This window comes from Vibrio sp. D417a (genome assembly GCF_030248595.1).
Classification (GTDB): domain Bacteria; phylum Pseudomonadota; class Gammaproteobacteria; order Enterobacterales; family Vibrionaceae; genus Vibrio; species Vibrio alginolyticus.
In genome coordinates this window covers 288,357-495,622 of the sequence record NZ_JAHGAM010000001.1, presented here as the reverse complement: position 1 = coordinate 495,622, position 207,266 = coordinate 288,357, and the positions used below count along the sequence as shown (strand labels likewise).

Sequence of the window (207,266 nt, the reverse complement as noted above, 5' to 3'; positions counted from 1 at the left end):
TTCTGCTTCTGCTTCTGCTTCTGCTTCTGCTTCTGCTTCTGCTTCTGCTTCTGCTTCTGCTTCTGCTTCTGCTTCTGCTTCTGCTTCTGCTTCTGCTTCTAGCAGTATGTCTCGCTCCCTTTCCACTTCAAGTATTTCTCTAAGTTTTGAGTCAATGTTTTCAATTGCATATTCAGGATCAATAAAGTAATCCGTCGACCATAACCTAACAATATTCCATCCTAGACCTTCCAAAACTATCTGTCTTACCCGATCTCTATCTCGGGCTGCAGGAGAAGAGTGGTACGTAGCCCCATCACACTCAACACCAGCTATGTACTTGCCAGGCTTGTCTGGATGAAGTACTCCGAGATCAACTCTAAACTTACTTACTCCTACTTGTGTTTGTATTTTCCAACCTTTAATTCTTAAAGCTTGAGCTACCGCTTCTTCAAAATCACTATCAAATTGATCGACTCCATGCTCTGCAGAAGCAATCTCAGATAAAGCAATTGGCCCCTTTTCTGCAAATTCAAGGAAGTGTTTTAAGTGCTCAACGGCAACCGAGTTCGTTCTGCTTAAATCAATCATTGAAGAGTCAAAACTACTAAAGACAACAACCTCCGTGGTTGCGCGAGTAATCGCAACATTTAAGCGGCGCTCTCCCCCGCTTTTGTTGAGTGGCCCAAAATTCATACTCATCGTTTTGGCTCCTGGCTCCGTAGGACCATACGCGAGACTGAGCATGATTACGTCTCTCTCATCACCCTGAACTGACTCTAGGTTCTTAACAAAAACAGGATCTCTTCCTGACCCCTCTTGAAAGTATTTTTCGATAGCAGGGTTTTGTCTTCTTGCGTCGTCTAACAGATCTTCAATCGTTCTTTGCTGATCAGTATTTAAAGTTACTACACCTATAGACTTATCTTGTTCATATTTATCCAGTAATCTTCGAACAATTTCATTTACGACTGCTTTTGCTTCAGCCGTATTGTTGCGACCCGCTCCTTTAGCATAAATTCCATTAACTCGATGCAAAGAAACTGCTGAATCTTTTGTTTCTGAAGAAGGATAAGTTACTAATGAATTTTCATAATATTTATTATTTGAAAAAGCAATAAGGGTTTCATGCCTACTTCGATAATGTCCCATCAACCTTTTAAGCGGTAACCTCGCAGCAAGCGCTTGGTCAAGAATAGACTCTAGATCTTCTTCATCTGGATCATCCGAATTCCCTCGAGCAGAGAAAAAGTTTGTTGGGGGCATCTGTTTTGGATCACCGACAATGATTGCGTTTTTCCCTCTCGCTATAGCACCTACCGAATCCCAAGTGGTCATTTGTGATGCTTCGTCAAAAACAACCAAGTCAAATCCTCTGAAATCAGAGGGCAAAAACTGAGCAACGGACAATGGTGACATCATTAAACATGGACACAAATCCAATAACGAATGACCTAGCTCGCTAATCAAACTTCGGATTGGTATATGCCGAGTTTTTTTCTGAAGCTCTTTAGCTAATACACCAAATTGTTTCGAACTCTGCTCCATAGATTGTTGTGTAGGAGCACTCTTCGAAGCAAGTGCAACCACGTAATCGCTTGTAATCTTAGCAACACGTTCGTCTACCACTTGAAACTCTTTTATTGTTTGTTCATGCGTTGAAGCTTTGAACTTTCGAAGCTCATCGCTGGCATCAATAAGAAGTGGGGCGAGCCAATAAGAAAAAGCAACTCGAAATTGCTCATTTAACTCTTCAGGGTTACTTACTCCTGATTCCAGAGCTTTAACCATTACATCAAGCTTATTGTCATACGCCTTCTGCTTGACTGATTGCCACTCACACCAGTTTTTCAATTTGTTTGACTGAGTCTTTATATCATTAAAATTCCGATATAGTGATTCAAGTTCAGCTTGCTCGGGTATACTGACTCCAAGTTCCGCAACAATCGAATTCGAGTTTTTGAATTCTTTTACCGCCTTGGAAAAGTTATTTAGGCTTGAATATACTTTCGACTCTTCTAAAAACTCTCTCCCATCTACAAACCATTTTCTTATCGCAATCAATATTTCAGAGGGTTCATCAGTCAAGCTAACTAGGTTAGATACAATCTCACGAATTTTTTTCCCTGTTACTGCAGTGCTTTCTAATATTTCGTGAGACGTATCCCAACCTTTCCAGACCGAGTAGTCCCCAATAATGTTGATATGTTCTTCTATTGAGCTCTTGAGCTTCTGAACCGTCGCAATTTTTTCAAGAAGTAACAAATCTTCAATTTGAGACAGGCCAAACTCTTTCGCTTCGCGATTTATCTTACGCTTGCGAAATATTGCTTTAAACCAACTTGTTTTAGCTTCTTCAGCCAATTGTAGCCATCTCTCTGTGGGTAACTTAGACAAGTTGTCGCTAGTCACGCCATGCGATATGTCTTTAAGCTGCTGGTCGTAATCTGCTTTTAATACCGACAACTCTTGAATGGCTGCAATTCGTTCTTTTGAACCAGAATCTACAGCGAATGCAATATCTTCAAACGTTGTGATCATTGCCAACTCATAAGCACTTTCTAGTGCTTCAACATTTTTAAGCGTTTGGCGTATCGAGGTAAGCGAAAAACTCGATTGAACCTGTTGTGTCCAATCTATTAAGACATCGTAGTTTTTTAACCAGTCATCAATAACAGCAAGTAAATTAGACTGCCAAACATTCGACCACTCAGTAGCAAAAACTGGCATAAATGCGTTGATGTTCAAGCCCTTAATATCAGAGAATGCTAGTGCTAGCCTCCCGACTAACTCTTTAATCCTAACTAAATCCTCTTTTGTAGAAATAGGAGCTGCTGTTATGTCAGGGAGCCAATCTAGCTTGACTTTTAAGGTTTCACCATTTAATGCAACGGTAGAGATAGCGTCTCTGGCTGAGATTCCAAATGCCGATTTTCCATGTAAAGCACGAACATAATTGTTAAGCTCATCTCTCCTCGACTTGAGCTCTATAATATTCGCTTCCCATTCCTCAGAGCTTAAACCCTCTCTTTTCTGCCATGCCTTATTTAATTGTTCAAGAACTGCTCGTTTGTTCGCTTTATTGCTATGTAGTTCCAAGCAAAGATGATCCAAACCTACTTTCTGTAAACGGCGATATACCACATTCAGTGCAGCCATTTTCTCCGCGACAAAGAGTACTTTTCGCCCGAGCCCGATATTATGAGCAATGATATTAGCGATAGTCTCTGACTTTCCGGTTCCTGGAGGCCCTTCCAGAACGAAATCTTGTGAACGAGCAGAAGCATCCACTGCAACCAACTGAGAACTGTCGCAGTTCAAAGGAGTATAAATCGAGGCAGGATCTAATTTCTCATCAATTTCTTCTCGTTCGATAAACGAGCTCTCTTGGGGGTATGGGTCCCTAGGGTTATCAACTAAATGCTTAACAAATAAATTTTCCTTGAGATCATCTAACCGATCTTTAAGATCTTTCCACATCAGATATTTAGCGAAAGAGAAAGAACCTAAAACTAGCTCTTCCACTAACTCAAAACCAGCTTGTTCCTTAACGGCGTCTCTTACTCTGTGCCATACATAAGGTACATCTATACCACTATCATCCATCGGTAATTCATCTCGAAATTCACTTAGGTTGATATCATGCTCGGATTGCAGAAACTCAATAAGAGTAAGATTAAAAATTGGTTCTTCTTCTTGAAGTTGCTCGACGTAAACAGACGCACGAGCACTACGACGGGTAAGCTTTACGGGAATTAATAATAGAGGAGCTTTATAACTTCTTGTATCTTCTGGGTTCTCTTTCCATTTCAAAAAGCCAAGCGCTAGAAAAAGCGTATTCGAACCACCCTCTTCCAGATCATTTTTTGCTTTTCGGAACAACTCTATAGAGTTTCGCTCTAATCTATTAGGTGACTGATTAGCAATCAGAATCTTATTCTGAATTTGATTGAACGCGTAGCTTCGATGGAGATCAGACCCGGACTGAAGACGAAACAATTCGTTATCGCGCTCAGAGTCAAAGTAAGGACTTTCCTGTGCAGACTGAAACTTAAATTTTACGCCATCTGCCAACATATCTTCGATCGCAGCAATATCAGGACAATATAATTTGATCGCAATGGCTCGGTCACTAAAGTTAATAAGGCTATTTTTCTTTGTTAAATCAAGAAGCTTGCGTGACCAAGTATCGATCCTAGTTTCTGGAGTTTCCTCTATAACTTGTTCTTCTTTTCGCACAGGGGGTAAAGGTGGAACAACAGGTAACATCAGCTCAACTGAAGTATCTTCTGACGTTTTTTCTTCTCGTGTAGCTTCTACGGTTGAGAGTGGTTTTATCGCTTGCGCTCTCGCTTGAGCAATATCAATGACCATCACAAACTGTTTTTCATGTTCTTCTGATAGCAATTCTCGAGCATGCTCTCTCGACTGCTCAAAAGTAATTGGAGAGTCACTAGTAACTAAAGTCGTTTCAAACAACACTAGATCACGGTTATCTATCCGTTTTCTTACATCCTGAGGGTCATCATTTGTTAAGATAGGTAATCTTTCATCAATAAGACAAGCACCCGCAAAAGCATGACCTTCCGTGATTGCCACGACAGGATTCAAACCCATTGCTTCGATACAACTAGCAAACAACACAGACAAATCCAAACAAGCCGCCATTCTGGAATTACTAATATCAGAAGGCAGCCTAACGCGCTGACCCAATTTCGCAAACCCCTTAGGCGGGCTTACATAAGCTAGCTTTTCTTGAAAAATTACGTTCCACAAAGCTGCGATCATTAGGTACGGCTTTTCACGTGTATTCGACTGATAGCCATCGACAGAGCGCCCATAGCCACCTTTTTCAAGAACTTGTGTAACCTTGTGAATAAGAGATTCAACATATACACCGTTGGGCTTGACAAATGCACCTAACAGAGCTGGTTGACGGCTCTCTCCGCCCCAATAATCAGCAGGCAGAACATCAAGAGGAACTTTACACTCTTTGAGTACCTCTCCATCGTCACTCATCAATTTAAAAAACAAAGATAGTTTTACTTCTTCAGTTAACCCAAACAGCTTATCAAAGGGAAACTGTAACTCTTTTACTTTTAAACTTACTACCTCACCAGGCTCTAAGCGATCAATATGCCATGATGTTTCATCTAGCCAGCCTTCAACTCCTTCGAGTTTAAGAACAAGCGACCGATATGTGGGGGATTCTTGTTCCTCTTTTTTAGGGTAACTCACTCGGATAGACTTAATTATTGGATAAGAGTTTTGCTGAGCAGCAAGTGAAAAAGTCGGAGTAATATCAATATCTAATTCAATGCCGTTAATTAATGTCTCTTGGACACTTGTATCTAACACTTTCAATTCCTTCCAGCTGGCTGACATATGAAACTGAGTTAACTTTTACTCTCTCAATACATTCAAGTCTAACTGGAATTTAAAATTCTATGATTATTGATGGGTCATACAGTAAATATTGATAAAATAATATCTATTTAAACAGCTCTAACGTGAAACAAATCACAATGAAAATATGATACAACTTATTAAGTGTATATCGTATTTGGATCACCAAAGAACAAAAACGTTTATAAAACGAAGCCTTTTTATCAAGCGGTGTTGAGCTAATGATTTGGCCTAAAGCAGAGCCTCTACATGACCGATGTGCATGGCTACTTTTAACGCTTGTTTATTGAGATTAGATGCCTCCCAAGCAACAACAACACGACTAGTGAGAGGGATATCATCAATCTCGGCGACTGTCGCGGAATCATCGAGATGTTCAGCCAGTGAGCGCGGTACGAGAGCGATACCTAACCCGGCCTGCGCCATGGCAATCGTCGTACGAAGTTGCGGTGCTGCGAACTGTGGTTCGGGCCTTACTCCTGCGTCGGCAAAAAGTGTGCTCATGCCATCAAACAATGCGGGTCCAGTCTCTCGTGGAAACAGTAAAATTTTATGGCCTCTCAACTGTTTCATCTGGATACAGGGATATTTTGCCAGTTCGTGGCCCGCCGGAATCACTGCGACAAACGGGTCGTTAAACAACACCTTATGCTCAAAAGGCTCACTGGCGTAACAGGGTAGCCGCATGATTGCGAGATCAAGTTGTTTGCTTTTTAACTGAGTGGCAAGCTCTGGCATTGACAGTTCCGCCGTCTGTAAATGAACCCCATTCTCTTGAATACGCCCAATCCTCTCCAATACCTTAATGCAGGTTGATGTTGACGTCGCGAACCCAATTTTAACCTGCGTATTTTCACCACGGGCAATCTGTCGGGCTTTTGCTTTAGCGCGTTCCACATCAGCAAGAATATTTACCGCATCCGTATAAAAGACTTGCCCTGCATGGGTCAGTTCTACTCCTCTAGACAAGCGCTTAAATAAGTCCACGCCAAGCTCGTGCTCTAGCTTTTTGATTTGTTGACTCAAAGGAGGTTGCGCAATCCCTAACCGTTCAGCTGCTCGGGTAAAGTGACGAGTCTCGGCGACCGCGACAAAATACTTCAGGTAGCGAAATTCCATATATTTTCCATATCAAAATAAATCTTTTTTATATTGGATTTAGCACCGTGTAGAAGTCAATCTAAATATACTCTTCATTGCATAACTGGTCTTACTCATGCGTGGATTTTATAACCCTCTATGCGCTTGTTCGCTTGAAGTAGCGAAAGAATTTTCTGAATACCATCACGTTACCGGAGATGGTGAGATTTATCAGACTTCGTTAATGAGTGCTTTGATCGCTGGTGTTTACGAAGGCTCGACAACCATAGAAGAACTGCTGAAACATGGGGATTTTGGTTTAGGTACGTTCAATGAATTGGATGGTGAGTTGATTGCTTTTGATAAGGAAGTTTTTCAACTCAAGTCGGATGGCTCCGCAAACCCGGCAGACCTAGAGCAAAAAACGCCCTTTGCTGTCATGACTTTTTTTAAGCCTGATATCGAGCTGCCATTGACATCGCGCATGTCACGTCATGAAGTCCATAGCCTCATAGACGACCTGGTTCCAAGCGATAACCTATTTTGCGCAGTGCGCATTGATGGTGTTTTCGATTCAGTTCGTACTCGTACCGTACCTAAACAAACACGCCCTTATCGACCAATGCTTGAAGTGGTCAAAGAACAACCAACATTCCGCTTCACGCATAAGCAAGGCGTGGTCGCCGGCTTTCGCAGTCCTAAATATACGACTGGCATCAATGTACCCGGCTATCACGAACATTTTATTACCGATGACCGCCAAGGAGGTGGTCATATCCAGGATTACAGCATTTCGTCAGGATTTCTCCAGATTGGCAAAGTCTCACGGCTAGTGATTGATACCCCAGTATCGACAGACTTCCTCAACGCCAATTTGGCTCCGGAAGATATAAATACCGCCATAGAAAAGGCGGAAAAGTAACAAAGTCAGGCAAATAATAAGGACAACAAATGCAATCCAAACCTTCAAATAAAAATGGAGCTCAGTTGATCGCTCAACAGCTAGAGTCTCTCGGCATTAAGTACATTTTCGGTATTCCCGGTGCAAAAATCGATCGACTGTTCGATGCGATTGAAGACACTAACATCCAAATGATTCCGGTACGCCACGAGGCTAACGGCGCATTTATGGCGGGCGTTATGGGAAGACTAACCGGCAAAGCAGGCGTCACAATGGTTACGTCAGGCCCTGGCTGTGGAAATCTAGTTACGGGGGTGGCAACAGCAAACTCCGAAGGCGATCCGCTGATTGCTATCGGTGGTGCGGTGAAACGAACTGACCAGCAAAAACAAACACACCAGAGCATGGATACCGTCAGTATTTTTCGCTCTATAACTAAGTTCAGTGCTGAAGTGCAGCATGTGGACGCCGCAAGCGAGATCATGGCGAACGCATTTCGTATCGCAGAGTCAGGTCGTCCTGGGGCTTGCTTTTTGAGTCTCCCCCAAGATGTTTTATCCGAGCAAACCCAAACGGACATTATTGTCCCCTCGCCTTACACACAGCCTGGTTGCGCAGACATCGTAGCAATCGAAGAAGCGGTCAGTCGAATCAGTAAAGCAAAGCGCTGTGTGGTTTTACTTGGCCTTCACGCGAGCCGCAGTCAAAACGCTGCTGCTATCGCCCGATTTCTTCAAAATACGCAGCTACCCGTTGTCGGCACTTACCAGGCCGCCGGCACGGTAGACATCAATTACTATCATCACTTTGCTGGGCGTGTCGGTTTGTTTAATAACCAACCTGGCGATGTTTTACTGCGGGACGCCGATTTAATTCTCACCATCGGCTTTAGCCCAATAGAGTATGACCCTGAGCTTTGGAACAGCCACCGCAACCCAGTGATTCACCTCGATATTGAACCAGCAGAATACCAACTTAATTATCAACCTTGTGTTGAAATCGTCGGAAACATTGCGCAGTCATTAGATAAAATGGGCAGCTATATCTCTGAATATGCTCGCCTTTCCCCAACGGCACTTTCAATACTGGAAGAGGTAGCACTGCAACGGCAAGTGATCAAGGCTTATCCCAAAGTCTATAACAAGCAAGGGTTTCATCCACTGGCGCTAATTAAAGCCATGCAATCTATCATCACACCAGATACCACGCTATGCCTTGATATGGGGAGCTTCCACATCTGGATCGCTCGTTACTTAAGCTGTTTTCGAGCTCGCCAAATGCTGGTGTCTAACGGCCAACAAACGATGGGCGTTGCACTGCCATGGGCCATTGGTGCCAGCCTACTAAAACCTGGTAGCAAAGTGGTATCGATATCAGGAGACGGCGGTTTTATGCAATCGAGCATGGAGTTAGAAACCGCGGTTAGACTGAACTGCAATATCGTCCATATTGTGTGGGTTGATAACGCCTACAACATGGTAGAAATGCAAGAGATCAACAAATATCAGCGCTGCTCTGGTGTGAAATTTGGACCAATTGATTTCAAGGCCTACGCCGAGTCATTTGGCGCGAAAGGCTTCGCAGTGACTAGTCAACACGAATTGCTACCGACATTGAATAAAGCCATGGACGTTGAAGGACCAGCAGTGGTGGCTATCCCCGTAGATTACAGCGACAACGACAAACTGATGTTGCCGCGCACAGAGAAAAATCAAGATCCCGTTTTTGTAAGTTTCGAAGGAGAAATCGCATGAGAGGATTAAAAAATAAAGTCGCACTCGTCACTGGTTCTGCCAATGGCATTGGTTTGGCCATCGCAAAACGTTTGTATGAAGAAGGCGCAAACGTCGCTCTTGCCGATTGGAATGAAGAGCAGTTGGCAAACGCCGTTGAGGGCTTTGATAAACAGCGTGTGTCTGCGCATTCTATTGATGTTTCTGACCCAGAAAAAGTCGCAGCACTGATTTCTGATGTTGTTACCCGTTTCGGTAAACTGGATATTTTAGTAAACAATGCTGGCGTACATGTCCCTGGTTCCGTGATTGAAGGTAGTGTGGAAGACTGGAAGAAGATCTCTGGTGTAAACATTGACGGCGTCGTTTATTGCGCGAAGTTTGCTTTGCCTGAACTCTTAAAAACGAAAGGTTGTATGGTAAATACCGCGTCCGTTTCCGGTTTGGGTGGTGACTGGGGTGCCGCATTCTATTGCGCGAGTAAAGGTGCAGTGGTGAACCTTACCCGAGCGATGGCATTGGACCATGGTGCGGATGGGGTAAGAATTAACGCCGTATGCCCAAGTTTAGTAAAAACCAACATGACAAACGGCTGGCCGCAGGACATCCGCGATAAATTCAATGAGCGCATTGCGCTTGGCCGAGCAGCCGAACCTGAAGAAATTGCGTCTGTCGTGACTTTCTTGGCAAGTGATGACGCATCTTTCATTAATGGCGTAAACCTACCTGTAGACGGCGGTGCCACCGCATCAGATGGTCAACCTAAAATAGTATAAGCATGAAATAGACAGATCAGTAAGAGACGTTCTACTACCTTTCGGATCGATGCTGATCTGTCGCTTTACGCTCTGAGCACACAACCCATGCCAGCAATAAACTCAACCACTCAACCGCTGTTAGAGATATCTCAACAACTTAAACCAGCAACGAGAAATTAATGTTTCACACAAACCGACAAACTATGTGAGCATTCCATCAGGTATAGAGTGAAGACTTATGTATCAGCGATTCACAAAGAACCAGACAGTTTCCGCGAATACTTTCTAAAGAAGTCTCAGTGACGACTAACGTTTCTGCCACACCATCCATTGCTCTCTGCCTTTAAAAACCTCAACACTGTTTACCACCACTGAGGATTCCACAAGTTCAAACGTGGGCTCTAGAAAAGATGCCAGTTCCCCACTTCTCAAACAAAATGGAGGGAAGCGTGATAGGTAATTATCATCAATGACGAAAAAACCAATTAGAAAACCTCCGCTTGGCAATAATTTATCCACCATAGCAAAGTATTCTGACCACATGTCTCTTGGTAGTGCTGCGAGAAAGGCCCGCTCGTAAATGACATCAAACGAGTGAGAAAAATCGGCATTAAATACATCACCCAATACGACTTTATCTTTGTAGTTACCTAACGCTGATTGCGCCATTTTTACCGCTTCTTGGCTGTAATCCATCGCGATCACGTCATGCCCATATTGAATAAAAGTGCTCAGTTCATAAGCGGCACCACACCCAGGAATAAACACTGACTGGCCTACATGAAGTGAATTGTCGAGATAGTCCTTGAGTTCTTGAGGTGTCGATTGGGCATCCCAAGGCATAGTGCCTCGGATAAACAAATCATCCCAGAATTGTGTGTTAATCATTGGTGCCTGTTTCATTTACCCGCTCCCTGATTGCGGTAGTAAAAAATAAAGGGATACGCAGCGCAATGTGGTATCCCTTTTCTAGCCTTTTGTCTGACGTTGTTAGTTTTTTATGACAACCACTTTCTACTGCACTTATGCCACCAATGAGTTAACTGCGAAGATCATTGATTAACGGCTGCTCCACTTGGTTCGGTACAAACTGGACATTGCCTTTCAGTTTAGTGACTGACTGTAGTGTTGCTTGAATGTCCTCTGCTGATACATGCACATCATGACAACAAAAAGTAATGGCATCGTTGAAGCCATCGCGCTCAATTTTCAAGGAGCCTTTAATATCGTGGCGACGACAGACTTCTTGGATTTGATGCGGATAAACAAACAGCCCTTTTACTTTCACCGCGGAGTCTGCTCGTCCCATCCAGCCCTTAATTCGTGCATTCGTGCGTGAAGAATCAGAACTTGTCTCTAGATATGCCGATAAATCTCCCGTTGCGTAGCGAATCAGCGGGAACTTCTCATCGAGCGACGTTACAACGACTTCACCGACTTCTCCCGGTTGTACAGGAACACCATCAGGATCAACGATTTCAACAATAATATCTTCGGCAATCACTAATCCTTGTTCACCAGACACTTGATAAGCAATCAAACCAAGCTCTGCACTTGCGTAGGCTTGAAAGACTGCAATGCCTTTTTCCTCAAACATCTGTTGCATGCCTGCTGTAACCGCTTCACCAGAGACCAGAGCTTTCTCAAAGCTAGGCAGCTCATTGTATTTCTCTTGGTACTTTTGTAGCAACGTCAGCAAATAAGAAGGTGTGCCAGTGTAACCATTAGGTTGAAGCTGTTTAATTGCCTCTATTTGCGCTTCGGTATTGCCTACTCCAGCCGGAAATACCGCACAGCCACAAGCCCTTGCGCCACCATCCATAATAAATCCGCCAGGAGAGAAATGGTAAGAGAGCGTGTTATGCACTAAATCACCCGCACAGAACCCAGCAGCGTGAAACGCGCGCCCCATACGCCAGAAATCGGCCTCATCCGTTTGAGCCTCATATAAAGGCCCAGGAGACTGAAAAACACGCGCCATTTGACCAATGGCAACGCTATTTAAGCCACCAAACGGCGGTTTAAGTTGCTGCTGATTAGGTACATTGAACTTACGTGTAATCGGGAACTGAGCAAGCCCTTCACGATTGTTTGCCAATGTAGGCTCTAACCCAGAAAAATGCGCCGCGTAATGTTCGCTATTGACTTTCGAATTTTCAATCAACGTTGGCAGACGTTGAAACAACGACTCTTCTCGCGCCTGTAGAGACAACGATTCTTTCGCATCAAATAGTTCGTTCATCCTTGCTCCTTACAACCAACGCTTACGACGTTTGTAAGATTTCAGATTCTTAAAGCTCTTGCGATCTTCATCGCCGCCGCCAAGGTAGAATTCTTTTACGTCTTCATTGTTTAGCAATTCGTGCTTGCTGCCATCTAGTACGATTTTGCCTGATTCCATGATGTAACCGTAATCGGCCGCTTGAAGAGCGAAGTTGGCATTCTGTTCAACCAAAAGCATGGTAATACCTTGCTCTTTGTTGATCTTGTTAATAATGCTGAATACTTCTTTAACTAGCAGTGGAGAAAGCCCCATAGACGGTTCGTCCAACAAAATCATCTTCGGTCGAGCCATTAACGCTCGGCCAATCGCTAACATTTGTTGCTCACCGCCAGACAAATAGCCCGCCAGGCCAGTGCGCTCTTTGAGTCGCGGGAAATAGTCAAACACCATTTCGATGTCTTGTTCAACTTCGTTGTCAGTGCGTGTATAAGCGCCTAAGCGAAGATTTTCTATTACCGTCATATCTTCAACAATTCGGCGCCCTTCCATAACTTGGAAGATGCCCGAACGGACGATCTCTTCCGGGCTTTTGTTGTCTATACGCTCGCCCATGAAGTTGATTTCGCCGCGCGTCACTTCACCATCTTCGGTTTTCAATAAACCAGAAATGGCTTTCAACGTTGTGGATTTACCCGCACCGTTGGCCCCCAGTAAGGTCACAATCTGCCCTTTTGGAACTTCTAAACTCACACCGCGAAGTACTAGTATTACTTCGTCGTAGACGACTTCAATGTTGTTCACTGAAAGCAGTATTTCTGCCGGTTCGATATTCGTTGCTAATTCAGCCATCAAGCTACTCCTTGCTAGGGTGAGAGTGTTCTCTCACCCATCCTTATTTTCAGTAAGCTTTGTTATTAATAAGTCGTAGATTAGTAACCTAGCCAATCGTCACGACGTGACAATGTCACCTGTGATACTTTCTTGATATCAACTGCGCCGCCATCGTTGTTGCCCATAAAGACGTTCACGGTTGTTGTGCCTCGGTGATCTTCCGGTTTCCAGTTCGCAGGGACACAAACACCTTCTAAGCCTTGTGGTACCCAGTTGTCATGGACATACATGCCCTTCTTGATGTTTTCACCTGTGATGCCACCATTATCTTTCGCCCACTCCATCGCTTCTTTCATATAGAACGCAGAACAGATACCGCGAATGTAATGGTGAGTTCTGAATTCGCCCGGCTCTGATTCAGACTGCTTAGAAATCTCACGAACCAGCTTCATGCCTTCGTTATCGTCTCCCCAAAACGCCGTCATACCTGGGAAAACGTAATCTTTAAGGCCATCGCCTGCTGCTTCAAGCACTGGCTTGTCGCCGCCCCAAATGTTTGCCATGTACTGGAACTCTGTCCCAACCGTGTTACAAGACTTCACTAGTGAGATAACCGAGCTACCGATATTGGCAATGTAACCGTAGTTGGTGCCTGACTCTTTCAGCGACAAACATTGCGCTTTAAAGTCCCCTGGTTTTAGTGACACAACGACTGGGTTTTGCACATCAAAACCAAGCTCTTTGGCGTACTCTGCACACGCTTCTTTTGGCGCATTCGGGAATGGATGGTTATCGCCAATGTGCGTAAATTTCGGCGCACCTTGATTGCCCTTAGATTCCCAATCTTCTTTCGCCCACTTAACTAGCGCACGGCACGCATCTGAGTACGACGCACCATAAAAGAAATTATAAGGCGCTGGTTTCGCGGTTTTTGGGTTTTTGCCAGTTGGGTCAGTTAAGTGACCAGAGTAAGAAGCAGAGAACACCGGCACTTTGTCTTTGGTAACAAACGAAATAAGCGCTTCGGTATCCGCCGTACCCCAACCTTGCAGCGCAACCATGTCTTTACGCGCAACCCAACGTTTATAGTTAGAAATCGCCACTGGTACTTTGTACGCCATGTCTACTGTTTCAAATTCGAGCTCGGTACCGTTAATGCCACCGTTTTGGTTAATCCAACGCAATGCGTCTCGCACGCCAGAACCATAAGGCTTGCTCACATAGGCAGTTGGTCCAGAAAAGTCGACTAATTGCCCGACAAACACAGAATCTTTTGCCCAAGTTGCGGTAGTAAACAGTGCAGATGACAGCACCAACGTTGTCGCTAAATGTCCTTTGTTCATAACTCGTTGTCCTTGTTATTGAGGTATATTCCACTTAATTCCACGTTAATATGAGAACGGATAGTGTTTCCAATATGCTCGAATCTGTTGCCAGCGATGCGATAATCCTTGAGGTTCGAAAATGAGGAACAGCATGATGACTAAACCAATCGCCATCTCTTTGAAGTAAGCCAGACCATCAGTGAAAGCGGTGGTATCACCAAACGCTGAAAGCCCCGTTACGCCAAACTCTAAAACTTCAGGCAGCAGTACGATAAATATCGTACCCATCAGCGTACCTTTGACTGAGCCTAAGCCACCAATGATGATCATGGCCAAAAACTGGATAGACATCATGATGGTGAAACCTTCTGCTGATACAAACCCTAGATAATGTCCGTAGAGTGCACCCCCGATGCCCGCATAGAATGCACACACTCCAAATGAGAGCAGACGATACTTGGTTAGGTTGATGCCCATGATCTCTGCTGACAGATAGTGATCTCGTACTGAGACAAACGCGCGACCGTCACGAGAACGGATTAAGTTTGATGCCCACATATACATGAAGATCAGCGCAAACAGAGCGATATAGAAGAAGCTTTCGTCAGTCGTAAACTCAAAGCCAAACAAATTAATTGGGTTCGCGCTTGCACCGTATGAGCCGCCACTGAACCAATCTGCGCGAGCAAAGAAGTCCTCTAGAATAAACTGCGCCGCCAACGTTGCGATAGCTAGGTATAAACCTTTAATTCGAGCCGCTGGCAGACCAAACAGCATCCCCACAATCATGGTTAAGTAACCCGCGAGCGGAATCGCAAACACGACTGGAATGTTAAACTGGTTATTTAGCCAAGCCGATGCAAAGGCGCCAAAGCCAAAGAACGCACCGTGACCTAGCGAGATTTGTCCGGTAAAACCAACCAAAATGTTTAAGCCCAATGCCGCGATACCGAGGTATGCAATCTGAATAAACAGGTTTAGGAAGTAAATATCCAAGACCAGCGGTGCTGCCAGCATGGCGATGACACCAGCAATCGCAAGGCTTCTGATGGTTTTGGTTTCAAAAATTGGCGTATCGCTTTTGTATGTGGTTCGAAAATCCCCACATGGGCGCATGCTAAGTTGAGCCATGTTATTTCTCCTTAAATACGCTCAATATCTTTGGTACCAAACAGGCCATATGGCTTGAAGGCAAGAATGATTAACAGCACATAGAATGGTGCGATGTTGTATAAGTTACCCACTTGCAGGTATTGGCTATCAAAAAACTCAGCCAAGTTTTCTAGCACCCCGATGGTAATACCACCGACAATTGCGCCGACTACCGAATCTAAGCCACCTAAAATAACGGCTGGGAAAACTTTGATACCAATAATGGATAGCGCGTCAGATACGCCGTTAACGATACCGATAACAATCCCTGCTGTTGCAGATACCATTGCCGAAATAGCCCAACTGATGGCGAACACTTTCTTGATGGAAATGCCAAGACTCTGGGCTACTTGCTGGTTGAATGCCGTTGCGCGCATTGCCAGACCCATTTTGCTGAATTTGAAGAACCAGTAGAACGCGCCCATGATGAGCATTGAGAAGATCAAGCTCAGAATGTAAGCAAACTCAACATTCAAACCTCCGATATTCACCACGTTGGTTTCGAACACTTGCGGGTACGAAACAGCCGAGACGCCGAATATCCACTTCATCAGCGCTTGGAAAAACATCGATAGACCGATGGTCACCATGATCACAGAGATAATCGGTTCACCAATCAACGGTCTGAGCACAATGGTTTGCACGGCGATACCAAAAATCATCATGAACGCGAGCGTGAGTAAAAAGCCGATAAAAAACGGTAACTGTAGGTGTACCAATGCCGCCCAACATACCCATGCGCCAATCAACAGGAACTCACCCTGAGCAAAGTTGACCACCTGGGTCGATTTGTAAATCAATACAAAGCACATGGCGACAACGCCATACAACATGCCAACGATCACGCCATTAATGACGAGTTGCAGTAATAAATCCGTATTCACTATGCGATCCTCCGTTGTTCGCTATCCACTAGTGTTGGCTCATGCTCAATAAGCGTTTCAATAACTAGCGACGTTTGAATGCGTGTTTTAGTGCCATCTTGATAAGTGATCACTGTATCGACATCGACTTTTGGATCGTCGCTGTAGATGGTTTCGATGATGTCTCCGTATTTCTCTGCAACCACACCACGGCGTACTTTACGTGTGCGAGTTAGCTCTCCATCGTCGGCATCCAACTCTTTGTAAAGTAGAATGAATTTACTGATCTTCTGTGCATCCGGTAGGGATTCGTTCACTTTTTGAACTTCTTCACGAATCGCTTGGTACACTTCTGGTTGAGCAGATAAGTTGGTGTAGTTGGTAAATGCCAAGCCGCGTTGCTCTGCCCACTTCGCGACGATCGCATAGCGAATACAGATGATGGCAGACAGCCAAGGTCGACCTTTACCTACCACCACGGCTTCTGCAATAAACGGCGAGAACTTGAGTTTGTTTTCGATAAACTGTGGCGAATAACGGTCGCCATGGCTGGTTTCCGACATATCTTTCAGACGATCAATCACCACCAAGTGACCGGAATCTTTAAAATAGCCCGCATCGCCTGTGTGCATCCAACCATCTTGAACATCTTCATCATATGCTGCTTGGTTGTTTAAGTAGCCAGTAAACATGCCTGTACTTTTCGCGATGATTTCACCAACGCCATTGCTGTCTGGGTTGATGACTTTCACTTCTGCATTATCAAACGCAACACCAACGGAATCGTAATCCACATCATCCGCTTGGTGCACGGTGTATGCGCCACACATTTCGGTCTGACCATAAAGCTGCTTAAGTGGCACACCAATAGCTTGTAGGTAACGGAAAGTGTCAGGCCCCATCGCCGCGCCGCCCGTTGCAGCAGATGTTAGGTTCGAAAAGCCTAAACGGTCTCGCAAAGCACGCAAAAGAATCCATTCGGCGAGTTTAGAACGTTTGCCCTGCTCTAACGCTTTGTTGGCTAAGCTCATGCCCAGTTTGTACATCTTTTGCTTAAACGGTGTCGAATCCATCATTCGTGCAGACACGTCTGCCACAATGTTTTCCCACACACGTGGCGCTAACAGCACAAAGTTTGGACCGATTTCACGCAAGTCGGACATCATGGTTTCTTGTTCTTCCACAAAGTTAACGATTTGACGAGAAATCAACGCCTGACCAACCACGTAAACCTGCTCCATAATCCAAGGCAAAGGCAGAACAGAAACGTAGTTGTCGCCTGGGGAACGAGGGTCTGCACGCAAGTAAGCCGCACAGTGATCCAAGAACGTGCCACTGTGTAGCTGAGCCAATTTTGGTTTAGAAGTCGTACCCGACGTTGTACAAAGAATTGAAAGATCGCTGCCTTTGGTTTCAACAACCATATTGAGATATTTGTCTGGGTCCGCTTTATCAATCAGCTGACCTTTTTTGTAGACCTGTTCAACATCAATCAATCTTGGATCATCGTATTTACGCATTCCACGAGGATCGCAGTAAATAATGTATTCAACGCTAGGAATTTCATCACCAAGCTCAAGCAGCTTGTCGCATTGCTCTTCATCTTCGGCAATCACGACTTTTGCTTTGGCATAGTTGATAAGGTACGCCACCTCTTCGTGCATAGAATCTTGATAGATGCCCAGCGAGAAACCTTTGATCGCATGTGCCGCTAACTCGCCCCATACCCATTCCGGGCGGTTATCACCTAACAAACCAACGACATCTTGCTCACCAATACCCAAATCTTGTAGTGCCAGTGCCATCCACTTGACGCGGTTTTCGTAATCCTTCCAAGTGAACTCTCGCCATATACCAAACTCCTTTTCACGCATTGCGACTTGTTCGGGCCAGTTCTTGGCATTGTGTTGCAACACTTTTGGAAAGGTATCTAAGCGGGTTATATCTGCCCAATCATTATGTTGCTGTGCCATTATGCACTCTCCTCTAATGTCGGTAGCTCTTCGCCTAAGTACGCTTGTTTCACATGTGGGTTGGCCATCACTTCTTCAGGCTCACCTGTAGCAATGTGTTTCCCGAAATCCAAAACCAAAACGCGATTAGAGATGTCCATGACCACGCCCATGTCGTGCTCAATCATGATGATCGTGATATCTAATTCTTCATTCAGATCCATGATGTAACGTGCCATGTCTTCCTTTTCTTCCAAGTTCATACCTGCCATTGGTTCATCAAGCAGCAGTAACTTAGGTTTTAAGGCAATGGCACGAGCAAGCTCTACACGCTTACGTAAGCCGTAAGATAGGGTGCCTGCAGTCGCTTTTCGGATGTGCTGGATTTCTAGAAAATCGATCACGTCTTCCACATATTTGCGGTGCGCCATCTCTTCTTTCTGCGCATTAGAGAACCAATAGAGTGGCCCCGTGACGAAGTTGTTTTTTAGTAGGTGGTGTCGGCCAACCATGATGTTGTCCAGTACCGACATGTGAGAAAAGAGCGCTAAGTTTTGGAAGGTTCTTCCCAACCCTAACTCAGCTCGTTGGCTAGGTGTCCGTTTAGTTACATCATCTCCAGCGAAGATTACAGAGCCTTTGTTTGGTGTGTATCGACCAGAGATGCAATTGAGCATTGAGGTTTTACCTGCACCGTTTGGGCCAATGATTGAAAAAATTTCCTTTTCATTCACATGGAAGCTCACGTCAGTTAAAGCTTTCACCCCACCAAAAGCCAATGAAATATCGTTTACCTGCAACAGAGGCGATTCCGATACCATAGTTGATCTCCCTTTCGTTATTTTAAGTGCGTTCCATTGAGCACTATTTGATCAAACCTAACTTTGATACTGGTAACCGCTTTTACACCTATGCATCAACTTTGCATTCAGTTTACGTAAACGTCAATTTAAAATCAGAATAGTGCCTGAAAGATTAAGTTGCAATCGAGTTCATCGAGAAAGATTTGAACTAACGCAAACTTTAAGTAAATAAATTGTTAATAAAAATTATTCTCAAACGCTTACATATTTGGATAGTTCGGACCACCACCACCTTCTGGCGGAGTCCAGGTAATATTTTGACTTGGATCTTTGATGTCGCAGGTCTTACAGTGGATACAGTTGGCCGCATTTATTTGAAGCTCTGGCTGCTGCTCCCCCTGTACGATTTCATACACGCCAGCCGGACAATAGCGCTGTGCTGGCTCTGCATATAATTCAAGGTTCTGCTCAATAGGGATCCGCTGGTTCTCCAGTCGTAAGTGGCATGGTTGATCTTCCTCATGGAAGATATTGGATAGATAAACGGAAGAGAGGCGATCGAAACTTAACACGCCATCAGGCTTCGGATAGACAATTTCATTGCTGTTTTCCGCCAATAACAGAGACTGATGATCAGGCTTATCACAGCGGATATGCCACTTAGCTTTACCTTTTAACACGTTATGTTCCAGCAGCGCTAAACCACCGCCCAGCCACGATCCAAAGCGGTGGATTCCACTTGAGAAGTTACGTGCTTGATAAAGCTCTTCATACAGCCAAGACTGTTTGAAATGCTTTTGATAATCAGCAGTAACTGACTGACTCTCAAGGGCTTCACATACTGCTTCAGCGGCAAGCATTCCAGATTTTATTGCGGTGTGTGTGCCTTTGATTTTAGCGCCGTTAAGTGTTCCTGCATCACAGCCAATTAACAAGCCACCAGCAAACTGCTGCGTGGGAAGCGAATGAAAGCCGCCCTTGGTAATCGCTCTCGCGCCATAGCTAATACGCTTCCCATTTTTGAGGTATTGCTCAATCAACGGGTGGTGTTTAAAACGTTGAAACTCATCAAATGGACTCAAGTGCGGATTCTTATAATTCAAGTCAACAATCAACCCGACGGCAACTTGGTTTCCCTCTAAATGGTAGAGATAACTGCCACCTGTAGCTTCATTTGATAACGGCCAACCTAATCCGTGCACTACTAAACCTTGCTGATGCTGCTCTGATGGGATTTCCCACAGCTCTTTAAAACCGATAGCGTAGTGTTGAGGCGTTTTCTCTTCAGCAAGATTAAATCGGTTAATCAACTGCTTACCAATATGCCCCCGTGCGCCTTCAGCAAATAAAGTAAACTTCGCTCGCAGTTCAATACCAGGTTCGAAATTTCCTTTTTGTTCACCATTTTTATCTAATCCCATATCGCCCGTGATCACGCCACAAACACGACTATCTTCATCGATGATCGCTTGACTGGCGGTAAAACCTGGGTAGACCTCCACCCCCAAGTTCTCAGCCTGCAACGCCATCCATCGGCATAGACTGCCCAAACTTATGATGTAATTACCTTTGTTATGTAACGTATTAGGCACCGCCCAAGACGGCAGTTCATGACCATTGATGTCATTGCCTAGATAGTAGGTTTTATCTTGGTTTACTTTGGTATTGAGCGGAGCGCCTTTCTCTTCCCAGTCGGGAAAAAGCTCATCCAAACTCCGCGTTTCAAACACCGCACCCGATAAAATATGCGCTCCAACTTCAGAACCTTTTTCTACCACGCAAACAGAGAGGTCTTGTTTTTTTTCTGCTGCTAATTGTTTGATTCGGCATGCCGCAGACAAACCTGCGGGACCAGCGCCTACAATCAGAACATCAAATTCCATGCAGTCTCTTTCCATGATTGCATTCCTTTTTCTTTGCATGTTGCCAACTTGTTAATCAACAATATATTTAAAGTTGACGCAAACGTAAAGGTAAATTAACATCATTTTAAAGACGTCATCACATCGTCTTCACTGTAAACACATAGTCTTCACTGTAAAAGGAATCTAACGTGAAAATACTAGTGCCAATCAAAAGGGTCATTGATCCCTACGTTAAAGTTCGCGTGAAAGCGGACCATAGCGATGTTGAAACCAATAACGTCAAGATGACGATTAATCCATTTTGCGAAATAGCCGTTGAAGAAGCCGTACGACTAAAGGAGCAAGGTATTGCAGATGAAGTCATCGTTGTCAGTGCTGGCGGTAGCCAGTGTCAGGAGCAACTACGTACCGCGCTTGCATTAGGCGCCGATCGCGCTATTCATGTCGATACTGAAGACAAAATAGAGCCATTAGTTGTTGCTAAGCTGCTCAAAGCTCTAGTTGAGCAAGAACAAGCACAGCTTGTGATTACGGGTAAACAATCCATTGATACGGACAACAACCAAGTGGCTCAGATGCTGGCCGCCCTACTTGACTGGCCTCAAGCAACTTTCGCTTCCGACGTGAAGATTGAAGATCAAAAAGTTCAGGTCGTGAGAGAAGTGGACGGCGGCTTGATGACGGTCGCGATGAACTTACCTGCGGTGATCAGTACTGACTTACGCCTGAATGAACCGCGTTTTGCCTCTTTGCCTAATATCATGAAAGCTAAGCGCAAGCCGTTAGATACCATCACACCTGACAGTCTGGGTGTTGAAGTGGTATTTAGCCAAACCATTCAAGAAATCACACCGCCAGCGCAAAGAAAAGGTGGCATCAAGGTTGAATCTGTCTCAGAGCTTCTCGATAAGCTGCGTAACGAAGCGAAGGTGATTTCATGAAGAACTTAATCATAGCAGAGCATGACAATAACCAATTGCATGCGGACACACTCAAAGTGGTTAATGCAGCAAAACAAGTCAGCCAAGACAATGTTTTGATCGTAGTGGGCCACCAGTGTGAAGAAGTCGCTCAACAAGCTTGTCGCGTTGATGGTATATCAAACGTAATTTGTGTCGATGATGAGCAACTTAAGCATCAATTTGCCGAGAGTATCGCACCTATTGTAGTGAGTGTTGCTGAAGGTTTTGACGCAATCTGGGCTAGCTCATCATCAAAAGGGAAAGATCTTGCACCGCGAGTAGCAGCGAAGTTCGGCGTTGGGCAAATTTCCGATATTGTCCAAGTTATCGATGAAAACACTTTTATCCGCCCTATTTACGCAGGAAACGCATTTGCCAAAGTGACCACCAGCGACAAGGTTCGCGTCATCACCGTGCGCGCGTCTGCGTTTGAGCCGGTTACTTGTCACAACCAAGCTGATATTAAGCATCAGCAGGTCACTATCTCAGCTCCAATGATTGAATTGGTTTCTGTCGATAAAACCGTGTCAGAACGTCCTGAATTAAGCGCGGCAGAGGTGGTTGTGTCAGGTGGACGCGGGGTCGGTAGCAAAGAGAACTTCGCGTTGATCGAACAAGTTGCCGATAAACTAGGTGCTGCCATTGGCGCTTCTCGCGCGGCGGTTGATGCCGGGTTTGTTGCCAACGACTTACAAGTGGGTCAAACCGGTAAAATCGTTGCACCTAAGCTTTATATAGCGGTTGGGATTTCCGGTGCCATCCAGCATCTTGCAGGAATGAAGGAATCCAAAGTGATTGTCGCGATCAACAAAGATCCAGAATCTCCTATCTTTGAAGTTGCCGACTATGGATTGGTTGGTGATTTATTCGAGGTACTACCTCAGCTTGCCGAACAACTTTAAACGATCAGATAAGGGGCGAACACTGCTATGTTCGCCCCTTTATTTTGTTTTGGTCATATTCAAAAGAATTGAAATTAGAGGGACCTATGCCAAAATCTGCACCTATTTGGTCACCATCTGCTGAGCGCGTCAGCAATAGCAACTTATTACGGTTCATCGAAAAGGTTAATAAAGACAAAGCCGAACGTACCGTAATCAACAATTACACGTTTCTACACAAGTGGTCCATTGAGCACAATGATGAATTTTGGCGACATACTTGGCAGTTTTGCAACGTAATCGGAGATATAGGTTCGCAAATCAAGAGCCTTGGCAGTCCCAAATGGACACAAACAGGTTCTAATCATCATCATGTAAATAGAGACACAGTATGGTTTGCTGACGCCACGCTGAACTACGCAGAGAACCTCCTATCTCAGGCTGAACAATCACCAGAGCGTGAGTTTATTGTTTTTAGCAATGAAAGCGGTGAACACCGACAACTCACCGGTAAACAGTTGCTTGAACAAGTTTCTGCCATTCAACAATGGCTACTCAATTGTGGTGTCGGTAAAGGCGATGTCGTTGCGGGTTATTTGCCCTACCTTCCTGAAACCGTTATAGCCATGTTGGCTACTACAAGCCTTGGCGCTATTTGGACTTCAACCTCTCCTGATTTTGGTATCGATAGCGTCGTAGAGCGTTTTGGTCAGGTTAAGCCGAAAGTTCTTTTTTGCTGTGATGGCTACCAGTTCGGAGGCAAAGCTTTCGATATGACGGACAAGAACACCACTCTTAGTAGTAAGTTAAGCAGTGCCTCCGAAGAGACTACTATTAGCGTATGCCAAATCGAATATTTACAAAACGCTAAGAGAGCTACCACTTCTGACTTTGTCTCTTGGTCCGATATTACTCACCACTTTTCTCCACAATCAATTCAATATCAACCAATGCTGTTTAATGACCCGTTATTCATTTTGTATTCTTCTGGTACAACAGGTCAACCTAAGTGTATTGTCCATTCCGCAGGCGGTACCTTGCTCAATCACCTCAAAGAACATCAACTGCATTGCGACATCAAATCGCAAGACAAGGTTTTCTACTACACAACATGTGGTTGGATGATGTGGAACTGGCATGTTTCCGCTCTTGCGAGTGGTGCAGCCTTAGTGATTTACGACGGTAGTCCGGTTTACCCTGATCACTCCGTCTTATGGCAATTAGCAGAAGAACATAGCGTGTCGCTGTTTGGTACTTCAGCGAAATACTTAGAAGCACTGGAACAGGCAAACTGCTCTCCAAAACTAGAACATAACCTGAAGTCACTCAAAACTCTTTGCTCAACTGGTTCGGTGCTTTACCCAGAACAATTTAGTTATGTCTATCAGCACATCAAGCAGGACTTGCATCTCGCTTCTATCGCTGGCGGCACGGATATTTGCGGATGCTTTGTACTGGGAAACCCTATCTCACCAGTTTACAAAGGTGAATGCCAAGGCGCAGGGCTGGGAATCGACGCACGTGTTCTAGAGGATGATGGACATACTATTACGCAAAAACGCGGCGAACTGACTTGTAATAACTCGCTACCTAACTTCCCTATTGGCTTCTGGCACGACAACGGCGAACGTTATCACAACGCTTATTGGAGCAAGTTTACCGATATCTGGCACCATGGCGACGATGTGATGCAAACCGAACATGGCGGCTTTATTTTTTATGGCCGTAGTGACGCAACCTTAAATCCAGGCGGCGTACGCATCGGTACCGCTGAAATCTATCAGAAAGTGAACGCGTTACCCGAGGTTGAAGACTCCATCGCTGTCGGCAAGTTAAACCAGCAGTCTGAAGAAATCTGGTTACTAGTAAAACTCGCTCACAACGTCGAGTTAACCCAACAACTCACCGATTCAATTCGCCAAACATTGAAAACAAAATGTTCACCGCGCCATGTCCCACGACAAATTTTTGCTATCAGTGATATTCCTAAAACGCGCTCAGGCAAATTGGTTGAGCTAGCAGTGAAACAATTGGTAAACGGACAAGCTGTAAAAAACATTGGTGCTATTGCTAACCCAGAAGTGCTGGAAGAAATTAAAACGCTTTTCAACATAGAAAGTGGCGCCACTGTCACTTAGAGACTCAACAAGTCTTCCAACAATACAGACGGGTATAACCTAACTGTATTTTTAGCTCGCTCAATAACTCCTCCCCACTTTCGTGGAAACTGCGCGAAATATGCTTCATGTACACAAAAAAGGTGAGATAATTCTATCTCACCTTTGAGCCATATGAGCTGGAGCATTAGTTTGGGGGTTAAGCTTTTATCAGTTGGCTCATATCTTCGCGAACTTGTGGCACCGTTAAACCAACGATGATTTGAAGGCTCTCTTGATTTCTAACAATATTCACCGCTCCGTGCTGTGTGAAAAATGCGTTCTCCTTTACAAGAGAGACATCTTTAACTTTAACACGCAAACGCGTCGCGCAATTAGTTAACAATTCAATGTTTTCTTTTCCACCCAGACCTTCAATAAAGGCACTAGCTTGTGACGGACTTGCGCTACTGTTATGGACCGCTTTCGCTTCTTTGTAGTCAGCTTTGGAATACAACTTACTATCTGCACCTTCACGTCCCGGAGTAAGTATGTTGTATTTTAAAATAAGCGCGCGAAACGTAACAAAGTAAACACCAGTAAACATGAGACCAATAATAATCTGAATCACGTATGTTCCTGCATGGTTACCAGCCAAAGGCAACCAGTTTTGGAAAATGAAGTCTATCAAGCCAGTCTGAAAGTTACCGGAAACACCAAACATAAAGGCGATCGTTGCCATTGTCGCAGATAACAACGCATGCAAAGCAAACAGCGCAGGTGCGATAAATAAGAATGTAAACTCTATTGGTTCGGTGATCCCTGTAAGAATTGCTGTGATTGCGGCTCCGAGCACTAACCCCATCACCATCTTTTTATTTTCTTTTTTCGCAACTGAATAGAGTGCTAGTGCGATACCCGTACAACCAAACACTTTACCCATTCCCGTCAACATCAAACCACCCTGAGGAAATTGTGTCGTTAAACTTTCCGAGTTCTGGGCGAATGTCTGTATATTTTGAATCCAATAGGCAACCGTTCCGCCATCGACTGCAACTGGCCCATAAAAAACGGGACCATATACGAAATGATGCAACCCCGTTGGTATCATGATTCGCTCTAAAAACGTAAATAGCCATACCCCTAACGATCCAGCAGAAACCAAAAATGATTGCAGATTATTAATACCATGCTGAATACTTGGCCAAGTCAAACAAGTTAGAATTGCCATCACGACCATAATTGGGAAGCTAATGATCACAACCAATGGCGTTCCGCCAAATACAGCCGCCCAATCCGGTAGCTTTTTATCAAAGAATCGGTTGTGAACCCAAACAGAGAGACTTGCAATTAAAATCGCACCTAGCAAGTTGGTATCAAGCGTTAGAATGCCACCAACTTCAGTCAAGCCTCGCTCACCTTCCGTATAGTTAACGCCCAGTTCTGGCCCCCAAAATTGAAGGATTCCACCAATAACGTAGTTATACGTAATGTAGGAAACAAGTGTTGCAAGTACAGCGCGACCAGATGCTTTTTTAGCTAAAGCGATAGGTAACCCAACGGCAAAAATAAGTGCCATATTTTTAAATACAGCGAGTGATGCCTGTAAAATGATCGTCGAGACTTTAACCCAAGCACTCCCCTCTAGTGCCCAAGGAAACACTTCTTGATTTAACAGCACAACAGAGAAACCCAATAACATGCCCGCTGCTGGAAATAATAGAACGGGTACAAACATCGCGGCTCCGAACCTTTGAATAATGTCTTTCATATAAACCTCTTGTTTCATTCACGGAGCCTACAAGTAGGCCCCGAACGTCCAGTTGTTATTGAAAAAATTGAGGAAGGTAGGCTTTATTTTCTTCTAGTAATTGTTTTGTTATTTCTTTAGCTTTTGGCACATTAACCACGGTACGGTTAAGTGTGAGTGCATTAATCAGCTTTTGCTGACTTCCTTCGTACCAAGCATCCACGACTAATTTCTCGTAACCAAGTTGGCTTTCAATCATTGCTTTTTGGAAGGTTGGGATTTTTCCTACAGTAAAAGCTTTCGGTCCATCACTAGTTAGCGCAGCTGGAACTTCTACCATGGCGTCATTTTGTAAATTTGTAATAGCACCATTATTCGGTACGATGACGAGATACACATCGCTCAAGTTGTAGGCTAGCGAAGCCGCGACTCTCACCATGTATCGACCATGGATATCGGCATGCAGTGTTTCGTGCTTCGTGGTGCCCGCTTCAATTATTCTTGCGTTCAATTCGAACACTCGTTTCTCACGGCCGTTAATTACCTGCCTTGCACGAGTATTATTGATATCCTCTTTCGCCACCATTTTTTCAGGGTACAAATAGTATTGAAGATACGTATTCGGCAAAAACTCTGGATTATCAGCAAGCATTGTTCTCATGTTTTTGAATGTGGCTTGCCACGATGGGTCATCCGCTATTTCCGCATCAACCGCACTGATCCCTTCTTTTAGGATGATATTTTTAATTTTGTCCGTTAAGTCTTCACCCTGTTTGTTACGAATTTTGGTAAACCAGCCATAGTGATTAAGCCCAAAATATTCAGGAACGAAGTCCCAAATTTCACATCCTAACAATTGCGCATAGCTGACCATAATCGCTGCTGGCATATCACAGATATTTAGAATTCGCTTATCATGCGGAAATTCACGATTTAAAGCTTCAGCGACAATTGCCGCCGGGTTGGTGTAATTAAGAATCCACGCATCTGGACACGTTTGTCGGATCTCGTTCACTAGCTGGATCATGTCGCCGATAGAGCGAAGTCCATATGCCATTCCTCCCGCGCCACATGTCTCTTGCCCAACACAAGAGTTGGATAGCGGGATTTGTTCATCGCGCTCGCGCATGGCCAACCCACCAGTGCGGATCTGGATAAAGAAAAAGTCCGAATCTGCGAATGCGACAGATTTATCCGTTGTATAAACAAACTCTTCAACTTCTGGATAGTGTTCTCGCAATAGAATTTCAGTAGCTAATGCATTCGATTCTTGGCGTTTCTCATCTATGTCGTAAAACACGACTTTTGCGAGTGGAAAGTTATCTTTTTCGGCAATAAGGCTGTTCATCATACCAAGTGTGTATGTACTGCCAGCACCAACAATCGTTAATTTTTGACGTTTCATTTCGCTACCTCAAATGTTTATCCTGAAAATGTATAAAATAAGTATTAATACTTTTATGATACATTTAAAGTATAAGCACAAAGATACGAGATAAAAATCACACAAAGATCCTAAGGAAAAGTATTAACTACATCTCAGATCACATTCTTGCTATCATGATCCAAGACTTAGCGAGGTATTATGAAACCCAAATACATAGACATTGCGGAACGATTAGAAAAAAAGATCAAAGATGGGGAACTACAACCGAAATCGATGCTTCCAAAAGAGAGTGATTTGCAAGAAGAGTTTTCCGTAAGCCGCGTAACCATCAGAAAAAGCTTACAAATTCTGGTCGACAATAATTTAATTAGTCGGACAAGAGGTAGTGGAACTTATGTAAACGATCTAAAAGCCCAACATGATGCCTTACATTTGCTGGGTTTTATCGAGGAAGTCAGTAAACAGGGGAAAACGCCTAGCTCTCAAGTCATAAAGTTCGAACTTAAAAAGCCGAATGAGCAGGTTGCTAAGCAGTTAAATCTCTCGCCCAATGATGATACATATGAAATACATAGACTCAGATGTATTAATGATGAGCCTGAAATTTACGAAGTCACTCATATGCCAGCAATGTTATTTCCAGACTTGAGCATAGCCATAATGAATGGTTCTAAATATGAGTACATTGAAAATAGCAAAGGATTGAAAATTGCGAAAAGCAGTCAGTCTGTCAAACCGTACTTGTTAGATGCAGAGACGGCCTCATACCTGAATGAATCAGAAGCTTCCCCTATTCTAAAAGTTGAGTCCACTGGTTACCTAGAAGATGGTCGTGCATTTGAATATACCGTCAATTACTTCCGACTTCATCAATACAGCTTCGAGTTTATTTCAACTAGGGCGTAGTACTATTCGACGCTAATGGTTAATCATTACGCCAAATCTTATATCCGACCTCTCGCATTGCTCTGCCGAGCAGGTGGGAGGCGACTGGCGCAGTGAGAACGATAAACAACATCGTACCGATAACCCGAGAGATCACGGTAACTTCAGGGAGTGAGAAAGCGACCGCTAATAACAAGCAGCTCACTCCGACAGTTCCAGCTTTGGTCGCTGCATGCATTCGGGTATACAAATCAGGAAGCCTCAGGACACCTAGACTTGCAACCAAGGTCAACAATGTTCCTAAGCATAAAAATAGTCCAATCAACACGTCCATTATTCTTTCTCCTTTCTTTTAACGATCAAACGTGCAAATGCGATCGTGCCGAGAAATGCAACCAAACCTAATGTAATGGCAATATCTAACAGAGCGTCCTCACCGCTGTCTAAGGTGTAAACCGTAATAAATCCGATAGTGATAAATGAAATCAGATCTAACGCCACAACTCGATCAGCTAGCGTTGGTCCTAGAATTAAACGAGCAAAAGCCATAACAAAGCTGAGTAGTAGCCCAGAATAGGCAAAAGTGACCGTTATTTGCAGCCAACTATCCACGCGTCACCTCCAAAATTCGATGCTCTAACCCATCTTTAATTCCGCGAATAACCTCTTCATGTTCAGGTGCAAACATGGCATGAACGATAAGATACTTTTTATCAGCCGTAACATCCAAACTAAGCGTGCCCGGTGTTAAAGAAACCATGTTCGCCAGTAATGTGATTTCTAGATCAGAATCGACCTCCAGAGGGACATAAACGATATCAGGCTGACTCAAATGAGTAGGTGTCACAACGTCCCACACCACTTTCGCAACCGATATAACCATTTCATAAGCGAAGTACATCAATAACTTCAATGCAGATGCAAAACGTTGAAAATAGCTCGTTTTCAATCCAAATGGTTGACTCAACCTTAAAGCAAAAAAACCGACCGTAAATCCGACAACAAAATTCAGACTCGAATAGCTGCCATTAAGCATCATCCACGCTAACGCTAAGAAAAAATTGAGGAATAGATAGATCATGTATTTCCTCCTAACACCACTCTGATGTATTCAGTCGGATTTAACAGTTGTTCTGCAGCTTGAACGGAAAATTGATAAAAAGGCTCCGCCACTAAGCCAATGATTAGCGTCAACGTCGTCAATACAATAATTGGAACGCAGTACAACCAATGTGCTTTGGCCTGCAGAGTCTGTTCTGGCTTCTCTCTAAATGGCTTTTTCCAAAATGCCTCACTCCAAATTTTCGTCATCGAGTAGACAGTAAGCAACCCCACCAATAACGCGGTACCTGCTAACCAGTAATATTCAGCCTGTATGCTCGACTTGATGACCAATAGCTTTCCCCAGAAACCCGATAGCGGTGGAAAACCGGCCAGAGAAAACGCAGGCACAAGAAACAAGAACGCCAACCAAGGCATAGCTTTATATACCCCACCCAAATGTTCAAGTTGACTAGAGCCATATTTGCGCTCGATGAATCCACCTATTAAGAACAAATTCGCTTTTACAATGATGTGATGAACAATGTAGAAAATGGCACCGGCTAAAGCTAAGGGAGTGTAAATAGCCAACCCCATGATCATATAGCCTATTTGGCTAATAATATGAAAAGAAAGAATTTTCTTAATGTCGAATTGGCTAGCCGCTCCTAAAACGCCCGTTAACATGGTTAGCCCTGCGACCCAAATTAACGTCGGTTGCCAGCCACTCTCGGCGAGCGGAAATACTAAGGTGAAGACTCTTATCAACGCGTATACACCGACTTTAGTAAGCAACGCGGCAAACAGTGCCACCACACCGCTTGGCAACGTGTGATAAGAAGCGGGCAACCAAGCAAATAAAGGAAAGAGTGCCGCTTTAATAGAGAAGGCAAACAAAAATAGCGCGGACAGCATCATGTTGATGCTCAATTCATTTTCCGCAACTTTGGTGTAGAGATCGGCCAAGTTCAAGGTGCCCGTTGCGCCATACAATAAACCGATAGCAAGTAAAAATACCAGCGTCGAAATCAGGTTCAACATCACGTACTTTACTGCACCATCAACTTGAGTTTTCGTTGCATCTAACACCATTAAACCAAATGATGAAATGAGCATGACCTCAAACCAAACATACAGATTAAAAATATCTCCAGTCAGGAAAGCGCCATAAACGCCAGCAAGCAACACGTGCATTAGCGCATGGTAATTGCTATAGGAGGGCTTTCGGTGAAGGTCCGCCATCGCGTAGAAAACACATATCGCACCAATCACCGCCGTTATCATCACCATAGCAACGCTGAGGTAATCTGCGACAAACACGATACCAAATGGCGCACTCCACTGACCAAAAGCAACGGCTTGAATACCATTATTTATGATGTTTTCTGTGAGAAAGCCCGCAACGAAAAGGTTCGAAATCGCACTTACACCGCTCAACCACTCAACACTTTTTGTTGAGCGACGGACGAAGAAGATAGTCAACGCCGTACTCAGCGATAGAACAACCGGTAACGTAAGCAAAATCGAACTCATTGACCCTCCTCAGAACGTTGCATTTCATCGACGTTTGCAGTTCCAGTGTCTTTATAAGCTCGATAGAACAGCATTAAAGCAAAAATAAGTAGTCCAAAACCGATGACTATCGCAGTTAAGATAAGCGCTTGAGGTAAAGGATTTGCCGCGCTATCTGGTGGTAAAAGAGCATTATCGCCAATCAATGGCGGTTCTCCGGGCGTCAGCCTCCCAGCGGTAAAAATAGCAAGGTTAACCGCACTACTGAGTAACATGATGCCGAACAAAAGGCGCAAGATATGCTTTTCAAGCATTAAATAAACACCTGCTGCGACAAATACTCCAACGACAACACTCCAGACTATTTCCATCACTCTAGCTCCTCATTAATACGAAGCAGCATACCCATCACGCCACCTATAACAGCAAGGTAAACACCAACATCAAAAACCAATGGCGTCCCTAGTGGTATAACATCCTTCCACCACAGTCCGGTCAAAAACGGTTTATCAAACGCAAAGCTCAAAGCACCAGAAACTAAGCTCAATGCGATGCCAGATAACGCAATGAGAAACGGTTTGAAATACAACCTAGAACGAACGTATTTCGGTGATTCCGCGAACATGAGAAGTGATAAACCAATAACGGCAATCAACGCACCAATAAAGCCACCACCCGGTTCATTATGACCACGTAACAACAGATACACTGAAAATACGAGCATGAGTGCCGAAACGATGTGTGCCGTGGTTGCAAAAATTAATGATTGGATACGATTTTGCTTTTTCGCTCTTGTCTTAAGCAAACTCACTGCCGCAATCCCTGCAATAACAACGACGACAACTTCTCCCAATGTATCAAATGCGCGAAAGTCGACCAGAATAACGTTAACAATGTTTCGCCCATGTCCACCCGGGACACTGTTTTCTGCAAAGAAATCTGACACCGAAGAGTCCATCGGCTGAGACGTGATTCCTAACAAAAGTAAAGTAACCGAAACACCTATCACACCTGCTATGCAAATATTCGCTACTTTACGTTTTATTGAATGCTTGGGCACGGTGGCTAGACGCGGCATATGACGCATTAACAATGCAAGAAAGACCACCATTAATGTTTCCACTAACAGTAAAGTCTTCGCAACGTCCGGGGCGCTATAAATCATAAAAACAAGCGTAGTCATGAAGCCAATCATACCAAGCGCAGAAATCGCAAGAAGTCTTGCGTGGGACAACGTACATACGAGCGCAGCACCAATCAACAATAAGGCAATACCAATCTCATAGAAAGTGACACTTGAAAGTTCGCCAACCAAAGGCAGAGGAATAAGCGCTACCTGACTCAGTAACGCAACGGCAAGTACCGTGAAAAATAATAGGACATAGCGACTCAATTTCTTTTGCTGTAACCGCGCCGTTTGCCACTTCGCCACTATCATCATGCCATCTAATAGTCGTTCAAAAATATTCTCCGCTTTGGGGACGAATAGATGTAGCCGCTGAAAAAATGCAGACACAGCTGGATAAACACGGTACACCACACACCCCAACGCTAGCGTAATAACGCTTAACACTAACGGTACATTCACGCCATGCCATAGTGATGTCTCTTTAAGAGCTGCTGTGGGCAGAATGTCAGCAGAGCCCGGAAAAATAATATTGCGATCTAACCAATTTAAACCGAATAACGGGACCAGGAGACTGCCAAGTGCCAAGAGCAAAGGCGAGATCCACATGGCTTTTTTTGTCTCAACTGGCTTAGTTTCAATCGGCACGAGATCACGGCGAGCAAAGAATGGTCTCGCAATAAGCATAATGGTTAGCGCGACCATCAGTATATTCACGATTAATAGTACAAAGGCGATCCAGTTATTGAGCTCTACTGCGGACTTGTACATGTATTCTTTGCTCAAAAAGCCTAACAACGGCGGGAACCCCGCTTTAGACAATGCAGCCAAACTCCCCGCAACCATGCTGATGACGAGCACTGACTTCAGACCGTACAATTGATCAATATCTCGTGTTCCTGTCGCTTTGTCGATATTACCCACCACCATAAACAGCGCAGCTTTATAGAAAGAGTGAGCGAGAATAAACATCAATACTGCACTAACGGCCAAATCTGTGCCCATACCTAGTAATAATGTTAATTTACCCAAAGCAACATTCGTGCTGTAGGCTAGCATCAGCTTCAAGTCAGTTTGTTTTAATGCGACAAATGTGCACCAAATGGCAGTGATACTCCCTGTGATGACTAAAGCATAAAACCAGATCTCGCTGTGGGCATAAACTGGCGATAAACGTGCTAATAGGTAAATGCCTGCCTTTACCATTGTTGCCGAGTGTAAATACGCACTGACCGGAGTGGGAGCTGCCATCGCGTTAGGTAGCCAAAAATGAAACGGGAATTGCGCAGATTTAGTAAATGCACCGAGTAGTATGAGCACTAGAGATGGGATAAACCATTCATGCTGCGCAATAGTGTCTGCCTGCTCGATAATGGTATTTAGCTCATAACTCCCTGCCATTGCTCCCAGCAAGATAAGACCAGCTAGCAACGCTAGCCCACCAGCACCGGTAACAATCAGCGACTGCAAGGCGTTTTTCCGAGACGTTTTACTTTCGTGATTAAACCCGATCAGTAAGTAAGAAGTGATGGTGGTGAGTTCCCAGAAAACAAATAACAACAGAATGTTATCGCTCATCACAATCCCTAGCATGGCAAGCATGAATAGGGTTAGATACAAATGAAAGGAAAACCGGCTATCACTTTCTCGTAAATAAGCCAACACGTAGATTTGAATCAGTGCGCCAATCCCACTGATCAGTCCCGCAAAAAGAAATGAAAGACCATCTAATCTAAAGCTAAGGTTGATATCGAGGCTTGGTATCCATTCCGCATTCCAGCTCACGCCTGCAGGAGTATAGATATAGAAGAGAAAAGAGAAGATTAAAACTGGCAGCGCAGGGAAAATCAGTAAGACCAACTGATTATCTAGGTTTTTCGGCAGGTTTTCTTTACCCGTTATGTTATTCAACATCGCAGCCCATTCGTTATTATAAGAAGGTACGCGCTATTCGGCGCAAATGACAAACTCCACTGTATTGTTTTAGCCCAAGCGCTTCAAAAACGATCATGAAACTAAGGGAAAAGTAGCAAACAGTAATCACTGAGTGCTACTTAGAGGAACGCCGATACAAACCGCTATTTGCTGTCTGCTACGGCATAAGAACGTAGGTCACTACTTACATATTCTTGGCTGAATGTATATGGATTATCGTCATCAGCTAACTCGAATGCATCGTAGGTGCAGTCACCGATATCATTTCTCGGACAAACATAAACATTCGAACGTTCTATCATTTCTGTGTGGCATTTCGGGCATAGGTTTTTCATGTCACTCTCCTCTGATAACTTATTGATACATTGATAATTCCATGTTCTAGAGATCCATCTCCCTCCTTTACCTAAAACATCACTTAAACCCAACTTTGTTACACCCCAATTACTGAATCGGTGAGACAAAACCATCGGGCTTAAGAGCGACCAAACTACAGTTAATCGATTGCAAAATATTTTCAGCCGTATTACCAATGACATAGCCAGATATACCAGTTCTCGCTAAGGTTCCCATTACCAGCACGTCTACCTCAATACTCTCTACGTAATCTGGAATCTTTTCGTCGGGTTTTCCATGCAGGTGGTGAATCACAATTTCACCTGTAATCCCAGACTCCTCCAACAGCTGTTGCAGAGCTTGTTTATGATCGGCTTTTGCTTTGTTGAGTTCATGTTTCAACTCAGCATCATCGACTTGAATCCAAGCGTTACCATTAAGGTAGTTTTCTAAGTAATACTCCCAGCAAGAAATCACGTGTAAACGACTATCGCAGGTGTCGGCTATCGAACGCGATAATTCGAGTAAACGCACGGCTAATGAGTGCTGTTCATCGCTTGCCGTTAATGGGTCGATAGCCACAGCAACACGGCGCTTATCTCTTGGCTTATCAATTGGTCGGTGCAACCAAAGCGGACAAGGGCATTTTCGTAACAGAGTCATATCAATAGCTTTGAAACCCTCAGCACCTTCACCGAGCGGTTCAGCTTCTTTGATGATGAGATCTTTGTTATCAGCTAATGCTTCTTGAATAATACAGACAGCGGGCTTTTCACTGCTTTTCACAGTAAGAGGAAATGCGAGATCCTCTTCAGAGAGTCCCAGCTTCTGTCTGTATTCGTGAATACTTTGTTTGAGGGAGTCTTGCAGCGATTGCTCATAACTTTGCTGATACTGGATCATGTCTGTTGGGAAATCAGGACACGCTATTAGCCCTGAGACAGGCACTTTGTTGCTAGATGCAATCCTCATCGCTTGTTCGAGGGCGTCACTATGGCCTGGCAATCCTTGTGTTGCAAAAAGTATGTTTGCGAATCGTTTCATACACACCTCCTTGTTTGGTTAAATATTAACCACCCACAAAGTATAATACCTAACGGATAATTGTAACGGCTTGTGACGTTGATGAAATCAATTCTCATTAAGAGACGGGTATTGCTTCACTTGGTTTTACGTCACACTCTCCTTTCATCACAACTGCCGCCTTCTGACCTAAATAAATTCCGCTACCTAAAATTGAGACCAAATAAAAACCCAAATTACTCAAAGTTTTTTCTCACCTTGAGTAACTTGGATATAAGCAATAACACACTTAGTGTCCGGATTTAAATGGATGGCCTAAATTTTCACGCAACTTAGTTTAAAGATGCCATCTCAATCACGAATCGATATGCAAAGTTTTACGGCTTTAGTGACCTAAAATCGCCGTAACTCAATGTTAAGGTTGTTGTTTTGTCGGTGCCAAAGCAATTTCACGAACACATACACCTTGCGGTTGCTGATAAGCAAACAGCACTGCTCGTGCAATGTCGTCTGCTGCCAACACGCCGCCCATATCCACCTTCCAAGCGTCATAGCCATCTTTAATATCTTGAGACGTTGTATGTGAAAGTAATTCCGTTTCCACTGCACCAGGTGCAATCGTCGTAACGCGAACATTCGATGACGCAACTTCTTCACGTACGTTTTCAGAAATAGCATGAACCGCAAATTTGGTACCGCAATAAGCAGCATGATCAGGGAATGTTTTCTTGCCCGCAATAGAGCTGATGTTAATGATCGTACCACTGTTACGTGCTTTCATAGGTGCTAGGACGGACTGCATGCCATTGAGCAAGCCAATTACGTTCACATCAAACATGCGCTTCCACTCCGATGCTTCCTGAGTATCTATCTGACCTAGAAGCATAACGCCTGCGTTATTTACAAGTGCATCTACCGGACCATACAACGCTTCAGCTTTCTCAATTGCAGCCTCAAAAGAAGCTTTGTCGGTCACATCTACCTTTTCACAAAGCGTATTTGGTAAGTTTAATGCTTCCAAACGTTCTACACGTCTTGCTAACAAAAGAAGAGCATGGCCCTGGTCACTGAAGTGACGTGCAATCGCTTCACCAATGCCTGAACTAGCGCCTGTAATAACAATTAACTTTTTCATTTTGAATCCTTAATCGAACGGTTTACATCAGTGGCGGTAAGTTTAAGAAAACTTTGTTTGTTGATATATACCGACCTAGTTGAAACACTGTTGTTATACTGCAACAATACTTTTTTGAATTATGAAGAAGTCATCATGCAAACACACATCAACCTTGCGGATATTCGCTCTTTCGTCCTAATCGCTCAACTAGGAAACTTCACGAAAGCAGCAGAGCAACTTGGCGTTTCTCGCTCACACGTTTCACGTCAAATAACAAATCTGGAACAACAGATTGGTGTCACTTTGCTACAAAGGACCACTCGAACACTGAACCTCACCGAAGCAGGCAAGGTTCTGTATAAACAGTGTGAAACTGCCCTTCACAATATTGATCAAGCTGTTATGGCAGTGGTTGATGATGTAGAAGACTTAAGAGGTGACATTCGTATCAACTGTGTGGGGGGCTATTTAGGAGAAGACGTTGTCGCAGATATCGTTGCTCAATTTCTAATCCAACACCCACAAGTGAGCATTAACTTAGATTTTAGTAGCCATCGTGTCGATTTAATCGCGGATGAATTCGATATCGCTTTTCGAATGGGAAAGTTAGACGACTCCAACTTTATCGCTCGCAAACTGATCGATGTGGAAATGGGGACATACGCAAGCCCAAACTATTTAGAAACATATGGCTATCCTTCGCATCCAAAGGACTTAGAAAAACACGTTTGTTTGACAGGTAGTGTGACACGGTGGGCATTTGAGAACACGAATACAAAGCAGTCAACGGAACACCAGATACGTGGACAGTTACGATGTAAGAGTGGCAGAGTAATGATAAAAGCAGCCTTGGCGGGAAATGGCATCATCCGTGTGCCAGCACTTTATTGTCAACAAGAACTCCAGACAGGCAAGCTAAAAGAAGTGTTTACCAATTGGAGCATTCCGAGTGTGGAATTTTCACTCCTTTATCATCACGACCGACATCAACCAAAACGCATCCGAGCCTTTGTTGATTTTACTACGCAATACTTTCGCAAACTGCAGAGTAAAGACAAGTAACCTGCACGTTGGTACCTGTCTATGTATGCTTTATAGGCTGAGCCTGTGAACCTGGGGTTTGTTCTAGAAAGAGTGTGAGCATTTTGACGCTTAAGGCTTGGTTTTCATAAACGTCAGAGGTGTTTGTCCAGTTTGCTTTTTGAAAAATGCAATAAAAGCACTGTCTGACGAAAACTCCAGCCAATCGGCAACTGCGCTGACTGGCATTCCCGTTGATAACAATTCAACTGCTTTTAAAAGCCTCCACTGTTGCCGCCAATCTTGATAATTCATGCCCGTTTCCGACTTAAATAATCGTGTTACCGTCTTGGTGCTTGCCCCAACTTTGCTTGCAAGAGTAGTAAGCGAAGGAGCTAGAAATGAAGGTTCAACCAACTCTCGACGAAACGTTGTTAAGCGCCGATGCGATGGCAAAGGCAACTGAAACGAATAACGTTTCGCAGCATAAAACTCCTCCCAAAAAAGCGCCGTCGTATTTACCATCTCGCTGCTAGGCTTAGCCCACTCCCAAAATGACATTTTATCAATAAGAACTTGGAGTAAATTATTCACTTCTATCATCGTGATCTTACTCGGACAGGCAAACTCCTCACAATCAAAATACAAAGATCGATACGCTACCACATTCGTCATTAGTGCGCGATGCGGCGTATTAGGTGGGATCCAAACCGCCTTTGTCGGTGGCAAAATACAAATCGAGTCTTCCAGAGCAAAACTCATACAACCTTGAGGTGCGTACAATAACTGCCCTTTCTTGTGCTGATGCATGCCTGAGTCGTGCTTGCCAATATCCGCAGCAATTCCCACTACACAATTAGAAATTTTGTCTGCATCAAATTGTGTTTTTTCGTTAATAAGCGCCATTTTGTCCGAATGTTGATGTATTTGGTTTTTATGTTGTTATTAGATCAATCATAGCCTCATTTATACTGCCCGCCAACTTCATTAACGATGGGTAACAATATGAATACTAAGCCCTCTTTATGGCTCATGCTGGTTATGTTGATGTTTCCGCAAATTGTAGAAACCATCTATAGCCCAGCGTTGAGCTCAATCGCTCTATCATTTGATGTAAACCACGCACAAGCAGCCCAAACATTGTCGATTTACTTCCTAGCTTTTGCCATTGGCGTTGTAGTTTGGGGAGTTCTCGCAGATAAACTGGGAAGAAGGCCCACCATGCTTATTGGGCTCTTTATCTATGGTTGCGCATCTTTACTCGCAACTCTAACCGAAAGCTTTGCTGTTGTCATGGCTGCGCGAGCCCTGAGCGCATTTGGTATCGCGGTAGGATCCGTTGTCACACAGACCATGCTTCGTGACGCGTTTGACGGTCAAGAACTGAGTAAAGTCTTTAGCTTAATGGGGATGGGTATATCAATCAGCCCGGTAGTTGGCATGCTATTAGGTGGGCAGCTTACAGCGCTTGGTGGATACCGTTATGTGTTTTTTGCCTTGTTTTTAATCGCGTTAGTATTGCTCGCTTATAACGTTATTAAGCTTCCTGAAACACAGAAGGAACAGACACCAGTACGGTTGCATCAACTTAGCTGGGAAATGGTAAGAGACGCGCGAATTTGGCGCTCAGGATTATTGGTTGCTTTGTACAACATTGCTCTATTTTCTTATTACCAGCTTGGCGCATTTACTTTCTCAGCACTTGGGTATAACTCCGAACAATTTGGATACAGTGGCATGGTACTGGGGTTAGGCACTCTGCTTGGGAGTTATTTAAACAAATCCCTAGTGTCTAAAAATGTTCGAAAAAGCCAACTACTTTGGCTCTCAGCAGTATTGCTTAGTTTGGGATCAGTCGGTGTGTTGATTCTGAGCCAATCAATCTGGTTTGTTGCTCCAATGGTGTTAGTCGTCATGTCTTATGGGATTGCGATACCCAACATACTCAGTGACGCACTCGTTGATTATAAACAACAGGTAGGTAGCGCAGGCGCTTTATTTGGGCTCATGTACTACATCATGATCGGGACGGGATTAGCGATGGCTGGAACAGCACAAAACTTAGGTGTCGTTCTATTAGCATGTAGCTGTTTAGCGATTTTATTAGCGTTTTCTAAAAGGCAAGTTCATACCAACTTGTGACCAGATACTACGCATTGCTTGCCTAATCTTCCGAAGATTGGTCTACATCTTTTCTAACGGTTAACTAAAACGTAAATAAAAAGCGCCTGTCGGCGCTTTAATTATCCATAGATCTTATTGCCATGTTGGCTCGCCAAACTCTTCACAACGTTGCTTGTCGTAATTTTCAATGCGCCCGCGTTTACCTACAAACTGAACCTGAACAACCATTCCAGCTTCAACATATTCACTGAAATAATCGCAAGAAACACGAAAACTAGTATCGCGTATCACAATTGGTACCCATTCATAGCCGCCGCTGCGTGGTAAGTAAGACTTGAAGGTAATGACCCCGTCATCTGAAACGTTGATTTCTTCATCATATTCATTCAACTTATAAAAACGTTGTCCATCAAACTCTGCCTTTGCTTTTTCAATTATTTCCTTCGTTGCTGTCGATTGCATCGGCGTATTTGACACCAGTTGACACCCAACAATAGATGTCAATACGGACAAAGCCAAAGCGAGTTTAGTTATTTTATTCATTTACCTAACCACTGTATAATTATTCAACACTTACCATTTTAAAAGGAGGGAGACCATACTTTATTTTAAAGAAAATAAAAAGCGCCTTTCGGCGCTTTTTATCTGAACATTTCTTATCCAAACGTCTCGAGTAGATTTTCTAGAAAAGCTAACTTTTTATTACAATGAATTTTATTTAGGCTCTCACCGGAATCTATTGCTATTTAACCCCAAGCTTCAAACTCATTAGGCTTTACGTGTTTTATTTTTAATCTAACGTTGGGATCCAGAGCTGTTTCAGTTTCCAATTCACAGTAGTACTCAACAGCATTTTCATCTTCAATCATGTCAACGGAGTTAGCAACGACACTCAACCGCCCACCACCTCTAGTCAATGAAAAATACGCATTCTTGTTTTCATTTACTTCAAACTTCAAAGGAATGAATTCAGGTTCTTCAAAAGAAATATCTATCCATTTATAGTTATCTAAACTCTTCCCTTGTCTTGGAGTATAAACTGTTTTCAACCCATTTTCGTCAACAACAAAATACATCGAATTCTCGGCTTGATTAAAGCAAGCTTTCAAACTGCCACCTTTATTTTCTAAATCACATGTGAATACGGTGGATTCTTGATCACAGCTTGCACTTACAGAAAGTGAAAGAGACAAGGACGATAAAAAGCTAATGATGTTTATATTCCTAATGAACAAGGAGCCCCCTCATCAAACATTCAAGAGTCACGCGCAAGAACCAGAGGATCGTTATAAGCTAACACATCTATTGTAAATTCAGTGAAACTCCGGTTCATTTGGGTCTTGAAATTGTTCAGGAAATCTTTTGATTAGTTCTTCTTCTAATATCACCGAGCCTGATGATTGACCTCCACCAAACGTGTTCAGCTCGGAAGTCTCTTCGCAAGATGAGCTAAATACAAGCTCACTACCTTTATAAACATGCAAGCTACAGTTATCAGCTAAATAACCGATACTATATCTGTAATCCCCTGAATAGAAAAAAATATTCCTACCTTGTAACTTACCAAGTCTTATATGATAACTTAAAAATTTACCTTTTGGGGTTTCTGCACTTTCTGGGTATTCTAATTCTACTTTATCGCTTGTCCCATATCGATACTTTACATAACCAGTACTTGGACTTCTATGCCCAGCCCCACACAAGGAAACATATTTTCGGTTCTCTAACTTTGCATTAAAGTAAATGTCCTCGTTGCTCTTACACAAAGTGACTGTTGTATCGCTTAGTTTTTTGTCTATCTGTGGGTGTACTGCTAAAACTGGGAAGCTTATTATGAGAATGCTTGACATAGCATGAAGTTTAATATTTTTTATCATTAGTTAAATACCTTATTTTCCCATAAAAGTTTGAAGTTTTCTCTACGCTTCCGGTAAGATTTATTGCTAGTATAACGGTTTACCTTACGTGTTATTTCATTCACAACTTTATCGTTGGCTCCTTTATCTGCCCTCTCAGGACCTTTAATATCTAGCCAAAACCAAGCAGCAGAGCGAGTCGCATATTTAGCCTCTAATATAAGCTCTGGTGTATTTAAAAAATCTACGACGTCCAATGGCCACTCTGATTGATTTTGTAAATGCCATTTATTGAAACGCTCATAATTGTCTCTGCCGGTAAGCTGTTTTAATCCACGCCCCCTAAAAATCCACCCATCATCAGTTGTCAAAAAATCACCATTCTTCATTTCGCTTCTGCCTCCATACATAACGTTAAACAATATCCTTTTGTCATCAAGAGTAGGAGAAGTACCATCTTTTTTAACGAATTTACCATTTTTCTTGTCTGCGATACCGTGAACATCAATATAGCGCTTACCTGCATATTTAGGGTGATCTAAAGGATATCGACGTGACCTAGCAGTATTAAATTCTGATGTATCCAGCGTAGAAATACGATAATTGGTATATTCAGCCATATTTAGGCTCTCACCGGTTTCTTGCATAAGCTGAGCAAAAAAGTGTGTTCTACGTAAAGGCGTATCTAGCTTATAAAAAAGCATGTGATCATTTAGTTCATTAACAATACCTTGTAAGACATCCCGCTTAGAGTCTTTAACTTCAGGGTATACCTCTTGTAGCATTTCTAGAGTAAACTTAAAGGCACCTTGAGTTTGAGGAATAAAAGGCCAATAATGCCAAAGACTCTTATCATCGCTTAGTTGCAAATCACCTTGTAAATCTTGCATCCATGAGAACTTATCTGCTCTTTCCAGTTCGAATTGCGAGAAAAGATCAAAGCTATCCATCACTTGATCGCGCCATGGGGAGTTACGGTAGTCCTCTATAGTCACAAAACCAGCGGAGCACTTAATATCTAGAGCTTCCTTTGCGGTCTGATGGATTGATTCATAAAGACTTTGTGACGACTCTGTATGCCAATCTGTAGGATGTTTCACAATAAATCGCTCAAAGTGTTTACGCTTACCGTCTAAGTATACTTTGGCATCGCGAGCAGTGAACGAGGAGAAGTCCGTTACTTGATCTTCTGTCACAGATTCAAGTAATTGCTGAATAAACGAATTACTCATATCAACGGCACCGCTACTATCGGCCCCATCGAGAACAACAAGTGGATTTTCTTCCGCATTTTTGGGAGAAATCTGTTTTTTGAAAAATTCGGGCGGCTCCTCAAAAGAGAACATCTCGATATGCACACGATTATCTTCTTTCTTAGTTCCAATTGCATCGTTACTGTACTCATGCAGTCCCATGTAACCGATATCTTCCCCAGCTGAAACCTTTATCCCCTCTCTAAATAGGAGTGGGAGTAAAGAAACCACACTACCGTCCCTAATCATTGCCGCCTTGTCCGACATCCATTTAGGTTCTGAAACTGGTTCTGATAGGACAGCAGAGGAATCTTCTAAAATGTCAAAGTCACTATTGAGACCCGAAGCAAACCAAACAATCTTGTTTAACAGTGCTTTTTCGCTACCACTTGCCGATTTACCATTCTCTACCACACGGCACTTTATCATTTTGTAGGTATTTTTGTCGATCTGGTATGGATGGGTCTCCTTCTCTTCTGCATACAGGTATTCAAGTAATGTTCCTTTAGACATCGACTGTTTTTTTTCACCAGAATTAGTAGGCACATCACTATGTTTGAAAGTGCGTACATTTCTCGCTTCTTGTAAACGGTAACGCGTGGTTATAGATGAATTGGCGCCAATATCTGAAGGTGGCGCAAGGTGCATATAAAGTGTATAGAACTTAAATACATCTTCATTATCTTCGGGGTTTACAGCCTCATGCTCGATAAGCACAAAGTTATTACTATACTTAAACTCTTGCTCTTGGTACGTTGATGTTAGGTAATCAGGATTTATGCGAAATGCCACTATTTTTCCATCAAGCATCGCTTGAATAGGTCTGAGCCCTTTCCCCCACGGTAACATTTTTGATGTTAAGTGAATGCCACTATGCCAACCGTACCCTTGTCCTATTAAATAACGACCGCTCTTAGCTTGATCAAACAATTTCGTAAAATCACTGAGCGTGTAGTAAGCGTCACCTTCTCGTTGCGCTATCGGAAAAACTGCATCCATGATTTAAATGTCCTAGTCAGAAAAGTTATCGTCAAAAGTGACAAATGATGGGCGGTTCAAGTTGTTTGACTTCGTGTACACCACCGCATTAACCCTACCTAAATTAGTAGCAAAGCTAGATTGGCTCGCTATGTTAACGGTACTCCCAAGGGCCATTGCCGATATAGAAATTAGGGTGTCATTTTTGGTTTCGAAAATTTGGCTAATGACGTCAGGAAGTGCTTTTTTGAAGTGGTTAAGTGCTTTTTTATAACCGTTTATACCCTCTTCAACAGAACTCAACGATCTTGCAGAAGCTTGGCTTTGTATGAAATCTAAACGACCGATGATTTCACTGTTTAGCTCATCGATGTATGAACAGATTTGATTATTTATCAACGTCCATAAAACAAACTGCAAATACTTCACAGTATTCCCAGTCCCTAAAAAGCGAAGCTTCGCTAATAATTCATAGGGAGGCTCAAACACATCAGCTTGATATAAGACTCTCAATATATCGCCATTTTCGTGTACTTGCTCCAAGAGCAGTTCAACTAAAGGTTCATATTTCTCTAGCGCAGTAGTATCAGTTTGGATGTGATAAAGTGCCGAAACATAAGCATCAGAAAAATCTTTAGAGTGATTTTGACTAATCGCATAAGGAGACGATATACGGCTTTGCTCTAACACAATATCTTTAAAGTCATCATCACTGAAGGATGGGGACATCAATATGCCCCAGTCATTAGCAACCCCAACACGATCTTCCCAAAATGGCGAGCGGCGACCTGCGACAAACGTACAAAAATCATTCGGATCAGGGTAAGTTTCCGTCACAATATTTTCAGCTAAAGATTGGTTCGGCGTATAAGAGTCTTGAGTTTCGCTGAGCACTAACTTGCATTCTTTTAGAGCGAGACCATTAACAGATGCTTTTCCGCTAGAATCCAGCACTCCACTCCCAATGACAGCACCTGAAGGCTCGACTAAAGAAAATTGTGCATTAGAGTAAGGGAGCCCATTTGGATATTTGCATTCTATATCCAGCGTATACGTCCCTTCCTGCTCTTCAGTCACAGAAACCGATGGGTTTTGTGCGCCACCCAAACACATAGTGTTGGCTTTGTTCATGGTCATTTGATCGGACAGACGACATACGCCCTTACCTTCAAATTTAACCGTTGGTGAGGCTGAAATGAATTTTGCTTCGGCTTCTATCGTGCCTGAGGCAACGCCTTTTCTATCACCGCCCGCATCGCCGGTACTTTTTGAGAACGTACTGCCCTTGATAGCGACACTGTTACCGCCATCCATAGAGACTGTCGTAGTCCCACCAGCAAGGTCTGCTGATTTAGCATTGTTGCCATAAGGGATAGGGACGACTGGTTTGCCGACCTTAGTTAAACAAACATCTGGGAGCGTTGCATTCGCTTCACCACCTGAGCCTTTATGAACTATCGAAAGTCCATTCGCACCAACTGTTACGCCCATAACCAATCCATTTGAATTTTATTGATTGAATGATAAAAGAGATCGCAAACTGCAATCTCTCTAAATAACTAGTGAATTTCACTAAAAGACCAGTGATATTCACAATAAGCCCTAAAACTGGCAGAAGATCTCATTTTAGATCTCTGGTTATCTATACATTTCAAGCAGTTGCTGAAATTTTAAGTCTATGACGATGTAGGTTGCCGCATACATAAGCGCAAACGTCATCGCACTAAGACTTAAGATCAGCTTGGGTGAAATTACCCTTTTTAACGGCTTCTTTAGATATTTAGCTTTAAGGTTGATTAAAGAAACTTTTTCTTGTTCTGCTAGGCGGTCATCTCGCACTAATCGATAAATGGTGCTGCCAATTTCCGCTAACTTTTCGTTACCACGCTCTTCACGGCCGTACTTGCCTTGGAAACCAAGTTGAAGCAATAAATAGAGAAACTCTATAACGTGACGGTATTTGCGAGGGTCGGCTTTTAAGCGGTCGAGAATAACGAAAAACTTGTCACCACCAGATGTTTCGTTATGGAATTCAGACAGTAAGCTGTTCTGGCTCCAGTGACTATTTGCTCCCCATTCTTGCCGACAAACAGATTCATCAATCGCCGCACACAAGCAGTAACGAATAACAAGAACCGAAGCACGATCGAGCTCCATTTCATTAAGTTTTCGTTCACCTTTTCGAATCTCACGTGCCACTTGTTCACGAAATGGCATCGGGTCATCAAGCCAAGGGATCGAAGACATACAAGACAGACTGGCGATCAACCATGAGAACTGGTCCACTAGCGGGTTAATACCCATGTTATCGATAGATAGATCTTGTACTGCGATGTTTCTCGACAAGTCAGGCGCTGGCATTACCTCCATTGGTTTGCCAGGCTCTGGTTGGAATAAGACTACGGTGACGTCGGTTTCTGCGTAACTCATAGACGAACGGCCCAAAGTTGCAATGATAAGTTAGCGAAATCGCCCGCAACGTGAATCGCAATCGCAGCAGTGTTCTTCAATGCCATCCACTCTTCGCCCGTTTTATCGAGCTCGAAATAGGTGTAGCCAGCGTGATACGGCAGCGCGCGTGGCACAACTGGCATTGGTTTGATCTCAATCCCAGGCAGTTGAAGGTTAATCAAGTCACGTATGTTATCGATAGAACCGATCTTCGTTTGGCTGACAAACTGGGTATGCAGGACATCCAAGGTCACGTCGGCTTTAACTGCGAGGATAAAGGTTGTCGTATCAATGATCTTATTGTCAGGGATTGCTGCCGTTCTGATGCCATAGTTCTGATCTTTTAAGGTCAGTGGAATTGCTCTTTGCTCAGACATCACGCTCAATGTCATTTTCGCACTGTCTAGGACGCGAGAAAGACAGCTAGTAAGATCACCATGATTGTACTTCGTAAACTCAATAGGTCGGCGTGTCGTTGAGCACAGCGTCGAAAGCTCACCCTCTGCCTGAAGAAGAATTCGATACAAAGACTCAGGATGCACAGCTTCTGTGCTGGCGAAATGCCAAAATAAGGGTTCGTATCGGTTGAGCGCTTGCAATAGCATAAAGTCAGAAACCGATGATACGCCTTGTTGATCCACCACCCCTAATCGCTGGACTATCGATTCCGCGCGATGCTTCAACATAGAAGCAAACTCGGTCGCAAATTTACTCAGTACTGTCGACGCATGAATATCGATACAGGTAGGAATGAAACTATCATCTAAGATCACGCTGCCATCAGGCTTCACTTCTGAGATCTTTAAGATCGGAATAGACGTGTAAGCACTCTTATCTTCATGATCGTACATTAAGCAAAAGTTAAGCTTACCGACGACGATATTTGCCATGTCTTCCGAATCATAACAAGCGTCAACCGCTTCTTGAGATTCCATCGTATAGCGCGCACCGTCTTTTTTGGTACCAAATAACTCAGAACGTTCCGATGGTAACGGACAGCACAAATAAACGACTTTATCGGCAATCGAAGGATCTACATCTTTCACTTCAGGCAGCTCAGCAAGCAACGGAAGCTCAAATGGTGTCCGGTCTTGTAAAATACCTTCAGCACGAGTAATACCGATTTTACCCAGTGCTAGTAACTGAGAGTTGATTTCTAAACGTTTAATTCCCCAATGCAAAGGCGATGCATTGGCACTCAGTAGGCTCGATAGTTTACTTTGCGAACGATCGAGTTGTTGAAAATGCTGCGGCTTCATGAACATTCCATCTTGCCAAACAACTGGATTGTATAAAGACATGTTTCTATCCCTTAAAAGTAAACCTGTTCAATGCCGCGAGTGTTATCAGAAATTAACTCACTGCCCTCTAACTTGAGCTTGATGTAGTACTCGCTCTTCTCTTCAATAACTTCCACTTTTCGCCATGACGAACCATCAATATCACGAAAAGCCACTGAAAAACCGACGGCACGAGTGTCAGGGTCTAGCGTTAGCATTTCATGAACTTTTCCACCTGGCTGTATTTGATATTCGTAACGTTTGATGTACTCATCACCCAACGACGCTTTATCGCTCTCAAACAAGGCAAAGAAATCTAAGCTTCGGAACAATACTGGCGAACTTAATTCGTGAAGACGGAGAATAACTGGAGATGACTGGCCCCCATTTCTCACATTGAGTACAGGTGATGCCTCAATAACCAATTCAATCGACGAAGTTTCTGGTGTGATACCCGTGGACTCTTTAAATTGATCCCACATGGAACAACCGGACAACATGGCAAATCCGAGTAATACGGCGATACTACGCATGGTTTCCCTTAATCACTTTGTTATAGTTTTTCTTAATCAGCCCTTTTAAGGATGTTTCATTAAGCAGGCGACGATTATTAGTGTAGAAATCTAGGTATTCGGTCCACAGCTTTGACTTAGTTGAGAACAAAGACTGGCTAGTGACCCTGTTAGCAAATGCTACGGGATCGTTCGTTTCTGACTGTTCTAAAATGAGCTCATTCAGTGCTTTGTTAAACATAACTTGGTGGTCGTTCAGCTCATCGAGCATTTGTTCAACCAGTTCATTTGGAGCCAGTAATTGCTGACTATTCAAAGTGAGCATTAGCTCTGCAATGTTCGAGTTAGCCTCACTCGCACTCTGCTCATCTTTTAACGATTCCACTTCGTGCAACTCTTTCTGTAGGTTATCAATACATAAACGCAAGCAAGTGCCCATTTGCTTGAATAACTGCGCCTCGTTTGTCATCAACTCTGAGTTTCGAATACCCAAACCATCAAAAAACGCTTGCGCTATATCTTGAGAGCAAACGGCCGCATCAGTATCGACTTGTGCTTTCGTCGTACTGTTTATCGCGTGCTCTGCCGTAGGTATTTGAAGTTGCTGATTAGTGTTAGGAGAAGGCGTAAAAGATTGGGTCATCTCTTCCCATTTTGACCCTGTGTTAGCCTGCTCTACGACCATCTCAGTAACATTAGGCGTACGATGTTGTCTTTGAATCGTGCTATCTGGGGCTACTGTGCCAGGTTGCATCACCTCAGCTGAGGCAATATCGGCTCTATGTACCTTACCGCTTTCTGGCGCTAATGCATCATTGACTGATGCGTTACTCTTGGTTTCCACAGCCATCCAGTCTTCAGGGATTAGGCTTGGTTGATCAAATTCGGAATATATACTGAAACTGTCATCGACCACCTGACGCGTGCTTTCCACGGTTCTAGGTTGTTCAGATTCTGTACGCTCATTATCACGAATTAAGTAATCGTCATCTCGCTGCATCGAAAAGTTAAGGTGAGCAACAGGATCATGACAATCAATGTCATCCTGTTTAGTCTCCATAAACAAATCTTCTAAGGCACCGACTTTTTCTTCCTCTTCGACAACCGCATCTGCTAGACTAACCAGAGGATCGCTAGATACTCGCTCAGGAGCAATATCAGCGGCGATGTCTAGTGTTGAGGTAACGTGCTCAAGAGAAACACCAATCTCATATTGCCCTAAAGAAATGATGTCGCCATCAACTATCGCAACGGGTTGATTTTTTAGTATTTTATTCCCATTTACCATTGTGCCGTTAGTTGATACGTCACTTATATAGTAGGTATCTCCATACACGCTGAGCAAACAATGAGTGCCCGAGATAAAGCGGTTGTGATCGGCTAAAGACACGCTACAGCTTGGGGAACGACCTATCGAACCACCACTTTCAGGCATTTCAATATGCTTTGCACCGGTGTATTCCTCTGGACACTTTGAGATAAATAAAACTAGCTGATTTGAGTACATTTACGAACCTCAAAAGAGCAAAGAAACTGATAGTTCAAGCCCACCAATTCCATCATTTACAACCGGAAGGATATAAGAGGCCTGCGGGATAATTTGTATATGGGCGTCAGGATTACTGCCTAACTTTATAGCAGTACCAAGGGTCACAACCGCACCTAACTCAAACTGGTCGATGTCTTCAACACTCTCATAACGATAGCCCTCTTGGTCTACTTGCCAGCGATTAGAATATTGCGAGTAACCGACAGACAAGCCCGCACCAACGTATGGCGTGAAAACACTCCAAGAAGTCAACGCATATTGAGGAACAACACGAAGTTCATAGTTCGTCGCTTCTTGATATAAGCCGTTTGCTGGCGCTTCAATATCTTCTGCTAGATAGTTTAGCCCTAACCACCAACGCCAACGGTTATTGTTTTCATCAATAGGACGAGTATGAACCAAGCCGAACCTAAGCGTATCCTGCTCACCACTTTTACCTTCATCGTATTTAATGCTATCGATAGTCAACATACTGGTAGAGAGTCCATATCGCTCCCCTTTTGCCATTGCAACAGAAGAAAATAGACACATGGCTGAAATCAGCCCAATTTGACTTGGTTTTAGCATTTCGTCCCTCTAGGAAAACCGATATTCTACTTAGAGGCGAAAGATATCAATTATATTCTCTTTTTCAATAAGCCTAAAAAAACACCTATAATTTAATACATTTCAACTATCAGGTTGGTTGTTTTACCTACAAACAAAAACTAAAGAACCGACTACAGATTAAGTGACGAGACAGTAAATCTTTCTATTTAAATAGAAGTAACAGAATTTGATTGCTAATTGAACAAAACGTAATCTCCGATAACAATTTAGTTACTTTTTAATCAACGTTCTCATCTTCATATATAAGTTTCTTCTTATAAATAGACTTAACTATTGATATTAATATTATGAACAAAGATCACACTAAAAGTAATTTAATTTCTTTTAATGAATTTTTATTATCTAATCCGCTTATTTTGTCTATAGAATTGCGGCAGATGTGCACTGCTTATAATTTAATATAACAGTAGTGAAATCCTATATAACTTAATACTTCTATATGATCAGTTGGAACTTTCCTTATGTTTTTTACCGACTTCGCTCGAAGACCAATCGATGAAAATAACCCAAGCGGCTCTAATCCTAATGGTTCTGAGGATTTTGACGAAATTAAACGTCAAATAAACAACCTGAATAAAGTCACAGGGAGAGTCTCGTGGAAAACGGTTCAAACACTCTCAAAAAAGATCTTGAGTACCCAAGCGAAAGACCTACGTTGTTGCTGTTACTTTACCGTTGCGTCAACCTATAACGACGGCTTAAGAGGCCTTGTTGAAGGGTTAAACTCAATACTTGATGTGTGTGTCGTATATTGGTTCAACGCGTATCCAGAGCATTCAAAGTCAAAGGCACGAATGAGCGCTATTGAATGGATGGTAGAGCATACTGAAAAACGAATTAATAAGCATCGGGCGTTACCAGAAGAGCTTCCATTGATAGAGGCAGCACATCAATTATGCTTGAGGATTGAGGAAGAGCTTCGTCTTCATTACGGTATTGAAGCGCCGTCATTAGGTCGCATTCGCCGTATTTTGAATCAATGGATTGAGCAGATAAAAGAACAACAAATTGCGGCTGAGTTACGCGAGAAAAAACAAGCCAACACTAGCGCTCCTGCAGCAACGCAGAAGGCACCTGAAATTAAAGTGAATGTGTCTCCCTCTCCCGCACCGGTGTCATCACCCAACCTAAATAGCCAAGAGAAAGCATCACCGGCAAAGTCTGGTCGATTTATGATCTACTTCGTTATTGGTTTGATTGTTACTGCGATATGTTCACATTTCATGTACGAGCAACAACGTTATCGAACATTGGAGCAAAAAATTAATCAAGCTTCACTTAATGAACTTGTAAATTTGGTCGCCTCGTTAGATTACGAAAATAAAAAATATGCTCAGTCATTGAAAACGCAGGCCATTAATCGTGTCGATATTATGATGAATAACTGGTTTTTAGACTCGGCAAAAGTAAGTAACGTCAGCGAGCTCGATAGCTTGACCAATGAATTAATCGCAATCTATCCGGATTCGTCTTCTGCACAGCAGCTACGTCAAAACTTTTTGACACAGAGCGCCCATTTAGAAGACCAGTTTATGGATGTTTATAAGCGATTCTCAGACGCAAGAACGGTGTTTGCCAACGTAGCTAGACAGAATGTAGATAAGAACTCTGAAAAGGCGTACGAATACAGTAACTCGTTATTCCCGCTTTTAGGTCGTATTGAATACGCTGAAAAGTATTCACAGCAAAAGGAAATTGACCGCGCAACCCTTTTACTGAACATCTACCTATATAAATTGAGTCAGCTACAAGCTGAAAAAACTGACAATAAATAACAATACAATTAAAGAAGTTTTAGGCTTATGTTCAAACAAAAACTGTTTAGAAATCCAGTGGTGATTTCTACTATATTGATGTTTTTAGTGGTTGCAATTATCACCACTATTTATCTGCTTTTTCTTGACGAAATCGATCAACTTTATCTTTGGCTGACCCTTGGTGCTATCGCCATTGTTTACGTCACTTTTCAATTCACATTATGGTTGAAGAAAAAGAACAACGCTAAAGCTCAACATTTGGAAACCGAGGAAGAAGCACTTTCTATGGTTATCCAGCCTCTTCTTGCTAACTCAGGCAAGAAACCAATTTACCTGATGCTTGGTAATAAAGGGTCAGGGCGACGTCAATTTTTATTTAATTCTAGTGCAATTAAACCGATGGATCGCACTAGAACCGCTAAGAATGACTTTTTTGAATGGTACGAATCTGACAGCGCTGTGTACATCAAACCAGACCAACGCTTAGTGTTCCAGGAAGTATCAAGCAGTGATGCTTCTTTATGGAATACGTTCATTGAAGAAGTTATTCATCATCGACCTCGAAAGCCATTTTCTGGGTGTCTATTCTTCACCGATTTCGAGTTCATGATCGTCTCTGAGCCAGAGCAAAAAGAGTACACCATTTCGTCGTTATTGGCGCGCTTGAGTACCATCAACTCTAAAACGTCTTCAGCATTGCCAATCTATTTGATTATGTCAAAGCTAGACAAGTTAGATGGCTTTAAAGAATACATGCACTTTAGCTCTCTCAAGACACGTGTTGAGTTCCTCTCTATCCCACTAAAAGAAGCCAAAGGTGTATTTGCAGAGTACTACCGCGATAGCTATCGAAATCTAGTGAGAGTGCTTGAAAGTAATGCGCTAGATGCATCCGCTAATTCAACGGACATTGATGAGAAACAAGCAATACTCGCTTTCCCTAAGCAGTTTGAGCTATGTCAGTCTGAAGTCAGCTATGTGCTTGAGCGTCTATGTGATGTTAACAACGGTGTCTATTCACTAGACATCCGTGAGATTTTCTTTAGTTCGAGTCTGCAAGGCGGTCGCAAGTACAATTTACTTGCAAAAAGTTGTAGTAATTACTTCAACTTACCTATTATCGCGTCAGAGCATACACAGTTAACAGAAACGCCTTATTTCTCTCGCTTTCTGATTGATTCACAAATATTGCCGGAAAGCGACTTTGCGGGCGAAAACAAGACGTATCTTCGTCTAATTCAGAGACAAAGCCGTTTGGCAATACTCGGCTCTATTATCCTGCTTACTGGGGGCAGTTACTTCTTTTTCACGACATTAGACAGTAACTTACATGTGATGAATCAACTCTTGAGTATCGATGACAAATCGCAAGTGGAGCAAGATGCAAGATTCAATGAGCTTTTAGCGAAGGCGACGAAAGCAATAGAGCCTTCTTATGGGGCGTGGCTTAAAGGTTCTAAGGCTTTGGATGAAGAGATATTACCACTCAACATTAGCCGTTTGGATCAAAGCACTCGCATCGCATACGAAGCATTACTTAAGGACGTTGCTCAACAGTTGATACCTCTCATTGAGAAAGGTTACCGTCTACAACTGACACAAAATCAAAACACTTTTACACGCGCTTTACCTCTATTGAAGGGGTATCTAATGCTAAACGATCCAACAAAGCGTGATATCCGTTTTTTGCGTCATCAAACTCTCCAAATGATGAACGACTTGAGCAACCAAAATGACGTCGTCAATCAGGCGATGCGCTATTTGGACGCTTACTTTCGCACACAGTTTGATCCAATTGATATCAATATGGATCTTGTTCGCGCAACACGTCGCTCATTGCTAGCAAATTCGAATGTTGATCTCGTTTATGCAGGCATTTTAAACGAAGCAAATTCGATTGATTTAGGAACCCTAGATCTGCAACGAGCTGTGGGTTTTGAGTTTAGCAATGTGTTCAACACACCAATCGATAGCGAACGCTTTATCGTAGATAAGATCTATACCTCCACTGGTTTTAGCACTTTTTATCGACCACGCGTGGACCTAATGTCACAACAAGTCATCAGTGACAACTGGGTTTTAGGTCTGTCACAACACGTTATTCCTACTAGTGAAGAACAAGAAGCCTTCAAAGAGGAAGTACGTAAAAAATATACTGACGACTACATCAGTAATTGGCGCAATGCGCTGAGTGAACTAAAAGTCCAGAACTATGACAATGTCGGCGATCTAACGAACGCGATAGACTTAATCTCGGGCCCTTCTTCACCAATGACAACCGTACTGAAGCAGGTCTATGCCAACACACAATTTTCACCCGTTGGTGAAAAAAATGCTCTGATTTCAAAGCTAGACCCGAAACTCGTGGCAGCGGCAGACTCCGCATCAGACGCAGTAGAGGAAGTAGTTAAGCCTGATTACTTGTTGATGAAACGTGTTGAACAAGCTTTTCACTTATTAAACCAACTTCAGGTCAGTGAAACACCAAACTCCCCTACTCCTTGGGATGAGACCGTAACAGCGCTAAGCCGTGTTCGCACGTATATGAAAGACATTGCTGATGCACCTGACCCGCAAATGGCGGCGCTAGCGGCAGCTCAGCATCGAATGAACAGCAGTGAAGCTGACCCATTAATAAAACTTAAACAGATTGCCCAAAAATCACCGGAACCCGTTCGTAGCTGGTTGTTAGATGTGGTTCAACAAAGCTGGTCAGTCATGATTAAAGAGTCCGCTAAAGGCATTCAAACCCAATGGTACAGCGAGATTTACACCAAGTTTAAAGAGATAGGGCTAGGACGATACCCATTTGATCTAACAGCGACCGAGGAAATCTCAATTGAAGATTTTGAATTACTGTTTGCTTCAGGTGGCTTGTTAGACACATTTATTCAGAAAAATTTTGCACCGTTCTACGATACCAATTTGTGGACGCCAAAACAGGTGGATGGCGAGACGATGCCAATCTCTCCGGCTCTGTTAGTGCAACTGCGTAACTATAACGTTATTCGAGACACATTAATTAATAAAAGCACTAACCGCGTTCATATTCCGTTTAGTGCAAGAGTACTCGATCTTGATTCTAGTGCGATTAGAGCGAGCTTAAAAATTGCAGATACCAATATAAGTTACTACCACGGTCCAAGCCGCATTCGTGAAATGGCATGGCCACCGCAAAATGGTGACTTCAATATTAGTATCACACTCCAGGATGTAACCGATGAAGGCAGACAGCACGTTTTAAATAAGAGTGGTCAATGGGCGATATACAGATTGCTAGGTGACTCGACCTTGACAAACACTCATAACGGCAGCTTTGTCAGTGACATAAAAGTGTCAGGGAGGGACTTGAGCTTACGCATCACTCCGTTGACACAGAAAAACCCATTCACTCTTGCTGAGCTGTATAACTTTACGCTCCCTGAGTCGATTTAATAACAATATAAAAACAAAATAGGCAGAACACATGATTTCAAACATGACTTTACAAGGTTTAGATAAATTAGATCGAAAAATACTTTCAAGTCTATTGTCGAATGGGCGAGAGTCGATTGCGAATCTATCCCGAAACATTGGTTTGTCTCGAACAGCAGTAGCAGAAAGAATTAATCGTTTAGAAAAGACCGGTATTATCAAAGGCTATACCGCACAGATTCGTGTAGAAAATGAAGGGCGAAAAGCCGCTAGTTATCTACTGATCTCTTGTGAAAAGGGTAAGAAGAATGATGTAACGAATGCACTTAAAGAAATCCCTGAGGTTCGCTTAACGAGCGTTGTTGGTGGCAACTTTGATATTATTGCTCTAATTGAAGCGCCCGACCTGCAGTCTATTCATCATCTTTGTAATGAAATTGAATCATTTAACGGCATTCAAAGGCTTGATACTACCGTTGTACTGCATCAGCCGATCAGTCGTTAAGCTTTTCTGACCTCTTTGAGGAAAACATAAAGGGCCGCTCGTTGAGCGGCTTTCTTATATGCTTCCGATAAGTCGAATTTTGGCGTCTTTATCACCTGGGTTGCCAAGCCAGAACGTTTGACCTAGTTGGTTCCCTTCTCCATTACCCAGTTTGTTTTCTGGAATACTGTCTAGGTTAACTGTCAACTTTAGGTCCCACGACATTGGGTCACGCAGAATAAAGCGCATCAAGCCCACCAGCGTCTTATGTAACTCACCATCGTAGGAAAACTGCTTAAACGTTTCAAAATCAATGTTGTCGATACACAAGTTAAACTTGCCGTTCAAATCCGCAATGCTTTGTCCCAAGTGTAAGCTTTGCCCCAATACACAATTGGAGCGGTTGAGTTTGTTGCGTTGGCTTTCTGCAATCTCGACCCGCCGATAAACCCATTCTTCGATTCGCACATTCGGCAGTGAAAAGTAGTGTGAAACAATACCGGAAATAAGCTTAGGTGAACGTGTACGCGTAGATAACTGGTTCACGTAAGACAGAACTTTCGCTCGATCTAACTCCGCGACTTCGCAATCTTGCATAACGCTAGAGAGACCAGCCAAATGCAGTATGCGCCCAGAAAACGCATCGCTTGCCCCGCTTTTGTACTGCACGTGATATCGGTATTTCTTCCAAACACGATACAGTAAGCTTGTATAGCGGTTGTGGAAAAAGTCGAAGAAATCCTTCACTGGGTTATCATCGGGATCACGACCGACGAGTTTCTCAGTGTAAGACGCAGGTAGGGGCGAGCTTGAACCATGCAAGCCAAGAAAGTTCGTCTCAATACGTGAATATTGCTGTCCGTTTCTTTCCATATGAGTAATAAAGTCCATATCACTCTTTGGAAAGCACAGGTTTGGCGACACGCTGAACTCAATTCGCTCTTGATGGAAGTATTTGTTCTCGCCCACGGCAACAAAGTTTGAGTTTGGCTCCAGCTGGTAGTGTTTCTCTAACAGCAACACCGCTTGGTAGAAACTAAACTCATTCGACTTATCAGAAAGTGTATTAATCATAGTATTGTCTGCTGCCCGATTAGGCTTGCCCAGTTGTAAACCTCGCCCGTCGCTTCATCGAACACCTCTAGTTCGGTAAAGGAGTTCACACTCGAATACAAACGGATAAATTCATTCAATACCGTGGCCATAAGGAACATATCGCCTTCATTTACGAAGAACTTAGAGTCCGTCACGAGCTTGAATTGGTTACCACGCACAGATACACCACGAAATACGCGATCGATTGGTTTCATCTCTGAAGAAATAATGCCATCAAGTCGATGAATCGACGCGCGGTGGGCTTGTCTATCGATTCGAGAGTGGAAGTCGTAAGTCGAGAGCAACACTTTCAACACATCGATATTGGCCAAAGACAAGTAGTTGAGCGACATGTTGGCAATCAACTGCCATTGAAGTTCACCATTAACCTGAGGACTTACTGACTGTGTTGGCTTAGTAATGTTTTTAAACGTCGCATACGTTGGCGATTTGTGCGTCGCGTAAGTGATGTCTCCTACTGACAGGCGCTCCGCTAAGTCCGCGTTACTGCATTGCAGCTTCATCAATACTGTTTCAGTCCCTAAATCCGCAATGTCGCCATTGTGAGTATGGAATGAGATATAGCGCTCTAACCCTCTTCCGCTTACTCGCTCGCCCACTTTGGATTTGTAGAACTCTCGCTTATCACGCTGGTTGATTTGGTGCTCAAACGATTCAAATTCAATCAGTGGTTTTCGGCGACGCTCGTCTTTACTCCAACTCTCCACTTGCTCAATGGAATAAACCTCGTAATGCTCCTGAGTGTTACTTTGTGGACGCACCTTGTACTCGTTTCGTCGATGCTCTAAACGGATTGGATCGCCGTCTTTTTCAAACAAGTTAACCGCAGGTGTGCAGTGCAACCTTAAGTGTTTATCTTTAAGTACCACTTCTGAAGGCAAAGCACGCTTAAAGTGGAATTTGATTTTGACCGTGCTGCGTTGCGGAATGCCTTTTAGCCACTCTAAGCCTTTAATGTCGAAGAACATGAACTTATCTGGCAAAGAGAAGAATTCTTGCAGCAAACGGTAGCCTGCAAAGGAATTTTTGCTGTAAGGCAACAGCGCTTCGTCTTCTTCATGCCCCACTGGCTTAACGTATTCTGGCCCTAAACGATGTTTGTAGCCGCCACCAACATCCAACTCGACGTAATCTAGATAACGGAACAGCCATAAGAAGACAGTGCGAGTAATATGAATCTCACCATGCAGGTGCAAACGCAACGTATCTAAACCGATACGAGACAGCTCAAGGCCATGCTCCGTCGATAACGTCACATCAATCATCGAGCTGGTGCGGCTGTTAGTTTGTTCAATGTTAGTAATCGTAATTGGGTATAGATTGACGTCATAACAAGTACGGAACAAACACTGCGTGCCTTCTACCTGTTCGCTGGCCATTTCCGCACCACGTTTCACCACGGTTTTCTCAGTAACACTTCCGGTATGCGGTTTTAGTTCGCTAATACACAAAGACGGAATCGAACGCATGTAATGTGGCCACAGCAAAGTCATCAGAGATTGCGTAAGCTCAGGCAGTTCATCGTCAATCTTTTCGCGGATGCGTCCGGTCAAAAAAGCAAAACCTTCCAGCAATCGTTCGACATCTGGATCAAAAGTTCCTTCAGAGAGAAAGTGAGTTAACTTCGGATGATATTTGGCAAACTCACTACCCGACTCGCGTAAATACGTGAGTTCATCTTGAAAGTATTTACTGTTACTCAAGTGGCACCTACTAAACGTTAAATTGGCCGTCGGTTCCCATGTAGACATCGATCGACATTGGGACTTTACCGCCGTTATGGGAAACTTCGCCGCGAATACCAAAGCCGAGTTGTAATGGATTATGGTGGTCTTCACGGTAATGAACCTCGACATTAAGCAGTCGGGGCTCAAAGCGTTCTATGGTTGACGTGATGTTTTTTTGAATATGGCGAACGAGGTTTGTGTTGTTAGAAAGTACGTCGTTAAAATCTGGCAGACCATACTCATTGTCGATCATTGCGTTGCCGGAGTGCGTATTCAACAAGTCAGCGAGATGCGAGTGAATGGATTCAATCAAATGCTTATGAGACACCACTTTCTCGTAGCAGTTTTTTGGTTCTCCTAGCTCGATCCGCTCTAAAAGACGGTAACCTTTTTCCATATGCGGTCCTACGAAAAAAGCAGCCAGTCTTCACTGGCTGCTTGATGGTTTCAGTAATGGGTTATTGGTCTAGCTTACCAACTAGAGACAAGTCGAAGCTTGCGCCCATGTACTTGAAGTGAGGACGTACAGACATCGATACTTTGTACCAACCTGGATCGCCTTCTACGTCTGATACCTCTACCTTCGCAGCGCGAAGTGGGCGGCGACCACGAACTTCCGCTGGCGGGTTCTCTTGGTCAGAAACGTATTGACGAATCCACTTGTTCAATTCGATTTCTAGGTCAGAACGCTCTTTCCAAGAACCAATTTGCTCACGCTGTAGCACTTTTATGTAGTGCGCTAAACGGTTGATAATGAACATGTAAGGAAGCTGCGTACCTAGCTTGTAGTTCATCTCGGCTTGTTTGCCTTCAGGCGTGTTCGCAAACACTTTTGGTTTTTGAACAGAGTTTGCAGAGAAGAACGCCGCATTGTCAGAACCTTTACGCATGGTTAGCGCAATGAAGCCTTCTTCCGCTAGCTCGTACTCACGACGGTCAGAAACCAGGATCTCGGTTGGGATCTTAGTCTCGATTTGACCCATAGCTTCAAAGTTGTAAACCGGTAGATCTTGTACAGTACCACCGCTTTGAGGACCAATAATGTTCGGACACCAACGGTACTTAGCAAATGATTCACTGATCTTAGACGCCATCGCGTACGCTGAGTTGCCCCATAGGTAGTTATCATGGCTGTCTGTGACTTGCTCATCGTAGTCAAACGCCTTGATTGGGTTATCTTCAACAGAGTAAGGCGTACGTAGCATAAAGCGAGACGTACATAGACCTAGGTAGCGCGCATCTTCGTGCTCACGCAGACCACGCCATTTCGCGTACTGTGGACCTTCGAATACAGACTTCAGATCTTTTAGGTTTGGCAGCTCTTCGTAGCTGTCTAGACCAAAGAATTTAGCCGATGCCGACGTGATGAATGGTGCGTGAGACATTGCACCTACGTTAGCCATGTATTCCATCAATTTGATGTCAGGCGACGAAGCTGACATAGCGTAATCACAAATGACGGCGCCAACAGGTTTACCACCGAACTGGCCGTATTCACGTGTGTAGATCTGCTTGTACAGGCCAGACTTCACCACCTCTGGAGCGTCTTCGAAGTCATCAAGAACTTCGTCTTTCTTCGCAGAGATCAGTTCGATTTGAATGTTCTCGCGGAAGTCAGTGTGATCAACCAGGTACTTAAGGCCACGCCACGTTGATTCAATCGCTTGAACTTCTTCGTTGTGAAGAATTGCATCAACTTGCTTAGACAATTTTTGGTCGATTTCAGAGATCATCAGATCAACCAGAGATTGGTCGACTTTCTCTGTGTTCGAACTGCTTAGTAGCTCACTGATGAATGCTTCGACGCCGCGTTTTGCAACGTCAAAACCTTCATCACTTGGCTTTAAACGTGTTTCGTTAAGAATGCTATCCAGAAGTGAGCCTGATTCAACTAAGGCTGCTTCTTGTTCTGGCGCTTGTGCTTCTGCAGACATGATATCCCTTACTCTTCTTTCGCGTCTTGGTCGTTGCCAATGCTTAGTTCATCCAACAGTTTCTTTCTCGCTTCTTCATCTTGAAGAACCGATGCGATCTTCTTACGGAACGCAGGAACATTTCCTAGAGGACCTTTAAGTGCAACCAAGGCTTCGCGAAGCTCAAGTAGGCTGTTTAGTTCAGGTACACTTTTCGCGATCGCTTCAGGAGAGAAGTCCTTCATGTTTTGGAACGTCAGATCAACACCAATCTGGCCGCCTTCTTCATCAGAAAGACGGTTTTCAACGTTGACTTTAACGTTTGGAGACATGCCCTCTAGCACTTCGTTAAAGTTGTCTTTGTCGATGTTAATTGGAGTACGTTCTTCAATTGGTGTCTCATCTGCACGCGCAGTAAAGTCGCCAACTACCATCATGCTTAGCGGCAGCTCTACGTCTTCTTGCGTATCGCCAGTTGCTGGAACATAACGGATATTAATTCGCTCTTTAGGAGCCACCGAGCCGTCACGTGACATAATTCGTTCCTTATCTAACTCTTTAATTAGTCGTAAATTGCTTTCCACTCTTCATACTTCTCAGGTAAAAGATCCTTGCTTCCAAATAACCGATGGAGTGTTTTTCGAATTAGGTCTTCTAACTGTGACGATAAGTGGGGTTCCCAGCTCGCGAGATTAAACGCTTTTTGTACTTCCCACCCCTTCTCAAGATACGGCAAACACAACGGGTATAATCCAACAGACTGGTAAGCTGCTATCAATTGTAAATACAGCATGAACTGCCCACGTCCCGAGCTATCCAGCTCAAGTTTACGGGCAAGCTCTGCGGCACATTCCCCTAGATTTTCTAGAGTGATATCCTCCATTGGCAGCGAGTCTTCCTGCGAAATCACAACCGTTTGAACAACGGGTTGAGAAGTCGAAGAAGTAGTATCTTGAGTCGATAACCAGCTCAAGGTCGCTTCATCTGCAAATGGTATAGAATTCTTAAATGAGAGGTGCTCTATGCCCTCTAGTGAGTCAACAAAACGCGTCACTTCTTGTTTCACAGCAAGCGCTGCATCATCAAAACCCAAGTTATTAAGCATCGAATACACGAAGTAATGGCCCGTCAGCCAAAACGGCGCATCCGTTAATGTGCGCTCCAAACGCTTAATGGTGTCGATGTCGCTTTCTTGGTCAGCTTTATCTCGGTATTCTGCTTGTTGATCGGACGACACTGCCAAGCTCAAAGGCGTTTGATTATTTTGGTGGTCGGGTAGACCATCAATGTCATCCCAAGTCAGATGACGATAAATCCGGTAAGCCAGCGGATCACTTGGGTTCGCATGAAGCATGACTTCCGCAACCTTCTTCAAGGTGCGCTTAGAAGCCGTCGGCGAAGAGAAGTCCGTATCGACATCGACTTCTTTTGCTACCGCTTTCTTAACTGGCGCAGGTTTAGGGGCCGGCGGAACCGCCTTCACCGGTGCGGTTTGCACTTCACTCTGCGCTGGCGTTTCTGCGGCAGCAGGCTGCGTAGCTGGTGCAGGCGCCGCTTGTTCGACGTTAACGACTGCATCATCGCTCTGCTCATCAGCCGCCGCTTGTTGAGATAAAACATTGAGTTGAGTGCGAATCTCAAAGAAATCCGCTTCTGAGTCTTGATAAACCTCGTCGTATTGACGCTGCACTTCTTCAATAGTCGAAATGCAGTTTGATACCAAATCCCATGACTGAGCGCTTTCCGCTAACTTGCTGCTGACCAGTTTAAACTGATGGTTCAACCATTCGACCGCGCCATCTCGACCCCGCTTTCGGGAAGGATACAATTCAACGCCAAAGCGACTTAACGCCTCACTAAGCAGCTTTAGACCTTGTTCAAAGCCTTGCAGACCAAACTCTTCTGTTAGCGCGCGAACGAGGTAACAAATGGCTTTTAAGTCTTTGCTGTGGTGCTCTAGAACTTCGGTCGCGTGCGTTTTTACCACGCTCCAATCTACTGTTTCGCCAAACAAGGAACCGAATTTCTTCACTTCGGACTCCATCATTTCATAGCAAAACTCGTAACGGGCATCGTTTCCCACTGGAGATTCATCAGAAATAGGATTAAGCAGACGATCGATATCAATGTTGGACAAAATTCACGTCTCCTTCAGTCAAGTAATCTCTCAACGCACGCGCTACCGCAATTGCGCCATTTGCTGGCTTAGATAATCGATGGCTCTGCTCTATCGCATCCGACGCCATGCTATCTAGAATTTTCGTGATTTCTGTAAATTTACTTGGTGCATTCCGTTCTAAATCGGCAAGGGATTCATGTAGCTTTTGTTTGTCGTAAACGGATTGCTCCATCACGGTGCTAAACAAAATAAATTCGCTTCTTGCGACGATTAAATCCTTTATTTTTTTGTCTAGTTCTGGCGTATTACCGAAGTAGGCTTTGGCTAATTCAGCTTCTTCAATTGCTTTGGTGTAAAAGTGCGCCTCTGCATGTTTATCGATGGAGTCATTAATATTTTCCATCACAGCCTTTGGTAAGATTTGGTTGTAGAAATAGGCTTGTGACTGGTTTAATAACCATGCCTCTTTCATTTCATTTTCTGCGAGCTTAGCTTCACCATCTAAAATTAAGCGAGCAATCTGCTTATCTCGACTGCCAGCTATGGCAGATACTTTCATGGAATCGATAGACGCGACATTTAATCCAGACATCACTTTAGTCAACGCCTCATCCGCATATGGAAACAGGGCACCGTCACGAACAAGGGTTTCTCGCAAGGTGACAAGCTCTTTACGTAATTCGACTAATGCCATTGGTAAGCCATCCGCTAACGATTGATACGACGTTAACTGAGCCTGTTTTTCTTCATATAAATTCGAGAGGCTTAACTGCTGAGCTTGATATGCTGTTCGATAAGCTACTGTCATATCAATACTCTGAGTAGCTTGAGACAATTCTTCTTTGATTTTCCATGGAGGCTGAGCCAAAAAAGAAGCCGTTTCAGAGGGCGTAATAACGTGAGTTACAGTAGTGACACCTCGGGAAAAAATGGCATCCAATTGATCTTTATTCTGTTGATACAAATAACTTCCTGCTGTTGCCAGCACACTCAACACTAAGCTCGCCTCTAATATTTTAAAGCGACCATACGCCGTTTTATCATTTGGCTTACAGTGTGTAAGCAGCAAGTCCGCGTTACGCAAGCTACTGAAAATTGGTGCGTTAGAATTTGAGCTAATTGATTGCGTATCGATTCGCGCTAACTGTTGAGCAAAAGAAATAGCGGTATAGCCATGCCCTCTTGGTTTGTTGATGACTTCTTTCAGCAATTTCCAAATATGAGCTGGGATCAAAGCCGGACGCTTTCGATCTTTTAACTGCTTATTCCAAGCATCACCAAATATTGATCCTAAAAATAGGTGTCCAGCGAGCAAAGCGAGAGAGTAAACATCATCTTGCGGTTCCGCGATGCCAGTTTCTATATAAAGAGGGGAAGCGTAGCTCAAGCTTGCTTCTGCGTAAGGTTCTGTCTCTCCAATGTAACGAGCAGCGCCGAAATCAATGAGCTTAACGTAATCGCCTTCACTCACTAATACGTTAGATGGTTTAATATCAAGATGGCAGATACCTCTTGTATGCATAAACTCTAGAGCGCCAGCGAGTTGATACACCAACCAAGCGATGTGGTCGTGGCGGAAGCCTTTAGAAGAATGACGCTCCATTTTTTCTGCCAGTGATTCACCTTGGATCCACTCGTACATCAAATATGGGCGTTCGAATTCGTTGCCGATTTTTACAAAGTTAGCCACGCTAGGGTGTTGAGAAAGCTCCAGCCTGCTCGCTTCGTTAATCAACATTTTGCTCGCAAATTCTGGCGAGTCATCATTGATAACTTTGCAACAGATTTGCTTCTCTGGCTGCCCTTTTTTTGCAAGATGGTAAACCGTTGTCTTACCATTTTTAGAAGGAAGCTTGTCTAATACATCAAACTGTGAAAAAAGCACGTACTCAAGCTTCGGCTTATTTTTTTCTGCTAGCCTTTGCTCATTCAGTTTCTTTTTCTCAATAGCTTTAACAACCAACTGATCGATATATCCTTTGGCTGTACTCTGATTATTAGACACTTAGTACTCTTTCATAGAATAAATATTATTAGAGTTGAATAATATTTTCTTGAACGTACTTGTATCAAGGTTGGTATTTAAAACAAACAGTAAGCCTATTATTTTAGTTATTATTACTAACTTATTAGACCTTTTTACTTACGCTTTCACTGCATGAGTTATACGCTTTTTCGTGTTACAAACTTCAACCTAATAATATGAGTATATTTTCATTGCCATTTGATCGATGAGTGCCCACTAACATTGCAGTAATTGGAGAACTCCTTTGTCACCATGAAAGTCGAACATTAACAACGTAGTTGGTTGCTTAAAGTGGTGCTCTCTGACCGCAAAGGCAATTAAAGCGAGAGAAGAACAACTGCCCATTGTGCCCCACAACTCATTGATAAGCTGCGGTTGTTCTGGGTTCGTGAATCGTTCTGCTTTAGCCCCCAGAGCAAAACCGTAATCTTCCGAATGCATGCGCAGGTTCGTCATATCGGAATACACTTCACCAAATAAATCGAGCTTTTTACTCGCACGTTGAACAAGTCGAAACATGCCTCTTCGGTCTGAAGTGTTTAATTCCGTATCAATGTAGCCAAGCTGCGCTTGAGGCTTAAGTTTCAATGTTTCTACGGTATTTCTTCGACAAAGAATTAAACCCGCCCCACCCTCACTCGGAATAACGCCCCATGGATTATTGGTACTCATTACCATCGCATCGTCGATGAGTGTTTGCATCGAACTCACCAAGGAATCGACACTGATACACATCATAGCATCATATTTATCCAATGATTTCATGGCCTGGAGAACGAAACTAGGCCCACTGGCATGAACAGCATTCACCACAGAGAGAAATTCAGCATAGTTACTTTCACCAAGCCATTCTTGCACCTTTACTAGTGAAACAGACGCAGGCACCGCTATAAGCAAAGGTATTGGTCTCAATGAACGTGGTAACTGTGCTAACAATGAATTAAGCAAGTGGGTGATTAACTCACACGTTTTCTCAAACTGCTCACTTTCTTTGGTGTATTCGATTTTGGCGTAAGTAAAACGCTCGATACCATCATCCCCTACACATTGGTCGAATCTTCCTAAGTCAGCATACGAAACTGCAGTAGCAATATCTAAATTCATACCGGTTGGCGTCATCACTTCCATCCCTAGCACGTAACGGCCTGTTGAATTATGCATGCTCGCTTACCTCTTCCAACTTAGTGATGGATGTCGACACCAACAAATGCTCCTTGCCCTGACAAGGAAACGCAGCGGTGTAACTGATTGATATAGTTTTCTTTTCCGCATCAACGAATAAGGTGTACATCGCCATATCAGCTTGATAACTTTGATCTTTGAACGTCGCGATCGCACGGTATTTTTCTTTAGGAATTCGAAATGAAAGCGTGTCATCATGACAAAAGCCACTCATCATCAAACGCTCCCCCCCACGAAGGAATCCTTTGCACTGTTGATCAATAGGCGCGCTTTGGAAGAACCGCTTATCAAAATCGAGTGGCAACATTGGCTTGCGATTCTCAATCCAATCGTCATCGAACGTGCCGGCCAGCTTCTGGCGCGACTCAAAGAACGGAGGCACTGGCCCGAACCCCGCAACGCGTAGTTTTTTCGCGGCGGCACTCCAGTCCTCTCGGGGATAAAAAATCGAGGGTACTTTCTGTTCAAGCAATTCTTTGTTGGAGTCGGCAACCCCACCACCTATTCGGTTACGTAAATCACCGCCTACCGCGCAAGTGTAATCAATGTCTTTTTCAATAAATGGGACTGGATTGCTCAGCGTGATACTGCCAGCATGCTCAACCCATACGCGTTCCCCGTGAATAGCGAGAGTCTTATCGATATGACCATCAATCAGCACACGACACTCTTGGTATGTCACTGGCTTTTTCGCGTAGCTGCGCGCTTTGCCGTAAACAAGTACATCTGTGTTGTCTTTGGTATACGCGAACTCGTGGTCAACTTTCATCGCAGAGAAACCTTCTTCGCCCAAATATTGGGGATCATCGAAGATTTCACTTTCACCTAATTCGTGCCAAACCACACCATCGAATTGCCAAGTACGTTTAGCGACCACAACCCACACTTCATCGCCGTTTTCGTCACGTTGAAAACGACCTTTAAGTGATAGCTCAGGGTGCGCTTCAATATCCCATAACTGCATTGCTATTCCTTAAGTTGAATCGTTCGCTCGCAGAAGGTGCGGCCTTTAAATTGTTGAAGTTCCAGTCTTGCTGATGTATCGGCATCGCCATATCCCAAGGCACGTAGGCTCTGGATTGAATGCAGATTTGGCGCCATAGCCAGTCGCGGAACAGCACATCAACGTTAGAATCTTGCATCGCAGCTAACGTAGACTCGAAGCTCAATGCGTAACCCAAGCGGCTTGGTAGATTTTGGATATATTTTTCATCTTCCACCCACTCATTGAGCAGATCGACGATCTCTTCCCATTCATACTCGACACCAACATCTTGCGGATTCAGAGGAAGAAGCTTTCCGTAGACGACATACAAGGCTTGAAGCCAAATTTCACCTTCAGCTTCCTCCAGACTTTCCAAGTGCTCGATGATTTGAGGCACCAGTTTCCAATCGCCACTCAGCGCAAAATCAACAGGTGCTAATGAAGAAGAGATATCAAACGCCTCAAACTCTTTTAACTCAAGCAACTTGGCATAAGTAAGCACTTGCGCTGATGGTAATCCATTTGGTTCGATGCCAAAGCTCTGACGGAACCAAGTGCCTCTGTCACGTTTGGTAATCAAACGTTCAAATAGGTATTGTTCGCTGCCTGCATTGTCATTAAGCCAATCAATCCCCTCTTTCACGTCTTGTAAAGCGAGCAGTGGCAAAGCAACTTGAGAGCTAATGATGCTGGCTTTGTGCCAGCGCTTGATGAGAGAAACACTTAATGTTTGACGTACACGTAAGCATTCAAAGTAAAACGCACTGGATGTCGCATTACCCTCAATAAGCTCCGAAAGCGTGCTATCCATAGATTCAACCGGAGATTGTACGGCAATGACCATTGCGGTTTTAGCGTCAATATCTTCGAATAAACTCAATCCGCACAAAAGGTTATCCAACTCTGAGCCCAACTCGCCCTGTAGCATCAGCCAGCTGTAGATTTCTGGCTCCTGGCCTCTTAACTGATGAATCAACCCCGGTGCTAGCCGATAAAACGACAAGTACACCTGCTTCAGTTCTTCAATTTGGCGTTCGATCAGCTTGAGATACGCCAACTCACGACTTGGATAACCCCTTTTGTGAATTTGAACTCGCTGCCTGATTAAAAACCCGATACTTTCAGAAGCAATGGACAGCTTTTCATTACAGAAATCTAGCCATGTTACTGGCAACTGGGAAAGGTCATTCACAGCGCGATCAGCTTTTGCTAACGCGCCTTCGACTTCTTGATTGGTTATGGGTGCCTTTAGGTGCTCGACACCGATTCTTTGTCGCATCTAGTTATCCGTTATTAGCGTGCCATAACGCGATTGCAATTAGTTAATACAAAGTAATTAGCTAACTCGACGTAAATTAGCTAATGCTAGGTAATTAGTTAATTGCGATCGTTCCGCCTTGAATTTTTTGTGCTTTTTCTGCTTGAGAAGTGACGTACTTCGCTTTAGTGGTAATTCGTCCATCGCGCCCGCTATAGCGAGTTTCTGTCTCACCACTTTTGACTACCAACTCTTGTTCTGTCTCGATAACCATCTTCTTCGCTCGCAATACAAACTCGTCAGAGTCATCCAGAATGGAGAAGAAAATGTCCGTCACAAGAGGCAAGCTTAAGTCGTCGTTCAAAAATTCAACTCGACAACTTAATCGATTATCGATAGCCATTTGCAGCTCAGAACGACGAAAGCCACGTCCTAGTCTCGCAGTGAGTGGCTGCTTAAATGGGTTACCATCAAAATCAACTCGCACACTGCCCGTAGACTCATTGATAGCCACTATTCTTCCAAAACGCGAAAAGCAAGCCGTTGATTCGGCTTGCTGCTCTGATATTACTTCTGTTGTAAGAGGTTGTTTTTCCATTGTTAGTTAACCACTACGTTGCCACCTTTCACGACGACTTTGTCACTGCCTTCGATCGTAATAGCCGAGCCTGATAACTTTATTGAACCATCACTGTTCATCACTAAAGAGGAACCACCCGTTTTCAATACAATCTTGTCGCCACTGATAATTTGCGTTGCACCATCAGCTTTATAAGCGGTGTTCCCTTTCACTGATACCGTTAAGTTGCCACCAACCGTCTGGTTATCATCCGCACCAATATCTGAACTCTTAGACGCACCGATAGTAAGGTTACTGTTTTCGCCAATATCTAAGTCATCATTTTTACCGATCTTAGTCGTACGGTTATCACCAATTTCTAAGTCAGAATTGTTTTTCACATACTGGGCTTCGTTCGCGTTGTATGTAACGGTAACGTCTTGCTCGACTGTCTCCGTAAACGTACTGTTTACCTGTGTCGTTTTATGCCCATGAATGGTTTCTTTATGGTCACCATGAACTTCATTCGTTTGGTGACGTGCAACCTTCAAGAATTCATCTTGACCGATATCACGGTAACGGTTGTTGAGCACCTTGGTCGACATGTCTTTTTGAGCGTGAATATAGACTTCTTCTTGGTTCGCTTCGTCTTCAAAACTCAACTCGTTGTAACCTGTTCCTTTGTGCGTTTGCGTGCGGAACGTGGTACGAGTTTTGTTTTCTGGCAAAGAGTACGGTGGGAAATGCAAACCGTTGTAAACTGCGCCCGTAACTAACGGACGATCTGGGTCCCCCTCAAGGAAAGTTACTACGACTTCGTGGCCAATACGCGGCAAATAAACTGCGCCCCATGTTGGCGCCGCCATGGATTGGCTTACACGAATCCAACAGCTTGAATGCTCGTTGTTATCACCGTAGCGATCCCAATGGAACTGTACTTTCACTCGACCAAGCTTGTCGGTGTAAATCTCTTCACCTTCTGGTCCTACAACGACCGCAGTTTGAGGGCCATCCACTACTGGTGCTGCTAGTTTAGGCGCTTTAAACACCACATCACGTGGAATACACGAGAACTGGTTGTAGTAAGTGGTTGGCATACCACTCGCTTCATCTTCATGCACTTGCGGATCTTGACCTGTGTGCATTACAGACAACATAAGGTAATCGCGGTTAATCTCAGAACGCGGGTGGTCACTGACGTTAAAGCTGTAACCAGATGCTAAGCGCATTACGTCACTCGTTGCTTCCACTTGTTGATTATCGACTATGTGTTCCGACATCCACTCCGTGGTTCTCACCTGACCCATCAGCGGGTCAACGTATCGTCCAGGATAATCAAACTGCTTGAGATCTTGGTCTAGCTCGCCAGCCTGTGTCATCTCTTGTGGAATTTTAGGGTGTTCGTAGTTGTAATCTGTGTACGTAACCTGTCCTGTTCTAACGCGGTTAACTAACTCGAGATCAGAGATATGTTCGCGATCGGCAACACCGCCACCATCGGCATGATAAACAATCGGCCCAATGTAAGAAGCATTTAGTGGCGAGCTTATCAAAGGTGCAATCGCGTCATTACTGTCGACAATGACCATCGTATGATTTGAATCGCTATGGTCAAAGTAATACCACATACCGTGTTCAGCCATCATACGCTGCACGAAGTGCAAGTCAGACTCACGGTATTGCAGAACGTATTCTTTTGGAGGATAAGTACCCGACACTTCAAATCGGTAATCGGTGACTGCCCCATCATCGAGTACTTCTGTGATGATGTCTTGCGCTGACTTTTGCTGGAAAATACGACAATCTTGGCGCTGAGATAAGAACCAAGCTTGAGGAACCAAGACTAATTGATAACGAGAAAAACGACGTCCAGTTCCTAAGTAACGCACTTCATTCACCACGCCGTTGAACACACGCGCAGCCCCAACACCTTGTCCGTAAAGTGTCAATGTTCCTGCTTTACGTATTAACTCATCGAACGAGATATCTGGATCAAGTGAAAGTAATGAGAGATTGATGTGGAAAGGCTTAGATAACTCTTCATGAACATGAAAGCTCTCGACCCGAAATTCATGCCCACATCCAGGCACTTCAAATTTAAATTCTACGTCATTCACCATATCTTTTACCTGATACAAATAATCGAATTAGGGCCAACAATCGTTGGCCCTGAATCTTTACGCGACGAGCAATTAAGCTTCGCGTGGAGCACGCCAGTCGTCGTTACCCGCAGTACCACAGTTTTCGTGAGTTACTTCGATCGCACGGTAAGTGAACTTAAGCACTTCTTCTGTCACGCGGTCAGCTGTTGCTGCGTCTTGACAGTGGTTCATACGAGTTTGGATATCGACAAGTAGCGCATCAATCAATTTGATTGAGTAGTAGTGCTCTTGTTTACCTTGAACTGAAGTGCGGTAGAAGCGGATCACACACTCAGGAAGTTTTTCGCCAGATACTAGTGCGTTGAATAGTAGTGGAGATGAGCGATCTTGAACTTTAGTTACAACAAGTGGACGGTGTACACGTTGACCAGTTGGCTGACCACTTTGTGGATCACGTGGAACAGTTAGCACGTGATCAAGTTCTTGTACTAGGAACTCATCAACATGAGCTTCTTGCCATGTGTTACCTACTGAATCTGCAGAGTAAGTATCTTTAGTAATATGGCCTTGAGTCTCACCTTGGATAGACATATATGCTGGAGTTGGCATCGCTATTTCCTTTTCTAAAATCTGTTTTGTTTAAATCACCAAATCGCTTATCACCGCGACTACTTGGTATAATCAAAGTCCGTGCCAACTTTAAAAACACAATAAAAACAACAACTTATACAAATTAAGGCATTATTCACTAATATCTTGAGTACAATTTATTGGATAAAAAACCAAAAAGTTGGATTAAGATAATAATAAATTGTTCTAACTTTAAAAAGTGAAAATAACCATATAAAACTGTGTAAATAAAGTCATTAAAACTAATAAATCCGACACTTTTACTATCAATTAATTTAGAATAACAACGCCATTAAAATAACCACAAACATTAATGTCACAATAATCATTAAAAATAACCAACAAACGATAGTCAAAATATCTTGATAAAAAAAGAACGCAATCACTTTTAGTATAATAGCCGCTACCTCTTTTCCTCTAAAGAATAAAATGGCTATGATAAATATAAACCTTTCTTCATTAATTCAGCGTCTACACCCGATTGCAAAAGTAGCATTAGAAGACGCCGCTGCACTTGCAGTCTCTGAAAAAGCAAACGAAGTTCAAATTGAGCATTATTTACTGAGTCTATTAGAAAGGCCAAATAGTGATTTTGACGTCTTATTAAGTCATTTTGATTGTTCTGAGAACTTATTAAGACAATCGGTTCGATCCACACTCGACACCAACGCCAAAGGAAATGGCAGCAAACCTGTTTTTTCTGCTTTATTAATCGAATGGTTGCAAGAAAGCTGGCTGGTTTCTTCTTTAGATCTATCCGAAACACAAATCCGCTCTGGTGCCTTACTCCTTACTCTTGTTAGCAACCCTCTCCGTTACGGCCAACATGGTTACGCCTCTATCCTTGAAGCGGTAAACCCTGACAGCCTTAAGCGTAACTTTGCAGAGCTAACAAGCCACTCTATTGAGGCGCAAGTTGCTACTTCAGAGAAAACACAAGCTCGTGAGGATGGCTCAGCACTGAGCAAGTTCACGACAGACTTCACTGGTAAAGCACGCAAAGGCGAAATCGATCCTGTTTTCTGCCGCGACCAAGAAATCCGCCAAATCGTGGACATTCTTGCTCGTCGCCGTAAAAACAACCCTATTGCTGTTGGTGAACCGGGCGTTGGTAAAACCGCAGTAGTAGAAGGTTTGGCACTTAAGATTGTACAAGGTGACGTACCAGACAACCTCAAAGGTGTTGAGCTTTACGGCCTGGACATGGGTCTTCTGCAAGCTGGTGCAAGCGTAAAAGGCGAATTCGAAAAACGCCTAAACGCAGTATTGGATGAAGTGAAAAACTCACCAACTCCAATCATTCTATTCATCGATGAAGCACACACCCTTGTTGGCGGTGGTAACCAAGCGGGCGGCAGCGACGCGGCAAACTTGCTAAAACCAGCCCTAGCGCGTGGTGAAGTGAAAACCATCGCTGCGACAACATGGTCGGAATACAAGAAGCACTTCGAGAAAGATCCTGCCCTTGCACGTCGTTTCCAATTGGTGAAACTCGACGAACCGTCTCCTGAGCAAGCAGCATTGATCATTCGTGGTCTGCGCCCAGCATACGAGAAGTCACATAACGTTTACGTGCGTGACGATGCTATCACTGCTGCGGCAGCGCTTTCTGCTCGTTACATCTCTGGCCGTCAACTGCCAGACAAAGCGATCGATGTACTAGATACGGCGTGTGCACGAGTGAACATCAGCCTTAATGCCATTCCTGCTTCTGTTGAGACTCTGCAGCAAGAACTTGCAGCTCAACAGCGCGAGCTAGAAGCTCTTGAGCGTGACGCTCTGCAGCAAACTGGCGACAAGCACAGCCTTGCTAACATTCCAGACCTAAAACTGGCAATGGAAACAACGAAAGAAGAGCTAGCAGAACAAGAAGCGCAATGGCACAAAGAAAAAGAGCAGATCCAAGAGATGATTGCTCTACGCTCTCGCTTACATGAACTGGTCTTTGGCGAAACAAATGAAGAAGAGCTTGTTGCAGACGAAGATTCAGAACAAGAGCAAGACGTTTCTCCATATGCAGAAATGGATGAAGAAGCCGTTCGCATTGCCATTTCGGCCTGCCAAGAACAACTAGATGTAATCCGCAATGGCAACCCACTGGTTCACTTTGAAGTGGGCCCAGATGAAGTCAGCCATGTGATCTCGGACTGGACTGGTATTCCAATGGGTAAGATGCTTCAAGACGAAGCAGAAACCACGCTAAAACTGAAAGAAAGCCTAACACAAAGCATCAAAGGCCAAGAATACGCTATCGATGCACTGTCTGAAGGCATTCAAACTGCGAAAGCTGGTCTAGGTAACCCAGACGCACCAACAGGCGTATTCCTGCTAGTTGGCCCAAGTGGTGTGGGTAAAACCGAAACGGCTCGTGCGATCGCTGATCAAATGTTTGGTGGTGAGCGCTTTATGACGACCATTAACATGTCTGAGTTCCAAGAGAAGCACACGGTATCACGCCTAATTGGTTCACCTCCGGGTTACGTAGGTTACGGTGAAGGCGGCATGCTGACAGAAGCGGTTCGTCAACGTCCATATTCTGTTGTTCTTCTTGATGAAGTGGAAAAAGCCGACCCTGAAGTGTTGAACCTGTTCTACCAAGTGTTCGACAAAGGCACGCTGAACGACGGCGAAGGCCGCACAATCGACTTCAAGAACACGCTGATCATCATGACCAGTAACCTTGCGACGCACGAGATTGAATCTTTGGTTCATCAATCCAAAGACATCGATGCGAACATCATCGCAGAAGCTATTCGCCCTACTTTGAACCAACACTTCAAGCCGGCGCTGTTGGCACGTATGTCAGTACTACCATTTGTTCCGCTGTCTGATGAAGCAATGACAGAAATTATTCACCACAAGCTGAACAAAGTTTCTCAGCGTCTACAGAGCCATCACAAGTTGTCCCTGAGCTACGAAGAAAGCTTAGTTGAGTTCGTACTAGGTAACTGCCGCCTTGCTGAAACGGGCGCGCGTAACATCGACGCAGTCATCAACCGTCAGTTGCTGCCGCAACTATCGACTCAGCTATTAGTGCATGACAAGGATGATTCACATACGCAAATCGAAGTGTCTGTCGATGAGCAAGGAACACTAACCTATGCGTTCAGCTAACCATAGCGAACTTAGTAACGCCCTACTTGCGATCAGTCAGTCTTTGGCTGATCGCAGCCAGCTTACCCAAACGTTGGATGCTGTGTTGACCGCTGCGAGACAAATGACCCTCGCAAAGCACGGCATCATTTACGTTTTGGACCAGACTGGGCAGGCGTTGATTCCAAGTACCGCTCACCATAACGATAAAACTATCGTTTCCCACCCTTGGGAAGCATTACAGTTAGACTCAGCCAGTGAGAACGATCCATTTAACTTTGCCATTCGTAATGGTGAAGTGGTGTTGATTAACGAGTTGTATAAGTACAACGGCTATGACTGCGAAAGCATCTATCAAACTGAGCAGACACTGGGATTAAAAAGCGAGAACTTACTGGCTTGGCCTTTGATTGATAGCGAAAGCAAAACCATTGGGCTGTTAGTCTTACTCGATTTAAGTGTTATCGACAATGAAACTGCATTGACTGAGTTTTGTCGTATGGCCGCGAGTAATATTCGCCAAGCTGTGTGGTTAGAGCAATACGGGCAAGTGATTAAAAATCTCAATGCCGACAATCAAGCCCTAGTGCGCGAGAACACTCAGCTCAAAAAACGTACCCAAAAAACCTATCAGGGTCCTATTGCAGAGAGCGAAGAAATGCTCAATGTTTTGAATCGTCTTGATAAGGTGTTATCTCTCCCTGTCGACGTTCTATTGCGTGGTGAAACGGGAGCCGGTAAAGAAGTGATCGCGAAATACATTCACGAAAACTCTAACCGTTCAGAAAAGCCTTTGATCGTACAGAACTGTGCCGCAATCCCAGAGCAGTTATTAGAGTCGGAACTCTTTGGCCATAAAAAAGGCTCATTCACTGGCGCGGACAAAGACAAAGTCGGCCTGTTTGAAGCAGCCAACGGCGGCACGCTATTCCTGGATGAGATTGGCGATATGCCAATGCTACTACAAGCCAAGTTACTGCGTGTACTGCAAGAGCGTAAAGTTCGCCCAATCGGCACTAGCAAAGAGATTGAAGTGGACGTTCGCGTTATCGCCGCAACCCACTGTAATCTTATGCAGCAAATCAAAGATGGCGGATTCCGTGCCGATTTGTTCTATCGTTTGAATGTGTTCCCTATTACATTACCACCATTGAGAGCACGCAAGTCGGATATTATTCCCCTTGCCGAACATTTCGTGCAACACACAACCAACACGCTAGGTCTGCCGCAAGCGCCAGGGTTAAGTGCCAACGTACGTAAACAGCTCCTTGCCTACCAATACCCAGGGAACGTGCGTGAGCTTAAGAACATCATTGAGCGCTCGGTGCTACTGTCCGATTTTGAAACCATTACTCACATTGAGTTTGGCGAACAAATCCCAGAAGATGTGCCAAATATCGACATGAAAGTAGCTTCACCTACCCCAGAGCAACCTGCTTACGAGCAGCAAGCACAAGCGGATTTAGAAGACGTTTCAAAGAGCCTTAAGGACGTTGTCAGCCAATACGAGCGTACAGTGATCATCGATTGCTTAAATGCCTGCAATTGGCACACCAAGAAAGCCGCTGAGCAATTGGCGCTTCCAATGAGCACTCTCAACCATAAGATGAAGAAATACGATATTTCTGCAGCGGGTTGATGGGGGTTAAAAAGAAACTTCTAAATTCAGTATGAAGTCATAAGAAAAGAAAAACCGCCCGAAGGCGGTTTTTTTGCATCTAGGAAGGGTTATCAAGTGACTTTTCCAAGGGCTTGGGTGCTTGAGTTACCGCAGGTTGTTTCTCAATCCAATCTTTCAACCATTTCTTGCGTTGAGATTCGTTATACTGCTTCCAAGTTTCAGCCGCAGACTTGTCTACGCCTTCCTCTGTCGACTCTTTCTCAATTAACCAAGGCATATCACTAAAGAAATTACCAGCCAAAGCACTATCCGCATTTAAAGAAGGAATAGAAATTACAGCATCACGACCAATATCATAGTCATCAGCTCCATTTAATCCGACTTGTTTTAGATGAGCAACCGAAAGCTCCAAGTTCGCTTTACCACCAATTACACCACCAAACGGTCTTAGACCTTTTAACCTAACTCCCGTTGGTGCAACATATTCCAAGTTAAACCTCATGCAGTACATCGTATAGTTTTTGCTCTTAGATAGTTCATTCTCTTTAGTGAGACTACCTACAGCTTCACCTATAAACTCACTCATGGCATCAACTTGTTCTCGATGGTTTTCTGAAATAGATTCAGTAAACATCCACTCTTCGTTTTTATGAGCAAACTCACCAATATGATACATATCGGTGAAGTAAAGAGGACCTTTAACTGGCTTGCCATCATTTCCGTCGAGCGCCAGTTGAATACACATATTCACTGCTTCCCACGGCATACCCAAACGTTCATAAAGTGCTTTTTCATGACTCTCACCCAAAATCAGTACATAAATACTGGCAGGATCGTCTTTCTTTTTGTTTCCCCATGAGAAACCATCACGCCAGATATTATCAGCCGATTGGTACCACTTTCTTTCACTGAAAAAGTTCAAACCAGACGCTTTGGTGTCTATAGCCACCACTTGCTGTTTAATGCCATGAAGTATAGGGATGGTATTTTTGTCTCCCTCACTTGCCATTAAGGTAAAGCTCTCTACCATAAGGTCCTGTTCACGTAGACGCAGTTGCTGCTCTCCCAAATAGGTATCAAGCAAAACCAGTCTAGTTTCTGTACTTAAAGCGCCAATTTGCAACTCATCTTCAGCATCATCAAACTTCTGCCCCAGACTGTACTCTTGTGGTAAGTAAAAACTATGTTGCCCTTGATTCGTTCTAATTCCCAAGCAGTAACGCATATTTTGGAAGCCTCCGCCTTTTACATAGCGCTTAAAGGAATCCGCTTCTGCAAAATAGTCGCTTGGCTGACCAGATATCGCTGCTCCGGAAACTGCCATACTGAACATTGCATCAGAGAACATTAGCTTTGCTTTAGAGGTCATTGGTTTCATACCGTCGATCATCACATCACCAAAGCGGAATGAGGGAATATGCTCAATAGCAATCAACGTAGCGCCGTCATCAATCCCCTGTTGCTTGTAAAAAGCACTTATTCGCCCATCAGGATCTGCTTTGAAGTCACTAACCTTCATTGGCAGCATCCAGTCACTGAAAGCTGGACCTTTAATATTTTCGAGCCCGTCGACGCGATCATAGCCAATAGTAACTGGCTTCGCATACTTGTGTTCTTTTTTAAGTATCAACTGCACTTTCACTTTATCGTATGGACCTAGGCGACTGCTGCTAGATTGCTGAATCCAACTATCATATGACATCCATTCTGGTTCATCACTTTCAGTATAACGAGCTGACTGAACTAGTATTCGACAATAGCCGATTTCATCTTTCTTTAACTCACTTCCTTGCGGGTTAAATGACTCGGTAAAGTTATCAAACATCGTTTCATTTGGGTGTTCAAACAACATGGTTTGTATCGGGAAGATTTGATTAAATGCACCTGACGCTTTAAAGCTATCCCTGTTTTCGGTTATAGAGAGATGAGAAACTTTGCTATTAGTTGTTATTGGAGCAGGCCAATGCTGCGCACCTTGTGGCATCTTTGTCGATAATTCGGTGTAGTACTCGTTATCACAACGGTTCTTCCAGTTAGCCGCTAAGGTGTTTCCTTTGATCGTATGTACAGACCAATCATCGCTCAAAATGTAGTTCTCAATGTATTTCTTCACCTTGTAACGCTCAACCAAAAACCTAAACGAGATATTAGAATTCCGTTTGGTTTGAGATCCTAGGTCAGCGAGTAATAACACTAAGCCATTAATAGCAAGCGCTCGTAGTTGGTAGCGTTTTAACACCTCCTTACGAACTTCTTCGCTCTCAAGGTGAGTAATGAGTTCCTGATAAGACCTACATTCAATACCTACATCTACCTTACTGCGTCGCAAATCGTTAAGTAACTCGATATGTATTTTTGCCAGCCTTTCAAGCTCACTGACAACCTCATGGCTTTGCTTTAACTCTTCTAGGAAGGAGTCCAACATTAAACTATCAATCACTTTCACCGCAGATATTGCAGTCTTTGACCCCTCTATGGCAAGCATAAACCCTCTTGCCGCAGGAGCTATAGCAGGAATATAGGAAGCGACGTCAACGACACTGTCAAAAATCGCCATTCGCAGTGCGACTTCTGCTTTATCTTGCGCAACCATCTCAGCTTCTAGAGCAAGCCTAGAGCGTTCCATTGCATGCGAGCCATAGCGACTGGGATGAAAGAATATGTTCAGGGATTGCAGGTAAATACGGATTACAACCCGACGGTTTTGTCTTAGATTAGGGTTGTTGCGGTCGACTTTTTCACCTTGTTTGGGAACATAGACAGGTTTACTTTCACCAAAAGCGGCTACCGAAACACGACCTTCAAAAACAGGGAACTCCTTCATGAGCAGTTTTTTCGCATATTCTGCGCGCTCTGCCGAGACCTGCATATTTGCTTTCTCGGTACCGACTTGGCAAGCATGCCCTTCTATCTCTACTCTAAGGTTTGGCTCATTCTCTAAAACGTTAGCAAGAGAAGCAGCAAGCTGTTTAAATATAGGTGCATGATCCTTTAACTCTTTTTCACGCGAGTTAAAGGCAAATTCTATTTTTATTCCTGCGCCTCTAGAGCTATTTACGAGAATGGCGTCAATCTGATTGCCAGATTGATCACGCGCATCTTTTAAAGCCTGTTCTAGTTTTTCTTCTTGGATATGGTTAGCTGTCTTCCAAACTGGAATTTGAGCAAGGTAGTCTTTTGTAACTTCTTCTGTTCCTTGCTCTGCTTTATCAACCTTTTTATTTTGATTAACCAGCTGTTTAGCTTTTTTATACAAACTAAGTGCTGTCAATCCCGTTCCGAAGCCATTAAAACCAACGGTTTTACCACCAGAAAGCCAAGCTTCCGCAACTCGCCCGGCAACCACACGTCGGTTACCCAGACGTGATTCTAAAGAAAGTGCTAGTGCGCTTGACCGAGCTTCATTGGTGTTAAAAACCTTATCGTGAAATAGCGCCTTCCAACCAACACCCGCGATAGCTGGAGTGTGGAGTTCCTGCAACTTATCAAGCGCTTCTTTCGTACTGTAAATACCGTAATACAATTCGCCTGCCGCTTTCATCGCAGGCGGCATCTCGGACTTAACTGCATCCCAATACAGTTTCGAGACGTTATTAAACACCGCTTGGCGGCCATCACGGTCTAAAGTGTCTTGCAAGCTACCGCTCAGCAGCCCTGCTCCTAGCTGAGCAGACACATCTCGGATATTCTTGAGTAACGCAATACTCCTTGAAGCTGGCGTATTGGCTGTTACACCTTGTACATTACCGTGAAGGTAATGTTTCATATTTCCAAAGTACTGAGGGTATTGATAAATCAAGGATTCCTCAAGGGAGATCATATCGCCACTGACAATGGCAAATTTCCCTAACGGAGTGCTTGAAGAAAAGGTAATCTGTTCACGTAGCTCGTAAGTGTAGACTGTATCTAAGCCTTCAGAAAATTGCTGAATATGAGCGTCTTTAATGAACTGTGGAACACCATTTTTCATCTGGCTTGGAATAAATTCGACACGGATACTGTATAAGCCTTCTTTAAAATCAGCAGGATCAACGTGAAACATCGCGCATGGATATTGCTTAGCATTTTCTTCTGAAAGCTCATCTTCAGGTAATGCCGCTTGTACTGAAGAGCCTATCGTTTTGTATTCCCCACCTTCTTTGGTTGAGTCAAACTTTTGCAAAGTAACCGTCGCACTTTCATAGCCTTGATCAGAAAAAACCACCGCGCAACTCGCCACAACAGGTAAAACGAAGCCTTTTAGTGTCTCTCCCGATTCACTTACATCTTCATACCACTTATTATATTCTGCCTGTTCTTCGCTGAGCCCCCCGTTCGCAGCTGGTTCGTAAGGCTTAGCCAATTGTTCAATGCTGACCTCTGTCAAGGTGAGTTTTGCTTCGCTGTTTTCCAACTGGCTACTCAACTCTGCAACTTTTGTAGCTAACTCTTTGGGGTTTAACTCAGAAAGTGAAGCTATTAAAGGCAAGGGCGGAAAGCGGAAAGTGAAGGTCTGCTCACCCTCTTTGGGTAGATCCCTACCTAACGCATGAATTGTGTGCTCTGGTGTCAGGACCTCAAAAGCCCCATATTGATCGGGCTTTCCGTTACCCAGTGAACATAACTTAAATTTATGGTCGGTAGCCCAAAGCTTAGGGCTATCGCTATCAGTGACGTTAAGCATCGGCACTTTCGCTAAAGGGCGAATATTAGCGATTTGTTTTCTTACCAAGCTTTCCTCTGAATGCCAAGATGGGAATTCAGTTGTTTTAGTTTGAGAGTTAAATTCCCCCTCATAATAAACACCAAACAAATAGTAATTTGCACACAAAGGTATCGCGTTACTGGTATCATGAGTGCTCACAGTTCATCCCCTTTAACAAAATCACCATTGTTGGCAAAGGCGTTGTAAAGAGAAGAGTTACTGGCACTATGGCCCGTCCCTATTTGCTCCCATTTTAAATAAGAACCAAATTCTTTATTTTCTTTTAGTTTACTGAGGATGGCCCGCGCCGCTCCATCCCGAGCATAATTCGCATCTTTACTCAAAATTTCAAAATAGCGCAGTTTACCTACCGCTCGCGGTACAATTTCTTCTTGTTGAAATGAATCCTGCTCGATATCAATTAGATAACGAAACTTCCTACTTTCACCCCAAGCGTACTTACCGTCTGGACTAATACTACGTTTGTTAAACTTATAATCACCCAGATTTTGTTCATCAGGATTAATTCCCGTGCTAAAGAGAAATTCGTCTTTTGCCTCATCATAAACTGCAACGCCAAAGTCGTTTAGTACGTATCTTTTTCCTTTTTGAATCACGGAATACTCATTAAACTCTGTGTCTACTTGCTGTTTGTCGCCTGTCGCTAAGGTGTACTTCCAGTCTTTAAACTTGTCTACGTAGTAAAGGTAGCTGCTGTCTTCTGCCCATAGAAACTCAGGGTAGCCACGTGAACGACCTAGTTCAATATACTCACCCGTCTTAAGATCTTTAATTACTTTAAACATCCCTTCTGAGGCCGAATAGGCCAAAGCCAAGTAGCGATTATTTGGAGAGACACGCATTAGACGAACTTTGCCAACAAACTCATCTGCGACCAGACGCAAGTCCGTCCCATCCGTTTTGATACTCCACACTTTATCCCTTTGATCATAGTGGTCTTTTGCTTCATTTCGGGCATTATCCCAACGGAACACTACACGTGGTAAATCATAAGAGCTTTCATTGGTGAGATCTTCACGTGGCCATTCTTTAGCTTTAAAAATAAAGTGTTTAGGTTTACCCGTCTCTTTGTCATAAATAACGTAATTGTTTTCTGTAATATAAACACGACCATCTTCCCACTGTTGAGCATTTTTTTCTGCGATTCGGTCTTGAACCGTCTGAGGTTTTGGCGCGTGTTGTTCTGGTTCCTTGGCCGATTCTTGATTACAGCCAGATAAGACCGCTAAAGTAATCAAGCATAATGTATGACGTAGATTCATCTTATATTCTCTTCGTTATCTTTCTCGATCGCGTTTAATAGTGTGACAACGCAACCCGAATAAGTTGTTTTGTTAACTTGTCTGATCTTTTTTCTTATAAGCCAGTAAATCCGCAATGGGTGTTTGAGCAAAAATGACCGTTTTATTATCTCTTCCGTGATGACTATTGCCCTGATAACCACGGAGAAGATCCACTTCTTTAACCTCTGCAGGCCAACCAGTAAAACGAATCAACCTAGAACCATTCTCTTTTTTTATACATTGGCGCAAGCACACTCGCTGCGACCAATCACCATCGCTTTGCCTTAACTCAAAGTAATCATCTGACTCGTCCAGCGTCGTATAGCCCGGATATTCGAAAACTATCTCGACAGATTTAAGTAAATACACGACCGCTACATTTTTATTTACCTGGCTTCGTAACATTGCGTATTTTTCAGGTTTTGAGGTCGCAGCACTTGGTAATACTGAGAGCAGACGAACAGAACCGTCTCCAATTTTAAAGCTTTTCTCACTGCTATAATGGTTAAGATCAGTGACTTTTATGGCCTTGGTTCCGGGATCACTTTCTAGTTGAGATAGTTCACTCTCGCTCAATCGTTTACTGTTATAAGCCAAATATACTTCTTGAGGCTCACCTTTAATCTTGTAAGGAAGCCATATATGCGGGAGAGGGTAACCTTGCGCGCTCCGCTCCACTGGGCTAGAAGCATTAATAGGGCTCAAATTTGTTTCAATCTTTTCTTTGATTTGTGGCTCATAGCCGGTCATGACTATCTCAACTTCTTCCTCAACTAAGTTGAACACTCGAGCCTCTCCAGAGCCATTCAAAGAGCCTTCACTTACCACCTTGCCGTTCTGCACGATTTGGAAAGGCTCATAAGCGAAAACACCGCCTGTTTCAGGATTGGTCATATAGATATCGGCGTGCCTTTTGGGTCTAGAGCCTTCACGAACACTATTAATGTCCGTATCTGAAAAGTAACCATTTTCCGTAATTGCCACTTCGCGCCAAATTTTATTGTGCCAAACAACATACACGTAGCCTGATTTAAACACTTCCGCAGCTTCATCTGATTTATCGCTACCAGGGAAGTGCAGCGGAACCACAGGCACCAACACGTTATCCCACTCATCCATTTGAATTTCTTTATCAACGGGTTGCAGATCTTCGGCGAGTTTAAGCAAAATTGGCTGAGGCTGGTCAGTGCAAGGGATTTTGATATAGAGCGTTTTGCCCTCAGCTTCGAGATCTTTAAATATCGCGAGGCTGCGGTGTTTGTTTTCTGTATCAGCCTTGCCTACAGTCACTTTTTCTTTTTGAGCTTCGGTTTTTCCCAACATCAAACATGCCGCGTTGCTAGACCACTGCCCTGCAAACTCGACAACGATTTTTTGATCTGGACTTGGCTCAGAGGGGACATGCGTGTAACTACGAACTAAAGCAACATCGTCAGTAACCTGCTTATAACCCGCTTTAAAAGCTTTGCTTTCATTCGAAGCAGATACAGAGTCAACGAGTGATTTAAGTCTAGGGAAGCTTTGCAGCTGAGAGTCCGTCAATGGCGAACGACGAGCAACGGTAGATAATGACACCCAATTGCCTTTCCCCAATTCGATTCTTATCGCAGCTAGCAATGCGCTGGTCGTTTTTTTGGCAGAGATGGAAATCTTTTGCGCCAATTCTTTAGGGAGGTTTCTAAGGATGTCATCTGAATTTCGCAAACGCGAAAGCTGTCCTATACACTCGTCCGGTGTAAGAACATAAGATAGCTCGTTGGAGGATAGCTTCGAGCTAGGTATAAATTTGCAAACTAAATGCATTTGAATTCTCCACAACCAACATCGTAAATATGGCTGCGGTGACAATTAAGCTGATAAGGCTTACAAGTACGATTTGGTCTGCGTATCCTACTTACTTAGCCATTTATTTTCAACGAGATAGAAAAATCGCCCGAAATCAAAAACACCAAAAAAATGGTGATTTTTACTATTAAAACATGCGATTTAACCACAATAAAAGCCAGTAACATCACCCACTCTGTCAAAATGGTAAAATCTTACTATCTAAAAAAATTTAATTTATGGACTGAAGTTAACAAAAATCGTAGTAACGTGCGCTTCAGGTAAGCACGAGGAAATTCAGAAGTTTATGAGGTGCCCTCCTCAGCAACAAACAACAAATTGACTGTTACTGAGGAAGTTTAAATAAAAAGGTGAGCGCATTACGCACTCACAAAAGTAACTGCTCTGAAGCTTGCTAGGATTAAATTTGCTTCATCGCGAGTTAAAGAGGCGAGGTATGACCCATCGACCTCATGCAGAACACTATACTCAGAGTATAGAAACGAGCGTAAATATATAATATTTAAAAAGATTTTCAACGCGACACATTCACCACAGCACCTGCCGAGCGACCATCACAATCACTTCATACACACCTAAAAGCAACATTGGCCTAGTTATTATAGTTATTCAGCCTTGTATTAAGACGATTCATTAATTCGAGTAACTTATCAATAAAGGCAATTATTTTGATAAATATCACAAAAAGTCCCAAAGAAATAAAGCGAGCTAAACGCTCGCTTTATTTATGCCGCATTTTTTAAAGTTTTGTTATCACTAAAATATCGGTTGTAAACAGCACCTAAGGAGGCTGTACTTGCGAAACGATCATAGTTAAATGTTGCTTGAGCCTCTTCCGCAGAGGCGGAAAGCTTGTTGGTACCATTTACATAAATCGTCACTACACCCTCCTTGAGTCCTGAGAGATCTAAATCAGTTGTCCATGAGTCTGAAAGCACGGTAGCCATGCCTGTGGCTTCTGTACCATCAGCGTCGACTGCTTTAATATCTATGAACTCACCATCTTCAAACCGTTCACTGCTACCACTTACTGTCACGCTTTCCACTCCAGTAACATCGTTGATAACGTCTAGGTGTATTGTCGGTGTAATTGGCATGGAGTAAGCCGTGTTCTGACTACCGGTATTCCCTGATAAGTCTTGGTAGTCACGAACAAGCAACGCCACATTGAGCTCTGACGTGCTTGGTACCACCACATCACCAGTCCAAACACTTGGGTCCGCGGTTGCCACTAATGAAGTGATCGTCGTGCCACCTAACTCCGCTGCGGCGGATTGCAGATCTTTATCGAATTCCAGCGTTACCGTCACGCTTTGGCCGATGGCTTGGTGCTCAGGCGTAAACGTCACGTTAGTCAACGTTGGCAGAGACTGCGCGAGTGTAAAGCTCTGGCTTTCACTCACTTCAATGCCCGCTGAGTTCGTCCCCTTCACCATCACAGTATAAGTGCCATTGGTTTGGTGACTCATATCAATCGCGTCACTGGTCCAAGTGCAACCGGCTTGTACCGTTGCACTGCTGCTTTTCAATACCGTCGCGCTGCCTTGGGCTTTCACGTCAACACGCAAGGACTGACCATCAAAACGTGTTGACGTACCTTCGAATTGTAGCGTGGCGGCATGCGTTTCATCCACACTGCCCACTGGCGCAATAGCTAAGGTTGGCGTGATCGGCATGGAGTAAGCCGTGCTCTGGCCACCGGTATTTCCTGATAAGTCTTGGTAGTCACGAACAAGCAACGCCACATTGAGCTCTGACGTGCTTGGTACCACCACATCACCAGTCCAAACACTTGGGTCCGCGGTTGCCATTAATGAAGTGATCGTTGTACCACCTAACTCCGCCGCTGCGGACTGCAGATCTTTATCGAATTCTAGCGTTACCGTCACGCTTTGGCCGATGGCTTGGTGCTCAGGCGTAAACGTCACGTTAGTCAGCGTTGGCAGAGGTTGCACGAGTGTAAAGCTCTGGCTTTCACTCACTTCAATGCCCGCTGAGTTCGTCCCCGTCACAATCACGGTATAAGTGCCATTGGTTTGATGACTCATATCAATCGCGTCACTGGTCCAAGTGCCACCGGCTTGTACTGTTGCACTGCCGCTTTTTAGTACCGTCACGCTGCCTTGTGCTTTCACTTCAAGACGCAGGGACTGACCGTCAAAGCGTGTCGACGTGCCTTCGAATTGTAGCGTGGCGGCATGCGTTTCATCCACATTGCCCACTGGCGTAATAGCTAAGGTCGGCGTGATCGGCATGGAGTAAGCCGTGTTCTGGCTACCGGTATTCCCTGATAAGTCTTGGTAGTCACGAACTAGTAACGCCACATTCAGCTCTGACGAGTCTGGTACCACTACATCACCAGTCCAAACACTTGGGTCCGCGGTTGCCACTAATGAAGTGATCGTGGTACCACCTAACTCCGCTGCGGCGGATTGCAGATCTTTATCGAATTCCAGCGTCACCGTCACGCTTTGGCCGATGGCTTGGTGCTCAGGCGTAAACGTCACGTTAGTCAGCGTTGGCAGAGACTGCGCCAGTGTAAAGCTCTGGCTTTCACTCACTTCAATGCCCGCTGAGTTCGTCCCCGTCACCATCGCGGTATAAGTGCCATTGGTTTGGTGACTCATATCAATCGCGTCACTGGTCCAAGTGCCACCGGCTTGTACTGTCGCGCTGCCGCTTTTTAGTACCGTCGCGCTGCCTTGGGCTTTCACTTCAAGACGCAGGGACTGACCGTCAAAACGTGTCGACGTACCTTCGAATTGTAGCGTGGCGGCATGCGTTTCATCCACACTGCCCACCGGCGTGATGGCTAAGGTTGGTGTGATCGGCATGGAGTAAGCCGTGTTCTGGCTACCGGTGTTTCCTGATAAGTCTTGGTAGTCACTAACCCGCAACGCCACATTGAGCTCTGACGTGCTTGGTACCACCACATCACCAGTCCAAACACTTGGGTTCGCGGTTGCCACTAACGAGGTGATCGTCGTGCCACCTAACTCCGCTGCGGCGGATTGCAGATCTTTATCGAATTCCAGCGTTACCGTCACGCTTTGGCCGATGGCTTGGTGCTCAGGCGTAAACGTCACGTTAGTCAGCGTTGGCAGAGACTGCGCGAGTGTAAAGCTCTGGCTTTCACTCACTTCAATGCCCGCTGAATTCGTCCCCGTCACCATCACGATGTAAGTGCCATTGGTTTGATGACTCATATCAATCGCGTTACTGGTCCAAGTGCCACCGGCTTGTACTGTCGCGCTGCTGCTTTTCAATACCGTCGCGCTGCCTTGGGCTTTCACTTCAAGACGCAGGGACTGGCCGTCAAAACGTGTCGACGTACCTTCGAATTGTAGCGTGGCGGCATGCGTTTCATCCACACTGCCCACTGGCGTAATAGCTAAGGTTGGCGTGATTGGCAATTCGTGAGCGGTGTTATCCTCACCTATGTTGCCAGTCAAATCTTTAAACTGACTAACAACCAAGTCGACACTTAACAGCGCGGTGCTCGGAACTTGTACATCACCAACCCAGACCTTTTTATCTGCCGTTGCTGACAGAGAACTAATGCGATTGCCGCCAAGCGTAGCGGTCGCCTCTTGGAGCTCTTTATCAAACTCAAGCGAGACACTCACGCTTTGCCCCACGCTCTGATGCTCGGGGTTAAATGTCACATTGGTCAGTTTTGGTAAGGTTCCTTCAACCGCGATACTTAAACTGCTTCCTTTTCCAGGAATGGTGTTGATACTTTGGTAGCTATCATCCTCTACCTGTATTGTTATGTTTTTATCTTGCTTTTCTGGACTGATGTAATTAACCGTCCACGTAACGTTGTCTGAAGTGGACCACGTATCTTGCTTTAACGTTCCTGTTGCACCGTTATCACTAGCGACAAGGTGGACATCTGAGATATCAAAGTTAGTAACTTTTTCTGTAAAGTTAAACGTAAGTGTAATCTCTTCACCTCCAAAAAGAGGGGCGCTTGAAGCAGTAGATATACTTAGCCCGGGAACGGTTGCAGCTTCCACATGTGCGTCAATAGAACTCTCGTTCTTATTATCCACTTTGTCTGTTGCTGCTACCGTGATCGTATGATCGCCTTTCGGTAACAAGTAGCTTATGACATAAGGCCCCGCTTCGGTTGTTGGCTCAGTAATCGCTTGAGGAGCCACAGTGCTGCCACCACTCACCGCTTTTGACGTGACGAGATTTAAATTTTTATCTGTAATGTATGCACTAATTTCTAGTTGATACTTATCGTTTGTCGGCACCTTAGAGGTTTGATTAGCACTTAAGCCCGAAATACTTGGAGCGTCATAATCAACAATAGATTCTATAACCTTTCCATCATAACTTTTGCCTAGTAATTCAAAGCTTGTATTCTCTCTTCCAACTGAGTCCGTCACTGTCACTTTAAGGGTATATGACCCTTGGTTATCGACGGCAAAGTTCATCATTCCATTACCACTAGATGAGATAACATCACCTGAGTAACGCAAGGAATCACCGAGGCTTGGAATAAGCTCCACAGAATACTGTGAAGCTTTCACTCTTTCTCCTTCCACCGTAGATACCGTGAATGGCTGGCTCGCCTTGGTTAAAAACAGTTTCCCACCCTGCAAACTCGTAATTCCATCGAAATCAATCGTGACTTTAGGAACACTAATATCAATGACTTTTCTGATATCAGAATACAGTCCGACGCTATCTGTCGCTTTGATATCAACCGTGATTGAACCACGCCCCTCTAACTGAGATTTTGATAGTTCAAAGTACGTAGATGAACCGTTCCCATCCTCTACTCTTTCTTCTTGATAGCTTGGGTTTAAAACCGAATAGTTTACTTTTGCCAGGCTGCTACCAGTGTCCGTTATGTCGAAACGAAAACGAACGTTATCTGGATTTGTTGGCGATTCAGTTACGATAATCTCATCGCCAACACTTGGAGATGTATTGTCAACTTTAATATCAACGGTCGCTTCACCGACTCTCGACCACACATCCGTTGCGATAATCGTTGTCCTGATCGTTTTTCCATCCGCATCGCTAGGAAGTTCACTCGTAAATGTTGAACACTTGTAGGTTGGGTCATCTGCACACACCTCTAATTGTGCAAACTTCTCCGGGTTATCTTTATAGTTGTAGGATTCCGTTCCAAATCTGGCCATCACATTGTCTAGTCTAGAGTTTTCATACAGCTTAATTCTGAATTTGGCGACAAGCTGCTGACCATTAATGGTTGTGTTTCCAACCGGATCAGTAATTTCGACGACTACCGAACCTTTAGGTAATTCAAGCAGTAGATCGTGCTCTGGCGTCAAGTTTCCTGCTAAATCAGATAAGTTCTTGATTTTGTATTCTTGAGTTGTACTCAGGCCATCAATAATATCGGCATAGGATTCAGAATACGTACACTTGATATTTCCAACACCTTTGGCACAAGTCGTTGGTGTATAAGCTTTGTTGCCAAGATTACGAACCAACTTTGGATATTCATCTGAACTTTCGGTATTCACGCCTGATAAAGCATCATTAAAAGAGAGCTCAAATGTGAGCATCTTCTTCTTCAAAGCTTCATCAAACCAAACATCACTTCCTTTAAAACTGTATGAGTTACCATCCACGACTGTCGGTGCATCAATATCCACCATCGAGAAATTGAACTTGTTGATCGTTTCACGCCCATTTGTACCCAAGGTTTTAGTGATCAAAGTGACAGGTGCTTTGGTCATGTTTTGCCCAACATTGACACTACAACTGTAAGGTTCTTGCGATACGTTGATAACACCAGAAGTTGGTTGCTCATTAGTTGGTGGCGCATCTAGAGAGTTGTATTCTTCACGAACCCAACACTCTAACGTTTTGGCTTTGACCGCACTCAATGTAGTAAAGGTGACATCAAGAACACCATCAGATAAGTAATTTTGGAAGTCCAGCGGGCTTTCAACTGTTAGAACCACGCCTTCACGCTGTACGCTAAAGGTTTGGTTTACTTTTCCAACCTTTCGGTCTTTTTCATCAAGGTAACGAACTTTGTTATAAACTTTGATATCAAGTTCATAATTACCATCTTTGGCAATTTGTGTAGAAAGCAACGTTGCAGTCCAAGTGCCATCTGCGGTTTCTGAGAACGTAAAGTTAGTCCCGTTTTGCTCTCCAGAGAATCTATACGTTGAGTCAATTCGATCAACGCCACTATCATCAACAATATCAAGCGTAAGTACGATATTCCCATCTTGATAGATGGTGTTGTTTGTAATTGGCGTTCCATCCGTGTAACTCATCGCCAGCGTCACCTGCGGGATTGAGTTGTACACTTTGACGGTAAAATCTTGCTCATCACTGGTTAAGGTTGTGTTGCCACGAACATCAGACCCTTTTAAACGAATCTTGTGTGTACCCGTACCTAAATCACCAAGGCTCACTTTGAGATCCTCATTGATTTTTGTACCAGGAGAGCCAGGTAATGGTTCCAGATCGCTAAACGTCCAATACTCTAGGCTTTCTCTATTTACGCCATTAATTGAAACATCACCGTTAGCATTTAGGTCTAGCGCCGTTAGGTCAAAGACATAGTTACCTAAGTAGTAGTCATTCGCATTGAAACCACTTAATCCTAATGTTGGTCCATCACGATCAAGAATAACCTTGTGCGCGTTAGAACTAGACTCAAAACCATAAATATCGGTTGCTTTTACATACAATGACGTTGTTTTTTCATCTTCAGAAATGTCTATTTTATCTGTGTCACTCTTGATAAGAGACATGACAAACTCTTTAGATGAATCCGTTGGCACAATTGTCTTAATTGGCGAATCTTTACCACTTTGATACAGCGAGACTTGCTCAAGGTCTGAATCGTCTATTACGGATTTAAATCGCACGTTGAACTCACGCCCTATAACATAGTTCTCTTTGGACAATGTGTCTTCAACCCAAGGCGTATTTAGGATGATTTCAGGGCCTTTGTTATCGACTTGGAAGGTAAATTTCCCTGTTGTACTAACATTGGCAGGGTAAGCGTTGTCCGTCGCAGTGACGTAAAATTCATTCCATTCATCGTAATCAAATGCTTTTGAAACCAGTTGGACTTTGACGTCAGGCTGTTCACCAACTAGGTATGGTACGTCACACGCCTCTGTTAGAGGGTCACAGCTTTCTAATGTCAGAGCCTGACCAGATCCGCGGCGCAAATCTATTTTTACGTTATTGCCAGAGCTTAACGTCCCCCAATCAATGACAGGTGTCCATTGGTTATTACCACCTAAACGGCTTTGAACCTGCTCACTTTTTACAATAGGGGCTTCAGAGTCGATACGAATATTGAATCTCGGAGCGGTGCTAGTTAACTCTGAAACGGAGTTACCTAAGTTGTCCTCTGCTGCTGCAACAACTAACCAATCTCCATCACCAGGATAAATCGTAGAGCCTTGATTTGAACAAATCTCGCCCGTACATAGTTTGACTTTAAACGCGTCTTTCGAGTTACTTGCAAAGTTTTCTGGTGTATATGTTACTTTTTCACCGGTTTGCTGATAGAAAACAAGGCCCCTCGAGGCAAGCTTATCACCAACAATATCCTCAACCTTGAAGGTTAATTCATGAGTATTGTTCGCATTTAAATAAATACCGTTTTCTACAGGTTTACCATCGACATCATTCGGTGGAAGGTAACTGGCCTTAGGGAAGTCGTTATCAATAAACACCGATTCTATAAACGGAGATTTACCATTGTAACCATACGCATTGCCATGTGGGTCCATAGCACTGGTCTCCACGGCAAACTCTATAATATCTTTTAGTTCACTAGACTGGGAGTTAAGGGTGAAGAAGTACTCTTTTCGATAAGCATTGCTGCTGTCTGAGTTTTCTACGATGTTGATGTCCAGTGGTATTTCAATATTTGGCTCATTAGCTTGATACCACATCGTGCTAAACTTCGGACCGTAAGCGTCGGTTCCTACAATACCAGAAGGATCGTCTAGGACAATTTTAGAAACAACCTCGCCAGCGATATAAAGCCTATTACCAACCATCGTCTCTCTACCGCTTTCAATGGTTAATTTTGGCTGCGGCGGCAAGGTATCGATACTGCTACCCTCTGTATCAAAAATGTTCTTACCATTTAAGTCAGGATTAGCCATCGAAATATCATCAGCATAGAGCTGCGCGATATTGGTCTCAATACCGTATTTGCTCGCCATGATTTCATAATAGGATTGCGCCAGATCTTTTCGGTAAGTTTCAGCGCCAAACGTGTAAGAATCGAGCGTAACTTGACTTCCTCCGGCCCCTATACCATTTGCTTTTCCATCGTAGCTAAAATCATCGTAAATAGCAGATGCAAAATCTAATGAGTTATTTCTTGGCATTCTCTCGGCAATACTATCAATTGCTTCAACAAGGAATCGGTGTAGATAGTCATTTGATGGCTTGTCTGGAATCGCTTTAGTCGTAAGCATTTCATTGGTTGCATAAGACACAACCGTTGGATCAAACCCAAAGAATGAGTTGTTATTCGTACCTGATAACGCGTAGCGCACCTCATCAAGAATTTGAATCGCACGTTCTGAAGTTTTCTCTCCCGCTGTCACTTGATCCCACTGGAAATCAAACAAACCAGTCTGATATGTCGATAGTTCAGTAATATAGTAAGTTTGAGAACCTTTGAGCTTAAAATACACACCAATATTGGCCTTGTTTAAGTCAACCGTTACTTTCTTGGTCCCTGGATCTCTTTTCCATTGGTAATAGTATGGCTCACTACCTTCGATACCAATTAAACGAACACGCATGAAATCATAATTCACTACGTCAGTTGTGGTTTCACAGCTCGCTACGTCAAGAGCCATAGACTGGTCACTTTCCAGTTGCTGGATAGTGGTACAACTTGCAAGTGAAGTGAATTCACCACTTGGGCTCAACCCTTCAAGTTGAGCTCGCGCACCAATAAATGGTGTCACCACTTTTATGGTTGGTAGGTCAAAGCTACTTCTAAAATATACTTCTCTTGGAGTGCTTTCGTTATCAGACTCATCGACGGTTTGAATGACTAACTTTTGACTACTGTTTTCTGATACCGATTTAAAGCTGTCACCCAAAATATCTCTTACAAAAGGAATGTAATAGATGACATCCTCTACTCGCCCATTGCTATCTAACAGCGTTTCGTGCGGAATTTTTGCGATGTAATCGTCATCGGATGCGGTTGTGTCAATAACTTGCTGAAGTGAGTAGTTGTTATCGTTGTTTTGGCTTACGAAGTACTTGACGACGAGCTTAAGCTTATTAGCGTTGGAGCCTAAAACCGTATCGGTGTTTACGTCTGAAACTTTCACACGAACATAAGGGATTTTATTCTCTTTCAATAAATTAGCGTTGAAGTTACTAAAATCTATCCCTTTTAATGAGTTCTGAATCCCTAAACTTGCGTACGCATAATCAATCTTCAGGAAATCGCGGCTTGCTTGAACATTGTCTGGGGTGTACGTATCTTGAGAGTAGATACCATCGTAAGTGGTTCGTTCACCATCTAAACCCACATTTACGTACGTCATTGACGTACCTTCAGGATAGGTTATCGTCTGTGCTGGCGCTTGATCGTCACGACTTACTGCATGCTGCGCAGAGCCCGTATTGCCTTTGCTATCCCTCGCTCGAACCTCAAAGACCGTCGTAGATAGGAATTCATCAGTTGGGTAAGCCTTACTAAACTCACAAGCATTTCCAGACTCTACAGTGACAGGAGAACATGTGACGCCCTCATGTAAGCCATCTTTAAATGAAATACTGACCGAACTAATCTCTTGCGAGCTTTCTTTTACAACCCCTTTCAGAACGTATTCTTTAAGTTGGTTATTAATTGCACTCGCCGATGTAATATCGATAACAGGCGCATCGTTATCCCATTCAAAGTTGATATGAAGACCCGAATGGCTGCCTGGAATTAACTCATTACCCAGTACATCCGCTGTATATAAGACTAACCGTGCTGCTGTTACGTTTGAGAGCCCTGTGGCAGGGTTCATATCTACACTATCGATCTCTTTGGTATTAATGTTAACTTTAACGTTGGTCTCTCGAAGGCCAACTTCAAAATCATCAAATTCAACCGAACAGAATGTGCTTCCAAAATCTTGTATGTCGTTACATTGAAATTCACCAGACCAAGAGCCATTAATCTGATACTGAATAAAGGCGGATACGTCTTCTACACCGATGTCATCAACAATTTTTAGATCAACTTTATCGGTGCCAGCAAGTACATCACGGTCAATGCGTGTCACGATAGGCGCTGTGGTATCAATCTCCGTCCCATCTCGCGGAGGAATGACGCCATCTGTACTGCCATATGTACCTAAGTCATTAAGCCTCTTACTAAAGTCGACATAGTCGGCAGCATCAGTACCTGAAATATTGATACTTGGGTCGTTTACCACGATCAAAACGTGCTGAGATAAGTCACGTGTGTAAACGTCGCTGTTTATCTTTTTCTGTCCAAAGCTGAGGGGAGTCACTGCTCCTGAAGTCTTGCTCACTTCAAGACCATCAAGAACACCATCTGCAATAACATCCCGATATTGGATGTCGGCGAAATGCATTGAAGTGTAGACGTTATCGCTGTTGCCGTATTTTTTTATAAGATCGTAAGAGTAAGACGAGTATGCAGTTAATAAAGCGCCGTATTGATGCCCAGCACTAGCAAAACTGCTTTGCCCACCTTTGGTTATATCAATAGGTTTGGTCTCATTTACGTCAAACCCATACATGCTATTGATACTATCCAAAGCGGTTGAAAAGGCACTCTTATCTGTGGCCCCCTGAGAAATTTTGTACTTTGCCAAGCCTGCTGCCAAGTTCGACAGCGGAGTAAGCATTAACTTTTGCTCACTCCCCTCTTTAAAGTTCACAACACCTTCAAATTTAAGTGTCTTCGCATTACTCACAGATACCGTTTCATTTGTAAACGGATCGGTATAACTCCCCTCTTTTGCAACAACAAAAAGAGGCATTGACGACGATTCAAACTCTAGCAGATAGTTTCCGAAGGCATCAGACGTAGTGTTAGCCAACTTCCGACCTAAGTTTCCATTTTTGAACTCGAAAACCTCAATCTTGGCGCCATTGACTGGGGCGTCAAACACCATACCGGAAATGCTTCCTTTGCTTCTAGCTGGAGGTGTGTTGTCTCCTCCATCACCACCACCACATGCACTCAATAAAAGAGATGTAAGCGTAAGACCTAATGTTAATTTCAGCGTATTTTTAGCGAACATAGTAATTTGGCAAAATATATTTTCCCGAGATTATATTATTGAAAAATATTTTCTCAACGTGACATTAACACCAACAAAATAGGCATAAACACCAAGCCAACCGTCACTTTAACTGAATTATTAAAATTATTTTTACATCCTATAATTATTAACTTAGTTAAAACAGAGGAATTACTCATGCTTTAATGCTAGTTTTTATTTAAAATATTATACTCTACGCACAACTGTCAGTATTGATAAACCAACAAAACTAATGACTATTTTAATAATAAAAAGGAGTGTGCAAGCTCCTACCGTAGCCCTTATCACTACTGCGTTAATCATATTGATTAGCGTATCGCTTTCTCACTACTTCCTCACTCCTGTGGATAGGCTACCTACCATCAAGCCTTTAGAATTCGAAAGTGAGAATGTGCAGCCACCAATTAAAAAGAATACTCGTAGGCAAAAAATCACTATCGGTGTTGTTGAATACTCTTTTGTCGCTTCATTATTAAAATCAGGAGTGAGTCAAAAAGAGATCAACTTGCTATTAGTACTTATCAAAAGCAAGTTTAATATTATTGACTCTATTAAAAGAGGTGATAACTTTATCTTAAGAACTAAATTAAATAGTAAAAATGAAACTTACATTAGTTCTTTTTACTATTTAGGCAGTAAAACTGATTTATTTATTATCAATGATGGTCACGGTAACGTATTTGATGAGCATGGTGTGTCGATAAATAATCAGTTCATGTTTTCTTCACCCTTTGATAAAAACTACAGAGTGAGCTCTGACTATGACTTAAAGCGAACACATCCAGTGACCAATATAACGACTCCGCACTTAGGCACTGATTATGCCACACCTGTAGGTACACCGATTCGTAGTATTGCTGATGGCATCGTTTTAAAGTCCCGCTACAACCGTTTTGCAGGCAACTACATTAATATCCGCCACACAAATGGCTCTGTATCACGCTACCTACACTTATCTCAGCGCAACGTCCATGTTGGTGAGAAGATTAGCCGAGGACAAGTGATAGGGAAAACGGGTAACACAGGAAGAACAACAGGGCCGCATTTACATCTTGAACTGCACATCAATGGTGTTCCGGTTGATTACGAGCGATACATTCAAAGGCACCCAAACACTGACGTAAATATAGAAATGCTGATTGCAGCGAGAAAAGAAAAAGCAGAGTTAACAGCGGAATGGCAACGGTATGAGCAGTCAAATAGGTAACAACAGCCACTTCGATTCGTGTATTCTTCCTACTGCCATTTATCCGCAACTACAGTAGACCATAACTTTGCTCTAAATCACATAAAACCTTTTCAAATAAGCGACTTTTACTGAAATTACATGTGGTCAATAAAAAATGATAATTTATCGATTTTACTGAAACAACCCAAGCATGTTCATACGCATGATGTTTTCTTGGATTTCTGAATCATGCAAGTTACAGGTTGAGCACTTCTCTTTGCCTTCAATTTTGTATTTCAGACAGCACGTTTCTCGTCTCACGTAGAGCTTTTGAAAACCATTAAAGGTCACCTTTTTTACCGCGTTTAACTCACCGCCTTTTGGTGTTACCGCGTTAAATAGGGTTTGCTGCCACTTTGATGCCGCTTGCACGTCTAGCTCTACCATGTCATTGGCTAATGGCTGATACGCAAGTTTAGAAAACGCCAAATCGCACGCATACAAGGCATTACCCCAAAACACTTTCGGGCTGACTTTCTGCTTTTTGTACAACGGCACCAATGGCTCCGAGAGCGTCGTAATGACCTGCGCGAGTTTCTCATCTAAGGCCTGTTCCGATTCCACTTGCATCGCATTTTCGTTACCACTCTCAAGAGCAAAGAAAGGCGTTGCACTCGACACTTCAATGCTTGCGACACGATGGTCTTCACCAATGGTCAGATACAGTTCATCGAGTTTTAACTGCAACACACGGTCAAACACCACACGGTGACCGACCAGCGACGTCAGCAAAATCGCGTTGAACACTTTCTGCCAAATCGGCACGGCAAATGGCAGCTTTGCCTCAATAGAGTTAGCGTAATCTTGCACGACAGCAGGAAACTCACGCTCAAACCATTCACTGGCTTTAATGCCTTTCGGCTGTTCAACAAAACGTAAGCGGAAGAAAGGTTCGTGTCGATTCAAGATGGCTTGCTGCTCGGTGATACTCAGCGCTTTAACATTCTCAGGCAAAGCCACCAAAGTACGAAACTGATTAAACAGGTTTTCCATTAACGCACTTCCTCACGAACATAAGCTTTTGGTAAACAGTAAACGTAGCCATCAATGACTTCCATTTTTCCTTCCACTTTAAACACCGATTCAAGGGTCGATTCAGTAAGCACGTCCAAAGGCGCACCCTGTTTTAAGATCTGACCTTTTTTCATTAGTACCAGTTCATCACAGAACTGCGCAGCTTGGCTGAGTTCATGGAGAACATAAACGATGGTTAAGTTGCGTTCCTTGTTCAACTTGTCGAGCACTTCAAGTAACTCGAGTTGGTGACCTAAATCGAGATAACTGGTTGGTTCATCCAGCAATAACCACTGAGCTTCTTGCGCCAAACACATTGCCAGCCAAACGCGCTGACGCTCACCACCCGACAACGTACTCACTACACGCTTTTCGTAACCAGCCAATCCGACAGAAGCAAGTGACTCAGTAATCACTTCTTGGTCACGTTCACTATTGCCCTGATACCACTTGCGATGCGCAACACGACCAAGCGCAACAAGCTGCTCGACCAAGACACCTTCTGGCGCCGTAGGATGTTGAGGCAGAATCGCAATGTGCTTAGCGAGATCTTTGAGCTTCCATTGGTTAAGCGCTTTACCTTTAAAGATCACGTCGCCTTTTTTCGCTTTGATCGCACCGGTTAAGGTCTTCATCAACGTACTTTTACCGCACCCGTTTGGGCCAATGAACGCCGTTACCTTACCTTCTTGAAGACGGATGTTCACATCGTTCAAGATCATCGTATCGTTGTAGCCTGAGGTGAGCGATTGCCCTTCAAGCCCTTGTGAAGATAGGGTCATTATGAGTGTTTCCTTAACAAGAAGAGGAAAAATGGCACACCAAGCAGTGCGGTAATCACGCCCGCTGGAATTTCGGTTGGGAAAAGTAAGTTTTTGGCTAAAACATCTGAAAGAGCGAGGAAGCCAGCGCCGAAAATCAAAGTCGTAAACATGGTTCGTAAAGGATCATTCGCACTGAGCAAACGTGCAATGTGCGGAATCACCAATCCCACAAAACCAATTGGCCCAACTGCTGAGACGGCAGGCGCAGTAATAAGTACCGTACCTAACAGAATCCCCAAACGCAGCAGAGCACCGTTGATACCAATGCCACGCAAAATCGCGTCATCGTAACGTACCCATTTCAATGGCAAATACACCAAAACAATGAACGCTAAACAGGCCAAGAACCAAGGCAGAAGATAACTTACTTGCTCCCAACCTCGTCCATACATACCACCCGCCATCCATTGCAATGCGATGTCGGTTTTACCCTGACCAATAGTGAAGATCAGCGCCGAACTCAACGCGCCAAGAATCGCCGTGATCGCCACACCTGTGAGTAGAGTGAGACTGGTATTTCCGATTCGGCTCACGATCAAAACAGGAATCGCACTGAGCAAACCACCCGCCATTGAAAACAGCAGCAACGCGATTTCTGTAGTGATTTTCCAATTAAACCATGCGGGCAACAAAATCGCACAGACGGCACCAAGAGAAGCACCAGCGTTCACACCTAAAATACCGCTATCTGCCAACGGGTTTTTGAGGGTGGTTTGCAGCAATAAGCCTGATACTGCCAGCATCATACCCGCCATTATTGCCAGCAAAAACCTTGGTAGGGTTAGCGACCAAAATGGGTGATAAGTACCGTGAGTAATAAACAGCTCGCCTGCTTGTCTAAGCTCTGGGTTAGAAGCGATAAACAGTGCAGGAGCGAACACCAGCAATGCCAAGCAAGGGAATAGGAAACGTGTTTTCATTAATTCCCTCTCAGCTTACGAACAATCAACATAAGAAACCAAGGCGCACCTAAAGTCGCGGTAATGACGCCAATAGGAATTTCCAACGGCATAAGCAGGGTTCGAGAAAGGAGGTCCGCTGCGGTGACAAGTGCCGCACCAATCACAGCTGCACCGCCAAGCCCCAATCCCATCATGCGTGCGAGATGAGGGGCAACAAGGCCAACAAAGCCAACAGGACCAAATGCACCAACCGCAACTGCAGTAAGCACGACAGAGACAAAACCAAACGCCAATCTATAACGGTTAATCGCGATACCTAGACCACGAGCAACGGTGTCATCCAACAGTAAGTAACCACGCTGTCGATGTGTCACCGCAAGCAAGATAAACGCAGGAATGACGGTATAAACAAGCGGCGTAAACACCGACCAAGTCGCGCCTGCGTTACTGCCCGTTAACCAGAAAAACAGTGACTCACTGTCTACGCGATCCGACAGAAGAATGTAGGCCACCGCTGCTTGGCAAAACGCACTCACGGAAATGCCAGCTAACGCCAAACGCGCTGGTGTGACGCCCTGTTTCCAACTAATGGATAAGGTAATGGCACCGCCAAGCAAACCACCTACAATCCCCCAAAACAAAGTTGGCAATGGCAGCAAGAACATGGTCGCCGTTAACACGCTAAGCGCAGCGCCAGACATCACACCTGTCAGGTTTGGAGACGCTAACGGGTTGCGAACGATGTCTTGCATGAGCGAGCCGGATACCGCCAACGCCGCCCCACCAAAGAGTGCGATTAAGGTGCGAGGTAAACGTAGTTCCCAAAACACTAAAGATGCTTGGCTGCTTGAATCAGAAATCAAAAACGCCATGATCTGCTGGGCATCAAAATGGTAAATGCCACTCGACAAAGACACATAAACCACAGCTAGTAACAAAGCCGTCGCCAAACTGCGAACCATCACCACACTTGGTTTGGTTATCCTAAGAACATGAGCCATTGATCACCTCATAAACTCGTTCAACAGAAGGCGCAGGGAAAAGATCGGGATACACTTTGTGGGCGATATCCATCGCAACCCAAATTCGTGAAAGCGGCCCTTCTGGCTCTCGCCATGTCATATCAACCAAGTAAACTCGATTGTTCTTCACCGCTTTTAGGCTTTGCCAAATTTTCGATTCGGTAAATTGTGGCTCGGCGTTCTGGTACATGAAAATCACATCGGGATCGAGTTTCACCAACCACTCAAGACCCACTTGCCCAGAAAAAGGCGTTTTCGTCGCGTACGGCGAGTCACCATTCGCACTTCGGATATTCAATTTTTCCATAAGAGCGACGGACATAAAGTGTGAGTAGTATGCTCGCGGAGTGACGCCTGCACTTGTCAAAAACAAACCAGAAAACTGTCTATTACCGAGCTTTGATTGCATTTCATCAAGAAAAGTCTGAAAACATATGTTTAGTGATTTCCCTTGCTCTTCTCGCCCCATTGCCATGCTTGCACGCTCTACTGCAGAAAAACTGTCTTCTAAAGTAATCAAATCAAAACCGAGAGGCGGTGCGATTTCGACGAAGCGCTGATAGTAAGGCTCTAACATTCGCCCCAAACCAACAACCAAATCTGGCTTCACATCGTACAAAGCTTCAAAGCTGGTTCTTGAACGATTACCAAGACTTGGGACGTCATTTAAAGCAGAAAGATAAGGAGGAAATCCACCAGGGTAATCGGACACACCAACAGGCTTCTCACCCATTGCTATTACTAGCTCTGCACCAAAAGTAGATACGCTTGCAACACGCGGAAAATGGGTCACACTCGACGTCGAAATAGTATGGTCTAGATCATCGACAACTGATGCGTTTAATCCACTTGCATAAGCAAGCTGAATAGACAGCATTTGGCTAATTATTGAAATGATAACGACTGCTGTAAAATTGCCCATTAAATTACAAATGATAATTATTGATATTTACATTACTTCTTTGCGTGCTAGACTACCACGTAATTACAAAGTGCTCAATAATCGCTAGCTAAATCAATTTATTAACAAGTTTATAAAAGACAACTTTTAGTTGCAGGAAGTTATGAAACTCAAACTATCTAAGCTAAATATTGCAGTGGTAAGTGCAATTACTCTTTCACCTTTCGGCGTTTCAGCGGAAAGTAACGACCAAGTCCAAGCAATGGAAACAATGGTTGTTACCGCAAGCCGTTCTCAACAGCTGCTTAACGACGTTCCTCGCTCTGTGACCGTTATCGACCAAGCACAACTTCAATCTCAATTGAACCAAAGCCGCAGCATCAACGATGTGCTTTCAACCTTGGTTCCAGGTATGGGGACTTCTGTTCACGGTAACCTGAGCAGCAAAGGTCAAAACCAAATCCGTGGTCGTCGCGTTCTGCTATTGATTGACGGTGTTGCACAAAACAACAGCTTCCTAGATTTTGGCCAAGAGTTGTCGGCGATTGATCCGCAAAACGTTGAGCGTATCGAAGTTATCCGCGGTGGTTCTGCGGTATACGGCCTTGGCGCACAGGGCGGTATCATCAACGTGATCACCAAAATGCCAGAAGAAGGCGCAGTAGAATATCGCACTAAAGTTGGCACAAGCTTCCAAGAGTTTGGTAGCGATGCGTTCACTTGGAACGTTTACCAAGAAGCGACTGGCGGTGATAAGAAAGATCAATGGCGTTTAGGTCTGGGTTACGAGCAACGTGGCGGCAGCTACGATGCTAACGGTGACCGCCTACCTTCGGTAAACAACGAAGATGACATGGACAACTTAAACGTAAACGGCGTTTGGAACCGTAACATCGACGAAGATCGCTCACTGACTTTGACTGTTGGCGTTCGTAACATTACTGATAACGAAGGCTGGTGTGCAGCGAATGGCGATGCAGCTAACGGCAAACCTGCAGAAGCGGTTCACTGTGGCCCTGGTTACAACAACGGCGTTGCAGGCAAAGATGGCGCGAAACCAAACGATGTGACACGTACGTTCGCTAACTACCAAGCACGTTACCAAGATCTGGGCTTTAGCTTAGGTATGCTAGATGTAACGGGTTACTGGATGACTCAGGACACTGAGACGTTCACGCTTGCGATGAAAGACAAGAACCCAAATTCTCCAACCTTTGGTCAAACGCTATACGGCCACAACGAGACAGATTTTGATCGTTTCGGCGTGAAAGCCAACATCTCTAGCCAAATTGATTGGGCATTCGTGACTTGGGGTATGGACGTTGAACAACAGTCGTTCAAACAGCCAAACAGCGTCGGTTTCTACAACAACACACCGGATGTAGAGCAATTTGCTATCGCACCATTCGCACAGTTCATTACTGATGTAAGCGATAACACGGTTCTTTCTTACGGTATCCGTTACGAGTACGTTCGCCTAAGCGTGGATGATTTCACGGTAGGTAACACGCACAACAATGCAGGTGATCAAGTTCAAGGCGGTGATCCGTACTTTGACGAGTTCCTATTCAACATTGGTGTGACACACGATCTGACCGACAACCACCAGCTGTTTGCATCTTTCGCGCAAGGTATGTCAACGAACGAAGCACTACGTGACATTCGTTCTGGCAACAGCTCAACAGTTGAAGGTGCTATCAAGCCAATTACTACTGACAACTACGAAGTGGGTGTGCGCGGTTTCCTTGGTGAAGCGGACTACTCTCTTGCAGCGTTCTACAGCGAATCTGACCTAGGTTCGACACTGAACGTAAACGAAGCCGGCGATGCGCTAGAAAGTACTCGTGCACCAGAAAAAGTTTGGGGTGCGGAAGCAACGCTTGGTTACAGCATTCTTGCTAACCTGCGTACAGACAGCACGATCTCTTGGCAAGAAGGTGAGCGTAAACTTAACGAAGACAGCGGCTGGGAACCACTAGACGGCACGCGTATCGCACCATTGAAAGTAACGTCTGTTATTAGTTACGACGCTTACGAATTCGGTCGCTACAACATGACGCTGGTTTACTCAGGCAACCGTGATAAAGAAGATGAAATCACTTCTGGCGCGAAATACGCAGTAGACAGCTACTTCGTTGCAAACGCTGGTGTGGACTACGATCTTCCGTTCGGTACGTTAAGCTTCGCTGTTGAAAACCTATTCAACGAAGACTACATGACGGCGTACGCGCAATCAGAGCGTAACAACTCACGTTACTACAACGCACCGGGTCGTCGCTTCCACTTGAACTACGAAGTGAAATACTAAACTTAAAACACAGAAAATGCGCTTAATCAGATTAAGCGCATGTCTTTCACTTCTACTGTTATATTCGTGATTTATTACCTTAAAATTCAAATTAGTGCCGGGTACTAGCTTTGTTTCCTAAATCAGGCAACTAAATCTTCAACCCATGAGCTGAGCAGCTAGGTTCACTCATATACTTAGGCTAACAGCCAGCCTCGCTACAGAACAACCAATTGGAAACACAACAACCAAGCTTTAATCACCCGCTGTTAACGGACATTTTTAATTAAGAGACTGTTCAGCTATGGAAGCAAATCAAGCAAGGGAACCAACCTGGAAGACCTCGCCTATTTAATGACTTAGCGATTACGATGGCTCCTATGGTTAAGCATGTATTTTCATTGCCGCTTAGTTAAGTTTGAGAAATTACAATGCTCAAGTTGGAAAAACCTACGCCATGATAGAAGTGTTAAACAAACTCACTTAGCTAGGTATTTCATCCTAAAGCAGATATAAAATAGCCTCTTCAAAAATGTCATAAACTTAAAAAGCAATAGACTTATGAAGAGGCAATATCAAATTATGGTTGCACCAAATATCAATATATGGTTGCTTTTACACTTGTTACATTCAGTCGATTTACTCTTTACCGAACACGTTGTTCTCTTGTTCTTGAACGCGGATGAATGTAGTACGCTTGGTTAGCTCTTTAAGCTTTGCTGCACCCACGTATGTACAAGTTGAGCGAACGCCGCCAAGGATGTCTTGAATAGTGCCGTGAACGCTACCACGGTATGGCAATAATACGGTTTTACCTTCGGCCGCACGGTAGCCAGCGACACCACCTGAGTGCTTATCCATCGCGCTCTTCGACGACATGCCATAGAATTTCATGAACTTCTCGCCGTCTTTCTCGATCACTTCGCCGCCTGACTCTTCGTGACCCGCTAGCATCCCGCCTAGCATTACGAAATCCGCGCCACCACCGAATGCTTTCGCTACGTCACCCGCACAAGAACAGCCACCGTCACCGACGATCATGCCACCAAGGCCGTGGGCTGCATCACCACACTCGATGATTGCAGAAAGCTGCGGGTAACCAACACCCGTTTTTACACGAGTTGTACATACAGAGCCTGGTCCGATACCCACTTTAACGATGTCTGCACCAGCTAGGATTAGCTCTTCACACATATCGCCAGTAACCACGTTGCCTGCAGAAATGACCTTGTCTGGGAACTCTGCTCGCACGCGTTCAACATATTCGACCAAATGCTCTGAGTAACCATTTGCAATGTCGATACAAATGAAAATAAATTCATCTGAAAGCGCCATAATATCTTTGGTTTTTTGGAAATCCGCGTCAGATGTTCCCGTAGACACCATTACGTTATTCAGGGTTGCTTTATCTGCTGATTTAGCAAACTCAGCCCAATCTTCTACCGTGTAATGTTTGTGAACAGCAGTCATTACACCATGCTCAGCTAGCGCTTTAGCCATTGCAAAGCTACCAACCGAATCCATGTTTGCTGCGATTACAGGCACACCAGACCATTGACGACCACTATGCTTGAATGTAAAATCGCGGGTTAAATTTACTTGAGAACGGCTCTTAAGGGTAGAACGTTTCGGGCGAAACAGTACATCTTTAAAACCTAACTTAAGTTCTTGTTCGATACGCATTGTGTAATTCCTTGATTCATATGTATATGTGTCATCTCAGAGTGCGTAGTGATTTCGTTGGCAGACGAGTTCACTGTTCTTCGGACACAAAAAAACCGGAGCGTTGGCAGACGCTCCGGTTTTCAGCATTATAGGCTGTGATTTATTTCCTACAAGTCTGATATTTGAATTTTTTTTGTGATACCATCTTGATAATCGCATATCAAAAACACTCCTCAAGTCGTTATTTTTTCTCATTATTTATAATTATCAACAACTTAAGAAAACGTTTAAGTTAACCTATTGCGCAAACCTTTGCGTCATCCCTTTAAAATGAAAACGCATCACCTCTCAAATCTGCCTAAAACTCAATCACCTAATACTAAGATGCCTTGCTAATTCGAAAAAAGTACTCAAAAAAAATCGACCAATTTTCTCAGCAATGCATGAAATCTAATTAAACTCGATAGAGCTCTTGGGTGATAGCGGTACGAAGAGTGCTAACGACATCACTTGCCAAAAGACCAATTTGACCATTCTGACTCACGTTTATATCAGCAGCATGACTGTGAAGTACCACACCTAAACGTGCGGCAACAGAAATTGGTAAACCTTTGGCTAGTAATGCACCAATGACTCCAGATAACACATCTCCCATTCCCCCCGTCGCCATTCCGGCGTTACCCGCTAGACAGACGTACATTCTCGTTCCATCGTAAATAAGCGTCCCCGCGCCTTTTAAAACCACTACACCGCCATAACGCTCTTGCAGTTGTCTTGCAGCAGAGTATCGGTCACTTTCTATTTGTTGAATGGTTACATTTAGTAGTCGAGCTGCCTCTCCAGGATGCGGCGTGATCACTCGATGGTTGTCACACACCAGAGTGCCATCGCATCGCTGGCTCAGCATCGCTAGAACATTGAGGCCATCAGCGTCAACAACTTTAGGCTTCTGCTCTTGAGCCAGATATTGATAGGCTTGATAAGCCCACTCATCATCTCCAAAGCCAGGACCAAACACGAATACGTCAGCCCAGCGAATGCGTTTAGTTAAGTCGTTCTCAGTATCCCTGAGTAAGTCAGCGGTGATGCTCTGGCTCATTACTTCTGGGCAACCAACCTGCAGTGGAATAAGGCTACTCGTGTGAGTAATTGCGGCAGTTAAACCCGCTCCGGCTCTAATCGCAGCGGAGGAACATAAACGAATCGCTCCAGACATCCCTTGGTTGCCACCAACACAAAGCAACTTCCCGTTGTCACCTTTATGGACCGTTGGATTTGGCTTAGGCATTAATCTTGAGACAACCTGATGATCAATACCTAATGCACTTTCTACTTCGATAGTATCAAACTTAGTATTGACGCCTAAACCACAAAAGTAGAGCTCGCCAACGCGATCTCTCGCTTGTCCAGTGCATAAGCCTTGCTTAACCCCAATGAAGGTTACAGTATGCTCGGCACGAATAGCATCACCTAAAACTGCACCTGTATTTGCACACAGCCCAGAAGGAACGTCGACTGCAATCACAGGGGTATGAATTTGATTAATTTGGTCAATATAGCGACGATACTCCGAACGAACCTCACCGCTTAAACCAGTGCCTAACATGGCATCGATGATCACATCTGCTTCTAGCAATGCGGTATTCCATTCATCCCAATCATTGTTAACACCGTCGATTGACTGCCAGTCTTGGTATGCGCGCAAAGCATCACCTTTTAGCACAGATACATCACCAATTTGGAAAACATGTACATTGAGTTGAGCTTGTTTCGCAAGAGATGCAAATACGTAACCATCGCCACCGTTATTCCCTTTACCGCAAATCACTAAGATATTTTTTGATTTAGGATACAGATGTAAAAAGCGCTCATACACGGCCATACCAGCGCGTTGCATTAAGCTATACATAGAAACACCAGCCATTTGCGCAGCCAGCGTTTCACCGTTTTTTACTTGCTCTGCGGTGTAGAGTTTTAGGGCGAGATTAAAGTCCATATTCACGTTCTACGCATTGGGAAACACAATTATAAGTATACAAAAAAGCCAAGGCGGACCTTGGCTTTTGAGAAAGTTTTTTATCGCTATTGATTCTGAGACATCAGAGCTTCAGCCGTCGCGTCTTGTATAGACAAAAACAACGAGTTGATTTTTCCAGTCGGTGTGCGCATTGGGTTCAACGTAACATTCTGGTACATAAACTCCGCTTGCTGCGTAACTGGTCGAACATTGCGACAGCAGAATAAGTAAGGTCGTTGTCGCCATGTGATGAAGCTGCGACAGCCTAGGTCATACACTGGTTTTGTTTTTAATTTAAACCACTCCTGTGGGATTTCAGGGAATATATCAAATATAGAACGACCTATCGCATCATGAGACTGCAAACCACTGTGATGAGTCATAAACCCATTCCAGACCTGTACATTGTAATCTCGATCAATGACCACTAAGCCCATATCGACGTTTTGTACCATATCCACCATCCAATGGAATTGTTCAAACTCTGCTGGCATATTCAACATTAGAACTCCTCCATTAGATAAGACAGTTTGTTATCAAGCAGCGGCAAGGATTCATCCACAAACATAAACAACAAGTCACAACGAATCGACGTTCCTTCAATGTTGTAGCTCACTTCGAATGTCATCGTGCGGCTGAATGCTCCAGTTGTAGATTCAATGATCGAGTCAATTGAGATATGCTGACCAAGGAGTACTGGTGGACTTTGGAAGAATCGGACTTCAGACTGCTCGCCTAAACCATTTAAGAACGACCCCACCAAAATATTAGAAATATCCATTAGCAGCTCAAGCTCTTCTAGCTCTTCGCTGTCTGCTGGTACTTTCATCAACTTTTTGAGATCAGATACGCTTGAATCACTCAAAATCACTAGCGCTTCGCCAGCAATACCTTCACCACAAAATCCCTGACAAACACCCGATACGTTGTCATGCGACGCCAAGTCGCGTAGGGCCATGTGAAGTTCGCTCACTTCAAAGATATTGACGTTCGGCAGAGGTAGTTGCACAAACACATCAAAGTGACGCGCCAATGCATCGGCTGCTCGACCAATTGAAACGTTAGCCACTTCCATGTAAATATCGCGACGACGTAAAATCGGTAACTCAATAGAGACAGGCGTAATAATTTGAGGACGAGGTTCTGGCTCGACCAACTCTTTAAGCGCCTTCTTGAGTTCATCTTTGGCGATCGGTTTTTGAATAAACGCTTTTGCACCCAGTGCGAACACGCGCTCTTTCGCTTTAGGTTGGATATCCCCCGACACCACAACCACCGGAGTTTTATCCCCCAACCGTTGCATGTGCTCTAGTGTTTCAAAGCCATCCATTTCTGGCATGGTCAAATCAAGAAACATCAATTTAAACTCGTTTTTTTCGAGTTCTTCTAGCGCGTTTTTTCCGTGGATAGCAAACGTAATATCGGCATTCAATGTGGCTGGTAGTGATCTCGCCATCTGTTTGCGTGCTAACGCTGAATCATCACAGATGAGTACGGGAAAAGACATTCAATCACCTTTTTATATTCCACAATCTGCGCCGGAGTCTAACAGATTGTTACAGCATGTAATACGAGAAAACTGACGAGTTTTTTATTTCTTTATTATTCAATAAGCATACGCAATATGAATGAATGAGTGAACAAAATGACTAAAAAGCAAGCATCACATTCGCTGTTTAGTGACATAAAACAAACATGGGTAAAACTCCTCCACCCAAAGTAAGCAAAAAGTTGCAGCTAACATCCAAAGCCCATTTTTGCTCGAATTTCATTCTTTCTATTTCCATAATGGGTAAACAGTAACGCGCTAAAACTAAAAAGGCACCCTGCTAGAGGATGCCTTTAATAATAATTTCATCGATAAGATATCAATTCTATGGCACACCATGACCTTTAGAAGCCACCCATACGCGATACCATTGCTCTCGAGTAAGTTCGATGTTCAATGCATTAACTGCAGTTTGCACACGCTCGATTTTACCAGAGCCAATGATTGGAATAGGGTTAGATGGCAAACGACGTACCCAGGCATAAATTACTTGGTCAATACTCGCTGCGCCCACTTCTTCACGAATTGCTTCTAATTCGTTACGGACACGAACAGCTTGCTCACTGTCACCACTAAAAATTGAACCACCACCGAGGCAAGACCAAGCCATTGGTCGCGTGCGCAACATTTGCATTTGATCAAGCGTTCCATCGTGTGCAACCTCAAAGTTAAGTGGGTTGATTTCCACTTGGTTAGTAACCAACGGCTTACCTAAGCGAGATTGCAGCAGTTCAAACTGGCATGGGGTGAAGTTAGACACGCCAAAGTGCTTCACTTTGCCGACTTTGTGAAGCTCAGAAAATGCTTCTGCAACCTCGTCTGCATCCATTAACACGTCAGGACGATGAATTAAAAGTACGTCGATTTCATCCACATTCAAACGTTCTAGCGAGTTATTCACCGATTGGTAGATATGTGCTGAGCTCGTGTCGTAGTGATTGATCTTACGCTCTGGCGTTTTATCGCCACACAAATTGATGTCGCATTTCGTCACGATCTGAATTTGCTCACGAACACTCTTGTCTAAAGCTAACGCTTCACCAAACAACGCCTCACACTCGTAATTACCGTAGATGTCGGCGTGATCGACTGTCGTAATGCCTAACTCAATGTGTTGCTTAAGAAATGACAAACGCTCTTGAGCCGTCATTCCCCACTCAACTGCACGCCAATATCCTTGAACCAGCTCTGAGAACTCTGGGCCTTTTGGTGCAGTTACTACTTTTGCAACCATGGGTTTTCTCCTTCAATTGATCTGCATTCATCGTAGTCTTGTTTTCGTACCGGCTCAACGGGTAAACTTTCGCAATTCGAACTGGAGTACGAAATATGTCTTTTGCCCAACGCCTAGCCACCCTGATCGGAGAAGAAAGCATCAGCGGGTTCGCTCGACGCGTCGATGTGTCTGAAGCTTTAATACGCAAATACCTTAAAGGCAGTGAACCTAGCCTAACCAAAGCAAATCAAATTGCAATGCGCGCCAATTGCTCTCTCGAATGGTTAGCAACGGGATGTGGTTATTTATATCGCCGTGCTGAAGTCGTGGATATGGATGCGTACAAACTTGCCTTTCAACACGTTATGAATCAGCCGTTGTCAGACGATGCAGAAGAGCTACACCGCAAGCTAATCGCTGGCTATCAATACCTGCGCGCTCACAAAAAATCGGATGGTTTTTTGGACGAATCTGCAATGGCGACCTTCCTATCTCTCCATAAAGAATCTAAAAACGAGTCACTTTGACCTCGATAATTTCGCCATCACTGCGCAAGTGCACATTTAAGGACGGTGATGGCGTCAGAAACTCGTCCGGTTTTACCCAAAGCAAACTTCGAATCGCTTCTTGCGGATAGCGGTTCATCAACAAAATAACTTCTTTATCGACAAGTTCGGAAGATTTCTTTTCCAGCGCTTCAACGACATCATAGTGTTCTTGTCCGATAGTAACTCTGCGTAAAACTAACCCATCCTTTCTTAAGTTGAGAAGTAAGTCATTCAGACGCTGCCACTCGTATTCAGTGAGAAACGAGAACTGAGCACTTTCTCTTCTCAAAATCACTTCACCATACAAGTGCTGCCGGTAGTACGAAAAATCATCCAAACAAAATGCGCTGATAAACGTTGAGTTGTCTCGCAGCTGCACTTCGCAACCATACCAGCTTCCACTTTTTTCTATACGTTCTTTTAGATTGGAATATGGCATTGCTGACAACGTGTCTTGCCACCAGCTCGGCGTTGAAAGTGCCGGAAACGTTACCGAACAACAACATAAAGAAAGTAAGAGTCGAAGATAAAAGCGCATGCACTGCTCTAGTTGGTTGACATCGAACCAAGACATTACTAACTGCAAGAAAATGTTCAAGAGAAAAATAGTGGCAGGTGGCGATGAAAGTTATGGTGATGAAAGTTATAACGCAGAAATTAAGAAGGCGCACATGTGCGTGCGCCTCTACCTCGTTACTCAATCGTGAGTGTGCGAATCGGCGATGTCTATTGATGCATCCCGAACATAAAACGAGGACTTACCGTAGGGTTTGAATCCATCCAAATTGTGTGTAAAACCTCACATCCCTCCTTCTGAAGCAGTCATGTTGCTTTACATTTAAAGCATGGTTCATTTTTCTCAAAAAACAAGTTTTTTATCCTAAATTATGAGAGCAATAGCACAATCTGAGTGAATGAATAATATCGCGACACTTCGAACACTCAATAGTGAAAAGCTAAATTGCATCTTTATTGATTAGGTCTAGACTCTGCGAAGCGTATACTTTCTTTCGTACCTTCCCCCAGCAACAGGAGAGCTTGTTAATGACCAAACGCGAGAGAATTGTGAAATCTGTGTTAGCGCACGTACCGAAAGATGCGATTAACCAGTTTGTCTCTCGAGGGTCAACACCATTTTCTGTTCTCATTATGGCGGCCATTGTAGGTACGTTGGCTGGTTTTGTCGGTACGTATTTCGAGCTTGCCGTTCATTTCGTTTCTGAAACACGAACAGAATGGTTAAGAAGCGAAATTGGTAATGTTCTACCATTGTGGCTGGCAGCGGTTCTCATTAGCGCACTTTTAGCTTTTATTGGCTATTTTCTTGTGCACCGCTTTGCGCCAGAAGCGGCAGGTTCTGGTATTCCTGAAATCGAAGGGGCAATGGATAATATTCGTCCAGTGCGCTGGTGGCGAGTTCTACCAGTAAAATTCTTCGGCGGCATGGGCGCACTTGGCTCAGGTATGGTGCTGGGTCGTGAAGGCCCAACCGTTCAAATGGGTGGTGCTGTAGGTCGAATGGTGACCGATATATTCCGCGTAAAGGATGACGATACCCGCCACTCCCTGCTCGCTTCTGGTGCTGCTGGCGGTTTGGCTGCGGCTTTTAATGCCCCACTCGCAGGCATTATGTTCGTTGTGGAGGAAATGCGACCTCAGTTTCGCTACTCTTTGATCTCAATTCGCGCAGTGATCATTTCTGCCATTATGGCGAACATAGTGTTTCGCGCCATTAACGGGCAAGACGCCGTTATCACTATGCCGCAATACCAGTCGCCAGAGCTTCAAACCCTATGGCTGTTTTTATTGCTTGGCGCATTGTTTGGCGTGTTTGGCGTGATCTTCAATAAACTGATTACCGTGGCACAAGACAGTTTTGTCGCAATTCACAAAAACGATCGTAAGCGCTACTTGATTGTAGGTTCGTTACTGGGAGGCGTGTTTGGCTTGCTTCTTTTGTACGTACCCCAACTAACTGGTGGTGGTATCGGCCTTATTCCTGACATTACTAACGGTAACTACTCGGTATCTATTTTAGTTTTGCTTTTCTTTGGTCGTGTAATTACAACCCTGCTCTGTTTTGGTTCTGGTGCGCCGGGAGGCATCTTTGCACCTATGCTTGCTCTGGGAACCTTATTTGGCTATGCGTTCGGAGCAAGTGCTGATGTCTTGCTCCCTGCGCTTGATATCGAGCCTGGTGTATTTGCGATTGCGGGCATGGGTGCCCTGTTTGCTGCAACGGTACGTGCACCGATTACTGGTATTCTGTTAGTGATTGAAATGACGAATAACTACTACTTAATCCTGCCATTGATCATTACTTGTTTGGGCGCTGTGATTATTGCTCAATTGTTGGGTGGACAACCTATTTACAGCCAGTTGCTGCATCGCACAATCAAAAACGAAAAGTTACGCCAGCAGGATCTACCGGAGAATCAATCAACATAACATTCTCTTTGTTATCACTTCGCTCCAGACTATCGAAGGGTTTGGAGCGATAAACTCTGCATTTTTACATCTTTTCCCAAATATTCGATACCAAACTCACAAAATTATCATTCTCTGATATTTGCTCACCACCTTTCATGAGAAACCCCTCTCCATACTTGTTAGTATTCGCTACTTAAATAGAGCATTTCATCCAAATCGTCATGTTTCGTTTCATTCAGGCAAAAATCAAATGGAGTAGATTTGAACTGGAGAAGACTTGTGCAGTTTTATAGTGTCCCGCCGTCTCAAGCCGCGTTGGCACTAGGTATGATAGGTTTAGGGCAAGCTTGGGCACTCTATGTTCCTGAGATTGGTGAATCGATACGCCCATTTTTGGCGTCACTCGGCGCACTTTTACTCGCCCCTGTACTCATAAAATATGCCGCGAATCCACGATTATTCATGGTCGACATTCGTCACCCGCTGAGTGGTAGTTTAATGGCACCAATGAGTATGGCGTTACTGATCCTTGCAGATTATCTTGCCGCTGTAGCGCCTATCATCGCTTATCCACTTTGGTTTATGGCGCTTTTGCTGCATTTTACTATGATGGTGCTGTTTTTTAGCTTTCAGCTAATGAACTTCAAAATGTCCAATATCGTACCGAGTTGGTTTCTTTATCCGGTGGGGCTAATCAGTAGTTCACTAGCCGGTTCTCAACTAGGTCACAACTTATTCTCCGAAACATTAGCGATGATGTGCATCGGCATTTATTTCTTCATGCTGCCACTCGTGTTGTATCGTTTGGTGTTTTTCGGCTCTCTACCAAGGCGAGCAAGACCGACCCTCGCGATTATGGCCGCGCCGGTAAACTTGTCATTAGCAGCATACTTGGTGAACTTTCCCTTACCTGATCCGATACTGACAGGCGCATTGGCCGGGATCGCCATCACTATGACTTTATTGATCTACTTATGTTACTTCCGCTTACTTCGCTTGAAGTTTCAACCTTCTATCGCGGCAGTAACCTTTCCTTCCGTGATCAGCGCTATCGCAATGCATCGCTTAACCTCTTTTTTTGCCGAATCGCACCCTCACTGGCACTGGCTACACGACTTTGGTTTTCTAGAGCTCAGTATCGCGACTGTATTGGTTGTTTGGGTATCGGCAGGTTACGTCAAAATGTATTGGCCAGAAATCATGAAGTCATTTTCTAAACAAGTATAAAAAAAGGATGGCGTTTGCCATCCTCTTAGAAACTTGCTTAGTTACCTAGCGTAAACCGTGCAGAAATTCGGCACGCGTTGCTGGGTTGCTCTTGAAGATGCCACCCAATGCAGTTGTTGTCGTTTCGCTAGTTGCATCCATCACACCGCGAGATTTCACGCAGTAGTGTGTTGCGTCAATCGTCACTGCCACATCATCGGACTCAAGCAGCGTTTGAAGTGCAACAAGAATCTGCTGAGTCATACGCTCTTGTACTTGTGGACGCTGAGCAAAGAAGCGAACGATACGGTTGATCTTTGACAGGCCAATGATCTTTCCACGTGGAATGTAAGCCACAGCGGCCTTGCCATCAATGGTCACAAGGTGGTGTTCACAAGTACTGGTTACGGTGATGTCCTTCACGCGAACCATCTCGCTCACGTTCATCTTGTTCTCAATCACTGTGATTTTAGGAAAGTTGGAGTAATCCAGACCAGAGAAGATTTCGTCAACGTACATCTTAGCAATGCGGTGAGGGGTTTCTTCTAGGCTATCGTCGGTAAGGTCAAGTTGAAGTAGACCTAAGATCTCACGCATGTGGTGCTCGATCTTCTCTTTCTTCTCTTCACGACTTACGTTGTTTGGACGCATTGGCGTTTCCAAACCGCGTTGCTCTAGCGCTTCTTTTACTAACTTCGCTGACTCGCTAAGACCTGACATTCCACTTCCTCTTTTGTTTTACTTCAGCCTTCGTACAAACCCAATCAAAATTGCATTCATACTTTTCGCTTTGAGTTGCTCAGTTCGTGTCTTTACACCAAGTCACATCAGATGAAGGTACTGAGCTGATTTTCTTGAGCTCCGCAGGTTTTTTACCCCTTTTGGATGGCTGACAAGGATACTCGGATTTTTGAATAATTACACCCATATTTTATAGGTGGACATTCTTACTCAGTCCCCTTTTATGGTAAAGTTGCCACAAAACAAAAGAACACAGGATTTTCTCAATGGGCTGCTGCGACGCACCTGGCTTGATGCCAATTGAAGAAGCGATGGACAAAATGTTATCGCGAATCAAACCTATCCAAACAACGCTTTCTCTTCCACTTGCTGAAGCACTCGGTTTTGTACTGGCAGAAGATATCTTGTCTCCTATCCACGTACCGCCATTCGACAACTCAGCAATGGATGGCTACGCTATTCGCATTCAAGATCTTGAGTCATCTTCTGTATTGCCTCTGGCAGGTAAATCATTTGCAGGACAACCTTTTGAAGGTGAATGGCCTCAAGGTACCTGTGTTCGCATCATGACTGGCGCAAAAATCCCACAGGGTTGTGATGCCGTTATCATGCAAGAAAATACTGAAGTGACAGATGATGGCATTCAGTTCAACCAAACCGACGTGAAGCCACAAAACAACATCCGCCCAACAGGTGACGACATCAAGCAAGGCGACATCGTACTGGCAAAAGGTGCACGTTTGACACCTCGCGATATTCCGATGATTGCGTCGCTTGGTGTTAGCCATGTGACAGTAGTACGTAAGCCAAAAGTTGCGTTCTTCTCTACTGGTGATGAACTTAAACCACTGGGCGAGCCGCTAGACGAAGGTCAGATCTACGACAGCAACCGTTACGGTATTAAACCACTTATCGAGAACTTCGGTTGTGAAGCCGTTGATCTTGGCATCATTCCAGATTGCCCAGAGACTCTGAAAGCAACCTTTGAACAAGCGCAAACATTGGCAGATGTGGTTGTGACCTCAGGCGGTGTTAGTGTGGGCGAAGCGGATTACACCAAAGACATTCTTGAAGAGCTTGGTGAAATCGGTTTCTGGAAGTTAGCAATCAAGCCGGGTAAACCTTTCGCATTTGGTAAGCTAAGTACAGCTTGGTTCTGTGGGCTGCCGGGTAACCCTGTTTCTGCAGTTCTTACTATGTACGTGCTTGTTCAACCAATGCTGGCAAAACTTGCAGGCCATACAGAATGGAAAGCACCCGAATCTATTCCAGCAACAACCAAAACCGCCTTTAAGAAAGCGCCAGGCCGTACCGATTACCAACGTGGTATCTATACATTGGAAGATGGCAAGTTTGTCGTTGAAACAACCGGTAACCAAAGCTCTGGAGCATTCCGCTCAATGAGCCTAGCGAACTGTTTTGTTGTCTTGGAACGTGAACGCGGCCGAGTTGAAGTGGGCGAAACGGTTCAGATTCAACTATTCAACTCAACCCTTTACTAGGAAGTCGTTGTGGATATTCTTTCCGATCAGGAAATGTTGCGTTACAACCGCCAAATCATTCTTCGTCAATTCGACTTTGATGGGCAAGAAGCACTCAAACAAGCATCGGTACTGATGCTTGGTGCTGGCGGTTTAGGCTGCGCATCAAGCCAATATTTGGCCACTGCTGGTGTCGGTAAAATTACGCTGATTGATGATGATATCGTCGAGTTGTCTAATCTTCAGCGACAAGTTCTGCACCACGATGCGGATATTGGTCGTAAGAAGGTCGAATCGGCTGCTGATGCACTACGCGAACTTAACCCGCACATCATTGTAGATACCATCGAAAAACGTCTTGATGATACAGAGCTAAAAAGCTTGATCGAACAGCACACAATTGTTGTTGATGCATCAGATAACGTCGATACGCGCAATCAACTTAACCGCCTATGTTTTGCGACCAAAACACCGCTAATTTCAGGCGCGGCTATTCGTATGGAAGGCCAAGTGAGCGTGTTTACTTATGATGACCCAGCGCAACCATGTTACCAGTGCTTAAGTGCCCTCTTCGGCAGCGGTGCGTTAAGTTGTGTCGAAGCCGGAGTCATGGCTCCTGTTGTGGGTATTGTTGGCGCAGTACAGGCGATGGAGGCGATTAAAGTGATTGCTGATTACGGCCAACCAAAGAAAGGCAAAATTCTGATTTTGGATGCGCTCAGCATGTCTTGGCGAGAAATGAATCTGATGAAAATGCCCACCTGTCCGGTTTGTAGTTAGTTCTAAACCTCTAATCATTCCCAAAAAGCCCAACTCGATGTTGGGCTTTTTTCTCATTTTGACAATCAGATTTAAAACCCTTCTCCTTACAAATATTAACTCCATAAAATTCAACCACTTAAAAGTTGGCACATTCCTTTCATTGCATATATCACGAACCAATGAGAGGGCGAATTATGAAAAGGACATCACTACTACTTGGGTCTCTAATAGCGAGCGCTTATGCACAAGCGGCGCCATTTGACACATGCCCAAGCAAAGCATACCTATTCCAATCAACCCCGGTTCAAATCTATGGCGTCAATTTGGTTACAGGTTCTACGACTCTTTTAGAGGACGACACAGGTTTGGCTTCGGGCATCAACGGTGTAGGCTTTAACTTCACTGACCGTTATATCTACGGCTACGACACCACAAACAAAAAGATTGTTCGTCTTGGTCAAGACTTCCAAGCAGAGACGCTTAATGTTTCGGGTCTTCCAACCGACCACACCTTTTACGTAGGTGACGTTTACAACCACGTCTACTACTTGTACCGCAAAGGCAAAGGACTTTTCTCCATTGACCTTTCTCCGCTCGATTCTGATCCAAATGCGACATTGAGCATCGTGAAAATTAGTTCAACAGCGACTGTGAACCTAACCGACTTTGCATTCCATCCAGGCGACGGTTCCCTTTACGGCATCGACAATAACTCTGGAGTGCTGTACCAGTTCAACCCATCGAATGGTAATACGACTGCGATAGGCGACACTGGCGAGTTAGGCACATTTGGTGCTGGCTACTTCGATGTAAACGGAAACTACTACGTGTCACGTAACCAAGATGGCAAAATCTATCGCGTTGACCTTTCGGAAGGTAACGCAGCCAATATCGCAGCAGGTATCGTTCCTGCGGTTGAGTTTGTGTCTAACGGTCCAAGCTCAAGCCAAAATGATGGCGCACGTTGTGCAAATGCTCCAGTGATTGACGAAGACGAGCCAATCGATTTTGGTGATGCTCCAGACAGCTACCACACAACACTTGCGTCAAATGGTCCTCGCCACGAGGTGGACGGTGTAACTTGGCTTGGTTCTGTCGCGCCAGATGGTGATGCCGACGGTCAAGCAAACGACAACTCTGTTGGCACCGCTGATGAAGATGGTGTTGGTTTTGTATCCGCACTTGACCCAGGCTTAAGTTCAATTGTGAATGTGACGGCTTCCACTTCTGGCTACCTATCAGCATGGTTTGACTGGAACCGCGATGGTGACTTTAATGATGAAGGCGAACAAGTCTTTACTGACCAACTACTGTCTGCGGGTAATAATCCCCTACCGTTTGTCGTTTCAACCGCTGCAACGGAAGGGTCTAGCTGGAGCCGATTCCGCTTTAGCCAACAAACCGGATTAAACTACGATGGTGGTTCGACATCTGGTGAGGTGGAAGATTACCCAATTACCATCACTGGTAATGGCTACTCAGTGGAATATTTCCCGAGTGCAGAAGATTACGCCACCGTCGCTTACGAAGATAACTGGCCATACACCGCAGACTACGATATGAACGATGTGGTCGTGAAATTCCGCATCACTGAAACCAGTCTTGCTGGTCATGTTGAGAATATTCAAATTACTGGTGACCTAGCGGCTTACGGCGCAAGTTACAAAAATGGCTTCGCAATCCGACTACCGGGTGTTTTAAGAAGCTCGATTGAAAACGGACTAACAACGCTCTCCTTCAATGGTGTAGAACAAGCATCTAATGGCTTGGAAAGTATTTCTGATGAAGCCATTTTCATCATCAGTGAAGACTTAAGCACACACGCGGCGAGCAGCTGTAGCTACTTCCGTACCGAGTCTGGCTGTGATGATAACGTTTCACTCACCTTTACCTTGAATGTGTACTTCACTGAAGGCTCTGACCGTTCAGCAATTCAAGCCATGCCATACGACCCGTTCATCTTTGCAACACCGGGCACTTACCATGGCGATGGTATTACTTTCCAACCAGGGCGTAAGTGGGAAGTTCACTTAGCAGACCAAGCACCAACAGAACAGTTTGATGACCAAAACCTCTTCGGTGTCGGCGTCGATGCAAGTGACCCTGCGCAAGGTGTGTACTTCAAAACAGCAAACAACTTACCTTGGGCACTGTTGATAGTAGAAGATTGGGATTGGCCGCTAGAGCGTGTAGACATGGTCGATGCATACCCTCAATTCCAAACTTGGGCTGAGTCTGGTGGCGAACGAAGCACAGATTGGCACACCGCTCCAACACCTAACAAATGCTACATTCCATAGGGAGATAACATTATGAAAGCACTTATCACAATCATCATGGGATTAGCACTAACGGCTTGTGGCGGTGGCGGCGGAGGTGGTAACAGTACACCACCTTCACCAACCCAAACCACCGTTGCAGAGGAAGACACAACCCAACAGGAAGAAACAACCGTAGAAGAGACTACCGTAACTGTAGAAAATGCAACCATGCAGGACCTAGTAGTACCGGATGGCTTTAGCTACAACCCAGTGACGGAGGGTACGCTCAATGTAAACATCAGTGGTTTCTCTTCACAACGTGCACACCTAAGCGTGTACAAAGAGTTTGTCGAGAACAGTTCAGGTAACTACGATGCAAAATATCCAAGCAAAGTCGCATCGGTTCCACTCAACAACGGTACAGCAAACGTCGACTTTAATGTTTCTGATAGCCAAGGTAGCCTACTTGTTGAAATTTGGTTCTATGACGGCAGTGACCCAATTCAGAAAGTGATTACTTCTGGAGACAACACTTGGACCATGTAACTAGATAGATTGAAGGCATGGCGAAAGCGACCTTTCATCATAAATCTTCAATCTCAAGCTTAAAAATCGCATCGTTCTTTTGAACATGCGATTTTTTTGTTGTAAAACAGTAAGATTATCCACCTAGCAAACTAAAGACAATGCAAGCACTGATTAGTACTGATGAACTCAATAGCTTTCTCGGCCAACCTAACGTCAAGCTCCTCGACGCTAGTATTGCGTTTCAAATCCCTTCTGAAGGCAAAAAGATTCAAGATAAGTGGATTCCAAATACTTTACGCTTTGATTACGACAATGACTTTTGCTTACCCGGTTCTTCTCTGCCGCATATGATGCCAACAGAAGAAGGCTTCAACCAAAGTGCGAAACAACTCGGTTTGAACAACGAAGATTTGATTGTGGTTTACGACAACTCTGGCACTTTAGCCGCGCCAAGAGCTTGGTGGATGTTCAAAGCTATGGGACATGATAATGTTCGAGTCTTAAACGGCGGTCTTCCTGCTTGGATTGAAGCCGGATTTCCTGTCGAAAGTGCCCTATCGCAACCAAGCGAAAAAGGTAACTTTGCGGGTAAGCTCAATCAAAATGCCTTTTTGAGTGCACAAGATGTTCTTGCTCATTCCACCAATAAAAGTGCAAATATCATCGATGCCAGAGCCAAAGCACGCTTCCTTGGTGAAGTGCCTGAGCCACGAGAAGGTCTACGTAGTGGGCACATTCCAAATTCGGTTTGCTTACCGTTTCAAGAACTCTTAACCAACGGTCACATTAAACCAAATTCAGAGTTGCAACAGATATTTAGCGCACTAACGATAGATAGTGACACTTCAATTATTTTTAGTTGCGGCTCCGGTGTGACCGCATGCATTTTATTACTCGCGGCGTATCAAATTGGTCTAGACAACCTGTCGGTGTACGACGGTTCTTGGACCGAATGGGGTGCAGACCACTCTCTACCTATCGAGTGTTAAGACAAGTGTCTGTTTAACAAAGTATCTTACGTTTATCTAAAGATGATGTGTTCCAATAAACTAAACGCAGCTTCTAAACCAAACTTGTCATTTCGAAATAGAAACTGGCTATGAGTGATTTGTCACCCCTCATAGCCTGACTACATCAAAAGCCGACTATTTCCGTTAGCGTTCAGATGTCGCGTTGCCGTGCATTTGCTCATCTAAGTTGAGCACGGTTAATGCGTTGCTAACGCTCGTGGCGATCACGTCTATCGCTCCAGTTCTTAATGCTCCGAGTAGAGCGAGTGGCTTGCTGTTCTCAGCTGCGATCGCAATGACTTCCGAGATCGGCCGAAACTCTTCAATACCAAGTCCAATTACTCGGTCACTCATTACCGTGTTCGCTACATTACCGTGAATATCAAAGAAGTCATAACCTGCAAAATCCCCTACCACACCTTGTTGAAGTCTCGACTGAACCACTTCATCAGGCGTAAACCAACCTAAGTCGACCATGTAACTGTTTTCGCTCATGTCACCAATACCAACCAAAGCGACATCGGCTTTACGTGCTAGGTCGAGCGTTTGTTTCACGGTTGCATTTTGCATAAAGGCCAACTTCTGTTCTCTGTTTTCTGCGTAAGCCGGCGCATAAAGTGTTTCAGAGGTCCCCCCATATTTCTTCGCCAACTGACGACAAATATGGTCGGCGTTATACATACCGCCACGCGGATGAATACCACCAATGCCACACACAAATTTACAATCACGCGGCGTAATAACACCAATATGGTGAGCGACAGACGACACGTTGCGCCCTTGTCCGACCGTCACCACCATGCCGTTTTTGAGCGTGCTAGTGAGATAATTGGACACCAATCCCGATACCTGTAGTCGTTGCGCTTCTTCATTCGGTTGATCAAGAGCAACAAGCGCGCGCTTAACGCCGAATCGCTCGATCAAACGTTGTTCGATCTTGGCGCTGAACACCGGATGGTATTTAACGGTAATTTCAACAATGCCTTCATCACGCGCCTGCTTGAGCATTCGCCCAACCTTTGCGCGTGATATGGCAAATTTTCTCGATATCTCTTCCTGAGTCGCACCGTCTTGATAATACGCGACGGAAATCTCTGTCAACAAATCCGTGTTTTCAATGGAAATATCTTGATTAGAACTGCTCATGGTTTCTCTCGCCCTTTAAGAGGATCGATATTGTATGCAATAAGTGAGCATATGCTCATTGACTTAGCATATGTTCTTTATCAATTTAAACGCTACATTTGCTCATCGCAATAACATTTTCTCACTACAATTTTTTACCCTAGCGTACAACGCTCAAGCTTTGAACAATAAGGGCAAACGTTTATTTGGGTTAACCACTAAACACACAGCAAAAAAACGTTGATGAAGTTCACTATAAGTCCATTTCAGCGATTGACTTTCAGCATAGATAGGATAAATATGGACACATCATTTACTCAGCTATCGATCAAATGTTCATAGCATTTGTTCGGTAACGAAATTTTCCGTAGTTGGCTGAGCAGATGTCTCATTAAATGCGATGAGACGGTTAGCTAACTCGCTTGCAAATGCACAAGCTGTGATAACAAAAATCACGCTTAAGCCCATTTAAATAGGATGATCGATTATGAGCAACAAGTTAGAGCAACTTCGTAAACTAACGACTGTAGTAGCAGACACTGGCGAGATTGATGCAATTAAAAAGTATCAGCCAGAAGACGCAACAACTAACCCTTCTCTTATCCTTAAAGCCGCTCAAATCGCAGAGTACGCACCTCTAATCGATGCTTCAATCGAATACGCTAAAGCACAGAGCAACGACAAAGCTCAACAAGTTCAAGATACTTGTGACATGCTTGCAGTAAACATCGGTAAAGAAATCCTAAAAACTATCCCAGGTCGTATCTCTACAGAAGTAGACGCTCGTCTATCTTACGATATGGAAGGCAGCGTAGCGAAAGCTCGTCAACTAGTGAAAATGTACAACGATGCTGGCATCACTAACGACCGTATCCTTATCAAACTGGCTTCAACTTGGGAAGGCATTCGCGCAGCTGAGATCCTAGAAAAAGAAGGCATCAACTGTAACCTAACGCTTCTATTCTCGTTCGCTCAAGCACGTGCTTGTGCAGAAGCGGGTGTATTCCTAATCTCGCCATTCGTTGGTCGTATCATGGACTGGTACAAAGCGAAAGAAGGCCGTGACTTCGAAGCTCAAGAAGATCCAGGCGTACTATCTGTAACTAAGATCTACAACTACTACAAAGAATACGGCTACAAAACTGTAGTTATGGGCGCAAGCTTCCGTAATATCGGTGAGATCTTAGAACTAGCTGGTTGTGACCGTCTAACTATCGCTCCTGCTCTACTTGCAGAACTAGAAGCAGCTGAAGGTGAAGTAGTTGAGAAACTAGTTGATTCTAAAGGCGCAGCTGAGCGTCCAGCACCAATGACTCACGCTGAATTCCTATGGGAACATAACCAAGACCCAATGGCTGTTGAGAAGCTGGCTGAAGGTATCCGCAACTTCGCCGTTGACCAAGGCAAACTAGAAGCGATGATCGAAGCTAAGCTTTAATTGCTTACCAAAAGCGAGTAGCCCGTCTACTCGCTTTTACCATCAGCACTATTTTCAAAAAATTCTATTTGAACTTGTTTCGGCGAGTTCCCTCTATTTAAATCAAATATCGAGAAGTAATCACTATGGATCGTAAACATCTAGCAAATGCAATCCGTGCGCTAAGCATGGATGGTGTTCAACAAGCTAACTCTGGTCACCCAGGTGCACCTATGGGTATGGCTGACATCGCTGAAGTTCTTTGGCGCTCTCATCTAAACCACAACCCATCAAACCCTGAGTGGGCAGACCGCGACCGTTTCGTGCTGTCTAACGGCCACGGCTCAATGCTGATTTACTCTCTACTGCACCTTGCAGGTTACGAGTTGTCTATCGACGATCTGAAAAACTTCCGTCAGCTTCACTCTAAAACTCCTGGTCACCCAGAGTACGGTTACGCGCCAGGTATCGAGACCACAACGGGTCCGCTAGGTCAAGGCATCACTAACGCGGTTGGTATGGCTCTAGCTGAAAAAGCGCTAGCAGCGCAATTCAACAAAGAAGGCCACGACATCGTTGACCACTTCACTTACGTGTTCATGGGCGACGGCTGTCTGATGGAAGGTATTTCGCACGAGGCATGTTCTCTTGCAGGTACTCTAGGTCTAGGCAAGCTGATCGCGTTCTGGGATGACAACGGCATCTCTATCGACGGTCACGTTGAAGGTTGGTTCTCTGACGACACACCTAAGCGTTTCGAAGCTTACGGTTGGCACGTAATCCCTGCAGTCGATGGTCACGATGCTGACGCAATCAACGCAGCAATTGAAGCGGCGAAAGCGGATCCACGTCCTACACTTATCTGTACTAAGACTATCATCGGTTTTGGTTCACCAAACAAATCTGGTTCACACGATTGTCACGGTGCGCCACTAGGTGCAGAAGAAATCGCAGCAACACGCAAAGAACTAGGTTGGGAGCACGGTCCTTTTGAAATTCCGCAAGAAGTCTACGCAGAATGGTCAGCGAAAGAAACAGGCGCAGCTAAGGAAGCAGCGTGGAACGAGAAATTTGCAGCTTATGAAGCAGCGTACCCTGAGCTGGCAGCTGAATTTAAACGCCGCGTAAACGGTGAGCTTCCTGCACAGTGGGAAGAGAAAGCAAGCCAAATCATTGCTGATCTTCAAGCTAACCCAGCAAACATTGCATCACGTAAAGCGTCTCAAAATGCTCTAGAAGCATTTGGTGCTCTACTACCAGAGTTCATGGGTGGCTCTGCTGACCTAGCACCTTCTAACCTAACAATGTGGTCTGGTTCTAAGTCTCTAGAAGCAAGCGACTTCTCTGGTAACTACATCCACTACGGCGTACGTGAATTCGGTATGACAGCGATCATGAACGGTATCGCGCTACACGGTGGTTTCGTTCCTTACGGCGCAACATTCCTAATGTTCATGGAGTACGCACGTAACGCAATGCGTATGGCTGCGCTGATGAAAATTCAGAACATCCAAGTGTACACGCATGACTCTATCGGTCTTGGCGAAGATGGTCCAACTCACCAACCAGTTGAGCAAATGGCATCGCTACGCCTAACACCAAACATGAGCACATGGCGTCCATGTGACCAAGTTGAGTCCGCTGTAGCTTGGAAACTAGCGATTGAACGTAAAGATGCACCGACAGCACTTATCTTCTCTCGTCAAAACCTTGCGCAACAAGAGCGCACAGCAGAACAAGTAGCAGACATCGCGAAAGGTGCTTACATTCTGAAAGATTGCGAAGGCAAGCCTGAGCTAATCCTTATCGCAACAGGTTCTGAAGTTGAACTAGCAGTAGAAGCAGCAGCACAGCTAACTGCTGAAGGTAAGAAAGTACGCGTTGTTTCAATGCCATCAACAGACGCATTCGACAAACAAGACGCCGCTTACCGTGAAGCTGTACTGCCATCAGACGTAACAGCACGTATCGCAATTGAAGCAGGTATTGCTGACTTCTGGTACAAGTACGTAGGCTTCGACGGTCGCATCATCGGTATGACTTCATTCGGTGAATCTGCACCAGCTGGCGAACTATTCAAAATGTTTGGTTTCACGACTGAAAACGTAGTGAACACAGCAAAAGAGCTACTCGCGTAATTGCAGTAAAAAGATAGTCAGTTTTCTCTATTGCGAATGTGAAAACTGAAAAGCCCCACCAGCAATGGCGGGGCTTTCTTTTATCTGGCTCCTATTCGTATAAACGCAGCCAGGACATAAACATCACAACTTTCGTTACGACTATTTGTCTTCAAATCGAAGTGCGAGCTGATAGAAATCTTGTACTTGGTCTTTCAACTGTCGGCTGTTTTGTTCAACTGAATGTGTTGCTGCCAAGTTTTGTTCTGCGGTCGAAGCGATAGAATGAATGTGCTGGTTTACATCACTAGATAGCTTTAACTGGTTATTCGCCGCTTCTGCTACATCAACCATCAGCCCACTCATGGTTTGCATCATCTGTTCAACTTCAGACAAACGCAACGCACTTTGTTCTGCTACTTGAGAACAGGCATCGGTTTGCTCTTTGTTTGCCAGAATATCTTTCTGCCAACTTTGAATCGTTGCCAACATAGTGGAGATAGAGGCTTGGATTTGTTCAGTTGCATTGGATGTTCGCCCAGAAAGCGCGCGGACCTCATCAGCTACAACAGCAAAACCACGACCTTGCTCCCCTGCTCTTGCCGCTTCAATCGCCGCGTTGAGTGCCAGTAAATTGGTTTGCTCTGCGATCCCACCAATCTCTTCCATCAAATGGTTCACCTTCTGTGCCTGATCACTCAGTTGATACGTCGTTTCCGTCGCTTTTTCAGCTTGAAGGCTTAACTTCGCTAGATTGGTGTGCGTTTGATCGATGGTCTCCTTCGCCATCAAGCATGACTTCAATGTATCATCAATCAACATATGGGCATCATTGGTACTCGAAGAAACCGAATTTGCCGACGACTCCACCTCTTGGGTAGCATCTCGCACACGATGAATATCGGTATTTTGCTGATTTAATGCAGCCGAGACTTCTGCCGTTGTTTGACTAAGCTCTTCGGCGCAATGCTGCAAAGGCAATGCGGAGTCAGTCATTCTTCCTAACACGGTTCGAATTCTTGCGGATAGCATTTTGATATGGAAATCGGCAATCGAAAATGCCGTGTTACCGGAATAGATCAAGCGACTTACGCTGTCATATTGCTTTTGTAACTTTTTAAGTTGCTGAGGTGTATCAATTAACTCTTGGCGGAATAACAGAGCCAGAACACTTGCAGGTAACGCACTTGCAAGCCAAGCCAACGGCCCTTCAACAGACAACGCATATGCGGTTGCAGGTGCGGTTAGTGCACCAAGTAGAATCGCATAGCGAATGGTTTCATTGATTTTCAACGACCAAGTTCGGCCAGACTTCTCTGCAGCACGCATGCTTTTGTAGGCTTTTGTCGCAATATCAACCCACTCTCGCTTTGGTTTCACGCGCACTGATTGATACCCAACAACATGGTTGTCTTCGTAGATAGGGGTGACATAAGCATCAACCCAATAGTAACCGCCAGACTTAGTGGCATTCTTAACCATTCCACGCCAGGCTTTACCTTGTTTAAGGCGTGCCCACATGTCACCGAAAGCGGCTTTAGGCATATCATTATGACGAACTATATTGTGGTTCTGACCGACAAGTTCTTCGTGAGTGTATTCAGCAACGCGGCAAAAGGCTTCATTACAATATGTAATAACACCTTGTAAGTTCGTTGTTGAGACGAGTTCCTCAGACTCCCTCACGAGAGTTTCTTGAGCTTTATGAGAAATATTGGCTGACATAGACGAAACTTCTTTAGTTTTTATTGATTTTCGGCAAGATATATACAGGATTTTTATTTTTATTACAAAAAGTTAGATAAAAAGTCTTATCAAATCGACATTTTTATTGTGGGAATTCACATTATCGATAAAAACATAAAGAAGAGATTGTTGATTTGAGCTAATAAACAAACCCGGCACGATCGGCCGGGTTATGTATTAAGACTTAATTAAGCGGTTTGTGATTCTGGCTTTTTATTCGTTTTTAACGCAAACATCGCGATAACGAGTAACACAAATGGAAGAACATACAAATTAAGATTCTGCCAACCTACGGTAGACTCAAGCCAACCAGATAGTAATGCGGTGATGGTGACACAACTGAACACGAAGAATTCATTAAACGCTTGAGCCTTGCTTCTGTTTTTCGCTTCATAGCTTTGACTAAACAGCCCAGTTGCTGCGATAAACATAAAGTTCCACCCTATTCCTAACAGGATTAAAGCAAGACTAAAATGCCAGATAGACACTCCATGCATATTAATTCCAATACAAGCAACAAATAGCAATCCACCCGCCAAAATCATATTCTTAGCGCCAAACCGCTCTATCAGACGGCCCGTGACAAACGCAGGAGCAAACATACCCAACACGTGCCATTCGATCACTCCCGCCGCTTTATCAAAATCAAAGCCACAACCAATCATCGCTAAAGGAGTTGCTGTCATTAAAATGTTCATCACCGCGTACGCAACCATTGCCGCGATAACTGCTAGCATGAAATTAGGTCGACGAATAATCAGTCTCAGCTTATCCGCCTTAGCGTGTAGCGCCTGCGTGTGTGCAGGTGGAAAACGAATGGTTTGTAGCACAACCAACGCAGTTATATAAAGCACGACAAGCACAGCAAATGCACTAATGTATAAGCCATCACCTGACCACTGCTGTGAGTACACCGCCAAATTAGGTCCAAGGATCGCCGCTAACACCCCACCCGCCATAGATATCGAAATCGCCCTATGCCTTGCCGACTCTTCACACACTTCAATGGCAGCAAACCTGTATAGAGTACCGAAACCTATACCAACACCAAGCAAAAACGTAGACATGCAGAACAGATAGAAGTTTTGTTGACTTAATGCATACGTCGCTAGACTAGCACCCAAAATGCCAATGACATTACCAAGGCTAAAACCAAGGCGACGCCCTAACTTGCCCATAATTAGCGACGCAGGAATTGTCGCGACCATCAGTCCCAAAAACTGCAGTGCAACTGGTAATGTGATAAAACTTGATGACGGCGCAAGTGTTTTGCCAATAAGGGCAATAACAGATATGAGTAAAATATTCCCTGTCATTAATAAGGCTTGGCAGAGGGATAGAAGCCATACATTACGATTCAATTCCAAATTCCTTTTGGTTACAACGTATACAGATAACATATAGGAAAGCAGAAACAATAGAAAGATATGAGAGTAATTCTCAACAAAAAGAGCCAGAGGCATAGTACCTCTGGCTCTTCACTATTCGCTTTTAAAAAAGTTTTTCTGTTGAGCTTACTTGTTGCGGCGCGCTTTTACTGCATCAGAAAGCTGACGAAGTACCGTTTCCGTATCTTCCCAACCAATACATGCATCAGTAATCGACTGACCATAAGTGGCTGCTTTACCATCCACTAAGTCTTGGCGACCTTCAACTAAATGAGACTCGATCATCACTCCAAAAATGGCTTCTTCGCCAGCAGAGATTTGCTCGGATACATCATCAGACACCAGCATTTGACGCTTGAACTGCTTCGAGCTGTTAGCATGGCTAAAATCAATCATCACTTTTTTCGGCAGACCTGCAGTGTCCAGCTCATCTTTAATTTGAGCTACATGTGCTGCACTGTAGTTTGGTTCTTTACCGCCACGTAGAATAATATGGCAGTCTGGATTACCAGCGGTTTCTACGATCGCGGAATGACCGTATTTTGTTACTGAAAGGAAGTGATGGGAAGCGCTTGCAGAACGAATCGCGTCGCTCGCTATTTTAATATTCCCGTCTGTACCGTTTTTGAAACCTACAGGACAAGAAAGACCAGAAGCTAGCTCGCGGTGAACCTGAGATTCTGTCGTACGAGCACCGATAGCGCCCCAACTGATCAAATCCGCCACGTACTGAGGTGTGATCATATCTAAGAATTCACTTGCCGTTGGCAAGCCCATATCGGTTAGATCAAGAAGAAGTTTACGTCCGATACGTAGACCATCATTTAGCTTATAGGTGTCATTTAAGTAAGGGTCATTGATAAGGCCTTTCCAACCAACGGTTGTACGCGGCTTTTCAAAATAAACTCGCATAACAACCTCAAGCTGCTCGCCCAGTTCATCACGTAGTACTTTTAGCTTTTTACCGTACTCAACCGCGGCAGCCGGATCGTGAATAGAACACGGGCCAACGATCACGAGTAATCGATCGTCTTTTCCTTCAAGAATATTGTGAATGGCGTTACGGCAATCAAAAGTGGTCGAAGAAGCGGTTTCAGTCGCTGGGAACTTCTCTAATACTGCAACAGGTGGCAATAACTCTTTTACTCTATTTATTCTTACATCATCAGTTTGAAACATTACTTCTACTTCCTGGTTTTATTTCCGACCCCATTCTTACCAACTGAACTCATTGCAACATTGTTCACAAAGCGAGCAGCATCAAGGGCTGTGGTCATTTTCTGTCTAGCGTTTAAGTAACTTATCGGCTTAGGCGTAGACTTGCAATCAGTTTTTGCAAATAAATGCAAATAAAAACCACCTGTTAACCACCGCGCACAATGTAAAGTAAAGTTTACGAAAAAAAGTTCAAAATAATCATCAATTTTCTTATGCACCAAAAAATCTTTACTACAATGTAAGAAATATCAGAAGTTTGTGAGGTATTTTTGGGTAGTAAATGTTGATCAAGTTCAAATATATTGTTGCTTGATATGAAATGATTAGAATATTAAACTAATTTCTTATAAACGCTGGTTTTTTCTAATTTTTTGATAAAACGAAGTAGAAGTTAATATGCAATCAATACAAGGAAACATTATGAACAAAGTAGCAATTGCAGTAGCAGCAGTGGTAGCTGGTAGTAGCGCGCTTTTAAACTCTGCTCAAGCTGAAATGTACATCGGGGGCAAAGTGGGCATGACTACACTTGACGACGCTTGCTATCTAAATAGCCCTTGTGATGATGAAGCGTTCGGTGCAGGACTACATATCGGTTATGACTTTACCGATATCATCGGGCTAGAGTACGGCGTAGACTTCTTAGGCGACTATGAAGGAAACTCTAGGTCAGGGGCTAATACGATTAATACGATTGACGGCAATCTAACGGCTTTAACACTTGCACCTAAATTCAACTGGCACTTAAACGACTCTTGGAATCTGTTTGCTAAGATCGGTGGTGCTTACATGATGTCTGATGACGAAACAGACTTTGTCCCAACAGGTTCTTTGGGTGCTGAATACTCGATCGATAGAAACTGGAGTGTTCGCGCTGAATACCAACGTTACCAAGACATGTCTGACGACGTGTGGGACGACATGGATGCTAACTTCTTTGGTATCGGTGTTAACTACAAATTCGCAGCAGCTCCAGTTGTTGCAGCAGTTGTAACGGAAGAAGTGATCGAGCCAGATCCAGAACCAGTGATGATGAGCAAGGTGCACAAAGAAGAGTACGGTACAGGTACGTTTGAATTCGATAGTGCTAAGTTAACAGAGTCCGTTTCTGAACGTCTGGACAACTTTGTTTCATTCTTGAACGAATATCCTCAAGCTCAAGTAGAGATTACTGGTTACACGGATAGCTCAGGCCCTGCGGCATACAACCAAAAACTGTCTGAGCGTCGTGCTCAATCTGTTGCTGATTACCTAACCGCAGCTGGCATTGGTTCAGATCGTTTGACAGTTAAAGGTATGGGTGAAGAAAACCCAGTTGCTGACAACAGCACTCGCGAAGGTCGTGAGAAAAACCGTCGCGTAGAAGTTGTGGTACCTTCATTTGAATATCAAGAGCTAGTTCAACCAGAATAAGCATCTATGATTCATGATCGATGATGTGGTAAAAATTAATGGGGTGCATTTGCACCCCATTTTGATCTCATATTAAGGGATATTGCCACTATGGTTTTGGGAAAAAGATCAACTCATTATCTTGCACCATAACGCAATCCATACCAGCTGCATGCGCCGCTCGCTTCCCCAACTCAGTATCCTCGAACACAAGACACTGTGACGCCTCCAAGTCGAGTTGTTCCGCGGCCACCAAAAAGGTATCTGGAAAGGGTTTATGGTTCTCTACATCACTCGCGGTTACTACAACATCCAACTTGTCTAATAAACCTGCATGACTTAATAAGCGCATGGCACTTTCTCGTTGGCTGCCAGTCCCGACTGCAATTTTCTTATGGCCTAAATATTCCTCTAACACGATGTTCGTGCAAGGAATAACGTCACCATGAAGCTCCATAGCAGCGAATGTTTCCATTTTAAATGTCGCGACAGTTTTAGGATCTAACGAAAGCTCATGCACACGATTTAGTTCCTCAACAATTTTAAAGCTCGGCATCCCTCCCAAACTGTGAAACCATTCCTGGCAAAACGGAAAATCAAAACGCTCAGCAGTTGCTTGCCAAGCTGCCAAGTGGGCTGGCATGGTATCGATTAGAGTACCATCCATATCAAATATGAATCCCTCATAGGGTCTAAAATCAATCGTGCTCATGTCTTTTCTTCTATTTGTGCATCTGTAATGTTAATTTATCAGCTCTTTCAATCGTCCTTACCGGCATTTACTTATCATGCTCAAAATTTCGAACTCCGTCACAATTCAAGAGTGGGAAATTCAATTATCCCCAATTAGAGCTCAAGGAAATGGTGGCCAGAACGTTAACAAGGTAGCGTCCGCTATACACCTGCGCTTTGATATCCGGAATTCCAGCTTACCTGACTTTTACAAAGAGCGATTACTTGCACTTTCTGATAGTCGTATAAGTAAAGATGGCGTGATCATCATCAAAGCGCAACAATTTCGGACACAAGAACAAAATAAGGAAGACGCCCTAAATCGGCTTCAAGCATTGATAAAAGCTGCCGCTTTACAGGAGAAGAAGCGTATTAAAACGAAACCAACCCGCGCTTCTCAACGCCGACGACTTGATACAAAAAACAAGCACGGAGCGAAAAAACAGCAACGTAAAAAAGTGCTGTATTAGTGCATGTCGTGTTCTCGACATGTTAGTTGAACAACGTTTGCTAGCCCTTGGAAATCTCATTGGATTTCTCTTTTTAGTTACTTATTCAGGAAACAACAATATGACTATTAGGCAAAAACTCTACTTCCTCGGAGTTATCGCCATTTTAGGCATCGTGGCCCTTTTGGGTACGTCATCCCATTTTGAAAATAAGAGCAATGACCTTAATCACGCCATCAAACTCGTTGGTGATCTAGAAATACGCTTACTCAACTTACGCAGAAATGAAAAAGATTTCCTACTACGTAGTAATGACAAATATCTAAATAAGTTTGACGCCAATGTTGACAAGTTTATAGACACAGAAAAAGAGCTTGCGAACATACTCAAGAGTAATGAATTACCTTCCAGTCAACAATTTAAGCAAGACTTGCTCGCATACCAAAGGGGCTTTCAGAATCTGGTCAGCGCTTACCAACGATACGGGCTTGATTCAAAGAGTGGGCTTCTCGCTGGTTACGAACAAGCACTATTAGAAGCAAAACAACGTTCAGACCACCAGCAGTTATTGGCATTAGTCCGTTTTGACTCTGCGGTAAAAGCAGGACTATTCAATAGTGACTTGCTTGAGGGGCAATATGCTCCTGAGCTTATCAAAACAGGTAAGCAATTGGCGGCCCAAAAGCAAGTTGTTGGGGTTGCTTATGACAAAGGCCTACTCGGTGAAACTCGCGCATTATCTCATGCCGTAGAAGAGCAATTTGAAACCTTTTCCACAGCCCTTAGCTCTGCTGCCGCACAACGTGATGAACAAATGTCGACCATCAAGCAGGTCATTACAGCTCTGATCTTAGTCGTTATTTTCGCATTGATTTGGCAAATTTCACGTTCAATCAATACGCGAGTGAATAGCTTACTTGGCACCATTCGAAGTATCAGCGAAACGAACAACATGGGACTTCGATCTGATTTGAAAGGTCAAGACGAGCTATTTGATATCAGTCATCACCTCAATGACCTTTTGGATAAGCTTGAGCATCTAATTAGTAGTACCCAAGAAAAATCGGCGCAACTCACTGCAAGTACCGATAATATGCATCGTGAGTTAGAAGGCGTTATGGAGCAATTCCACACTCAAACTGACCACACTGCATCAATGGCGACGGCAGTTCAGCAAATGGTTGCCACAATAGGTGAAATCTCTGAAAGCACATCAGTTGCGGTAGAAGGCGTACATCAGGCAGCGAATAATGCCGAACAAGGTCGAGGAGTTGTTGAGGCGACGGTAACCAACATCGGTCAACTAACCACGATTTTATCAAACAGCCAGCAGTCGATTGGCTCGCTGAATCAGCATGTAGATAAAATTGGTGGTGCCGTGAACATCATCCAAGAAATAGCAGAGCAAACCAACCTACTAGCTCTCAACGCAGCAATTGAAGCCGCGCGAGCAGGCGAACAAGGCCGCGGGTTTGCAGTTGTTGCCGATGAAGTACGCGCCCTAGCTAGCCGAACTCATCAATCCACAGAGGAAATCACGCGGGTCGTTGCAGATATTCAAACTCAAATGTCGACAGTTGTTGCTGATATTGATCAATGTAACGATCAAGGGCAACAAACACTTAATGCTTCTGAAAAACTGGATTCTAGCCTGCAGCAGATCATCACTGACATGCATTCAATTCAAGGTAATTCGGAGCGCATAGCTTCAGCAATTGAAGAACAAGGTATCGTTATGAACCAAGTTAGCGGTTCAATCACCGAGCTAAACGCAATATCTGAGAATAACATGCAATCCGCTCAGGAATGCTTGCATGAAGTGAACTCTGTCTCTGCTCAAGCTCATGATATGGATGAAGCCGTTGCACAATTCAAAACTGCGCTAAAATAACCCTTTTCAAAATAGAAAGCCCGAGGCAATCATTGCTTCGGGCTTTTTTTCAATTGTCACTTCGTGCTTACTGCGCACTTCGGATGTGATTATTCATCATCAAGAGGAACCAGCTTGGTGTTGCCGCCATGAACTTTCTCACGCTGTCTTTGCACCAGAGCGTAGAAGCCTGGGATCAAGAATGTACCTGCTAGAAGCACACACAATAGACCACCAATCAGCGACACGCCTAGTGAGTTTTGACTCACGTGCCCCGCGCCAGCGGCAAAGATAAGCGGGAAGATACCCAGGATAAATGACCAAGATGTCATATTCACAGCGCGGAAACGTAACGTGCCTCCTTTAACCGCTGCACTATCGATATCAGCATCTTTTTCTTCACGCTCTTGCTTGGCGAACTCCACAATCAAAATGGCGTTTTTCGCCGCCAAGGCTATGAGCAAGACAAGACCAATTTGGGCATACAAGTTAAGCGGCGTGCCAGTTAGATTCAACGCAAGGAAGGAACCTAACGTTGCTACTGGGACCACCAAAATAATAGCCAGTGGAATACTCCAACTCTCATACTGAGCCACCATAAACAAGTAAATGAATATCAAAGCCAGCGCAAACGCATAAATGGCTTGGTTGCCCGCAAGCACTTCCTGATAAGCCATACCTGTCCATTCATACGTATACCCTTGTGGAAGAACTTCAGCAGCAACGCGTTCCATTGCGGCAATCGCATCACCACTAGAGTAACCCGGTGCTGGTTGGCCTTGAATGATAGCACTGCGGTACATGTTGTAACGCCACGCCACATCAGGCTCAAACACTTGCTCGTAGCTCACTAGCGTACTTAACGGAACCATATCACCGTTCGAAGAACGAACATGGAAACGCTCTAGATCTTCCATGCTGCTACGGTGCTGGCTATCAGCTTGCATGGTTACGCGGAAGTTCTTACCAAACATGGTGAAGTCATTCACATAAAGCGAACCTAAGTTGCCTTGCAAGGTTTGGAAAATAGACGACAGCGAAATACCTAATTGCTGCGCTTTCTCACGATCGATATCAACGTAGTAGTGCGGAACATTCGCGCGGAACGTGCTAAACGTGTAGGCAATTTCAGGCGCTTGGTTAGCCGCTTGGATCATTTCTCCCATGACCATCGACAAATCGGTACGACTTCGCCCTAGCGTGTCTTCAAGCACAAACTCAAAACCAGACGCAGCGCCCATACCAGGAACCGCCGGTGGTCCCATCGCAAAAACAACCGCTTGAGGTAGCTCTGTCGCCGCTCGACCGTTAATACGTGCCGCGATAGCATTAGCAGAGTGCTCTCCTTGCAGCGAGTTACGAGTATCCCAGTCATGCAATTTGATAAATACAGAAGCACCGTTTGATGCTGCTGCGCCTGTCATAAACGAGTAACCGTTCGCAACCGTCACACCATCCACACCAGGTTCTTCACCGATCATTTTCATTAAATCATTGGTGACTTCTTCAGTACGTGATAAAGAGGCTGAATCTGGTAGCTGTACGTTAACCAGCAAAATGCCTTTATCTTCTTGAGGAACAAACGCTGTAGAGGTGGTTTTCGCAAAGAAAGTGACCGCTGCGATAGCAACTATAAAGAACGTCACGAGCAGTAAAGACTTCTTCACCAAGAAACCAGCGATCTGGCCATAACGCGTAGTGATGCGCTCTAAGCCTCGGTTGAAAGCCTGGAACCAGTTAGCGGTATTGCCCCCACCCTGCTTCAATACCAGAGAACAAAGTGCTGGAGACAGCGTCAATGCATTGATGGATGAAATAACAACCGAAATACAGATGGTCAAAGCGAACTGGCGATACATGATACCGGTGATACCTGGCAGCATGGCGACGGGTATGAATACCGCAAGTAGAACCAAGGTCGACGTGATGATTGGTCCCGTTACTTCTTTCATCGCTAGCAACGTCGCTTTACGCGGTGAAATGGTTGGGTCTTTCGCCATGGTAGTATCGACGTTTTCGATAACCAGAATCGCATCGTCCACCACGATACCAATCGCAAGGATCAAGCCAAACAAAGTAACCGTATTAATGGTGAAGCCCGTTGCCTGCATGATGGCAAACGTACCAATCAGAGAAACGGGGATCGCGACAACAGGAATCAACGTTGCACGCGCACTACCCAAGAACAAGTAAGTTACAGCAATCACCAATAGAATCGCTTCAATCAGTGTTTTTACTACCCCTTTGATCGATTCAGATACGAACACGGTTGTATCGTAGCTGGTCTCGTATTCCATCCCCTCTGGGAAGTTTTTGCTCAAGCCTTCAAGGAGCTCCATGACGGCCTGACCACTTTCTAACGCATTCGCATCCGATTGAAGAGACAACGCAACGATTGACGCGTCCTGGCCACGGAACTTACCGTTACCATCGTAGAACTTTTTGCCTAGTTCAACGCGAGCAACATCTTTCAGATAAACCGTAGATCCATTGGGATTAGCTCGAAGGACTACGTTCTCAAACTCACTCACGCTTTCCAAGCGACCTTTGGTCACAAGGTTAAACTGAACTTCTTGCGGATTGTTGTATGGTGCTGCACCTACACGCCCTGCCGCAACTTGAACGTTCTGTTCAGCCAAAGCGGCGTATACGTCTGACGTGGTTAGCTTAAGGTTGGCCATTTTTTCAGGATCTAACCAAACACGCATTGCATATTCGCCACCACCAATCACGTTAACTTCACTGATACCTTTCGCACGAGCCAACTGATCTTTTACATTCAAGTTAATGTAGTTAATCAAGAACTGATCATCGTATTTGCCATCAGGTGAATAGAAGTTAAGTACCATCAGCAAGTCAGGTGAACGCTTTTTCACCGTCACACCAACCATGCGAACTTCTTGAGGCAATTTTGACTCAATCTGTGACACGCGGTTTTGCACGTTAACTTGCGCCATATCTGGGTCGGTGCCGACATCGAACGTGACGTTTAGGCTGTAAGAGCCATCGTTCGCGCTCTTTGAAGACATGTATATCATATCCTCAACGCCGTTGACTGAGGTCTCTATGGGGTCCGCAATGGCCTGCTCGACAACTTCCGCACTCGCGCCGGTGTAGTAAGCCGAAACGCTTACTGATGGCGGGCTTATCTGTGGATACTCAGCCACTGGCAAAATCGCCAGTGAGATCGCGCCGGCTAGCGTTAATATGATCGAAATAACCAGCGCGAATTTAGGTCTCTGAATAAAGAAACGACTTAACATAGTGCCCCCTACTGCTTATCTTCAGCAGGTGTTTGAATGCGCACTTCTACACCATTACGCACACGCTGTAGGCCCTGTGTAATAACCGTATCTTCCTGATCTAGGCCTTCTCGAATGATAATGCCTTGTTCAACCTGAGGTCCAAGCTCGACGTTACGACGCTCTGCCACACTTCCCTCAGCCATCACCATCACAAAGTCACCTTCTAAGTCAGTCTGTACGGCACGTCGTGGGATAACAATAACGTCCTTCGTGTTCTTGTCTCTCAAGTTCACTTTGATGTGCTGACCCGGAAGTAACTTCTGCTCTGGGTTTGGCACTAACGCACGCATTGCAATCGTACCCGTTTTGGTGTCAATACGATTACCTAAGAAATCGAGCTTACCGAGATGCTCAAAAAACTGTCCATTTTCCAGTTCAAGCTGAACTTCAACACGGTTTGATTCAGCCGAGCCATCGCCTTTTACTTGATCCATACCCATGGCTAAACGCTCACGCTCACTCACACTAAATGAGGTATGAACTGGATCTAAACTCACCAGAGTTGTCAGCACGCCAGATGACGGAGAAACCAGATCACCCGTACTCACTTTGGTATCACTAATACGTCCGCTAAAAGGTGCTCGGATTTGAGTATAGGAAAGGTTAACTTCAGCAAGTTTAAGTTGAGCATTTGCCGCTTCTAGCTCTGCTCTCGCACCAAGAAGTGCCGCAGTTAAAGCATCAAACTCAGATTGAGAGATACTACCGCGAGGCAACAAGTTTTTACCTCGAGTATGATCTAATTCGGCTTTTTTTAGCGCCGCTTTAGCTTGTGCAAGTGCGGCTTTAGCACTCGCGACTTGGGCTTCAAAAGAAGATGGCTCGATAGAGTAAAGGAGCTGCCCTTTTTCTACCATTTGCCCCTCTTCAAAGTGACGAGCTTTTAAGTAGCCAGAAATCTGCGCGGTAATATTGGTATCTTCTACTGCTTCAATGCGACCGATATAAGACTTGCTCGGTTGGTAGTCGATAACCGTGACATCCTGAGTCACTACGAGAGGCGCTTGACCTTTCGTTTGGGCATTATTAGCTTCCCCGCATCCAGCGAGGATTGCTGTAGCCGCCATTAGTGCGACAAGTGGTTTCTTTTGCATGTATTTACCGTCTTTATAGAACAGGATATTGTTGAATTCCTATCAACCTTACTCCTTGCTGCCACTGAAAACTTCACTGAAAAGCGCCCAAGGTGTTTCTAAATGTAAACATGAGAAACAAAAGGAAAATAAAGTAATTTAGTTAACAGTGGTATTCAATGAGCAATATACATACAACTCAATCATAACTATTTAATATACGCCTTAGGAGATCGCGAATTTTAGCGTGTGCTTGGAAACATTAACGGGAGTATTGTATTCGGGCGTAAAGTGAGATTCAGTGCTCAAGATAAGAACGTTTTGTGGCTAAAAAGGTAAAAAGTGACGCCTTCATACTCAAGACCCCGATTTTGACTATTTTTTTAATATAAATGGGTTATCATTCAATTAATTCAACGCCTTCGACAGAGAGGATGACTATGATTTCTAAATGGGCGAAACGCTTTTACCAGATGGCAGAACTAGTGGCGTCTTGGAGTAAGGACCCATCAACACAAGTCGGTGCCGTTATTACTAAACAGAATCGCATTGTATCTGTTGGATTTAATGGCTATCCGCATGGTGTTTCTGACAGTGTCGACACCGATGAGCGCGAGTTGAAATACCTTAAAACACTGCACGCGGAAGAGAACGCAATTTTGTTCTCAAAACGTGACTTAGACGGATGTGATATTTGGGTAACGCATTTTCCTTGCCCTAACTGCGCGGCAAAGATCATTCAAACAGGGATCTCACACGTACACTGCCCTGAGCAGTCTGAAGACTTTTTATCTCGCTGGGGAGATAAAATCCAAGTCAGTCAAGATATGTTCGATCAAGCGGGTGTGAAAGTCGACTGGTTACCACTAGAAGACATTGAAATTGAAGACAAAGACGTGCGCTAGTATTCCATCTTAATATTTAAATAGCCCAGGAAGATCTGGGCTATTTTGTTATTAAATCTGCAAGAGGTCTCGACGTAGTCTTTTAACTGTGTTTTTTCGCTGTGAGCTCAGCAATTTTGACAATAACGAGTACTGATTTTTCCATCATTTCAACAGAAATAAACTCATGAATTCCGTGGAAGTTAAAACCACCGGTGAAGATATTCGGGCACGGCAAACCCATAAAAGATAAACGAGCACCATCTGTACCACCACGAATAGGTTTTATAATCGGTTCCACATCACACGCTTCCATCGCTTGCTTTGCCAGCTCAATGATATGAGGGTAAGGCTCAACCATTTCTCTCATATTGTAATAGCTGTCTTTTATTTTTAGCTCTACAGAACCATGGCGTAAACCCGTGTTCATTTCATCGACGAGTTTCTGCATAAAGGCTTTTCGATCCTCAAGTCTTTGACGGTCAAAGTCTCTAATAATGTAACCTAGCTCGCTTCGTGCAACGCCCATTTCTGCCGATTTTAGATGGAAGAACCCTTCGTAACCTTCGGTTGTTTCCGGAGTTTGATCTTGGGGCATTTGAACTTGAAATTTCGCAGCCAAGTTCATCGCATTGACCATTTTGCCTTTTGCAGTACCTGGATGAACGCTAACACCATGAAAAATTACATCAGCGTTTGCTGCATTAAAGTTTTCGTATTCCAATTCACCTTGCGGGCCACCATCTATAGTGTATGCCCATTTCGCGCCAAATTTTTTAACATCAAACAAATCTGCACCACGACCGATTTCTTCATCCGGTGTAAAGCCGATACAAATGTCGCCGTGTGGAATGTCTGGGTTTTCCAGTAGCAGAGCTACCGCGGAAAGAATCTCTGCGATACCGGCTTTGTTATCCGCACCAAGTAATGTAGTGCCATCGGTAGTAATAAGATTGTGGCCATGTAGGTGATGTAAATCTGGGTATTGCACGGGAGATAACACTTCATCCCCCAACCCTAATGCAATATCGCCACCCTGGTAATCTTCGATGAATTGCGGCTTTACGTTTTTGCCAGATGCATCCGGCGCGGTATCCATATGGGCAATGAAGCCGATAGGAGGAACCTCATAATCAACATTGGCTGGCAGTTTAGCCATCAAGTAGCCATTTTTATCCAAAGTCACGTCACTTAAACCAAGCTCGATCATCTCTTTTTTAAGTAACTCAGCAAACACAAGCTGACCAGGTGAACTTGGGCAAAGCGTCACATGTGGATTGGATTGGGTATCAAACGTGACGTATCGAAGAAATCTTTCAACTAAATGTTTCATATTTATTCTCATTGTTTTGTACGATGAGGCCTTATCACGCATTGATAAGCTGACGTTGCCTCATCAAACCTCACGCTATGTTACGCTCTTAGCTCAATAAGAATTTGCTTTGAATCATTTTTTGATAAGAAAGGCTTTTGCGCTTTGCTTTCGCTCATTGAAGCATGAATTTAATCTAAAAGTTCCTCAGCCAGTACTCGCCACTCTTTAACCTTTTCACGAAAATGACGCCATTGCTTATCGGTCATCGAACGAGAAACATCTAATGTCAGTTGATCAACCAATGCAAAGTTAGAGTCTATATTCTGAGAAAGCTGCTCACTATAATAACTCTCTGGCTCGAACAAGAGTCGCATAAATATATCTTGATAAGTCACAACATTAGATTTGTTGTCGAACAAGTATTCGAGCTCTTGATATACCGTGGCTCGATAATCTCTCCATAAAGGGCTGTTTAAAATAACTTGCTGAGAAAATGTTTGAGCTAATTGACGCTGATTTCCTGATAGATTCCCCAGCCATTCTTCCATCCACTCTTCAGTGTTATCCAGAATAATTTCACGCACTTCGTCTTCTGTCTTATCGGCATATTTTGCGTTTCGCTCTTGATAATGTTCTTGTACATTACTCAAAAACTCGCGTTCTTGCTCTTTCGTTAATTGCAAACTTAACGCAAAAAGATCTGGTGCTGCTTTGCTGACCACTCTATCGTAATGCGCTCGCATTCTATCTCGATTTTGTTGTAAGTAATTTAAGGTGATATCGCTCGCTTTTAATCTCTCAAGGTCTTTTAAATGTTCGATATATATTGGTAACTCCTCTTTCTTGTGCCAGTCTGCCAACAATAATAAGCGCTCTTCCACCAGGACTTCTTGTTCCCCTTGCAACGAGACATAGTCCTCTAAGTAATCGAGCACGAACCAATCGATATTGCTGTATAAAAACTTTTTCGCACAACCGGCAAGCAGAAATACGAAGCAAAATAGAAGGCCATAACGAAGCGCCTTATTAGATACATCCTTTAATTTAGTCACTTATTCGTATTCCCTTTTCTGTTGATTAAGTTCTATACTCAACCTGTATCACTTAGTATTGCGGCAAACTTACACCAGTGTGACAAATATTGATTGCCACCTTAATAATATATAGAGTTTGAAATTAACTTTTTGATCACAGCTATCCGCAAAAAAGTGAGTTAGAGCGCAATTATCGGCTAAAAAACGTACCGAACGACGCTCCCTATAACGGCATATAATTTGCATGGATGTTTTTTGGATGGTTTATGGAGGCGAAGTATGGCAGCCGCTGAGCAACTTGATACCAGTGTAGAATATGAGATTCGATATTTTGAACAGGGGAAAATGCACTGCATGAGAGTCATTGCTGAAAGCAAAAAAGTGGCTTATCAGTACTATTTGGAGTGTGGTAAGCACAACAGTGACTTGTACTCTATTCGCCCAGACAAGTAAAAAAACCGCCTAAAAGGCGGTTTTTTTACTTGTCAGAATCCATATAACTGTTTGATTTTATTTATTATTACAGATTAAAATCCAACAATGTTATTTGATGTCGCCAAAGCGCTCAAGATAAAGGACGGTTGCTGCAGTACGAGAAGGAACTTGAAGCTTTTTAAGTAAACTCTTCATATGTACCTTAACCGTAGACTCAGAGATAAAAAGACGATCGGCAATTTGCTTGTTGCGGAAACCTCTTGCCACCTCTCTTAAGATCTGCGATTCACGATCGGTCAGTGTATCAAACACGTCCTCTTGCTCTGAACGTTCACTCAAATACTTAGAAACTTCTTGGCTGTATGCCTTGTCCCCTTGATGCGCTTGTTTTAGCAACTCAACCAACTCATCAGGCTCAGTGTCTTTCAATAAATAGCCATCGGCACCACTTCGAACTATTGCTTCTATATCTGCTGGGCTATCCGAAACGGTTAGAATGACAATTCTGGCTTCACAGCCATCTGCACGCAGTGCTTGCAAAGTATCAAGGCCAGACATGCCTTTCATATTAAGATCAAGAAGTACAAGATCCAGTTCCAGCTCATGCGCTTTCGCTACTGCATCCGCGCCATTACTTGCTTCTGCAATGACCTCAAACTCAGGCTCAAAGCTTAAAAGCTGGTGGATACCTCTTCGCATGAGTGGATGATCATCCACCAGCATTACTTTACACACTGTCACTGTTTACTTCCTTACTATGTTGGAATTCTAATTTTACGGTACAACCTTTGTTTATCGATGCTTCGATGTGCAGATCGGCATGCAGTCTAGCGGCCCGCTCTTGCATGATACTCATACCGTAATGATTTAATTTTTCGTCTTGATGTTCAAAGCCTATTCCATCGTCGCTAACGGTTACTGTGACTTTTCCATCATTATCGAGACATTGAATGTGAATATTATCTGCTTGCGCATGTTTGATAGCATTAATTGCCGCTTCTCTTATCAACTGTAGTAAATGAACCTGCTGATGTGCATCCAGTTCAGTTGATGAAAGTCTATTTTTTAGCGTAATGTCCGCAGTAGTTTGTTCACTGAGCGTTTCAACCATGTCTTGCAATGCTTGGCCAAAACTGCCCTCTTTAATCGTAAGACGAAACGTCGTCAGTAACTCGCGTAACTGCGTATAAGCCGCAGATAAGCCCGTATCTAGCTCAGCAATAACTTGATTAGCCTGCGCGATCGCCTTTTCGTCAGGCAAGTTCTTTACGCTTCTCTTTAACAAAGCGACCTGAATTTTTAAGTAAGAGAGTGCTTGAGCCAATGAATCATGCAACTCCCGAGCAATAGTGGCTCGCTCTTCCATCAGCAGAATTTGTTCTGCTTGGCGCTGCGCCCGATTGTAATACACGGCGCGTGATAAAATCTGCACGAAGTTGTCAATAAGAGCCTCGTTCGGACAAGGTAACCCTGCTTTCCAATATAAATAACCCAAGTGCTCACCATCTAGCATCAGGGCTTTACCGTGGCAATCTTCATCACAATCTTGGCAGCATTCTTCTCCTTCCATCAATATCCAGCTCGGTTCTCCCAGCTGCTCGATTTCAAGTTTGACCGCTTTAATGCCCTCAAGACTGACGATATGCTGCAAAATCGCCTGGAAATTGTCTTGATTAATACGCGACGCCGTGAGTTCTTTTGACGAGTCATACAGCACTTCTAAAGACTGGTTGGCATGCTGCAATTTACGTGTTTTCTCATCAACCGCTTGCTCTAATCCTCGGTACAACTTACCAAGGTCTGTCGCCATCCGGTTAAAGGTTCGAGTCAGTATTCCCATTTCATTATCGCTGGATACATTGAGCGATATATTGAATGAGCGATTTTTAATTTGCTCGCTAGCAAAAACTAAGGCACGCAGAGGCCGAACAACTTCGAGGCGCACAAAATGAACGACAAACATACTGACACAAAGAATGCCACCCAACCCTAACCCGCCGATCCAGGCTAAGTTAATCAGTTTTTGCTCCGAAAAGCTTTGTAGCTTAAATACAAACTCATCGATTTGTTCAACAAAACCGGCCACTAGGAGTTGATATTCTGCCGGGTTGTCTCCTCTAAGCACCGCCTTGAGTTCATGCCATCTGATAATAAGACGGTAGTAATCGTGAGTGATGTCTTCTGGCACAGACCAATGCTGAAGCGCTTTCATTGAAGGTGAATATATCGAATGTTCAAATGCGTCAATATGTGAAGAATAGTCAACAGATTTAACCTGAATATCATTCGCCAGACGGTAGCTTTGCATTCGCATCGAGCCAGCAACATTGACGGCTTCAGCATCGTTCAAACTGGACGCTAACGTAAAAATCGCAAAACCAGTCGTAGCGACTGAGAGCAGCAAAATAAGAAGCATCGCGGACGCAATTGTGCGCGTCACCGACTTTTTCACATTTTTAAACAATCTGAGTTCCTCGCCCATTAACAATCCTATTTTTACGTGCAATGAACCCATTACCTTTCAACTTTATCAATATGTGATCACCTGCGACGGAATTTATTGATCCAAAACAATATTGCATACCATTTACCCCCTAAGAGGTATTTATACAAATATGTCAAAAACTACAATTTCGTTAGTTTAAATGACAGTTTATTAATGAAAATTGTGGACTATGCTTAGTTTGGGTTCCAAGTTTCGAGGTGACTAAGTGGTAGACCTTTCCAGAAGAAGACTCTTTGCAAGAAAAGCGCACCCCGACAACGCCGTACGTTTGCCTTGGTTAACTAAACCGCAACAGTTTACGGACGATTGCACTCGCTGCGGTAAATGCATTGAGGCCTGTGAAACAAAGATTATAACCAAAAGTGATGGCGGATTCCCCTCGGTCGATTTTTCCATCGATGAATGCACATTTTGCTATCAATGTGCAAACGCCTGTCCTGAGCCCCTTTTCTTGCCAGAAACAGAACAACCTTGGCAAGCAAAAGCAAGTATCAACGATAACTGCTTAGCAAAACAAAATGTCGAATGCCGAAGTTGTGGGGATATGTGCGACCCGATGGCAATTCAGTTCAAATTAGAACTGGGGAAAGTAGCACAACCCAATTTAGACCTTGATGAGTGTAACGGCTGCGGCGCCTGTGTTTCAGTGTGCCCGACTTCATCCATCAATGTGAGCAATACAACAGCCTAAGCCGAATGTCGTCGGCCAAAGGCAATAAAAATAAATGAGAGAGCTATATGTCACTAAATGAAGTGCATATTTCAAGTTTGGTAGTACATGTGCTGCCGGAACATTTGGACGAAATCAAACAAAAGATAGAAGCACACGAAAATGCGGAAATCTATGGTGACAGTCCTGAAGGCAAGATTATCGTCGTACTTGAAACTGAGAACCAAGGTTTCATCACAGACACTATCGATGCCATTAACAATTTACCGAACGTCTTAAGCACGGTATTGGTTTATCACCAAATCGAAACTGGGCTTGAAGAAACGGATGAAGAAGACACTGGAACACAACATTCCCAAATCGAGGGTGAAGTATGAAAATGACAAGACGTGCGTTTGTGAAAGCAAACGCGGCTGCATCAGCTGCTGCTGTCGCAGGTGTGACACTACCAGCATCTGCAGCCAACCTGATTGCAAGCTCTGATCAAACCAAAATCACATGGGACAAAGCACCTTGTCGTTTCTGTGGTACAGGCTGTTCTGTTCTTGTTGGCACTCAAAACGGCAAAGTGGTAGCAACACAGGGTGACCCAGAAGCACCAGTAAACAAAGGTCTGAACTGCATCAAAGGTTACTTCCTTTCTAAGATCATGTACGGTCAAGACCGTCTAACTCAACCGATGCTACGAATGAAAGATGGCAAATTCCACAAAGATGGTGAATTTACACCTATCTCTTGGGATGACGCTTTCGACATCATGGCTGAGAAATGGAAAGCTTCCCTCGAGAAAAAAGGCCCAACAAGCGTAGGTATGTTTGGCTCAGGCCAATGGACAGTAATGGAAGGCTACGCTGCATCAAAGTTAATGAAAGCAGGCTTCCGATCAAACAACATTGATCCAAACGCTCGCCACTGTATGGCTTCTGCCGTTGTAGGTTTCATGCGCGCATTCGGTATCGATGAGCCAATGGGTTGTTACGATGACTTTGAGAACGCAGACGCTTTCGTTCTTTGGGGCTCAAACATGGCAGAGATGCACCCGGTTCTATGGACTCGCATTACTGACCGCCGCCTAAGCCACCCTCACGTTAAAGTGAACGTGCTTTCTACTTACTACCATCGTTCATTTGAGTTGGCAGACCACGGCTACATTTTCAATCCTCAGTCTGACCTTGCAATTGCTAACTTCATCGCAAACTACATCATCGAAAACGATGCAGTAAACTGGGACTTCGTGAACAAACACACGAACTTCACTCAAGCAGACACTGACATCGGCTACGGTCTACGTGACGATGATCCGCTACAAAAAGCGGCGAAGAACCCGAACTCTGGCAAACTCACTTCTATCTCATTCGAAGAGTACAAGAAATCAGTAGCGCCATACACAGTAGAGAAAGCATCTGAAATCTCTGGTGTTGAGAAAGAGAAGCTTATCGAGCTTGCGAAGCAATACGCGGATCCAAACACGAAAGTGATGTCTCTATGGACGATGGGTATGAACCAGCATACTCGTGGTGTATGGATGAATAACTTGGTTTACAACATCCACCTACTAACCGGTAAGATCTCGACTCCGGGGAACAGCCCATTCTCACTAACGGGCCAACCATCAGCATGTGGTACCGCTCGTGAGGTTGGTACGTTTGCTCACCGCCTACCAGCGGACATGGTGGTTGCTAACCCTAAACACCGTAAGATTGCAGAAGACATCTGGAAACTGCCAGAAGGTACGATTCCACCAAAACCTGGCTTCCACGCCGTATTGCAAGACCGTATGCTGAATGACGGCGTTTTGAACTGTTACTGGGTTCAATGTAACAACAACATGCAAGCCGGTCCAAACATCAACACAGAGCGTCTTCCAGGTTACCGCAACCCAGAAAACTTCATCGTTGTGTCTGACCCATACCCGACAGCAACAGCACAAGCAGCAGACCTTATTCTTCCTACCGCAATGTGGATTGAAAAAGAAGGTGCTTACGGTAACGCAGAGCGTCGTACCCAAGCTTGGTACCAACAAGTGGGCACAGTCGGTCAAGCAAAATCCGACCTGTGGCAGCTAATGGAGTTCTCGAAACGCTTCAAAATGGAAGAAGTGTGGCCTGAAGAGCTTCTAGCGAAAGCGCCTCAATACCGTGGTAAAACAATGTACGACGTACTTTACCGCAATGGTAACGTCGACAAATTCCCTATCGAAGAAGCTCGTGAACTGAATGACGATGCTCACCACTTCGGTTTCTATGTTCAAAAAGGTCTGTTTGAGGAATACGCAACATTTGGCCGTGGTCACGGTCATGATTTGGCTCCATACGACCGCTACCACCAAGTACGTGGTCTACGTTGGCCTGTTGTTGATGGTAAAGAAACACAGTGGCGCTTTAAAGAAGGTTCAGACCCATACGCAAAAGAAGGTTCTGGTTGGGACTTCTACGGCAATGCTGATGGCAAAGCGAAGATCATTTCCGCGCCATACGAAGCGCCACCAGAAGTACCGAACGATGAATTTGATATGTGGTTATGTACTGGTCGTGTTCTTGAGCATTGGCACACAGGCACCATGACTCGTCGTGTACCTGAATTATACAAAGCAGTACCAGACGCAGTGTGTTACATGCACCCAGAAGACGCAAAAGCACGCAATGTTCGTCGTGGTGAAGAAGTACTCATGGCAAACAAACGCGGTGAAGTACGCGTTCGTGTTGAAACTCGCGGTCGTAACCGTCCGCCAAAAGGTTTGGTATTCGTACCGTTCTTTGATGCACGTATTTTGATTAACAAGCTTATCCTAGATGCGACTGATCCACTGTCTAAACAGACAGACTTTAAGAAGTGCCCAGTCAAAATCACTAAGATTGCTTAACCTTCAGATACTGAATGCTACGGCCGTCATTATGGCGGCCTAATAAAGAATTTAAGCCATAAAGGCGGAGATGAAATGATGAAAAAATTACTTGTCGCAGTTTTATCTGTAGGTGCGTTAGTGACAGGCATTGCGCAAGCTGAGTTGGATAATCCTGGTGGTATTGGTGGTCTAGAATCTTTACGTGGAATGTCTCAATTGGAAGATACGCGTCCAGCAGACGAGTTCAAAGACTTCCCTAAAGATCAAATCGTTGAAGACAGCTATGTTTATCAACCACCGTTGATCCCACACAGCATTCGTCACTACGAAATTTCGTTAAATGCTAACAAGTGTCTTGCATGTCATAGCTGGAAAAATGCAAAAGAGTCAGGTGCGACTAAAATTAGCGTAACGCACTATGTAAACAGAGAAGATGCGGTACTGGCAGATATGTCTCCTCGTCGTTACTTCTGTTTGCAATGTCACGTTCCACAAACGGATGCAAAACCACTAGTGGAAAACGAGTTTAAGGCAGTCGATTCGCTTCAGTAATTGAAACGCGAGTACTAAGAGGTTACTTATGAAAATACTTAAAGCGTTTTGGAAGAGACTGTCGAGCCCGAGTAAAGCTGCCGCTGGTGTGGTTTTATTTCTAGGCTTCGCTGGTGGCCTTCTATTTTGGGGCGCATTCAACACAGGTATGGAAGCAACCAACACAGAAGAATTCTGTTCTGGCTGTCACGCGCCGATCGTTGCTGAAATTCAAGAAACAATTCACTACTCCAACCGATCTGGTGTTCGTGCGATTTGTTCAGACTGTCACGTTCCTCATGAATGGACGGATAAGATCGTTCGTAAAGTACAGGCATCTAAAGAGCTATTTGCACACTTCGTAACGAAGACGATCGATACGCCAGAGAAGTTCCAAGAGCGTCGTGGACACCTCGCAGAGCGAGAGTGGGCACGTATGAAGAAGAATGACTCTCTTGAATGTCGTAACTGTCATGAGTTTGATTTCATGGATTACTCTCAGCAAGGATCACGTGCGGCAGAACAACACTCCACCGCTCTCGCTTCAGGCGAGAAAACATGTGTAGACTGTCACAAAGGTATTGCGCACAAACTACCAGACATGAGCGGCGTTGAAGGCTGGCACTAAGGAGACTTACCATGAGTACATTAGAATCTGTAATTTGGCATATCCTTGGCTACAGTGCTATGCCAGTGATTATTCTTTCCGGCTTTGTGGCGGTAGCAGCAATCTCTCTCTGGCTGCTGTCATTTGGTAAGGATAAAGAGGTGTAACGTAACGCATCTCTACTCGTCAACTAGCCTATTTGTTGACACTGAGCGCCGAGCAAATGCTCGGCGCTTTTTATTTATTGCTCAATGGTACTGCCAACAATAAATAAACAAGCAATCATACATAAAAAAAGCGACCATAAAGGCCGCTAAGATTTACTGCTATAGGGAGTTGTTTAAGATTCTTTTACTGGCAGAACCTGTTTGACGTATTGTCCTGGCGCTTCATCAATAACCGGATGGTTTTCTGAGCCAATAGGGAAAGGCTCAACTTGCTCTTTAGGGTTGAATTGGAATAACCACTCGTTCCAGTGTGTCCACCACGATCCCTCTTTGTGTTCCGCGTTATTCAACCACTCATCAGCAGAGTCATCCAAATTATCGTTCAACCAATAACCATACTTATTTTTAGCTGGAGGGTTCACGATGCCCGCAATATGACCAGACTCACCGAGGACAAACGTTTTGTTACCACCCGTGTTCAGCGCACCACGGTAAGTTCCCTGCCATAACGCAATGTGGTCTTCTTTCGTTGACACAAAATAGCTAGGAATTTTGATCTTATTTAGATCAATCCATACTCCACCAATTTTGACGCCTTTATCTTGCACCAGCTTGTTCTCTAAATAGAGCTCGCGAAGCAAGAAATTGTGAGATGCAGCGCTGACGTTGGTGCTATCGCTATTCCAGTACAACAAGTCGAAATCAACCGGACTGTTACCCTTCAAGTAATTGTCGACGTAGTAGTTCCAGTACAAGCTGTTTTCACGCAGTAAACTAAACGTCACGCTTAAGGAACGGCCGTCCATATACCCTTTTGCGTTATTTTGCGCTTCAATTGCACTAACAATGGTGTCATTGATATACGCGCCGACTTCACCTGGTTGAGAGAAGTCGAGCAACGTGGTGAAGAAAGTGGCAGACTTAATGCGCTTCTTCATACGTTTTGCAGCGTAGTACGCAACCGTGCTTGCTAAAACAGTACCACCAATACAATAACCAGCAGCATTGATTTGCTCTTGTCCTGTTATATCTTCAATTGCAGCGACGGCTTTCACTACGCCTTCTGTCACGTAGTCACCAAACTCTATGTGCGCTTGTGCCTTGCCTGGATTGCGCCAAGACATCATAAATACACTGTGCCCCTGCTCTAACAACCATCGAACCATTGAGTTCTTTGCCGTTAAATCAAGGATGTAGTATTTATTGATGAAAGGTGGGACGATGAGCAGCGGCGTCGCATTCACTTTCTCTGTTAGAGGTCGATATTGAATCAACTCAAACAATTCGTTTTGAAAAACCACATTGCCCTGTGTCGTCGCAACGTCATCGCCCACACGGAATGCATTGTTATTCGTCATACGAATTTTTAAAATGTCTGCGCTCGACTCAACGTCTTCTTTCAACTGCTCTAAGCCTGCCAGTAAGTTTTGACCGTTTTGCTCAAGTGTCAGCTTCAAAAGCTCTGGGTTAGTGGCGATGAAGTTGGAAGGAGAAAGGGCGTTAATGGCTTGGCGAGAGAAAAAAATAATACGTTCTTTCGTCTTTTCATCTAAGCCTTCCAAAGACTCGATGGTGTCCAGATAGGTCTTACTAAATAAAAGGTAGGATTGTTTGATGAAGCTATACATGGCTTCATTTTGCCACGCTTCGTTTGAGAAACGCTTATCCCCTTTTTCAGCTTCGACGATTTGTGCTTGGTTCCCTGCCAATGCAACATTCTGCCAAATTTGCAGCTGCTGTTCCCACCACTGTGCTTGCAGCTTTAAAATCGCAGCAGGCTGATTCGCAGCTTGTTCGAACAGTTTGGCAGTATCCTCAAAGTTCACTTCTTGCATGGCCTTGTTTAAAGGAGAGTTCACGACTGCCTTGTTCACTTCGAAATCATGCCACCACTGATGATTGGTTTCCTGAAGCTTCACAAGATAGTCCGAAAAGAAGTGTTGAAACATAGTCTTACTCCTATATTCGGAAAAAACAACGCCGCCCAAATCTAGGGGCGGCGAGAATCGGACAAATTACGCTGGAGTAACAGTCTTTAGATTTTCCGAAGTCATTTTCTCAACGTCTTCTTTGAACTCTTTTGCAATCGCTTGAAGCTTGTTGCTGTCATCCATCATTTGTTGAGAAAGTTTAGTAAGTACGCTTAGTTGCTGGCTGTTGAAAGCAGTCAATGACGTTACGTCTTTGATTTCTGTCGCTGCTTTCATCTGGTTTAGACCCACTTCACTGTATGTGCGAATGGCGTTCAATTGAAGCTCGGTCAACACTTCTACGTTTTTTGTCACTAGCTTGTTGAACTTCAAGTAAGGTTCTAGATTTTTTTCAGTTTGATCGCTAAATGTTTTGAAGAAATCTGTGTACATGGTTTGTCTCCTAGAGAAAGAATTAAAAATGTCCGTTTAAATAATTACTTAACTGTCTTTACAACCACAGCCGTGCCCATGCCGCCGCCCACACAAAGTGAAGCAACGCCATATTGACCATTTTGCTTATGAAGCTCGTGAACCAGCGTGACTAAGATTCGGTTTCCAGATGCACCAAGCGGGTGTCCTAGCGCGATAGCACCACCGTTAAAGTTCGCTTTATCTTGAATCGCGTCAACTGGAACTTGGTTTGTTTCCGCCAACTGATGAATCACGCCAAGTGCTTGCGCTGCAAATGCTTCGTTTAACTCGTAAACGTCGATGTCATTTACTGTGAGTTCCGCTTTTTCGAGTGCTTTATTGACGGACTCAACAGGACCTAGGCCCATGATCTTCGGATCAAGACCCGATTGCGCGTAGCTTACGATCTCAGCAAGCGGCGTTAATCCATGCGCTTTAACTGCGCTTTCAGACGCCACGATAATCGCACTCGCGCCATCGTTAATACCTGATGCATTACCCGCAGTCACAGTGCCTTCGCGGTCAAAAGCAGGACGTAGCTTGCTTAAGGCTTCCATTGTCGCGTTCGCTTTTGGGTATTCATCCGTATCAAACATCACGGTTTCACGGCGTTGCTTTACTTCCACTGGCACAATTTCGTCTTGAAATTTGCCAGCTTCGATAGCGGCTACCGCTTTCTGTTGGCTAGACAGCGCGTATTCGTCTTGCTGCTGGCGAGTTAAGCCGATTTGTTTTGCTACGTTTTCTGCCGTCACACCCATGTGATATTGGTTGTAAACATCGGTTAAACCGTCCGCTACGAGCAGATCTTTTAGCTCCAGATTGCCCATTTTGTTGCCATCACGAATGCTGCTTGGTGCAGCAAACGGAATCTGAGACATGACTTCAACACCCGCTGCAACAACGATCTCAGCATCGCCACTACGGATATGGGACACGGCATCCATGACCGTTTTCATGCCACTACCGCAAACCATGTTTACGCCATATGCAGGAACAGATTCAGGAATCCCCGCAAACAGTGCCGCTTGGCGGCCAACACCCATTCCTTGACCTGCACCAACAACGTTGCCAACAATCACTTCGTCAACCTTGTCGCCAGGCAACTTTGCCGCTTCCAACGCGCCTTTAATCGCTACTGCTGCCAGATCGCCAGCAGAAGTATTTTTCAGGCTGCCACCAAAAGCACCAATTGGAGTACGCTTCGCCGCTACGATAAATACTTTTTCCATCATCTTCTCTCCTTAGTGCATGTATAGGCCGCCGTTCACCGACAAAGTCTCTCCGGTGATGTAGGCGCCCGCATCGCTGACCAAGAAGCTCACTGATGCTGCAATTTCTTCTGGTGTCGCAAGACGTTTCATCGGAATTTGGTTCGTGATGGATTCCAGCACTTCTGGCTTCATTTGCTCAACCATTGGCGTACCCGTGTAACCCGGAGCGATAACATTAACTGTCACACCCGAGCGAGCACCTTCGTATGCCAAGGCTTTAGAGAAACCGATCATCCCAGCTTTCGCCGCCGAGTAGTTTGCTTGACCAAACTGCCCTTTAAGACCATTGACTGAAGAGATATTGATGACACGACCACCGCCTTTTTCGCACATTGCAGCAAAGAGGGGTTGCGTAACGTTGAATAAACTATTGAGGTTGGTATTGATGACATCATTCCAAGCTTGCGCAGTCATCTTTTTAAACACGCCATCACGTGTGATTCCTGCGTTGTTGACAACAACATCAATGGTTCCTTCCTCCCCAAGCAATTGCGCCAATTTCTCTGCACACTCTGTCGTGTTTGTTACATCCAACTCAAAAAGGCGAACCTGATCTTTGGTAAACCCTTTGCTGTTGAACCACTCCAGCGCACATTCGTAGTTACCTGTGAAATAAGTAGCGATTACACGGTAACCGTCATTGACTAATTGAGAGGAAATAGCAGAACCAATTCCGCCTTTTGATCCAGTGATCAAAGCGACTTTCTTCATTGAAGACTCCATTCTTAACGGCATTTAAAAAGCAAACTTAATACACTGATGAAATAGTTCACCAACTGACGTGTTTATTTATTCTTTTGACAACCAATCCCGTGCTGCCTTTATTTTAAGTTAACCTAGAAATATTACATTTCAAATAAAAAACTCACCCAATTGCATAAGATTGATTTAGATCTCATTACCCGTGAAATGTTATAAAATGGTTAATTTTACATAAGCCATTGTTTTAAATCACACTTCCACAGAAGCCACACCAACAGAAATAGAAACATAATTATTAAATATCATGCACTTACATACAGAATGGTAGACGTTACATTATGTCATGATTTAAGATCTGAATTTTAAGCCTATATGATTACAACAAACTTGAGATTAGAATAATAATTCAATTATCAGTAAAAATAATTATCAAACATATCATTTAATTACTGCATTTAATGATAATTTAGTTATCAATTAGATTATTTTAATACAGTGATGATTAATACCGATAAAATATAATAAATTAAATATATTTAATCTAAAAATGATATAAGAGCTTGTCTCATACTGGTGCAATACGCACTATTATGACGCATAGATTAAAATATAATTTCATTTTAATTTTATATATTCGAAGAACATCAACTAGCTACTAGCGAAAGTAATCGTTCGCTTTGTAGTAGCATCCTTTTCCACTTTGCACTATCTTTGTGGCTTCTCTTTAATCACTAAATCATCAACAGATATGAATCTTGCATTGCTCAGTATGTTCATCCCTACTTTCTTTTTTGTCTCAATCACGCCTGGTATGTGCATGACTCTCGCCCTAACGTTAGGTATGAGTATCGGTTATCGTCGCACGTTATGGATGATGATAGGAGAACTTCTCGGTGTTGCGCTAGTGTCAGTCTCTGCGGTGTTAGGTATCGCTGCGATTATGCTCAATTATCCTTGGATGTTTATCGCATTAAAGTTCATTGGTGGCGGTTATTTACTCTATCTTGGTGTTGAAATGTGGCGATCGCGAGGGAAACTTGCGATTAATGTCGACAACTTAGAAACACCAAAGAGTGACAATATCGCACTGATCATGCAAGGCTTCGTTACCGCAATCGCAAACCCAAAAGGCTGGGCATTTATGATTTCTCTTTTACCGCCTTTTATAGACCAAAACGCAGCGCTTGCACCGCAACTGATCATACTTGTCTCCATTATTTTACTGTTTGAGTTCATTTGCATGTCTCTGTACGCTACTGGTGGTAAAGGGTTGAAACACGTATTAGGTCAGTCTAAGAATGTACGCCTAATGAACCGTATCGCAGGCACTTTAATGATGGGAGTTGGTGTCTGGTTGCTACTAAGCTAAGGCAAACTGGAAACAATGAAAAATATTCTGAATAAAATCGCTAAAGTCATGAGTGAAGTATTGGACTTTCAAGCCCGAGTTTGGGTTGTGAACGTCTATAGCGGTGAGCATAAAGGCGAGTCTTATGTCGTTAATGAAGATACTTTCTCTGTACCTCTTCAGTGGATGAAGAAGAAAGGCTACCAAGAGTCGATGTTGAATAAAGTCGAAGCAATGAAGCGCTCACAAGTCTTAGAGTTCGATTTGGGACTTGTGAAACATCGCTTGATGCGCGTGAAATAAGCACAAAAAAGCGCCACTCAAGATGAGTGGCGCAAGCACTTTTACCTTAAAAATAATGCTACGGCGCTGCGTCAATCTCAACTGGAAGATAATGTTTCGGCTCCAGTTTCAACCACTCCGGCAGCACAGTACCAATCGAAATCGAAGACCATGTACCCGACAGAACGCCAATAAACATGGCGGTTGAGAAACCAGCCAAAGGCGCTCCTCCCATAATCCATAATGCACCAACAGTGATCAATGTCGTACCAGATGTCACCATAGTGCGTGAAAACGTCGCGATAACAGCTTGATCATTGATGTCTTCTGTTTTCCAACTCTGTTTCGCAATCAACAGCTCACGGATTCGGTCTGCAATGATGATCGAGTCATTCAATGAGTAACCTAAAATCGCCAGCACAGCAGCAAAAACGGTTAAGTTGAACTCCATTTGAGTAATTGCAAAGAAACCAAGCACTAAGATCACATCATGAGCCAAAGCAAACAGTGAACCGCTTGCCAAACGCCACTCAAAACGGAAACACAAGTAACCGAGAATACTCAACACACAAATCAACAATGCTAAGCCACCTTGTTCAAACAAGTCTTGGCCAACTTGAGCGCCAACTATACTGTTGCTGACAACATCAACTTGGTGAGAGATTGGCTTCAACACCTCTTCTACACTTGGCAACGTTTGTCCATCTTCCGGCGCAGAGTAACGGATCACCCAACGGCCATCTTCACCAGAGCGTGTCACTGACGCAGATTCACCAAGCTTTGGTTGCAGAACGTCAAGCAGATCATGGTTAGTTAGCTGCTTATCTACCTTTACTTCTGTCACCATACCGCCAGTGAAGTCCAAACCTAGGTTCAACCCTTTAAAGCCTAGAGCGACGATCGCGATCACCGTTAAAATGATGGAAACTAGCGTAGTAAAGTAGCGAATTTTACGAATATTTTGTTTTAGCATTTCGACCATGATTAAACCCTCACTTCACGACGGGCATCGCGGCCCCAAATTAAATTGATCATTGCTCGAGAGGCAAATACGCCTGTAAACATACTGGTTAACAAACCTAATCCGAGTGTTAAGGCAAAGCCTTGGATTGGGCCATTACCGATGGCGTACAAAATCACGGCGGTGATCATGGTAGTAATGTTGGCATCAAGGATGGTCGAGAATGCGCTGTCAAAGCCAAGATCAATCGCTTGAGCGAAGCTGCGGCCTTCACGCATTTTGTCCTTAATACGTTCGAAAATAATAACGTTGGTGTCCACTGCCATACCGACGGTTAACACTAAACCTGCAATGCCAGGAAGCGTTAGCACCGCACCTGGTAACAAGGCAATTAGGCCAAGCAGACAAAGCATGTTGGCACAAAGCGCCACGTTTGCTACCCAGCCTAAGCGGCGATACCAAAGTGCCATAAAGGTCAGTGTTAAACCCATACCTAAAGCCAGTGCTGCAAAACCGTTTTCAATGTTTTCTGCACCCAGAGAAGCACCGATAGTACGCTCTTCCACAATAGTAACCGGCGCGGTTAGTGAACCCGCACGAAGCAATAGCGCTAACTGCTGCGCATCGTCCATGCTACCTGCTCCGGTAATGCGGAACTGGCTACCAAGTTGAGATTGAATAGTCGCGACGCTGATAACGCGCTCACTACGCTCGGTTACACCGCGATCGTTTGTCTTGTACTCTCGGTAAACGGTCGCCATTGGCTTGCCGATGTGAGTTGCTGAGAAGTCGCTCATTTTCTTACCACCAGCGTGGTCAAGAGAAATATTTACTTCTGACATGCCCATTTTGTCGACACCAGCACGAGCGTTCACGATGTGCTCGCCCGTTAGAACTGGTCGTTTTGCCAAAATGACAGTACGACCGTCATTATCTTGAAGAACAAGATCTTGGCTGCTGTGTGCTTGGCTCGCATCTTTCACTTCATAAAACGCCAAGCTTGCTGTTGCACCAATAACGTTTTTCGCTTGAGCAGGATCTTGTACACCAGGGAGTTCAATTCGAATACTCTCTTTACCTTGGCGTTGCACTAGTGCTTCTGTGATACCAAGTTCTTCAATACGACCACGCATGATCTTCAGGTTTTGTTGAAGAGTCGACGATTGAAATTCTTGGATATTTTGTTCACTCGGTTCAAGCACAAAGCCACGAGATGAACTTTTTGAAATCCAGCCCGGGTAATTTTGACGCAAGAACTTGTTCACTTCCGACAATGCTTGCTCGCTGTCACTGTTTACCGTAATTCGGTTGCCGCTTTCTGCTCGAACTTGCACACCACGAACACGTTGATCACGTAGGTTCGCTTTGATTTCATCAATCAATGCATCACGTTGTTCTTCAAACGCTTTATTCACATCAACATTCAACAAAAACTGAACGCCACCACGAAGGTCAAGACCGAGCTTAATTGGGCTAAAGCCCATCTCATTCAACCATTCTGGCGCAACCGATACGTATGAGAAAGTGATGCTGTCGTCTTTATTTAGCTCTTTGTTTAACAACACACGAGCTTTACTTTGCGCATCTTCACCATCGAATACAATGGTTGTTTTGCCGTCTTTTTCGATGATTTTGTCGGCTGAAATATGGTTGGTTTTTAGCAGTTGATTCAGATGAACAACCGACATTTCACTGTTGTTTTGCTCCGAAAACGTCAACTGGATAGAAGGCTGTTCGCCAAACCAAGTGGGTATAGCACTTAGGGTTAAAATAATGACCGTCGTGATTAATACTACATATTTCCAAGCTGAGTAGTGATTCATCAGCTTTCTGTTCTTTTGCTGCTTTGGTGTTTTTTTCATGTAAACATCATCCCTTCACGATGAAGTGAAGCTTTTAATAACAAGGCTTAACACACGACAGATGCTCCCAGAATAAATTCAGGGTATGAAATGCTCAGAACGCTCACGTCCTGTCGAATACAATCGTCGTGTTAAGAGTGCACAATGGTGCAAATAAATGGTGTTTAGGCAGAAAACTGACTATTGAGTGCGACGTACATGGCATTGGTCTCTTTCCAACCAGAAATGCGATGATCGCTTGTGAAATGATAAAATGTGGACTGGTTGTGACGCCAGTTAATGTCCATCAAGCTGTATGCGTAACCCGCATCAGCGTAAAACGGAGTAGTGAGATCGCCGACAAAATCTACGTGCTCGTCATCAAGCCCTTCCCGTAAGTAAGACGTCCAGCGCTGAGAGTTAAACAAAGCAACGGAATCGAGACTTGCATGGCCTTCAGATACTGGAGATTGAGAGCTTTCTTCTGAGACTTCAGAAAAATCGACGGAAGAGTTTGGCGATACACTTGCGGCTACAAAAGGTTGTAGCTTAGAAAAGTGCGGTACGTGAGCCTTGTGGTCGATTTGCGCAGCAGATACATGCACTGGTAGCAATACCATTGCAAATAGCAGCAAAATCAACTTTCTAAGGTAAATCCAAGACATAGGAACTCACTAAAAACACAAAGAGCCAAGTTAGGTCACTTGACTCGTTGATAGTATTCCTATTGATTATGGTTCACAACTAAAAAGTTATAAATCTCTGATTTCAGGTTTGCATCGTTATTGCATTTATCAAAACGTCTTTAGAGAACTAGTGTAATTGGTCGTGAGTTATCGATAAAAAATATCGCCCTTATCAACATCTAAGTAGATCTTGTTCTCTTGCTCCAAACCGCCACAATAGATGAAGTAAACGTTGCGCTTTTTGAACGTCACAGAACGAACCCAGCCTCCGAGCTCCTCAAAATCACTCGGATCACAGGTTTCATCGTCTAACAATTGCTGTGTTTTCTTACGGAAAATATCCAAGTGAACTTTTAAATCATCCGACTTCTGTAGGTATTCATCCAATATCTCTAAGCGCTCTTGCTCTTTAATAACTGGCTCTGCATCCGATAACCCTTCAGCATTCAACCATTCGGCTTTTTCTTCTCCACCCTCTTCATAGACAAGATAGCCGGAGATTCGGTACCACCCATCTACTTTTTCTAACACCGATACTTTTTCTCCCTTATAGAGCGTATCGACAACTAAAGCATTAGGGTTAGGCTTGTTGTAAACATTGACACGACGCTCAATAACGTAGTACTCGGTAACTTCCGGGGGAACGGCTTCTAAATCCAGAATCGGTTTGGATGTTTCTTTTTGCAGTGACGATTGCTCGACTTGTGTAGCCTTTGGTGCTTCAGGTTCATCTTTCTGCATAAAGAAGAAATAGTATCCAGCCCCCGCTCCGCCGAGCAACAGCATGACAATCAATGCGACGAGAATTTTCTTCATGCCCTTTTCCTTTTCATTCTTTATTCTTATCCCACCAGCAGCACGCATGTCGTAGAAATTTGGGTATATACTCAAAAGAGCAGGTCAACTAACGCGAGCAATAATGATCAACAGACTCAATTGGATACTACTATTTCTTCTGTTCCCGATAACGGGGCACGCCAATATTCAATGTAACCCATCGTCGTGGAATGACAATCTTACCCAATTCAATCGTTTAGAGTCCAATTACAATCAGCATGTTGAGGTATTCAATACACTTTTGACCGAACATAAACAGCGTCAGTTATTGTCCGAAACCTTTTCACTGCATGAGCTCGTGCTACTTTGGCGTGCCAAGTCGAACCAAAATGTGTTCAAAGCGCAATTAAAAGCATCGATTCAATACAAAGAAGAGCTCACAACTAAAGCGAATCAGCTGCTTAAATTGAGCACACAATCCCAATGGTCAGCAAATGGGTGGGAGATACTGGCCCAGAAGTGCCGCGAGTCAAACAAAACAGCCAATCAAATAACTGCGGAATGGTATAACACCAACGCTTTGGAACTTGCTGAAGATTACAAGCGCCTCTCTTCACAATATCAAACTCTGTCACAAGTCTATGATAAAGAAGCCCGAGCGCTTCAATACGCTCAAGATGTTTCGAAGTAAAAACAGAGCCAGTTTTGAATAGACGATGTTGGTTTTTCACTCCAATATTGGACGTTATTCGTGCTTTTTATCTTTCCTTAGTCGTTAATGATATCAAATGTAAATAATGGGATTGTTCCCTTTGACAAACTTGACTAAACCATGACCAAGACAATCAATTTATAGAGACATACGTCACATTAATGCTTTACTTATGGACATTTTTTGGTTAGTTTAGCCATTAATAAAATTTAATAAAATTTAATAAAAAGTCACATTTGGCTGGAGATGATGCTACAAACATGGTTATCAATCGATTAAGTAACAGGGAATGTCCTAATGCTACCAAAGCCAAGTTTTTGTCAGTAGTTAGGCACGTAAAAGAGTTCGGTTCAATCAGTGATTTGGATCTTTGTAAAATCTTCGGAGAAACAATATGGAGTGATGGGAGGGAATACCATTCAGCCGCGTTCTCATTCAAGGTTGATAGATACACAGGTAACTGTGAAATCTCACAATACAAAAACCAATAAGGCTTAAGAATTTATTAAGCGGAGTCAGGAAACGGACTCCGCTTTTTTGATCATGGCAATCGTAAAGTCGTGCTCGGAGTATCCCTCAATCAATCGTGTATTCGGACACAGCAACCGACAATAGCGAAAGACACCTTCTTTATTGTGCGACGCTAACATTTTCATGCTGGGTAGTTTGGATTCATCCAACAAGTTAAACACACAACCTTTCTCTGTTGCTCGGAACATTTTATCAATCATTTCAATGGTGTGATTTGGGTTGGTGGCTTGATAGTTCAATGATCCGGAAGCAAAAACAAAATCGCAACGAGGCAATACCAACGTTGAAAAGTCACCACATATAAACTTACTTTGCGTGCGAAAATCTCGTTTTCTGGCTTCAGAGATAAATTGTTTTTGCTGATCAATGCCAATATAGCTTTGAGGATGCCCCCCCGTAAGTTCGATAAACGCTAACAAGTCTCCGTAGCCGCACCCAATATCTAAAATACTTGAACCGTCTAACGTTAACCCTCGGCACAACGCCTCAAAACGGCTGATCTGACTATACTTATCTGCCCATCCCAGAGTTCGGGCTCTGTCTTTACCAAACTGTCTATATCGCTTTCGATGATAGTGGGCAATCTTAAGTCTATCGAAAAATTTCATCTTTCTTATGCATAAATCGGCAAACTGCCATTTCCTTTCACTTGTCTAATCGCTAGGTGGGTATGAATATCTTTCACATTTTCTAATCGCTGTAACTTTCTAGTAAATGTTTCATAACCAGCGAGATCTTTACTGACCACCTCTAACAGGTAATCATAGGCCCCTGATACGACATGGCATGAGATCACTTCATCCATCTCAACAACGGCATGTTCAAACTCATCAATCGAAGAAGCTTGGTGGTTATTTAAACTCACTTCAACAAATACAGTCATCGCGATGCCTACAGTGTCTCTGGACACAATAGCTCGATAACCACTAATTACACCTTCCTGCTCCAAACGCTTAATGCGCCTTGCACAAGGTGATGCCGATAGCCCTACTTGGTCAGCAAGTTCTGCAGTTGTCAGAGTGGCATCCTTCTGCATTAGGTTGATAAGTTGCCTGTCAATTTTATCCATTTATTCTTCCGTGCCTTTAATCACTAATAATTAACATTTATACGCAATTTATCACCAACATCAAGCCTAATTACGTCAAACTTTGCCTCCCTTTGGCAAGAGTTTTATTCAACAATTAACACATCATTTACAAATGGACATGTCGATAATGATCTTGGGATACGCAGCTATATTAACGACCTTACTGCTTTGGTCTGGTTTCTTTATTTCTTTAAAAGGGGGCGCAATTTCTGCCTTGCAGCCAGCCGATATCGCGTTAGTTCGCTTTCTCATCCCAAGTATAATTTTATTACCATTTGTGATTAAGCATAAACAGTCGCTGCGCGTAGTGCCTAAACGCTACCTGGTTGGTGTTGTGGTTGGAAGCGGCCTTCCCTATCTTCTGGTCGTCGGAACGGCTATGCATTTCGCTCCCGTGGCGCACGGCAGTGCATTAGTACCTGGCACTTTGCCATTGTTTGTTTCTGCTATCGCGGTACTTTGTTATCAACAGTCGCTGAGTGCTCACCGCTTAATCGGGCTTTCTACGGTGTTGTTAGGGATTTTCGTATTCCTTCTTTCTAATAGCGGCGCAGAGTACAACTGGTCTCAATTACAAGGGCATATCCTGTTTCTAACTGGCAGCATCATGTGGGCTGCTTTCACCATCAGCGCTCGTGTCGCCAATCTTAATGCACACGTCTGTGCAGGATTCGTTGCAATTGCGTCTTTGGCTCTGCTCATCATCGCCGTTGGTTTCGGGTGGGTAGACAGTTATTTGGTGGTAACACCGTTCAGCCAGTGGCCATGGGAGGAGTTATTTGGCCACGCGATGCTACAAGGTGTTGGCGCAGGTTTAATCGCTTCTTTCACTTTCATTTATGCAATTAGGATCATCGGTGCCGAAGCCAGCGCAGCTTTTGGTTCATTAACTCCAGTCGTCGCGACACTTCTTGCCGTTCCAATTTTTGGTGAACAACCAGATTCTCTCACTTGGTTAGCGCTGATGTTGGTCACATGCGGCAGTATTGTGGCAAGCCAAATCTTTATGAAAGGTGGAATGAACCAAACTTATCGCCCACCACTTCACAGATAGCGATGATTTTACAAAAACTTATGCCTTACTATCTTGAATAACAAAATGGCGTTTTGATAGCCTCAGCTTAACTAAAAATTAAAACGCCAATGTGATGCCAGCCACTCATACTAAAGATGAACTGCATAGGTTTCTCAAACCGGGAATGAAACTTTCTACTAATTTCGAATTTGGGCCTAAGGATCAATATACGTATTCCACCACCTATCTTGGGATGAAAGAAAATGCTTATTTGATTCTTGATATACCAATGCGTTTGCTTGAAGAGCAAGTGATGAGGAAACTCCCCAACGCCGATGTCATCGTGCGTGGAGTATCAGATACGGAGTTAGGCCATGTCATTGCGTTTAAGTCCAGCGTGCTGACGACGACCGTTCGACCATCCCCCCTTTTGTTTATCCGCATTCCAGGAACATTTGCAACCAAACCAGTTCGGGAACATGAGCGTTACAAGTTGCAAATGGACTGTAACGTTATTCATGCAGGGAATGTCTACGACGGTAGCCTTATCGATTTTTCTCTAGCAGGTGTTGGTATATCAACCTTGATTGAGCCCGAATTCAACGTGGGTGAGAGTGTTACCATCGAATGCCCGTTAAGCCACTATATCGGAGAAGAAAATCGATGTGTCATTGCCAACATTAAGAAATTGGCGAAGGGATGGGTAGTTGGAATTAAGTTTGCTAGTTCCATTGAGATGACTCACGAACTAAAAACAGAGTTACTGGAGCAATCCTTTCTAACCAGTAACGTCTGAACTTACTGCTCGCTAAAGCGCGTCGCCTCAAAGCTGTTGAGTATTCTGTGAACCGTATAGGTCACAAGCAGCGTCGCAACAATAGCAAACAAAATACTGCTCACGCGATACAGCGCACTGAACATTAAGTCACCATCCGGAGTAAGATATTGGCCGAACAAAATGCCTAATGTGGTTAAGCCGCCAAATCCGGCTCCCGAACCGCTAGACTCTTTCACGTGCATATAGCTGAACATCATAGCCCCAATCCAAAGCAATGGGACGATAAACAATAAGGTATCCGACCAATCGTATAATACAAGTTGTCCGACGATACCAAAGGTCACCCCCATCAAGGTTCCCATTGCTCTTTTTCGCGCATACCCTAAAGCACCGTTCCAATGCATAGGAAACAATAAAAGCAAGGTTGTCGCCTGAGCAGACATAGAGTCACTGAGGTCAAATAGCTGGAATACAAGGAAAGACATTGTAGCGATACTCGCCCCCATAAGGGCTTCATGACGCATGCGATGACTCTGTTTAGGCTGCGACGGTTTCGCTGGTGGCTGACGAGGTTCCGCATCGGGAATCAAAAATGTCACCACATAAGCAACGATCACTGAAATAACATTCGCTTGCAGATTGCTAAATATTAGGTCATTTAAGTCAGTGGTTGGATAACTCGCAAAATGCAGCATGATGCTTAAGCTCAGTACGCTGTTCGCTCCAAATAAGAACAAGCTCCCTTTTGACATACAGGCGAATTTATATAGGAACAACCCGAATGCAATGATTGTCATCATGCCTGGGTGCCCACCAAATAACCCACCAAGCACACCAACTTCTAATCCACACACAACCGCTGAAAAAATCAGTTGTCGTGCGGCATGTAGACTCATGACTGGCACCATTCCAAGTAACAACATCGGGGTTACAGTAAAGAATACGCCATAGTTCCAACCAAATACTTTACATAAAGTGAAACCAATAGTCGCACCAGTTGCAATGCGCAAACACTGACGGAAGTCGTTTTCCGACATGGGGTGGTCCCATAACTTCATATCGCCTCCTCGTTAATAAATATAATGAAGAAGACTCAAGAATTGGATCTGGAATCTCGCTAACCAGCCAGATAATGCGTTTTCTGGCAGCAACTGCACGGTTGCTCGTGCCCCTGCTGGAAATGCACGCTGCTGAGGCTCATCGATAGCTAAATGTAAACGTAAGCGCTGCGCGTCTCTCACCCAACGGTTTGAGTCAGTTGGTGTTGCTAAGCGACCATCCGCATCGAACTGGCCCGAGCTGACCCCAGCATCCACACTCGTAATACGAGCTTCAAATACATCACCAGGCAAGCTATCAAAAGCCACTAACGCACGGCTGTTCTGATTAAAGTGTCGTAAACTCTTTTCACGAAAGTCGGCAATGATATCCACGTCATCGGAGACTAAAGCGACAAGAGGTGTACCAGCTGCCGCATAGGCCCCCGTCTCCAGCTGCAAGTTAGCGACAACGCCATCATGTTCCGCCGAGACTTGAGTGTAAGACAGATTAAGTTCCGCTTGTTTTAGCTGGTTTTGCGCTACGCGGATATTCACATTCGTCGCGCCTAAATCACCGCGGTTTACTTCCAACTCTTTTAAACGAGCACGTGCGGCCAGTAAGTTCGCTTTAGCTGCCGTTGCACTGCTCTGTGCGTCATCGCGCTGCTGTTGCGAAGTACCATTACGGTAAAACAGGGTATTAAGACGTTTTGCTTCGCGAACTTTTTGTTCCGCCACGATTTTGCTCGCTTCAACGTCTGCTTTTGCCGCAGCAATAGAAGCATCAAGTTGTTCGTTGTTTTGAATCACACGCTCAAGGTTAAGTTGAGCCTTTTCTACGGCGAGCTGATAAGGCTGGGGATCAATCTGAAATAGTAGATCGCCTTGGCTTATTTCTTGGTTGTTGGCAACATAAAGATGCGTAATCTGCCCACTCACACGGGGGGCCACTTTAGTTACCACACGCGTTGCCATTGCCTGAGGCGTCAACGGCATGGCGAGATCTGCAACTAGAAAATAGGCAAAGACAAGGACAAACGCGACGCAAGAATATTTGATCCAACGTGCGAATTTTTGATCTGGAGTCATAGGCGTTTACTTCTCTTTTTATTCGGTTTTCTGACTTATTCGCTAAGTGAATCAAGCGCATTGTGAGCAATCTGATCAAGAATCAATGAAAGCTGCTGAAGTTCCTGGTCGTTGATGTCCGTTAGGAGCTTGCTTCGAACTTGAAGAATTCGAGCCTCCATTTGCTTTAGTAGGGTTTTCCCCTCTTCTGTGAGGCTAACAATACGTGCTCGCTTATCGTGTTCACAGCAATGGCGAACGATCAGAGATTGCTCTTCTAATAATTTTAATGTTCGCATCAACGACGCTAACTCGATCTCAAGCGCTTCAGCCAAATGCTTCTGACTGATGTTGTCACCCATTCGATAAAGCTTCCATAACGCAGTCCAACGCGGATACGTTAGGTTTAAAGGCTCTAACTCGCGATCTGCAACCATTTTCCACAAACGAGCAACACGAGATAATTTTTCAGCCAGAGAAAGGTCTCGCAAACTGTTGATGTCTTGAATCATAAGATCTACTCAATTACTTAGCGTGCTAAGTAATATAAAATAGTTAGCACGCTAAGTAAATATCTTTTTGTGATTGAAATCACGTAGGGTGTGTCAGTGAAGGGGCAGAAATCTAAGTAACACAACACGATGTTTGAACTTGAAATGCAGCGATGTACACAACAAACGTCGAGACCAATAAAGTCTGATTTGTATAAGAGTAAAAGGGTCAGATACAAAAAAGCACAACCCACAGTCATGGTGTTGTGCTTTTCAGATAATGAATAATTGGGTTATCTCGTAGTGAGCCAATTATTCATGTTCGCTCGACTAAGAACCGCTGCTTAAAATCCACAAATGCTTCATGGAGCGCATTTTCTTTAATCGGCTTGAGAAGCACGTAATTCGCACCCGATTCCATAAAGGCGTCACTGGTTTCTTTCGCGGTGTCAGCAGTACACGCATAAATTGGCGTGCCTAGTTTTAGCTTTTGTCGGATCTCTTTGGTCGTTTCAATTCCACCAAGATGCGGAAGTTGGTTGTCCATCAGTATCAAATCGTAAGTATGATCTTTTAAGAATTCCATTGCTTCTAACCCATCTTTCGCCCAATCAACCTGCATTTTGTACTTGTTACAAAACGCTTTTAGAATGAATGCGTTAGTATGGTTATCCTCTACCAACAACACTTTGAGACTCTCTGCAAATAGTTCACCTGGCTTAACTCGCAAACTCGAATCAAGAGGGGTGAGTACTCGCTCACGATCTTTCACTGGCATTGTAATGACAAAAGTCGTTCCTAAGCCTTTCTGACTGCGGACTTGAACATCACCTTCCAGCATGTCGACAAGGCTCTTCACAATGGTCAGCCCTAAGCCACTGCCACCGTATTCTCGAGTCGTTGTTGCTTCTTCTTGAACAAAAGGTTCGAACATTTGGTCGAGTTTGTCAGACTCGATGCCGATACCTGTATCCGTAATTTCCACGACCAGCACGCTATTGTCAGCGCCATAGAACTGCTCAAGTTCAGCATGCAAGCGCACGCTACCCGAGGGCGTAAACTTTACTGAGTTACTGACTAGGTTGAATAAAATTTGGTTCAGACGAACTTGGTCAGTAAAGATTTCAACATTGGGATCTATTTTGTTTTCAATGACAAGGTTGACGCCTTTACTTTCACAAATAGGACGATAAATGTTTTCTAACGTTCGAATTGTATCAGTGAAAGAAAACGGGTGCTTTTGGATATTAAACTTACCCTGCTCAATCTTCGAAAAGTCCAAAATATCATTCAAAACAGCAAGTAAGTGCTCACCACTATGCCGAAGTACGTCAATTTGGTTATTCTGCTCTTCTGTTTCCACAGAGTCTTTTAGCAATTGAGCAACCCCTAAAATTCCATTGATTGGCGTTCGGATCTCATGGCTCATTTTAGCCAGAAAGTCGGCACGGGCTTGAGCAGATTTTTCTGCTTCTTTGCGCGCCAAGTTACTCTGTTTTTCCGCCTCAATAAGCGTGGTTATATCCTGACCTTGAACAATAATACCGCTAATATCTCCATCAACTCGAATCGGCGATAAGTTCCAGCGATATACTTTGTCTCCAATTGGCACATTAACGCCTGTCAACGTAGCTCCCTGAGCCGCCATGCGAAGGTGTGGCATCAACTTTTCTTTGAAACCTTTGAACACTGGGTGCATGGTTTCAACATCGTTTTCCATGACTAACTCTTTGCGTGCTGCCGGATTGATTTGGACAAGCACACCCGATTCAGACCACACCATAATAGGAGATAACGCAAAGTTAAACAGGTCGCGGAAAGAGCGCTTTTGTGCTTCAAGCTCTTCAAAAGTGTTTTCTAGTGTCGAACCAATATGATCGAATTCCTCAATATCTGACCCCTCAAAACGCTCAAATCCTTTTTCTTCACGAGCCGAGCGGGTATATGCCATCAGGGATCCTAACTCTTCAACTACTCGATTCTCGATCCATTCTTTAGTCATCAGCGCAATCATGACCATACCGATAACTGAGGCTAGCATTGCTAGCAGGTGTTGGATTTGCAATGTCACCACGCTCTGATTGTCTTGCACAGTAAGCAAGCACAAGTCAGTCTCGGCGGCATTTACCTCAATAGGGGTTTTGATGATCAATAATTGGTCAAGCTTGTGCTGGGACTCTCGTCGTTTGAGTACGTCAAATATTTGATAAGCCTCATCTCCTACTAATGAGCTTGCCAATGGTGTGTTGTTAGCGACCAACACAACATTGTCGACGTTGCCTTCATTTTTTAACCTTTCCATCAACCCAAAGTTATTATCTAAAACAACAACATTGTAAGAGTACCCCATCACTTCACCGGTTTTAGGTTGTAAAACGGGTACACGACGAAGTAACAGATGGCGAGTTCCCATCGGGGTCTGTGAGGGTAGATAATACCAGTTGTTGCTAAAGGTCACTTGACTGGCAAGTCGGCTAAGTATCAGGTTGTTGATGCCATAGAAATGCGCGTTGCCATCGTCCCAAATAATACCTTGATGATCGGTTAGGAAACGAAACTCTGGTGTATGGGAAGGATCACTCTGGTCAATACTCATGAAAAAGTAATTGAGTGCCTCTTCATCACGTTCTGTATAAAAATCCAATACAACATCACTTTTCGAATTGCTGTTGTGATGAATCTGAATCGCTGCAAAATGGCTATCAAAAATGTTCAGGATCAGGGCAGAGGTCTGCTGCTTGGTTCGGTCGACTTCCTGCCAAATAATCTGCTTCGAGAAGTAATAACTCTGAACAAAGATGCCTAGAATGATCGGAGCAAGTACGAGAATAATTATTTTGGTAATAAGCGTCGACAGTGAGCGACGCTTTCTTGTTTTTGATGTAGTTGTCATCAATTATCTGAGTATCTAAATGCACGTTTTCTTAATGCTTCAATTCTTTCTGGAGAGTCCGATTTGGTAACGACTTCAAAATCACCAGAGTAAACGGTGGGAACTGGCTTTCCTTCTAAATCCCACTTAATGGCCTCAGCCATTGCAATACCTGTATCATCGTTCATACGCATAACGGTAACGTCTAACTCCCCTTTAGAAAGCGCCTCTAACTCTGCTGAACCGCCGCCCCAACCATTGATCATGACATCGTCACGACCTAACTCTTTAAGAGCGTCAACAGCACCTAATGCTACATCGGTAGAACACGCGTAAATGAAATCAACGTCCGGATACTTCTCCAAACTGGCTTTTGCAGCTTCATACCCAGATTGCTTTGTTGCTTTGGTGTAGTAAGCAGATTGTAGTTCAAACTGGTTATCGCGGTTCACTTGGTTGATAAAAGTGTTGCCTCTGATGTCACTAATGTAGCCCTCCGAGAAATAGAGAACACTATAGTGGCTATGTTTAGGGAAACGCTTGCCAAACTCAACGGCCAATTCACGACTTCCTTCTGCGTGGTCGAAACCAACATAAAGAAACGGCTGATGATGCTCCCAATCCCTAACAGGTGTGGTGATATTTTGTAAGATTAACTTGGTTTTCTTTGAGTCTAAGACATGCTCAACAAACTTACGATGTCTTGTGGTATCTAGAGTAAAGATCAAGTAATCGGAGTTGCTTTTCAGCGCCTCCATTAAAGACAAACTTTGCTGCTTTATATCTGCATTAGGACGAGTAAACACTTGATTTAGTTGATAGTCGATATCAAGCTTATCTAGGCGTTTTTCAAACGCGTCGATGTTTCGAATCCAATAATCAGAGATCTGCTGCCCTGGATAAACAACAGAAATTTTCAGTGGACGCTTCTTGTCTTTTGCTACGGGTACAGGGGTTTCTCTTACCACTTCAGCCAACGCACTAGTTAGCTGCTTCTGTTGTGGAAACTGGTCTAAAAACTCTTGATATGCCCAATACCCATTAAGAACTTGGGTGGCCTGCACATTCGGCGCAAAAGCGGCCATTGAAATCAGGGAGAATACTAACGCTTTTTTCATCTACTGCTCTTTTAGCTTTTTTATGAGCCTAATTCAGCTCTATTCATTACCTAGCCGAGTCATCCTATACTCTTGTAATCTACCTTCCTCTTAGTGCCTGTTTCAATAGTAAATTGGTTCTTGGTCTGAGTGGATGCAAATAAAGTACATTGAGTCGCTTCCTTTGTCTCGATGACGTAGAGACATTTCGCGCTTTTCATACTCAGGACCTTTAAACAGAACACCAGCCCATTATGCGTCAGTTTATTCCTACATGGTACTCCCAAAACAAAAAGAAACCGCCAATGTGACATAGGCGGTTTCCGTGTATCTTTGCGTAGCAAGGGCTTATCAGAGTGCCACTATCTCTAACATCATTTGTTGATGTTCGTCGACGACAATATTTGCTTTTGACATAACGAGCAGCTCTTTTTTCGCTTTAGTTAGTTGCTTAATATAGTACTCTGCTCGCATGGCAAGCGTCTTTGACTCAAAATCCGATGACCATTCCAATACCAAAGGGCCTTTTCCCTTCAAAGCTTTCGCTCCTTTTCCGGTTTGGTGCTGATTGAATCTTCGTTCAACATCATTGGTAACACCACAATACAACGCGTTGCGGTTATTTCGTATCAGATAGACACTCCAACGCTGCGTTGTATTTTCCATCATGAAAGCAGTGACTCAACCTTAGCTTTTAATTCATCCAGCTCTTCTTTCAGCTGAGCGACTTCGAGCTCTAGCTGACTTACTCGATCGGAGCTCGAGCTTGCAGCAGACACAGGCGCTGCAAGTTCGGACGCATCAACATCACCACAGAACAAATGCATATAACGCGACTCCCGCTTACCAGCCTCACGTGGTAATTTGACCACTAATGGTCCTTTCTCTTCGCTTGCTAAATGCTCAAGGACCGTTTCCACTTCTTTTACATCATGAAATGTCGCGAGACGATTAGTACGAGTACGAATTTCCCCAGGTGTTTGAGCACCGCGCAAAAGCATACAGCATACAATGCCCTTCTCCTGCTCTGTCAGCTTTAAATCACCAAATTCCGTATTACAGAAACGGTGTTGATACTTGCTGACGCGGCTGTTGAACGCACTTTCGTCACTGACGAGCCTGCGCTCAATAAGAGCATCAACGGCATCGAGTACGTCTGACTCAGAGAGTGACATCACGGGATCACGGTTGCTTTTTTGATTACACGCGTTGGTTAATGCGTTCAGGCTGAGGGGGTAAAGATCTGGGGTAGTGACTTCTTTTTCGATCAAGCAACCAATAACTCGTGCTTCAATTGCCGTTAGCTCAACTTTCATAATGCATTTCCTTATTATTTTTGCATTTGACTTTGTACCTAAATCGCTTCGAAATCATACGCCATAAATTCACACAGCAGTGCAAGAAGCGTTAGCGGTTCAGGTGTTGGTGTCAGGCTAAAGCATAGCGTAAGACCTGACACCCCTTACGAATAGGGTCAGGTATCAATGCTCCGAGAGAATCGGCACTCTCGTCAAATTGCCATCTTGGTCGACCATCATTATTTTTGAACGATTAAGCTCAACTTCGATGATTTCGAGTTGCTCGCGAGCGTTGATATACGCCGTTTTTAACTTTTCAGCCACAGAGCGAGTGACTTGCTCATTATCTTGACTATTTACTTGCTCCGCAGTGTTACCAGAGTCCATATCAAGTTCATCATTTTGCATTCAATGGTGTTGATAATATAGTGAAGGCCACGTTATGACAATGAATCGATGGATTCTACAATGTTGGCCAAAACTCGAAGAAAGCAGCACGATTATATGGACACAACGCAATTGGTTGAGAAATGTTCAACTCTGCATTGCTATTGATCTAAAGACTGTTATGCCACTGGATGTTGTGCTTTAATCGAGGAAGATATTCATAAAATTAGGAAAGAGAACTATGAGTAGCGTATTTGAAATCGTTAACCAAGCTCGTCGTAAAAACAAACTAAAACGTGAGCTTCTTGATAACGAGAAGAAAGTTCGTGATAACCGTAAACGTGTTGATCTTCTAGAAAACCTTCTAGACTACATCAAACCAGAAATGACTCACGATGAAATCGTCGCAATCATCAAAAATATGAAAGCAGACTATGAAGATCGTGTTGATGACCACATCATTAAAAGCGCTGAGATCTCTAAAGCACGTCGTGACATCAGCCGTCGCATTCGTGAGCTGACTGAAGAAGACAAGCAAACTAGCGGCAAAAAATAAACGCGTAAGCTAGATTTTCGAACCCCGAGCAAGAATATCTTCCTCGGGGTTTATTTTTGTCTCTAAACTAACCGCCGTGTACAATCAATCTAACTCTTATTTCTAACGCATTCAGCTTTCTATGTCTTCAACTACGACAAGTACACAACCAACGCTTGCAAAACAATTATTTACGATGACCTGGCCAATGCTTTTTGGCGTTCTGTCTTTAATGAGCTTTCAGCTTGTGGATAGCGCGTTTATCGGTCAGCTCGGCGTTTTACCGTTAGCCGCTCAAGGTTTCACTCTGCCTTTGCAAATGGTCATTATCGGCATTCAAGTCGGTCTAGGAATCGCAACGACAGCGGTCATTTCTAAAGCTCTTGGAGCGAATGAAAGTCGGTATGCCAAACAACTTGGCGGATTAATATTGATGATCGGCTCAATTGGTGTCGCTATTTTTGGCGGGCTAATTTGGCTTTTGCGCTACCCCATTTTAGCTCTATTAAGCGCTCCAGAATCTGTTATGCCGATAATCGACAGTTACTGGCCTTGGTGGTTATTAAGCTCATGGACTGGTGCGGTTTTGTATTTTTATTACAGTATCTGCCGAGCTAATGGCAATACAATGTTACCTGGCACAATGATGATGATAACCAGCGGCGTGAACCTTGTACTCGATCCGCTATTTATTTTCACGTTTGACTTGGGTATTAACGGAGCGGCAATAGCAACCATCGTCGCTTTTGGGTTTGGTATTTTAGTCGTCGCTCCTCGCGTGAAGAAGAATCACTGGGCAACGACACAATGGCAAGATCTTAACGTAGCCAAAAGTGTTGCATCTATCGGTAACATTATGGGCCCTGCGATGATTAGCCAACTGCTGCCACCGTTGTCTTCCATGCTAGCAACAAAATTATTGGCAAGCTTTGGAACCGCAGCAGTCGCCGCTTGGGCGCTTGGTTCACGCTATGAGTTCTTTGCTATCGTTTCGGTCTTGGCGCTGACAATGTCTATGCCTCCAATGGTTGGACGCTTACTTGGAGCAAAGAACTATGAAGATATCCAAAGGCTCGTCAGTATTGCCGTAAAATTCATTCTAGGTTTCCAACTTTTGATTGCTGCCATTACATTTGCCGTCGCAAACCCACTCGCATTATTGATGACAAGTGATGTGCAAGTGGAGCAAGTCTTGGAAATGCATTTACTGATAGTGCCGATCAGTTTGGGTTCATTAGGGGTTTGTATGCTAATGGTTTCTCTTTGTAATGCATTAGGCAAATCTTACACCGCGCTCACCATTTCAGCGCTGCGCTTGTTTGTCTTTTTCCTACCGTGCTTGTGGGTTGGCGCTCAAATGGATGGAATCCGAGGTTTACTCTTAGGCGCTTGTATCGGCAACCTGTTAGCTGGTGTTTCCGCATACCTAACCTATCGCCAAACCATACGCAAACTCGCAGGCGCGCAAGCCAACGCACAACAATGAATAATCAGAACTAAGCCCCTGAAGTGGGGCTTTATCGTTTTGACGCCTTGTCTAAGTTGAAATGTTAGCTAGGCGAGTTTTAATTCACTAAAGAGCTCAAATAACTGGTTCGATTTATACGGCTTAGGTAAATAAGCATCCATGCCTGCCGCAAAACAGTTGTGGATGTCTTCTTCCAAAACACTCGCAGTGAGTGCGATAATCATCGTTTTTTCACGTCCTGCTTTCTTTTCCCAACGACGAATTTCTTTCGTCGCGGTCAGTCCATCCATCACGGGCATCATGCAGTCCATTAAAATTGCATCGAATTCTTCTCCCTTTGTGATGGCTTCTAACGCTTCTTGACCGTTGCTTGTTATCAAATAGTCATAACCTGCTTTATCCAGAAAAAAACTCGCTATTTTCTGGTTCATCAAATTATCCTCCGCAATTAAGATCCTCCGATGAGAGCGCGACGCTCGATATTCAGAGCTGACAACATTATTGGTGACATTGTCACTTGATATAGTCTTTTCAACCTTAGCTAAATCATCAATGACATGCTTAAATCGATTGCCAAGGAAAGGTAATGTGAGTACGGCATGTACTTTTTCTGCATTTTCGTAGGGAGTGGATAAATGATGCTGGCAAATAATCACACGGCGAAGATCGTAATTAAATGATAGATTATCCAAGATTTCATCGGTATTAGCGTCGTTACTGTGGCACAGAAATATGACATCAAAGTCATCATTTATCGCTTGCACTTCATTCACATTATTAACACCAAAGAGATTGATTTTCGCTAAGCGACACTCTTTTAATACTTGGTCGGCGTAGTCGTAATTTGAGCAGATCAAAAGCCCTTTATTAATCACCTCCGAACGCCAGCCAAACACCGGAATTGCTTCAACCTCAATCGAGAATTCAAAGCATGTGCCCACTCCTTTTGTAGATGTTGCTACGAGCTTACCCCCCATCATCGACACAAGCTGACAACAAATTGCCAAACCCAACCCTGTGCCGCCAAATTGCCTCGACACTCCTTCATCTTCCTGAGTAAAGGGTTCAAAAATCGTGGTTAACTTATCTTGATCAATGCCTATTCCGGTATCTTCTACTTTAAACGTCAGCACTCCACGTTCTTTCTCAAGTAACTCCTCATAACTAACATCAACGCATACATGCCCACTTTCGGTAAACTTAACCGCATTCGATACCAGATTCGTAACTACCTGTTTGACACGATGATCATCGACCATCACGCGAATGGGGATATTTTCAGCTAAATTAATACCTAACTTTAGCTGTTTAGATGTTGCTTTGGATTGGAATAAAATCATCGACTGATACACGACTTCTCGGATATCCGCTTCTACTAGTGACAGCTCCAATCGTCCAGACTCGATTTTAGAGAGATCCAATATATCGTTAAGTAAAGTGAGCAGTGTTTGAGATGAGGAGTCAATGTCATCAACAACTTCTTGTTGATGCGAAGACAACTCACTTTGAGAGAGTATTTCTGTCATGCCCATGATCCCGTTAAGGGGCGTGCGTATTTCATGTGACATGTTGGCAAGAAACACAGATTTTGCACGATTAGCCGATACTGCTGACTCTTTTGCATGCAGTATTTCTTCAGTTTGTCTCTGCATTTCTTCAACCACTCGATTCACTTGCTGAGCAAAAATGGTCAGTTCATCACTTCCATCAACTTTGACTTTTGTTTGCTTCTCTTCGGAGTTGATCAACGCGTTTAAAGTATGAATGATCGCATCGAGTTTGCTGTTAACTCGGAACCAAGTACTAAATCCGAGCCAACAAAGCAGGATAACCACTAAGGCGACGCCAAAACTGATCATCGCTATATTGGCCTTTTGTTCATGAACCTGCGTGAGAAGCGACTGCTCAGTTTGTTTGGTGAACCCATCAATGAGCACTTGTAAGCGCTGCACACGAAAATCGAGTTCTTTTAAATACGCGGCGTAGTCACTTTGTGACATGTCTCCTGACATTAATTGTCCGCGAGACGCCAAGTTTCTCTGATATCTCGGCGAAGTAAACAAGCCAAGCAATTTATCCACTTGCTCGTATGACCCACCTAAGTTTAAAAACGCATCCAAATTTTGCTGCTGTCGGTCAATCGCCTGATAAAACATACTTTGACTTAGCCGACTCTCAGGGTCTTGGACTAAACGGTTCGTCAGCCAAGCTTCTTTCTGTGTCCAAAAAGAGAGCTGAGCAAGGTAGGCAATAAAATTTTGCATGCGAATGCCATCGTCACTGCCATACCATTGATGATTTTGCAACAAAGAGCGCGACATATTTTGGAGCTGTTGAAATGCCCAATCACCCAGGTCGTCCATCTCACTCAATCTACCTGACAATACCCCCAGCATGGCTTCTTTCAGTTCATCAGCATACTCAGCAGTATTAGGGTTACTCACAAACTTTTGATGCAAAGAAGAAATAACTTCACCTTGTTCTTCAATATTAATGGCTGCAGAGACTTGAAGATCAGGCTGTCGGCGTACTTTCTCTATGGAGTAAATAAAGTGGGAGGCCTTGGATATCAATTGGAAACCTTGAATATTGCTAACCGTTTGATTGAGACGGCTCACGCGCAACGCATTATCAGAAAACTGCTGAACTGCAAACACCACTATTACCACAGCGGGTAATAGTGCGAGGAGTGCTAAGCGTGTTTTTATTGATAATCTCAACATCCATCAGCCTAATGGTTGATTTCATCCGTTTATTTAATATTAGACTAGTTTCTTGCATTGAAAGGCATATACGACATTGTTACTTTCAAACAACATTCACCTACCTAGATTATGGTTATTGTGAGTGTTTTATCATCGGCTAATGAAGTGGCAATTGTGATTCAAGTCATATTTTTTGATCTTAAAGTTGGATGCAAACAATAAAGTTTCACTCACAACTAAGAGTCGCATCACTTTTCAGGAAATCATCTATTGTATGTTTACCTATTGAGTTGCCTTATCGAGTCAAATCACACAAAAATGCAAAATATCCATTTTTGTCAACAAAACTAATTTGAAAGCAAACGTTATCATCGCAAAAAAAGTAAGTTACTTTCTAAATGTCAATACGTGAAAACCACTGCTTTAGTCACATTAATCCACCACTAACGTCCCCTTAAGTAGTGTTTTACACTGGATTTAATTTTCCTAGCAGAATAAGGACTCCGACCTTAGAATCCGCACACATAACTATTACAACCCGATTACATAACCCACCACACTCTTGCACGCTGCCGAAGAGGCAACAGCAGAGAGTATGGTTAGCCCCCAAAACGTGAAAGGTCTAATACAACAATGAGTCCAGAGAAATATCTCCAAGACTGGCAAACTAGCCAAACGATTGCTGAATCTATTTCCCCTCTAATTGGTAAGCTATATCGTCAAAAAGGAATCGAAGTGGTTCTGTTTGGTAAAACGCTTATTAATGCTACTACTATAGACATTCTCAAAACTCATCGCGTTGCAAGACGTTATACCGGTAACCCACTTTCGCTTGAGCACACGATGCCTATTATTCAAGCGCTTTGTGAAATGAGCATTTCTTCATGCCGTGTCGATGTTGGCCAATTGGCAACTATGTACTGGAATGAACATGACGATACAAGCTCTCTAAACGATTTCCTTATCACTGCACTTGATGGTGCTCGCGACGCAGATTCTTCATTGAAAGCGCGTGATGTGGTTCTTTACGGGTTCGGTCGCATTGGTCGACTACTTACTCGCCTTCTCATTGAGAAAAGTGGTCCAGGTTACCCACTAAGACTACGTGCGATTGTGGTTCGTGGCGGTAAAAAAGGCGATTTGGAGAAGCGTGCTAGCTTGCTGCGTCGTGACTCAGTTCACGGTCAGTTCAACGGTAGCATTGTTATCGATGAAGAGCGTAAAGCACTGATCGTTAACGGCAACTACATCCAAATCATCTACGCAAATAACCCAAGCGAAGTGGATTACTCAGCTTTCGGTATCAATAACGCGCTAGTTGTTGATAACACAGGTGTTTGGCGTGATTCTGAAGGCCTGAGCCAACACTTAGCGTGTAAAGGCGCAGAGAAAGTACTGCTAACAGCACCAGGTAAAGGTGACATCAAAAACGTTGTATTCGGTGTAAATGAGTCGGTAATTAAAGAAGATGACACCATCATCTCTGCGGCAAGCTGTACAACAAATGCAATCACGCCAGTCCTTAAGGCTCTGAACGATAAATATGGTGTTCTTTCTGGCCATATTGAAACCGTGCACTCATACACAAACGACCAAAATTTGATCGACAACTTCCACTCTGGTGACCGTCGCGGACGTAGTGCTTCACTAAACATGGTTCTGACTTCAACAGGTGCGGCAAAAGCAGTTGCTAAAGCATTGCCAGAGCTTGCAGGCAAGCTAACAGGCAACGCGATTCGCGTACCGACACCAAACGTTTCTATGGCAGTCGCTAATCTAAACTTAGGTGAAGACGTAGACCGTGATTCACTGAACGATTACTTGCGTGAAATGGCGTTGAACTCTGAGCTTTCGGCACAGATTGACTACACCGATTCAACAGAAATTGTATCAACTGACTTAGTTGGTTCTCGTCATGCAGGCGTCGTAGATGGTCAAGCGACTATCGCACAAGACAAGCGTTGTGTACTTTACATCTGGTACGACAACGAATTCGGTTACAGCTGCCAAGTTGTGCACTGTATGGAACAAATGATGGGTGTTCGTTACCAAACATTCCCTCGATAGGTGAACTTTGCTCCACAACGTTAACCACATAGCGTAGCGGACAATATCTCATATTTGTTCTAAATAATAAGCGCCATGCGCATTACTAATATTTTTCCCCGTTTATACGCCTGATCACCCTCAGGCGTTTTTTCGTTTCATTCATTTGACACTCTCCGGACAAAGTGAACGTCAGCATTCATGTTTTGTTCATGTTCACAGCATTAATCTGAGCACATAAATTACAGAGAGGTCATGATTATGAATCGGATTATTGTAACTGCACTAGCACTGATTACCGGCTTTTTTACGTTAGTATTTAGCTTGATCATTGCGATTCCGTTGACCATCGCAGCATTAATTACCGGCAAGCGTATTGAAAATCGCGTCAAGAAAATGCAGAGAGAAATGCACGAAGAATATGAATTTAATACAGGTAAAGCAGATGCGATTGAAGGTGAATTTGAAGAGGTTCGCCGGTAAGTAAATAAGATTTAGATGAGTTTCTCTCCCCCGACCGCTCCTGAGAAACTTCTTGCTTTCACCCTGTCCTTAAAATGGCAGGGTGCTTTTTTGAAAAGCACAATATTGAATAAGCACCTAGCGTTTTATTGCTTTATCTTTTTGTTGTAGGAGGCTGTGTAACCAGCCTCCCATAAATCACCATCGACACCAGAGTATGGGTTGGATTCTTTCGGAGCGCCGCTTAGGCAAGCATCTTTGCCTTCCTTCTTAATTTCATCGATGTGATTTAAAACAAAGTCAAAGTGTTTAGGATCAGCCTTTTGTAGTAACCCGTACAAAAGGCCAAAGCCAAGCATCGTAAATACAAACAGTTCAAAAAACACCCAAATGCTCTTTGTTGAAAAGAATATCCAGGCAACGCTGCAAACACTGGTCAAAATTACTACTAGAGCTAAATCTACTATTCTTTGCATATTGCTCTCACCTTCTAAACGGTCATGAAGTCTCTACCCCTTTCATAGGGTAAGTAAGAGGAAAGTCCGTTTTTATCCAATAAAGCACTCTCGACTTAATATGCGACACTGTTAGTATTAACGTTAAGTGGCTATCGTTCTCATTATAACAATGCGTTGGAAAGTAGCTTTCACAGCAAATGAGAATATGAACCAAAGTAACACTATTGATAATATTAATTTTAGCAACATTTGGCGTCAGAATTACGTAAATTGAGTAAGGGTTACTGAGAGTAGACAAAAAAGCAGCCACACGGGCTGCTTTTAGTATTTCTGTCTTGCGAGCTTGTCTATACCGTTACGACCACTCTAAGAGCCAGCAACATGAGTACTACCCCTGACAAACGATCAATCAACACTGCCTTAGAGCGAATTCTGTCAACGACTTTAGAGCTCGATAGCACTAGGGTAATAAAGGTGTACCAAAGCCCATCCACAACAAACGGCGTGGCAACAATGATCATCTGATTACTCAAATCATTACCGAGCGCGACAAACTGACTGAATAATGCGATAAAAAACAAAGCAATTTTGGGACTTAAAATCGAGATAAAAAAGCCTTCTCGCGCAGACTGGATTACCGTTGTTTCCTCACCTGACTCCAACTTCGCAGCCACACCACCTTTTGAACGCAAAGCATTAAACCCTAAATACGCAAGATATGCCGCACCCACAAGGCTAATCGTCTTGAACAGCATCGGGCTTTGCTGCAAAACAACAGCGAGACCAATCAAGGTAATAAACGCATATATACCAATGCCAAACGCATGAGCCCAAGCCGTAGCTAATCCATTGATACGTCCACCAGCCAACGAGTGCTTAGCGACAATAGCTAAGCTGGGGCCTGGTGACATAGCCCCTAATAAACACACGGTAAAAAGTGATAACCAAACTGTTAGTGTCATAAGAATCTCCCCTCTTTGAAGCTCACTCTATCAACGGAAGAGGTATAATTAGAAATCAAAGTTATTCATACTAATCATGACTTCAAGTCATAGCTAAACGGTGTACGTATTAGCGAATAGAATATTCAGAAATTTGCATTACTGAGCGAATCTCTTCTCGCACCCATTTATGCGCAGGATCCGTGTCGTATTTGGGGTGCCACATTAACCAATATTGATGAATAGATGTTTCGAGTGGTAATGCTTTATGGGTTAAGTCCCAATGCTTAGCGAGGTTAACGGCAATATGTTCAGGAGCCACCATCAGGTGCTCACTTGCAACTAAGCGATTGATCGCAGCAGAGAAGAATGGAACCTTAAAGGTAACGTGGCGGGTGTGCCCTAGCTCTTTCAATGCTAAATCAGTGTAGGAATCTTTGTCTCCGCCGCCAGTCACTTTGATGTGTGAATATGAAATCAAGTCTTCAATACTGATCTGGTCCTGCTTTGCTAACGGATGAGAAGATTTCATCAAACAAACTGATGAATCCTCACCAATTTTAACGCTCGACACACTCTGTGGTTTTTCTGGATACATAGAAGACGCGATATGGATGCCCGTCTCATGAAGTTTATCGAGAAAGTTGGGTTGCCACAGTCGGTACGCCATATCTAACTGTGGCGCTTGTTCACCCAAGTGAGAGGCAATATCGGGCAATACGTATTGCGCCACGTAGTCACTAGAAGCAATAACAAGCTCACCTTGCCACTGCCGCGGCTCAAAAGGTTGGTCATCGAGTAAATGGTCAAATTCAGCCAGTAATGCATCAAGCTTTGATTTTAACGCTATTGCTCGTGGCGTTGGTATCAGTTGATTACCTTGACGAATAAGCAGTGGGTCACCACACAGATCGCGCAATTGTGCAAGCTGTCGACTGACGGCAGACTGCGTAATGTGCAAACGGTCTGCGGTCCGGCTGACATGACACTCCTCTAAAAGTACATGCAAGGATCTAAGTAGATTCAAATTAATGTTGTTTAACATATTCGCTCAGAAGGGTTTTCAACATGGCATTCATTCATGGTCACTTCACAAACAGGTTCCCAGTCGTGTTAAAGAATTCAGCTAAGACGGTATGAGTCATCAGGTTTCGAAGCTCTGGATATCGTTGAATTTGATCTCTGATTTCGTTCAAGCGAGCCATCGTAGGCACTTCGACAAAAACCATCATGTCCGTCTCACCGCTGATCGCATGACACCATTTTACGCCATCAATTTTGTATAACTCGTCCGCGTATGATTCGCAATAATACGTAGAGGTTGATTTATCGAACTTTAAGGCAAAATAGGCGCAAATCGAATCCCCACCCGAAGGCGCAATTTCAGCGTGATACCCTAGAATCACTTTGTCATGCTCTAGCTTACGAATACGGGCCGTTACCGCAGAACGAGAAAGGTTTACTTTATCCGCAATTTCAGTCACCGACAGCCGAGCGTTGTGCCTGAGCAGATCCACAATCTTATGATCAAACTTGTCCATACCGTTACCAAGCTTTCCTTATTTTTCTCATTCTATACCGATTCTAACTGCATAAGAAACCAACATTTTGTTGGAATTATTTAAAACAACCGTCATATTGACGGTTTAGTAAATCATTTTGTTATTAACATTTTGGATATGCTATTTGGCGGGCATGAGATGAGTGCTGTTATCCATTTCAACAGAAAATAGATAACACATTGAAATCAAATTCCCACCTTAAGTACTCAGCACATAAATAGCATCGCTTAAACACATAAAACGAAATAACCAGAAGCCACAAGCTTTTTCGCAATAACCCTCATAACATTGGATGAATCAATTCGCATGGAAGAGCTCAAAAAAGACATTTCACTCACATCAGGTATCGCACAGTTATCCACCACATTAATGGGAACGGGGCTGTTTATGATCCCGGCTATCGCAGCAGGTATAGCTGGCCATTTTTCACTATGGGCTTGGATTTTATTGTTCATCGCGATTTGTCCTATTGCGCTGACTTTTGCTCAACTGGGTAAACGATACCCCAACGCGGGCGGAACAGCCTTTTTTGTACGCAAAGCCTTTAACGCCAAACTGGAAAGTAGTGTCGCTTGGCTATTTGTTAGTGTCATTCCGGTAGGGGTTCCGGCCGCGATTGCACTCGCCGCAGGCTTCCTACAACAAATATTGCCAGAGCCTATTAGCAACAATCTGTTTGCACAAATTCTGACGGTAGTACTACTTGTGTTCGTCAACTTGATGGGCACAAAATCATCAGGTCATTTACAAACTCTTATTGCTTTGAGTGTCTTCGCACTTGTTGGCGCATTTTTATGGAAAGGCGACGTTAACAGCGCCGATCTTGTGATGCCCGCCATCACACAAGAGTCAATTTGGCCTATTACCGCAGCGTTAGGCGTGATGTTCTGGTGTTTTGTTGGCATAGAGGCTTTTGCCCATATGGGGGAAGAGTTCAAAAACCCTCAAAGAGATTTCCCTATTGCCATTGTGGTCGGTTGTTTTGTAGCAGGGGCTACCTATTGGGCATGCTCTGTCGTTATTTTAAAATTTGGCGCGTATGGTAACGCTCAATTTGATAACGCATCCATCCCCTGGCTTAGTGCCCAACTACTAGGCGATGGAGCCAAATGGATAATCAGCTTGATAGGTTTCTCCGCTTGTTTCGCGAGCGTTAACTTATACACACAGAGTCTAGCGCGAATGGTCTGGGCTCAAGCTCGTGAACATCGTCCTTCTAGTCCACTAGCCAAGATTTCACGTCGTGGTGTCCCTTTCTCAGCCACCATATTAGTTGGCGGCATATTATTGATATCTTGTGTGATAGGAACCCTATCACAGCTCGATCTGGAGTTTTTCCTAAAACTCGCAAACAGTGTATTCGTTCTGGTTTACATGTTGGCGATGTTAGCCGCTTTTAAATTGCTTCGAGGATTTGGTAAAGCGCTTGCGGGACTTTCTCTACTGCTTTGTACCGGTGTTTTTATATGTTTAGGCTGGTCAATGTTTTATGCACTTGGCATTTTTACTCTACTTTTACTGCCTTGGAAACAGTGGCGACATAAGCGACAAACACGTGTAGTTGAATAGTCATCGCTTCCCATTTCGAAATATGTGAGCTAAACGTTGGATACCAGCGTCTATGTTCTCTAACGCGATATTGCCGTAACCAAGCACGGCACCATGCCAGTGACGTGCTTGAAAATCTGGGTGTTCATAATAGCTCAAAGGTCGCAAGATGATCCCTTCATGCTCTGCTAGTTTTGTAAAACGCAGCTCATCCATACCGTCTTGCCATTTCAACGTAATATGAAGCCCCGCCGCTTGGCTAACGACGCAAACATGGTCGCCAAAATGCTGTTGAATGGATAAATGCATCTGTTCATGCTTAGTTTTGTACAGTCGACGCATTTTTCGAATATGACGTAATAACCCACCTTCAGTAATAAAATCTGCCAATGCTTCTTGTGTATGCATCGGCGAATCACCACTTAACGCATCCTTAACCACTAAGCATTGCTCTACTAAACGTTCAGGAACTACAAGGTAGCCAAGCCGCAATCCGTTAAACATCACTTTACTGAAGGAACCCACATACAACACGCGATCATCTCGACCCATTTGAGCTGCTAGCCCCTGTAAACTGGTATAGGGACGATGAGCAAACTGAAATTCGCTGTCATAATCGTCCTCGATGATCCAACTTGATTGTTCGACCGCCCAGTTGATGATCTTTCCTCTTTGCTCGGTATTGAGTGTGGTGCCCATCGGATATTGATTACTTGGTGTAATATACAGCGCATCGGCATCGCTTGAGGTCACCGCTTCCACATCAAAACCTAATTTCTCTCTTACGAACAAAGGCTCAAATTGATAGTTTTGGAACTGAATCAACTTCCGCATTTGCGCATAACCTGGTTGCTCCATCAGAACCTTATCACCTTGTTTGAGCACTACCATCGTCGCAATTGACAACGCTTGCTGCGCCCCAGAGGTAATAATAATGCGCTCTGGAGAACAATTCACTGAACGGCTAGATGCAAGGTAGTCAGCTAAAGCACAGCGTAATGTCCAACTGCCCTGAATATCTTGATTCCCCAACAAGCAAGTACGAGACATATGGCGAGTGAGTAACTTTTGCCATTGCGCCATCGGAAATGCGTCCAAATCCGGCACACCCGGTGCAAATGCGCGGTTGATATCAAAGTGAGCTTTCGGTGATGAGTCTCTCTGAACTGAACTAGGTTCAGGCAAGTACTGCTCTGGCAGTTCTACGGCAACATAAAAACCAGAACCTTTTTGGCTGTTCAAGTACCCTTCCGCCACTAACTGTTCGTAGGCAGAAATCACTGTATTCCTACTTAGATTAAGCTCTTGTGAAAGCTTCCGCGTAGAAGGCAGCTTCCCATTCTTCATCCACAGTCCTTGAACAATTTTCTTGCGAATAGCAAAAAACAACGCTTGCTGACGCGTTCCATCACTGTCTTTTAAATGCAGGTCACCGATATCAATCAAAGACAAACTGGATCCATCCATTAGTTAAAAGTGGCTCTCTTTAAGCTACCAGTTAAACGCTACATTGCAATCAAAGAATGAGGATCAATCGCTCGTAATCGTGAGCAAACAAGGAGAGAAAATGCTATCCAACACCAATAGAACGGAAATTAAGAAAGGCGCACATAAAGCCGTCTCTGATGTTAGCAAACTGCACGCCATCATAGATGAAAGCCTAATCGCTCATATTGCGATAACCAACGAGTCAGGCCCTGTGGTCATCCCTATGCTGGCATGGCGTGTCGATGATTACGTGTATATCCATGGTGCCAACAACAGTCGACTGTTACGCTCACTCAAACAAGGAGTGCAAACGTGCTTAACCTTTACTTTGTTTGATGGTTGGGTATTGGCTCGAAGTGCGTTTCACCACAGTGCGCATTATCGCAGTGCTGTGGTCTTTGGCCAGTTTGAGGTGGTGGAAGATAACCAAGAGAAAGACAGGTTGCTGAATCACTTTATTGAACAGATCGCTCCGGGGAGAACAGAACAAGTCCGTTTGAGTAATGAAAAAGAACTCAAAGCCACCATGCTACTGCGTATCCCGCTCACGGAGGCATCAGTGAAAATCAGCAATTTTGGCGTCAACGACGATGCGGAAGACATGGACATCCCTGTTTGGGCAGGTGTCCTACCCTACCGAACCGTCGTAGGTCCACTGCAAGCTTGTGACGATTTGTATGAAGGTATCGCAGAGCCAGACTACCGCAGTGCCTACTCTAACCGTTGGCAGGAATAAGCACCGTAAAACGTGCGCCGCCTAAGTGACTCTCGCCGACAGAAAGCTCCCACCCCAGTTGCCGCGCTGCACTGGTAGCGATGGCAAGCCCTAAACCAAAGCCTTTCATGTCGGCGTTGCGGCTTTTGTCTAAGCGCGAAAATGGCATAAATACTTCTTCTCGCATCGCCTCAGGGATGCCCGGACCATCGTCCTCAATATCGATGCTCCAGCAATCCGCTACCGTTCGAATCGTCACCTCAACGCAGGACTCACCATAACGCTTGGCGTTTTGCAGTAAATTATCGAGGACAAGGTTACCCAAAGTAGGCTGAAAGTGAATCAATTGGTTCGCGAGTTTATTTTCTGCTCTCAACATGGCGGACTCTAAGCCTAGGTAATTCATGCGGCTTTTACACCAAAGTGGCAGTTCCATGGTTTCAACAGAATCGATCCATGAGTGGTTTTTCACACTCAAGCGAGACAGCATGACAATGTCGGACGTTAAATCCGTCACGACATCAACGTATCGTTCAATATCGTCATGTAACTCTGCCTGCATTTCACCACTCGTGCGTCGAGCTAAATCCGTCGCTAGCTGAATACGACTCAGCGGAGTGCGCACTTCATGAGGAATAGCTTGAGTAAAGATGTGTGTTTGGCGCACTCGTCTCTCAATCTCTTCAGACATGCAGTTGAAGCCTTGGGCGAGCTCTTTCACGGGTTGCGAAAATTGCTTTAGCTCGACTCGCGTATTCAACTCACCAGAACCAAATTGTTGTTGCGCAGCCGTTAGTTGCCGAATTTGGCGGTCAAGACGTCGTACAGGTATGTAAACCATAATGCCTAAACTGCATACAACAACCAAAAGTAGAGTAAGTATAAATACAATCTCAGAATCTTCATTCCAATCAACGTGTGGGCTAAAGAAATCCGTTTTTTCTTTGAAAACTAAACTCTTCGAAGTGTTAGGCAAAGGGAATACCGCAGCATAGGTACTGCCATCAATAAGATAAACAGGTATCCCTTGCATACGGTACAGCAGATTACAATCTCGACAAGGCGGTGATCCGTCCCAGTTTTCAACCAATGTTAAATCAAAGATAAAGAAATCTTGCTTGCCGTTTTCGGTTAACTTCTTGTAGAGAGAATCCGGAGTGCCTCGTTGCTCAATGTATTGATCGACAAAATAAGCACCGTCACTCAAAAAAACACCGACTTCTGTTTTGCGCATGTACTCTTCCCCCATAAAGAGAAACAAAGCAACAGTCAGCGCAAGGCCAGTTACTAACCCCACATATAGACGAGTAAACAGGGAAAACATGCGTCATTTACCTGTCAGCATGTAGCCGTGGTGACGTATGGTTTTAATGGTAGCCGTATGGATATGAGCCTTAGAGAATTTCTTCCTTAGTGAGGATATACGCATATCAATCGAACGATCAGTAATACAGTATTCAATGCCTCGGGCAAGACGGCAACATGATTCACGAGATACTGGCTTATCGACATTCAGCATCAGGAGCTCTAAAATTTCAAACTCAGAACTCGTTAAACCAATATCTTTTTGCAAATAAAATGCTTGGGAGCGACGAAGACAAAGACTAATGCCATATCGGCTCAGCTTTTCTTCTTCAACGATATCAACTTGACGACAATAGCGACGCAACGCTGCTTCAATACGGGCGAGAAGGATATTGCCTTTTATCGGTTTGGTAAGGTAATCATCAGCACCAAACTTAAATAAGCTCACCTCGCTCATTTCATCATCGGTCGCAGTCAAAACAATGATAATACCATGATAAAACTTACGCGCCTCTTGGCATATTTCTGCGCCATTTTTTCCTGGTAACATCAAATCTAACAGCACTAGGTCCGGCTTGAGCCCCTTAATCGTTTCTAATGCATTTTGACCGTTATCGGTGACAGTTACCGTATATCCTTCGGCTTCGAGGTACATTTTGGTTAATCGAGCAATCTCTGAGTCGTCTTCTACCAGTAAGATTGTATTACCCACCATGAATCATTTACTCCACCAATATGATGGAGGGAGTATATCGCTCGTCCTATACTGCGCAACCCACTTAAATGATAATTTTAATAAAAAGCAGGCTTACATACGCTTACAAACCATACATATACGATAACCCTAATCATTCTATACCCCTTAAACCATGCAATAACCTGATGTTTTATTTATTATCAGAATATAGCTTCACATAGAAAATAAAATTCAGAATAAAAATCCACTATATTTTTAAATATATCGAATAATAGGTCTTACCAAAAAATAATATCAACATATATGACTTAGTTTGCTTATATAGACAGGACTTTATGTTGCTTCTAAGTTTCCTGCTCTAATAAAGTCTACGAGTAACATGAAATGAGATATTCCAAATTAACACCTTTAGCCATATTTTGCGCGATAAGTCTAACTGCTTGTGGCGGCAGTGAATCTAATTCGAAACCATCGACAACGACACCTCCAACACCACCAATGCCAACATTGAGCACTGTCACAATCCCAACTGTCGTTTCTACAAAGTTTCCAGCCAAGTTAAAAGTGGCTGCTGATTCGGGCTTCACCCACTATGTGAAAATCTCCCTTTCCGAAGCAAACAACAACGATACATTTCACATTGTGGCTGTTGATGACGGTGCGAATAATGAAAAAATCTTTCGTGCAGCCAAAATCATCCAACACCTTCTCACAAACCAACCAGACTCTAAGTACGGTGCTGACAAGTCTCGTATCGCTAAGACATTAGCCGAGCGTGATGCCACACTAATGCTGACCGAAAACGACGAACAGAATGATGAGATGTTAACCAAAATCTTTATCAACGAACTGATTCGCCAAGACAAACTGAACGACGCAGTTACAAACTCGGGCTTAGCACACTCTTTTGATACGAGTTCTCTAGAAAAGTTTGTTGTAAGCATGATGGTACTTAACGAAGATGATATGGATACACTTGTCACATCTATCGCGTCAACATTAGTAACTAGTAAAGAAACACCAAACTGGCTAAGGAATAGCCAATCTTTAATGTATCGAGAACTGACAGTTGAAGGCGATTGCCATTACATGAGTAATTTTGCCGATTACTGCGCCAATCTTGGTAAAAAAGCCGAACGAGACGCCGCTTTTGAAGAAATTTTACACTTGGTCCAAGCGCAAGGTATTGCACCTAACACGGCGACTGCGGCACTGCAAAATGACATTCAAGCTCATGCGTTAAGCATCTATAACGATATTCAATCGGGCAAACCGACGGTGTGGCGCCCTACTCAGTATGACTGGGACGATTGGAAATCGGACGACTTCGACCCTGAAAGTGTGAAACAAACGGGCCCTTCATATTCTCACGAATATTTTGCTGCCGCTTTTGAAGCGTACATGGGCGTAGCAAAAGCAAACGGACATGGTTTAGATGGCTACCAAGCGTTAACGCGTGAAGAAATGCAAACCCAAGATCCACAAGCCGTTGATTGGATCAGTGGCTTATTCCACGGATACTTGCAATATACCGCGAATATCGACTCTGCGGGCGTCAAGCTCTACACAGAAAAGACAAGTCCAGGCACAGTACCTACCTTCCGTATGGCTCCCAACAAAGATGGTTTGATAGAAGCGTACACCTACAAATCTCAGTGGCTAACAAAAGTGAAGATCATTGGCGACGACGCGATGAATGTGATCGGTAATGATCAAAACAATACTTTTGAAGGCAACAGCAAAGACAACAGCATTTATGGTGAAGGCGGTATCAACACCTATATCGTGCCACACAAACTGGCGGAATGTACTGTTATCAAAGCAAAGAGTGTTTCTGTTGAGTGCCCAAATACAGGCACTGACGAGTTGTACGACATTCAGAACATCCAATTCACCGACCAAACCCTAGATGTAACCAAGCTATAAACAATGAAAAACATGAAGAAACTTATTCTATTCGCTCCCTTGCTCCTTGTTGGTTGTGGTGGCCTAGCCGTCATGGATCGTACTGATGCCGTAAAAGCACAACCAGAAATGCTGATCAAAACCGACGGTGATTTTTGGGGATTCGGTGCAGATGGCCATTTTGATTTTGCTGGTAAGTACAAAGGCAAGTATTCACGCAGTGCTTCTAACTCAAGTTGGTTTAACCGTATCTCTTTCAAAGAAGGTTCAATGGGCGCAGAAGTGACTCGTATCGACAGCGGGGAAACTTGGCTTTTGAACTGCACCGGAGGCGGTATGTCGGTTAACTACATGGGCGTCGATTTTGGTGGGAATGATCCTTACACCTGTGACATTACTCAAGATGGTAAAAAAGTCGGTGAGTTTGCGATGGAGCCAAAATCGGCTCTCATCGACATCAGCTTTGAAAAAAAAGAGACAGGCGTAGTGCGTATTGGTAGCACCCACTTTAATGTAGAAACTGTACATACTAGTCCTGACGCCATGATGGCGGTAGACATTCCATTGGGTTATAGCTTTAAGGAGGGCACACAAGAAATTGCCGCAGTGCAGACGAACGGTACCATTGCGGTACAGATGCTCCCTGAACTTAGCGAACAAAAAAAGGATGTAATTGCCATCGGCGCTGTTGCAAGTGCACTAAGTTGGCGTCCTAAGAAATAGCCACCACATAAAACGACACAAAAAAATAACAAAGCCCTCAACTTTGAGGGCTTTTATTGCTTGTACTCATAGAGATAAGTGGAGCACTACTTCTCTAATCTTCCCGTATACTGCTTGGGCGTTAATCCACGATGTTTCTTAAACATACGATTGAAGCTCGCCACATTGGTGTAACCAAGGCGCGTGGCAATGTCATCAATACTCACGCGCTTACTCAACAAACCAGCTGCAATATTACTCAATACATAGCCAGAAACCGTCGAAAAATTGAGCCCTAATTTATGCAAACGACGTTGAAACTGCTGTTCAGATAAATCAAGCAGAGAAGACACGCGCTCTAACGTTGGCAATCCATAATGGCTGCTGTAGTTCACCACTTCATAAATCACTTTCAACTCGTCTTCTGGATCGGGCATATTAAGCAAATCATCCAAGTCGGAAAAACTCATCGCTAGACGGCTGTCTTCTCGATGGCTCACTTGGCGGGAGGCTAATCGGTCATCTCCCGGGATCCATATCTCTGTTTTTGGCTGACTCCATTCCACCTCGCAGCCGAAATATTCCCGGTATCGCTCAGTATTTTTTCTCGAGCCTGAAACCTTGACACGTAAAGGCTGGTAATCTTTGCCAAGAAATTCGCGTAACACCTTAATCATAAATACCGCACAGCGGATACTATCGTGCACCTTTACTGACGTTTCTATAAACGGGTTGTGGTAAGTCCATTTGATGATTTTACCCGACTGTTCGCCAGCAAAAAACGCCCCTGATTGTAGATTGCTCACACCATAATTCACTCGCCGAATGGTACTGGCTAAATCATTGCCGGAGAATAACCAGCGTCCCACTGGCCCTAGCTTTTGCAGTTCAATACCCCGGCTGAGACTCAACACCACATCCGGGTCAGCACTGGCTTGTTCAACACAACGATACCATTCCGCAACGGCTTTTAGCGGGATCAGTGTCATTGGGTTACGAAACACCGATACTGGGATTCCTAACTCATCCGAGTCCAAATTGTATTTAGATAACGCGAGGTTATGCATGTTTAGAATGCCCATCGCGCGAATAAACCGAACCGTTTTCATAACCAATTACATCAAATTTAATCCTATAGTGATTGAATCTGTCACAAAGAAAGCCGCAAATCAAATTCAGATCACAATACGCCAACAGTTTGATAGAGGAGTGTTTAATGAGTTTACTGAGTGTCCCATTTGTCGGTACAGGCGCAGATACGGCGTTACATGTTGTCGCTGCTGTCGTTTTAATTGCGAGTGTCGCGGGCGCGTGTTACGGCTTTTGGAAAATCCATGAATTGCCTATCAATAAAGCACACAGCAAAGACCATCATCAGATAGGGCTCATCACTGCGCTGACCTGGATAGGGTTTGTCTGGCACTGGGTTTGGGTGCTAGCCGTGATCTTTGCATTTGTTGATATGGAAAAAGCCATCATCAATCTGCGTGATACATGGAAAAGTAAACCGCAAACAGAAACACAGCCAAAAGAGGAAGCATAATGTTAGAAGGTTTAGCGGTATGGGCTCTCTTCATCTATCTGCTGCGTTTGGTTGGCATGCCTTGGAACAAAGCAACCAAATCGTTCGCTTATCTTGGCGGTTTGAGTTGGCTGATGTTCGTCTGGGTAGGTTTGATTAACTTCACCCCGATGGATTTATCCGGCGGTTCTGTCGTGCAGTCACCACACATCCAATTGCGTCCAGATTCAACCAATGTAAAAGGTAAAGTTGACCACATTTACATTGAGCCGAATCAGAAAGTTAAAGAAGGTCAGCTAATTTATGAACTTGACCCAACGCAATACAAAATCGCATTAAATCAAGCGAACGTATCCGCTGATTCTGCTCGCGTTGCATTAGCTACAGCAAAAGGCGACATCGAGATTGAAGAAGCTAATCACGAAGCGCTAGTGCAAGATCTAGAAACATCAAAGAGCCAGTTGGAAGCGGCCAAAGTTGACTACAAATTGCAGAAAAAAATGCTAGATCGTTATGTTGAGCAAAACCGAGTGGTGCAAAACACCATCACGGAAAGCGACATCGACAAACAATCGAGTGCGGTTGATATGGCACGTCACAACGTGTTAACCCTTGAGTCTCAAATTAAGAAGAAACAAGTCGATATTTCCCGAGCAAAACTGGCGATTCATAAAGCCGAGTTAGCGGTTGAAACGAAACAAGCTGAATTGCGCCAAGCGGAAGAGCAAATTGCAAAAGCACAATGGGATTTGAACAGCACCAAAGTGCATGCACCAACAGATGGCTTTGTCACCAACTTTATCCTGCGTGAAGGTCAGCGTGTATCGATGATGCCGCGTATCAACATGTACACTAACGAGAAGTACGTGCTGATGCGAGTCAACCACCAGGCGATTCGTAACATCAAACCGGGTCAGCCAGCGGAATTCTCTTCGTCCGTTTATCCAGGTAAGATCTTCTCAGCGACCGTCGAAGGCATTGTTGAAGCAACAGGTGAGTCACAAGGTAATCTACTGGGTTTCGATGATTCTGTTCGCGTGACAACCGGCAAGAACTTACAAAACAAACATCACTTTGTTCGTCTTAAGATTGATGAGCCAGAAGGCTACGACATCCCTGTTGGCTCTGTTGGCCTGGCATGGGTCAGCGGTGAAAAACCGATAGGCTTCATGGCCTTCTTAGATGTGATTCGCGGGATCATCATCCGAATGAAGTCTCAACTGTACTTCTTCTACTCTATCTAAACTCGCAAACCGCCAGTTACGCTGGCGGTTTTCTTTTCATTTGTATCCAAACATATCCTTTTCCCGTATAACAATTAGTTAGTAAATAGCGGAGAAGATTCATGTCGGTAAAGGAAAGAAGCCTACCTACCCATCGCATCTCAAGATTCAGCAAGTTCGCTTCACTTGCTACCCGTGTCGCAGGCAATGTGATTGCAGAAGGCACGAAGCAGATAGCCAAAGGCAACAAACCAAAAGCGAAAGACCTCTTGCTGACGCCACAGAACATCGCGCGTTTAACCGACCAACTTGCTCACCTACGTGGCGCTGCAATGAAGCTTGGACAAATGCTATCAATGGATGCTGGTGATGTTTTAGAACCTGAACTCGCCGATATTCTTTCCCGTCTTCGTTCCAACGCAGACCCAATGCCTGCAAAACAACTCAACGCAGTAATGGAAAGTTCGCTAGGAACGAATTGGAAAGCTGAGTTTCTGTCATTTAACTTCAAACCAATCGCCAGTGCATCAATAGGACAAGTGCACCAAGCTTACAGCGATGCGGGCGATAACCTAGCCGTCAAAGTGCAATATCCGGGCATACGGAAAAGTATCGATAGCGACGTCGATAATGTCGGTACACTGCTCAAGGTCGTTGGGTTGATTCCCGAGTCTGTCGACTACAAAGGATTGCTCGAAGAAGCGAAAAAGCAGCTACATGACGAGGCCGATTACGCACGAGAGGCACAATTTGCCATTCGTTATCATGACGCTTTGAAGGAGCACCCTCATTTTGTGGTGCCCAAGATTCATACTGAAAGTTGCTCAGACTCCGTTCTCGCGATGGAATTCATTGATGGTTGCCCGATTGAGCAAATCGAACATTATGATCAGAGTACGCGAGATTTTGTCATGCACAGCCTACTCGAATTACTGTTTCGAGAGCTGTTCGAATTTAAGATGGTACAAACCGACCCAAATTTCGCCAACTACTTATATATCGAAAACACTCGTCAAATCGGCTTGCTAGATTTCGGGGCCACTCGCGAGTACAGCGAGCGGTTCAGCACTGGTTATCGCCAAGCTTTCGCATCTGTCGTTAACAATGACGAACAAGGCTTGAATGATGCGCTTGAACAAATAGGCTTCTTCAGCCAAACCATCCTTCTAGACCAACGCCAAGCGATTCTCGATCTAGTGAAAATGGCATGTGAACCTATGTTGGTCGATGAGCCCTATGATTTCAAAGCCAGCGACTTAGCACAAAAGCTTCGCGAGGCTGGCACCATTCTAAGCATGGAGCAAGAATACTGGCATACTCCACCAGCAGATGCCCTATTTTTACACAGAAAAATCGGCGGAATGTACTTGCTGGCAGCCCGTATTGGCGCAAAAGTGAACATTCGCCAATTGGTACAGCCATATCTCACCATCAACAGCGAATAGCCTATTGTTTTTCTGTTACTTTCAAGTACCTTGAGCAAGGTTAAGATGCATAGTTGCGCATCTCAATAACATGCCATACTTCCATAAAACGAATTAACTATCGGGGTACTCGGTGAGCAAGTTTCAAGATCTCTCCACTCTAATCCAGCAAATTGGCCAAGCCGAAGAAGCGGATCAAGTCGCAACGCTCAATGAATCTATTGAAGCGGGCCTCGAGCCCGGCGCGGTTGCCCTGATTCTAGAAGCCTTTCCAATCGACGATCGTGTTCGCTTATGGCGAGCTTTACCACTAGAGCTACATATCGACGTGTTAACGGAAATGCGTGCGGACGTACGTTTCTCTATCATCAATGCGTTATCTGAAGTCGAGCTAAAGCTCACTCTCGCTAAACTCGACAACTTGTCGCTCATCGAATGGGCCGATTCGTTGCCAGAGTCGATCATCAACGAAGCGCTCTCGTTGATAGAAAAAGATGAGTTGGAACTTTACGATCAAGCAAACGAGTATGCTGATGAAGAACTCGGCCACTGGGCTGAACGTAAGATCATCACCCTGCCCTTCAACATTACGATTGGGACAGCTAAGCAGTTAATGGAGCGCTATAGCTACGACACGCCTCAACAGGTATATCTGATTAATCGTAATAAACAGTATCGTGGAACGGTCAATTACTTCGATATCTTACGTGGTGAGCCCGATACTCGCTTAAAAACACTCGTTATTGAGGCTGTGACGGTTCTAGACAGTAAAATGATGCTTCCTGAAGCGGTAGAGGCATTAGAACACAGCACACTGCCCGCTCTCCCTGTAACTGATGCAGACCAAACACTGATCGGTGAAGTCGATTGGCAGTTTGCATTGAGTACACAGCGTGAAATCTACGAAGCACGTTTGATGGCCGGTACAGGTATGGATGAAGGCGATGACTTGTTTGCGCCAGTATTAAAAAGCTCGCAAAAGCGCGGTGTTTGGTTAGGCATCAATTTGCTTACTGCGATTTTGGCGTCTGTCACTATCGGACTATTTGAAGATGTAATTGCGCAGGTGGTGGCTTTGGCGGTGCTCATGCCAATTGTTGCATCCATGGGGGGCATTGCTGGCAGCCAAACGCTCACTCTAATGATTCGTGCGATGGCGCTTAATCAGATCACCCCAGGTAACCGTTTCAAGCTATTGAAAAATGAGTTGGGTATTGGCTCTCTGAACGGCATTGCTTGGGCGTTAATCATCGGCGGGCTCGCCGGATTGTGGTTTCAATCTCCGGTTCTAGGTGGGACCATCGCGCTGGCCATTATCGTCAATATTATTACCGCAGCTTTATTTGGTGTGCTGATTCCCATCATTCTGGATAAGTTTAAATTGGACCCCGCTTTGGCTGGCTCGGTGATTCTAACAACAGTGACAGATGTCGTTGGTTTTTTCGCCTTTTTAGGAACGGCGAGTTTAGTCATGCTTTAAAAGGTTCATTGTTTATTAATCAATCATTAGCATAATAGAGTCAAATTGCATAACGCAGTTGCAAATTGCAAACATACTCAAACTTTAAGCAACGCATGTCACAGAAACTACGTATTTTAGGGCATATTAAAGTTGGCACAGTAACTGCATTATATAAATCGACCCTTCTTAAGCCGAGGGTCACCTAGCCAACTGACGTTGTTAGTGAACTTGATTTTGTTCACATGTATATAAGCCAATCGCACTCTTTGCGGTTGGCTATTTTTTTATGTGGCTATTGCCCTCTTATCCTCTGACCGAGCTCGGTTGTACTTTTCTTACCCACAACAGATTGTTTACTGTTTATAAAATTCAAATATTCGCCCACTAAACCATTAGAAATACCAGCTTCAACAAAAATAAATCACCTACATAAAATAAAACCAAGAAAACACACCCAAGAAAAGAACAAATAACGTCCAAACCAAAAATCTCATCATGAAATCGTTTTCTTTTCATAGAAATCGACTGAACAATCCAGAGTTATAGATAAATTTAATCCATAAAAACAAATGGCAATTCAAAACACTAATTTCACATAGAAAACCTGTCTATAAATCATAGAAAATACGTAAAAATAAAATTTTTCAATTTTATAATTTAAAAATTAAACCATTGTTATTAAAGGAAAAAATACAAACCAAAAACCAAGCAAACGTTTAAATTTCAATTTTATCATTGACTATTAAATTTACATCACGATAATACGCGCCGTTTGCCTGAAAACCAGGTGCTATAATTAAATATTTCAATGTGCGGAGGTAATAATGGCTGGAGACAATAATTACAGTCTTGGACCAATTCCCAACACGGCCAGAAAAGGCGTGGCATCACTTACAATGGTGATGTTAGGACTCACTTTTTTCTCCGCAAGTATGTGGACTGGGGGTTCTCTCGGTACTGGGCTCTCCTTCAATGATTTTTTCCTCGCTGTTCTCATCGGTAACCTAATCCTCGGTATTTACACTTCTTTCCTCGGTTACATCGGCGCTTCTACTGGTCTCTCTACTCACCTTCTTGCTCGTTTCTCTTTTGGTTCTAAAGGCTCTTGGCTTCCTTCCGCTCTTCTTGGCGGTACTCAAGTTGGGTGGTTTGGAGTTGGTGTCGCGATGTTTGCGATTCCGGTGCATAAAGCAACGGGCATCGATACCAACACGTTGATCCTTGTATCCGGTTTGCTCATGACCGCGACCGTTTACTTTGGCATCTCCGCACTGATGGTGTTGTCAGCAATTGCCGTTCCTGCCATTGCGCTACTTGGCGGCTACTCTGTCATCGAGGCAGTAAATAGCGTTGGTGGTATTGGCGAACTACAACAAGTTCAACCAACCGAGCCACTCGATTTTTCAATAGCTCTCGCGATGGTTGTCGGCTCTTTTGTCAGTGCTGGTACGTTAACGGCGGATTTCGTACGCTTTGGTAAAAAGCCGCGCAGCGCCGTGATGATCACCATGGTGGCATTTTTCATCGGTAACTCGTTAATGTTTATCTTTGGCGCGGCAGGTGCGTCGGTGACGGGTCAATCAGACATCTCTGAAGTGATGATCGCGCAAGGTCTTCTTATTCCAGCTATCATCGTTCTTGGCTTGAACATCTGGACGACCAACGACAACGCGCTCTACGCATCGGGTCTTGGATTTTCCAACATCACAGGCTTACCAAGTAAATATATCTCAATGGCGAACGGTCTTGTTGGCACACTTTGCGCTCTCTGGCTCTACAATAACTTTGTTGGCTGGCTGACCTTCTTATCTTTGGCAATTCCACCGATTGGCGGTGTGATCATCGCTGACTTCTTCACGAACCGTAAACGCTACGCAAACTTTGAAGCCGCCCAATTCCAAAACGTTAACTGGGCTGGCATTATCGCTGTCGTGATTGGCGTTGGTGCGGGACACTTCCTGCCTGGCGTAGTGCCGATTAACGCTGTACTTGGCGGCGCAATTAGCTTCCTGATTCTTAATCCTATTCTCAACAAAAAAGCACTGGCTACACAGCCAGCGTAAGGAACCATCATGACAACACTACTGATCAAAAACGTAACGCTAAAAGGACAAGAAGGTCTGCAGCAAATTTTGATTGAAGATGGTCAATTCAAGCGCATTGAAAGCAACGATGTGGAGCTTAGTCATAACGGTGACATCATCGATGCTGAAGGCGGTATGGCGGTTGCGCCTTTCTGCGAGCCACACATTCACTTAGATACAACTCAAACCGCAGGTGAGCCAAGCTGGAACATCTCTGGCACATTGTTTGAGGGTATTGAACGTTGGGCTGAGCGCAAAGAAATGCTGTCGATTGAAGACGTGAAAGCGCGCGCAAAACAAACCTTAAAATGGCAGATAGCAAACGGCGTACAACACGTTCGTACCCACGTCGATGTTTCAGACCCTACCCTAATTGCCCTAAAAGCGATGGTAGAAGTGCGTGAAGAGATGAAAGAATGGGTAGATATCCAAATCGTCGCCTTCCCGCAGGAAGGAATTCTCTCTTACCCAAATGGCAAAGAGCTGCTAGAAGAAGCCGTCAAATTAGGTGCGGACGTGATTGGCGCGATTCCACACTTTGAATTCACACGCGAATATGGCATTGAATCGCTGCACTACGTATTCGAGTTAGCGAAAAAATACGACCGCCTGATCGACGTGCATTGTGATGAAATCGATGACGAACAATCTCGGTTCGTTGAAACACTGGCAGCATTAGCGCACAAGTTTGATATGGGGAATAAAGTCACGGCCAGTCACACCACAGCGATGGGTTCCTACAACGGTGCATACGCATCTCGCCTGTTCCGTTTATTACGCATGTCCGGTATCAACTTCGTGGCAAATCCATTGGTGAACATTCACTTACAAGGACGTTTTGATGATTACCCAAAACGTCGCGGCGTAACACGAGTGAAAGAGATGCTGAATGCCAACATCAACGTCTGCTTTGGACACGATGATGTATTTGACCCTTGGTACCCACTAGGCACTGCAAACATGCTGCAAGTACTGCATATGGGTCTGCACGTGTGTCAGGTGATGGGTTACGACCAAATCAACAACTCACTGGATCTGATCAGCACCAATTCAGCACGTACACTGAACATTCAAGATAAGCACGGCATTGAAGAAGGCAAACCAGGTAGTTTACTGATTCTTCCCGCAGAAAATGGTTTTGACGCAGTACGTCGCCAAGTGCCGGTTCGCTACTCTGTTCGTCACGGTAAAGTGATTGCAGAAACACAGCCTGCAACAACTCATATTCATCTTGAACAAGCAGAGCAAGTAACGTTCAAACGCTAAAAAGATCGGCGAAACGAAAAAGGCCTGACGACATCGTCAGGCCTTTTTTCTACTGGTAAACATCACTGCTCGCTCTGTCTATTCTTGTCTCATAAACCACTGAACACATTGAAAGGCCATATAAAACGGCTCAGTACCAAACGTTGCACAAGGTTCTGGTGGCTGAATCTCAATTACACCATCGCACTTGGAAATTATTCTAAGCGTTGGGCATACTTCTGACTTCATTTTAGTTGTAGATATGAACCATGACGTCATTAAACCAGATAGAACCGCAATTTTTGGAATTTATGCAGCAAGAGATGCAAGTAGATGCAGCTCATGATCTTAAACACGTAAAGCGCGTAGTCAAAACAGCAAAGCAGCTCTGCGAAGAAGAAAATGCAGACATCGCGATTGTATTACCGGCTGCCTATTTGCATGATTGCTTTACTTACCCGAAAGATCACCCAAATCGCAAAGAGAGCTCAATCATCGCAGCCAAAAAAGCGGTCGCATTTTTAGAGAGTATCGATTATCCGCAGCAATATCATGATGCCATTGCTCATGCGATAGAGGCACACAGCTTTAGCGCAAACATCAGGCCAAATACGTTGGAAGCTAAAATCGTCCAAGATGCCGACCGTCTGGACGCTTTAGGCGCAATTGGCGTGACGCGATGCATTCAAGTCAGCACTCAATTTAACGCGCAACTTTACAACGACAGCGATATATTTGCCGAAGAACGTGAACTTAACGATAAACAATTCACTCTGGATCACTTTCAAACCAAGTTATTCAAAATCGCTGAAACCATGAACACAGAGTCAGCAAGACGCGAAGCGCAAAAACGCAAAACCTTTATGCAAACGTACCTAGAACAGTTACACGACGAGGTAACAGCGTAAATGTCAGAAAGCTATACGTTAATTAAAGAGCTTAAACGCCAACTAAAGTTAGCTGGGCTGCATTATGCCGATGTTGCACAACACCTTGATTTAAGTGAAGGAAGCGTCAAACGTTTACTCGCTGAAGGTCAACACATTAGTCTTGAACGCTTAGAACGCATTTGCCAATTGATTGGTTTAGAAATGGCGGAACTGTTTAAGCTTGCGGCTGCGCACAATAAAGGTCTAGAGTCGCTAACGTTAGAGCAAGAAAAGCAGTTGGTTAACGATAAAGCCCTGCTACTCGTGGCAATCTGTGTTGTAAATGGCTATCAGTTTGAACAAATCGTCCAGCAATACACCTTCAATGAGTTGGAACTGGTGCAAAAGCTTGCTCATTTGGATCGTCTGAACATCATCGACTTGCAGCCAAATAACAAAATTCGTTTGCGTATATCTCCGACATTTAAGTGGCAGATGGGCGGCCCTATTCAACGGTTCTTCCAACAGCAAGTTCAAGACGCCTTTTTCCAAAGCTACTTTTCTGGTGAAGATGAAAAGTTCTCCATGGCAACAGGATTGATGAGTGTACCAACCAACAAGAAGCTACAACAGAAACTGCAAAAGGTCATCGATGAGTTTTATCAGGCTTGCCAAAGTGATAGCTCTCTCGATATGGACGAAAAACACGGCACCTCTCTGATTATTGCGATGCGTCGCTGGACGTTCCCTTTATTTGAACCATGGGAAAGAAAACTCACCAATAAGTCTCGCAATTAGTAACCCAATAAACAAATGGAAATAAAAGTAACGAATTTCGTTACTTTTGGTGGCATACAACGTCACTTGAAAGAGAAAGCTGGTTTAATCGTTCATTGAGCATAAAGTGCTCCCATCTCATTCGACTTTGTTTAATCGGGGCCCGTATGTTTTTCTCAAAACGCTTTTTTCCTTACTTTGTGACGCAATGCCTTGGCGCACTCAATGACAACATCTACAAAAACGTTCTGTTATTGATGGTGACATACAGCCAAATTGATAACCTACCAATATCCGTCAATCTATTCATTAATTTGGCGGCAGGCTTATTCATCCTACCTTTCTTTCTATTCTCAGCGCATGCTGGTGCCGTCGCTGACAGCATGGACAAAGCCAAATTAATCCGACGTCTAAAGCTCATCGAGCTGGCTATCATGTCTTGCGCAGCAACCGCTATTGCCACCCAAAGTGCCATGCTGATGCTGGTTCTGCTGTTTATGACAGGCACTCAATCGGCCTATTTTGGCCCCGTGAAATACGCCTTACTACCACAAGCGCTCAAACCAAATGAGCTTGTTAAAGGAAATGCTTGGGTTGAAATGGGCACGTTCCTTTCGATTCTTATAGGTACGCTTAGTGCAGGCCTGCTGCTATCCATTCCTAATGGTACCTTGATTGCTTCTTGTGTCGTGATTACCTTGTCTTTGCTTGGGTTCATGAGCAGTGTGAATATTCCAGCGATGCCTAGCCAATCAAATGACAAAGCGAAATTTGAACCGATTTCTGGTTTAAAGAACACGTTAAAAGTGGCAAAAAAGCAGAGAGGCATCTGGATGTCTATTCTTGCCATCAGTTGGTTCTGGTTCATGGGTGCGACTTACCTAACTCAATTCCCTAACTTCGCACGCGTACATTTGTTCGCAGATAGCACTGTCGTTTCTTTACTGTTGGCATTGTTTTCCATTGGTATCGCGACAGGCTCTTGGTTGTGTGAAAAACTTTCTTTCAACCACGTTGAGCTTGGTATTTTGCCATTCGGTATCCTTGGTCTGACAGTCTTTGGCGTCGACTTGCTATGGGCAGTCCCAAGTTATCCATCACTTCCGGTGCACTTTTATGATGTGCAAAGCTTCGTTGCTGAATCAAAACATCTGCGCGTCATGATTGACCTGTTCCTTGTTGGTGTAAGCGGCGGTGTCTTTATTGTTCCTCTTTATGCGTTCATCCAATCGCGTTCAAACAAAGGGGAGTGTGCACGTGCCATTGCTGCTAACAACATCATGAATGCGTTGTTTATGGTGGTGTCTGCTTTGGTTTCGATCGTTGTACTCAGCGTACTAGAGCTTTCTATTGTGGAACTGTTTGCCATGATGGCAATAGGTAACTTCTTCGTGGCGATCTATGTCTATCGCCAAGTACCGGAATTTACACAACGCTTTATCAGTTATTTACTCAGCCATTGTATGTATCGTGTGTCCGTAAAGGGGCGCCAACATATTCCTGAACAAGGCGCTGCGTTAATCGTGGCTAACCATGTTAGCTATGTCGATGCATTGATTTTGATGGGAACCTCTACTCGCCCGGTTCGTTTTGTGATGGACAAGTCCATCAGCGAGCTACCTGTTCTTAAATATGTATTCCGTCATGCCGGTGTTATCCCGATCTGTTCTCCACGTAAGTGTGCCGACACTTACCGACGAGCATTTGAACAGATTGAACAAGCACTTAACGACGGTGAGGTTGTCTGTATCTTCCCTGAGGGTCGTTTAACGTCTAACGGTCAATTGGGTGAGTTTCGCCCTGGTGTAGAGAAAATCCTTGAACGTAACCCTGTTCCTGTCATCCCTATGGCGTTAAAAGGGCTTTGGGGTTCTTTTTTCAGCCACAAAGGCGGACATGCTCTCACAAAACGACCGACTCGTTTTTGGTCAAAAGTGGATGTTGTTATCGGTGAAGTGTTAAGTCCTGCGTCTTTAAATCGTCATCAATTGCAACAACAAGTACAGGATTTACTGGGCTGAGTCGCTTGCTATACCGATCAAACTTTGCAGCAAAACGTAAATATGCACCACAAAGGGCAAGTAGTTCTTTGTTAATTAGAGTAGGATATCTACAACGTCATAAATCTAGGAGGTATTATGAAAATCATCATCTTACATGGTCTTTATATGCATGGGCTGGTCATGCAGCCTCTTAGCCAAAAGCTGAGAAAACTCGGATACGAAACGCAAGTACTCAGCTATAACACTGTTGCTATCGATGAGTCTTCACTGTTTGATTCTATTGATCATTCGCTTAATCCACTGACCACAAACGTGCTCGTGGGACACAGCTTGGGAGGCTTGATGATTAAGCGCTATCTCGCCAACAGAAAACCGAGCACTAACTTAATCTCTCATGTTGTCGCTATCGGTTCGCCTCTTAAAGGCGCGTCCATTGTAGGCCGAATTCAAGATCTCGGATTGGGTGCAATTTTAGGCAATTCGCCACACCACGGATTAAACAAACATGATGACGCCTGGGATTTCCCTCAAAAACTCGGCAGTATCGCAGGAACGATGCCGATTGGCGCTCGCCCATTGTTGATCCGTAATGACAACACCATGTCGGACGGTACCGTTACCGTAGAAGAGACAAGACTGGACGGTATGCAAGATCATATCGAAGTGAAGCAAACGCATACGAGCCTGATTTACAACACCTTCGTGCCGCAGCAGATTGATCACTTTATTCGCACAGATTATTTCCGTCGATAGCACACTTTTCCATCATACAGATGGAATCGACTTTCCAAGCGATTCAGTTCGCAGTACTATCCTAGCTCCACTTCTTCACAACTTGGATGAAGTGGTACATTTTTAATTGTTCTCAGGGCGGGGCGAAATTCCCCACCGGCGGTATACTTTTTCAAGTGAGCCCGCGAGCGCTCGATTCGTCGAGGTCAGCAGATCTGGTGAGATGCCAGAGCCGACGGTTATAGTCCGGATGAAAGAGAATAAGAATACACCAGCATAGCGAGTCAGATCGCTAAGAATGCTGGTGCACTTCTTTTTGATCGTATTTTACGGCGATCTCTCATACCGCCCTGATTCTGGTGAAATTTAGGAGTTAACCATGAATCAGTCATCACTACTTGCCGAATTCGGCGACCCAATTACTCGCGTTGAAAACGCACTTATCGCTTTAAAAGAAGGCCGTGGCGTACTGCTTCTTGATGATGAAGATCGCGAAAACGAAGGCGATATCATTTATTCAGTCGAGCACCTCACTAACGAGCAAATGGCATTGATGATCCGCGAATGTAGCGGCATCGTTTGTTTGTGCTTAACAGATGCTCAAGCAGACAAACTGGAACTGCCTCCTATGGTGGTAAACAACAACAGCGCAAACCAAACCGCATTTACGGTTTCTATTGAAGCGAAAGTTGGTGTAACAACGGGTGTTTCAGCAGCAGACCGCGTAACGACCATTAAAACGGCGGCAAACCCGCACGCAAAACCGGAAGATCTTGCTCGCCCGGGTCACGTATTCCCTCTGCGCGCACGTCCAGGTGGTGTAATGACTCGCCGTGGTCACACAGAAGGTACGATTGATCTGATGCAAATGGCAGGGCTTCAGCCCGCTGGCGTACTGTGTGAAGTGACCAATCCAGATGGCACGATGGCAAAGGCACCGGAGATCGTAGCATTCGGTCGCCTGCACAACATGCCAGTACTGACGATTGAAGACATGGTAATGTACCTGAACCAGTTCGAGTTGAAACTGGCATAGTCAGATCTCAGCTCTTGAAAAAGCCGCGCATTTGTGCGGCTTTTTTGATCGATCCTCTTTGCACTTGAGTAGTTATACTTATTGAAAACAAGGGGAACAACACCATGAAAGGATTACTGAAACTCGCCGCTCTCGTTAGCTTTCTCTCCATGAATTCGCTTGCTCTTGCATCTGAGTGCCCTGATATTCTTCAAGGTAAGCAACGGTTGTTAAACTCAACGGAAGAAGTCGATCTATGCGAAAGCTTTAAGGGAAAGACACTACTAGTCGTCAATACAGCAAGCCAGTGCGGCTTCACTCCTCAGTTCGAACAGTTAGAAACCCTCTATCAAACTTACAAAGACCAAAACTTCACCGTTATCGGTTTCCCGAGTAATGACTTTCGACAAGATAGAGGAAGCGAAACAAACACAGCGAAAGTCTGTTATCTCGATTACGGGGTAACCTTTCCAATGATGGCTCGCTCTTCAGTATTAGGTGTAGATGCGAACCCAGTCTTCAACCAGATTACTAACCAAGCAGGCATAAAACCAAAATGGAACTTCTACAAGTTTCTAATTAGCTCTGAAGGTAAAGTTATTGCTACTTTTCCAAGCTCCACATCACCGACAAGTACTACGCTTACCAATATGATAGAGCAACAATTATAAGGTGACGACCATGACAACACGCTCAACCATGCTACAACTCGGTTACTTAGGCCTGGTTCCATTTGTGTTTAGTTTAGGGCTGATTTTCACTGACATCTCACTCTTCAATTTAAGTGGTCAGCAATTTTTCATCGCATATAGCGCCGTTATATTAAGTTTTTTATCCGGCATCCTTTGGGGTAATGGCATTGAGCATTACTACCATCGCCTTAGCCGAAATGTATTAATTCTCAGCAACCTTTTTGTCTTACTGGCTTGGGGCGCATTACTGCAGGGCCACAAACATTACGCAGTCGCAACCCTACTCTTAGCAATTGGGTACCTTGCTGTTTGGTATGCAGAAAAGCTCGTGAGGAAAGTCGAACAAGACGCCGAGCCCAAGGGATATCAAGGAATGAGGAGCAAACTGACCTTCGGCGTAATCGTAATGCACGGATTGGCTTTAGTTTCATAACCTGGTATGTCCAGTACTAAGATCACAAAAAAACGTCTTTTTATAAAACAATGTTCATTTCGTGAATGCACACATATTTTGAACACTGTTTTGTTTCATTTATGAATCAACCCACATATAAGTAATTCAAAGCATTCACAAAGGATATGAATATGTTTTTTCGCAAACTTTTGTTTAGCACTGCGATGATCAATGCAACGACAGGTTGCGTGTCTTACCAGGCACAACAAGCCGCCGCTCAAACAGTAAATAATACAGGCGCTGTGCTTACCAATGTGATTAAAACCACGATTGCTCAGCCATGTAATGTTGCAATCACTGCTGCTAGCTTGTTTTATCCGCATGCCATATTTATGACTAGTGTTCCGACTCAAGCATGTACAAGCGTTCTTAGATAATACGAAAGTGATAAGCATAAAAAATGGCGACTCTACCGTCGCCATTTTTAAGCTTCAATGCTATTTATAGTTACAGCGTCAATAAGTAATTAACTAATTGATTGTACTCGTCGTAAGTACGAATTTCGTTGGCCAA

General features: G+C 44.1%; 165 protein-coding genes, 1 pseudogene and 1 riboswitch (1 of these 167 only partly in view). Of the genes and pseudogenes, 65 read left to right on the top strand and 101 right to left on the bottom strand.

The annotated features are described in order from the left end of the window. Window positions 1-5,337, bottom strand: a 5,337-nt coding sequence (locus KI742_RS02185) for a DUF4011 domain-containing protein (RefSeq protein ID WP_285445292.1), incomplete at its 3' end; no start/stop codon positions are given. Between the two features lie 279 nt (window positions 5,338-5,616). Next, window positions 5,617-6,504 (bottom strand): LysR family transcriptional regulator, encoded by an 888-nt coding sequence (locus KI742_RS02180; protein WP_262659627.1) that lies wholly within the window; start codon window positions 6,502-6,504, stop codon window positions 5,617-5,619. Window positions 6,505-6,601: 97 nt separating this feature from the next. Here KI742_RS02180 and budA point away from each other — a divergent pair, with 97 nt between their 5' ends. Genes budA through KI742_RS02165 form a run of 3 tightly spaced genes read left to right on the top strand, consistent with a single transcriptional unit; the run spans window position 6,602 to window position 9,875 of the window. Continuing rightward, entirely contained in the window at window positions 6,602-7,387 is a 786-nt protein-coding gene (gene budA / locus KI742_RS02175; protein WP_017820349.1) for an acetolactate decarboxylase, read from the top strand. Between the two features lie 29 nt (window positions 7,388-7,416). Further along, on the top strand, window positions 7,417-9,120 hold the full coding sequence (gene alsS, locus KI742_RS02170; RefSeq protein WP_017820350.1) for an acetolactate synthase AlsS: 1,704 nt from the start codon (window positions 7,417-7,419) through the stop codon (window positions 9,118-9,120). After that, the gene (locus KI742_RS02165; protein WP_017820351.1) at window positions 9,117-9,875 is read left to right on the top strand and encodes an SDR family NAD(P)-dependent oxidoreductase; all 759 of its coding nucleotides are present in this window, start codon (window positions 9,117-9,119) and stop codon (window positions 9,873-9,875) included. Before alsS ends, KI742_RS02165 begins: the two co-directional genes overlap by 4 nt. A gap of 288 nt (window positions 9,876-10,163) precedes the next feature. Here the strand turns inward: KI742_RS02165 and KI742_RS02160 are convergent, their stop codons facing one another. From KI742_RS02160 to KI742_RS02120, 9 genes are all read right to left on the bottom strand, one after another. Then, window positions 10,164-10,760: a methyltransferase domain-containing protein gene (locus KI742_RS02160; RefSeq protein ID WP_017820352.1), complete on the bottom strand. Its 597-nt coding sequence runs from the start codon at window positions 10,758-10,760 to the stop codon at window positions 10,164-10,166. Between the two features lie 136 nt (window positions 10,761-10,896). Continuing rightward, window positions 10,897-12,099, bottom strand: coding sequence for a phenylacetate--CoA ligase family protein (locus KI742_RS02155; protein WP_285384914.1), 1,203 nt, complete (start codon window positions 12,097-12,099; stop codon window positions 10,897-10,899). A 9-nt stretch (window positions 12,100-12,108) separates the two neighbouring features. Then, a complete protein-coding gene (locus KI742_RS02150; RefSeq protein WP_005373283.1) occupies window positions 12,109-12,930 on the bottom strand; it encodes an ABC transporter ATP-binding protein in 822 nt (273 codons plus the stop codon). A gap of 80 nt (window positions 12,931-13,010) precedes the next feature. Next, window positions 13,011-14,255: an ABC transporter substrate-binding protein gene (locus KI742_RS02145; RefSeq protein ID WP_005373285.1), complete on the bottom strand. Its 1,245-nt coding sequence runs from the start codon at window positions 14,253-14,255 to the stop codon at window positions 13,011-13,013. 45 nt (window positions 14,256-14,300) lie between these two features. Continuing rightward, window positions 14,301-15,368, bottom strand: a complete 1,068-nt coding sequence (locus KI742_RS02140) for a branched-chain amino acid ABC transporter permease (RefSeq protein WP_005382737.1) — start codon at window positions 15,366-15,368, stop codon at window positions 14,301-14,303. An 11-nt stretch (window positions 15,369-15,379) separates the two neighbouring features. Continuing rightward, window positions 15,380-16,273, bottom strand: a complete 894-nt coding sequence (locus KI742_RS02135; protein ID WP_005373295.1) for a branched-chain amino acid ABC transporter permease — start codon at window positions 16,271-16,273, stop codon at window positions 15,380-15,382. Continuing rightward, window positions 16,273-18,225, bottom strand: coding sequence for a long-chain fatty acid--CoA ligase (locus tag KI742_RS02130; RefSeq protein WP_005382741.1), 1,953 nt, complete (start codon window positions 18,223-18,225; stop codon window positions 16,273-16,275). Before KI742_RS02130 ends, KI742_RS02135 begins: the two co-directional genes overlap by 1 nt. Continuing rightward, complete coding sequence (locus KI742_RS02125; RefSeq protein WP_005373297.1) at window positions 18,225-19,025, bottom strand: ABC transporter ATP-binding protein; 801 nt, start codon at window positions 19,023-19,025, stop codon at window positions 18,225-18,227. The genes KI742_RS02130 and KI742_RS02125 overlap by 1 nt, the downstream gene beginning before the upstream one ends. Before the next feature lie 242 nt (window positions 19,026-19,267). Beyond that, window positions 19,268-20,905 carry an electron transfer flavoprotein-ubiquinone oxidoreductase gene (locus KI742_RS02120; RefSeq protein ID WP_053304706.1) on the bottom strand — a complete coding sequence of 546 codons (1,638 nt, stop codon included), beginning with the start codon at window positions 20,903-20,905 and terminating at the stop codon, window positions 19,268-19,270. 155 nt (window positions 20,906-21,060) lie between these two features. On the opposite strand from KI742_RS02120, the gene KI742_RS02115 reads away from it, so the two are divergent. From KI742_RS02115 to KI742_RS02105, 3 genes are all read left to right on the top strand, one after another. After that, window positions 21,061-21,813 carry an electron transfer flavoprotein subunit beta/FixA family protein gene (locus KI742_RS02115; protein WP_042523555.1) on the top strand — a complete coding sequence of 251 codons (753 nt, stop codon included), beginning with the start codon at window positions 21,061-21,063 and terminating at the stop codon, window positions 21,811-21,813. After that, the gene (locus tag KI742_RS02110; RefSeq protein WP_285384915.1) at window positions 21,810-22,736 is read left to right on the top strand and encodes an electron transfer flavoprotein subunit alpha/FixB family protein; all 927 of its coding nucleotides are present in this window, start codon (window positions 21,810-21,812) and stop codon (window positions 22,734-22,736) included. The genes KI742_RS02115 and KI742_RS02110 overlap by 4 nt, the downstream gene beginning before the upstream one ends. Before the next feature lie 86 nt (window positions 22,737-22,822). After that, entirely contained in the window at window positions 22,823-24,853 is a 2,031-nt protein-coding gene (locus KI742_RS02105; RefSeq protein ID WP_285384916.1) for an acetoacetate--CoA ligase, read from the top strand. Window positions 24,854-25,031: 178 nt separating this feature from the next. Here KI742_RS02105 and KI742_RS02100 read toward each other — a convergent pair whose 3' ends face one another. Together KI742_RS02100 and KI742_RS02095 are read right to left on the bottom strand one after the other, a co-directional pair. Beyond that, window positions 25,032-26,582 carry an alpha-glucoside-specific PTS transporter subunit IIBC gene (locus KI742_RS02100; protein WP_285384917.1) on the bottom strand — a complete coding sequence of 517 codons (1,551 nt, stop codon included), beginning with the start codon at window positions 26,580-26,582 and terminating at the stop codon, window positions 25,032-25,034. Window positions 26,583-26,637: 55 nt separating this feature from the next. After that, window positions 26,638-27,966: a 6-phospho-alpha-glucosidase gene (locus KI742_RS02095; RefSeq protein WP_005373308.1), complete on the bottom strand. Its 1,329-nt coding sequence runs from the start codon at window positions 27,964-27,966 to the stop codon at window positions 26,638-26,640. A 180-nt stretch (window positions 27,967-28,146) separates the two neighbouring features. Between KI742_RS02095 and KI742_RS02090 the strand changes: the two genes are divergently transcribed. After that, window positions 28,147-28,854 carry a GntR family transcriptional regulator gene (locus tag KI742_RS02090; protein WP_054730587.1) on the top strand — a complete coding sequence of 236 codons (708 nt, stop codon included), beginning with the start codon at window positions 28,147-28,149 and terminating at the stop codon, window positions 28,852-28,854. 19 nt (window positions 28,855-28,873) lie between these two features. Here KI742_RS02090 and mnhG read toward each other — a convergent pair whose 3' ends face one another. The 9 genes from mnhG to KI742_RS02045 all read right to left on the bottom strand — a co-directional run bounded on the left by mnhG (window position 28,874) and on the right by KI742_RS02045 (window position 36,941). Beyond that, on the bottom strand, window positions 28,874-29,167 hold the full coding sequence (gene mnhG, locus KI742_RS02085; protein ID WP_005373314.1) for a monovalent cation/H(+) antiporter subunit G: 294 nt from the start codon (window positions 29,165-29,167) through the stop codon (window positions 28,874-28,876). Further along, complete coding sequence (locus KI742_RS02080) at window positions 29,167-29,445, bottom strand: cation:proton antiporter (RefSeq protein ID WP_005373317.1); 279 nt, start codon at window positions 29,443-29,445, stop codon at window positions 29,167-29,169. The genes mnhG and KI742_RS02080 overlap by 1 nt, the downstream gene beginning before the upstream one ends. Beyond that, entirely contained in the window at window positions 29,438-29,914 is a 477-nt protein-coding gene (locus KI742_RS02075) for a Na+/H+ antiporter subunit E (protein ID WP_104976188.1), read from the bottom strand. Before KI742_RS02075 ends, KI742_RS02080 begins: the two co-directional genes overlap by 8 nt. After that, window positions 29,911-31,407 carry a Na+/H+ antiporter subunit D gene (locus tag KI742_RS02070; protein WP_239932194.1) on the bottom strand — a complete coding sequence of 499 codons (1,497 nt, stop codon included), beginning with the start codon at window positions 31,405-31,407 and terminating at the stop codon, window positions 29,911-29,913. The genes KI742_RS02075 and KI742_RS02070 overlap by 4 nt, the downstream gene beginning before the upstream one ends. Then, window positions 31,404-31,757: a Na+/H+ antiporter subunit C gene (locus tag KI742_RS02065; RefSeq protein ID WP_017633704.1), complete on the bottom strand. Its 354-nt coding sequence runs from the start codon at window positions 31,755-31,757 to the stop codon at window positions 31,404-31,406. The genes KI742_RS02070 and KI742_RS02065 overlap by 4 nt, the downstream gene beginning before the upstream one ends. Continuing rightward, window positions 31,757-34,426 carry a hydrogen gas-evolving membrane-bound hydrogenase subunit E gene (gene mbhE / locus KI742_RS02060; protein WP_262639750.1) on the bottom strand — a complete coding sequence of 890 codons (2,670 nt, stop codon included), beginning with the start codon at window positions 34,424-34,426 and terminating at the stop codon, window positions 31,757-31,759. Before mbhE ends, KI742_RS02065 begins: the two co-directional genes overlap by 1 nt. Window positions 34,427-34,590: 164 nt before the next feature. Further along, complete coding sequence (locus tag KI742_RS02055; protein ID WP_082245536.1) at window positions 34,591-34,782, bottom strand: hypothetical protein; 192 nt, start codon at window positions 34,780-34,782, stop codon at window positions 34,591-34,593. Between the two features lie 109 nt (window positions 34,783-34,891). After that, window positions 34,892-35,827, bottom strand: a complete 936-nt coding sequence (locus KI742_RS02050; protein WP_262642847.1) for a universal stress protein — start codon at window positions 35,825-35,827, stop codon at window positions 34,892-34,894. Between the two features lie 394 nt (window positions 35,828-36,221). Further along, complete coding sequence (locus tag KI742_RS02045) at window positions 36,222-36,941, bottom strand: SDR family oxidoreductase (protein WP_053307575.1); 720 nt, start codon at window positions 36,939-36,941, stop codon at window positions 36,222-36,224. 135 nt (window positions 36,942-37,076) lie between these two features. Here KI742_RS02045 and KI742_RS02040 point away from each other — a divergent pair, with 135 nt between their 5' ends. Beyond that, the gene (locus KI742_RS02040) at window positions 37,077-37,985 is read left to right on the top strand and encodes a LysR family transcriptional regulator (protein WP_005373334.1); all 909 of its coding nucleotides are present in this window, start codon (window positions 37,077-37,079) and stop codon (window positions 37,983-37,985) included. Between the two features lie 90 nt (window positions 37,986-38,075). Here KI742_RS02040 and KI742_RS02035 read toward each other — a convergent pair whose 3' ends face one another. Next, window positions 38,076-38,849: a helix-turn-helix domain-containing protein gene (locus KI742_RS02035; protein ID WP_258483382.1), complete on the bottom strand. Its 774-nt coding sequence runs from the start codon at window positions 38,847-38,849 to the stop codon at window positions 38,076-38,078. A gap of 99 nt (window positions 38,850-38,948) precedes the next feature. On the opposite strand from KI742_RS02035, the gene KI742_RS02030 reads away from it, so the two are divergent. After that, window positions 38,949-40,085 carry a multidrug effflux MFS transporter gene (locus KI742_RS02030; protein WP_258670400.1) on the top strand — a complete coding sequence of 379 codons (1,137 nt, stop codon included), beginning with the start codon at window positions 38,949-38,951 and terminating at the stop codon, window positions 40,083-40,085. A gap of 114 nt (window positions 40,086-40,199) precedes the next feature. Here KI742_RS02030 and KI742_RS02025 read toward each other — a convergent pair whose 3' ends face one another. The 10 genes and pseudogenes from KI742_RS02025 to KI742_RS01980 all read right to left on the bottom strand — a co-directional run bounded on the left by KI742_RS02025 (window position 40,200) and on the right by KI742_RS01980 (window position 50,513). Beyond that, window positions 40,200-40,610: a hypothetical protein gene (locus KI742_RS02025; protein ID WP_033906420.1), complete on the bottom strand. Its 411-nt coding sequence runs from the start codon at window positions 40,608-40,610 to the stop codon at window positions 40,200-40,202. 203 nt (window positions 40,611-40,813) lie between these two features. Further along, window positions 40,814-41,302 carry a hypothetical protein gene (locus tag KI742_RS02020; RefSeq protein ID WP_225496057.1) on the bottom strand — a complete coding sequence of 163 codons (489 nt, stop codon included), beginning with the start codon at window positions 41,300-41,302 and terminating at the stop codon, window positions 40,814-40,816. Window positions 41,303-41,380: 78 nt separating this feature from the next. Next, window positions 41,381-41,944, bottom strand: coding sequence for a hypothetical protein (locus tag KI742_RS02015; protein ID WP_213867634.1), 564 nt, complete (start codon window positions 41,942-41,944; stop codon window positions 41,381-41,383). After that, window positions 41,944-44,175 carry a hypothetical protein gene (locus tag KI742_RS02010; protein WP_213867633.1) on the bottom strand — a complete coding sequence of 744 codons (2,232 nt, stop codon included), beginning with the start codon at window positions 44,173-44,175 and terminating at the stop codon, window positions 41,944-41,946. Before KI742_RS02010 ends, KI742_RS02015 begins: the two co-directional genes overlap by 1 nt. Before the next feature lie 1,022 nt (window positions 44,176-45,197). Then, window positions 45,198-45,645 (bottom strand): annotated as a pseudogene (locus KI742_RS23565) (DUF4150 domain-containing protein); the annotation flags it as partial. A 147-nt stretch (window positions 45,646-45,792) separates the two neighbouring features. After that, on the bottom strand, window positions 45,793-46,584 hold the full coding sequence (gene icmH / locus KI742_RS02000) for a type IVB secretion system protein IcmH/DotU (protein ID WP_005373354.1): 792 nt from the start codon (window positions 46,582-46,584) through the stop codon (window positions 45,793-45,795). Further along, window positions 46,581-47,906 carry a type VI secretion system baseplate subunit TssK gene (gene tssK / locus KI742_RS01995; RefSeq protein WP_005373357.1) on the bottom strand — a complete coding sequence of 442 codons (1,326 nt, stop codon included), beginning with the start codon at window positions 47,904-47,906 and terminating at the stop codon, window positions 46,581-46,583. The genes icmH and tssK overlap by 4 nt, the downstream gene beginning before the upstream one ends. 11 nt (window positions 47,907-47,917) lie before the next feature. After that, complete coding sequence (tssJ, locus tag KI742_RS01990) at window positions 47,918-48,418, bottom strand: type VI secretion system lipoprotein TssJ (protein ID WP_005386118.1); 501 nt, start codon at window positions 48,416-48,418, stop codon at window positions 47,918-47,920. After that, complete coding sequence (locus KI742_RS01985; RefSeq protein WP_285384921.1) at window positions 48,411-49,904, bottom strand: type VI secretion system-associated FHA domain protein; 1,494 nt, start codon at window positions 49,902-49,904, stop codon at window positions 48,411-48,413. The genes tssJ and KI742_RS01985 overlap by 8 nt, the downstream gene beginning before the upstream one ends. Window positions 49,905-49,913: 9 nt before the next feature. Then, a complete protein-coding gene (locus tag KI742_RS01980; RefSeq protein WP_017633753.1) occupies window positions 49,914-50,513 on the bottom strand; it encodes a hypothetical protein in 600 nt (199 codons plus the stop codon). Between the two features lie 503 nt (window positions 50,514-51,016). Here KI742_RS01980 and KI742_RS01975 point away from each other — a divergent pair. From KI742_RS01975 to KI742_RS01965, 3 genes are read left to right on the top strand one after another with little or no spacing between them, the layout of a single operon-like run. Then, a complete protein-coding gene (locus KI742_RS01975; protein ID WP_005386112.1) occupies window positions 51,017-52,330 on the top strand; it encodes a type VI secretion system ImpA family N-terminal domain-containing protein in 1,314 nt (437 codons plus the stop codon). A gap of 27 nt (window positions 52,331-52,357) precedes the next feature. Beyond that, a complete protein-coding gene (tssM, locus tag KI742_RS01970; protein WP_285384922.1) occupies window positions 52,358-55,747 on the top strand; it encodes a type VI secretion system membrane subunit TssM in 3,390 nt (1,129 codons plus the stop codon). A 31-nt stretch (window positions 55,748-55,778) separates the two neighbouring features. Next, entirely contained in the window at window positions 55,779-56,231 is a 453-nt protein-coding gene (locus tag KI742_RS01965; RefSeq protein WP_005373369.1) for an Lrp/AsnC family transcriptional regulator, read from the top strand. A 54-nt stretch (window positions 56,232-56,285) separates the two neighbouring features. On the opposite strand, the gene tssG is transcribed toward KI742_RS01965, so the two are convergent. The 13 genes from tssG to KI742_RS01900 all read right to left on the bottom strand — a co-directional run bounded on the left by tssG (window position 56,286) and on the right by KI742_RS01900 (window position 71,806). Beyond that, entirely contained in the window at window positions 56,286-57,284 is a 999-nt protein-coding gene (gene tssG / locus KI742_RS01960; protein WP_005373373.1) for a type VI secretion system baseplate subunit TssG, read from the bottom strand. Next, complete coding sequence (gene tssF, locus KI742_RS01955) at window positions 57,281-59,029, bottom strand: type VI secretion system baseplate subunit TssF (RefSeq protein WP_054576092.1); 1,749 nt, start codon at window positions 59,027-59,029, stop codon at window positions 57,281-57,283. The genes tssG and tssF overlap by 4 nt, the downstream gene beginning before the upstream one ends. A 10-nt stretch (window positions 59,030-59,039) precedes the next feature. After that, entirely contained in the window at window positions 59,040-59,450 is a 411-nt protein-coding gene (gene tssE / locus KI742_RS01950; protein WP_005373376.1) for a type VI secretion system baseplate subunit TssE, read from the bottom strand. Window positions 59,451-59,511: 61 nt separating this feature from the next. Further along, window positions 59,512-60,987 carry a type VI secretion system contractile sheath large subunit gene (gene tssC, locus KI742_RS01945; RefSeq protein ID WP_005373378.1) on the bottom strand — a complete coding sequence of 492 codons (1,476 nt, stop codon included), beginning with the start codon at window positions 60,985-60,987 and terminating at the stop codon, window positions 59,512-59,514. An 8-nt stretch (window positions 60,988-60,995) separates the two neighbouring features. Further along, window positions 60,996-61,502 (bottom strand): type VI secretion system contractile sheath small subunit, encoded by a 507-nt coding sequence (gene tssB / locus KI742_RS01940; RefSeq protein ID WP_005373381.1) that lies wholly within the window; start codon window positions 61,500-61,502, stop codon window positions 60,996-60,998. Window positions 61,503-61,528: 26 nt separating this feature from the next. Further along, window positions 61,529-63,103 carry a type VI secretion system protein TssA gene (tssA, locus tag KI742_RS01935; RefSeq protein ID WP_137282738.1) on the bottom strand — a complete coding sequence of 525 codons (1,575 nt, stop codon included), beginning with the start codon at window positions 63,101-63,103 and terminating at the stop codon, window positions 61,529-61,531. Then, the gene (locus KI742_RS01930) at window positions 63,090-65,090 is read right to left on the bottom strand and encodes a protein kinase (protein ID WP_017633758.1); all 2,001 of its coding nucleotides are present in this window, start codon (window positions 65,088-65,090) and stop codon (window positions 63,090-63,092) included. The genes tssA and KI742_RS01930 overlap by 14 nt, the downstream gene beginning before the upstream one ends. Window positions 65,091-65,327: 237 nt before the next feature. Continuing rightward, window positions 65,328-66,272: a hypothetical protein gene (locus KI742_RS01925; RefSeq protein ID WP_213866790.1), complete on the bottom strand. Its 945-nt coding sequence runs from the start codon at window positions 66,270-66,272 to the stop codon at window positions 65,328-65,330. Continuing rightward, window positions 66,265-67,257 (bottom strand): DUF2169 domain-containing protein, encoded by a 993-nt coding sequence (locus KI742_RS01920; RefSeq protein ID WP_005386096.1) that lies wholly within the window; start codon window positions 67,255-67,257, stop codon window positions 66,265-66,267. The genes KI742_RS01925 and KI742_RS01920 overlap by 8 nt, the downstream gene beginning before the upstream one ends. Next, window positions 67,238-68,557, bottom strand: coding sequence for a hypothetical protein (locus KI742_RS01915; protein ID WP_154204261.1), 1,320 nt, complete (start codon window positions 68,555-68,557; stop codon window positions 67,238-67,240). Before KI742_RS01915 ends, KI742_RS01920 begins: the two co-directional genes overlap by 20 nt. Window positions 68,558-68,651: 94 nt before the next feature. Further along, window positions 68,652-69,134 (bottom strand): hypothetical protein, encoded by a 483-nt coding sequence (locus KI742_RS01910; RefSeq protein ID WP_025767908.1) that lies wholly within the window; start codon window positions 69,132-69,134, stop codon window positions 68,652-68,654. Window positions 69,135-69,136: 2 nt separating this feature from the next. Then, window positions 69,137-71,215 (bottom strand): type VI secretion system tip protein VgrG, encoded by a 2,079-nt coding sequence (gene tssI / locus KI742_RS01905; RefSeq protein ID WP_005373412.1) that lies wholly within the window; start codon window positions 71,213-71,215, stop codon window positions 69,137-69,139. Between the two features lie 72 nt (window positions 71,216-71,287). Continuing rightward, window positions 71,288-71,806, bottom strand: a complete 519-nt coding sequence (locus KI742_RS01900; RefSeq protein ID WP_005373415.1) for an Hcp family type VI secretion system effector — start codon at window positions 71,804-71,806, stop codon at window positions 71,288-71,290. 456 nt (window positions 71,807-72,262) lie between these two features. On the opposite strand from KI742_RS01900, the gene tssH reads away from it, so the two are divergent. Next, window positions 72,263-74,941, top strand: a complete 2,679-nt coding sequence (gene tssH, locus KI742_RS01895) for a type VI secretion system ATPase TssH (RefSeq protein ID WP_285385015.1) — start codon at window positions 72,263-72,265, stop codon at window positions 74,939-74,941. Then, on the top strand, window positions 74,928-76,559 hold the full coding sequence (locus KI742_RS01890) for a sigma-54-dependent Fis family transcriptional regulator (RefSeq protein WP_213866791.1): 1,632 nt from the start codon (window positions 74,928-74,930) through the stop codon (window positions 76,557-76,559). Before tssH ends, KI742_RS01890 begins: the two co-directional genes overlap by 14 nt. A gap of 79 nt (window positions 76,560-76,638) precedes the next feature. Here KI742_RS01890 and KI742_RS01885 read toward each other — a convergent pair whose 3' ends face one another. From KI742_RS01885 to KI742_RS01870, 4 genes are all read right to left on the bottom strand, one after another. After that, a complete protein-coding gene (locus KI742_RS01885) occupies window positions 76,639-81,384 on the bottom strand; it encodes an OmpA family protein (protein ID WP_213866792.1) in 4,746 nt (1,581 codons plus the stop codon). Then, window positions 81,381-82,508, bottom strand: coding sequence for a hypothetical protein (locus KI742_RS01880; RefSeq protein WP_054577785.1), 1,128 nt, complete (start codon window positions 82,506-82,508; stop codon window positions 81,381-81,383). The genes KI742_RS01885 and KI742_RS01880 overlap by 4 nt, the downstream gene beginning before the upstream one ends. 72 nt (window positions 82,509-82,580) lie before the next feature. Then, window positions 82,581-84,332, bottom strand: a complete 1,752-nt coding sequence (locus KI742_RS01875; RefSeq protein WP_213866793.1) for a hypothetical protein — start codon at window positions 84,330-84,332, stop codon at window positions 82,581-82,583. A gap of 767 nt (window positions 84,333-85,099) precedes the next feature. Continuing rightward, entirely contained in the window at window positions 85,100-95,641 is a 10,542-nt protein-coding gene (locus KI742_RS01870; protein WP_285384923.1) for a tandem large repeat, read from the bottom strand. 253 nt (window positions 95,642-95,894) lie between these two features. Here KI742_RS01870 and KI742_RS01865 point away from each other — a divergent pair, with 253 nt between their 5' ends. After that, a complete protein-coding gene (locus KI742_RS01865; protein WP_132937171.1) occupies window positions 95,895-96,869 on the top strand; it encodes a peptidoglycan DD-metalloendopeptidase family protein in 975 nt (324 codons plus the stop codon). A gap of 153 nt (window positions 96,870-97,022) precedes the next feature. Here KI742_RS01865 and KI742_RS01860 read toward each other — a convergent pair whose 3' ends face one another. The 5 genes from KI742_RS01860 to KI742_RS01840 are packed head-to-tail and all read right to left on the bottom strand — an operon-like array spanning window position 97,023 to window position 101,574. Continuing rightward, on the bottom strand, window positions 97,023-97,883 hold the full coding sequence (locus KI742_RS01860; RefSeq protein ID WP_285384924.1) for a (2Fe-2S)-binding protein: 861 nt from the start codon (window positions 97,881-97,883) through the stop codon (window positions 97,023-97,025). Continuing rightward, complete coding sequence (locus KI742_RS01855; protein WP_285384925.1) at window positions 97,883-98,686, bottom strand: ABC transporter ATP-binding protein; 804 nt, start codon at window positions 98,684-98,686, stop codon at window positions 97,883-97,885. Before KI742_RS01855 ends, KI742_RS01860 begins: the two co-directional genes overlap by 1 nt. After that, on the bottom strand, window positions 98,686-99,648 hold the full coding sequence (locus KI742_RS01850; RefSeq protein WP_285384927.1) for an iron ABC transporter permease: 963 nt from the start codon (window positions 99,646-99,648) through the stop codon (window positions 98,686-98,688). Before KI742_RS01850 ends, KI742_RS01855 begins: the two co-directional genes overlap by 1 nt. Further along, complete coding sequence (locus KI742_RS01845) at window positions 99,648-100,631, bottom strand: iron ABC transporter permease (RefSeq protein ID WP_285384928.1); 984 nt, start codon at window positions 100,629-100,631, stop codon at window positions 99,648-99,650. The genes KI742_RS01850 and KI742_RS01845 overlap by 1 nt, the downstream gene beginning before the upstream one ends. Next, window positions 100,615-101,574: an ABC transporter substrate-binding protein gene (locus tag KI742_RS01840; protein ID WP_285384930.1), complete on the bottom strand. Its 960-nt coding sequence runs from the start codon at window positions 101,572-101,574 to the stop codon at window positions 100,615-100,617. The genes KI742_RS01845 and KI742_RS01840 overlap by 17 nt, the downstream gene beginning before the upstream one ends. A 142-nt stretch (window positions 101,575-101,716) precedes the next feature. On the opposite strand from KI742_RS01840, the gene KI742_RS01835 reads away from it, so the two are divergent. After that, a complete protein-coding gene (locus KI742_RS01835) occupies window positions 101,717-103,861 on the top strand; it encodes a TonB-dependent receptor (protein WP_285384931.1) in 2,145 nt (714 codons plus the stop codon). A gap of 618 nt (window positions 103,862-104,479) precedes the next feature. Here the strand turns inward: KI742_RS01835 and KI742_RS01830 are convergent. From KI742_RS01830 to KI742_RS01810, 5 genes are all read right to left on the bottom strand, one after another. Beyond that, the gene (locus KI742_RS01830) at window positions 104,480-105,523 is read right to left on the bottom strand and encodes a GMP reductase (RefSeq protein WP_213885463.1); all 1,044 of its coding nucleotides are present in this window, start codon (window positions 105,521-105,523) and stop codon (window positions 104,480-104,482) included. 436 nt (window positions 105,524-105,959) lie between these two features. After that, window positions 105,960-107,501, bottom strand: a complete 1,542-nt coding sequence (locus KI742_RS01825) for an NAD(P)H-hydrate dehydratase (RefSeq protein WP_213906154.1) — start codon at window positions 107,499-107,501, stop codon at window positions 105,960-105,962. 86 nt (window positions 107,502-107,587) lie between these two features. Then, on the bottom strand, window positions 107,588-108,025 hold the full coding sequence (locus KI742_RS01820; protein WP_005373463.1) for a PAS domain-containing protein: 438 nt from the start codon (window positions 108,023-108,025) through the stop codon (window positions 107,588-107,590). Further along, complete coding sequence (locus KI742_RS01815; protein ID WP_005373466.1) at window positions 108,025-109,029, bottom strand: response regulator; 1,005 nt, start codon at window positions 109,027-109,029, stop codon at window positions 108,025-108,027. Before KI742_RS01815 ends, KI742_RS01820 begins: the two co-directional genes overlap by 1 nt. Window positions 109,030-109,396: 367 nt before the next feature. Continuing rightward, window positions 109,397-110,305, bottom strand: a complete 909-nt coding sequence (locus KI742_RS01810) for an aldo/keto reductase family oxidoreductase (RefSeq protein ID WP_285384932.1) — start codon at window positions 110,303-110,305, stop codon at window positions 109,397-109,399. A 95-nt stretch (window positions 110,306-110,400) separates the two neighbouring features. On the opposite strand from KI742_RS01810, the gene KI742_RS01805 reads away from it, so the two are divergent. Next, window positions 110,401-110,814: a helix-turn-helix transcriptional regulator gene (locus tag KI742_RS01805; protein ID WP_005387686.1), complete on the top strand. Its 414-nt coding sequence runs from the start codon at window positions 110,401-110,403 to the stop codon at window positions 110,812-110,814. Here KI742_RS01805 and KI742_RS01800 read toward each other — a convergent pair. After that, window positions 110,795-111,409, bottom strand: coding sequence for a hypothetical protein (locus KI742_RS01800; RefSeq protein WP_245398181.1), 615 nt, complete (start codon window positions 111,407-111,409; stop codon window positions 110,795-110,797). The two genes, KI742_RS01805 and KI742_RS01800, sit on opposite strands and share 20 nt — an antisense overlap. 470 nt (window positions 111,410-111,879) lie before the next feature. On the opposite strand from KI742_RS01800, the gene clcA reads away from it, so the two are divergent. Both clcA and KI742_RS01790 read left to right on the top strand, forming a co-directional pair. After that, the gene (clcA, locus tag KI742_RS01795) at window positions 111,880-113,283 is read left to right on the top strand and encodes a H(+)/Cl(-) exchange transporter ClcA (protein WP_005373473.1); all 1,404 of its coding nucleotides are present in this window, start codon (window positions 111,880-111,882) and stop codon (window positions 113,281-113,283) included. A 261-nt stretch (window positions 113,284-113,544) separates the two neighbouring features. Next, the gene (locus KI742_RS01790; protein ID WP_285384933.1) at window positions 113,545-114,492 is read left to right on the top strand and encodes a TDT family transporter; all 948 of its coding nucleotides are present in this window, start codon (window positions 113,545-113,547) and stop codon (window positions 114,490-114,492) included. A gap of 45 nt (window positions 114,493-114,537) precedes the next feature. Here the strand turns inward: KI742_RS01790 and folE are convergent, their stop codons facing one another. Beyond that, entirely contained in the window at window positions 114,538-115,191 is a 654-nt protein-coding gene (gene folE, locus KI742_RS01785) for a GTP cyclohydrolase I FolE (protein ID WP_005373478.1), read from the bottom strand. Window positions 115,192-115,478: 287 nt separating this feature from the next. On the opposite strand from folE, the gene moeA reads away from it, so the two are divergent. The 5 genes from moeA to KI742_RS01760 all read left to right on the top strand — a co-directional run bounded on the left by moeA (window position 115,479) and on the right by KI742_RS01760 (window position 121,233). Beyond that, on the top strand, window positions 115,479-116,714 hold the full coding sequence (gene moeA / locus KI742_RS01780; protein WP_258478543.1) for a molybdopterin molybdotransferase MoeA: 1,236 nt from the start codon (window positions 115,479-115,481) through the stop codon (window positions 116,712-116,714). A 9-nt stretch (window positions 116,715-116,723) separates the two neighbouring features. After that, complete coding sequence (gene moeB, locus KI742_RS01775; RefSeq protein WP_213906155.1) at window positions 116,724-117,473, top strand: molybdopterin-synthase adenylyltransferase MoeB; 750 nt, start codon at window positions 116,724-116,726, stop codon at window positions 117,471-117,473. A 176-nt stretch (window positions 117,474-117,649) separates the two neighbouring features. Beyond that, window positions 117,650-119,755 carry an LruC domain-containing protein gene (locus KI742_RS01770; RefSeq protein WP_213906156.1) on the top strand — a complete coding sequence of 702 codons (2,106 nt, stop codon included), beginning with the start codon at window positions 117,650-117,652 and terminating at the stop codon, window positions 119,753-119,755. A 12-nt stretch (window positions 119,756-119,767) separates the two neighbouring features. Further along, complete coding sequence (locus KI742_RS01765) at window positions 119,768-120,262, top strand: hypothetical protein (RefSeq protein ID WP_213906157.1); 495 nt, start codon at window positions 119,768-119,770, stop codon at window positions 120,260-120,262. Between the two features lie 140 nt (window positions 120,263-120,402). Then, window positions 120,403-121,233, top strand: coding sequence for a sulfurtransferase (locus KI742_RS01760; RefSeq protein ID WP_213906158.1), 831 nt, complete (start codon window positions 120,403-120,405; stop codon window positions 121,231-121,233). Between the two features lie 165 nt (window positions 121,234-121,398). Here KI742_RS01760 and KI742_RS01755 read toward each other — a convergent pair whose 3' ends face one another. Continuing rightward, window positions 121,399-122,400, bottom strand: a complete 1,002-nt coding sequence (locus tag KI742_RS01755; protein ID WP_005387670.1) for a sugar-binding transcriptional regulator — start codon at window positions 122,398-122,400, stop codon at window positions 121,399-121,401. Window positions 122,401-122,866: 466 nt separating this feature from the next. Here KI742_RS01755 and tal point away from each other — a divergent pair, with 466 nt between their 5' ends. After that, the gene (tal, locus tag KI742_RS01750) at window positions 122,867-123,817 is read left to right on the top strand and encodes a transaldolase (RefSeq protein WP_005373488.1); all 951 of its coding nucleotides are present in this window, start codon (window positions 122,867-122,869) and stop codon (window positions 123,815-123,817) included. 125 nt (window positions 123,818-123,942) lie between these two features. Then, window positions 123,943-125,934 (top strand): transketolase, encoded by a 1,992-nt coding sequence (gene tkt / locus KI742_RS01745; protein WP_042522667.1) that lies wholly within the window; start codon window positions 123,943-123,945, stop codon window positions 125,932-125,934. A 141-nt stretch (window positions 125,935-126,075) separates the two neighbouring features. On the opposite strand, the gene KI742_RS01740 is transcribed toward tkt, so the two are convergent. The 3 genes from KI742_RS01740 to aroG form a co-directional block, all read right to left on the bottom strand. Then, window positions 126,076-127,638: a methyl-accepting chemotaxis protein gene (locus KI742_RS01740; protein WP_017819900.1), complete on the bottom strand. Its 1,563-nt coding sequence runs from the start codon at window positions 127,636-127,638 to the stop codon at window positions 126,076-126,078. Between the two features lie 209 nt (window positions 127,639-127,847). Then, complete coding sequence (locus KI742_RS01735; protein ID WP_285384934.1) at window positions 127,848-129,020, bottom strand: MFS transporter; 1,173 nt, start codon at window positions 129,018-129,020, stop codon at window positions 127,848-127,850. Between the two features lie 153 nt (window positions 129,021-129,173). Continuing rightward, window positions 129,174-130,226, bottom strand: a complete 1,053-nt coding sequence (gene aroG / locus KI742_RS01730) for a 3-deoxy-7-phosphoheptulonate synthase AroG (RefSeq protein WP_017635200.1) — start codon at window positions 130,224-130,226, stop codon at window positions 129,174-129,176. Between the two features lie 459 nt (window positions 130,227-130,685). On the opposite strand from aroG, the gene KI742_RS01725 reads away from it, so the two are divergent. Further along, entirely contained in the window at window positions 130,686-131,678 is a 993-nt protein-coding gene (locus tag KI742_RS01725) for an OmpA family protein (RefSeq protein WP_005373499.1), read from the top strand. Window positions 131,679-131,766: 88 nt separating this feature from the next. Here the strand turns inward: KI742_RS01725 and KI742_RS01720 are convergent, their stop codons facing one another. Next, on the bottom strand, window positions 131,767-132,369 hold the full coding sequence (locus tag KI742_RS01720; RefSeq protein WP_017819896.1) for a beta-phosphoglucomutase family hydrolase: 603 nt from the start codon (window positions 132,367-132,369) through the stop codon (window positions 131,767-131,769). 76 nt (window positions 132,370-132,445) lie between these two features. Here KI742_RS01720 and arfB point away from each other — a divergent pair, with 76 nt between their 5' ends. Together arfB and KI742_RS01710 are read left to right on the top strand one after the other, a co-directional pair. Continuing rightward, a complete protein-coding gene (gene arfB, locus KI742_RS01715; protein WP_005389036.1) occupies window positions 132,446-132,859 on the top strand; it encodes an alternative ribosome rescue aminoacyl-tRNA hydrolase ArfB in 414 nt (137 codons plus the stop codon). A 100-nt stretch (window positions 132,860-132,959) separates the two neighbouring features. Then, window positions 132,960-134,729, top strand: coding sequence for a methyl-accepting chemotaxis protein (locus tag KI742_RS01710; RefSeq protein WP_025767924.1), 1,770 nt, complete (start codon window positions 132,960-132,962; stop codon window positions 134,727-134,729). Between the two features lie 89 nt (window positions 134,730-134,818). Here KI742_RS01710 and vmeZ read toward each other — a convergent pair whose 3' ends face one another. Next, on the bottom strand, window positions 134,819-137,971 hold the full coding sequence (gene vmeZ / locus KI742_RS01705) for a multidrug efflux RND transporter permease subunit VmeZ (protein ID WP_017635194.1): 3,153 nt from the start codon (window positions 137,969-137,971) through the stop codon (window positions 134,819-134,821). 8 nt (window positions 137,972-137,979) lie between these two features. After that, window positions 137,980-139,107, bottom strand: a complete 1,128-nt coding sequence (gene vmeY / locus KI742_RS01700) for a multidrug efflux RND transporter periplasmic adaptor subunit VmeY (RefSeq protein ID WP_256913440.1) — start codon at window positions 139,105-139,107, stop codon at window positions 137,980-137,982. A gap of 419 nt (window positions 139,108-139,526) precedes the next feature. On the opposite strand from vmeY, the gene KI742_RS01695 reads away from it, so the two are divergent. Then, window positions 139,527-139,991, top strand: coding sequence for a dCMP deaminase family protein (locus KI742_RS01695; RefSeq protein ID WP_005373515.1), 465 nt, complete (start codon window positions 139,527-139,529; stop codon window positions 139,989-139,991). An 82-nt stretch (window positions 139,992-140,073) separates the two neighbouring features. On the opposite strand, the gene pepT is transcribed toward KI742_RS01695, so the two are convergent. Beyond that, complete coding sequence (gene pepT, locus KI742_RS01690; protein ID WP_031781280.1) at window positions 140,074-141,303, bottom strand: peptidase T; 1,230 nt, start codon at window positions 141,301-141,303, stop codon at window positions 140,074-140,076. A gap of 170 nt (window positions 141,304-141,473) precedes the next feature. Continuing rightward, window positions 141,474-142,337, bottom strand: a complete 864-nt coding sequence (locus tag KI742_RS01685) for a DUF6279 family lipoprotein (RefSeq protein ID WP_239932372.1) — start codon at window positions 142,335-142,337, stop codon at window positions 141,474-141,476. A 261-nt stretch (window positions 142,338-142,598) separates the two neighbouring features. On the opposite strand from KI742_RS01685, the gene KI742_RS01680 reads away from it, so the two are divergent. Continuing rightward, window positions 142,599-142,772, top strand: coding sequence for a hypothetical protein (locus KI742_RS01680; protein WP_005373524.1), 174 nt, complete (start codon window positions 142,599-142,601; stop codon window positions 142,770-142,772). A gap of 90 nt (window positions 142,773-142,862) precedes the next feature. Here the strand turns inward: KI742_RS01680 and KI742_RS01675 are convergent, their stop codons facing one another. Continuing rightward, window positions 142,863-143,477 carry a response regulator gene (locus KI742_RS01675; RefSeq protein ID WP_031777156.1) on the bottom strand — a complete coding sequence of 205 codons (615 nt, stop codon included), beginning with the start codon at window positions 143,475-143,477 and terminating at the stop codon, window positions 142,863-142,865. A gap of 4 nt (window positions 143,478-143,481) precedes the next feature. After that, the gene (gene narQ / locus KI742_RS01670) at window positions 143,482-145,218 is read right to left on the bottom strand and encodes a nitrate/nitrite two-component system sensor histidine kinase NarQ (RefSeq protein ID WP_053349410.1); all 1,737 of its coding nucleotides are present in this window, start codon (window positions 145,216-145,218) and stop codon (window positions 143,482-143,484) included. A gap of 247 nt (window positions 145,219-145,465) precedes the next feature. Here narQ and napF point away from each other — a divergent pair, with 247 nt between their 5' ends. The 6 genes from napF (at window position 145,466) to KI742_RS01640 (ending at window position 150,080) form a co-directional block, all read left to right on the top strand. Beyond that, window positions 145,466-145,951 carry a ferredoxin-type protein NapF gene (gene napF, locus KI742_RS01665; protein WP_005373529.1) on the top strand — a complete coding sequence of 162 codons (486 nt, stop codon included), beginning with the start codon at window positions 145,466-145,468 and terminating at the stop codon, window positions 145,949-145,951. A gap of 47 nt (window positions 145,952-145,998) precedes the next feature. Further along, window positions 145,999-146,307, top strand: a complete 309-nt coding sequence (locus KI742_RS01660; protein WP_005373535.1) for a chaperone NapD — start codon at window positions 145,999-146,001, stop codon at window positions 146,305-146,307. Then, window positions 146,304-148,793: a periplasmic nitrate reductase subunit alpha gene (gene napA / locus KI742_RS01655; protein WP_005389060.1), complete on the top strand. Its 2,490-nt coding sequence runs from the start codon at window positions 146,304-146,306 to the stop codon at window positions 148,791-148,793. The genes KI742_RS01660 and napA overlap by 4 nt, the downstream gene beginning before the upstream one ends. Before the next feature lie 78 nt (window positions 148,794-148,871). Beyond that, a complete protein-coding gene (locus KI742_RS01650) occupies window positions 148,872-149,327 on the top strand; it encodes a nitrate reductase cytochrome c-type subunit (RefSeq protein ID WP_005389061.1) in 456 nt (151 codons plus the stop codon). 28 nt (window positions 149,328-149,355) lie between these two features. Beyond that, window positions 149,356-149,934 (top strand): NapC/NirT family cytochrome c, encoded by a 579-nt coding sequence (locus KI742_RS01645; protein WP_005373542.1) that lies wholly within the window; start codon window positions 149,356-149,358, stop codon window positions 149,932-149,934. Window positions 149,935-149,945: 11 nt separating this feature from the next. After that, complete coding sequence (locus KI742_RS01640) at window positions 149,946-150,080, top strand: TIGR02808 family protein (protein WP_005373546.1); 135 nt, start codon at window positions 149,946-149,948, stop codon at window positions 150,078-150,080. A gap of 173 nt (window positions 150,081-150,253) precedes the next feature. Here the strand turns inward: KI742_RS01640 and phaC are convergent, their stop codons facing one another. From phaC to KI742_RS01620, 4 genes are all read right to left on the bottom strand, one after another. Next, window positions 150,254-152,029, bottom strand: coding sequence for a class I poly(R)-hydroxyalkanoic acid synthase (gene phaC, locus KI742_RS01635; protein ID WP_285384935.1), 1,776 nt, complete (start codon window positions 152,027-152,029; stop codon window positions 150,254-150,256). 66 nt (window positions 152,030-152,095) lie between these two features. Continuing rightward, window positions 152,096-152,443 (bottom strand): phasin family protein, encoded by a 348-nt coding sequence (locus tag KI742_RS01630; protein WP_005373550.1) that lies wholly within the window; start codon window positions 152,441-152,443, stop codon window positions 152,096-152,098. A gap of 44 nt (window positions 152,444-152,487) precedes the next feature. Next, on the bottom strand, window positions 152,488-153,696 hold the full coding sequence (locus tag KI742_RS01625; RefSeq protein WP_285385017.1) for an acetyl-CoA C-acetyltransferase: 1,209 nt from the start codon (window positions 153,694-153,696) through the stop codon (window positions 152,488-152,490). A 12-nt stretch (window positions 153,697-153,708) separates the two neighbouring features. Then, window positions 153,709-154,449 carry an SDR family oxidoreductase gene (locus KI742_RS01620; RefSeq protein WP_005373555.1) on the bottom strand — a complete coding sequence of 247 codons (741 nt, stop codon included), beginning with the start codon at window positions 154,447-154,449 and terminating at the stop codon, window positions 153,709-153,711. Between the two features lie 739 nt (window positions 154,450-155,188). On the opposite strand from KI742_RS01620, the gene KI742_RS01615 reads away from it, so the two are divergent. After that, the gene (locus tag KI742_RS01615; protein WP_021035942.1) at window positions 155,189-155,809 is read left to right on the top strand and encodes a LysE family translocator; all 621 of its coding nucleotides are present in this window, start codon (window positions 155,189-155,191) and stop codon (window positions 155,807-155,809) included. A 15-nt stretch (window positions 155,810-155,824) separates the two neighbouring features. Then, a complete protein-coding gene (locus KI742_RS01610; protein WP_285384936.1) occupies window positions 155,825-156,091 on the top strand; it encodes a hypothetical protein in 267 nt (88 codons plus the stop codon). 58 nt (window positions 156,092-156,149) lie between these two features. On the opposite strand, the gene secF is transcribed toward KI742_RS01610, so the two are convergent. From secF to KI742_RS01590, 4 genes are all read right to left on the bottom strand, one after another. Beyond that, window positions 156,150-157,052, bottom strand: a complete 903-nt coding sequence (gene secF, locus KI742_RS01605) for a protein translocase subunit SecF (RefSeq protein WP_005373567.1) — start codon at window positions 157,050-157,052, stop codon at window positions 156,150-156,152. Between the two features lie 2 nt (window positions 157,053-157,054). Continuing rightward, a complete protein-coding gene (secD, locus tag KI742_RS01600; RefSeq protein ID WP_285384937.1) occupies window positions 157,055-158,893 on the bottom strand; it encodes a protein translocase subunit SecD in 1,839 nt (612 codons plus the stop codon). 164 nt (window positions 158,894-159,057) lie between these two features. Beyond that, window positions 159,058-159,537, bottom strand: coding sequence for a hypothetical protein (locus tag KI742_RS01595; protein ID WP_033906372.1), 480 nt, complete (start codon window positions 159,535-159,537; stop codon window positions 159,058-159,060). Window positions 159,538-159,705: 168 nt separating this feature from the next. Then, window positions 159,706-160,374, bottom strand: a complete 669-nt coding sequence (locus tag KI742_RS01590) for an SH3 domain-containing protein (RefSeq protein ID WP_005385650.1) — start codon at window positions 160,372-160,374, stop codon at window positions 159,706-159,708. Between the two features lie 103 nt (window positions 160,375-160,477). On the opposite strand from KI742_RS01590, the gene KI742_RS01585 reads away from it, so the two are divergent. Beyond that, window positions 160,478-161,026 carry a hypothetical protein gene (locus tag KI742_RS01585; RefSeq protein ID WP_017635183.1) on the top strand — a complete coding sequence of 183 codons (549 nt, stop codon included), beginning with the start codon at window positions 160,478-160,480 and terminating at the stop codon, window positions 161,024-161,026. 281 nt (window positions 161,027-161,307) lie between these two features. After that, window positions 161,308-161,538, top strand: coding sequence for a hypothetical protein (locus KI742_RS23525; RefSeq protein WP_080276950.1), 231 nt, complete (start codon window positions 161,308-161,310; stop codon window positions 161,536-161,538). A 24-nt stretch (window positions 161,539-161,562) separates the two neighbouring features. Here the strand turns inward: KI742_RS23525 and KI742_RS01580 are convergent, their stop codons facing one another. Both KI742_RS01580 and KI742_RS01575 read right to left on the bottom strand, forming a co-directional pair. Next, window positions 161,563-162,186 carry a class I SAM-dependent methyltransferase gene (locus tag KI742_RS01580; RefSeq protein WP_285384939.1) on the bottom strand — a complete coding sequence of 208 codons (624 nt, stop codon included), beginning with the start codon at window positions 162,184-162,186 and terminating at the stop codon, window positions 161,563-161,565. Window positions 162,187-162,191: 5 nt separating this feature from the next. Beyond that, the gene (locus tag KI742_RS01575; RefSeq protein ID WP_005373581.1) at window positions 162,192-162,647 is read right to left on the bottom strand and encodes an Lrp/AsnC family transcriptional regulator; all 456 of its coding nucleotides are present in this window, start codon (window positions 162,645-162,647) and stop codon (window positions 162,192-162,194) included. 148 nt (window positions 162,648-162,795) lie between these two features. Between KI742_RS01575 and KI742_RS01570 the strand changes: the two genes are divergently transcribed. Further along, a complete protein-coding gene (locus tag KI742_RS01570) occupies window positions 162,796-163,722 on the top strand; it encodes a DMT family transporter (RefSeq protein ID WP_053307237.1) in 927 nt (308 codons plus the stop codon). A 94-nt stretch (window positions 163,723-163,816) separates the two neighbouring features. Then, on the top strand, window positions 163,817-164,479 hold the full coding sequence (locus KI742_RS01565; protein WP_017819882.1) for a flagellar brake protein: 663 nt from the start codon (window positions 163,817-163,819) through the stop codon (window positions 164,477-164,479). 2 nt (window positions 164,480-164,481) lie between these two features. Here the strand turns inward: KI742_RS01565 and KI742_RS01560 are convergent, their stop codons facing one another. The 8 genes from KI742_RS01560 to KI742_RS01525 all read right to left on the bottom strand — a co-directional run bounded on the left by KI742_RS01560 (window position 164,482) and on the right by KI742_RS01525 (window position 172,714). Beyond that, entirely contained in the window at window positions 164,482-165,519 is a 1,038-nt protein-coding gene (locus KI742_RS01560) for a DUF2955 domain-containing protein (RefSeq protein WP_017635179.1), read from the bottom strand. A 12-nt stretch (window positions 165,520-165,531) separates the two neighbouring features. Continuing rightward, a complete protein-coding gene (locus KI742_RS01555) occupies window positions 165,532-166,590 on the bottom strand; it encodes an HlyD family secretion protein (protein ID WP_285384940.1) in 1,059 nt (352 codons plus the stop codon). A 35-nt stretch (window positions 166,591-166,625) separates the two neighbouring features. Then, window positions 166,626-167,081: a transcriptional regulator SlyA gene (gene slyA / locus KI742_RS01550; RefSeq protein ID WP_017635177.1), complete on the bottom strand. Its 456-nt coding sequence runs from the start codon at window positions 167,079-167,081 to the stop codon at window positions 166,626-166,628. Between the two features lie 295 nt (window positions 167,082-167,376). Further along, on the bottom strand, window positions 167,377-169,953 hold the full coding sequence (gene luxQ, locus KI742_RS01545; RefSeq protein WP_017635176.1) for a quorum-sensing autoinducer 2 sensor kinase/phosphatase LuxQ: 2,577 nt from the start codon (window positions 169,951-169,953) through the stop codon (window positions 167,377-167,379). Continuing rightward, window positions 169,953-171,050 carry an autoinducer 2-binding periplasmic protein LuxP gene (locus tag KI742_RS01540; protein WP_005385634.1) on the bottom strand — a complete coding sequence of 366 codons (1,098 nt, stop codon included), beginning with the start codon at window positions 171,048-171,050 and terminating at the stop codon, window positions 169,953-169,955. Before KI742_RS01540 ends, luxQ begins: the two co-directional genes overlap by 1 nt. A gap of 330 nt (window positions 171,051-171,380) precedes the next feature. Then, window positions 171,381-171,698 carry a GIY-YIG nuclease family protein gene (locus KI742_RS01535; RefSeq protein ID WP_053304534.1) on the bottom strand — a complete coding sequence of 106 codons (318 nt, stop codon included), beginning with the start codon at window positions 171,696-171,698 and terminating at the stop codon, window positions 171,381-171,383. Continuing rightward, on the bottom strand, window positions 171,695-172,345 hold the full coding sequence (locus KI742_RS01530; protein WP_005373594.1) for a YceH family protein: 651 nt from the start codon (window positions 172,343-172,345) through the stop codon (window positions 171,695-171,697). Before KI742_RS01530 ends, KI742_RS01535 begins: the two co-directional genes overlap by 4 nt. A 165-nt stretch (window positions 172,346-172,510) precedes the next feature. Next, on the bottom strand, window positions 172,511-172,714 hold the full coding sequence (locus KI742_RS01525) for a hypothetical protein (RefSeq protein ID WP_031777159.1): 204 nt from the start codon (window positions 172,712-172,714) through the stop codon (window positions 172,511-172,513). A 241-nt stretch (window positions 172,715-172,955) separates the two neighbouring features. On the opposite strand from KI742_RS01525, the gene KI742_RS01520 reads away from it, so the two are divergent. Together KI742_RS01520 and KI742_RS01515 are read left to right on the top strand one after the other, a co-directional pair. Beyond that, entirely contained in the window at window positions 172,956-173,270 is a 315-nt protein-coding gene (locus tag KI742_RS01520) for a DUF496 family protein (RefSeq protein WP_005373603.1), read from the top strand. A gap of 121 nt (window positions 173,271-173,391) precedes the next feature. After that, complete coding sequence (locus tag KI742_RS01515; RefSeq protein WP_285384941.1) at window positions 173,392-174,735, top strand: MATE family efflux transporter; 1,344 nt, start codon at window positions 173,392-173,394, stop codon at window positions 174,733-174,735. Window positions 174,736-174,803: 68 nt separating this feature from the next. Here KI742_RS01515 and KI742_RS01510 read toward each other — a convergent pair whose 3' ends face one another. Beyond that, on the bottom strand, window positions 174,804-177,440 hold the full coding sequence (locus tag KI742_RS01510) for an ATP-binding protein (RefSeq protein ID WP_053349268.1): 2,637 nt from the start codon (window positions 177,438-177,440) through the stop codon (window positions 174,804-174,806). Window positions 177,441-178,055: 615 nt separating this feature from the next. Between KI742_RS01510 and KI742_RS01505 the strand changes: the two genes are divergently transcribed. Beyond that, complete coding sequence (locus KI742_RS01505) at window positions 178,056-179,489, top strand: glyceraldehyde-3-phosphate dehydrogenase (RefSeq protein WP_025767937.1); 1,434 nt, start codon at window positions 178,056-178,058, stop codon at window positions 179,487-179,489. A gap of 240 nt (window positions 179,490-179,729) precedes the next feature. Then, window positions 179,730-179,951 carry a hypothetical protein gene (locus tag KI742_RS01500; protein WP_021035939.1) on the top strand — a complete coding sequence of 74 codons (222 nt, stop codon included), beginning with the start codon at window positions 179,730-179,732 and terminating at the stop codon, window positions 179,949-179,951. A 125-nt stretch (window positions 179,952-180,076) separates the two neighbouring features. On the opposite strand, the gene KI742_RS01495 is transcribed toward KI742_RS01500, so the two are convergent. From KI742_RS01495 to KI742_RS01480, 4 genes are all read right to left on the bottom strand, one after another. Next, window positions 180,077-180,406: a hypothetical protein gene (locus KI742_RS01495; protein WP_169628906.1), complete on the bottom strand. Its 330-nt coding sequence runs from the start codon at window positions 180,404-180,406 to the stop codon at window positions 180,077-180,079. A gap of 329 nt (window positions 180,407-180,735) precedes the next feature. Continuing rightward, window positions 180,736-181,350 (bottom strand): LysE family translocator, encoded by a 615-nt coding sequence (locus KI742_RS01490; RefSeq protein WP_005373611.1) that lies wholly within the window; start codon window positions 181,348-181,350, stop codon window positions 180,736-180,738. 109 nt (window positions 181,351-181,459) lie between these two features. After that, complete coding sequence (locus KI742_RS01485) at window positions 181,460-182,374, bottom strand: LysR family transcriptional regulator (RefSeq protein ID WP_213866819.1); 915 nt, start codon at window positions 182,372-182,374, stop codon at window positions 181,460-181,462. Window positions 182,375-182,414: 40 nt separating this feature from the next. Beyond that, the gene (locus KI742_RS01480) at window positions 182,415-182,870 is read right to left on the bottom strand and encodes an Lrp/AsnC family transcriptional regulator (RefSeq protein ID WP_005373615.1); all 456 of its coding nucleotides are present in this window, start codon (window positions 182,868-182,870) and stop codon (window positions 182,415-182,417) included. Window positions 182,871-183,197: 327 nt separating this feature from the next. Here KI742_RS01480 and yjeH point away from each other — a divergent pair, with 327 nt between their 5' ends. Further along, window positions 183,198-184,460: an L-methionine/branched-chain amino acid transporter gene (gene yjeH, locus KI742_RS01475; protein WP_064369365.1), complete on the top strand. Its 1,263-nt coding sequence runs from the start codon at window positions 183,198-183,200 to the stop codon at window positions 184,458-184,460. Here yjeH and KI742_RS01470 read toward each other — a convergent pair whose 3' ends face one another. Beyond that, window positions 184,461-185,906, bottom strand: a complete 1,446-nt coding sequence (locus KI742_RS01470; protein ID WP_213866820.1) for a PLP-dependent aminotransferase family protein — start codon at window positions 185,904-185,906, stop codon at window positions 184,461-184,463. A 100-nt stretch (window positions 185,907-186,006) separates the two neighbouring features. On the opposite strand from KI742_RS01470, the gene KI742_RS01465 reads away from it, so the two are divergent. Then, on the top strand, window positions 186,007-186,663 hold the full coding sequence (locus KI742_RS01465) for a pyridoxamine 5'-phosphate oxidase family protein (RefSeq protein WP_005385609.1): 657 nt from the start codon (window positions 186,007-186,009) through the stop codon (window positions 186,661-186,663). On the opposite strand, the gene KI742_RS01460 is transcribed toward KI742_RS01465, so the two are convergent. Next, a complete protein-coding gene (locus KI742_RS01460) occupies window positions 186,644-187,966 on the bottom strand; it encodes an ATP-binding protein (protein WP_005373622.1) in 1,323 nt (440 codons plus the stop codon). The two genes, KI742_RS01465 and KI742_RS01460, sit on opposite strands and share 20 nt — an antisense overlap. A 3-nt stretch (window positions 187,967-187,969) precedes the next feature. After that, entirely contained in the window at window positions 187,970-188,662 is a 693-nt protein-coding gene (locus KI742_RS01455) for a response regulator transcription factor (protein ID WP_213866821.1), read from the bottom strand. 366 nt (window positions 188,663-189,028) lie between these two features. Between KI742_RS01455 and KI742_RS01450 the strand changes: the two genes are divergently transcribed. Together KI742_RS01450 and KI742_RS01445 are read left to right on the top strand one after the other, a co-directional pair. Further along, window positions 189,029-190,570, top strand: coding sequence for a hypothetical protein (locus KI742_RS01450; RefSeq protein WP_213866822.1), 1,542 nt, complete (start codon window positions 189,029-189,031; stop codon window positions 190,568-190,570). Between the two features lie 12 nt (window positions 190,571-190,582). After that, entirely contained in the window at window positions 190,583-191,272 is a 690-nt protein-coding gene (locus tag KI742_RS01445) for a hypothetical protein (protein WP_080276951.1), read from the top strand. Window positions 191,273-191,358: 86 nt separating this feature from the next. Here the strand turns inward: KI742_RS01445 and KI742_RS01440 are convergent, their stop codons facing one another. Further along, a complete protein-coding gene (locus KI742_RS01440) occupies window positions 191,359-192,360 on the bottom strand; it encodes an AraC family transcriptional regulator (protein WP_005373633.1) in 1,002 nt (333 codons plus the stop codon). Between the two features lie 107 nt (window positions 192,361-192,467). On the opposite strand from KI742_RS01440, the gene KI742_RS01435 reads away from it, so the two are divergent. From KI742_RS01435 to KI742_RS01370, 14 genes are all read left to right on the top strand, one after another. Continuing rightward, window positions 192,468-192,794 carry an MFS transporter gene (locus tag KI742_RS01435; RefSeq protein ID WP_017635162.1) on the top strand — a complete coding sequence of 109 codons (327 nt, stop codon included), beginning with the start codon at window positions 192,468-192,470 and terminating at the stop codon, window positions 192,792-192,794. After that, window positions 192,794-194,017 carry an HlyD family secretion protein gene (locus KI742_RS01430; RefSeq protein WP_213961429.1) on the top strand — a complete coding sequence of 408 codons (1,224 nt, stop codon included), beginning with the start codon at window positions 192,794-192,796 and terminating at the stop codon, window positions 194,015-194,017. Before KI742_RS01435 ends, KI742_RS01430 begins: the two co-directional genes overlap by 1 nt. Before the next feature lie 101 nt (window positions 194,018-194,118). Continuing rightward, window positions 194,119-195,441 carry an AarF/ABC1/UbiB kinase family protein gene (locus KI742_RS01425; protein ID WP_213961428.1) on the top strand — a complete coding sequence of 441 codons (1,323 nt, stop codon included), beginning with the start codon at window positions 194,119-194,121 and terminating at the stop codon, window positions 195,439-195,441. Window positions 195,442-195,553: 112 nt separating this feature from the next. Continuing rightward, window positions 195,554-196,900 carry a magnesium transporter gene (locus tag KI742_RS01420; RefSeq protein WP_132937197.1) on the top strand — a complete coding sequence of 449 codons (1,347 nt, stop codon included), beginning with the start codon at window positions 195,554-195,556 and terminating at the stop codon, window positions 196,898-196,900. 806 nt (window positions 196,901-197,706) lie between these two features. Next, window positions 197,707-198,945, top strand: a complete 1,239-nt coding sequence (gene codB / locus KI742_RS01415; RefSeq protein ID WP_262629829.1) for a cytosine permease — start codon at window positions 197,707-197,709, stop codon at window positions 198,943-198,945. A gap of 9 nt (window positions 198,946-198,954) precedes the next feature. After that, window positions 198,955-200,232, top strand: coding sequence for a cytosine deaminase (locus KI742_RS01410; RefSeq protein WP_104980493.1), 1,278 nt, complete (start codon window positions 198,955-198,957; stop codon window positions 200,230-200,232). A 248-nt stretch (window positions 200,233-200,480) separates the two neighbouring features. Further along, window positions 200,481-201,119: an HD domain-containing protein gene (locus KI742_RS01405; RefSeq protein WP_285384944.1), complete on the top strand. Its 639-nt coding sequence runs from the start codon at window positions 200,481-200,483 to the stop codon at window positions 201,117-201,119. Further along, window positions 201,120-201,878, top strand: coding sequence for a helix-turn-helix transcriptional regulator (locus tag KI742_RS01400; RefSeq protein ID WP_213893533.1), 759 nt, complete (start codon window positions 201,120-201,122; stop codon window positions 201,876-201,878). Window positions 201,879-202,024: 146 nt separating this feature from the next. Next, on the top strand, window positions 202,025-203,878 hold the full coding sequence (locus tag KI742_RS01395) for an MFS transporter (protein WP_285384945.1): 1,854 nt from the start codon (window positions 202,025-202,027) through the stop codon (window positions 203,876-203,878). Window positions 203,879-203,995: 117 nt separating this feature from the next. Then, complete coding sequence (locus KI742_RS01390; RefSeq protein ID WP_005373653.1) at window positions 203,996-204,613, top strand: hypothetical protein; 618 nt, start codon at window positions 203,996-203,998, stop codon at window positions 204,611-204,613. Between the two features lie 104 nt (window positions 204,614-204,717). Then, window positions 204,718-204,858, top strand: a riboswitch (FMN riboswitch). 113 nt (window positions 204,859-204,971) lie between these two features. Next, entirely contained in the window at window positions 204,972-205,628 is a 657-nt protein-coding gene (gene ribB / locus KI742_RS01385) for a 3,4-dihydroxy-2-butanone-4-phosphate synthase (RefSeq protein ID WP_005373655.1), read from the top strand. A gap of 104 nt (window positions 205,629-205,732) precedes the next feature. After that, window positions 205,733-206,278: a glutathione peroxidase gene (locus KI742_RS01380; RefSeq protein ID WP_033906358.1), complete on the top strand. Its 546-nt coding sequence runs from the start codon at window positions 205,733-205,735 to the stop codon at window positions 206,276-206,278. A 10-nt stretch (window positions 206,279-206,288) separates the two neighbouring features. Continuing rightward, on the top strand, window positions 206,289-206,732 hold the full coding sequence (locus KI742_RS01375; protein ID WP_017819861.1) for a DUF3429 domain-containing protein: 444 nt from the start codon (window positions 206,289-206,291) through the stop codon (window positions 206,730-206,732). Window positions 206,733-206,884: 152 nt separating this feature from the next. After that, window positions 206,885-207,130, top strand: coding sequence for a hypothetical protein (locus KI742_RS01370; RefSeq protein WP_005373664.1), 246 nt, complete (start codon window positions 206,885-206,887; stop codon window positions 207,128-207,130). Between the two features lie 70 nt (window positions 207,131-207,200). Here the strand turns inward: KI742_RS01370 and KI742_RS01365 are convergent, their stop codons facing one another. Next, a protein-coding gene (locus tag KI742_RS01365) for a thiol:disulfide interchange protein DsbA/DsbL (RefSeq protein WP_171344212.1) crosses the window boundary here: on the bottom strand, window positions 207,201-207,266 show its end. It continues 534 nt past the right edge of the window; only the last 66 of its 600 coding nucleotides appear in the window; the start codon falls outside the window, past its right edge — the gene reads right to left on this strand; it ends in the stop codon at window positions 207,201-207,203.

Bases quoted from the DNA above. Each gene is read 5' to 3' on its own strand.
- KI742_RS02180 (WP_262659627.1), bottom strand. From the start codon at position 6,504: ATGGAATTTCGCTACCTGAAGTATTTTGTCGCGGTCGCCGAGACTCGT.
- budA (WP_017820349.1), top strand. From the start codon at position 6,602: ATGCGTGGATTTTATAACCCTCTATGCGCTTGTTCGCTTGAAGTAGCG.
- alsS (WP_017820350.1), top strand. From the start codon at position 7,417: ATGCAATCCAAACCTTCAAATAAAAATGGAGCTCAGTTGATCGCTCAA.
- KI742_RS02165 (WP_017820351.1), top strand. From the start codon at position 9,117: ATGAGAGGATTAAAAAATAAAGTCGCACTCGTCACTGGTTCTGCCAAT.
- KI742_RS02160 (WP_017820352.1), bottom strand. From the start codon at position 10,760: ATGAAACAGGCACCAATGATTAACACACAATTCTGGGATGATTTGTTT.
- KI742_RS02155 (WP_285384914.1), bottom strand. From the start codon at position 12,099: ATGAACGAACTATTTGATGCGAAAGAATCGTTGTCTCTACAGGCGCGA.
- KI742_RS02150 (WP_005373283.1), bottom strand. From the start codon at position 12,930: ATGGCTGAATTAGCAACGAATATCGAACCGGCAGAAATACTGCTTTCA.
- KI742_RS02145 (WP_005373285.1), bottom strand. From the start codon at position 14,255: ATGAACAAAGGACATTTAGCGACAACGTTGGTGCTGTCATCTGCACTG.
- KI742_RS02140 (WP_005382737.1), bottom strand. From the start codon at position 15,368: ATGGCTCAACTTAGCATGCGCCCATGTGGGGATTTTCGAACCACATAC.
- KI742_RS02130 (WP_005382741.1), bottom strand. From the start codon at position 18,225: ATGGCACAGCAACATAATGATTGGGCAGATATAACCCGCTTAGATACC.
- KI742_RS02125 (WP_005373297.1), bottom strand. From the start codon at position 19,025: ATGGTATCGGAATCGCCTCTGTTGCAGGTAAACGATATTTCATTGGCT.
- KI742_RS02120 (WP_053304706.1), bottom strand. From the start codon at position 20,905: ATGGAAAGAGACTGCATGGAATTTGATGTTCTGATTGTAGGCGCTGGT.
- KI742_RS02110 (WP_285384915.1), top strand. From the start codon at position 21,810: ATGAAGAACTTAATCATAGCAGAGCATGACAATAACCAATTGCATGCG.
- KI742_RS02105 (WP_285384916.1), top strand. From the start codon at position 22,823: ATGCCAAAATCTGCACCTATTTGGTCACCATCTGCTGAGCGCGTCAGC.
- KI742_RS02100 (WP_285384917.1), bottom strand. From the start codon at position 26,582: ATGAAAGACATTATTCAAAGGTTCGGAGCCGCGATGTTTGTACCCGTT.
- KI742_RS02095 (WP_005373308.1), bottom strand. From the start codon at position 27,966: ATGAAACGTCAAAAATTAACGATTGTTGGTGCTGGCAGTACATACACA.
- KI742_RS02090 (WP_054730587.1), top strand. From the start codon at position 28,147: ATGAAACCCAAATACATAGACATTGCGGAACGATTAGAAAAAAAGATC.
- mnhG (WP_005373314.1), bottom strand. From the start codon at position 29,167: ATGGACGTGTTGATTGGACTATTTTTATGCTTAGGAACATTGTTGACC.
- KI742_RS02075 (WP_104976188.1), bottom strand. From the start codon at position 29,914: ATGATCTATCTATTCCTCAATTTTTTCTTAGCGTTAGCGTGGATGATG.
- KI742_RS02070 (WP_239932194.1), bottom strand. From the start codon at position 31,407: ATGAGTTCGATTTTGCTTACGTTACCGGTTGTTCTATCGCTGAGTACG.
- KI742_RS02065 (WP_017633704.1), bottom strand. From the start codon at position 31,757: ATGGAAATAGTCTGGAGTGTTGTCGTTGGAGTATTTGTCGCAGCAGGT.
- mbhE (WP_262639750.1), bottom strand. From the start codon at position 34,426: ATGTTGAATAACATAACGGGTAAAGAAAACCTGCCGAAAAACCTAGAT.
- KI742_RS02055 (WP_082245536.1), bottom strand. From the start codon at position 34,782: ATGAAAAACCTATGCCCGAAATGCCACACAGAAATGATAGAACGTTCG.
- KI742_RS02050 (WP_262642847.1), bottom strand. From the start codon at position 35,827: ATGAAACGATTCGCAAACATACTTTTTGCAACACAAGGATTGCCAGGC.
- KI742_RS02045 (WP_053307575.1), bottom strand. From the start codon at position 36,941: ATGAAAAAGTTAATTGTTATTACAGGCGCTAGTTCAGGCATTGGTGAA.
- KI742_RS02040 (WP_005373334.1), top strand. From the start codon at position 37,077: ATGCAAACACACATCAACCTTGCGGATATTCGCTCTTTCGTCCTAATC.
- KI742_RS02035 (WP_258483382.1), bottom strand. From the start codon at position 38,849: ATGGCGCTTATTAACGAAAAAACACAATTTGATGCAGACAAAATTTCT.
- KI742_RS02030 (WP_258670400.1), top strand. From the start codon at position 38,949: ATGAATACTAAGCCCTCTTTATGGCTCATGCTGGTTATGTTGATGTTT.
- KI742_RS02025 (WP_033906420.1), bottom strand. From the start codon at position 40,610: ATGAATAAAATAACTAAACTCGCTTTGGCTTTGTCCGTATTGACATCT.
- KI742_RS02015 (WP_213867634.1), bottom strand. From the start codon at position 41,944: ATGATAAAAAATATTAAACTTCATGCTATGTCAAGCATTCTCATAATA.
- KI742_RS02010 (WP_213867633.1), bottom strand. From the start codon at position 44,175: ATGGATGCAGTTTTTCCGATAGCGCAACGAGAAGGTGACGCTTACTAC.
- icmH (WP_005373354.1), bottom strand. From the start codon at position 46,584: ATGAGTTACGCAGAAACCGACGTCACCGTAGTCTTATTCCAACCAGAG.
- tssK (WP_005373357.1), bottom strand. From the start codon at position 47,906: ATGTCTTTATACAATCCAGTTGTTTGGCAAGATGGAATGTTCATGAAG.
- tssJ (WP_005386118.1), bottom strand. From the start codon at position 48,418: ATGCGTAGTATCGCCGTATTACTCGGATTTGCCATGTTGTCCGGTTGT.
- KI742_RS01985 (WP_285384921.1), bottom strand. From the start codon at position 49,904: ATGTACTCAAATCAGCTAGTTTTATTTATCTCAAAGTGTCCAGAGGAA.
- KI742_RS01980 (WP_017633753.1), bottom strand. From the start codon at position 50,513: ATGCTAAAACCAAGTCAAATTGGGCTGATTTCAGCCATGTGTCTATTT.
- KI742_RS01975 (WP_005386112.1), top strand. From the start codon at position 51,017: ATGTTTTTTACCGACTTCGCTCGAAGACCAATCGATGAAAATAACCCA.
- tssM (WP_285384922.1), top strand. From the start codon at position 52,358: ATGTTCAAACAAAAACTGTTTAGAAATCCAGTGGTGATTTCTACTATA.
- KI742_RS01965 (WP_005373369.1), top strand. From the start codon at position 55,779: ATGATTTCAAACATGACTTTACAAGGTTTAGATAAATTAGATCGAAAA.
- tssG (WP_005373373.1), bottom strand. From the start codon at position 57,284: ATGATTAATACACTTTCTGATAAGTCGAATGAGTTTAGTTTCTACCAA.
- tssE (WP_005373376.1), bottom strand. From the start codon at position 59,450: ATGGAAAAAGGTTACCGTCTTTTAGAGCGGATCGAGCTAGGAGAACCA.
- tssC (WP_005373378.1), bottom strand. From the start codon at position 60,987: ATGTCTGCAGAAGCACAAGCGCCAGAACAAGAAGCAGCCTTAGTTGAA.
- tssB (WP_005373381.1), bottom strand. From the start codon at position 61,502: ATGTCACGTGACGGCTCGGTGGCTCCTAAAGAGCGAATTAATATCCGT.
- KI742_RS01925 (WP_213866790.1), bottom strand. From the start codon at position 66,272: ATGCATAATTCAACAGGCCGTTACGTGCTAGGGATGGAAGTGATGACG.
- KI742_RS01920 (WP_005386096.1), bottom strand. From the start codon at position 67,257: ATGCAGTTATGGGATATTGAAGCGCACCCTGAGCTATCACTTAAAGGT.
- KI742_RS01915 (WP_154204261.1), bottom strand. From the start codon at position 68,557: ATGCGACAAAGAATCGGTGTCGAGCACCTAAAGGCACCCATAACCAAT.
- KI742_RS01910 (WP_025767908.1), bottom strand. From the start codon at position 69,134: ATGGAAAAACAACCTCTTACAACAGAAGTAATATCAGAGCAGCAAGCC.
- tssI (WP_005373412.1), bottom strand. From the start codon at position 71,215: ATGGTGAATGACGTAGAATTTAAATTTGAAGTGCCTGGATGTGGGCAT.
- KI742_RS01900 (WP_005373415.1), bottom strand. From the start codon at position 71,806: ATGCCAACTCCAGCATATATGTCTATCCAAGGTGAGACTCAAGGCCAT.
- tssH (WP_285385015.1), top strand. From the start codon at position 72,263: ATGATAAATATAAACCTTTCTTCATTAATTCAGCGTCTACACCCGATT.
- KI742_RS01890 (WP_213866791.1), top strand. From the start codon at position 74,928: ATGCGTTCAGCTAACCATAGCGAACTTAGTAACGCCCTACTTGCGATC.
- KI742_RS01880 (WP_054577785.1), bottom strand. From the start codon at position 82,508: ATGAATCTACGTCATACATTATGCTTGATTACTTTAGCGGTCTTATCT.
- KI742_RS01875 (WP_213866793.1), bottom strand. From the start codon at position 84,332: ATGCATTTAGTTTGCAAATTTATACCTAGCTCGAAGCTATCCTCCAAC.
- KI742_RS01870 (WP_285384923.1), bottom strand. From the start codon at position 95,641: ATGTTCGCTAAAAATACGCTGAAATTAACATTAGGTCTTACGCTTACA.
- KI742_RS01865 (WP_132937171.1), top strand. From the start codon at position 95,895: ATGACTATTTTAATAATAAAAAGGAGTGTGCAAGCTCCTACCGTAGCC.
- KI742_RS01860 (WP_285384924.1), bottom strand. From the start codon at position 97,883: ATGGAAAACCTGTTTAATCAGTTTCGTACTTTGGTGGCTTTGCCTGAG.
- KI742_RS01855 (WP_285384925.1), bottom strand. From the start codon at position 98,686: ATGACCCTATCTTCACAAGGGCTTGAAGGGCAATCGCTCACCTCAGGC.
- KI742_RS01850 (WP_285384927.1), bottom strand. From the start codon at position 99,648: ATGAAAACACGTTTCCTATTCCCTTGCTTGGCATTGCTGGTGTTCGCT.
- KI742_RS01845 (WP_285384928.1), bottom strand. From the start codon at position 100,631: ATGGCTCATGTTCTTAGGATAACCAAACCAAGTGTGGTGATGGTTCGC.
- KI742_RS01840 (WP_285384930.1), bottom strand. From the start codon at position 101,574: ATGGGCAATTTTACAGCAGTCGTTATCATTTCAATAATTAGCCAAATG.
- KI742_RS01835 (WP_285384931.1), top strand. From the start codon at position 101,717: ATGAAACTCAAACTATCTAAGCTAAATATTGCAGTGGTAAGTGCAATT.
- KI742_RS01830 (WP_213885463.1), bottom strand. From the start codon at position 105,523: ATGCGTATCGAACAAGAACTTAAGTTAGGTTTTAAAGATGTACTGTTT.
- KI742_RS01825 (WP_213906154.1), bottom strand. From the start codon at position 107,501: ATGGACTTTAATCTCGCCCTAAAACTCTACACCGCAGAGCAAGTAAAA.
- KI742_RS01820 (WP_005373463.1), bottom strand. From the start codon at position 108,025: ATGTTGAATATGCCAGCAGAGTTTGAACAATTCCATTGGATGGTGGAT.
- KI742_RS01815 (WP_005373466.1), bottom strand. From the start codon at position 109,029: ATGTCTTTTCCCGTACTCATCTGTGATGATTCAGCGTTAGCACGCAAA.
- KI742_RS01810 (WP_285384932.1), bottom strand. From the start codon at position 110,305: ATGGTTGCAAAAGTAGTAACTGCACCAAAAGGCCCAGAGTTCTCAGAG.
- KI742_RS01805 (WP_005387686.1), top strand. From the start codon at position 110,401: ATGTCTTTTGCCCAACGCCTAGCCACCCTGATCGGAGAAGAAAGCATC.
- KI742_RS01800 (WP_245398181.1), bottom strand. From the start codon at position 111,409: ATGTCTTGGTTCGATGTCAACCAACTAGAGCAGTGCATGCGCTTTTAT.
- clcA (WP_005373473.1), top strand. From the start codon at position 111,880: ATGACCAAACGCGAGAGAATTGTGAAATCTGTGTTAGCGCACGTACCG.
- folE (WP_005373478.1), bottom strand. From the start codon at position 115,191: ATGTCAGGTCTTAGCGAGTCAGCGAAGTTAGTAAAAGAAGCGCTAGAG.
- moeA (WP_258478543.1), top strand. From the start codon at position 115,479: ATGGGCTGCTGCGACGCACCTGGCTTGATGCCAATTGAAGAAGCGATG.
- KI742_RS01770 (WP_213906156.1), top strand. From the start codon at position 117,650: ATGAAAAGGACATCACTACTACTTGGGTCTCTAATAGCGAGCGCTTAT.
- KI742_RS01765 (WP_213906157.1), top strand. From the start codon at position 119,768: ATGAAAGCACTTATCACAATCATCATGGGATTAGCACTAACGGCTTGT.
- KI742_RS01760 (WP_213906158.1), top strand. From the start codon at position 120,403: ATGCAAGCACTGATTAGTACTGATGAACTCAATAGCTTTCTCGGCCAA.
- KI742_RS01755 (WP_005387670.1), bottom strand. From the start codon at position 122,400: ATGAGCAGTTCTAATCAAGATATTTCCATTGAAAACACGGATTTGTTG.
- tal (WP_005373488.1), top strand. From the start codon at position 122,867: ATGAGCAACAAGTTAGAGCAACTTCGTAAACTAACGACTGTAGTAGCA.
- tkt (WP_042522667.1), top strand. From the start codon at position 123,943: ATGGATCGTAAACATCTAGCAAATGCAATCCGTGCGCTAAGCATGGAT.
- KI742_RS01740 (WP_017819900.1), bottom strand. From the start codon at position 127,638: ATGTCAGCCAATATTTCTCATAAAGCTCAAGAAACTCTCGTGAGGGAG.
- aroG (WP_017635200.1), bottom strand. From the start codon at position 130,226: ATGTTTCAAACTGATGATGTAAGAATAAATAGAGTAAAAGAGTTATTG.
- KI742_RS01725 (WP_005373499.1), top strand. From the start codon at position 130,686: ATGAACAAAGTAGCAATTGCAGTAGCAGCAGTGGTAGCTGGTAGTAGC.
- KI742_RS01720 (WP_017819896.1), bottom strand. From the start codon at position 132,369: ATGAGCACGATTGATTTTAGACCCTATGAGGGATTCATATTTGATATG.
- arfB (WP_005389036.1), top strand. From the start codon at position 132,446: ATGCTCAAAATTTCGAACTCCGTCACAATTCAAGAGTGGGAAATTCAA.
- KI742_RS01710 (WP_025767924.1), top strand. From the start codon at position 132,960: ATGACTATTAGGCAAAAACTCTACTTCCTCGGAGTTATCGCCATTTTA.
- vmeZ (WP_017635194.1), bottom strand. From the start codon at position 137,971: ATGTTAAGTCGTTTCTTTATTCAGAGACCTAAATTCGCGCTGGTTATT.
- vmeY (WP_256913440.1), bottom strand. From the start codon at position 139,107: ATGCAAAAGAAACCACTTGTCGCACTAATGGCGGCTACAGCAATCCTC.
- KI742_RS01695 (WP_005373515.1), top strand. From the start codon at position 139,527: ATGATTTCTAAATGGGCGAAACGCTTTTACCAGATGGCAGAACTAGTG.
- pepT (WP_031781280.1), bottom strand. From the start codon at position 141,303: ATGAAACATTTAGTTGAAAGATTTCTTCGATACGTCACGTTTGATACC.
- KI742_RS01680 (WP_005373524.1), top strand. From the start codon at position 142,599: ATGGCAGCCGCTGAGCAACTTGATACCAGTGTAGAATATGAGATTCGA.
- KI742_RS01675 (WP_031777156.1), bottom strand. From the start codon at position 143,477: ATGCTGGTGGATGATCATCCACTCATGCGAAGAGGTATCCACCAGCTT.
- KI742_RS01660 (WP_005373535.1), top strand. From the start codon at position 145,999: ATGTCACTAAATGAAGTGCATATTTCAAGTTTGGTAGTACATGTGCTG.
- napA (WP_005389060.1), top strand. From the start codon at position 146,304: ATGAAAATGACAAGACGTGCGTTTGTGAAAGCAAACGCGGCTGCATCA.
- KI742_RS01650 (WP_005389061.1), top strand. From the start codon at position 148,872: ATGAAAAAATTACTTGTCGCAGTTTTATCTGTAGGTGCGTTAGTGACA.
- KI742_RS01645 (WP_005373542.1), top strand. From the start codon at position 149,356: ATGAAAATACTTAAAGCGTTTTGGAAGAGACTGTCGAGCCCGAGTAAA.
- KI742_RS01640 (WP_005373546.1), top strand. From the start codon at position 149,946: ATGAGTACATTAGAATCTGTAATTTGGCATATCCTTGGCTACAGTGCT.
- phaC (WP_285384935.1), bottom strand. From the start codon at position 152,029: ATGTTTCAACACTTCTTTTCGGACTATCTTGTGAAGCTTCAGGAAACC.
- KI742_RS01630 (WP_005373550.1), bottom strand. From the start codon at position 152,443: ATGTACACAGATTTCTTCAAAACATTTAGCGATCAAACTGAAAAAAAT.
- KI742_RS01625 (WP_285385017.1), bottom strand. From the start codon at position 153,696: ATGGAAAAAGTATTTATCGTAGCGGCGAAGCGTACTCCAATTGGTGCT.
- KI742_RS01620 (WP_005373555.1), bottom strand. From the start codon at position 154,449: ATGAAGAAAGTCGCTTTGATCACTGGATCAAAAGGCGGAATTGGTTCT.
- KI742_RS01615 (WP_021035942.1), top strand. From the start codon at position 155,189: ATGAATCTTGCATTGCTCAGTATGTTCATCCCTACTTTCTTTTTTGTC.
- KI742_RS01610 (WP_285384936.1), top strand. From the start codon at position 155,825: ATGAAAAATATTCTGAATAAAATCGCTAAAGTCATGAGTGAAGTATTG.
- secF (WP_005373567.1), bottom strand. From the start codon at position 157,052: ATGGTCGAAATGCTAAAACAAAATATTCGTAAAATTCGCTACTTTACT.
- secD (WP_285384937.1), bottom strand. From the start codon at position 158,893: ATGAAAAAAACACCAAAGCAGCAAAAGAACAGAAAGCTGATGAATCAC.
- KI742_RS01595 (WP_033906372.1), bottom strand. From the start codon at position 159,537: ATGTCTTGGATTTACCTTAGAAAGTTGATTTTGCTGCTATTTGCAATG.
- KI742_RS01590 (WP_005385650.1), bottom strand. From the start codon at position 160,374: ATGAAGAAAATTCTCGTCGCATTGATTGTCATGCTGTTGCTCGGCGGA.
- KI742_RS01585 (WP_017635183.1), top strand. From the start codon at position 160,478: ATGATCAACAGACTCAATTGGATACTACTATTTCTTCTGTTCCCGATA.
- KI742_RS23525 (WP_080276950.1), top strand. From the start codon at position 161,308: ATGGTTATCAATCGATTAAGTAACAGGGAATGTCCTAATGCTACCAAA.
- KI742_RS01580 (WP_285384939.1), bottom strand. From the start codon at position 162,186: ATGAAATTTTTCGATAGACTTAAGATTGCCCACTATCATCGAAAGCGA.
- KI742_RS01575 (WP_005373581.1), bottom strand. From the start codon at position 162,647: ATGGATAAAATTGACAGGCAACTTATCAACCTAATGCAGAAGGATGCC.
- KI742_RS01570 (WP_053307237.1), top strand. From the start codon at position 162,796: ATGATCTTGGGATACGCAGCTATATTAACGACCTTACTGCTTTGGTCT.
- KI742_RS01565 (WP_017819882.1), top strand. From the start codon at position 163,817: ATGCCAGCCACTCATACTAAAGATGAACTGCATAGGTTTCTCAAACCG.
- KI742_RS01560 (WP_017635179.1), bottom strand. From the start codon at position 165,519: ATGAAGTTATGGGACCACCCCATGTCGGAAAACGACTTCCGTCAGTGT.
- KI742_RS01555 (WP_285384940.1), bottom strand. From the start codon at position 166,590: ATGACTCCAGATCAAAAATTCGCACGTTGGATCAAATATTCTTGCGTC.
- slyA (WP_017635177.1), bottom strand. From the start codon at position 167,081: ATGATTCAAGACATCAACAGTTTGCGAGACCTTTCTCTGGCTGAAAAA.
- luxQ (WP_017635176.1), bottom strand. From the start codon at position 169,953: ATGACAACTACATCAAAAACAAGAAAGCGTCGCTCACTGTCGACGCTT.
- KI742_RS01540 (WP_005385634.1), bottom strand. From the start codon at position 171,050: ATGAAAAAAGCGTTAGTATTCTCCCTGATTTCAATGGCCGCTTTTGCG.
- KI742_RS01535 (WP_053304534.1), bottom strand. From the start codon at position 171,698: ATGATGGAAAATACAACGCAGCGTTGGAGTGTCTATCTGATACGAAAT.
- KI742_RS01530 (WP_005373594.1), bottom strand. From the start codon at position 172,345: ATGAAAGTTGAGCTAACGGCAATTGAAGCACGAGTTATTGGTTGCTTG.
- KI742_RS01525 (WP_031777159.1), bottom strand. From the start codon at position 172,714: ATGGACTCTGGTAACACTGCGGAGCAAGTAAATAGTCAAGATAATGAG.
- KI742_RS01520 (WP_005373603.1), top strand. From the start codon at position 172,956: ATGAGTAGCGTATTTGAAATCGTTAACCAAGCTCGTCGTAAAAACAAA.
- KI742_RS01515 (WP_285384941.1), top strand. From the start codon at position 173,392: ATGTCTTCAACTACGACAAGTACACAACCAACGCTTGCAAAACAATTA.
- KI742_RS01510 (WP_053349268.1), bottom strand. From the start codon at position 177,440: ATGTTGAGATTATCAATAAAAACACGCTTAGCACTCCTCGCACTATTA.
- KI742_RS01505 (WP_025767937.1), top strand. From the start codon at position 178,056: ATGAGTCCAGAGAAATATCTCCAAGACTGGCAAACTAGCCAAACGATT.
- KI742_RS01500 (WP_021035939.1), top strand. From the start codon at position 179,730: ATGAATCGGATTATTGTAACTGCACTAGCACTGATTACCGGCTTTTTT.
- KI742_RS01495 (WP_169628906.1), bottom strand. From the start codon at position 180,406: ATGCAAAGAATAGTAGATTTAGCTCTAGTAGTAATTTTGACCAGTGTT.
- KI742_RS01490 (WP_005373611.1), bottom strand. From the start codon at position 181,350: ATGACACTAACAGTTTGGTTATCACTTTTTACCGTGTGTTTATTAGGG.
- KI742_RS01485 (WP_213866819.1), bottom strand. From the start codon at position 182,374: ATGTTAAACAACATTAATTTGAATCTACTTAGATCCTTGCATGTACTT.
- KI742_RS01480 (WP_005373615.1), bottom strand. From the start codon at position 182,870: ATGGACAAGTTTGATCATAAGATTGTGGATCTGCTCAGGCACAACGCT.
- yjeH (WP_064369365.1), top strand. From the start codon at position 183,198: ATGGAAGAGCTCAAAAAAGACATTTCACTCACATCAGGTATCGCACAG.
- KI742_RS01470 (WP_213866820.1), bottom strand. From the start codon at position 185,906: ATGGATGGATCCAGTTTGTCTTTGATTGATATCGGTGACCTGCATTTA.
- KI742_RS01465 (WP_005385609.1), top strand. From the start codon at position 186,007: ATGCTATCCAACACCAATAGAACGGAAATTAAGAAAGGCGCACATAAA.
- KI742_RS01460 (WP_005373622.1), bottom strand. From the start codon at position 187,966: ATGTTTTCCCTGTTTACTCGTCTATATGTGGGGTTAGTAACTGGCCTT.
- KI742_RS01455 (WP_213866821.1), bottom strand. From the start codon at position 188,662: ATGGTGGGTAATACAATCTTACTGGTAGAAGACGACTCAGAGATTGCT.
- KI742_RS01450 (WP_213866822.1), top strand. From the start codon at position 189,029: ATGAGATATTCCAAATTAACACCTTTAGCCATATTTTGCGCGATAAGT.
- KI742_RS01445 (WP_080276951.1), top strand. From the start codon at position 190,583: ATGAAGAAACTTATTCTATTCGCTCCCTTGCTCCTTGTTGGTTGTGGT.
- KI742_RS01440 (WP_005373633.1), bottom strand. From the start codon at position 192,360: ATGAAAACGGTTCGGTTTATTCGCGCGATGGGCATTCTAAACATGCAT.
- KI742_RS01435 (WP_017635162.1), top strand. From the start codon at position 192,468: ATGAGTTTACTGAGTGTCCCATTTGTCGGTACAGGCGCAGATACGGCG.
- KI742_RS01430 (WP_213961429.1), top strand. From the start codon at position 192,794: ATGTTAGAAGGTTTAGCGGTATGGGCTCTCTTCATCTATCTGCTGCGT.
- KI742_RS01425 (WP_213961428.1), top strand. From the start codon at position 194,119: ATGTCGGTAAAGGAAAGAAGCCTACCTACCCATCGCATCTCAAGATTC.
- codB (WP_262629829.1), top strand. From the start codon at position 197,707: ATGGCTGGAGACAATAATTACAGTCTTGGACCAATTCCCAACACGGCC.
- KI742_RS01410 (WP_104980493.1), top strand. From the start codon at position 198,955: ATGACAACACTACTGATCAAAAACGTAACGCTAAAAGGACAAGAAGGT.
- KI742_RS01405 (WP_285384944.1), top strand. From the start codon at position 200,481: ATGACGTCATTAAACCAGATAGAACCGCAATTTTTGGAATTTATGCAG.
- KI742_RS01400 (WP_213893533.1), top strand. From the start codon at position 201,120: ATGTCAGAAAGCTATACGTTAATTAAAGAGCTTAAACGCCAACTAAAG.
- KI742_RS01395 (WP_285384945.1), top strand. From the start codon at position 202,025: ATGTTTTTCTCAAAACGCTTTTTTCCTTACTTTGTGACGCAATGCCTT.
- KI742_RS01390 (WP_005373653.1), top strand. From the start codon at position 203,996: ATGAAAATCATCATCTTACATGGTCTTTATATGCATGGGCTGGTCATG.
- ribB (WP_005373655.1), top strand. From the start codon at position 204,972: ATGAATCAGTCATCACTACTTGCCGAATTCGGCGACCCAATTACTCGC.
- KI742_RS01380 (WP_033906358.1), top strand. From the start codon at position 205,733: ATGAAAGGATTACTGAAACTCGCCGCTCTCGTTAGCTTTCTCTCCATG.
- KI742_RS01375 (WP_017819861.1), top strand. From the start codon at position 206,289: ATGACAACACGCTCAACCATGCTACAACTCGGTTACTTAGGCCTGGTT.
- KI742_RS01370 (WP_005373664.1), top strand. From the start codon at position 206,885: ATGTTTTTTCGCAAACTTTTGTTTAGCACTGCGATGATCAATGCAACG.